General features: G+C 47.2%; 206 protein-coding genes and 9 tRNA genes. 87 read left to right on the top strand and 128 right to left on the bottom strand.

Going from position 1 to position 230,686, the window contains the following annotated elements:
- Window positions 1–390 precede the first annotated feature (390 nt).
- Genes CWC22_RS12505 through CWC22_RS12525 form a run of 5 tightly spaced genes read left to right on the top strand, consistent with a single transcriptional unit; the run spans window position 391 to window position 7,457 of the window.
- A complete protein-coding gene (locus tag CWC22_RS12505; RefSeq protein ID WP_138537768.1) occupies window positions 391–1,638 on the top strand; it encodes an HlyD family secretion protein in 1,248 nt (415 codons plus the stop codon).
- Between the two features lie 10 nt (window positions 1,639–1,648).
- The gene (locus CWC22_RS12510) at window positions 1,649–2,356 is read left to right on the top strand and encodes an ABC transporter ATP-binding protein (RefSeq protein ID WP_138537767.1); all 708 of its coding nucleotides are present in this window, start codon (window positions 1,649–1,651) and stop codon (window positions 2,354–2,356) included.
- The gene (locus CWC22_RS12515) at window positions 2,353–4,740 is read left to right on the top strand and encodes an FtsX-like permease family protein (RefSeq protein ID WP_138537766.1); all 2,388 of its coding nucleotides are present in this window, start codon (window positions 2,353–2,355) and stop codon (window positions 4,738–4,740) included. The genes CWC22_RS12510 and CWC22_RS12515 overlap by 4 nt, the downstream gene beginning before the upstream one ends.
- Before the next feature lie 18 nt (window positions 4,741–4,758).
- Window positions 4,759–6,165, top strand: coding sequence for a sigma-54-dependent transcriptional regulator (locus CWC22_RS12520; RefSeq protein WP_138537765.1), 1,407 nt, complete (start codon window positions 4,759–4,761; stop codon window positions 6,163–6,165).
- 2 nt (window positions 6,166–6,167) lie between these two features.
- Window positions 6,168–7,457 carry a sensor histidine kinase gene (locus tag CWC22_RS12525; protein ID WP_138537764.1) on the top strand — a complete coding sequence of 430 codons (1,290 nt, stop codon included), beginning with the start codon at window positions 6,168–6,170 and terminating at the stop codon, window positions 7,455–7,457.
- Between the two features lie 11 nt (window positions 7,458–7,468).
- Here the strand turns inward: CWC22_RS12525 and CWC22_RS12530 are convergent, their stop codons facing one another.
- The 3 genes from CWC22_RS12530 to CWC22_RS12540 form a co-directional block, all read right to left on the bottom strand.
- Window positions 7,469–7,960, bottom strand: a complete 492-nt coding sequence (locus CWC22_RS12530; protein WP_416365172.1) for a lipocalin family protein — start codon at window positions 7,958–7,960, stop codon at window positions 7,469–7,471.
- Between the two features lie 219 nt (window positions 7,961–8,179).
- Window positions 8,180–8,515, bottom strand: a complete 336-nt coding sequence (locus tag CWC22_RS12535) for a zinc ribbon domain-containing protein YjdM (RefSeq protein ID WP_010381971.1) — start codon at window positions 8,513–8,515, stop codon at window positions 8,180–8,182.
- 116 nt (window positions 8,516–8,631) lie between these two features.
- Window positions 8,632–9,501 carry a LysR family transcriptional regulator gene (locus CWC22_RS12540; RefSeq protein ID WP_138537762.1) on the bottom strand — a complete coding sequence of 290 codons (870 nt, stop codon included), beginning with the start codon at window positions 9,499–9,501 and terminating at the stop codon, window positions 8,632–8,634.
- Between the two features lie 93 nt (window positions 9,502–9,594).
- On the opposite strand from CWC22_RS12540, the gene CWC22_RS12545 reads away from it, so the two are divergent.
- Window positions 9,595–10,101: a lactoylglutathione lyase family protein gene (locus tag CWC22_RS12545; protein ID WP_125561748.1), complete on the top strand. Its 507-nt coding sequence runs from the start codon at window positions 9,595–9,597 to the stop codon at window positions 10,099–10,101.
- 31 nt (window positions 10,102–10,132) lie between these two features.
- On the opposite strand, the gene CWC22_RS12550 is transcribed toward CWC22_RS12545, so the two are convergent.
- On the bottom strand, window positions 10,133–10,327 hold the full coding sequence (locus tag CWC22_RS12550; protein WP_138537761.1) for a hypothetical protein: 195 nt from the start codon (window positions 10,325–10,327) through the stop codon (window positions 10,133–10,135).
- Window positions 10,328–10,463: 136 nt separating this feature from the next.
- Here CWC22_RS12550 and CWC22_RS12555 point away from each other — a divergent pair, with 136 nt between their 5' ends.
- From CWC22_RS12555 to CWC22_RS12575, 5 genes are all read left to right on the top strand, one after another.
- Window positions 10,464–11,147: a response regulator transcription factor gene (locus CWC22_RS12555; protein WP_138537760.1), complete on the top strand. Its 684-nt coding sequence runs from the start codon at window positions 10,464–10,466 to the stop codon at window positions 11,145–11,147.
- Window positions 11,140–12,522, top strand: a complete 1,383-nt coding sequence (locus CWC22_RS12560; RefSeq protein ID WP_138537759.1) for a sensor histidine kinase — start codon at window positions 11,140–11,142, stop codon at window positions 12,520–12,522. Before CWC22_RS12555 ends, CWC22_RS12560 begins: the two co-directional genes overlap by 8 nt.
- 168 nt (window positions 12,523–12,690) lie before the next feature.
- Entirely contained in the window at window positions 12,691–14,556 is a 1,866-nt protein-coding gene (locus tag CWC22_RS12565) for a DUF1800 domain-containing protein (protein ID WP_138537758.1), read from the top strand.
- Between the two features lie 11 nt (window positions 14,557–14,567).
- Window positions 14,568–15,920: a DUF1501 domain-containing protein gene (locus CWC22_RS12570; protein WP_125561761.1), complete on the top strand. Its 1,353-nt coding sequence runs from the start codon at window positions 14,568–14,570 to the stop codon at window positions 15,918–15,920.
- Window positions 15,921–16,040: 120 nt separating this feature from the next.
- The gene (locus CWC22_RS12575; RefSeq protein ID WP_125561763.1) at window positions 16,041–16,811 is read left to right on the top strand and encodes a MipA/OmpV family protein; all 771 of its coding nucleotides are present in this window, start codon (window positions 16,041–16,043) and stop codon (window positions 16,809–16,811) included.
- Between the two features lie 49 nt (window positions 16,812–16,860).
- On the opposite strand, the gene CWC22_RS12580 is transcribed toward CWC22_RS12575, so the two are convergent.
- The 5 genes from CWC22_RS12580 to CWC22_RS12600 all read right to left on the bottom strand — a co-directional run bounded on the left by CWC22_RS12580 (window position 16,861) and on the right by CWC22_RS12600 (window position 21,797).
- Window positions 16,861–18,291 carry a glycerophosphodiester phosphodiesterase family protein gene (locus tag CWC22_RS12580; protein WP_138537757.1) on the bottom strand — a complete coding sequence of 477 codons (1,431 nt, stop codon included), beginning with the start codon at window positions 18,289–18,291 and terminating at the stop codon, window positions 16,861–16,863.
- A gap of 113 nt (window positions 18,292–18,404) precedes the next feature.
- The gene (locus tag CWC22_RS12585) at window positions 18,405–18,878 is read right to left on the bottom strand and encodes a DM13 domain-containing protein (protein WP_138537756.1); all 474 of its coding nucleotides are present in this window, start codon (window positions 18,876–18,878) and stop codon (window positions 18,405–18,407) included.
- A gap of 160 nt (window positions 18,879–19,038) precedes the next feature.
- On the bottom strand, window positions 19,039–19,647 hold the full coding sequence (locus tag CWC22_RS12590; protein WP_125561766.1) for a TetR/AcrR family transcriptional regulator: 609 nt from the start codon (window positions 19,645–19,647) through the stop codon (window positions 19,039–19,041).
- A gap of 114 nt (window positions 19,648–19,761) precedes the next feature.
- Window positions 19,762–20,802, bottom strand: a complete 1,041-nt coding sequence (locus CWC22_RS12595; protein WP_171045035.1) for an ankyrin repeat domain-containing protein — start codon at window positions 20,800–20,802, stop codon at window positions 19,762–19,764.
- Window positions 20,803–20,828: 26 nt separating this feature from the next.
- On the bottom strand, window positions 20,829–21,797 hold the full coding sequence (locus CWC22_RS12600) for an NAD(P)H-dependent oxidoreductase (protein WP_138537754.1): 969 nt from the start codon (window positions 21,795–21,797) through the stop codon (window positions 20,829–20,831).
- Between the two features lie 157 nt (window positions 21,798–21,954).
- Here CWC22_RS12600 and CWC22_RS12605 point away from each other — a divergent pair, with 157 nt between their 5' ends.
- Window positions 21,955–22,863 carry a LysR family transcriptional regulator gene (locus tag CWC22_RS12605; protein WP_138537753.1) on the top strand — a complete coding sequence of 303 codons (909 nt, stop codon included), beginning with the start codon at window positions 21,955–21,957 and terminating at the stop codon, window positions 22,861–22,863.
- 127 nt (window positions 22,864–22,990) lie between these two features.
- Complete coding sequence (locus CWC22_RS12610; RefSeq protein ID WP_138537752.1) at window positions 22,991–23,935, top strand: endonuclease/exonuclease/phosphatase family protein; 945 nt, start codon at window positions 22,991–22,993, stop codon at window positions 23,933–23,935.
- Window positions 23,936–23,979: 44 nt separating this feature from the next.
- Here the strand turns inward: CWC22_RS12610 and CWC22_RS12615 are convergent, their stop codons facing one another.
- The 3 genes from CWC22_RS12615 to CWC22_RS12625 all read right to left on the bottom strand — a co-directional run bounded on the left by CWC22_RS12615 (window position 23,980) and on the right by CWC22_RS12625 (window position 33,813).
- The gene (locus CWC22_RS12615) at window positions 23,980–25,407 is read right to left on the bottom strand and encodes an MATE family efflux transporter (protein WP_138537751.1); all 1,428 of its coding nucleotides are present in this window, start codon (window positions 25,405–25,407) and stop codon (window positions 23,980–23,982) included.
- Between the two features lie 284 nt (window positions 25,408–25,691).
- Window positions 25,692–32,471 (bottom strand): PKD domain-containing protein, encoded by a 6,780-nt coding sequence (locus CWC22_RS12620; protein WP_138537750.1) that lies wholly within the window; start codon window positions 32,469–32,471, stop codon window positions 25,692–25,694.
- A 286-nt stretch (window positions 32,472–32,757) separates the two neighbouring features.
- The gene (locus CWC22_RS12625; RefSeq protein ID WP_138537749.1) at window positions 32,758–33,813 is read right to left on the bottom strand and encodes an acyltransferase family protein; all 1,056 of its coding nucleotides are present in this window, start codon (window positions 33,811–33,813) and stop codon (window positions 32,758–32,760) included.
- Between the two features lie 361 nt (window positions 33,814–34,174).
- Between CWC22_RS12625 and CWC22_RS12630 the strand changes: the two genes are divergently transcribed.
- Together CWC22_RS12630 and CWC22_RS12635 are read left to right on the top strand one after the other, a co-directional pair.
- Complete coding sequence (locus CWC22_RS12630; protein ID WP_138537748.1) at window positions 34,175–35,713, top strand: choice-of-anchor A family protein; 1,539 nt, start codon at window positions 34,175–34,177, stop codon at window positions 35,711–35,713.
- A gap of 187 nt (window positions 35,714–35,900) precedes the next feature.
- Window positions 35,901–36,557: a VC0807 family protein gene (locus CWC22_RS12635; protein ID WP_125561917.1), complete on the top strand. Its 657-nt coding sequence runs from the start codon at window positions 35,901–35,903 to the stop codon at window positions 36,555–36,557.
- Between the two features lie 74 nt (window positions 36,558–36,631).
- Here the strand turns inward: CWC22_RS12635 and CWC22_RS12640 are convergent, their stop codons facing one another.
- The 4 genes from CWC22_RS12640 to CWC22_RS12655 all read right to left on the bottom strand — a co-directional run bounded on the left by CWC22_RS12640 (window position 36,632) and on the right by CWC22_RS12655 (window position 39,297).
- A complete protein-coding gene (locus CWC22_RS12640) occupies window positions 36,632–37,141 on the bottom strand; it encodes a hypothetical protein (protein ID WP_138537747.1) in 510 nt (169 codons plus the stop codon).
- A gap of 14 nt (window positions 37,142–37,155) precedes the next feature.
- Window positions 37,156–37,659, bottom strand: coding sequence for a hypothetical protein (locus CWC22_RS12645; RefSeq protein WP_138537746.1), 504 nt, complete (start codon window positions 37,657–37,659; stop codon window positions 37,156–37,158).
- A 51-nt stretch (window positions 37,660–37,710) separates the two neighbouring features.
- Window positions 37,711–38,334, bottom strand: a complete 624-nt coding sequence (locus CWC22_RS12650) for a LysE family translocator (RefSeq protein ID WP_138537745.1) — start codon at window positions 38,332–38,334, stop codon at window positions 37,711–37,713.
- Between the two features lie 630 nt (window positions 38,335–38,964).
- Entirely contained in the window at window positions 38,965–39,297 is a 333-nt protein-coding gene (locus tag CWC22_RS12655; protein WP_125561792.1) for a hypothetical protein, read from the bottom strand.
- A gap of 394 nt (window positions 39,298–39,691) precedes the next feature.
- On the opposite strand from CWC22_RS12655, the gene CWC22_RS12660 reads away from it, so the two are divergent.
- On the top strand, window positions 39,692–40,606 hold the full coding sequence (locus CWC22_RS12660; RefSeq protein WP_138537744.1) for an IS5 family transposase: 915 nt from the start codon (window positions 39,692–39,694) through the stop codon (window positions 40,604–40,606).
- 147 nt (window positions 40,607–40,753) lie between these two features.
- On the opposite strand, the gene CWC22_RS12665 is transcribed toward CWC22_RS12660, so the two are convergent.
- Window positions 40,754–41,248 (bottom strand): hypothetical protein, encoded by a 495-nt coding sequence (locus CWC22_RS12665; RefSeq protein ID WP_138537743.1) that lies wholly within the window; start codon window positions 41,246–41,248, stop codon window positions 40,754–40,756.
- Window positions 41,249–41,722: 474 nt separating this feature from the next.
- Window positions 41,723–42,493 (bottom strand): hypothetical protein, encoded by a 771-nt coding sequence (locus CWC22_RS12670; protein ID WP_138537742.1) that lies wholly within the window; start codon window positions 42,491–42,493, stop codon window positions 41,723–41,725.
- A gap of 593 nt (window positions 42,494–43,086) precedes the next feature.
- Here CWC22_RS12670 and CWC22_RS12675 point away from each other — a divergent pair.
- Complete coding sequence (locus CWC22_RS12675) at window positions 43,087–45,306, top strand: GGDEF domain-containing phosphodiesterase (protein WP_138537741.1); 2,220 nt, start codon at window positions 43,087–43,089, stop codon at window positions 45,304–45,306.
- On the opposite strand, the gene CWC22_RS12680 is transcribed toward CWC22_RS12675, so the two are convergent.
- Window positions 45,303–46,205, bottom strand: a complete 903-nt coding sequence (locus CWC22_RS12680) for a LysR family transcriptional regulator (RefSeq protein ID WP_138537740.1) — start codon at window positions 46,203–46,205, stop codon at window positions 45,303–45,305. The two genes, CWC22_RS12675 and CWC22_RS12680, sit on opposite strands and share 4 nt — an antisense overlap.
- A 502-nt stretch (window positions 46,206–46,707) precedes the next feature.
- The gene (locus CWC22_RS12685) at window positions 46,708–48,261 is read right to left on the bottom strand and encodes an AbgT family transporter (protein WP_010382038.1); all 1,554 of its coding nucleotides are present in this window, start codon (window positions 48,259–48,261) and stop codon (window positions 46,708–46,710) included.
- 215 nt (window positions 48,262–48,476) lie between these two features.
- Between CWC22_RS12685 and CWC22_RS12690 the strand changes: the two genes are divergently transcribed.
- Window positions 48,477–49,322: an HDOD domain-containing protein gene (locus CWC22_RS12690; protein ID WP_138537807.1), complete on the top strand. Its 846-nt coding sequence runs from the start codon at window positions 48,477–48,479 to the stop codon at window positions 49,320–49,322.
- 166 nt (window positions 49,323–49,488) lie between these two features.
- Entirely contained in the window at window positions 49,489–50,664 is a 1,176-nt protein-coding gene (locus tag CWC22_RS12695) for an NRAMP family divalent metal transporter (protein ID WP_125561919.1), read from the top strand.
- A 93-nt stretch (window positions 50,665–50,757) separates the two neighbouring features.
- On the opposite strand, the gene CWC22_RS12700 is transcribed toward CWC22_RS12695, so the two are convergent.
- The 6 genes from CWC22_RS12700 to fadI all read right to left on the bottom strand — a co-directional run bounded on the left by CWC22_RS12700 (window position 50,758) and on the right by fadI (window position 57,842).
- Window positions 50,758–51,036, bottom strand: coding sequence for a YfcL family protein (locus CWC22_RS12700; protein ID WP_049863908.1), 279 nt, complete (start codon window positions 51,034–51,036; stop codon window positions 50,758–50,760).
- Window positions 51,037–51,044: 8 nt separating this feature from the next.
- Entirely contained in the window at window positions 51,045–52,172 is a 1,128-nt protein-coding gene (locus CWC22_RS12705) for an ATP-NAD kinase family protein (RefSeq protein ID WP_138537739.1), read from the bottom strand.
- Complete coding sequence (locus CWC22_RS12710; RefSeq protein ID WP_138537738.1) at window positions 52,162–52,716, bottom strand: elongation factor P hydroxylase; 555 nt, start codon at window positions 52,714–52,716, stop codon at window positions 52,162–52,164. The genes CWC22_RS12705 and CWC22_RS12710 overlap by 11 nt, the downstream gene beginning before the upstream one ends.
- A 72-nt stretch (window positions 52,717–52,788) precedes the next feature.
- Window positions 52,789–54,285, bottom strand: a complete 1,497-nt coding sequence (locus tag CWC22_RS12715) for a sensor domain-containing diguanylate cyclase (protein ID WP_138537737.1) — start codon at window positions 54,283–54,285, stop codon at window positions 52,789–52,791.
- Window positions 54,286–54,432: 147 nt separating this feature from the next.
- Window positions 54,433–56,532 carry a fatty acid oxidation complex subunit alpha FadJ gene (gene fadJ, locus CWC22_RS12720; RefSeq protein ID WP_138537736.1) on the bottom strand — a complete coding sequence of 700 codons (2,100 nt, stop codon included), beginning with the start codon at window positions 56,530–56,532 and terminating at the stop codon, window positions 54,433–54,435.
- Entirely contained in the window at window positions 56,532–57,842 is a 1,311-nt protein-coding gene (fadI, locus tag CWC22_RS12725) for an acetyl-CoA C-acyltransferase FadI (protein ID WP_125561822.1), read from the bottom strand. The genes fadJ and fadI overlap by 1 nt, the downstream gene beginning before the upstream one ends.
- A gap of 316 nt (window positions 57,843–58,158) precedes the next feature.
- On the opposite strand from fadI, the gene CWC22_RS12730 reads away from it, so the two are divergent.
- The 9 genes from CWC22_RS12730 (at window position 58,159) to CWC22_RS12770 (ending at window position 67,537) form a co-directional block, all read left to right on the top strand.
- On the top strand, window positions 58,159–59,115 hold the full coding sequence (locus tag CWC22_RS12730) for an AAA family ATPase (protein WP_010382063.1): 957 nt from the start codon (window positions 58,159–58,161) through the stop codon (window positions 59,113–59,115).
- Between the two features lie 12 nt (window positions 59,116–59,127).
- Window positions 59,128–60,078, top strand: a complete 951-nt coding sequence (locus tag CWC22_RS12735) for a DUF58 domain-containing protein (RefSeq protein WP_419144608.1) — start codon at window positions 59,128–59,130, stop codon at window positions 60,076–60,078.
- Window positions 60,079–60,084: 6 nt separating this feature from the next.
- Window positions 60,085–60,513 carry a DUF4381 domain-containing protein gene (locus tag CWC22_RS12740; protein WP_171045034.1) on the top strand — a complete coding sequence of 143 codons (429 nt, stop codon included), beginning with the start codon at window positions 60,085–60,087 and terminating at the stop codon, window positions 60,511–60,513.
- Window positions 60,506–61,495 (top strand): vWA domain-containing protein, encoded by a 990-nt coding sequence (locus CWC22_RS12745; protein ID WP_138537734.1) that lies wholly within the window; start codon window positions 60,506–60,508, stop codon window positions 61,493–61,495. Before CWC22_RS12740 ends, CWC22_RS12745 begins: the two co-directional genes overlap by 8 nt.
- On the top strand, window positions 61,492–63,426 hold the full coding sequence (locus tag CWC22_RS12750; RefSeq protein ID WP_138537733.1) for a vWA domain-containing protein: 1,935 nt from the start codon (window positions 61,492–61,494) through the stop codon (window positions 63,424–63,426). Before CWC22_RS12745 ends, CWC22_RS12750 begins: the two co-directional genes overlap by 4 nt.
- A complete protein-coding gene (locus CWC22_RS12755) occupies window positions 63,420–65,051 on the top strand; it encodes a BatD family protein (protein ID WP_138537732.1) in 1,632 nt (543 codons plus the stop codon). Before CWC22_RS12750 ends, CWC22_RS12755 begins: the two co-directional genes overlap by 7 nt.
- A 51-nt stretch (window positions 65,052–65,102) precedes the next feature.
- A complete protein-coding gene (locus CWC22_RS12760; RefSeq protein WP_010382077.1) occupies window positions 65,103–65,618 on the top strand; it encodes a sigma-70 family RNA polymerase sigma factor in 516 nt (171 codons plus the stop codon).
- Window positions 65,618–66,349: a DUF3379 family protein gene (locus CWC22_RS12765; RefSeq protein ID WP_138537731.1), complete on the top strand. Its 732-nt coding sequence runs from the start codon at window positions 65,618–65,620 to the stop codon at window positions 66,347–66,349. Before CWC22_RS12760 ends, CWC22_RS12765 begins: the two co-directional genes overlap by 1 nt.
- Before the next feature lie 291 nt (window positions 66,350–66,640).
- The gene (locus CWC22_RS12770) at window positions 66,641–67,537 is read left to right on the top strand and encodes a Tim44 domain-containing protein (protein WP_138537730.1); all 897 of its coding nucleotides are present in this window, start codon (window positions 66,641–66,643) and stop codon (window positions 67,535–67,537) included.
- A 44-nt stretch (window positions 67,538–67,581) separates the two neighbouring features.
- On the opposite strand, the gene CWC22_RS12775 is transcribed toward CWC22_RS12770, so the two are convergent.
- Window positions 67,582–69,111, bottom strand: coding sequence for a LytR/AlgR family response regulator transcription factor (locus tag CWC22_RS12775; protein ID WP_138537729.1), 1,530 nt, complete (start codon window positions 69,109–69,111; stop codon window positions 67,582–67,584).
- Between the two features lie 146 nt (window positions 69,112–69,257).
- Between CWC22_RS12775 and CWC22_RS12780 the strand changes: the two genes are divergently transcribed.
- Window positions 69,258–70,757, top strand: a complete 1,500-nt coding sequence (locus CWC22_RS12780; RefSeq protein ID WP_230090570.1) for an alpha/beta hydrolase — start codon at window positions 69,258–69,260, stop codon at window positions 70,755–70,757.
- Between the two features lie 111 nt (window positions 70,758–70,868).
- Here the strand turns inward: CWC22_RS12780 and CWC22_RS12785 are convergent, their stop codons facing one another.
- The gene (locus CWC22_RS12785; protein WP_171045033.1) at window positions 70,869–71,036 is read right to left on the bottom strand and encodes a hypothetical protein; all 168 of its coding nucleotides are present in this window, start codon (window positions 71,034–71,036) and stop codon (window positions 70,869–70,871) included.
- Between the two features lie 109 nt (window positions 71,037–71,145).
- A complete protein-coding gene (locus CWC22_RS12790; RefSeq protein ID WP_138537728.1) occupies window positions 71,146–72,336 on the bottom strand; it encodes a helix-turn-helix domain-containing protein in 1,191 nt (396 codons plus the stop codon).
- A 130-nt stretch (window positions 72,337–72,466) separates the two neighbouring features.
- On the opposite strand from CWC22_RS12790, the gene CWC22_RS12795 reads away from it, so the two are divergent.
- Complete coding sequence (locus CWC22_RS12795) at window positions 72,467–73,171, top strand: hypothetical protein (protein ID WP_138537727.1); 705 nt, start codon at window positions 72,467–72,469, stop codon at window positions 73,169–73,171.
- On the opposite strand, the gene CWC22_RS12800 is transcribed toward CWC22_RS12795, so the two are convergent.
- The 18 genes from CWC22_RS12800 to yceD form a co-directional block, all read right to left on the bottom strand.
- The gene (locus CWC22_RS12800; protein ID WP_138537726.1) at window positions 73,156–73,920 is read right to left on the bottom strand and encodes a substrate-binding periplasmic protein; all 765 of its coding nucleotides are present in this window, start codon (window positions 73,918–73,920) and stop codon (window positions 73,156–73,158) included. The two genes, CWC22_RS12795 and CWC22_RS12800, sit on opposite strands and share 16 nt — an antisense overlap.
- A gap of 61 nt (window positions 73,921–73,981) precedes the next feature.
- A complete protein-coding gene (locus tag CWC22_RS12805) occupies window positions 73,982–74,992 on the bottom strand; it encodes a substrate-binding domain-containing protein (protein WP_138537725.1) in 1,011 nt (336 codons plus the stop codon).
- A gap of 154 nt (window positions 74,993–75,146) precedes the next feature.
- Window positions 75,147–75,560, bottom strand: a complete 414-nt coding sequence (locus tag CWC22_RS12810; RefSeq protein ID WP_138537724.1) for a hypothetical protein — start codon at window positions 75,558–75,560, stop codon at window positions 75,147–75,149.
- Window positions 75,561–75,646: 86 nt separating this feature from the next.
- A complete protein-coding gene (locus tag CWC22_RS12815) occupies window positions 75,647–75,856 on the bottom strand; it encodes a hypothetical protein (RefSeq protein WP_125561846.1) in 210 nt (69 codons plus the stop codon).
- 40 nt (window positions 75,857–75,896) lie between these two features.
- A complete protein-coding gene (locus CWC22_RS12820; RefSeq protein ID WP_138537723.1) occupies window positions 75,897–76,835 on the bottom strand; it encodes an ornithine cyclodeaminase family protein in 939 nt (312 codons plus the stop codon).
- Window positions 76,836–76,845: 10 nt separating this feature from the next.
- Entirely contained in the window at window positions 76,846–77,922 is a 1,077-nt protein-coding gene (locus tag CWC22_RS12825; protein WP_138537722.1) for a M24 family metallopeptidase, read from the bottom strand.
- Window positions 77,919–78,947, bottom strand: a complete 1,029-nt coding sequence (locus tag CWC22_RS12830) for a proline racemase family protein (RefSeq protein ID WP_138537721.1) — start codon at window positions 78,945–78,947, stop codon at window positions 77,919–77,921. The genes CWC22_RS12825 and CWC22_RS12830 overlap by 4 nt, the downstream gene beginning before the upstream one ends.
- A 57-nt stretch (window positions 78,948–79,004) precedes the next feature.
- Window positions 79,005–82,010 (bottom strand): TonB-dependent receptor, encoded by a 3,006-nt coding sequence (locus tag CWC22_RS12835; RefSeq protein ID WP_138537720.1) that lies wholly within the window; start codon window positions 82,008–82,010, stop codon window positions 79,005–79,007.
- A gap of 243 nt (window positions 82,011–82,253) precedes the next feature.
- Window positions 82,254–84,116, bottom strand: a complete 1,863-nt coding sequence (locus tag CWC22_RS12840; RefSeq protein WP_138537719.1) for a DUF885 domain-containing protein — start codon at window positions 84,114–84,116, stop codon at window positions 82,254–82,256.
- 117 nt (window positions 84,117–84,233) lie between these two features.
- The gene (gene mltG, locus CWC22_RS12845; RefSeq protein WP_138537804.1) at window positions 84,234–85,244 is read right to left on the bottom strand and encodes an endolytic transglycosylase MltG; all 1,011 of its coding nucleotides are present in this window, start codon (window positions 85,242–85,244) and stop codon (window positions 84,234–84,236) included.
- Window positions 85,244–86,011: an aminodeoxychorismate lyase gene (gene pabC, locus CWC22_RS12850; RefSeq protein WP_138537718.1), complete on the bottom strand. Its 768-nt coding sequence runs from the start codon at window positions 86,009–86,011 to the stop codon at window positions 85,244–85,246. The genes mltG and pabC overlap by 1 nt, the downstream gene beginning before the upstream one ends.
- Before the next feature lie 114 nt (window positions 86,012–86,125).
- On the bottom strand, window positions 86,126–87,364 hold the full coding sequence (fabF, locus tag CWC22_RS12855; protein ID WP_138537717.1) for a beta-ketoacyl-ACP synthase II: 1,239 nt from the start codon (window positions 87,362–87,364) through the stop codon (window positions 86,126–86,128).
- Window positions 87,365–87,447: 83 nt separating this feature from the next.
- The gene (gene acpP, locus CWC22_RS12860; protein WP_010374019.1) at window positions 87,448–87,684 is read right to left on the bottom strand and encodes an acyl carrier protein; all 237 of its coding nucleotides are present in this window, start codon (window positions 87,682–87,684) and stop codon (window positions 87,448–87,450) included.
- A 209-nt stretch (window positions 87,685–87,893) separates the two neighbouring features.
- Window positions 87,894–88,640: a 3-oxoacyl-ACP reductase FabG gene (gene fabG, locus CWC22_RS12865; protein ID WP_138537716.1), complete on the bottom strand. Its 747-nt coding sequence runs from the start codon at window positions 88,638–88,640 to the stop codon at window positions 87,894–87,896.
- A 15-nt stretch (window positions 88,641–88,655) separates the two neighbouring features.
- Window positions 88,656–89,582 carry an ACP S-malonyltransferase gene (gene fabD, locus CWC22_RS12870; protein ID WP_138537715.1) on the bottom strand — a complete coding sequence of 309 codons (927 nt, stop codon included), beginning with the start codon at window positions 89,580–89,582 and terminating at the stop codon, window positions 88,656–88,658.
- A 59-nt stretch (window positions 89,583–89,641) separates the two neighbouring features.
- Complete coding sequence (gene plsX / locus CWC22_RS12875; protein WP_125561866.1) at window positions 89,642–90,685, bottom strand: phosphate acyltransferase PlsX; 1,044 nt, start codon at window positions 90,683–90,685, stop codon at window positions 89,642–89,644.
- An 11-nt stretch (window positions 90,686–90,696) separates the two neighbouring features.
- Window positions 90,697–90,867, bottom strand: coding sequence for a 50S ribosomal protein L32 (rpmF, locus tag CWC22_RS12880; protein WP_010382129.1), 171 nt, complete (start codon window positions 90,865–90,867; stop codon window positions 90,697–90,699).
- A gap of 11 nt (window positions 90,868–90,878) precedes the next feature.
- Entirely contained in the window at window positions 90,879–91,403 is a 525-nt protein-coding gene (yceD, locus tag CWC22_RS12885) for a 23S rRNA accumulation protein YceD (RefSeq protein ID WP_138537714.1), read from the bottom strand.
- A 120-nt stretch (window positions 91,404–91,523) separates the two neighbouring features.
- Here yceD and CWC22_RS12890 point away from each other — a divergent pair, with 120 nt between their 5' ends.
- Complete coding sequence (locus CWC22_RS12890) at window positions 91,524–92,111, top strand: Maf family protein (RefSeq protein WP_125561870.1); 588 nt, start codon at window positions 91,524–91,526, stop codon at window positions 92,109–92,111.
- Here the strand turns inward: CWC22_RS12890 and CWC22_RS12895 are convergent.
- Together CWC22_RS12895 and rluC are read right to left on the bottom strand one after the other, a co-directional pair.
- Entirely contained in the window at window positions 92,073–92,741 is a 669-nt protein-coding gene (locus CWC22_RS12895; protein WP_138537713.1) for an HAD-IA family hydrolase, read from the bottom strand. The genes CWC22_RS12890 and CWC22_RS12895 overlap by 39 nt on opposite strands.
- Window positions 92,731–93,693, bottom strand: coding sequence for a 23S rRNA pseudouridine(955/2504/2580) synthase RluC (rluC, locus tag CWC22_RS12900; RefSeq protein WP_125561874.1), 963 nt, complete (start codon window positions 93,691–93,693; stop codon window positions 92,731–92,733). Before rluC ends, CWC22_RS12895 begins: the two co-directional genes overlap by 11 nt.
- Window positions 93,694–94,203: 510 nt before the next feature.
- Between rluC and rne the strand changes: the two genes are divergently transcribed.
- Window positions 94,204–97,635 carry a ribonuclease E gene (gene rne / locus CWC22_RS12905; RefSeq protein WP_195879825.1) on the top strand — a complete coding sequence of 1,144 codons (3,432 nt, stop codon included), beginning with the start codon at window positions 94,204–94,206 and terminating at the stop codon, window positions 97,633–97,635.
- Window positions 97,636–98,259: 624 nt separating this feature from the next.
- Here rne and CWC22_RS12910 read toward each other — a convergent pair.
- Window positions 98,260–99,573 (bottom strand): transglycosylase SLT domain-containing protein, encoded by a 1,314-nt coding sequence (locus CWC22_RS12910; protein WP_138539514.1) that lies wholly within the window; start codon window positions 99,571–99,573, stop codon window positions 98,260–98,262.
- Between the two features lie 48 nt (window positions 99,574–99,621).
- Window positions 99,622–100,200 carry an LPP20 family lipoprotein gene (locus CWC22_RS12915; RefSeq protein ID WP_046005920.1) on the bottom strand — a complete coding sequence of 193 codons (579 nt, stop codon included), beginning with the start codon at window positions 100,198–100,200 and terminating at the stop codon, window positions 99,622–99,624.
- A gap of 202 nt (window positions 100,201–100,402) precedes the next feature.
- Here CWC22_RS12915 and CWC22_RS12920 point away from each other — a divergent pair, with 202 nt between their 5' ends.
- From CWC22_RS12920 to CWC22_RS12930, 3 genes are read left to right on the top strand one after another with little or no spacing between them, the layout of a single operon-like run.
- Window positions 100,403–102,112 (top strand): hypothetical protein, encoded by a 1,710-nt coding sequence (locus CWC22_RS12920; RefSeq protein WP_138539515.1) that lies wholly within the window; start codon window positions 100,403–100,405, stop codon window positions 102,110–102,112.
- A 5-nt stretch (window positions 102,113–102,117) separates the two neighbouring features.
- Window positions 102,118–102,732 carry a penicillin-binding protein activator LpoB gene (locus CWC22_RS12925; RefSeq protein WP_125561882.1) on the top strand — a complete coding sequence of 205 codons (615 nt, stop codon included), beginning with the start codon at window positions 102,118–102,120 and terminating at the stop codon, window positions 102,730–102,732.
- Complete coding sequence (locus CWC22_RS12930; RefSeq protein ID WP_138539516.1) at window positions 102,722–103,717, top strand: LPP20 family lipoprotein; 996 nt, start codon at window positions 102,722–102,724, stop codon at window positions 103,715–103,717. The genes CWC22_RS12925 and CWC22_RS12930 overlap by 11 nt, the downstream gene beginning before the upstream one ends.
- 63 nt (window positions 103,718–103,780) lie before the next feature.
- On the opposite strand, the gene yejK is transcribed toward CWC22_RS12930, so the two are convergent.
- Window positions 103,781–104,797, bottom strand: a complete 1,017-nt coding sequence (gene yejK, locus CWC22_RS12935; protein ID WP_138539517.1) for a nucleoid-associated protein YejK — start codon at window positions 104,795–104,797, stop codon at window positions 103,781–103,783.
- A gap of 66 nt (window positions 104,798–104,863) precedes the next feature.
- Here yejK and CWC22_RS12940 point away from each other — a divergent pair, with 66 nt between their 5' ends.
- The 5 genes from CWC22_RS12940 (at window position 104,864) to CWC22_RS12960 (ending at window position 109,924) form a co-directional block, all read left to right on the top strand.
- Window positions 104,864–105,076 carry a DUF1414 domain-containing protein gene (locus CWC22_RS12940; RefSeq protein ID WP_010382154.1) on the top strand — a complete coding sequence of 71 codons (213 nt, stop codon included), beginning with the start codon at window positions 104,864–104,866 and terminating at the stop codon, window positions 105,074–105,076.
- Window positions 105,077–105,080: 4 nt separating this feature from the next.
- Window positions 105,081–106,577, top strand: a complete 1,497-nt coding sequence (locus CWC22_RS12945) for a DUF3413 domain-containing protein (RefSeq protein WP_138539518.1) — start codon at window positions 105,081–105,083, stop codon at window positions 106,575–106,577.
- Between the two features lie 83 nt (window positions 106,578–106,660).
- On the top strand, window positions 106,661–107,134 hold the full coding sequence (locus CWC22_RS12950; RefSeq protein WP_138539519.1) for a DUF4124 domain-containing protein: 474 nt from the start codon (window positions 106,661–106,663) through the stop codon (window positions 107,132–107,134).
- Between the two features lie 114 nt (window positions 107,135–107,248).
- Window positions 107,249–108,973 (top strand): bifunctional isocitrate dehydrogenase kinase/phosphatase, encoded by a 1,725-nt coding sequence (gene aceK / locus CWC22_RS12955; protein ID WP_138539520.1) that lies wholly within the window; start codon window positions 107,249–107,251, stop codon window positions 108,971–108,973.
- Window positions 108,974–108,985: 12 nt separating this feature from the next.
- Window positions 108,986–109,924 (top strand): LysR family transcriptional regulator, encoded by a 939-nt coding sequence (locus tag CWC22_RS12960; protein ID WP_049865864.1) that lies wholly within the window; start codon window positions 108,986–108,988, stop codon window positions 109,922–109,924.
- Between the two features lie 33 nt (window positions 109,925–109,957).
- Here CWC22_RS12960 and CWC22_RS12965 read toward each other — a convergent pair whose 3' ends face one another.
- A complete protein-coding gene (locus CWC22_RS12965) occupies window positions 109,958–110,350 on the bottom strand; it encodes a hypothetical protein (RefSeq protein WP_125561894.1) in 393 nt (130 codons plus the stop codon).
- Window positions 110,351–110,577: 227 nt separating this feature from the next.
- Between CWC22_RS12965 and CWC22_RS12970 the strand changes: the two genes are divergently transcribed.
- From CWC22_RS12970 to CWC22_RS12980, 3 genes are all read left to right on the top strand, one after another.
- Entirely contained in the window at window positions 110,578–111,438 is an 861-nt protein-coding gene (locus CWC22_RS12970; RefSeq protein WP_138539521.1) for a hypothetical protein, read from the top strand.
- A gap of 106 nt (window positions 111,439–111,544) precedes the next feature.
- Window positions 111,545–111,955: a hypothetical protein gene (locus CWC22_RS12975; RefSeq protein ID WP_125561898.1), complete on the top strand. Its 411-nt coding sequence runs from the start codon at window positions 111,545–111,547 to the stop codon at window positions 111,953–111,955.
- A 62-nt stretch (window positions 111,956–112,017) separates the two neighbouring features.
- Complete coding sequence (locus CWC22_RS12980) at window positions 112,018–112,929, top strand: M14 family metallopeptidase (RefSeq protein WP_138539522.1); 912 nt, start codon at window positions 112,018–112,020, stop codon at window positions 112,927–112,929.
- 1 nt (window position 112,930) lies between these two features.
- Here the strand turns inward: CWC22_RS12980 and CWC22_RS12985 are convergent, their stop codons facing one another.
- Complete coding sequence (locus CWC22_RS12985; protein ID WP_138539523.1) at window positions 112,931–113,521, bottom strand: CBS domain-containing protein; 591 nt, start codon at window positions 113,519–113,521, stop codon at window positions 112,931–112,933.
- A gap of 344 nt (window positions 113,522–113,865) precedes the next feature.
- Between CWC22_RS12985 and CWC22_RS12990 the strand changes: the two genes are divergently transcribed.
- Entirely contained in the window at window positions 113,866–114,822 is a 957-nt protein-coding gene (locus tag CWC22_RS12990; RefSeq protein ID WP_010382174.1) for an FHA domain-containing protein, read from the top strand.
- A 12-nt stretch (window positions 114,823–114,834) separates the two neighbouring features.
- Here the strand turns inward: CWC22_RS12990 and CWC22_RS12995 are convergent, their stop codons facing one another.
- From CWC22_RS12995 to aspS, 25 genes are all read right to left on the bottom strand, one after another.
- Window positions 114,835–115,356 (bottom strand): DUF962 domain-containing protein, encoded by a 522-nt coding sequence (locus CWC22_RS12995; protein ID WP_138539524.1) that lies wholly within the window; start codon window positions 115,354–115,356, stop codon window positions 114,835–114,837.
- 233 nt (window positions 115,357–115,589) lie between these two features.
- Window positions 115,590–117,506, bottom strand: a complete 1,917-nt coding sequence (gene recD / locus CWC22_RS13000; protein ID WP_138539525.1) for an exodeoxyribonuclease V subunit alpha — start codon at window positions 117,504–117,506, stop codon at window positions 115,590–115,592.
- Complete coding sequence (gene recB, locus CWC22_RS13005) at window positions 117,506–121,042, bottom strand: exodeoxyribonuclease V subunit beta (protein WP_138539526.1); 3,537 nt, start codon at window positions 121,040–121,042, stop codon at window positions 117,506–117,508. Before recB ends, recD begins: the two co-directional genes overlap by 1 nt.
- Window positions 121,029–124,328 (bottom strand): exodeoxyribonuclease V subunit gamma, encoded by a 3,300-nt coding sequence (recC, locus tag CWC22_RS13010; protein ID WP_138539527.1) that lies wholly within the window; start codon window positions 124,326–124,328, stop codon window positions 121,029–121,031. Before recC ends, recB begins: the two co-directional genes overlap by 14 nt.
- 155 nt (window positions 124,329–124,483) lie before the next feature.
- Entirely contained in the window at window positions 124,484–125,512 is a 1,029-nt protein-coding gene (locus CWC22_RS13015) for a GGDEF domain-containing protein (protein WP_138539528.1), read from the bottom strand.
- Between the two features lie 157 nt (window positions 125,513–125,669).
- A tRNA-Ser gene (locus CWC22_RS13020) sits at window positions 125,670–125,760 on the bottom strand.
- Between the two features lie 109 nt (window positions 125,761–125,869).
- A complete protein-coding gene (gene nadA / locus CWC22_RS13025) occupies window positions 125,870–126,913 on the bottom strand; it encodes a quinolinate synthase NadA (RefSeq protein WP_138539529.1) in 1,044 nt (347 codons plus the stop codon).
- 131 nt (window positions 126,914–127,044) lie between these two features.
- Window positions 127,045–127,120: transfer RNA gene (locus tag CWC22_RS13030), tRNA-Lys, on the bottom strand.
- A gap of 36 nt (window positions 127,121–127,156) precedes the next feature.
- Window positions 127,157–127,232, bottom strand: a tRNA-Lys gene (locus CWC22_RS13035).
- A 156-nt stretch (window positions 127,233–127,388) separates the two neighbouring features.
- Window positions 127,389–127,464, bottom strand: a tRNA-Lys gene (locus tag CWC22_RS13040).
- A gap of 156 nt (window positions 127,465–127,620) precedes the next feature.
- Window positions 127,621–127,696 (bottom strand) — tRNA-Lys (locus tag CWC22_RS13045).
- A gap of 156 nt (window positions 127,697–127,852) precedes the next feature.
- Window positions 127,853–127,928, bottom strand: a tRNA-Lys gene (locus tag CWC22_RS13050).
- Window positions 127,929–128,096: 168 nt separating this feature from the next.
- Window positions 128,097–128,172: transfer RNA gene (locus CWC22_RS13055), tRNA-Lys, on the bottom strand.
- A gap of 35 nt (window positions 128,173–128,207) precedes the next feature.
- Window positions 128,208–128,283 (bottom strand) — tRNA-Lys (locus tag CWC22_RS13060).
- 35 nt (window positions 128,284–128,318) lie between these two features.
- Window positions 128,319–128,394, bottom strand: a tRNA-Lys gene (locus tag CWC22_RS13065).
- A 158-nt stretch (window positions 128,395–128,552) separates the two neighbouring features.
- On the bottom strand, window positions 128,553–129,308 hold the full coding sequence (gene ybgF, locus CWC22_RS13070; RefSeq protein WP_138537495.1) for a tol-pal system protein YbgF: 756 nt from the start codon (window positions 129,306–129,308) through the stop codon (window positions 128,553–128,555).
- A 15-nt stretch (window positions 129,309–129,323) separates the two neighbouring features.
- On the bottom strand, window positions 129,324–129,857 hold the full coding sequence (gene pal / locus CWC22_RS13075; protein WP_138537497.1) for a peptidoglycan-associated lipoprotein Pal: 534 nt from the start codon (window positions 129,855–129,857) through the stop codon (window positions 129,324–129,326).
- A 41-nt stretch (window positions 129,858–129,898) separates the two neighbouring features.
- Complete coding sequence (tolB, locus tag CWC22_RS13080) at window positions 129,899–131,257, bottom strand: Tol-Pal system beta propeller repeat protein TolB (protein ID WP_138537499.1); 1,359 nt, start codon at window positions 131,255–131,257, stop codon at window positions 129,899–129,901.
- Window positions 131,258–131,266: 9 nt separating this feature from the next.
- Complete coding sequence (gene tolA, locus CWC22_RS13085) at window positions 131,267–132,208, bottom strand: cell envelope integrity protein TolA (RefSeq protein ID WP_049866421.1); 942 nt, start codon at window positions 132,206–132,208, stop codon at window positions 131,267–131,269.
- Window positions 132,208–132,636, bottom strand: coding sequence for a protein TolR (gene tolR, locus CWC22_RS13090; RefSeq protein WP_010382196.1), 429 nt, complete (start codon window positions 132,634–132,636; stop codon window positions 132,208–132,210). The genes tolA and tolR overlap by 1 nt, the downstream gene beginning before the upstream one ends.
- Window positions 132,623–133,327 carry a protein TolQ gene (tolQ, locus tag CWC22_RS13095; RefSeq protein ID WP_010382197.1) on the bottom strand — a complete coding sequence of 235 codons (705 nt, stop codon included), beginning with the start codon at window positions 133,325–133,327 and terminating at the stop codon, window positions 132,623–132,625. Before tolQ ends, tolR begins: the two co-directional genes overlap by 14 nt.
- Window positions 133,328–134,312: 985 nt before the next feature.
- Window positions 134,313–135,320, bottom strand: coding sequence for a Holliday junction branch migration DNA helicase RuvB (gene ruvB, locus CWC22_RS13100; RefSeq protein ID WP_138537501.1), 1,008 nt, complete (start codon window positions 135,318–135,320; stop codon window positions 134,313–134,315).
- Between the two features lie 20 nt (window positions 135,321–135,340).
- Entirely contained in the window at window positions 135,341–135,958 is a 618-nt protein-coding gene (gene ruvA, locus CWC22_RS13105; RefSeq protein WP_010382201.1) for a Holliday junction branch migration protein RuvA, read from the bottom strand.
- A 2-nt stretch (window positions 135,959–135,960) separates the two neighbouring features.
- On the bottom strand, window positions 135,961–136,482 hold the full coding sequence (gene ruvC, locus CWC22_RS13110) for a crossover junction endodeoxyribonuclease RuvC (protein ID WP_010382203.1): 522 nt from the start codon (window positions 136,480–136,482) through the stop codon (window positions 135,961–135,963).
- 125 nt (window positions 136,483–136,607) lie between these two features.
- Window positions 136,608–138,383, bottom strand: a complete 1,776-nt coding sequence (gene aspS, locus CWC22_RS13115; RefSeq protein ID WP_138537503.1) for an aspartate--tRNA ligase — start codon at window positions 138,381–138,383, stop codon at window positions 136,608–136,610.
- 178 nt (window positions 138,384–138,561) lie between these two features.
- Between aspS and CWC22_RS13120 the strand changes: the two genes are divergently transcribed.
- Window positions 138,562–139,410: a DUF72 domain-containing protein gene (locus CWC22_RS13120; RefSeq protein ID WP_138537684.1), complete on the top strand. Its 849-nt coding sequence runs from the start codon at window positions 138,562–138,564 to the stop codon at window positions 139,408–139,410.
- Between the two features lie 158 nt (window positions 139,411–139,568).
- Here CWC22_RS13120 and CWC22_RS13125 read toward each other — a convergent pair whose 3' ends face one another.
- The gene (locus tag CWC22_RS13125) at window positions 139,569–139,976 is read right to left on the bottom strand and encodes a GFA family protein (RefSeq protein ID WP_138537505.1); all 408 of its coding nucleotides are present in this window, start codon (window positions 139,974–139,976) and stop codon (window positions 139,569–139,571) included.
- A 71-nt stretch (window positions 139,977–140,047) separates the two neighbouring features.
- Between CWC22_RS13125 and CWC22_RS13130 the strand changes: the two genes are divergently transcribed.
- Window positions 140,048–140,572, top strand: a complete 525-nt coding sequence (locus tag CWC22_RS13130) for a M48 family metallopeptidase (RefSeq protein ID WP_138537507.1) — start codon at window positions 140,048–140,050, stop codon at window positions 140,570–140,572.
- Window position 140,573: 1 nt separating this feature from the next.
- Here the strand turns inward: CWC22_RS13130 and CWC22_RS13135 are convergent, their stop codons facing one another.
- The 3 genes from CWC22_RS13135 to CWC22_RS13145 form a co-directional block, all read right to left on the bottom strand.
- On the bottom strand, window positions 140,574–141,371 hold the full coding sequence (locus CWC22_RS13135; RefSeq protein WP_125560205.1) for a M48 family metallopeptidase: 798 nt from the start codon (window positions 141,369–141,371) through the stop codon (window positions 140,574–140,576).
- Between the two features lie 117 nt (window positions 141,372–141,488).
- Window positions 141,489–142,100 (bottom strand): nucleotide exchange factor GrpE, encoded by a 612-nt coding sequence (gene grpE / locus CWC22_RS13140; RefSeq protein ID WP_138537509.1) that lies wholly within the window; start codon window positions 142,098–142,100, stop codon window positions 141,489–141,491.
- Window positions 142,101–142,158: 58 nt separating this feature from the next.
- Window positions 142,159–143,103, bottom strand: coding sequence for an HrcA family transcriptional regulator (locus CWC22_RS13145; protein ID WP_230090571.1), 945 nt, complete (start codon window positions 143,101–143,103; stop codon window positions 142,159–142,161).
- Window positions 143,104–143,195: 92 nt separating this feature from the next.
- On the opposite strand from CWC22_RS13145, the gene nadK reads away from it, so the two are divergent.
- The 3 genes from nadK to recN all read left to right on the top strand — a co-directional run bounded on the left by nadK (window position 143,196) and on the right by recN (window position 146,484).
- Window positions 143,196–144,080, top strand: coding sequence for an NAD(+) kinase (nadK, locus tag CWC22_RS13150; protein WP_125560199.1), 885 nt, complete (start codon window positions 143,196–143,198; stop codon window positions 144,078–144,080).
- Between the two features lie 62 nt (window positions 144,081–144,142).
- Window positions 144,143–144,718 (top strand): hypothetical protein, encoded by a 576-nt coding sequence (locus CWC22_RS13155; protein ID WP_125560197.1) that lies wholly within the window; start codon window positions 144,143–144,145, stop codon window positions 144,716–144,718.
- Window positions 144,719–144,807: 89 nt separating this feature from the next.
- Window positions 144,808–146,484, top strand: coding sequence for a DNA repair protein RecN (gene recN, locus CWC22_RS13160; RefSeq protein ID WP_138537513.1), 1,677 nt, complete (start codon window positions 144,808–144,810; stop codon window positions 146,482–146,484).
- Between the two features lie 112 nt (window positions 146,485–146,596).
- On the opposite strand, the gene CWC22_RS13165 is transcribed toward recN, so the two are convergent.
- The 3 genes from CWC22_RS13165 to CWC22_RS13175 form a co-directional block, all read right to left on the bottom strand.
- Window positions 146,597–148,012 carry an FAD-dependent oxidoreductase gene (locus tag CWC22_RS13165; RefSeq protein WP_138537515.1) on the bottom strand — a complete coding sequence of 472 codons (1,416 nt, stop codon included), beginning with the start codon at window positions 148,010–148,012 and terminating at the stop codon, window positions 146,597–146,599.
- 8 nt (window positions 148,013–148,020) lie between these two features.
- Window positions 148,021–152,481 (bottom strand): glutamate synthase large subunit, encoded by a 4,461-nt coding sequence (gene gltB / locus CWC22_RS13170; protein WP_138537517.1) that lies wholly within the window; start codon window positions 152,479–152,481, stop codon window positions 148,021–148,023.
- A gap of 524 nt (window positions 152,482–153,005) precedes the next feature.
- Window positions 153,006–153,353 (bottom strand): Grx4 family monothiol glutaredoxin, encoded by a 348-nt coding sequence (locus CWC22_RS13175; RefSeq protein WP_046006741.1) that lies wholly within the window; start codon window positions 153,351–153,353, stop codon window positions 153,006–153,008.
- Between the two features lie 273 nt (window positions 153,354–153,626).
- On the opposite strand from CWC22_RS13175, the gene CWC22_RS13180 reads away from it, so the two are divergent.
- From CWC22_RS13180 to CWC22_RS13195, 4 genes are all read left to right on the top strand, one after another.
- The gene (locus CWC22_RS13180) at window positions 153,627–154,208 is read left to right on the top strand and encodes a Fe-Mn family superoxide dismutase (RefSeq protein ID WP_010382239.1); all 582 of its coding nucleotides are present in this window, start codon (window positions 153,627–153,629) and stop codon (window positions 154,206–154,208) included.
- A gap of 402 nt (window positions 154,209–154,610) precedes the next feature.
- Window positions 154,611–156,533, top strand: a complete 1,923-nt coding sequence (locus CWC22_RS13185; RefSeq protein WP_010382242.1) for a PrkA family serine protein kinase — start codon at window positions 154,611–154,613, stop codon at window positions 156,531–156,533.
- A gap of 23 nt (window positions 156,534–156,556) precedes the next feature.
- Complete coding sequence (locus tag CWC22_RS13190; RefSeq protein WP_125560189.1) at window positions 156,557–157,837, top strand: YeaH/YhbH family protein; 1,281 nt, start codon at window positions 156,557–156,559, stop codon at window positions 157,835–157,837.
- Between the two features lie 14 nt (window positions 157,838–157,851).
- A complete protein-coding gene (locus CWC22_RS13195) occupies window positions 157,852–159,363 on the top strand; it encodes a SpoVR family protein (protein ID WP_138537519.1) in 1,512 nt (503 codons plus the stop codon).
- 56 nt (window positions 159,364–159,419) lie between these two features.
- On the opposite strand, the gene CWC22_RS13200 is transcribed toward CWC22_RS13195, so the two are convergent.
- A complete protein-coding gene (locus CWC22_RS13200; RefSeq protein WP_138537521.1) occupies window positions 159,420–160,391 on the bottom strand; it encodes a sensor domain-containing diguanylate cyclase in 972 nt (323 codons plus the stop codon).
- Between the two features lie 4 nt (window positions 160,392–160,395).
- Window positions 160,396–161,400, bottom strand: a complete 1,005-nt coding sequence (locus tag CWC22_RS13205) for a response regulator (RefSeq protein WP_125560185.1) — start codon at window positions 161,398–161,400, stop codon at window positions 160,396–160,398.
- A gap of 202 nt (window positions 161,401–161,602) precedes the next feature.
- Here CWC22_RS13205 and tpx point away from each other — a divergent pair, with 202 nt between their 5' ends.
- A complete protein-coding gene (tpx, locus tag CWC22_RS13210) occupies window positions 161,603–162,190 on the top strand; it encodes a thiol peroxidase (RefSeq protein ID WP_125560183.1) in 588 nt (195 codons plus the stop codon).
- Between the two features lie 63 nt (window positions 162,191–162,253).
- On the opposite strand, the gene CWC22_RS13215 is transcribed toward tpx, so the two are convergent.
- The gene (locus tag CWC22_RS13215) at window positions 162,254–162,688 is read right to left on the bottom strand and encodes a GNAT family N-acetyltransferase (RefSeq protein ID WP_138537523.1); all 435 of its coding nucleotides are present in this window, start codon (window positions 162,686–162,688) and stop codon (window positions 162,254–162,256) included.
- Window positions 162,689–162,738: 50 nt separating this feature from the next.
- Complete coding sequence (locus CWC22_RS13220; protein WP_138537525.1) at window positions 162,739–163,482, bottom strand: sporulation protein; 744 nt, start codon at window positions 163,480–163,482, stop codon at window positions 162,739–162,741.
- Window positions 163,483–163,696: 214 nt separating this feature from the next.
- Between CWC22_RS13220 and CWC22_RS13225 the strand changes: the two genes are divergently transcribed.
- A complete protein-coding gene (locus CWC22_RS13225; protein WP_125560179.1) occupies window positions 163,697–165,268 on the top strand; it encodes a cation:proton antiporter family protein in 1,572 nt (523 codons plus the stop codon).
- 284 nt (window positions 165,269–165,552) lie between these two features.
- The gene (locus CWC22_RS13230) at window positions 165,553–165,837 is read left to right on the top strand and encodes a hypothetical protein (protein WP_125560177.1); all 285 of its coding nucleotides are present in this window, start codon (window positions 165,553–165,555) and stop codon (window positions 165,835–165,837) included.
- 56 nt (window positions 165,838–165,893) lie between these two features.
- Here CWC22_RS13230 and CWC22_RS13235 read toward each other — a convergent pair whose 3' ends face one another.
- The 6 genes from CWC22_RS13235 to ilvY form a co-directional block, all read right to left on the bottom strand.
- Complete coding sequence (locus tag CWC22_RS13235; RefSeq protein WP_138537527.1) at window positions 165,894–166,871, bottom strand: sterol desaturase family protein; 978 nt, start codon at window positions 166,869–166,871, stop codon at window positions 165,894–165,896.
- Window positions 166,872–166,979: 108 nt separating this feature from the next.
- Window positions 166,980–169,208 (bottom strand): TonB-dependent receptor family protein, encoded by a 2,229-nt coding sequence (locus CWC22_RS13240; RefSeq protein ID WP_230090572.1) that lies wholly within the window; start codon window positions 169,206–169,208, stop codon window positions 166,980–166,982.
- Window positions 169,209–169,218: 10 nt separating this feature from the next.
- Window positions 169,219–170,493: an imelysin family protein gene (locus CWC22_RS13245; protein WP_138537531.1), complete on the bottom strand. Its 1,275-nt coding sequence runs from the start codon at window positions 170,491–170,493 to the stop codon at window positions 169,219–169,221.
- Window positions 170,494–170,578: 85 nt separating this feature from the next.
- Window positions 170,579–172,384, bottom strand: coding sequence for a DUF4856 domain-containing protein (locus tag CWC22_RS13250; RefSeq protein ID WP_138537533.1), 1,806 nt, complete (start codon window positions 172,382–172,384; stop codon window positions 170,579–170,581).
- 333 nt (window positions 172,385–172,717) lie between these two features.
- On the bottom strand, window positions 172,718–173,416 hold the full coding sequence (locus tag CWC22_RS13255) for a response regulator transcription factor (RefSeq protein WP_125560167.1): 699 nt from the start codon (window positions 173,414–173,416) through the stop codon (window positions 172,718–172,720).
- A gap of 62 nt (window positions 173,417–173,478) precedes the next feature.
- On the bottom strand, window positions 173,479–174,369 hold the full coding sequence (gene ilvY / locus CWC22_RS13260) for an HTH-type transcriptional activator IlvY (RefSeq protein ID WP_125560165.1): 891 nt from the start codon (window positions 174,367–174,369) through the stop codon (window positions 173,479–173,481).
- A gap of 131 nt (window positions 174,370–174,500) precedes the next feature.
- On the opposite strand from ilvY, the gene ilvC reads away from it, so the two are divergent.
- From ilvC to CWC22_RS13280, 4 genes are all read left to right on the top strand, one after another.
- Complete coding sequence (gene ilvC, locus CWC22_RS13265; protein WP_138537535.1) at window positions 174,501–175,973, top strand: ketol-acid reductoisomerase; 1,473 nt, start codon at window positions 174,501–174,503, stop codon at window positions 175,971–175,973.
- Window positions 175,974–176,193: 220 nt separating this feature from the next.
- Window positions 176,194–178,101, top strand: coding sequence for a methyl-accepting chemotaxis protein (locus tag CWC22_RS13270; RefSeq protein ID WP_138537537.1), 1,908 nt, complete (start codon window positions 176,194–176,196; stop codon window positions 178,099–178,101).
- Between the two features lie 201 nt (window positions 178,102–178,302).
- Window positions 178,303–179,508: a tetratricopeptide repeat protein gene (locus CWC22_RS13275; RefSeq protein ID WP_138537539.1), complete on the top strand. Its 1,206-nt coding sequence runs from the start codon at window positions 178,303–178,305 to the stop codon at window positions 179,506–179,508.
- The gene (locus CWC22_RS13280; protein WP_164517527.1) at window positions 179,489–180,379 is read left to right on the top strand and encodes a M20/M25/M40 family metallo-hydrolase; all 891 of its coding nucleotides are present in this window, start codon (window positions 179,489–179,491) and stop codon (window positions 180,377–180,379) included. Before CWC22_RS13275 ends, CWC22_RS13280 begins: the two co-directional genes overlap by 20 nt.
- Here CWC22_RS13280 and CWC22_RS13285 read toward each other — a convergent pair.
- Entirely contained in the window at window positions 180,319–180,627 is a 309-nt protein-coding gene (locus tag CWC22_RS13285; RefSeq protein ID WP_049864269.1) for a GIY-YIG nuclease family protein, read from the bottom strand. The two genes, CWC22_RS13280 and CWC22_RS13285, sit on opposite strands and share 61 nt — an antisense overlap.
- Window positions 180,628–180,757: 130 nt before the next feature.
- Between CWC22_RS13285 and CWC22_RS13290 the strand changes: the two genes are divergently transcribed.
- Complete coding sequence (locus tag CWC22_RS13290) at window positions 180,758–181,117, top strand: outer membrane protein assembly factor BamE (protein ID WP_010382285.1); 360 nt, start codon at window positions 180,758–180,760, stop codon at window positions 181,115–181,117.
- A gap of 52 nt (window positions 181,118–181,169) precedes the next feature.
- Here the strand turns inward: CWC22_RS13290 and CWC22_RS13295 are convergent, their stop codons facing one another.
- Window positions 181,170–182,531 carry an ankyrin repeat domain-containing protein gene (locus tag CWC22_RS13295; RefSeq protein ID WP_195879826.1) on the bottom strand — a complete coding sequence of 454 codons (1,362 nt, stop codon included), beginning with the start codon at window positions 182,529–182,531 and terminating at the stop codon, window positions 181,170–181,172.
- Between the two features lie 361 nt (window positions 182,532–182,892).
- Between CWC22_RS13295 and CWC22_RS13300 the strand changes: the two genes are divergently transcribed.
- Window positions 182,893–183,069 carry a DUF2897 family protein gene (locus tag CWC22_RS13300; RefSeq protein WP_125560151.1) on the top strand — a complete coding sequence of 59 codons (177 nt, stop codon included), beginning with the start codon at window positions 182,893–182,895 and terminating at the stop codon, window positions 183,067–183,069.
- A 32-nt stretch (window positions 183,070–183,101) separates the two neighbouring features.
- Here CWC22_RS13300 and CWC22_RS13305 read toward each other — a convergent pair whose 3' ends face one another.
- Both CWC22_RS13305 and bamC read right to left on the bottom strand, forming a co-directional pair.
- Window positions 183,102–184,472, bottom strand: a complete 1,371-nt coding sequence (locus CWC22_RS13305) for a YjiH family protein (protein WP_138537685.1) — start codon at window positions 184,470–184,472, stop codon at window positions 183,102–183,104.
- Window positions 184,473–184,570: 98 nt separating this feature from the next.
- Window positions 184,571–185,638 carry an outer membrane protein assembly factor BamC gene (bamC, locus tag CWC22_RS13310; protein WP_125560149.1) on the bottom strand — a complete coding sequence of 356 codons (1,068 nt, stop codon included), beginning with the start codon at window positions 185,636–185,638 and terminating at the stop codon, window positions 184,571–184,573.
- Window positions 185,639–185,972: 334 nt separating this feature from the next.
- Here bamC and CWC22_RS13315 point away from each other — a divergent pair, with 334 nt between their 5' ends.
- Both CWC22_RS13315 and bcp read left to right on the top strand, forming a co-directional pair.
- A complete protein-coding gene (locus tag CWC22_RS13315; protein ID WP_010382295.1) occupies window positions 185,973–186,506 on the top strand; it encodes a glycine cleavage system protein R in 534 nt (177 codons plus the stop codon).
- A 10-nt stretch (window positions 186,507–186,516) separates the two neighbouring features.
- Window positions 186,517–186,987, top strand: coding sequence for a thioredoxin-dependent thiol peroxidase (gene bcp, locus CWC22_RS13320; RefSeq protein ID WP_125560147.1), 471 nt, complete (start codon window positions 186,517–186,519; stop codon window positions 186,985–186,987).
- A gap of 48 nt (window positions 186,988–187,035) precedes the next feature.
- On the opposite strand, the gene pdxJ is transcribed toward bcp, so the two are convergent.
- From pdxJ to rpoE, 10 genes are read right to left on the bottom strand one after another with little or no spacing between them, the layout of a single operon-like run.
- Window positions 187,036–187,767 carry a pyridoxine 5'-phosphate synthase gene (gene pdxJ / locus CWC22_RS13325; RefSeq protein ID WP_125560145.1) on the bottom strand — a complete coding sequence of 244 codons (732 nt, stop codon included), beginning with the start codon at window positions 187,765–187,767 and terminating at the stop codon, window positions 187,036–187,038.
- Between the two features lie 5 nt (window positions 187,768–187,772).
- Window positions 187,773–188,480, bottom strand: coding sequence for a DNA repair protein RecO (gene recO, locus CWC22_RS13330; RefSeq protein WP_138537543.1), 708 nt, complete (start codon window positions 188,478–188,480; stop codon window positions 187,773–187,775).
- Window positions 188,481–189,383 (bottom strand): GTPase Era, encoded by a 903-nt coding sequence (gene era / locus CWC22_RS13335; protein ID WP_049864276.1) that lies wholly within the window; start codon window positions 189,381–189,383, stop codon window positions 188,481–188,483.
- Window positions 189,373–190,050 (bottom strand): ribonuclease III, encoded by a 678-nt coding sequence (gene rnc / locus CWC22_RS13340; protein ID WP_010382304.1) that lies wholly within the window; start codon window positions 190,048–190,050, stop codon window positions 189,373–189,375. The genes era and rnc overlap by 11 nt, the downstream gene beginning before the upstream one ends.
- Window position 190,051: 1 nt before the next feature.
- On the bottom strand, window positions 190,052–190,987 hold the full coding sequence (lepB, locus tag CWC22_RS13345) for a signal peptidase I (protein WP_138537545.1): 936 nt from the start codon (window positions 190,985–190,987) through the stop codon (window positions 190,052–190,054).
- Window positions 190,988–190,998: 11 nt separating this feature from the next.
- Window positions 190,999–192,786 (bottom strand): translation elongation factor 4, encoded by a 1,788-nt coding sequence (gene lepA, locus CWC22_RS13350; RefSeq protein WP_010382307.1) that lies wholly within the window; start codon window positions 192,784–192,786, stop codon window positions 190,999–191,001.
- A gap of 58 nt (window positions 192,787–192,844) precedes the next feature.
- A complete protein-coding gene (locus tag CWC22_RS13355; protein WP_125560139.1) occupies window positions 192,845–193,303 on the bottom strand; it encodes a SoxR reducing system RseC family protein in 459 nt (152 codons plus the stop codon).
- On the bottom strand, window positions 193,300–194,253 hold the full coding sequence (locus CWC22_RS13360) for a MucB/RseB C-terminal domain-containing protein (protein WP_125560137.1): 954 nt from the start codon (window positions 194,251–194,253) through the stop codon (window positions 193,300–193,302). Before CWC22_RS13360 ends, CWC22_RS13355 begins: the two co-directional genes overlap by 4 nt.
- A complete protein-coding gene (locus tag CWC22_RS13365; RefSeq protein WP_125560135.1) occupies window positions 194,254–194,853 on the bottom strand; it encodes a sigma-E factor negative regulatory protein in 600 nt (199 codons plus the stop codon).
- Window positions 194,850–195,434 (bottom strand): RNA polymerase sigma factor RpoE, encoded by a 585-nt coding sequence (rpoE, locus tag CWC22_RS13370; RefSeq protein ID WP_046006775.1) that lies wholly within the window; start codon window positions 195,432–195,434, stop codon window positions 194,850–194,852. The genes CWC22_RS13365 and rpoE overlap by 4 nt, the downstream gene beginning before the upstream one ends.
- A 258-nt stretch (window positions 195,435–195,692) precedes the next feature.
- On the opposite strand from rpoE, the gene nadB reads away from it, so the two are divergent.
- Window positions 195,693–197,318: an L-aspartate oxidase gene (gene nadB / locus CWC22_RS13375; protein WP_138537547.1), complete on the top strand. Its 1,626-nt coding sequence runs from the start codon at window positions 195,693–195,695 to the stop codon at window positions 197,316–197,318.
- A 35-nt stretch (window positions 197,319–197,353) separates the two neighbouring features.
- On the opposite strand, the gene CWC22_RS13380 is transcribed toward nadB, so the two are convergent.
- Together CWC22_RS13380 and CWC22_RS13385 are read right to left on the bottom strand one after the other, a co-directional pair.
- Window positions 197,354–197,704: a protein YgfX gene (locus CWC22_RS13380; RefSeq protein WP_326838537.1), complete on the bottom strand. Its 351-nt coding sequence runs from the start codon at window positions 197,702–197,704 to the stop codon at window positions 197,354–197,356.
- 40 nt (window positions 197,705–197,744) lie between these two features.
- Window positions 197,745–197,996: a succinate dehydrogenase assembly factor 2 gene (locus CWC22_RS13385; protein WP_010382320.1), complete on the bottom strand. Its 252-nt coding sequence runs from the start codon at window positions 197,994–197,996 to the stop codon at window positions 197,745–197,747.
- Window positions 197,997–198,157: 161 nt separating this feature from the next.
- Here CWC22_RS13385 and CWC22_RS13390 point away from each other — a divergent pair, with 161 nt between their 5' ends.
- Complete coding sequence (locus tag CWC22_RS13390) at window positions 198,158–199,075, top strand: YgfZ/GcvT domain-containing protein (RefSeq protein ID WP_138537551.1); 918 nt, start codon at window positions 198,158–198,160, stop codon at window positions 199,073–199,075.
- A gap of 11 nt (window positions 199,076–199,086) precedes the next feature.
- Window positions 199,087–199,566, top strand: coding sequence for an FKBP-type peptidyl-prolyl cis-trans isomerase (locus CWC22_RS13395; protein ID WP_125560126.1), 480 nt, complete (start codon window positions 199,087–199,089; stop codon window positions 199,564–199,566).
- 30 nt (window positions 199,567–199,596) lie between these two features.
- Here CWC22_RS13395 and CWC22_RS13400 read toward each other — a convergent pair whose 3' ends face one another.
- Genes CWC22_RS13400 through CWC22_RS13410 form a run of 3 tightly spaced genes read right to left on the bottom strand, consistent with a single transcriptional unit; the run spans window position 199,597 to window position 201,210 of the window.
- The gene (locus CWC22_RS13400) at window positions 199,597–200,037 is read right to left on the bottom strand and encodes a hypothetical protein (protein ID WP_125560124.1); all 441 of its coding nucleotides are present in this window, start codon (window positions 200,035–200,037) and stop codon (window positions 199,597–199,599) included.
- Between the two features lie 13 nt (window positions 200,038–200,050).
- Window positions 200,051–200,917, bottom strand: coding sequence for a DUF481 domain-containing protein (locus CWC22_RS13405; RefSeq protein WP_419144609.1), 867 nt, complete (start codon window positions 200,915–200,917; stop codon window positions 200,051–200,053).
- A complete protein-coding gene (locus tag CWC22_RS13410; protein ID WP_125560122.1) occupies window positions 200,893–201,210 on the bottom strand; it encodes a DUF440 family protein in 318 nt (105 codons plus the stop codon). The genes CWC22_RS13405 and CWC22_RS13410 overlap by 25 nt, the downstream gene beginning before the upstream one ends.
- A 223-nt stretch (window positions 201,211–201,433) precedes the next feature.
- Here CWC22_RS13410 and CWC22_RS13415 point away from each other — a divergent pair, with 223 nt between their 5' ends.
- The 9 genes from CWC22_RS13415 (at window position 201,434) to CWC22_RS13455 (ending at window position 210,452) form a co-directional block, all read left to right on the top strand.
- Window positions 201,434–202,228: a crotonase/enoyl-CoA hydratase family protein gene (locus CWC22_RS13415; protein WP_138537553.1), complete on the top strand. Its 795-nt coding sequence runs from the start codon at window positions 201,434–201,436 to the stop codon at window positions 202,226–202,228.
- A 70-nt stretch (window positions 202,229–202,298) separates the two neighbouring features.
- The gene (locus CWC22_RS13420) at window positions 202,299–202,655 is read left to right on the top strand and encodes a CidA/LrgA family protein (protein WP_171045025.1); all 357 of its coding nucleotides are present in this window, start codon (window positions 202,299–202,301) and stop codon (window positions 202,653–202,655) included.
- The gene (locus CWC22_RS13425; protein WP_138537557.1) at window positions 202,648–203,340 is read left to right on the top strand and encodes an LrgB family protein; all 693 of its coding nucleotides are present in this window, start codon (window positions 202,648–202,650) and stop codon (window positions 203,338–203,340) included. Before CWC22_RS13420 ends, CWC22_RS13425 begins: the two co-directional genes overlap by 8 nt.
- Before the next feature lie 72 nt (window positions 203,341–203,412).
- Window positions 203,413–204,252, top strand: coding sequence for a mechanosensitive ion channel family protein (locus tag CWC22_RS13430; protein WP_125560114.1), 840 nt, complete (start codon window positions 203,413–203,415; stop codon window positions 204,250–204,252).
- Between the two features lie 73 nt (window positions 204,253–204,325).
- Complete coding sequence (locus CWC22_RS13435; RefSeq protein ID WP_230090573.1) at window positions 204,326–206,890, top strand: Ig-like domain-containing protein; 2,565 nt, start codon at window positions 204,326–204,328, stop codon at window positions 206,888–206,890.
- Between the two features lie 250 nt (window positions 206,891–207,140).
- Entirely contained in the window at window positions 207,141–208,097 is a 957-nt protein-coding gene (locus tag CWC22_RS13440; RefSeq protein WP_138537559.1) for a hypothetical protein, read from the top strand.
- A gap of 153 nt (window positions 208,098–208,250) precedes the next feature.
- Window positions 208,251–209,111, top strand: coding sequence for a glutathione-dependent disulfide-bond oxidoreductase (gene yghU, locus CWC22_RS13445; RefSeq protein ID WP_138537561.1), 861 nt, complete (start codon window positions 208,251–208,253; stop codon window positions 209,109–209,111).
- 209 nt (window positions 209,112–209,320) lie between these two features.
- Window positions 209,321–209,824 carry a hypothetical protein gene (locus CWC22_RS13450; RefSeq protein WP_125560111.1) on the top strand — a complete coding sequence of 168 codons (504 nt, stop codon included), beginning with the start codon at window positions 209,321–209,323 and terminating at the stop codon, window positions 209,822–209,824.
- A 16-nt stretch (window positions 209,825–209,840) separates the two neighbouring features.
- On the top strand, window positions 209,841–210,452 hold the full coding sequence (locus CWC22_RS13455; protein ID WP_125560109.1) for a superoxide dismutase: 612 nt from the start codon (window positions 209,841–209,843) through the stop codon (window positions 210,450–210,452).
- 50 nt (window positions 210,453–210,502) lie between these two features.
- On the opposite strand, the gene aroC is transcribed toward CWC22_RS13455, so the two are convergent.
- Both aroC and prmB read right to left on the bottom strand, forming a co-directional pair.
- Complete coding sequence (aroC, locus tag CWC22_RS13460) at window positions 210,503–211,603, bottom strand: chorismate synthase (protein WP_138537563.1); 1,101 nt, start codon at window positions 211,601–211,603, stop codon at window positions 210,503–210,505.
- Between the two features lie 56 nt (window positions 211,604–211,659).
- On the bottom strand, window positions 211,660–212,595 hold the full coding sequence (prmB, locus tag CWC22_RS13465; protein ID WP_138537565.1) for a 50S ribosomal protein L3 N(5)-glutamine methyltransferase: 936 nt from the start codon (window positions 212,593–212,595) through the stop codon (window positions 211,660–211,662).
- Between the two features lie 85 nt (window positions 212,596–212,680).
- On the opposite strand from prmB, the gene smrB reads away from it, so the two are divergent.
- The 4 genes from smrB (at window position 212,681) to CWC22_RS24565 (ending at window position 214,884) form a co-directional block, all read left to right on the top strand.
- Complete coding sequence (gene smrB / locus CWC22_RS13470) at window positions 212,681–213,235, top strand: endonuclease SmrB (protein WP_138537567.1); 555 nt, start codon at window positions 212,681–212,683, stop codon at window positions 213,233–213,235.
- 216 nt (window positions 213,236–213,451) lie between these two features.
- The gene (locus tag CWC22_RS13475; RefSeq protein WP_138537569.1) at window positions 213,452–214,252 is read left to right on the top strand and encodes a response regulator; all 801 of its coding nucleotides are present in this window, start codon (window positions 213,452–213,454) and stop codon (window positions 214,250–214,252) included.
- A gap of 193 nt (window positions 214,253–214,445) precedes the next feature.
- A complete protein-coding gene (locus CWC22_RS13480; protein WP_010382360.1) occupies window positions 214,446–214,757 on the top strand; it encodes a hypothetical protein in 312 nt (103 codons plus the stop codon).
- A 1-nt stretch (window position 214,758) separates the two neighbouring features.
- Entirely contained in the window at window positions 214,759–214,884 is a 126-nt protein-coding gene (locus CWC22_RS24565; protein WP_257721229.1) for a hypothetical protein, read from the top strand.
- 67 nt (window positions 214,885–214,951) lie between these two features.
- Here CWC22_RS24565 and CWC22_RS13485 read toward each other — a convergent pair whose 3' ends face one another.
- The 3 genes from CWC22_RS13485 to CWC22_RS13495 all read right to left on the bottom strand — a co-directional run bounded on the left by CWC22_RS13485 (window position 214,952) and on the right by CWC22_RS13495 (window position 217,408).
- A complete protein-coding gene (locus CWC22_RS13485; RefSeq protein ID WP_010382361.1) occupies window positions 214,952–215,557 on the bottom strand; it encodes a peroxiredoxin C in 606 nt (201 codons plus the stop codon).
- Between the two features lie 312 nt (window positions 215,558–215,869).
- Window positions 215,870–216,583, bottom strand: a complete 714-nt coding sequence (gene fadR, locus CWC22_RS13490) for a fatty acid metabolism transcriptional regulator FadR (protein WP_125560101.1) — start codon at window positions 216,581–216,583, stop codon at window positions 215,870–215,872.
- 222 nt (window positions 216,584–216,805) lie between these two features.
- Window positions 216,806–217,408, bottom strand: coding sequence for a class I SAM-dependent methyltransferase (locus CWC22_RS13495; protein ID WP_230090574.1), 603 nt, complete (start codon window positions 217,406–217,408; stop codon window positions 216,806–216,808).
- A gap of 110 nt (window positions 217,409–217,518) precedes the next feature.
- Here CWC22_RS13495 and CWC22_RS13500 point away from each other — a divergent pair, with 110 nt between their 5' ends.
- Complete coding sequence (locus CWC22_RS13500; protein ID WP_138537571.1) at window positions 217,519–217,923, top strand: helix-turn-helix domain-containing protein; 405 nt, start codon at window positions 217,519–217,521, stop codon at window positions 217,921–217,923.
- 174 nt (window positions 217,924–218,097) lie between these two features.
- A complete protein-coding gene (locus tag CWC22_RS13505) occupies window positions 218,098–219,270 on the top strand; it encodes a DUF418 domain-containing protein (protein ID WP_138537573.1) in 1,173 nt (390 codons plus the stop codon).
- On the opposite strand, the gene CWC22_RS13510 is transcribed toward CWC22_RS13505, so the two are convergent.
- Window positions 219,219–220,325: a helix-turn-helix domain-containing protein gene (locus CWC22_RS13510; RefSeq protein WP_138537575.1), complete on the bottom strand. Its 1,107-nt coding sequence runs from the start codon at window positions 220,323–220,325 to the stop codon at window positions 219,219–219,221. The genes CWC22_RS13505 and CWC22_RS13510 overlap by 52 nt on opposite strands.
- Before the next feature lie 15 nt (window positions 220,326–220,340).
- Complete coding sequence (locus tag CWC22_RS13515) at window positions 220,341–220,748, bottom strand: nucleotide triphosphate diphosphatase NUDT15 (protein ID WP_138537577.1); 408 nt, start codon at window positions 220,746–220,748, stop codon at window positions 220,341–220,343.
- Window positions 220,749–220,922: 174 nt separating this feature from the next.
- On the opposite strand from CWC22_RS13515, the gene dsbB reads away from it, so the two are divergent.
- Complete coding sequence (gene dsbB, locus CWC22_RS13520; RefSeq protein ID WP_125560093.1) at window positions 220,923–221,435, top strand: disulfide bond formation protein DsbB; 513 nt, start codon at window positions 220,923–220,925, stop codon at window positions 221,433–221,435.
- Window positions 221,436–221,442: 7 nt separating this feature from the next.
- On the top strand, window positions 221,443–221,745 hold the full coding sequence (locus CWC22_RS13525) for a hypothetical protein (RefSeq protein WP_138537579.1): 303 nt from the start codon (window positions 221,443–221,445) through the stop codon (window positions 221,743–221,745).
- Window positions 221,746–221,791: 46 nt separating this feature from the next.
- Here CWC22_RS13525 and CWC22_RS13530 read toward each other — a convergent pair whose 3' ends face one another.
- Window positions 221,792–221,950 carry a hypothetical protein gene (locus CWC22_RS13530; protein ID WP_171045026.1) on the bottom strand — a complete coding sequence of 53 codons (159 nt, stop codon included), beginning with the start codon at window positions 221,948–221,950 and terminating at the stop codon, window positions 221,792–221,794.
- Between the two features lie 295 nt (window positions 221,951–222,245).
- Here CWC22_RS13530 and CWC22_RS13535 point away from each other — a divergent pair, with 295 nt between their 5' ends.
- Together CWC22_RS13535 and CWC22_RS13540 are read left to right on the top strand one after the other, a co-directional pair.
- The gene (locus CWC22_RS13535) at window positions 222,246–224,597 is read left to right on the top strand and encodes a TonB-dependent receptor (RefSeq protein ID WP_138537581.1); all 2,352 of its coding nucleotides are present in this window, start codon (window positions 222,246–222,248) and stop codon (window positions 224,595–224,597) included.
- An 11-nt stretch (window positions 224,598–224,608) separates the two neighbouring features.
- A complete protein-coding gene (locus tag CWC22_RS13540) occupies window positions 224,609–225,520 on the top strand; it encodes a hypothetical protein (RefSeq protein ID WP_125560088.1) in 912 nt (303 codons plus the stop codon).
- Window positions 225,521–225,575: 55 nt separating this feature from the next.
- Here CWC22_RS13540 and CWC22_RS13545 read toward each other — a convergent pair whose 3' ends face one another.
- The gene (locus tag CWC22_RS13545; RefSeq protein WP_138537583.1) at window positions 225,576–225,869 is read right to left on the bottom strand and encodes a ComEA family DNA-binding protein; all 294 of its coding nucleotides are present in this window, start codon (window positions 225,867–225,869) and stop codon (window positions 225,576–225,578) included.
- Between the two features lie 372 nt (window positions 225,870–226,241).
- Here CWC22_RS13545 and CWC22_RS13550 point away from each other — a divergent pair, with 372 nt between their 5' ends.
- Window positions 226,242–226,553, top strand: coding sequence for a YebG family protein (locus CWC22_RS13550; protein ID WP_049865025.1), 312 nt, complete (start codon window positions 226,242–226,244; stop codon window positions 226,551–226,553).
- 67 nt (window positions 226,554–226,620) lie between these two features.
- Here CWC22_RS13550 and CWC22_RS13555 read toward each other — a convergent pair whose 3' ends face one another.
- The 4 genes from CWC22_RS13555 to CWC22_RS13570 all read right to left on the bottom strand — a co-directional run bounded on the left by CWC22_RS13555 (window position 226,621) and on the right by CWC22_RS13570 (window position 230,664).
- Window positions 226,621–227,814 carry an amino acid aminotransferase gene (locus CWC22_RS13555; RefSeq protein ID WP_125560086.1) on the bottom strand — a complete coding sequence of 398 codons (1,194 nt, stop codon included), beginning with the start codon at window positions 227,812–227,814 and terminating at the stop codon, window positions 226,621–226,623.
- 105 nt (window positions 227,815–227,919) lie between these two features.
- Complete coding sequence (locus CWC22_RS13560) at window positions 227,920–228,579, bottom strand: GAF domain-containing protein (protein WP_138537585.1); 660 nt, start codon at window positions 228,577–228,579, stop codon at window positions 227,920–227,922.
- Between the two features lie 114 nt (window positions 228,580–228,693).
- Complete coding sequence (locus tag CWC22_RS13565; RefSeq protein WP_138537587.1) at window positions 228,694–230,340, bottom strand: SpoIIE family protein phosphatase; 1,647 nt, start codon at window positions 230,338–230,340, stop codon at window positions 228,694–228,696.
- 18 nt (window positions 230,341–230,358) lie between these two features.
- Window positions 230,359–230,664 (bottom strand): STAS domain-containing protein, encoded by a 306-nt coding sequence (locus CWC22_RS13570; protein WP_010382395.1) that lies wholly within the window; start codon window positions 230,662–230,664, stop codon window positions 230,359–230,361.
- Between the last annotated feature and the right edge of the window lie 22 nt (window positions 230,665–230,686).

A 230,686-nucleotide genomic window follows, 5' to 3' on the forward strand; every position in this document is an offset into this window, starting at 1 on the left:
ACCTAAACCTGCAAGCCTGGTGTAGCCTGAAAAAAGCGAGCCTTGATATTGGCGAGACCTGAGCGCTTGGATAAAACGTACATGTAAGACTGATATAATGGCTCATTAATTTTTGCCTGTGAATCTGCATATATGTTTTTTGATATGTACTGAGGCATCCAGGAAGACAAGGAACGTGTTTTTGGCTATTCATTCACCTTAGCGCGAGCTACAGGAACCTGACAAACTCAACTTAGATCGTCCTCCCATTTCCAAAAATCGCAATTTCACTTCCACAAATAAAGCCGAGTATACATACTCAAAAAACAGCCAAGCCCAACAAATACAAACACTTAAAAAATGGCATGTGACTTGTAATGTCTACTATCAAGTACCCTTAGAGGATTGAGTATGGACATACAAGTCGAACAAAAAAAGAACACCCAAGTGAACTGGCTGTGGCTAGGCGGGATTACCTTGTTCGTTGCCGTGGCGGGCTGGCTGCTCGCCCAGCCCAGCGCGCAGGCATCCTTGCCGACAGAGGATGCCTGGATTGGTGAGGTCAGACAGGGAGATTTAGTCATTTCAGTGGCCGGGTTTGGTCAGCTTAAATCGCGCACGCCGCGTTTGATCAGTGCTGCCAGTGAAGCCACGATAGAGGAAATCGTACTGCGCCCGGGTATTGAGGTTACGCCCGACAGTGTGATCATGCGACTTAAGGATGCCAACCTGACTCAGGCACTAAAAGATGCAAAACGCACGCTGCAACAGGCAAAAGATCAATATTTGCAATCAAACATTAATCAGCAGCGTGAAATGCTGTCGCATCAGGCAGATCTGGAGATCTTAAAATCTGACTTAGAACGTGCTGAGTTAGAGGTGTCTGCTCAGGCAGGTCTGGTTGAGGATGGTGCAGTATCCAAACTGGATTATCAGCGTACAGTTCTGGAACATCGCCAGTTAACCCGCAGGATTGACATTGAACAACGTCGTATCAGTCAACTTGAAACCTTGCATACAGCTAACTTACAGCTGGCCAACTCAGATATCGAAGCTGCCGAAGAGGCTTATCAGCTGATCCAGCACAGAGTTGACCGCCTCACTGTACGGGCGGGGATCACAGGTGTGGTGCAGCAGGTATATGTCGAACTGGGGCAAAGTGTGCCCATGGGCGCGCAACTGGCGTTGGTTGGCAGCACCCGCGATTTATATGCCCGATTGCAAATTCCACAGGCATATGCGGAGCAAGTAGCACTGACGCAATCGGTTCAGGTGAACACCCGCTCAGATCTAATCACAGGCACTGTCTCGCGTATAAACCCTGTGGTGCAAAATGGCAATATTGAGCTTGAAGTAGCACTGCCCAAAGCTTTACCCGACAGCGCCCGGCCCGAACTCAATATTGAAGGCACTATACATATCAACACACTCAACGACGCGCTGTTTATCGACAAGCCTGTCGGTGCCAAAGCCTTTAGCCACGCCAGGTTATACCGTATCGACGCGAATACCCATCAAGCACACGCCATTGAGGTACACTATGGCGCCCAAACCGCACAGCATATTCAGCTGCTATCCGGCGCACAACCAGAGCAGCGCTTTATTCTGTCGGATATGGCATCCTATCAGGATGAGCCGGTCGTGTACCTGAGTAAATAAGGAAACAACAATGAACAACAAATGCGTTATTAAACTCACAGATATCACCAAACACTTCCTGCTCAGTGGTATGGAAACACAAGCCTTACGTGGCGTGAACCTGAGTATCAACGAGGGTGAATATGTTTCTATCTCTGGCCCATCCGGTTGCGGCAAATCTACCCTACTCAATATTCTGGGCCTGTTAGACACGCCTACTGGCGGCCGTTATCAGATCGCCGGAAACGACGCCAGCCAACTCAGTGTCAATCAACGCGCAACATTAAGAAACAAGCACATTGGCTTCGTCTTTCAGTCGTTCAATCTGATAGATGAACTGAATGTATTCGACAACCTGGCGCTGCCAGTTAAGTACAGTGCGCATCCTCTGAATGGCACTCAGCTCAAAGAGCGAGTGATGCATTGTCTGGAGCTGGTGCAGATGACACATAGGATAAACCATCAGCCCAATCAACTGTCGGGTGGTCAGCAGCAGCGCATTGCCATCGCACGGGCGTTGGTCAATCAGCCAGATATTCTGCTGATTGATGAGCCCACCGGTAACCTGGATTCCAAAAACGGTGATGCCGTCATGCAGATGCTGCACGACTTAAACGCACAAGGCACCACCATGTGCATGGTCACACACGACCTGAGGTATGCCGATATGGCCAGTCGCAAACTGTTCCTACTTGATGGCGTTATGGTAGATGAGGTGAAGCTGGAGATGGCAGGATGATCAAAGCAGAACTTAAACTGGCAGCGTCTAACCTGAAAAAGCTGCCCGGCTTTAGCTTCACCGTGATTTTTACACTAGCGCTGACCCTGGCGGCGCTGTGTGTAGTGATCAACATCAACCACCGGTTGCTGACCAAGCCCTTACCCTACCCCAATGCCGATACCTTATGGGTTACCGATCAGAGCGAAACCATCAACGGCGAGACACAATACGGCTTTCAGATGTTGCCAACTCAAGTGCTGCTCTACCAGGATCAACAGTTTATTGATGAAATGGCCATGCTGCATCACACCTCACCTCGTCTGATGGATGTCGATGGACGACCCACAGTGGATGTGCTGCGTGTTTCCCCTGAATTTTTCTCGTTACTCGGCGTGCCCATGCATTTGGGCCGCGCATTGAACAGCAATGAAGGGATCAGCGATGAACAAAAAGTGCTGGTACTCAGTTATCAGGCCTGGCTGGAAGACTTCAATGCAGATCCCGCCGTAATTGGCACCTTTACCCAGCTGAACCGGGTGGCTTATCAAATTGTGGGAGTCGTTGCCGAGAACTTTGAAGTACCAGAGATTTTTCGCAGCTCTGAGATCACTGGATTCAGCAGCTTCCCAGAAGCACTTAGCACCACTAATAACTGGAACAGCATCAGCAGCCAGTTTAATGGGATCGCTCGCTTTAAGCCGGGTGTGAACACAGCGCAAGCCAATCACTCACTGGGTGAGCAGATCAATACCCTGTATCAATCTCAGGAGAACGTTGCCCCCGATACCGCCATCGGGGCACGCTTCACCCCATTGCGCACCAGAATCATCGCCGAGAGCGATAACCTGGCATTGAGTTTGTTGTTTTCCGCGGCAGTGCTGGTTTTGATTGCGCTGACCAATGTCACCAACCTGTTTTTATCACGAGGCGCACAAAAGCAACGTACTATGGCAATTCAGGCTGCACTAGGAGCTAAGCCACGCCATATTTTCATCAGTATGTTTTGTGAAGGTGCTTTATTGATTGGCGCCGCAACCGTGCTCGGCTTACTGGGCGCGCAGTGGCTGAATGTCCTGTTGGCCGACGACTTGAGCTATCTATTCACTCGTATGCAGGCATTGTCGCTCGATGCGCCCACTATTGTAGTTGCAATTACCCTGGCGCTGCTTATCACTCTGCTCATTGCCGCCATCACCAGCAGTCAAGTTAACTACCACGCCCTGACAGGCGCCCTGCATGCCAGCGGCAAAGGCACAGGTGCGCAAATCTCTACCCGCACTCGTCATATCCTGGTGGCACTACAAGTGATGTTTGCCAGTTTATTGCTGTTTCTGGCGGCCAATAAGCTCCTGCCCGCCTATCATAAAATGACCCACCCAACCGGGTTCAATACTGAACACCTCTACTATGTGCGTGTTGATAGCAGTGCCACTGAGATTGACCCATTTGAACTAACCCGACAGGTGAAAAGTACCCTGAGTGCACAAGCAAATGTCGATTCTGTGGCAGCCAGTGCAGCCTCTCCATTAGCCATGAGCTGGAAAAACTACCTATATGACGAACAAATTGCGCTATTGGGCATAACCAGTTTGGCATTTTTAGATCAGGATGCTTTCGCTACTTTATCTTTGCCTGTCAGGCAAGGGCGCAGCTTTACCCCTATTGCAGCCTCTGGAGAGGATAACAACGAAATTATCATCTCGGAGTCACTGGCCAAACGCCTGTATGACACAAATAACCCGCTTGGGCAAACGCTATACATCGACCAGGAAACTCCAAGACAAGTTGTCGGTGTCGTAGGCGACGTTTACGTACCCACCGGCCCGCTAGGGTATGAATTGGAGCGCTACTATGTACCGCTCACCGAAGGCAGCAATGCGTTTATTATCAAAGCCAGCGGGCCTTTATCAAAAGTGCAATTTGGTGAGGTACTGAGAGATATTCATCCGACCTTAAACTTCTCGGTTTTCAGGAAAGTGGATGATATGCTCAGTCAGCGACTCAGACAAACCTGGCTTCAGGCCATGCTGACCGTGGCGTTATTAGCACTGACGCTTAGCCTGGCTGGCGCAGGCATTTACGGTGTACTTACCTATAGCGTGCAAATGCGTCGTTACGAGTTGGGCATTCATTTGTCTCTGGGGGCACACACACATAAACTGGCCGCTATGATCATAAAACAGAGTTTTGTGCCAATTTTTACCGGCCTGGCAGTCAGCCTGCTATTTGCAAGCCTGGGTTATCTGGTGTGGTCTCGTATCGGCGACGGACCAGTCGATGTGAACTGGCTGGCCATCATCAGCAGCATTCCGGTGATGCTACTGGTCGCACTAGTTGCCAGTTATCTGCCAGTACAAAAGGTGATCCGTCAGGACCCTATCCGGGCATTGAGAAATGAATAACAAATCGAACAACAGTCAATGAGGAAATGCAGGCGCTTCAAAGCGCCTGCCAGTTATACCATGCAAGGCACCCTACTTATCGTAGATGACAAGGCAGATATTCGCCTGAGTCTTCACATGCTGCTGAAAAACAGCGGCTTTAACACTCTCCAATGCAGCTCGCTGAGTGCTGCGGCAGACACGCTTGCACAGCAATCTGTCGACCTGGTGTTGCTCGATATGAACTATGAACTGGATACCACGTCGGGTCAGGAGGGCCTGCAGTTTTTATCTAAGCATGCCAAAGCAACCCCATCCAGCCCAGCGTTTATTGCTATGACCGCCTGGTCGAGTGTGACCCTGGCTGTCGAAGCCATGCAGCGTGGCGCTGTGGATTTTTTTGCCAAGCCCTGGGACAACCACGCCGTACTGATGATGATCAAAAAACATCTGGGGCTGAGACAAATGGCCCAGGCTCGGCAAAGCGCAACTCTTATCGCTCAAAAAACCACTGGCAAGACACTAGAGTGGCTCAGTCCGCAGATGCAAACACTCAAAAAGCAACTTGACCGGGTTGCGCCAACCGGGGCCAATATTTTATTGCGCGGTGAGAACGGCACAGGTAAATCCCAGATTGCTCAGTACCTCCACCAGCAGAGCGCCCGGACAGGTACACTGATCAGCGTAAATATGGCAGCTATCCCCGATCCCTTGTTCGAAAGCGAACTATTTGGTCATGTTAAAGGGGCCTTTACCGATGCTAGGCAGGACCGCGAAGGCCGTTTTACTCAGGCCACTGGCGGCACCCTGTTTTTAGATGAAATTGCCACGCTGAGCGAATCACAACAAGCTAAGTTATTACGGGTACTGGAAAATGGCGAATACGAGCCTGTGGGCGCAGATCACACCCTTCACGCCGATTGTCGCCTGATCAGCGCCACCAATGCAGATTTAGAGGCGCTTCAAGCACAAGAGAGATTTCGCCAGGATCTGTATTTCAGGCTCAACACCATAGAGCTGACTGTGCCACCTCTGCGCCAGCGCAGTGATGAAATCATTCCGCTGGCAAAACACTTTATCTCGCACCATGCGCAAACCTACGGCTTGCCTGAATTAATTTTGTCTGATTGTGCATGCAACACCTTGCAAGCCTATCACTGGCCGGGAAATGTACGGGAGCTAAGTCATATCATGGAGCGCGCCGTATTGATGTGCGACGAGTCCGAGATCACTGCCCGTCAGTTGCAAATAAAAGCCGTCAAAACCGAGCTCAACAATCCGGTGTCAGAGTTGGTAACTCTGGAGCAGGCAGAGCAAAAACTCATCCGAATGGCATTGGCTCAATGTCAGGACAACGTTGAAGACGCCTCACTCCTGCTGGGGATCAGTAAAAGTGCGTTGTATCGGCGCATGGATAAATTCAACATTAAGACCCGGCACTCGTAAATATGATGGCGCTGAGTTACGAACGATCCGCAGCCCTATTTTGCATGTTAGTGTGGCTGCTACTGGCCTCGCTCAGTACCGGGTTACTGCTCAGTCTGGGCAGTGGCTGGCTGGGTGTCATTACACTTTGGGTCCTGGGATTGTGCCCGGCTGCGCTGCTGCTACAACATATCAAAGTGCGCCTTATTCAGCCTTTTTACCATCTGACGACGACCATTGAAGCCATGCGGCTGGAAGACTATGGTCAACGCTTTTACACTACCGACAAAAGCGGCATTCTGGCCCAGCTGCAAACCGAAACCAGCCAACTATGTGATCATTTACAAGCGTATAAATCTGCACGGGATCATCAGGCAATCTTATTGTTCAGGCTCATTGAGCAGCTGCCCAGTCCCATTGTGGTGTTTGATGAAAGCAACACGCTGGTTCATGCCAACGACGCTTTTTCAAACTGGACCGGCAAACCTTGGCAAACGCAAAAACGACTCAAGGCCGCTCATTTCAGCCTGATACAAACTAACGGGCAGTGGCAATTCAGTCACCCGTCGCTGGCTCAGCAATGGCAGATCCGGCAAAGCCAGATCCCCATTGACGACAGCCACGCTCATTTATTGATCCTGACCGATGTCCAGTCTGTGGTCAGTCAGGCGCAGCGCGACGCCTGGCAAAAAATGATCCGCATTCTGAGCCATGAGATCCACAACTCACTATCTCCCATCAAATCACTGGCACAGACACTGCAAATGTTACAAGCCGGCGCCGATACGCAAGCTAATTTTGAACAGGCGCTGGCAGTAATAGTACAGCGCAGTGACGGGCTGATGTCATTCGTCAATCGCTACGCCAGCGTTGCCCGGCAACACCAGCTGCATACAGAAACGGTAAGTATTGACGCCCTGCTCAGCCCCATACAGGTTTTATATGACACCCGGGTCCGCTGTTCAATTGAGCAGACCTTTGCACTGCATGTGGATGTCAGCCTGCTGGAACAGGTATTGGTTAACCTGATCACTAACGCGCTGGAGGCCAGCGATGAAACCGGGATGGTTGATATTATCGTTAGCAACACAGCACAATACGCGTTTATAGATATTCTGGATGAAGGTCAGGGACTCACTAACCAAGACAACTTGTTCGTGCCCTTTTACACAACCAAACCAAATGGCAAAGGCATTGGTCTGGTGCTGTGTAAAAACATTGTAGAGCAGCACAATGGCCAATTAACCCTCGTCAATCGTACAGATAAGACAGGTGCCAGAGCCAGAGTTCAGTTACCGCTAGAGCTGGCATGAGCAAAACCAGATCACTGCTCAACAAAGATCAGCGCGTCGGTATCAAAGCCTCGATCAGCCGCCATGCTGACAAACTTATCGATGATCGCCTGATCGACTTGTGGGGTTCGAGAGAGTAGCCATAAGTACTCCGTGTCCGGACCAGACACAAACGCATACTGATAGTTATCGTGGTCGAGCTCAAACACAACATAAGCCCCATAAAACGGACCAAAGAACGACACTTTCAGGTAGGCTTCATCGTCCTGGTTGACAAAAAACGCTTTACCTTCAGCTTCGCGCCACTGATTTTCTGCTGCGTTGAAGCCGCGATTAATGACCTTCACGCCGCCGTCTTCGCGCATACTATATTGCGCCGTCACCCGGGTCAGGCCGCGCTCAAAAGAGTGATCCAGGCGGGCAATCTCGTACCACTTGCCCAGGTAGCGATTGAGCTCAAAATTCCCCACAGGCTGCACGCCCTGTGGCATGCCCAGACAACTACTGAGGACAAGCGTCATCATGATAATTAAGACTGTTTTCAATGTCTGCTCCTTGTATAGTTAATCTTGGGTAGTACGACATAACAAAGAAGTCGGTTCACAGGTTTGCGGGCATTTCACGACATGAGGTGCCAGTGAGACAGAGTTTAGCTGTGATGGTGGTGTCTTGGTTGGAAGATCCCGTGTTAGAACACGGGATAACAAGCTGAGTGCCCTGGGTGGCTTGAGTAAATTACCCGTTTAGGCCTTTTTCACAAATTTCGCGGTGACCATCATTTCGCCTACACCATCGACCTTGCAATCCAGTTCGTGGTCTTTTTTATCCAGAACACGACGAACCAGAGCTTTAGTGCCAATTTTGATCACCTGAGAACTGCCTTTGATTTTCAAATCTTTGATCACTGTCACTTTGTCACCGTCGGCAAGCAATGCCCCGTTGGCATCTTTCACTGTGATTACATCGTCTTCGTTGACTTCATTTGGGTTCCATTCATAGGCGCACTCCGGGCACACCAGATTGCTTTGATCCTGATAGACGTATTCAGAATTACATTTCGGGCAAGGAGGTAAAGACATGCTGACTTACTACATTTTGATTCATTTGGCCTGCATAGTAATGGCTCGCACGCGGATGTGCCAGTGCTAAGCCAATATTTATTGATTTAGTGCAGACAAAAATAAACTGGTCAGTACTATAAACTGCTTTTTGCATGCGCCATCACAGTCCGTACTCTGGCAGGCAGGACTGCACGTCGCGCTGTGCACAGATAAATTGTCTCGCTCACGGGTTGGCTCAGCGCATGTATCCGTATTAGTTTTTGCCGGGCAAAGGCCTCAACCGCAAAAGCAGGTAAAACACTGAACCCTATGCCCCGACTGACTGGTTCAAGGATCAGGCTTATCTGATTAGAAAACCCTCTGCGGGCAAACTGTGCGCAATGCCGGAACTGTGCAAAGTTCGCGCTGAGTAACAATTCACTATGGTGTGCGCCATCGGGGTGGTCAATAAACCCCAGTGACTGCAAGTTCTCCCAGCTCGGTTCAGCCACCTCAGCCGGCGTAACCAGCAACAAGGGTTCCGTCGCTATCGCCTCGCTCATTACCTCCGCTGACCTAGCCGCGACAGTAGTAAAGCCCAACTCAGCACTGCCATCGGCTACGGCCTTTTCAATGGCCTGATTTGGTGCAAACCTGTGATCAATGACAAGCCCGGGATGACGGCTTTGAAACGTCAACAACTGCGGATAGAGCCTGAGCCCGAGGCTCCCCGGCGACATCACCTTAACTTCTCCTTCAAAAGGCGGATCCTCCCCGATGCTGATTTCCAGTTCCGACAAATCTTGCAGTATCTTTAATGCCTGAATACGCAACCGTTTACCCGCTTCTGTCAGTACCACCTGCTTGCCATCACGCAGCAACAAGGCCACACCAAAGTGCAACTCTAGCTTTTGTACATGCTGGCTCACACCCGACTGAGTCATATGCAAGTGCTCAGCCGTGCGGGTAAAGTGCCCTATATCCGCCAGGGTACAAAATGTGCGGAGCCAGCTGTTATTAATCATTACAAAAAATACTTATTTTGATAATTTTTAATAATTTTACATTATGACCTGACGTTTGTAACCTGCTCACTATTCAAACACAGGAGCGTATTTATGAACCAGGTTTACCCACGTACCTTTTCACATATCGGTATCTCAGTGCCCGACCTTGAAAAAGCCGTTGAATTTTACACTCAGGTCATGGGGTGGTATGTGATCATGGCCCCCACCGAGATCGTTGAAGACGACAGCGCCATTGGTGAAATGTGCAGTGATGTATTTGGTCCTGGCTGGAAACGTTTTCGGATAGCACATCTATCCACTGGCGACCGCATTGGCGTAGAGCTGTTCCAGTTTGATAACCAAACCAGCCCGGAAAACAACTTTGAATACTGGAAAACTGGTATTTTCCATTTTTGTGTACAAGACCCAGATGTTGAAGGCCTTGCAGATAAAATAGTGGCCGCAGGGGGTAAACGACGTATGGCAGAACCTCGCTATTATTACCCTGGAGAAAAGCCCTATCGCATGATTTATATGGAAGATCCGTTCGGTAATATCGTGGAAATTTACAGCCACAGTTACGAACTGATATACAGTGCCGGTGCATATCAGGAGTAATATCTGGCAGGGCTGAACGTATCGGCCCTACTTATTTACCAGCTTGCTTATTAGCCCCCCACAGGGCAACACCCAGCGCTATGCCGGCTCCGGCACATGGAGCAATAGAAAAAGCCAGAATATCAAATGCTACCCCAGCAGTTATGCCAACCGCGGTGCCAATACCTGCACCAATCCCAATATACAGGCCCGGGTTAGGCCCGACTTGTACTTGCTTATCTGTCATGGGGATTTCCTTATCTTCATACTAGATGGGCTTAAATTTATACACAGACGCAGACAAAGCACAATACAAAATTGTATGCCTATCTCTTGCAAAAATACGATATGCTTTAATTGAGTGACGACAACCTCAGGTTTGTATGCATATTTTATTAGTTGAAGACGACCCGGACACGGCTGAATTTATCTGCGCCGGGCTTGCCCAACACAATGCGCAAGTACAGCATTGTGACAACGCAGAGCGCGCCATGCTAAGCGCCTCTGCCCACGCATTTGATGTCATCATTTTCGACCGCCTGTTACCCAATATGGATGGCCTCGACGCGGTGCGAATTTTACGCGCCAGTAAAGTCACCACCCCAATTATTATGCTTACCGCACTGAGTGATACCGCCGATCGGGTAGCCGGACTTGAAGCTGGTGCCGACGACTACTTAGTTAAGCCCTTTGCTTTTGCCGAGCTGTATGCGCGTTTAAAAGCCCTAGCCAGACGTCAGCCCCTCAGAGCTGACACGCTGGAGCTGGTGATCGGCGAGCTGCGACTCAACCGCACATCCCGCAAAGTGCTAAGAGCAGGACAGGAAATTGAGCTGATGCCCAAGGAGTATCAGATCCTGGAATATATGATGCAAAACCCCGAGCAGTTAATCACCAAAACCATGTTACTGGAGCAGGTCTGGGGCTTTAGTTTCGATCCCAAAACCAGCTTAGTGCAAACCCATGTCAGCCGATTGCGCAATAAACTGGATAAGCCTTTTACGTTTGACATGATCAAAACCATTCGCGGCAGTGGCTACCTGCTAACAGGCGCCACTGATGGTTAGTCGTTATCATTTGAAGCGAGCTTTGCTTTCAAGCGGCGCGCTCTGGGCCTCCATGCTATTGCTGTTATGGCTCTTGGCACAACTATTGGTGTGGCAGGATAAACAAATACAGCAACACGAGTTTAGTGAGTTTCTTGGCGACATCGAAAGTATGCTTGAAGAGCATGGCTTTGAGCACGTGTTGCAGGAGTTCGAGCTCGAAGACGAGGTTATCTGGCCAGAGCATGAGGCACACGCACATCTGGCTGATGAAGGCTGGCTGATTGCCGTGTTTGAGCAAGATAAACTGCTTTTGGGCGCTGATACTCATCTGATGACGTCGCCCACTCCCCATTGGCAAACCGTATCGCTTGGCGAGGAAGGCAATGCTGAACTTTTGACTGCGACAGTAAACTTACCTGGTGGCTTGCGTATTCATTACTGGCAAAAGCGGGACGAGCTGCACACCCATAAAAGCGAGTTCTATGCACAACTGATGTACTGGTTTGCCCTGCTAAGTCTGCCCTTGATGGTGGCGGCAATCACCTGTTTTCAGGTTAAGCATAGCCGCACCCTGCAAGCATTATCAGAACAACTGGCCCAGGTTGCACACTCTCCGGATTCCAAGCGTACCGAAGTGACGACATCCAATTCAGACATCATTACCCTGAGCGTTGCAATTAACCGCATGCTTGATGAAATATCCCGTCTGCATGGCAATCTGAAAACCATGTCGGTGGGCATCGCCCATGATCTGAAAACCCCTTTATCCCGCATTTCTAACCGCTTGCAGAGTATGTATCAGGATCTCGATGACCCGACAAGACTGGAGGGGCACATAGACAAAGCGAGCAACGAACTGGCGCAGGTTATCAACACCTTTAATAATCTGGTGCGGCTGAATGCCATTGAGTCAGGAAAACACATTCAGGGCTTTAAAACATTTGACTTATCAGCACTCATTGATGAGCTGGCACAAAGTTACTTACCGGTCTTTGAAGACAGCGGCCGGCATTTTGAGGTGTCCATTGTGCCGGCTGTGCATTGCCACGGTGACAAAGACCTGCTCGGTCAGTTGATCTGTAACTTGCTGGAAAATGCACTGGAACATAGCCAGCCAAATGCGCACGTATGGCTCAGACTGCAAAGCCATACCCAGAGTGCCCTGCTGCAGATCGGGGACGATGGCCCTGGCATCCCGGTCAAGGATCAGGCCAAAGTGTTTGATAAGTTCTATCGTGCCGACATCAGCCGTGGTCGCCCTGGCAATGGCCTCGGGCTGAGTATTGTGCGCGCTATTTGCGAGGTCCACCAGGCCCAGCTTTGTCTGCTCGAAAGCCAACCCGGTGCGGTGTTTAATATTGAGATACCGACACGCTCAGTCCTGAGTAACTAAATTGCCAACATACCCAAATATCACACATCAGAGATAAGAACTCGGAGTAACAAAATGCGTAAAACCTAAAAGCATACAATTTTGTAAACAAGCCGTATGACAACTGTATGACCGTTTTCGCTCGTTTCACTCTAAACTTGAGGTATCTGCAAGTAAGAGAGTGAAACCATGTTCAGACTAACCCCGCTTAACATACTGCTGCTCAGTTTTTGCCTGAGCCTGACCGGGTGTGGCGGCAGTGATGCCAGCCCAAGCAACACAACCAACCCGACCACCCCACAGCCGGAGCCCGATAATTCAGATGGAGATACTAACAACAATTCTGGCGGCGATAATAGCGATGATGGTGCAGACGAATCCCCCGACGACAACACATCCGAAATCGACCCGGCCTTTGCCACTGCGCTCACTACATCACGATTTTTACAACAGGCGACCTTTGGGGCCCGGCCACAAGATTTGGATACCCTGACAGGAAAAAGCGCATCAAGCTGGTTTAAAGCACAGCTTAAGCTGCCACCCAGCCTGATCATGCCGGTGGTGAGCGAGTTTACCCCACCACCAACCGCAGAGGATGACTTTAATGCGCTGTATATCGAATCAACCAGTGTGGCATTCTGGCGCAACGCCATTGCTGGTGACGATCAGTTGCGTCAACGGATGGCATTTGCCCTGTCCGAACTGCTGGTGGTATCCAATGCCGGCGGAGAAGAACTGACCGATATCCCTGAAGCCGTTGCTTCTTATCAGGATATTTTGATCCAGCACGCCTTTGGCAACTATCGGGAGTTACTCGAAGCAGTCACATACTCTCCCGCCATGGGTTTTTATCTGACCTATATGGGTAACCTTAAAGGGGATGAAGCCACAGGCAGAATGCCAGATGAAAACTATGCACGTGAGTTACTGCAACTGTTTACTGTTGGGGTTGTTGCGCTGAATCCAGACGGCACCGAACAGCAAGATGAAAATGGTGCAACAAAAGAGCTGTATAATAATCAGGATATCACCGGCCTGGCACGGGTGTTTACGGGTCTGGATATGGACTATGACACGTCTGAAGAGCTGGAGATAAACGAGTTTGCCCTCCCCATGACTGTCTACCCGGAAAATCACTCAGAGAAGAGTAAAACCTTCCTGGGTACCACAATTGCCGCCGGGACAGGCCCCAAAGCCTCAGTGACACAGGCGCTGGATCATATTTTTGCCCATCCAAATGTGCCCCCTTTCGTTGCAAAGCAACTGATCCAGCGACTGGTCACTTCTAACCCCTCTCCCGGCTACGTAACACGTGTTGGTACAGCGTTTAGCACCGGCCGCACAACTTTGCCCGATGGCAGCTTAGTAGGAGATGGCCGTCGTGGCGATTTAACCGCAACACTGGCAGCAATTTTATTTGACCCGGATGCCAGAGCGAACGCCACAGAGCGTGGCGGTAAGATCCGTGAACCTATCTTACGCTTTACACAGTGGGCACGGGCGTTTGCTGTCAAAAACATCACCCCGGAATACCAGGAAATGCTGTGGGACACCCGAGATGCCAGTATGCTGGGCCAACACCCCTATCGCTCACCCAGTGTCTTTAACTTCTTCCGCCCCGGTTATACTGCACCGGGCAGCGTGAGCGCAGCCAATGGTATGGTGGCTCCTGAGCTGCAGATCACCAACGCCAGCACCATTACCGGCTACGCCAACTTCATGACTTACTACATTACCGGGTTACAACAAGAAGTAGATGTCGAGGAACTGCAAGTTATCTATGACGAAGAAAATATTCCGCTCAATGCTCAAAACGCCGCAGAGAGCTTCCTCGCAAGCTACGACACAGAACTGGCGCTGGCAGGTGATCTCAGCGCACTGATAGCTCGCCTGGACCTGTTGCTATGCGCCGGGCAACTCAGTGCCACCAGCAAGCAATCGATCCAGGACATAATACAAACGGTGGCACAAAACGACGACGCCGAGCCGCTGCGGCTCGTGCACCTGGCCATTTTACTGGTTATGACCTCACCTGATTACTTAGTTCAGAAATAGGAGTAAAGCCCATGAACAGACGCGATTTTATCAAACTCAGCGGTGCCTCCGTAATGGCTTCTTCGATGTTTCAGTTAGGTCAGGCTCTGGCAAACAGTCCGTCGCAAGATAATGATTACAAAGCCCTGGTCTGCGTATTTTTATACGGTGGCATGGACAATCATGACACCATAATTCCTTATGACGAGGCCAGTTACACACAATGGGCTGGCCACCGACAAAGTTTGCTGGGTAAATACACGACCCCACGCACACTGGCCAACCTGTTACCGATTGCAACACCCGGGCGTTTTGGCACGCGCCGCTTCGCCTTGCCCGCGGAATTAGCCGGGCTGGCAAACTTATATCAGCAAAATAAGCTGGCCGTGGTTGGCAATGTTGGTCCACTACTGAGTCCGGTTACCGCCGCTATGATTGCACAGGATACGGCACGTTTGCCATCCAGGCTGTTCTCTCACAACGACCAACAATCAACCTGGATGTCTGGCGCTGCCGAGGGCGCACAATTTGGTTGGGGAGGCTTGATCAATGATGCCCTGATGACACAAGGCCACACCGCCAATACGCCATTTAATGCCATTACGACGGCAGATGGCGCTTTATGGCTGACCGGTAAGCAAACCGCACCGTACCATGTCAGTGACGGACAAGCCGCCACCATCGAGGCATTGGAAGAATTTGACGACCATCCAGAACTGGTCGCACATTTCAGCAACCAACCTCAGAATGCGCAACAGTTTTTGCAGCAGGACGTCACCAACGCCATTAACAGTGCCTATCAGGCCAACAGCCAGTTTAATGCAGCGCAAGCTAACACGACCGTCACACTGCCAGAGTTTCCGGCAACTTCGTTAGGCAAACAATTGCAAACCGTGGGTAACAGCATTGCTGCGCGCCAGCAACTGGGGGCCTCAAGACAAGTCTATGTAGTCGCCATGGGTGGATTTGACACCCACTCCGGGCAGGCACAAAACCTGCCCAAATTGCAGGCCACACTGGACAATGCGCTGGTGGCGTTTAACACTGCAATGGAAAGCCTCAACCTCAGTGAGCAGGTCACCGTATTTACAGCATCTGATTTTGGCAGAACACTGGCCATTAATGGTGATGGCACCGATCATGGCTGGGCAGGACACCACTTTGTGATGGGAGGCGCGGTCAATGGTGGTACCATTTTTGGCGATATTCCCAACGCAGAGCTCAACCATGAACTGGATGCTGGTGGTGGTCGTCTCATCCCGACCACCTCAGTTGATCAGTACGCTGCCAGCCTGGGTCAATGGATGGGGTTGGATTTGGGCACGCTCAACGGCATCTTTCCCAATCTGAATAACTTCAACGGACCACTTTCTTTGTTTAAATGACATCAAGACTAAACGTTCCTTGTCTATAGTACGTAAAAGTAGAAGCCTGGCTCAGTGTTCAGGCTTCGGTTCATCATGCACACGTGATAGCAGAACAATAAACTCAGATAAGGACACACTATGTTTAAACACGCAATTTGTATTGGTTCCCTGCTGGCTGCCTCATTGCCTCTTCAGGCTCAAAATGATGAGCGGGGCGCGGCAAGAGCGCAACTTGAACCCAAGGGTTTCTTGTACGGCATTGGGCTTGGCGTCAGTGAAGAGATATACCAGGGCTACGACAGGCGTGTGATCCCCTTACCCATCTTGGGTTACCGGGGAGATAAACTCTCCGTGCTGGGACCGTTCATCAGCTATGAAGTGCTGGAAGTCAACGACATAGAGATCCTGCTTCAGGCTGCCCCGCGCTTTCAGGGCTTCGATGAATCGGACAGCTATGTGTTTAAAGGCATGGCTGAGCGTGACTTCTCGATGGATGCCGGTATTGGTATCAAATACGAGCGTAACAACTGGAAGTTCAACGTCTCTGCGGTACATGATGTGCTGGATAAATCGGATGGCTACGAGCTGTCAACCGGGCTTGGTAAGGTCTTTAAATCCGGTCCGTTTTTCTACGAACCCAGCCTCACCGTCAGCTATCTGGATAGCAATCATGTTGACTATTATTACGGAGTAAGACAGAGCGAAGCCACCAACGCAAGACCATACTACCAAGGCGACAATGCCACTAATGTCGCGCTGGGCTTCTCAGTGTCAACACCCATCTTTTTTGACGGTTTTACCCAACTTGCGTTTGACTACACCTGGTTTGATGACAGCATCACCGACAGCCCGCTGGTCGACAGTGACGGCAGTTTCTCAGTTCGCTTGCTGTTCAGTAAGTTCTTTTAGACACAAAAAAGCCGCAGCTCATATAGAGACTGCGGCCTGTTATGTCGGATTAGATACTTGCTGGCATACCCATACAACTAGCATAGTAAGTCGTTGTAGCTGGCCAATCAGAGAATACGCCCATTACGCCCACATCTTTCGCCAGTACATCAAGTAGTTTAAAGGTATCACCATCGTTATTAATCATACCTTCACCACGGTGTGCGCCGTTGACACTTTGATAGTACCAGCCGCCGCCAGCTGCCAGGTGGCCTGAACGCTCCAGTGTCCAGGTAATGATACCAAGGCCTGCATCACGTGCCGCTTTGGCATACGCAGATGGCACCATTTCGCCGTTTTCCTCGGTTACCAGCACCCACATAGGTGGTGCAATGATCTTCACGCCGTCTGCTGCCAGCTCAGCCATCGTAGGCGCCAATAGTTCAGGGTTGTTGACCAGTTGCTGCGGCGTAACCCCCTTTTCATTCTCCGCCGTTTGCGCTTCATAACGGTCATCCAGATAAACTGCCTGTGCACCAAATTGCGGATTTTGCGCTATCCAATAGTTGATGTCATCTCGGTTAAATGACTGTGCCCAGACGTGTTTAGGATCAACACCCGCAGCCTTGTACTCATCAATCATTTTCTGAGCATAATCCTGCTGCGAAAACCCTTCGAATGGCATAGTGACGGATGGAGACTTAAGCTCAGGCGTCATCTTAGTACCTAGCTCTTTGAACAGAGCAATACTTTCTGCGTGGGTCATTAGTGTACCCCGGCTGGCATACAAGTCAGTGCGCCAGTTCGACGTACCATTCATGTATTCTTCCACTGTGGTACCCATAGAGTTTGCAGCGTCCATTTTACCTTCAAGCGTCATAAACTCCGCCAGCGTAATGTCGCTGGTACAACACTTAGCCTGAGCCACAACGCCATTTTCAGGATCTGCCGGTACAAACGGCGTTGAACATTTCTGTGCCAGGTCAGTTTCCAGGATGTTAGTCGTGGTGTGCAGATCGCACTGAGAGTGGCGACATACCAGCTCTTTGTCTTTGGTGAAGGTTACATCACACTCCAAGATACCCGCGCCCATTTTGGCCGCTGCGAGATACGACTCTTTAGTGTGCTCAGGAAACTGCATTGGTGCACCACGGTGGCCAATTGAAAAGTCCGTTTTGTAGAAAGGACCATTTGAACATTGAGCCAGTTTGTCTTTTAACTCACCCTCATCCATGTCCTGCACCAAAAAATCCGGGCGCGTACCAACTTGCATATTGTTGGCACCACCAGCGGGTACTTCCACCACAACCGGTACTTCAATCGTTTTGATTTCTGTAATGGTATCGGTAACCACAATCGTCTTTTCAACTTCCACTACCTGAGTTTGCGTGTCTGTGGTGACAACCGCTTTTTCTACTTCAACCACTTCGGTTTTGTCGTCATCACAACCAGCAAGTAGCAAAGCTGCAATCACAGCAGAGAGAGATGTTACTTTTTTCATTGTTATTCCTAAGTTTACGTCCAAATAAAGCGTTTTTATTCTTCAAGGAAATAACAATAGAGGGACACTATTACCGAAGTAGGAACAGTCAGTGACCTTTTTATGACTCGTCGCTACTGATATTGTGCAGCTGTAATAAACTCTCCAAAGGCTTCACACCAGACAATCACAGTATTGTAATCCGCCGGATTGACCTGCTGGGGTACATCCACCACAAAGTTGCTAAAGGTTTTAATGTCACCGACTTCAACCATGGTGCTTTTGAGGCGATTAAAATCGGCTTCTGTTTCCACAAACTGAGGTGACAAATACAAACGATAATCAGGCCCCGGGGCTAGCTCGCCAAGCAAAGTAATGTGATCTTTGCTGATCGAAACCATGCCTTCACCCCAGTGTAATGCATCACTGTCTTGTAAAGATTTACGAAATTGTGCCGAATAATCTGCCCCTAAAGAGGCGGCTGTGACGGCTCCCTCGTTAGGTGCAGGTGGTGCAGTTAGAATGGGCAGCATATAGATGCCACCCGCGAAACCGGCGAATCCAACCAGGCCATGGGTAATGATGAGCGTAAACGCACGTAATGTCATAGTCTCTTTTCCTTATAGCTGATGGGCTAAAGTGTAGTACAACTGAGCGCACACTCAGGTACTCATCACACTGTGTTTTTATGACTGTACCTTTTGAGGTTACATTGAATATTTGCCCGTAGTGCAATTACCTACACCGTACATATGAGTGCTGCAAAAGTTAGACCCGATAATAAGCCAGAAAGAACGCCACGGTTTCCGCTGTAAGTACGTCAATCTGTTCTTGGGTCAGTGCGGGTTGTTGATGCAAAATCTGAGGCCAAAAGGCCTGCCCTTTTAACAGACTGATCAGCTGGGCATGTGCGCTTTGAGGATCTGCCTGACGCAACTGTCCATGTAACATGGCTTGCTTAATCCAGCGGATCAAGGCGGTTTCCTGATCAAAAAACTCGCTCATTTCAGCAGTGAAAATATCAGGGTTAAACAAACAATACCCTATCGCTACTCGGATCAGTTCCTGCAAATTCTGATTGCTCAGAAAATCCAGCTCATTCTTCAGTAATGCAGCCAGCTGTAAATCCAGTTCTGTGTCATGCACATACTCTATGTCACACGTCAAAATGTTCTGACGCCAGATTTCTTTGATGATATGCGTCACTAACTGTTCTTTGCTTTCAAAGTGATTGTATACGGTACGCTTTGAAACCTGAGCAGTTTCGGCAATCTTGTCCATGCTGGTGTCGCTGACACCATATTGCTGAAACGCGCTCAGGGCACCATCTATGATGGCCTGTCGTTTTAGCATACTGCGGGTAACTTTTACGGTCATTGTGGGTTCATTGTATGTAACTTGCTTCTGACTATTTTTACACTTACCAGTTTACTTTTCAATTTATCCTTGTTGTTCTAAAGCACGGCTTCCTTGCTGTCATTGCTTTGATACTCAATCGAATTGTGCAATCTGCTGCTGTTTCAGTATGGTCTCTATGATATGCACGTAATGATAGCGCTCAGCCAGGTCCAGTGGCGTGTCATTTTCATAGGTTTTGAGCTGCAATTGTGCGCCACCTTGAATAAACACTTTAGCTGCTTTGGTGTGTCCATGCCAGATGGCATCATGAAGCGGCGTATAGCCATTGTTTGGGCCCTGTGCATTTAGAACCAAAGAGCCACGCTTATCATCAATCAGCAGTCTGACTATATCAGCATGCCCCATATAGCCCGCCTTATGCAGGGCAATGGCGTTCATAGGGTAGCCCGGTATTGTCTGGTCAGCATTATGCGCCAGTAGCAGTTCTACCACACTGCCATACCCTTCTCTTGCAGCAACCAACAATGGGGTGTGCAAGTCATTGCGGTTAGAATAGACGGGCCGGCGCTGATTAACGTTCTGACCAGCTGCGAGTAACGCAGTGATCTGAGTAACTTTCTGCGCTTCACTCAACGCGCTACTTTCAACTACATTGAGGATCTTCTGTTGCGCTAACATGGCCTGTTGCTGAGCACGTTTGTGGGCAAAAAGCGCCGCCAGTTCGTCATAACGGCGTGCTTCACTGGCTATAATTTGTTTGTCCCAGCCTCCAATTAACTGCTCAGCCTTGGCACCCGTTGGCGTTGTCAATTCGATATTCAGTTCGGGGTGTTTGAATAATTCAATAATGTTGTCTGGCTTTGAATACCAGGTTGCTATCATTAACGGCGTAAAACCGGAGCGCGGTGCCTGTAAGTTGATAAATGCGCCTTCTCTGATCAGCAGTGCCAATATCTGAGTATGATCGGTCTGCGCAGCGATATGTAACGGACTGTTTCCCATTCTGGAATCCAATTGATTGACATCTGCCCCGGCACTCAGCAAGCGCTTTACCAGTGATATATCGCCACTGATCACAGCCTGATGCAACCTGGGTAACTCAGGCTTTGGAGTGGCATGTGCAAAAGAAGAAAAAAGCACGAATACAACCGTGATGAATAAAGATACTTTCATGAGAATTAACCTTGTCATAATACGCACTACTTTGCCTGCTCGGTTGCCATAACCTGATAGTCTGTAATCTGAACAAGGTTGCCGACCAGATTAACCTGCCAGACTTCGTTAACCAGTAAATTTACTGCCTGCCCGCCTAAAGGTGAGTCTTTATAGTTCTCGGCTATCAGCCGAACACGTAATTCAATCCGATATGACTCCTTACCTTTCTCTCTCACCTCAATTTGTTCAACTAAATGCTCGCAGCCGGGCTTAAAGGTGCGCCTCGCTGCTGTGTACCAATCTCTGAATCCCTCATGGCCCTGATAGTGATCCCCCATCATGTCGAGCGTAATGTCTTCAGATAAGGCGCGGATGAACTCCGCACTGTCAGCAGGCAATACGTCAAATCGGGCAAACCACTCCCTCACAAACCGCTCAATCTGTATGGCCGGATCATGTATCACATTTTGAATACGTTCGCACAAACGCGATGCATGTGCTTTAGCTTTGCTCTGTACGTCCGATAACTCGTTGTAAACCCCGGGTATATACACCATGCCATGGGTATAAACGGGTTCAATAAATTGCATACCGGTTAAATACACTGTTTGCTGTAAAGGTCGGAGCATTTGTTCAATTTCAAAGTGGTTATAGCCAAGTGGATCGTAAGATGACTCAGGCCCGCCCACTGTGAACGATAAAATGCATGCCTTCCCTTTGAGTTTGTCGCCACTCGCACCATATGCAAAGTTATAACTCAGCACATCATCCAGCCATTTTTTGAGTAATGCCGGCACTGAATACCAGTAAAAGGGAAATTGCAGCACAATGACATCTGCCGACAACAACGCTTGCTGTTCGGCTTCAACATCAATATTGAAATCTGGATAGCGTTCATCTAAACGCCGAATTTCCACCTCGGAGACAGCCTGAGAAATTTCATCCAGGATCACACGATTGGTGTTTGAAGCCGCCAGGTTTGGATGCCCGGAAATCACGACCACTTTGCTCATAGTTACCTCTTTGCAAAAACTTAATCAACACCGGCCTAAACACGGCTTTGTCATAATCTGGCAAACAGTATATTGCGCCCAATTACTAAAAATTAGATGCCAATTAACTAATAAATTGATAGCTTATAGCTAATAATAAAATGATGAGTTACCGCATATGAATGGCGCAGCTTTTAACCAGTTGATTATGTTTCACACCATTGTGCTTGAAGGAAATATCACCAAGGCAGCCAAGAAGCTGGAACTGGCTTCCCCTTCTGTCAGCAATGCACTCAAAGCACTGGAAGCGGAACTCGGCCTGCCCTTGTTTACCCGAACGACTCGTCGCATTGAATTAACCGAAGCAGGTCGATTGCTGTTCGAACGTACCTATGACTCAGTGAATGATCTCAGCTCTGCGCTGGAAGAAGTCAGTGATCTGGGCCAGATCCCGTCTGGCAAAGTGAGACTGACTACACCACGATTTGTTTACCAGTACTTACTCAAACCGATATATGCCGAATTTTGCCTGCAATACCCAGAGATCGATCTGGAAATATCGGTCTCCGATGCGGCCATTGATATTCTCAAAGAGGGATTCGATCTGGGCATTCGCTTTGGTGATCGGGTTGAAGAAGGCCTGGTAGCGAGAGCACTTACGCCCGCCATGAAAGAAGCCTTATTCGCTTCTCATGATTATGTTGCACGTCATGGGCAGCCCGAAAGTCCTGACGCGCTGAGGCATCACAAGCTAATCAACTATCGGTTTATCGCATCAAACCAGATAGCGCCTTTATACCTAGATCGCAATGGGGAAAGGCTCAGTGTAGACATGCCAAGTGCTCTGACTGTCAACGACACCGATCTAATGCTGGATGCAGCCCATAAAGGGATAGGCATTGGCCGCATTGTTGAGCCTATGGTGGCCAGCCAGTTCGCAACAAACACCTTGGTACCGATATTGCCAGACTACTGGTGTCCGTATGCACCGCTCTATGTATACTTTCACCGTAACAGCCAAAAAGCCAGGCGCGTACGGGTGTTGATCGACTTTTTACTGGCACATTGTGGTAATAACAGGGCATAAGACACAACGCCCCTGGCATGGCTGACTTTTTAGTGAATTTAACGCAAATATTCTAACTTCTATCATCAAATGGCAATAATCTTGATACACTATAACACTATTGCAATTTTATGAATTTAAACACTTCATGACTCTTTCACATATAAAGCCTGTTGCGGCCTTATTCACACTACTGTGTGCCGCACCCGCGCTATCGCATGGTCATCAGAAACATGCCACATCGAAGCAGCCATTGCGTGTTGCAACCTGGAACATTGAACACCTTTCTGCATCTGATAACACAGGCTGTAAGCCAAGAACCGCAAAAGACATTCAAGCCCTGAAACAGTACGCGCAGTCACTTAATGCCGATATTATTGCACTGCAAGAAGTCGCGTCAGCTTCAGCCGTGCGCCAGGTATTCAGTGAAAAAGACTGGCACGTAGTGATGTCAGACAGGGCCGACAGTAAGACATACACCTGTCGTAAAAGTGGCAATAACTCGACCCAGCAAAAAATCGCCTTTGTGGTAAAAAAACCACTGACCGTTGATAAGGTTGTGCAGCACAGTGCTTTCTCAAAAGTGAAACCAGGTCTTAGAAATGGGCTAGAGATCCAACTGACCTATCAAGGTGAAACGCTGCATCTTTTGAATGTACACCTGAAAAGCGGCTGTTTTGTTGATGACTACCAGCGTTCAGATAAAGAGGCTTGTAAGCTGCTGTCAAAACAAGCCCCGATACTGGACGGCTGGGTTGAACAAAAAACCAAGGTAAAAACAGACTTTATCGTGCTCGGAGACTTTAATCACCGCCTTACGGCACCATACAACCGCCTCAGCCGAGATTTATATTTTCCACAAGGTGCCGCAAATACCCAGCCCAACAACATAGACAACGCGCCTTTGTTCAATGCAAATCAGATGCTGACTGGCTGCCACCCCTACTATCCAGCGCCCATCGACCATATTCTTGTGGCTAAAACACTCAAAGACCAGTTTCAGTTAGGCAGTGCGCAGTTTCACTATTTCGCAGACATGACCCCACAAAACATGCTTGCGGATCACTGTGCGCTGAGTATCGACCTTAAATAGTCATGTATAGGTGGGCCGGCTTGTGCGGGCCCACACCTATGACACTAGCCAAGCGCAAGCGTACTCTGGGTCCTACGCGTGTGTACAGCGCCGTAAATAAGCCAGGCACCAACCATAAAATTGGCCAACGCCAGCGCCCAGATGATGCCCTGAAAACCATTAAGCTGAGCCCCGATATATGCACCAGGTAAGGACAAGGCAAACAATCGAACCAAAGTCACATTCAGTGCCAGGTCGGTGCGGCCAATAGCATTACAACAACTCACATACAACATCACCCCTGCCAGCGCGGCATAAGATATTGGTAAAATACACATGGCCAGTTCAATAGAGTGGCTCACAAAAGACTGTTTACAGAAACCAACTCCCAACATGTCGGCGCCCCAAAAAAGCACCAACGCAATGAGACTCTGCCAGACCAAACAGGCAGCCAGTGCCTGCTTAATACCTCTGCGTACCCGTAGAGATTTATTCGCAGCCCAATTTTGACCAACAAAAATGGGGAGTGACGTTGTCAGTACCATAGGCAGCAATAATGCAAGCGGCTCTATACGCATGACGACGCCAAATGCGGCCACGGCATCACTCCCCTGCGAAGCAACAATCATCATTAATAACAACTGAGCCAGCGGCGTAAGCAACTGCATAGCCACGACGGGCACAAACAGCCGGAATAAACGGCGAAATGCTTGTCGGCTACGCTGTGATAAAAGGTGTACTTTGAGCCTGATATTTTCTTTAATACGCAATAAATACAGCGCATAAAAACTGGCACTCGTTGCAGCTGCAAAATGGGCAACCCCCAGTCGTTCCAGGCCACTCAGCGATAACGCAGATTGCGCCCAGGGCATAAACAGTGCAGCGCTAATAAGGATTTGTAAACCTGCAAACATCACCAATAACTGTGCAGCGCCGCGCATATTGCCAAATGCCCTAAGTACGCCAAACACTACCATTACAACAAAAAAGAAAACGACTGCGCCCAGTCGATATTGCATATAGCGTTCGAGTGTCGGCCAGACTTGCTCACGAGCAGAAAACTCAGCAAACCCCAGCATGGTCAATATCGGTTTTAAACCAAGCCATATAGCAATCGCCAAACTTGCACCAGTCAATACAGTGAATATCAGACTTACCGCAGCCAGCTGCTCAACCTCTTTTGCTTGCGTTAACCGGGTCGCCACAACAATCCCCAGACCAATTGCAAATGCAAACAAAGTGGCCTGAACAGGTAAGGTATAACTCATCGCTGTGAGTTCTTCTACACCCAAACGAGAAGCAAAATAGAGCTCCATTAAGTCGGCGCTAAACAATGCCAGAATTGCCCACAGCATAGGCAGAGTCAGTTGCTTTAGTACTGCGCTGGTAGAGCCTGTTAATATCCAGCGCTTGCGCACAGCTCGTTTTCTTTGCTTATCACACACCTGAAGTGGCTCGCCCAGGCTCAATGCCGGTGACTTATCTGATCCCATAATGTAGTAACTTGCTCCCTGAATAACACGGTGTTTTATATATGATTTAATTCGTCGCCAGCATTTAACCTGACCGCAACTGGCCACCAATAAACCTGACCCGAATCTGGCGAGAGAGTTCACAAAAAGTAAGGGCGAATTCGATTAATGGACAAGATTGGGGGGTGAATAACTTATGGGTGTCACAACCGTCTATTCTTGCTGGCAACAAGTCGGACAGAATTAACGAACAGAGGGTGCCGAGCGAAACTGGGAACACAGCCCAGTTTCGCTCAAGTAGACTTTTATTGGCCTATTACTTTTACAGAATCCATAGATTTAAGGCGTTGTAGTAAGGTTTCATCAACCTGAGTGCCGTATAGGTATAGATAAAGATCCAACCAATAATCCCTTCCATTTAAAGCATCAAGCCCATGAATCGCATTGAGTGTATTATCTTCAAAACTCAAATGAGTTAGCTTTGAATTGTCAGGGATCGTGATTTCTGTCATTGGGACGTTGTCTGCATCTAGCCTTCTTAAGACGGAAGACAGCACAGTTTGCGTAATATGACTATTAGATATATCTAGTGTGTCAATGTATTTTAGTGCCGTCAAATCAAGCGAAGTTAATGCTGTGCCATCTAGATACAACCTATTTATAACGCCCGTATTAACGGTGAACTCCGTGAGAGGGTTGTTCGACAAATATAGATCTGAAATATTGCCCCCTTCTTGTGGAATAATAACGTTCGTCAATTGGGCGTCAGCAAGCTTGATAGTATACAACTCTGAGTTGAGCGATAAATCGATACTCGAGAGCATAGACTGAGTCGCATCCAGTGAACGTAAGTTTTTCATGAACTGAGTATTTAGCTGCGTCAGTGGCACATTTTTAATTGTTAAATCAGTAATATTTGACTCGCCATTGAGCGTCAGAGATGCCAAAGCAGAATCGGACGCTTCCAGTTTAGTTAGGCTGGTTGCAAAAGTGAGATCCAGTGCTGCTACCTGTGTCCCACGGATATTCAACTCTTTAAGGTGTATAAATGGACCTAAATCCAGGTAGTTCAACTGCGAGTTGTCAGCCAGCAGGGTTTCCAGCGCGTGTGCTTCGGTCACCCCCCTCACCTCTTGTATCTGGGAGCGAGATAGATTCAATTCTTTTAACTGCATATTTTGACTGATATCCAGATTCGTCAGGCTAGCGCCCCATACAGTAAGGGACTTCAGCCCAGTTGCTTGTGCCACATCAAGTTCACTAATATCAGCCGTTGAGGTAAAGTCTCTTAGTGTCCCTGCATTTTGCAATTTGACCGAGCCAAATGTCCCCTTATATAGCTTAATTGATTCAACTGAACGGAGGTTGATCAGATCTAACTCAAACACCCCATCGTCCATTTCACTATCTCGGATGGTCAGCTCTTTCAAGTTTGTCTGGTTTTCAATTGACCGCAGCGCATTTGAACTCAAAATTGCATCTTCTAAAACCAAGCTCTCCAGATACGGAAATTTATCTAACCCCGCTAAATCAGTTGCATACTTGTTCTGATTGAAACAATAAAAACTAGACTCATATTCCATGTAATTATTATTTGTTGAATCCAAAGAACTCATAAAGTCAATACATTCGCGTAGGTACTCATCTGTTATACCTAACCTGTCTGCATGGGAATCAGGCACCGGCTCCACGGTAACCGAAAAAGTACAGGACTCTATAACTGCATCCGACCTAAAAGTCACATGACCTGTAAAGAGATTTACAGGTCGCTCAATGCCACACCCTTCAAAAGAAGATACATACAAGCCACTACTCCAACCGTCGTAAACAATGACTTCAAGGCGTTCACCATAATTGAAATAAGGTGAAGTCTGATTACTTGTTACCTCAACCCCTTCTGGTGCAGAAATAGTGACTTCAACAACAGCTGGCTGGTAGTCCAGTACAATATATTCTTGCGAGTCACATTGCCCATCAATTTGACGACACAAAGTAATGGAGTCAACATCACTGTCTATCATTTCGTAGGATATGTAACTGCCGTCAGACTCGCTGAGTCTGATTATTTTATTGTCAAAATAGACCTGGTAGCCGATAGTGCTATTGTTCTCGCTGATCTGTAAAGAACCGCTGTGCGTACCTGAATCTTGCCCCCATTCATAAAATGACCACTTTCGAAGTGAAGACGCTGTTTGCTGGTAAAAACGACTACCCTGTTGCCTTAGGTGCCGCTCAATGCCATTGAGTTTCCCACGGGGATCAATATCAACCTTTACCAGCGTACCCACTGCGCCTGATTCATTATGCTCATAAACATACAAGCTACCTGAAAGCATAGTTAAAACTGTATACGAGCCAACTGTTTTCTGCTGGCACTCATCTCTGTCGGCGCTACATAATGCATCATGTCTTCTTAAAATATCATTGTAAAAAGCGCTTACGGTCAGTTGATGGTTTTCAAAACTGGCTGTAGCGGCGCCGTTGAAACGGCCCGAGCGAAGTTCACCGCCTTTGAATAATTCAAAGCCATGGTGCGAGTCATCGAGCTTGAACCGCCAGCTACCAGCCAAATCATCCAAAGTTATGCCTGTAAGCGGGATTAGCAAACCGGCTCCGCGGCTCAACCACGTAGACGTGTCTTCAGATTCAACCTGTTCAACGGTAAATGCATAGCCGCCTTCCCTTTGTTCAAATAGCTTCAATGTGGCTGAATAACCAGATTGTTCGCCATACAAGCGGATCTCATTCTGCGCGGTCAACTCCCAAGTAAGCTGTGACGGCGTGCCCAAACCAGGCTCAAATCTTGACACCGTTCCGGTATGGTCATTATTTAAAGTCAGCCGAATCGTTTTTCCTTGCTCAACAGAGGTGACTGACCATTCACCGATCAAAGTCTCCCTGCCTACGTCTAGTGACGCCAGATAGCGACTGGGGTTTACAGTGCGTGGAGTTGTTTTATAAGTCGGATCATCACGAGAGTTCGACGCACTCCAACTAATATTCACTTCCTGGCCCTGCTGGAAGAGTGTGAAACCATTCACCCACTTTAACTCACTGTGATTAAACTGTATGGGGATTTTCGTCTCATCATCAAAGGTAAAGATAGAAACGTCATTACTCTGTGTTACTGAGAAACTAGCCACGGCGTCTGTACCGTAAAACATCCCACGGTTATCACCCGTCATTTCATAGTACCAACCCGTTGGGATAGCCTCCGCGCTTGTATCTACCAACAAGGTTGACTCTGTCGGTACAAAATCCTCAATAAAGCTGGCGCTGATTTCACAATCTGCAACCGGGTTATTGACCCGATAATAGGCTTGTCCCTGACGTTCAGTAAGATAACCATTACACCCTTTAATATTTGCCAGGCGTGAACCTTCCTGTGCGTTCACAGCGACCAAAAACGCTTCACCATAATAGTACTGTGAGGTGGTTGGCGATAACTCACCCAGACCTTCAATAGCAAAGCTAATGTTTAATGCCGGCTTGGTGTAGCTAACGCGGAATGTATTATTGGCATTACAAGACTCCCCCTCAGCAACATGACACAAGACTACTTCAGATTCAGATTCGTCCTGGATCAACAGATACGAACGGGCTTCAGTGACTAGGTGTTCCAGTTCTATGCGCGTACCATCCAGCCGAGCCTTGTACTCAACGCCATCTATAATCAAAGTGTCGGAACATAAGTGAACCGGTGACGGGCTAGTCGGACAATGAAAGTCTCGCTCAATATGCGACACGCCATTATCAGTTACATGATAAAGACCCAGACCATGATCCAGTGCTCGTCCAAAGCGCTCATTCTTGTAAAGCGACTTATCAAACTGGCCCAGTTTCCAGTCTCTGTCTGACAGGCGATAGAAATGTATACTTCTTGAGATATCATAAGATATGCCGAAATCATCTCTATTATATTCATCTGCGGCAAACTCCACGGCAATGTGATCACCTTGAACTGCAAGCAGTTTGTGACGGAATACTTTGCTAATCTCACATTCTGCTTGACTGGTGTCACAGTGCGCCACGGCCTGACCTGCAAACTCATAGTGATACTGATGCAAAGACCCATTCACTTTAATCCCTTCAATACCTCTGTGCCAGCGATAATGGTAGTTGTCATTGCCATCTACCTTAAATTTGCTTTGAGCACTCTTGCTACCTGTCTGGCGCCACATTTTCTGATAATTGATATCGTTAAAGCTAATCTCCTGATGCTTAATTAGACTTGCCTGAACTACCCGTCTGTGTTCATCGAACCCCTGCAACATCAGGCCCTGATAACCGAATTCAGTCTCTCTGACTGGCACAAACCCGAAGTTATAAAAGGGAGCATTGATCCTGACCTCTTCCCAGGGCCGGGTGTAATACCAAGTACCTAAAACTGAAAAGCCTTCACCATCGGAGAGCATTGGTTCATCGGCGAACATCTCACTTTGATTACCGGCATTCATATCAAAACGAATACGCCTTTGCTCACTAAGCTCATCATTGAAAAGCAGCGACCATTGACCAATAAACGCATCGTCTGCTAGCTGAGTGATCTTGTTGCTATCAAACAACTGAGCATTGACAGAAACGGTGCCTTCTGGAGCCTGGGGCAGTTCCTGGGTTGGCACAAAATCAATGGTGACAGCCTGAGCGTGCTCCGCACTGTCGAAAATAGTCAAGGTAAGCTGGGTCGTCTTAAATCCCGCGCGGGTGCTAAATTGACTGGTGCTCACATCAAGCTCATTCTCCAGGTTAATTAGGATTTGCTGCCCCTGTATTTCCCATGTGAAGTTAGACAAAGTTCTGCCTGCCAGAGAGCCTGTCCGGTCTTCTTTAAACTCTATGCTGGCGCCAAAACCGTCAACCACTGAGGTTTCAAGTAAGTAATAAGTGCCTGAAGGCGAAAAACTGGAAACATCAACTAAGGTATCATCCTGTTTAATTTCCTCTTCAATTTGTGCCAGTAACCCGGGCTGCTCGGTGTCCAGAGAGTCCGTCAGCTGAGCGAGCAACTCGGCATCTTGTGCAAGCGCCAGTGTCGAAGTTGCTCCTTCTGGTAGTGCAACCCCATGGTCAATCACTGCTTTTAATAACGATGCAATCGACAGTTTCTCGCCTGTAGCAATGTGTTTACGCGCTTCTTTCAGCTCGTTCGCATCATTGAAACCGGCTGAATGCATACGCCGCAGTATGGCGTACTCAGCTGTGGTCACGTTAGTGACATTCACATCGAATAGCTCATCACTGTTGAGTGTGTTGTCTTCTCCGGCTGCCTCCTGAAGATCTGACACGGCGCCCAGCTGCGATACCAGCTCTACACGCCCCTGAGTTGTGGTGTCAGTGGCACGCAAAGTACCCAGTGCATTTACTTCACTCTCATCTACACTGAAGGTCAGCTGGTAATCGCCCTGCTCATCTGCCTGCGCAGTAAAGCTCCTCTGCGCTACTTCCAGGACGACATCGGCAAATGGGATCGGCGCATCTGTTACCTTACCCTGTATGGTAAGTGCTACCTTATTTGGTTCAATGGTTACCAGATGAGTATAACTGGATTGCGCTTGCTGATTATCCGTTACAGTCAAGGTAAATGTAACCTCTTGCGCTTGCACGATATCCGGGCTGGTCACTGACAGGCTGGCACGCTCGCTACCGTCCAATATCAGAGCCAGGTTTGAATCATGATGCCACTGATAAGCCACGATTTCGCCATCCGAGTCTTTCGCATCCCCCACCAGAGAGAAAGCTGTGCGTTCGCTGATCTGTATAGGACCGCTTATGTTCACTTGCGGTACAGCATTTGGCAGCGCTTTTATCTCAATGTTATGCGCAACTTTAGTAACCGCACCTTGATTATCGGTGACTTCAAGATACACAGTGGCAGTACTGTCCAGCATAATATCGGGTGTTGAAAGGCTAAGCTGCCCCTCAACTGAAGTGTCTAATACCAGGTCAACAGATGATGTATGACGCCAGCTATACTGCTCAATTTCACCATCACTATCACTGGCCTGTGCTGTGAGTATGAGCTGTTGCCCTTCAAGCAAAGTTGACTCACCCTGAATGATTGCCGTTGGCGCAACATTAGGCAGTGCCCGAACCACGACAGCATGCGAAGCCGTCGCCGTTGCCCCCTGATTGTCTTCAACTGTGACACTAAAGTGAGTCGTCATGTCTGAGGTTATATCGGGCGCTGTCACTTGCAAGATTCGCTCTGTCACATCTGACACCTCCAGTTTCAGCTCAGAGTTATATGACCACGAGTAGCTCGCTATCTGACCATCACTATCAGAGGCATCAGCGAGCAAAGTGAAAGTGACTCCCTCTGTCACTTCATCATCAGCAGACACAGAGACCGCCGGCAAAGCATTAGGTGATGCCTGGATCTGTACCCAATGCGATTCAGATTGTACTCGACCATCAATATGCTCGACATTGACCGTGAAATTCACACCCAGATTATCCGTCAGATCCGGGGCGCTAACGGTGAGCTCAGGCGTACCCGCTCCACTTAGCAGCAACTCAATCGCGGCATCGTGCGTCCAGGTGATCTGCGAGATTTGGCTGGCGTCTACAGAAGGCACAACGGTAAGTATAAAATCGGTTTGTTCTGTATATACACTTTCTCCGGTTACCTCAATCGAGAATGGTTCTAACACATTCTTGATAGTCACCGGATAAGTGGCTGTTGCCTGCGCGCCCATGTTGTCCGTAACGGTCAAAGATACTTTGACTTCGGTATCTTCATCGACACCTTTACTTATAATCTCAAGCGTCGGGCTGTCTTCACCGACTAGCTGTAATTCAGAATCGGCCTGATATGACCACGCGTAGCTATTAATATGGCCATCGGGATCATCAGCAACGGCTATCAGGGTCAACGTCTCATTTTCGTTGGCGCTTTGCGCTCCGGTGATTGACACTGTCGGTACTCTGTTATCCGGAGATACAGTAGACCCGCCACTGCCTGTCTGAGTGTTTGTCTGGGTTCCATTCGATGTATCACCACCACCTCCTCCACAAGCACTTAGCCCCAAACCAAGCAGCGTGATCACCAGGGACCTGTTCACTACACCAACAATGTTGTTTATCACTATGCAATGCCTCACTTTCAGCAACAGATGTTCGTACAAAAAAAGCGCGATTTTAATTGAATTGCCGTGCAGGTCAATTAAAAATGATGTAGTTTTAAGCAATATTTTGTTGAGAAAGCTCACCAGATTCCACAACAGCAACTATTTCTATATTAGATACAAGGAGGTGTGTAAAAATTACAAATGACTAAGTTCGGCTAACAGCTCAGCGCACGCCTGCTGGTTTGTACTCAACCCGCGATGACTTTATGTAGCAATATTCCGCAATGTTCCAAAGCATACCCGGTTAAAAAGGTCTAGCTTTAGGTCTCGCTCTTTCAGTTTGCTTCAAATTACCCACATCAGCTGAGCGCCTGATAAACCCGGCAATTGGCCTTTCTATACAAGCAAAAGACACAAACGCAACCGCAGTGCTCAATGCAAACGAAGCGACAAGTTTAATCTCAACAACCCAGTCAAACTGATTTATGAAAGTGATCGCTGGCATGTGTAATAAATACAGTGAATAAGAGATTTTACCGAAGAAATCACCAACCTTGTTAGCCAGCAGGATATTATTGTCTGGCACCAGAAAAACCACACAAAAAAATACGACACTCATTACCAACAGTACCTCGTAACTCAGCCACATGCGGTTTTTTGCATCCGATGTCACCGGTGACAACTCGGGGTACATCAACGGAATCAGGCATAAAGCCAAAATAAATCCATGCTTTCTCAGATACGGAGGAATAGTCAAGGTTTTATAATGTAACCCGAAGATCACACCGATAAAAAAATAAGGCAGACTACGCAACACGGTGAACTGATTGTAAGGTACACCCTGTATTTCGCCGTAAATACGAGGGAAATTAGTAAAAAATAACAGCAGTAAGCTTCCAACTATCAGCAGGTAGATATAGCCACGCCTTGTCGCAGCGAATAACCATAACAACACAAATAAAACGTAAAACTGCACTTCAGGCGGGATAGACCAGAGTACGCTGTCGCCATGTAAAAACAACACATGCGCCAACAGCGCTTGGTGATCAGGGATATGATAGAGGAGATCGCTGCCTCCCTGAGTCAGTGTGAAAGATGCAAAGACCACCAGCAGATACAGTGGCACAACTCGCGCAAAACGCGCTACAAAGTAATGTTTTACACCTCTAGGGGTAAAGCCTGTCCCCAGATATAAGTGCGACATCAAAAAACCGCTCAGCAGAAAAAATAACATCACCCCATACGCACCAGCGCCGCCTCCCAGCGCCCCATCCAGCCAGTGTGTTATGTCGCTGAAATGTGTTACAAACACGATTATTGCCGCAATGCCTCTCAGGGCATTGAGTTTTCTGATCTCCATACTGGATCCTTTTTATTATTATTTTTATGACGTGCAACAGCCCAGCCTGGCAAGGAAATTGTATTAAATTTAGCGAAATAAACAACAGGATGCGTTTATTAACCAAAGCGCATCAAATATTTATCGTCTTATACTGGTTTATTCCAGAACGATGTCAACGATTTTAGCTGCTGTTTATCACACTCGAGCAAACATGCCAGTTACAATCAAAAGGCCCCACAAGGACCCGCAATTGGTACATATCAAACACAAAACGAAAGAAAAATAGAGACAGATTAGTATAAAAGAACTAGAATAGGCGAATTTTTGACAAGGCAGCTGCGCAAAAACCTAAGTGCAGGCCTAACTCGTGGAGAACTTAATGAAGAAAAAGCTGTTCGCAGGCGCACTGGTTGCTTGTGCATTTTCGGTAAGCGCGTCATCTGAGCATGACCTGGATAAAGGCTATGCCGCACTGGTATTTGATGACTTTTATTCAACATCGGGAAATGCACTGGGTGCCGTGTTCGCAGGCGATGATGTCAGCCTTAATGGCTATTCTATCGGGTATGGCCATAACAGTGCATTGAATGCGCATTATCTGGTTGCCGGTGGCGATATTCAGTACATCAATGGCAGACAGTATGTCGGTCATATCATTGCTGGAGGCCAAACAGATAAGGTTAGCGAAGCCGTGCGTTTAGGCCTCGAAGCCGGTGCAGAGGTAATTGCCAACGCCACGACCCTGCCCGTCGACTTTGCTGATGCTCAGTCGGATATGTTAGCCCTGTCTGCCAGTCTGGCTGAATTGTCACAAACGGGTGAAACACTCAAGCAATGGGGCGGTCTATATCTAACTGGCGATAACACCAGTGAGCTGCAGGTATTTAACCTAACTGGTCAGGACGTTCAGTCAAGTCATACATTTGATGTCTCGGGTATTCCAGACAACGCCACGATTGTGTTCAATATTTCAGGTGCCGGAAATAATTTTGCGCCGCTCAATAACAAGAGCTATGTAACTCTGAGCAACCACAGACAACGCACCATTTTTAATTTCCCCGATGCCACTTCGCTGAATCTGGCAGGTTTGCAAACTGAAGGCGTGATTCTAGCACCCAAAGCCGATATCACAGCACCACACGGCACCGCAACTATGCCAATCATTGCAAACAGCTTTCATGGCTCAATGGAGTTACGCGGCGGAATCTTCACAGGTCAGCTGCCTAATGACAGCGCTGTATGTAACGGTGGTTTGTATGCCATTAACTATTATGGTGATGCCGAGCAGGGCTACGTACACCAGATTGACCTGAGTTCAGGCCAGTCGGACAAAGTGATCAACCTGAACAACACAGCGTCAAATATCGCTGCACATAACGGTAAACTGTATTTCATTGACCAGCAAAGCGCTAAGACCCGTAGCTCACACATTTACAGCTATGACCTGTCTGCAAAAACGCAAACCTTGGAATCAGTGACCGATGGCTACAAAGTCATTCGTCTTGCCTACGATATCTCAGGTGATGTTCTGAAGGCCACCAGTCGCACATACGCTTACGACTACGATGTAGCCACGGGTGAAAAGCGTGTACTGGGCAAAATGAAAGCCTCAAACGAAGACTTCAAAAATGGCGATATTGCCTACTCAGCTGATGGCAACACGCTATACGTGCTCACTGGCACTGCGCTATATACCGCAGACGCAAATTTAGAGCTAACCCTGATCGGCAAGCATGGCGTTAACTGGGCATCCGGTTTGGCCATTTCACCTGAAGGGACGCTATATGTGTCGGGCCGTGAGCGTCATGCTGATGCAGCAATCTATGAGCTTGACCCGCAAACTGCACAAGCGACTAAGCTCTTTCACGTTGCGCATCGCGTGAACGACCTGACCTGGGTGAAGAACTTCTGTAACTAGTCTCTGGTTATTCTCTCATCAAAAAAGGAAGCTGCCCGGTGCAGCTTCTTTTTTGCCCCAAATTCACTTTGGGCCCAAAGTTGCCCTTTAACCCCAGTTTGCCGTACACTCAGGCCATTCGTTGTTTAGAACTACAGGGGACAAAGTGTCGTCGTCCAATAAGAAACAAAGCGGCTTTTTTAGCCAAATGATTTTTAACATTATTATTCCGGTGGTTATCCTGACTAAGTTTTCAGGAGAGCAATACCTGGGTCCGGCACTCGGTGTTGTAGTCGCGCTGGCCTTTCCGCTAGGATTTGGTCTGTGGGAACGTAAAAACACAGGAAAGTTCAGTTTTATCTCTGGTTTGGGTATTGTCTCTGTGTTGCTCACTGGCGGGATCAGTCTGCTGGAGCTGGATGCAAAATATATCGCCATCAAAGAAGCCTTGATCCCCGGGCTTATCGGGATTGGCATTATTGTCAGCCAGTATACTAAATACCCCTTGCTAAAAACGCTGATGTTCAATGACACAGTCATGGACATTGAAGGAATCGAAAAAGCATTGGCAGAAAAAGGCAACAGCGATAAGTTAATCAAAGTACAACAGGTTGCCTCAAAAATCCTCGCCAGTGCATTTTTCTTATCGTCCGCGCTAAACTACATTCTGGCAAAAATGATTGTCGTCAGTCCGGCAGGCACAGAGGCCTACAATAGTGAACTGGGCAGAATGACCGCGCTAAGCTACCCGGTGATTATGGTACCAACCATGATTGTCTTCTTTATCGCGCTTTATTACTTACTAAACTCTTTGAAAAAGCTTTCAGGGCTTAAGCTTGAAGAGATGTTTCACGACCAGGAATAATCCTCGCATCAGCTGATGAATGAATTGGGATGCTGATCTGGCATCCCTTTTTTAACCGCTTTGAATTGATGTGATTAATGGCTGTCAATTTGCTGTTTAAGCCGCAAAAACGCCACCTCCTCTGCCGGGCTCATTGGCAATGGCGCTTCCGGATAGGTATTCGTCCGTAACAAAATTCCATCCTTGATATAAAACAAGTACTTATAAGTCTCAACAGCATACGCGTCGTCTACACTTGGCTTCTGAGCTTTGCCACAAACGTAGATATCATCAATGCGTTCTGCATCTGAAAGCGTATCCGTTTTTAACATCAGCGCGGAAACCTCTGCGCTTGTAGTCCCCTTGAGCACGCTATACACAGTAAAAAAGACCCTTTGCTGGTAACCCAAGGCTTCTTCATCAACAGAACGTACTTTTACTGCGCGACCAATCCCGATAAAGTCGGCCTCTTGTGCTATCTGCAATGCAAAAGCCTCTTCCAGCTTCCTTTCCTCCCGGCGTTCGTTGGAAAGCGTCGTTGCATTAGGGCTACAAGCAAATAGCCCGGATGAGAACAAAAACAGGCTCAATACAAACCATTTCATGGACTTTAACCTTGCTAAGTTTCGCTGCGCTCTTTGTGGATTTCCAACCCCCACGCTTGCCAGGAAATCGCTCTTCCTACAAACGCAACTTTGTTAAACGGCCAATGGTCGCCAAGCCAGCTCTGAACCGTTTTATACAACACGGGATCCAATGCCTGACAGTCTGATCGCACCCATAAATACACTTCACAGTCGTATTCAGGTGAACGGCTTGGATCAATATATACTGACCCCAAACAGCGCTTTTGCGAACAATCAAAAACGGAGTAGGCAAATGCCTCCCGGGCGGCAAATTCGCGCTGATGCACTTTCAGGCTTGCTCTGCTCTCATCAAGAGTCATATCTGCTTTAGGCCAATCAAAATCCGGACCGAAGATCCCCTGCAAATTTTGCTGACTCGACATTACCGCTTCGTAATCAGGTTCGGCAACACTGACGTCCAGTACCCTGAAATGAAAGTACTCAGTATCCAGATTCACTGGCGGTTCAAATGACTCCGGAATAAAATGTTTATTCATCTGTATATCCAATGCTTAATATAGAAAATTGGCCGGTCAATCGCTGCTTGCTTACCTGGAAGTTGTAGCAAGAAAACACCCCGCGCCAATAAACGTGGAACCAAATAGTTTACCCAGCCATGTGCCCGACACTAGGTTGCGTGCTTTAGATTTTGCGCGTTGAGCTACAAAAGCGTAACTGGACAAACACAACACCGACAAAGACATAAAACTCAAAACCAACACAGAGAACTGAGCAAATAATGGCTCTGAGACAACAATAAACTGCGGAAAGAGCGCTGTTGTAAAAACGATAGCTTTGGGATTAGTTAACGCGACCAGGAGACCCTGACCGTATAAATTGAGTGCGTTACTTTTAGCACAGCTGACTTCATTGACATCTAATTTACTCAGCCCATGTCGCCACAATTTCACACCCAAATAGATCAAATATAATGCACCCAGGAATTTAATAATGGTAAAGGCAAACGCTGAATGCAGGATCACCGTACTCAGTCCAAGTACAGATAACCCGGACATAATGAAAAGCCCGGTGATATTACCCAGTACGGTCAGCAGAGACTGTCTAAAACCAAAACTTATACTGCTTATGGACACCAACAAAGCCGCAGGCCCGGGTGTGGCAGTTGCCAGTAACGCAATTGAGCAAAAGGTTATCCAGCTTTCAAATTGCATGGTGTTTTCCCTACAAATCATTGCTTATCTCATTCGCAAAAATAAATACAGACATAACCTCATTGGAGGCCTTGCCTTTAAAGCACTTACTTTTCTTTCGGAGCGAGGGGCATGCCCCATTATAGCTTGCTGGTAACGACTCAAGCACCGGTAAACGTCGTTGGCCTACATAGGTCTTGGAATGCCATGACGTGACTTTTATCCTCACACCTTTAGCGGTTTAATAGGAAACAGCACCTTCCCCGTTATACTGTTTCTGATGATACCAACTACTCGATGAGACAACAAAGCGTAATTTACAGCTTATGGACAGCACACGTGAGACAAAATTGGATTCGTCTACATTCAAGGTAAATGGTTGAACATTTAGAAAAGAGATACCATTTAAATATATTGACCTTAGAGAGGTATTGACCACACTGTGTCTCTGAAAGTTAAGCGGGCATTTTATGAGTAGCGAAAAGAATTCGTCTCATCAAAAAGGAGTAGGCATTTATATAGTTGTATTTACACGCTAGAATAACTCAATTTACAGAAAGTTCTCTGTACGGCAGCAGGAAATCTTTAACGAGTTTTGGCTGGGGCACACACTAGCATTGTACATACCCCGTTTTTTGCAATGCTAAAGCATTACTTAAGATACACTGAAAGTATCTGTGGAGAGTTATATACGCACAAACTGGCATCATCAGTGAATGCTATGGTAACGGTACTGTCCGTTGCTTTTGCAGTTAATAGAGTCGCATAAATATCTTGATATAAAGGATGGTTCGTTTTAAATCTAAACGAATTTTTATCACTACAAGATGACTGAGAGTGGTACTTAGTGACATCTACAAATATTGTCCCGGATGCGGTGCTAATGCCAAGACCTTGAACCTTAAAATCGTCGCTGCCAGCGAACAAAGAACTTGATACAAACAAGCCAGCTAACATCACCACTTTTTTCATCATTTTTTTCATTACTTCATCCATAATCTGTTTTAACAGTACACAAATAAAAGCGCTCAATTACGCCCATCCATCAATTTTATCAAAGCTCACATTCCCCCTCAATTGTGAATAAGGAAATAATGAATATTTCAATACGAATTCTTCAAATGTTCTCCGCTATTTACATGTTAAGTGCATGATATTAATCAATGTGACGTTTTGTTCATTCAAAATGACAGAGATATACAGTTCAGGTTATTCACGCTTCAATGGCATAGTCATCAAATTAATACATATATTTGCTTTGTAACGACTACTCCTGATTTCAGATAATAAGTGCGACATTCAGGCGTTGTTTCTTAAATCATTGAACTAATTTAGCATTGTGTGATCAGATCTCAAAAGCAAACACCGAGATTGAACTTTGAACGAAAAGCGTATCACCAACTGGCGCGATTACAATAAAGCCCTTATCGCCAGAGGCAACATCCAACTTTGGTTTTCCGAGGGTGCAATTGAGCAGTGGAACAACACACAACATCACGGCGGTAAAGGGCGAGCTAATCATTTCTCTGAGCTGGCTATTGAGACCTGCCTGACTTTGCGAGCTGTATTTCGCTTGTCTCTTCGTGCTGCACAAGGCTTTATTTCCTCACTGATATCAATGATGAAGCTTGATTTGGATACGCCAACTTATAGTTGTTTGTGTAAGCGAAGTGCAGATCTGGCTGTTCATTACAGACCAAATACCAGTACTTCCGGAGGCATTGATATCGTGGTTGATAGCACCGGTTTGAAGGTATACGGAAACGGCGAGTGGCACGCAAGAAAACATGGTGCGAATAAACGCCGGACCTGGCGAAAGTTACATCTGACCATTGATGCAAATACGCACCAAATCGTGAGTGCGGAGTTATCTACAATCTCCGTAGCTGATTCAGAAGTTCTGGGCGACTTACTCAGACCATTGCGCAGGAAGGTCAGCTCGGTCAAAGCGGATGGCGCTTATGATACCCGAGGGTGTTATGCTGAAGTGGCAGCCAAAAAGGCCGACGCAGTGATCCCTCCAAGGTGTAATGCGCAGTTGTGGGAAGATGGACACGCTCGCAACAGCGCGGTTATTTTAACAAAGCATATAGGTAGCAGTGAGTGGAAAAAGTGTGTGAACTACCATCAACGTTCACTGGCGGAAACAGCAATGTACCGGTATAAACAGCTAATGGGTGACAAGCTGGTCAGTTGTGGATTCAATCAGCTGCACACTGAAGCGATGATAAAAGTGAAAGTGCTCAATAGAATGGCTGGGCTAGGTATGCCTGAATATCAGGGAAACAGCTAAAATCGCAGCGTTTCCTAAGCTATCTGGATTTGATCAACAAGGCCATTAGCGCCGTACACAAATGGCTAAAAATTATTAGTTATAATGTGTGAACAACGGACAAAGCAAACGGCTTTTTACGAACCTTTAATTCACTTTGTTATATGCCTATTTTTCCAGGCTTTTAAAATTAGATATTTCGTAAAGCTTATCACCTAAAAAGACAAGACTCTGCAAATTTCTTTCTTGCGTCGAGGCTCTGGGTTCCCACACGCATGTTTTAGAGTACCTTTGCCCATTTTTGGGCTTAAAACACCAAGTTGCCCCATCCAACCCTCTCACATTGTCTTCCTGTAGAGTGGCTTGTACCGCACGATACAAATTTTTCAAATACATAGCTGTATCAGGGTCTAACTTCGCTCTTGATTCATGCTTCATTGTGGATTTCAATGGCCTGCTAGTTGAAATGGGTTCTATAAATTCTGACAATAAATAACTCACTTCACCCGAACAAAACTTAAAATGATAGCGACCGTGAAAAGAGGTGCTCATTTCAAGTTCAAACAATTTTCCCCCGAGCACGTCATTTTCTGAACAATTAGGGTCATCGGTAGCAAATGTGTTGAAACCAAAAACAATAAATATCAGTGAAACAGTTCTCATATTGTAAAAGCCGAATGACGTTCAATTAACGGGTTGAGTTTAAGCACTACCATTGAGCAACGAATTAGCAGTTACAAAATAACTAAACCGGGGCACCCTCCTGAGCAGCATACCAACATATCATTGCTATTAACGTAAACGGAATGATGGAAATAACTAAATTTTTCATCCTGACTTGCCGCCACTTAATTAGAATAGCTACTAAGTATGGTATAAACACAACCATGGTAGCGAGTCCCATAAACCCGGCAAAGTACAGCATTTCGATTCTCATGCTGCTTGCGCTGGTGTGATAGCCAAAAACTCCGTAAAGAGCAAAAGCAAGCGGAAAGCACACTATAATCGTAACGGCATTCAATAGGTTATTTATTGTAGGGGCTCCAGTCGGTTCCATGATTCTCTCAATGCTGTACAACAATATCCAAATCAGCCGCCGCATCAACAGTCGGCTGTACTTGTTAGTTATTTGAAAATTTAAAGTGACACTTCTCTGTAGTCCCATTGGACTGCAAATCCCCGTGCCCCCATTAAAGGGTTCGCAAGGCGTTTGAACTCATTATCTTGAATCTCCCACTCAGCATCAGACTCAAGCTTTAGAGTCTCCGTGAGAACAGCCTTTGCTTCTGCTGTGATTCGGTCTTCAAATGTAACTGTATATTCTCCCATAGGAACAAACTTAATTTTATTAACAATAAAGAGCCGTCCAGTTCTGCCTCCAATTCGACTGCGCAGCTTTTTTTCATACTTACTATAGAGTGGCGTGCTTTTTAGCTCATAAAATGCTGATAACGCACTCCTTCCTTTTGGTTGTACGTGACTTGCAGATACGTACGAATAACTAGCGCTTTGGGCAAATAAAGCTTTTACGTTGCCAGTGACTTTTTCACTGAGTTTGGCATTAAGGTTTGCAACAAACTTGCTGTTTATTTTTCCGCTCTCTGCACCTGTAACTAAGCCATTCCCGGTATCATATTCCTGGGGCATTTCAATGTCCCACATGTTATTAAACGAGATATCTTCAGGAAGATTATCTAACTCTTTCAGCCATTTATAGTCAGATATCACATCATATCCATTATCAGTTTCAAGTAGCAAAGTTCCAGGGAGATGGACTTCCCAAAATGGATTATACGATGTAAGTTTTCCCGGCTTATCAAATAATGGCGCTTCAGTGGGAGAGTGAACGCCACTCATTTTGCACCCAGAGATGAACAAAAAAAGAAATATTAGCAATAGTTTCAACATACCAAGTCTCCTTTAGGTTGAAAATCCACACGATTCACTCATGTTATATACCAGTGGTATTACTGAGAATATCGGTTTAAACCAGCCTACAAGCTATCCCCCCTCAAAATAACATCAATACATTATGAACTATAACCACGTAGCTTATTGCTCAACACCAAAGTGCTCAGTTGAACGTGAGGCCTGGAATAAACGCACACTCGATTAGTTTAGGACGATAATGTTACTTATACCCGTTCGTATGCACATAATTGACCATAGTGGAGCGAGTGACTCTGGGTTGCTTTTAACAAACCCCAGCTCATGGACATGAACAACACAGCATGCCTATCGTTAAGGGCCTCTGGAAAATTTGTGATAGTCACATGCAAACAGACACCACTACATAGTATTGGCAGCAAAAATCTTTTTTTAGCCCATTACTTACTGACTCTCCCTTTAACGCCAGCCCTTTGTTTGACTATTTCCCCTCCAGTATGTTGAAAAAAACCGCAATTAAGCTGATTTAGCGCAGCTTTTACTGTCTCTACCCATTGAATTGAGACCCTTATGGCCTTAGTATCGGGAAAAACAATAATAATAACTGTAACGTTTTGAGTTCTTTAAGCCGCTTTTTCTTACTTGAGGAAGAAACCCAATCGCCAAGCGAGGTGCCTAACTGGCGTGTCAGTGCACTGCGCATTATTTTGGTGACCGGACTTTTGTTGTGCCTGGGGATCTTTATCAACAGCTTGCCCGCTGCACTGGCATTTGAACTTAATTATGTGCTAGCACTGACATCGGGCTTTACACTCACCATAGGTGTGCTGCTTACACTGAGCCGCAGTGCCTACAAATTGTGTGCTCACTTGCTAATGATTGCCATTGTGGCCGCAGGTGTAGCCATTAAACTGTTTATCCCCTTGTTACCCCTTGCTCAGCTTGGTTCTATTTTTGTTTACATTACGCCTATTCTGGCTTTGCTGCTGCTGGGTAAGCGAACCGCAATTTTTTACGCAGCATTGAATATAGTCCCGTTTCTGATGATAGTGCAGCAGGTTAATGTCTCAATGATCCCGTCGGGTGAGCGCATGTTGGTAGACGGAGACATTTACATACATTTTTTATTGTTTTTCTTCTTTAACTGTACAGTGCCACTGGCCGTGTGGCGCACCAGTCTGGCCGCCAGCCGATTGAATTTACATATGGCAAGCAATAATGAACTACTGGCTTCTCAGAAACAAATCTATCAGCGCTTCTTTCAGAAATCATTTCACGCCATTGTGCTGGTAGACCAACAATTTAATATTGCTGAAGCCAATGAGAAAGCGCGCCGATTGCTGGGGATCCAAACTCAACCCCTGCCCTGTAATTTCGCTCGTGTGACTCAGGACGATCTGAGTCGACTGCTGAACAATAACGACCTGATTGATGCTGACCTGAATACCTTTCATGTCGGCGAACGCACGATAGAACTGGCGTCGCGGGAATATCACTCCGAGCAGCTATGTGCCTGGTACCTTAATGACGTCTCTGATCAGCATCAGCTTCAGCAGGATCTGCTGGCGCTGGACGTCGCCCACCAGCAAGCCAAATATTTTGATGCGCGGACCAACTTACCGGACAAAACCTGGCTTACCGAGCAATTACAGGTGCACATTGATCGCGGTCAGCCCTTTGCTCTGCTGATTGCTGAAAACCTCAATAAACATGTACTGGATTACCTGATTGATGGTGAGCTGCACAAACACTTATATGGCCACATTAATCAGGTAGCTGAGCACGACCCCAGTTTGCTCGATCAGATTGCCTATATTGGTGCCGGAAGGCTGGCTATTATTATCGAGCCCGATGTACCCGTGCTGGAAGTGGCACAACGCTGGCATCAACATCTAGATTTCTGGCTCAAACTGGGTCAGCATCAATTCCACGCCCGTTATGCAGTAGGCATTGCTACCTATCCGGAACATGGTTATATCCCGGAACGCCTGCTGAAAAATGCACAGCAAGCCTGTGAATTGCGTGGTGCAGGCGATGACCTGGCCATCTTTGACCACGGAACACGACGCCAGACACTGGCGCGTCACGAAATGGCCCTGCTGCTTGAAAAAGCACTGGAACATGACGAGTTACAAATAGTTTTGCAAAGCAAACACGATAACACCCACTCCGTAATTGGCTATGAAGCCCTGGCCCGCTGGCACAGCCCTTTGCTGGGCTGGGTATCTCCCGGGGAGTTTGTACCCATTGCTGAGGAATTTGGCCTGGTTAATCATTTGACACAACGCATTCTGCACAAAGTGTGTCACACCTTACAAAGCCACCCGGATATTCATGTGCCTATCGCCATCAATATCAGCTCCCGGGATATTGCCTGCGAGCAGTTTGCCCGCAACACACTGGCCATAGTGCACAGCTACGGCCTGAATCCGCGCATGTTTGAATTTGAGCTCACCGAGTATAGTTTTGCCGATGATCACAATCAGATCATGGAGGCCCTCGATAAAATGGGGTTCAGCCTGAGTATTGATGATTTCGGGATAGGATATTCCAATATTGCGCGGGTACTGGCTTCTCCCATTAAGCGACTTAAACTGGACCGCTCTTTGGTCACCCAGATCACTACAGATCAAAAACAGCAGGCGCTGTTGCTGGGGATCCTGACCATGTGTGATAACCTCGGTATTGCGGCACTGGCAGAAGGCGTGGAAACTCAGGAGCAGCTGAATAAACTGCTCGAACTGGGGGTTAAAGAGTTTCAGGGCTACTGGTTTAGCCGCCCTGTGGCAGTTGAACAGGTGCTGGCAAACACACACGAAGCCTCTGCCACTTAATTGCTTTGTCGGTCTTCCAGCGCCATACATTGATATCTCAGCTCACCTAGAAACGCCCTGGCAGCCGGGCCGAGCGTATCTCCATCTTTAAAAATCAGGTTGAGCTGAGCCTGACGTGTGCGATTGTGGGTCAAGGGTAGTGGTTGTAACGCGCCCGTGCTGAGCTGCGTTGCAATGGCACTGTAGGGCAACCAGGCAAAACCCAGCCCTTGAGTCACCATATCCACCATAGTGCGCAAATGACTTACGGTCCAGCGCTGATCAGCCCCCAACCAGCCGCTGTCTGTCCCCTTACCCAGCGCAGAATCTCTGACTACGATTTGCCTGAATGATTTGAGGTCTTCCAGCGTCAGCTCACGGTCCAACTGATGTAATTTATGCTCCGGATGGGCAACGGCCACAAACTCCACCTGACATAACTGTTCACTAAACCCATCCGCCAGCACCATAGGAGAGATGGCAATATCCACCTTAGCGTTCTGAAGCGCCTCAAACGAACCTGACAGAATAGACTCAACAAGTTCAATACGCAGCAGTGGATAGGCCTGAGAGGTTGTCTCCAGTACTTTGTAGAGCAATGACTGAGGAAAGATTTCATCGACGGCAATACGCAGGTGGCTCTCGACCCCTTTTGCCAGAGTCTGGCCAACTGCTTCGACTTTCTCAGCTTCGTCGAGCAAATAATTGGCACGACGCAACATCATGTCGCCCGCTTCCGTCAGGTGCGTTTTGCGGCCTTCCACCTGAAATAGCTTAACTGATAACGCAGTTTCTATTTTTTGTACTGCTGTATGTATGCTCGATTGGCTTTTATGGATAGCCTTAGCAGCCTGATTAAATCCGCCATGCTCCACGACAGCGCGAAACATACGCCACTGCTCAAGCGTCACTCGTAACATCTCACCTTCCTCGTCATTTGACCCTATAGGGCCTTTGTCTGTAACTATTCTAATCTATTCAAGTACTTTTCTCTATTGATGTACAAGGCGTTCAACTTTTCATTACCTCAAGCAGTCTCACCGCAGAAACGAAATAAAACCAAAAGGCCAGCACAGTTTGTCATAATTTAGTCATCAAACAGGGGTATGATGCGCCTGCTTTTAACCGGTATGTACTCTTATTGGTTACTTGGATTTTCAACCTCCCTTGAGTATTTACTGCACGGAGGCAGTAAGATTTCCCTTGGTGCTTTTGGCCCAACCAATAGCAGATCCATATAGCCGGCAGAAGTCGGCTTTTTTCTTTATTGCTATCAGCAACCCAATACTTTGTCAGAATGAATGTAAAAAGATGTCTGTGAAAGGCTGAAATTTTGACTCGATGTCTTTGAATGCGGGCGTGAACAGTTGCTTGAGAGAGAAACAGGATGGGGCATAGGAGCCCCGTCCATAGTTCAGCAGATTAACCTGCCGGATAAATATAGCTAGACTGTAAACCCAGAGGAATGCTCAGGCCCCAGTATGCCAGCAGGAATAAGCTCCAGCCAATCAGGAAAGCAATAGAGTACGGCAACATCAGTGCCAGCAATGTACCAATTCCGGTGTCTTTCACATACTTCTGACAGTAAACCACAACCAGCGGGAAGTAAGGCATCAATGGCGTAATGATGTTTGAACTGGAATCACCAACACGATACGCCGCCTGAGACAGATCTGGTGAAATACCCAGTTGCATCAACATAGGCACAAAGATTGGGCCTAATAGTGCCCATTTCGCTGAACTTGAACCAACAAACAGGTTCACAAAAGCAGTCAGGAAGATAATCCCAATCACAGTCACAGAGCTTGGCAGTGCCATTGCCTTTAATACTTCTGCACCTTCGATGGCCAATAATGCCCCCAAATTAGACTGGCTAAATGCCGCAATAAACAGCGCACAGAAGAACGCCATGACGATATAATAAGACATCGAGTTCATCGACTTACTCATTGCATCTATCATGTCTTTTGATGACTTAAAAGTACCGACCATAAAACCAAATACGGCGCCTGGGATCCAGAACAGTAAGAAAATCAGCGGTACAATGGACTGCATCAACGGCGCACTAAAATCGGTCAATGCACCACTTTCACTGCGCAGCGCCGAGTCTTCACCACTGGCCGCATAGATGAGCAAACCAATACCAGCCAGCATGACAGCAGACGCCGCGTAAAATGCCGAACGCTCTTTGCCGGTTACTTCGTTAAACTCAGGCAGATCATCAGTATCACCGTCGACTTTGGTCGATGCCAGGCGCGGCTCAATAATTTTATCAGTAATGTACCAGCCAAGCAGAATAATAAAGATACTCGACGCCGACGTGAAGAACCAGTTGTTCAGCGGGTTGACCGAGATTTCAGGATCGATGATTTGGGCTGCGCTTTGAGTGAAGCTTTGCAATAACGGATCAATACCTGAAGGGATAAAGTTCGCACTAAAGCCACCACTTACCCCGGCAAATGCCGCTGCAATACCTGCTAGCGGGTGACGGCCCATGGCATAGAAAATCACACCTGCCAACGGAATTACCAGCACATAACCGGCATCGGTCGCCGTATGACTCACAATCGCAATCAGAATGATAGAGGGAGTAAGCAGGGCCTGAGGCGTGCGCTTCAACATCAGCTTCAAACCGGCATTAATATAGCCTGAGTGCTCGGCCACACCGACGCCCAGCATAGCAACCAAAACTACGCCCAGAGGCGCAAAGCCAGTAAAGGTTTTAACCATTGAGGCCAAAAAGCCAGCCAGAGAATCGCCGCTTAGCAGGTTATGAACAACAATCGCCTCTCCGGTGCGTGGATCGATGGCATCAAAACTGACACCTGACAGCATCCAGGACAATAGCCAAATCAGCAGCATGGCACCGAGGAAGATCATGGCAGGATCAGGCAGCTTATTGCCCACCCTTTCAATGTTGTTGAGGAATCGCATAACGAAACTGGTGTCGTTATTCGCGTTTTTCGCTTGTTCCATAGTTAATCCCTAAAAAGAAAATTAGCCAACTTTAACTTAACAACCGTAACAATGCCAATTCATTTGTTCCTTAATCCATTACGTGGGTATTATTTATGCGTTATTTTGCGTTATCGCAAAGAATGCGTAATTCAACTCAGCTACTATACTTGAAAAACCAGCCAGACTCCGGGCTGGCTGATCGTGTTTTCAGTATTTTTCTCAACGAGACCGCTATGATCGAAATAGACAACGCCGTGCTTAAGGATATGAATCATGGGTTTTGCCTGCCAGCAAAGCCCGAGCTGTTGCAAAGTTTGCATCAGGTACTGCAACAACCCGAACCTGAGCTAGGCGAAATTGCAGCGCTGATAGCAACAGATGTAGCGACCTCCGCCGCAGTATTAAAAGTAATTAACTCCTCCAGCTATGGCTTTTCACGTACCATTACGGACATTCGCCAGGCTGTGATGTTTCTGGGACTCAACAGTATTACCATGCTGGTGACGGGCTATTTGCTCAAACAAGCCTTTGATCAATCCAAGTGCTGCATCAAGCTGGAGCGTTTTTGGGACAGTGCTCAAGAAATTGCCGATGTGGCGACACTGATTGGCAACAAGATAAAAAGTAAAGTACCGGTCGAAAACCTGTACATGCTCGGCCTGTTCCATGATGCAGGTATTCCCGCCATGGCGTTCAATTACCCGGATTATGTCGAGGTATTGGGCGCCGCAAACAGAAATTACGATACCTTGCTGGTTGAGTTCGAAGAAGCCCGCTACCAGACCAACCATGCTGTGATTGGTTATTACCTGGCAAACAGTTGGAATTTGCCCAAGCCCATTTGTCAGCTTATTCTGCGCCATCACGACATTACCTATCTTCGGGAAAAACGTAGCGATGAAGAAATGCTGACCTTCTCAACATTGAAAATGGCAGAGAATCTGGTTCACACCAACAAGCGCTTTGTCGCGGCGCCAGACTGGCCACTGATGAAACAAAGCGTGCTTGATGCACTTAACCTGGATGAAGACGACTACCAGGACCTCAAAGACGATACCGAAGAATACTTCACCAGTTAGCTCAGTTACACGTCCTGACAGGGCTTTTGATCTCCCAACCTCATTAGCCCAGTCATTTTCCACTTGGCAAATGCTTTCAAATCGTTAACATGAGTGGCAAAAATCATGGAACGTCGTGTTGGAATCAAATTTTGCTAAACTCAGGAACCTGGGCCCCGGGATCCTCATGGCCACCGCCGCAGTCGGAGGCTCTCATCTGGTCGCCGCCACCCAGGCAGGCGCCTTATTTGGCTGGCAACTATTATGGTTAGTGGTTGCGGTTAACCTACTCAAGTACCCCTTTTTCCGTTTTGGGGTGGAATACACACTGCATAGCGGTAACAGCCTGGTCACGGGCTATCACAATAAAAACCGGGCTTTGTTCTATCTGTTTGTGGTGCTCAATGTCATCGCTGCAGTTGTGAACACGGCGGGGGTACTGTTGCTCACTGCTGCACTGCTCCAATATGCGTTACCCTGGTCTATCTCGTTGACCACTTTATGCTATGCCTTATTATTTATCTGCCTTGGGATCTTATTGTTTGGTCACTATAAACTGCTCGACAAAGCCAGCAAGGGGATCATGGCCATCTTGTGCTTTACCACACTGGCAGCTTTGCTGGTCGCAGTGTCACAGGGTCAGGCACATCCCTCACCACAACCGGCCCCGTCGCCCTACTCACTTGCACTACTGGGATTTATGGTGGCCCTGATGGGCTGGATGCCAGCCCCCATTGAAATCTCTGCCATCAATTCGCTCTGGCTCAAAGCCAAAACTCGCACTCAATCGCTCAGTAAAGCACAGGGCTTGTTTGATTTTAACCTTGGCTACTTTCTGACGCTGTTTCTGGCCGTGGTATTCTTTTCACTGGGTGTGCTACTACAGTATGGCCAGAGTCAAAAAATCGAACTCGCAGGCGTCGCTTTTTCTAAACAGCTGATAGATATGTATGCACTAACACTGGGAGAGTGGGCGCGCTGGTTGATAGCCACGATTGCCTTTTTATGTATGTTTGGCACTACCATCACTGTACTGGATGGCTACGCCAGAACCCTGGATGATGCTGTGAAGCTGATCAAACCACATAAAAACAAAGCCAGCCTGTCATTGTTTATTGCCCTGCAAGCCATATTCGGTATGGTGCTGGTGCTATTTTTTAAAGCCAATCTCAAAGACATGCTGATGTTTGCCATGACACTGGCGTTTTTAACCACGCCATTTTTTGCCTGGCTCAATTTCTCGCTGATCCGCAAAGAACTGTTTGCACAGCAAAGTAAGCTGGTGCAAATATTGACCTGGACAGGTCTTACCTATTTGATTGCGTTTGCAGTGTTATTTGTGGTGTGGCGCTGGGTGCTCTGAAGTAGTAATACCAATTTCACTTAATACCTGGTCTATTTGAAGGAGCAAATTGGTATAAAAAGGCGGTATCAACCGCCTTTTTATTTGGGTAAATTAAGCACCTAACTGCTTAAGTCGCTCCCAGATGGTTACCACGTGATGCTTATCTTCCTCGTTAAGCTCACCGTCGCGGTAAGCTTTCACCAGGCTGGATTCAACTTTGGCATTCAGCTCATCGACTGATAACGTCAGTTCCTCAACCTGAGCATATCCAACTGCCAGGTCAAAATGACCGCGTAAGTAGCCACCAGCAAACAGTTCGTCATCGCTTGCTCTTTCTACTAATTCATCAAAAAACTGCTGTGCAGCTTCTATATACGCTTGAAGTGACATTCTGTCTCCTAAATTAAATCCTGATGCCCGACGGCATACATTACATGGTCATTATAACCTGTTACTACTTTGATGTAGCCACTCAGTTCGTTATCTAAGTCCTGATCGCCCGTATCCGCTATCAAAGGGCGACCATTGAGTGCCTGCAACTTACTTTTAGTCGCAACCACGATGATATTATCTTTGCCGATCTGGCGGATCAGCGCCGGGCTTAACTGCTGATTACCCCGGCCAAAAATATGCCCTTGTCCGCCAATTAAGGTGATGACCAGCTTAGTGGGTGCCTGCCCAACATTATCCAGTAACTGTTGTGCGGTCAGGTCGCTCCCTAGCAAAGTATGATCGCGGATCAAATCTACTCCGAGCAGGGTATTATCAAGCCCCAGCTCTTCCATAATCGCCGCTACGGTTGAGCCTGAGCCCATGATATATTGCTCGTCTTCTTCCATCTCTGAAATCACATACGCAGCGATATCGGCTAGCACCAGTTCGTCGCTTTCTTTACCGCCATTTTTTACGCTTTGTACGTAACGCAATTCACTGGGTACCTGCATTTCACCATAACGCTTGGCGCGCACCGTTCCGGCTCTGAATGCATTTTCATCTATGTCCATCACATCGGCATCGTCTATGGTGACCAATTCACCTTTGATGAGCATTTCAACGACCCGGCCCGCCGCTTTCGGCGTAATGGCATAAACGCCACTGTGGATTTTGCAGCCAGCAGGAACCCCCAGCACAGGGGCCTCGCTCCCGATCGCAGAGCAGATATTTCGTGCGGTCCCATCTCCACCAGCAAACAGCAACAAGTCTACTTTCGCTTCGGCAAGTAACCTGGCGGCCTGCTCAGTGTCCTCAGGGGTCGTGGGCGTACCACAGGTCATCACTACCCGGGTGGTAAAACCATGCGCTTTAGCAAGCTCCTCCCCCATTTCACCACTGACGGTATAGACCTCCAGCACATCCCGGTAGGGGTGTAACAAAGCCAGCGCCTGTGCCGTACGGCTATGTGCTTTTGGCTCAGCACCCATGGAGCGGGCAAGTTCAGCGGTGTCGCTACCATCACTGCCTTTCAACGCCACGGCGCCGCCCAACCCGGCAACCGGGTTGACTATCAATCCTAGTTTAAACTGCATCTGCAAACTCCTGTGGACAATGCCATTCAAACTGGCCAACACTGAGTGGCCAGGGGGTCGAGTAAAACTGAGCTAACGCTTTGAGTAAAGCCTGTGCACGAGCGTTGAAGCCGACTGTGAGCAGCTCCGTCACCTGTGCATGAACACGTTTTTGAAAAGCAAAACGGCAAGTGGGCTCACCATTTAAATTGTCAACGGAGACGTTAAATGCAAACCCCGCAGCGGTGCTCAGGGCCCACTCGATAGCCTGAGGTTTAACTTCTACCTGCTCAAATGCCAGTTGCTGATCTTTACTGCGTCCATCAGGACAGTACCAGTAACCATAATCTTCCTGCGCCCTGCGCGCTTTACCCGCAACCAGCCAATGAGCAACTTCATGCAAGGCACTGGCATAAAAGCCATGCGCAAATACAATACGGTGATAATCACACTGCGTATCTGCTGGCAGATATATTGGCTCATCTGTGCCTGACACCAGCTTGGTATTGTACTTTGGATAGAATAAGGCATTAAATATCGAGATCAGATCGTCAATGTGGTGCATACAACTCGCAGGTGGTCCTCAGGTTGGTTAATGGCCGCAGATTGTACGGATTTTTGGTGCTAAAGTAAAAAGTCAGTGCTGATCCGCAGCAAATAATACCGCTCTGCTACGACCTTGTGACTTAGCCTGATACAAAGCCTGATCTGCCTCCCCAATCAATTGTGCTAAATCCGATTTTTCGCTCACTTGTGTGCAACTGGTAACGCCGATACTTAAACTCAGCCCATGCTGGTTTTGTTCGCAATATGCCTGCACCAGTCGTTGTGCCATTTGCAAGGATTCTTGTGCATCAATTTCCGGACAAACCAGCACAAATTCGTCACCTCCCCAACGACCCAATCCGTCACTGGGGCGCACTGAGCAAACCAAAAAACGACTTAGCTCGGTTAGAGCGCGATCACCGGCCTGGTGGCCAAGCGTATCGTTCAATATCTTAAAGTTATCTATGTCGACTATCATGACTGACAAAGGACGCTGATAGCGCCTCGCCCGACTCAGCTCGTCATTCAGAATTTGCTCGATCTGACCTCGATTAAAGACTTGAGTTAAAAAATCGACTTCTGCTTTTTGTTGCAGTTGTAACTCGTGACGAAGGTCGCGGATCACCGCCACAAAGTAGGTTTCTTTTCCCAATGCCGTTCGGGCAATGGCAATGTCCAGGGGTATTTCATCACCACACTTATGCACACCGATAATATTTAAACCATTTTGCCCTTTGCGACGCATTTGTGCCCGACCCGTAAAATTGCGCCGCTCTTTGCTGTGCAAATCACGAAATCGCGCAGGGATCAGATCTTCTACCGACATGCGCAGTAGCTCCTGAACAGAGTAGCCAAACAATTCGGTGCACGAATGATTAACCCGGGTGATCTTGCCACTATACTCACAATAAAGCAGCGCATCCGGGATTGCATCAAACAAACACGCCCGCTCCTCAATGGTCCTAAGCTGGCCACGTAACACCACAGCACCTGCACAGGCAAGTATCACAACCAAAGACAACAGCAACCAGGCTTCAACAGAGCCCTTATTTATAATACTATTCAAGGCCACCTGATGCTGTCGCTTAGTCTCCTCAATTCTCGCTTCCATACCTAATCGTAATGACTGGAGGGCAATGTCCAGCCGGAGATGGCGCGGTGATGAGGGGTTTTCAGATAACTTGAAAGGTGCAGTGTCCAAGGACTTGTCTGGGATTGATTGTCGAGGCTCACTCAGAATGCGTTGTACTTCATCAAGCGCCTCTCGTTCAGTATCACTCAGTTCCAGCTCAGCAATCATCATCACTATGTGCAGAGCGACATCAGCATCTGTATTGATACTATACGCTCGCTGCTCAGACAAATAATCTCTGACCTGATGTTCAGGGTCATTGTCACTCAGTTGACGTTCCAGTTCATCGAGCAGCTGTGCTTCTCGCAGAATAATGTCTGCCTGCTGTTGCCAGTGCTGCTCAAAGCGTGTGATCACATCGCTGGCATCATCGCTGATGTACAACATGACCACGTTCGCTAACACCGTCGCGCTAACAAGTGTGGCGATAAAAGTGAAAAAGTACCTGCTGTGCATGCCTTGTCCCCGGGCCACTGACGCGCACCATCACCTGCAATTACCATTGCAAGATGAACAAACAAGGTGACGACAATTATCCCCTTATTTTAGCCGAAAATAAAAAAGCCGCATAAATGCGGCTTTTTTACATGCTCAGACAAGGAGTTAACTATAGTAGGCTTCGCCTGCTTCAGCCTTTGCCAAAAGCGGCTCTGCAGGTGTAAACACCGCATTGTCGGTTGCATAGGTAGAGAGCTCAGAACACACCTTGTTCAGGCCGCGCTTGTCCATGTAGCTAAATGGTCCGCCCAAAAATGGTGGGAAGCCAATACCAAAAATGGCACCAATGTCGCCATCTCGGGCGCTGGCAATAATGCCCTCGTCCAGACAACGAGCCGCCTCATTTAGCATCTGTGCAACACAGCGGCTGGCAATTTCTTGCTTGTTGAGACGCGGAGCCGGTGTAATACCCAGCAAATCGTAGACAGACTCATCCACTTTTTTGCCTTTGCTTTCGTATTTGTAAAAGCCTTTTCCGGTTTTGCGGCCCAGACGTTTACTATCAATCATGCGAGCAAATGCATCAGGCGCTTTGAAACGATCACCCAGCTCTTTTTCCAGGATTGGCGCAATTTTTGAACCAATGTCTACGCCCACTTCATCCAGCAATGCCAAAGGCCCAACCGGGAAGCCAAACTCAACCAGAGCCTGATCAATTTTCTCAATCGGCTCACCCGCCAGCAGCAAGTTCGCCGCTTCATTCACATAAGGCGCGAGGATTCGGTTAACGTAAAAACCCGCTTTATCTTTTACCACGATGGGCGTCTTACCTTGCTTGCGAGCAAAGTTAACCGTGCGTGCGATAGTCTCTTCTGAGGTCCCTTCATGCGGGATGATCTCAACCAGTGGCATCTTTTCTACCGGTGAGAAGTAATGCAGACCAATGACATTTTCAGGGCGCGCTGCGTTTTCAGCGATCTGGGCAATTGGCAATGACGAAGTGTTGCTGGCAAAAATCGTTTGCTCGGTACATTCGCGCTCGATGTCTGCCACCATGCTTTGCTTCAGTGCCAGGTCTTCAAATACCGCTTCAATGACGATATCGGTATGGCGCATGCCAGTGTAATCGGTTGTGCCTGTGATGCGGTTCATCGCCAGCTGTAACTCAGCCTTGGACAAGATACGCTTTTTCTGCTTTTTCGACAGGATCTTGTAACTGTAACTCAGGGCATTGCTGATCCCCTGATGTGCCACATCTTTAATTCGTACCGGCACGCCGGCCTTTACTGCACTGACATGAGCAATACCGCCGCCCATCAGACCGCCACCAAGCACAGCCGCACGATTGATTTTAGGCGCGTCGTCACTTTGCCATTCTTTTTTCATTTCAGTAGTAGCAAAGAAAATGCCGCGTAAAGACTGAGATACCTCTGTCATGACCAAGTCGGCAAAGCCTTCGGCTTCTGTTTTATAGGCTTTCAGTTCGCCCAACTCAACCGATGCACGGACTGCCTTGATGATAGCCAGCGGCGCCGGATAATGGCCGCCTGTTTTCTTCTCAACATTTTCTTGCGCTTTTTTGAAGATGATGTTGCGACCAAACGGGTTTGATTCCAGCAGCTGACTCAGTTTATCCAGCTTAGGCTTACGTGCTTTAGGCTTGTGACCCCGGGCCAGTTTAATGGCCACATTCAGCAAGATGCTGTGTGGTACACTGTCATCCACCAGGCCGGTCTTTTTAGCCTGCCTGGCACGTACTTGCTTACCTGTGAGCATCCACTCAAGCGCTTTTTGAATACCAACCAGTTTCGGTAAACGCTGTGTACCACCACCGCCCGGTAACAGACCCAGCTGTACTTCTGGCAGGCCCAGCTTGGTTTTGTCATCGTCGCTACATACGCGATAATCACAAGCCAGCGCAAATTCAAGGCCACCACCGAGAGCCGCACCATGAATGGCAGCGACAGTTGGGAATGGCAGTTTCTGCATTTTGAAAAACGCCTGCTGACACATTTCAGATAAGCGCAGCGCATCTTCGCGCGTTTTTGCTTGATCCAACATCTTGATGTCGGCACCAGCGATGAAATTATCGTCTTTACCACTGACAAATACCATGCCAGTCACATCATCATTGCGGCCTTGCTCCAGAATAGTCAACAGCTCATCGGCAAAGCTGTCGCGCAGCGTGTTCATCTTCTCGCCCGGCACATCGATGGTGACGATAGCCACGCGGTGGCTGTTTAATTCATAACTAAATACTGACATTATGCACTCTCCAATACAAAGGCTGCACCCAGACCACCAGCCGCACAAGCGGTAGTCAGCGCAAGTCCACCGCCGCGACGTTTTAGCTCATTCAGGGTTTGCGTGATTAAACGCGCGCCTGTTGCCGCAAACGGGTGACCATAGGCCAAAGAACCACCGTTTACGTTGAATTTATCCATATCGATTTCACCCAGCGCTTTGCTGCGACCCAGCTTCTCCTGAGCAAACTTATCAGAGGCAAACATCTTCATGTTAGCCAGGGTTTGCGCCGCAAACGCTTCGTGCATTTCAATTAAATCCAGGTCTTGCAGAGTAAGACCAGCGCGCTCCAGTGCCAGTGGCGTGGAGTGAGCCGGACCCATCAACATGTCTTCGTGCACACCGATAGCGGTAAATGCATAGTTGCGTACATAACCCAGAATTTCGTAACCCAGAGCTTTGGCTTTGCTTTCACTCATCATCAGTACCGCAGCCGCACCATCAGTCAGTGGTGTCGCGTTTGCCGCCGTCACAGAGCCGTGCTTACGGTCAAAAACCGGGCGTAATTTCGCATAGCCTTCCAGTGACGAGTTCGCACGAATGTTGTTGTCTTTTTCAATAAAGCCTTTGTATGGTTCAACGTGCGCTGCCATGACTTCATCTTTTAACAAGCCATCATCCCAGGCCTTGGCAGCCAAGGTGTGTGAACGGTGCGCCAGCGCGTCCTGATCAGCACGGCTGATTGCATGGGTTTTGGCCATTTGCTCAGCAGTCTGGCCCATAGACAAGCCCGTTGAGTACTCTGCAACCGCAGGAGGCACCGGCATCAGGTCTTTCAGTCTCAGCTTTGAGAAAATTTTCAGACGCTGTGACAAAGTACGCGCCTTGTTGAGATCAACCAGGCTGCCTGCCAGCTTTTTGCTCACACCGATCGGTAAAACCGACGATGAATCTGCACCGCCGGCAATGCCGACAGCCGTATGACCTGCAATAATAGATTCCGCAACATTCGCCACAGCCTGGAAACTGGTGGCACAAGCACGTGAAACTGAATAAGCATCGACTGACACAGGCATGCCTGTGCCCAGCACGATTTCACGCGCGATGTTAGGTGCTTCAGGCATTTGCACCACCTGACCAAAGACCAGCTGATCTATCTCTGTTTTATCGATATTCAGACGTTCCAGCATTTCATTGACGACGACCTTACCCAGGTCCAGTGCTGGTACATGATGATAGGCCGTGGCCTGTTTCGCAAAGGGTGTACGCAAACCAGAAACAATGGCAATGCGATCCCCTGTTGTTGTTTTTAGAATGTTTTGTTCAGACATGAATTTTGCTCTCCCGCTGACAGGTCTGACCTGTTATTGTCGCTTGATTCTAAACAACCGAATCCTTAATGCCAATAGCTAATTAGAAAATCTTGTAATTCAAGCACGACTCACAGGGCCTATCCAATTGCCGCTTTTAAATCTAGTCTGATTTTTGTTCAATTCAAAAAGTCACTGAAAAATAAATGAAGATTTATGAACTTTTACCCAATTCAGTGTCTAATCAAGTTACAAAAAAACGCCCGCAAAACCTTGAGTTTTGCGCCTCAATCCTTATAAATAAGCAAAAAATTTGTCACAACAAGGACAAAGCACCATGGCAGTAAACGCATTTAGTGAACTGAAAAACTACCTCGACTCGCAAATCTTAGGTCAGAGCGCACTGACAGAAGCGCTATTAATCGCCTTACTGGCAGATGGCCACTTACTGGTTGAAGGCCCGCCGGGACTGGCTAAAACCCGTGCCGTAAACGCCCTGGCAAAGGGTATTGAAGGAAGCTTTCAGCGCGTTCAGTTTACCCCGGACTTGTTGCCTGCCGATATTACCGGTACCGACATCTATCGCCAGCAAACCAGCGAGTTTGTGTTTGAAAAAGGCCCTTTGTTTCACCACTTGATCCTCGCGGACGAAATCAACCGTGCGCCGGCCAAAGTGCAGTCTGCGCTGCTCGAAGCCATGGCGGAGCGGCAGATCACGGTAGGCAAAACAACCTATCCACTGCCCGAGCTCTTCATGGTAATGGCAACGCAAAACCCGCTGGAACAGGAAGGGACCTACCCGCTACCAGAAGCGCAACTTGACCGTTTCCTGTTACATCTCAATATTGATTACCCGCAAGCCAGCACTGAGCTGGAGATACTGCGCTTAACCCGTGGCGAAGCACTGTCTGAACAAAGTGTGCAGTTCACCCCTATTTCACAACAAACCTTGTTTGAAGCACGTAAAAAAGTACTTTCACTGCATCTGGCTGAGCCGCTTGAACAATATCTGGTGCAATTAATCATCGCCACGCGTGAAGCCGCCAAGCTGGACCCGCAGCTGGGCGCCTGGATTGAATATGGTGCCAGCCCGCGAGCGACCATTGCTTTGGATAAATGTGCTCGCGCTCATGCCTGGTTACAAGGACAAGACTTTGTCACACCGGATGATATTCAGGCTGTCCTGCATAACGTGCTGCGTCACCGTATCATTCTGAGCTATGAAGCACAGGCAGATGGGATCAGTAAAGATCAGGTGATCAGCCGTATTCTGGAACTGGTACCCGTTCCGTAAGTGGTTGCGATTATGAAGCATGCTATGCAATCCGTTGATCACACTAGTTGGCTGACACAAAGCCACAGCAATGGTGTTGAGCTGACACTCAAAGAGCTGTTGTACTATAAAAGTAAGGCGCGCCTGCTGGACCTCAAGCCCAAACGCGCTATTCGCAGCGATCAGGCCGGGCAATACCTGGCCCCGCATAAAGGCCGGGGAATGGAGTTTGCAGAAGTACGTCAGTATCAGTACGGGGATGATATCCGTGCCATAGACTGGCGAGTGACTGCGCGCACCGGAGAAGCGCATACCAAGCTCTATCAGGAAGAAAAAGAGCGTCCGGTGTTTATTTTTTGCGATCTGTCCAGCCCGTTGCTGTTCGGCAGTCGCTTGTTGCTTAAGTCTGTTCAGGCTGCCCACCTGAGTGCCCTGGTTGCCTGGTCTGCGTGCGCCCGAGGTGATCGACTCGGTGGCGTCGTGTTCAGCGAACACGGTCACCATGAACTTAAACCCACCGCACGTGACAAAGGAGTGCTGGCATTTTGTCACCAACTATGTGATATCCATGCACAAAGCCTTGCTCAGCGCGGTGAAAACCAGGTCTCAAGCTTTGACAATAATCTGAAACGTTTGTCACACCTGGCCAAGCCCAGCAGTCTTATCTATTTGATCTCAGATTTTAGCCAGCTCAATGAAGCCAGTTTTAAGCAGCTTGAGCACCTTAGCCGGCATTGTGAACTGATTGGCTGCCAGATCAGCGACCCGTTTGAGCACACCTTACCGGCTTATAAGGATGCGGTTGAAGTCAGCTCCGCGTCTGGCAGTTGGACTTTACCGTTAGCAGATAAGCAATTCAGAACCCAGTTTGCCGAGCAAGCTGAGCAAGCTTTTCAGAACAGACTGGCACGCTTGCAGCGTGCCGGAATGACCATGCAAACGTTTTGTGCCTCAGCGCCAATTGAAACCCAGATCTCCAGGTAAATGATGATGCAGAACCCCTTAGACGCGCTTCATGATGTGATCCCACCCGAGCAGGTTGACTGGTGGCCGCTTACCCCTGTCAGCTGGGCGGTGATCATTGCAGTCATATTGATAGTGAGCGTCAGTATCTGGCTGGCTGTCAAAAAATGGCAGCATAATGCAGCCAAACGCGAAGCCATTCAGCTGAGTGAACAACATGCCCAGGATGCACTGGCATTACATGGCATACTAAAACGTCTGGCCCGGCACTATTATGGCAATGAGCACGCAGCTCAGCCTACAGCACAGTGGCTGAAGTTGCTCAACAAACTCACAGGCCAGCAGTTCGACCAGCAGGACCTCAATTCGTTATATAGCAGTAACCCGACGCTGGCGTGCACTAAGCTGATGTCGGCAATTAAAACCTTCAAAACCAAGGAGGCCGTCAATGTTTGAACTTGACTGGCCACTGGCGCTGCTCTTGCTTCCCCTGCCCTGGCTGATTGCACGCCTTAAGCCAGCCACTGCACAAACTCAGATCCGCTTACGAATGCCTGGCTATCAGCAACAAAGCGGCTCCGGACAAAATATGGCTCGCCCGAAACGCAGCGTTAATGTGCTAGAAGCATTGATCTGGTTATGCCTGGTTGTGGCACTGAGCGGCCCCAGCTGGCTTGATGACCCAATCACCTTACCCAACGAAGGACGCGATATTATGCTGGCCGTTGACTTGTCAGGCTCGATGACAGAACAAGATATGGCTTACCAGGGCAAATATGTCGACCGCCTGTCGGTGGTCAAAGCGGTTTTATCTGACTTCATCGTTGAACGTCAGGGAGATCGACTGGGCCTGATCTTATTTGGCGATACCGCCTTTTTACAAACCCCTTTGACTCGGGATTTACAAACCGTCAGCCAGATGTTACTCGAAGCACAGATAGGTCTGGTTGGACGCGCAACCGCCATTGGTGACGCAATCGGGTTATCGGTCAAGCGCTTCAACCAAAAAGAGCAAAGCAGCCGTATTTTAATCTTGCTCACCGATGGCCAGAATACTGCCGGTAATCTGAAACCAGAAGAAGCGCTGATCCTCGCCCGCGAAGAAGGCATTAAAATCTATACCGTCGGTGTCGGTTCGGATGGTCAGGGTGGGTTTAGCTTGTTTGGCATGGGCGGTATGACTGGCAGCAGCATAGATGAGAATACCCTCAAACACATCGCCTCTGAAACCGGTGGTGCGTATTTCCGGGCCAAAGATGTGAAAGGGCTACAGCAGATCTATGCGGAGCTCGATAAGCTTGAGCCGATAGCCGATGAAAACCAAACCTTCAGACCCAGACTGTCGCTCTTTTATGTCCCCTTACTGATAGCGCTGGCGTTATGGAGCCTGACGTTACTCAGTAAAGCCATCAGACAATTGCGAGTGAAGCCACTATGACCGAGTTTATTTTTATTCGCCCCGCTTTGTTGTGGTTGCTCCTTCCCTGGCTACTGCTGACAGGCATACAGTGGATTAAACGTCATCGTAGTAACGACGGCCAATTGATCGCCCCACATCTTGCCCAGTTCGTATTGGAAGATGGTCCCCGAAAGCAAGGCAGTAGTACACCCTGGCTGGTCAGCCTGTTGCTGTTACTCAGTATTTTGGCCGCAGCAGGACCCAGCTTTGAAAAGCACACGGTACCCGTTTTTAAAAGCAAACAAGCCCGGGTACTGGTCATGGATATGTCGTACTCAATGTATGCCACAGATATTCAGCCTAACCGACTGACCCAGGCTCGTTTCAAAACCCTGGATATGATTGGTCAATTTACCGAAGGTGATACTGCACTGGTTGCCTATGCTGGAGATGCCTTTGTGGTGTCGCCATTAACGGATGATATTAAAACACTAGAAAACCTGGTGCCCAGCCTGAGTCCTGAAATCATGCCCAGCAAAGGCGCTAACGTGCTGGCAGGCCTGGATCAGGCCAAGATCTTACTTGATCAGGCAGGTTACGCAGACGGTGAAATTATCCTGATCAGCGATGAGGTAGAGCAAGACGAACTGGCGGATATTTCAGATTTATTTAATGGCACAAATTATACGCTGCATGTGTATGGTATTGGCACCTTAGAAGGTGCACCAATTGGCCTGCCTGAGGGTGGCTTTTTGAAAGATCGCTACGGGCAAATTGTAGTCCCTAAACTCGACCCTGAGCGCCTTTCAGCCCTCGCCTCACGCCAGGGAGGCCGCTATGCCACTTACACCCACAGCGACAGCGACATCAAAACATTTGCCCCTAATAAAGTGACGGACTTAGACAGCAATGAGCAACCTGGTGAGGCCCTTTGGCATTTGGATGCCGGTAAATACCTGCTATTTATCATAGTGCCGCTGGCGCTGTGGTTAATGCGCTCTCAGCCACTTACGCTGGCAATTTTAGTCGTGGCACTGATACAGCCGCAAGTCGGATATAGTGCAGACTGGAGTAACTGGTTTAAAAATCAGGACCAACAAGCACTGGAGTCATACCAACAAGGTGACTTTGAACAAGCGCAAAGTGCTCAGGATCCCGTTTTAAAAGGCACCGCTTTGTACAAGGCCGGTGAGTACGCGCAGGCAGCGGAACAACTTAAACACGCGACTTCAGCCATTGGCCAGTACAACTATGGCAATGCGCTGGCTAAATCAGGGCAACTGGACGAGGCCATTGCAGCCTATGAACAGGCTTTGCAGCTGGACCCTGATTTCACACAAGCACAGGATAATAAGCAGCTTGTTGAAGATCTAAAAGCCCAGCAACAAGAGTCACAACAGCAAAATGGCGATCAGTCTGACAACCAGGAGCAATCTGGCGATCAGCAAGATCAGCAACAAGATGGTGAGCAACAGCAAGATGGTCAGCAGCAAGGTAATGATCAACAAAGCGACCAGCAGCAGGAAAGCGGGCAGCAGCAACAAGGTGGTGAACAACAAGAAAGTAACCAGCAAGGGGAGCAGCAAAATGGCGAGCAATCTGACAGTGACGCGCAAGAGCAGCAAAGTTCGGACTCAGATCGCGCTGGACAATCAGACAACGACAATGCGCCTGAGCTGGCGCAATCTGCTGCACAAAATGAGCAACAAGAACAGGCAGAGCAGTCCGCTCAGTCTGCACAACAAGCTCAGCAACAGGCTGCTGACGGTGAGGAGCAGTCGGAGCGCGCACAGCAACTGATGCAAAGTCGCCCACTGACACCACAAGAGAAAGAAAAAGCGCAGCAACTCGATCAGTTACTTCGTAAAGTACCGGACGATCCGGCCATCTTGCTACGCAACAAAATGTTATTGGAATCACAACAACGGGTGCGCCAGCGTCACCCGCGAGGAGTCGAAAAATCATGGTAACGCGATTACTGGGATCCGTGATCTTACTTATTACAATGATGCCTGCCTGGGCCGTAGACCAACTCAGCGCCAGTGTAGATAAAAACCCGGTGTTGGTCGGTGAATACTTTACATTGACCATAGAAGCCAACGGCAAGGTCTCGGGCCAGATCCCCGACACCAGTGCGCTGAGTGGTCAGTTTGTCACCAGCCCAATCAGCACCAGCTCCAGAACCAGCATCATCAATGGCAGCATGAACAGCACGACCAGTTGGCAAATGCAACTGTTGTCGCGCAAAGCAGGCGAATTTACCATTCCCAGCTTTGAGGTAGCAGGCCAACAGTCCCGTCCTATCAAACTCAAAGTGCTTGCCCGCGAACAAGATGGCGAAGCGCAGCAAAACCTCTTTATTAAAACAGCCCTCAAACCAGACACTTTACATGTGCAGCAAGCTGCCCTGTATACCGTTAAACTCTATATCGGTCAGGATCTGCTTGATGGTCAGCTCAGTGCGCCACAAATGCAAGAAGCACAAATTGCCCAGCTGGGCAAACAAAGTGAAGACTACGAAATCGTCAATGGTCGTCGTTATATGGTAGTGACTCGAGAATATCTGGTCCAACCACAAAAAAGCGGTACCTTTACACTTGAGCCGCCCATCTTTAATGGCCAAATACGCGAGGGCTACCGTCGCCTGGCTGTATCGGCGATGGGTGACAGCATTGAGGTAGAGGTCAAGCCAATCCCCGACACCTACTCAGGCACCTGGCTACCCAGCGAACTGGTCAACCTCAGCGAAGAATGGCAACCAAGCGATCAAGCCGTTGTGGTTGGCACACCAATCACACGTACTCTGACACTCACAGCACTCGGTGTAACTAAAGAACAACTGCCTGACATAGAGGTACCCGATGTAGATGGTTTCAGGACTTATCCAGATGAGACTGATCGCAAACAAATGACCCGTGATGGTCGGGTGATCTCTCAATTGATCGCCTCCTACGCCCTGCTCCCTCAAACGCCGGGGACGTACACTCTGCCAGAAATCAAAGTGCCCTGGTTTAATACCGTCATTAACAAAGTGCAATATGCAACCTTGCCATCTCGCACTATTGAAGTAAAGGCCGATCCAAATCAGGTATCCGTTGCACCGGCACCCATTATCGAAGCCCCCAGGCAAGCAGATACCAACTCCGAGCCGCCGATTGTAGTCCATAATGCAGAAAAAACCTGGCTTGACTGGGCACTGCTTACGTCGGGCTATCTATTGTGGCTCGTCACCTTAGTGATTTGGTTTCTGACTCGTCAGTCAAAGCCAGTCAAGGTCAAGGCACCCGAACAGACACCAGTAACAGCGGACGAAACACAAGCACTGCAGCAGATCAAACGTGCCGTTAAAGCCGCTGATTTAGCCGCCTGCTATCAGGGGCTAAAAGCCCTTGCCCATGCTCAAGGCCATGTACAACTTCATACCTGGCGTCACCAACTTAGCCAGGAGTTGCAAAACGAAATTGCAAAGTTGCAAGGCGCGCTCTATAGTGCCAAGCAGGAGAATGTTGATCTGGTGTTGCTGTATCGCCTTTTAGCGGCACAACATAAGCAGATTAAAAACTCTAAAAAACAGCATCTTGAACCGTTATATTAATTTTTCTTCGGTTTGATGAAATAACTTTGCTAGAGACAAGGTCTTATTAGCATGACCACAAAACAAAAACGTTACGAAAGTCTGGTCCAGGTCTACAACAAGGAGCTTTATCGCTTTGCTTATTGGTTGTGCCAGGACCCGACCATTGCTGAGGATTTGGTACAGGAAACCTTTTTGCGCGCCTGGCGTTCACTTGACGCTTTGCAGGACGATAGCGCCGCCAAATCCTGGTTATTAACCATATTGCGGCGTGAGAATGCGCGCCGTTTTGAACGCAAACAATTTGATTACGCCGACGTTGAGCAGGACACTCTGATTGATACCAGCAGTGCATCACCCGACTCACAGACTGAGCAAATGATGATCCAAAAACAGATCAGCTTGTTGTCATCTGAGTACCGTGAACCACTGCTATTACAAGTCGTGATGGGCTGCTCCGGCGAAGAAATCGCACAGATCCTGGAACTCAACAAGAATACGGTGATGACCAGGCTATATCGTGCCAGAAACCAATTGAAAGAGGCTTTAACACAAGTGACCGAAACAGCAAAAGGGGCATCAAACTGATGGATGAACTCGAATTTCGCCGCCGCTTGTTTGCCGATCCCAATGATAAGGATGTAGTTGCTCAGGCAGACACCGATCCGGCCAAACAGCGTCTCGTCAAAGAGATGCAAGATTTTGATGCGACGCTGCATAGTGCGTTAGATATTTCTGTGCCTGATGATTTAGCTCAGAAGATTCTGGCAAAACAGCAGGCAGATACTGATACCACGATGCAGCAAACCGCCGAAGTCAAACAATTAGCCTGGTACCGACGCTTCAAGGCGCCGCTTGCCACCGCAGCCTCGGCTTTACTGGCAGTATCCTTGTACTTCGCCACGTCAGTCCATGCACCATTACACGCTGGCGAACATGCTTTGCAGCACGTCTATTACGAAGCTGAAGCGCTCGCATTGACACGCGAGGTGCAACTTCAGGAAGTCAACGAGAAATTGGCAATGTTTGGTGGAAAGCTCGAAGCTATGCCTGGCAAAGTGACCTACGCGACATTTTGTAATTTTAAAGGACAACGCAGCTTACACCTGATCTTCCAGTCAGATCATGGACCAGTTACTGTTTTTATCGTGCCAACCGATAGCGATGATGCCAAGAGTAGCAATGAACGTTTTGCTGATGAACGCTTCAGCGGCAGCATCAAACCCGGAGATCGCGCTGATACCATTTTAGTGGCAAATCTCGATACCCCACTGGAGCAGTATCAAACCGCCGTGACAGAATCACTGCGTTGGTTGTAAGCGCCACTTGCAGATAAATACCTCAGCCCCAAGCAGGTTATGGGTGCTGAGGCTTTATCATTTCCCCAAGTTTTGAGAACAAATAGCTGATAATAAATACAGTTATAACAGATATTTTCGAACAGTTAGCAAGAATATTTCGACGCTAATCAAAAATCACAAAAAAACGCTAAATTTCATATACTTACCTATTTTATAAAGCCGTGTTACTGGGGTAGGCGCTTGAAATCGCTTCGCTTCACCGCATTGATTAACTACAATGCGTTCAGAACTAAAACTCAGAGGAACACCATGAAACAGTTTGTTGTTTTAATGACACTCATTGCCGTTCTGGTATCTACCAGCTTCAGTGCAGAAGCACGGAAAAAGTTCGGCAGCAAGAAAAGTGCGGGTAAAACCCACGCAACCAGCACCACAGCACAAAAAAAACAAGTCGATACTAAGACTCTGGCACCTAATACCGCTAAACCTAAGTCCAATAAAAAAGGCATCATGGCAGGCGTACTGGGTGGCTTACTTGCCGGAGGCCTGATCGCGGCCATGATGGGCGATGACTTTGAAGGCTTCCAGTTTATGGAAATGATCTTGTTTGCCATCCTGGCTTTTGTGTTGTTCAAGGTGATCAAATCCTTTATGACCAAACGCCAACAACCCCATATGGCGGGTATGCCGCAAGGTGGTAACTTTGGTGGTGGCAACTTTGGCCAAAACAATGGTGGGCAACCGCAAAACCATCAGCCACAATTTCGTCAGCAACCACAATCGGCCCCAGTGAGCGGTGGATTTGGTCAACAGCAGGAACAGGTACCCTTTAACCTGCCTGCAGATTTTGATGTAAATGGCTTCTTGCAAGGCGCACGTGATCACTATCACACAGTTCAGAATGCCTGGAACCAGAGTGACTTTGCGACCCTGGCCGAATACCTGAGCCCGGAGCTGGTCGAAGAGTTTAAACAGGACCGTGCACAACACGGTGAAGTAGCAACCGAAGTGATGTTTGTTGATGCTCAGTTGGTACGTGCGGAAACCACACCGGTCGCCTGGGAAGTAAGTGTCATGTTCAAAGGTAAATATCGTGACCTTGGCGATAAGCAGGAAGAGCCAATTCACGAAGTTTGGCACCTGGAAAGAAAGACACAAGGTGATTCGCCTTGGGTTATCGTCGGCGTAGAAGATTTAATCGACTAGTTCGACACCTGTGCTACCAGCACCGCCTGGTAGCACACTGTATTTCACTCAATAGTTCCCCTCACCTGACCTAGCAAACGCCGACTGACGGGCACGCGATTACCGTCACTAAGATAAAGAAACGCATAGCCAGATTCCGTTTTATCCTTATTTAGCGCAATTCGTCTGACCTTATCCAAATCAACCAGGTAAGATCTGTGGACCTGCATGAATGTGCCAGGGAGTTTATCAATCAAGCTTTTCAGTGTTCCCGAATATAAGCGCTCTTTGCCTCCGTCCAGGTGTAACTCAACATAATCGCCCGCAGCACGGCACCATAATATCTGTCCGACATCAATACGTTCAGCCGCACTACCAAAAGTCAGCGTGAGATACTGCTGCGTGCCCGTTTTGTTCAGTTGGGAAAGTTTAACCTGCAACTTGGCAATGGCCTGCTGATCAGCCATGGTCTGTATCTGAAGTTCACCCAGTTGGCGAATATGCATCCCCAATAACACACCCAGTAACAGGGTTACCATAACGTAGAAAAGCAGACTGTGAAACGACTGCAGACTCAGCATTGCTGCCATAACAAAAACACCCAAGGTAGCAGCAAATAGTAAGGCTTTGCCGGTACGATGCCGATAATAATACCAGCACGCAACCCCCACTCCGGCAAGCGCAGGGATGCTCACCGCCAGCGTCGTTTTTAGATCAAACCCGGGACTAAAAAATACCAACATCGAGGTAAGGCCTATAACGGGTGCCAGAACACTCAGCTTGACTTTGGTATCGAACTGACACAGGCGCAGTAAATAAACCAGTAGTCCAAAGCCAAAGGTCATGGCACACACTAAGATCAGCACTAATCTGACATCATGCAAAGGATACGGGTAACTGAACCAGCCACGTAGTTGTTCAGCAGCTAGCTGAACAACTGCGATACCAATCAACCAAATCAACCCGGAAGGGATCTTAGCCCGCAAAGGGCTTAACCTCAGCATCAGTAAATAAAGTCCACCAAGAAGCAGAATACATAGCACACTGAGTTGCATATGCGGCTCAATGCCAAAGTAATCAGTGCTGTTTTGATACTTGCCCAGTGCTGCCAGGTGTAAAGGAGAAGATAGGCGCAAGATACTCTGGTGGGAAGACAAATGTATGACCACCCGGTTTTCACCGGTTCTTATCAAACCCGGGGGCACATAAAAGCGGGTGTCCATACGCCCGGCAAGTTCATGTTCGCCATCCAGTGAAACACGACCATTAGTGCCCAATAGCCTGCCATTGAGATAGACTTTACTAGAGGCTTTCGCAAACAAGTAAAATGCTAGTGGTTCAGCGCCTTCTTGCCAGCGTTCAGACAAATGCAGCGAAGCTTCTATCCAGATAGCCCGTCCCTGTGGGTCAGCACTAAAAAACGACTGTGTTGTGCACGCATCATCTTCAAAATTTGGTATTACTTCACCACCCGGACAGACACGTATCTGCTGATAATTAATGTGTGTCCAGTCTCGTGCTATCGAATTAGCTGATACCAATAATAGCAGCGTACAAAACACAGCTCTTAAACGCTGGTAATCACAATACTGCACACTTCCCCCACCTCGACCTTTGGTCGGTTGAATTCAACCGTTTATCGATATTACTATTAAAATCAATACATTTGATAGAATATCGCATGATAATTCGAACGGAACAAGGTTAACTGGAGGCACAATTAGCAAACAAGAATATCACTATGAAAGACTTCAGATACACGCACTTTCGCAGCTACATCATACCCGTACTGCTATTCCTCAGCACAATAATGACCTTAGGTGCTTTCGCTCAGGATCTGCCCCTACTGACATATGACAATGAACAGGCTATTACTTTCAAGACCCAGGACAACCAACAAGTAGCAGCCTTTTCAGGGTTTGTCACCGTTCCGGAAAACCGTAACCGGGCTGGCAGCCGGGATATTCACATTCATTATGTACGCTTTCCTGCCACCACTAAAACACCTGGCAGCCCTATTATTTACCTCGCCGGGGGGCCCGGCGGTTCTGGCATCAAAACGGCTGAATACGCCAACTTTCGTTTTCCTTTGTTTATGGCCCTGCGTGAATTTGGGGATGTGATTGCACTGGATCAGCGTGGTACCGGTAAATCCGATGCTCTACCAGCATGCCAATCGAGCATTTCCACTCATTCGGCTAAGCAACAAACAGATGTGGAAGTGGCGCACTTGTACCAACGCGCTGCGCTTGAGTGTGCCACATTCTGGCAACAGCAGGGAATTGACATTAAAGGCTATACGACAGAGCAAAGTGCCCAAGATCTGAATGACCTGAGACGCCATCTAAAAGCTGACAAACTGACTTTATGGGGGATCAGTTATGGTACTCACCTGGCATTGGCCGCAACCAAAACCATGCCTAACAATCTGGATAAGTTGGTCCTCGCCAGTGTCGAGGGGCTCAATCAGACAGTTAAACTCCCAGCTCAGACAGACGCTTACTTTGCCCGCGTTCAGAGTGCTATTAACACGCAATCAAAAGCCAAAGCTCTCTACCCGGATGTTGCCGGGCTGATCCGAAGAGTCCACAAGCGCCTTGAAACGGCACCAATAACCTTACATATTTCTGATAATAAAGGAAAGAAAACAGATTTTCTGTTTCAGCGCTGGCATATGCAGCGTCTGGCATCTGGGATGATAGCCGATCCACATCGAGGCCTGAAACGCCTGCTGGCACTTTACCGGGCTTTGGATATGGGGATCATTGAGCCACTTCAGCACATCGCAAACAGAGGTTATTTTAGCGAAGCGCAAATCAGCTTCAGACTGATGCCATTGGCCATGGACATCGCATCTGGGATTACACAACAACGGCTGGAACAAGTGAATCACCAAAGCAGTTCAGCTTTGCTTGGACCGTATCTAAACTTTCCAATGCCACAACTTCAGGGCGTGATCGACAAACTTGACCTAGGTGATGAATTTAGAGCCCCTCCAGTATCTGATGTACCAACATTATTGCTCTCAGGTTCACTAGATGGGCGCACTTACCCGCAAAGCCAGCGAGAGGCTGTAAAACACTTCAGTCGCGTTACGCAGGTAATTATAAGAAACGCAGGTCACAATTTGTTTATGCGTTCACCAGAGGTCACGCAAACCATCCGCCGGTTTCTGGCTGGCGAGTCTGTGAATGAACAAAAGATTAGTGTGCCGCTACCGGATTTACTGATTAAACGCTAAACATTAGTTTACTTTTGGAAGGCCATTTTAATCTGCAGTTCAATGCAGCTACTTTAATAAGCCAGCACCTCAGCGTCGCAATAAGGCGCTGAGGCTAGCAAGTGCTGGCTATCAATCCCGACATGCACCGCCTGTACAACCCCAGTTAGGTTCACTGGCAACGCACTGTCTGTAGTTAGTAATTTCAATATGCTTACCACCTGCCACCTGAGGTGTTTGATTAGCAGGTAAACGGTTATTGCCAGTAAGGTTTTTCAGTTTATTTATTTTAACTTTCATTTTTTGTTTCCTTGTTTATTTAATCGCCACATTTACGTTAGTCCTTGAACCCTAGAAACACAACAAATTAAATCAACCAAAATGCAACAAAATTTATACACTGAAATATCTACCTGCTGGCACGTGCCGTTTTTTTATATTCACCCGGTGTCATTCCTGTATGTGCTTTAAATGCCTTATAAAAAGACGAGCGCGCATTAAAGCCGACCGCCATAGCAATGTCCAGTACAGTCTTATCATCAGCCAGCAGCAGCTTAATCGCTGCGTCAATCCGTGCCTTATTGATATAGTCAAAAAACGATTGTCCCACGGTCTGATTCAGGGTTTGAGACACATAATTGGCTGATACTCCGATAGACTCAGCCAGTCTGTATAGAGTCAGATCGGGATCCAGGTAAAGTTGCTCAGCCACCACCGCGCGATGGATCTTCTGTGCAATGCGTTTTGACTGCTCATCGCTCAGCGCTGAGTGCTGGTATTTAACTTCGCTACGCTCCTTAGTCACAACACGATGCTCATCGCCTGTCACATCAAGCTGCTCGGTGAAACCATAGATTTTGTCAAAACCTGGTTTTTGTCGTAATGACCAAAACAGCACAAACCAAATGCTAATAGCGCTCAGGACTGCTATACCCCCTTCACGCAGTAACGTGGGTTGCGCACTTAAATCCTGAAAGAGTGTCAGTGCCAGCCAACACCAGGTAAATAACATCAGTATTAGTACCACAACTAACCAGTTCAGTTCGCGCTCCTGGGTGTTTGAAAATACCGCTTGCAACTTACGCCTGTAGTTCATCACCTTGCGCCAGGCCTGTAGCACATAAAGCAAACTTTGCACCGGCCAAAACAGCATCAAGATAATGATCAGCAAGACTGTAAAACGTGCGTCAGCCGTTAGCTCGACGTTATCCTCTGCAAAGAAAATGGCAAATAACTCGGATTCAGGCAATTGCATCAGACTCGCTGACAGCACACATGAAACGCTGGCAGGGATAAAATGCCACATACTAGCGCGATTAAATTGCCAGGGGACGGGTGATGTTAAAGCTTGCGTGTATAAATAAAAGCAAGGAAACAGCAGCAACCAGGCAGGAACGATAGCTGCGATATAGATATATTGGGCTGACGGATAGTGTGTAAAGACAAACGGACCCGACAAAATAACAAACAGCGAAAAAAGAAACAGTACCAGCGCCCGATAACAATGCCAGCGCCTCGCCCTGCCAGTTAACACAGTTAAAGCCAGTCCAACAGCACCGAGTAAAAAGGTGTACACAAACGCTAATTCAGCCTCAAACAAAACCACTCAACCCTATGAATTAAATACTTATAATTATTATTCATGTCCTAACCTTTAGTATCGGACGACAGTCTTTGACTAGTCAGTATAAAGTGCAACTCAACCACATCGCAATATACAGGATCATAAGATGGAACAGATTACATTCACCATGCTAGCGCACATAATCACTGGGAGCGTTGCCATTGCCGCTGGTGCAACCGCTATCGCCGTGGCAAAAGGAAAGTCATTACATGCTTTAGCAGGTACCTGGTTTGTCTACACTATGTTGATAATGGCTGTCAGCGGCGCAGTGATCGCGATATTACAGCCTATGATCATCACCGCCATCGCAGGCATCTTTACAACCTATCTGGTTCTGTCAGCGTGGCTGGCTGTCAAATCTCCACCTAATACACAAGGAAAGTTTGACTACACATTTCCTGTGTGCTCGCTGCTGATTGTAATTGCCTGTGTTTACTTCAGCAATCACGCGGGCACCAGCCAGGCTGAAATAAAACATGGTATAAGTGCCTATGATTACTACTTTTTTGCGGTACTCGCTGCATTGTCTTTTGTTGGCGACGTGCGCTTGGTCTATGCACAAGGGCTTGCCTCCACACCGCGATTGATGCGTCATTTATGGAGAATGTGCTTTGCCTTGTTTATATCGGTCGGCTCATTTGTGTCACAAGGTGCCGCCAAGATGCTACCACAGTCTTTTGTCGACTCAGGTATGTTAGAGCTACCGGGCCTGCTCATCTTACTTGTGATTATTTATTGGCGCTTAAAGCTCAGCTTTGGCAATAAGATACGTCGGTGGCGCGCCAATCGCGCTGCTCAATCTTCCTCGTGAAGCATATGCTGTTGGCATAGTGCAGTCGCCGTTGTGCTTTGCCGACAGTGCTGCGTGATAACCTGGTTCTCTGCTTTTCTTATTAACTCTGCCAGTTCACCGCTTTGCTTCATGCCGCGTAATACGGCATCCACTTCTTCGACCCAATGTTGCTGATCCTTATGGATATAGTGGTAGAGCGCGAGCTCACGAAAACTGCGCTGGTGAGGTATTACATTTTCAATCCCCGCCTGCGCCAGCATCACCAAACCATCAATACGATTGGTCAGCGCAACGTCGGCCAACCCCTTAGATACCAAGTTAAGCGCCTGGATGGTGGTATCAGTGTCCTCAACTCGGGGCATCCCCTCGGTGATGTTATTGGTGTGTTTTACACCACGTACTTTTGCAATTCGGTACTGCCTTAAGTCTTGTTCACTTTGGATGTTAACTTTGCCATCATTGCGAATAAATGCCATCGTCTCTAACATATAATACGGCGTAGGAACACGGATAGTGTGAGGGTTTTCGTTACCATAGCTAAAAATGCGCATGATTTCACCATGTCTTTTTCCGCTGCGTACCAGCTGCTGTGCACGCTTTCCCGGATAAGGTGTAATGACAATTGACACATTAAGCTTTTGATAGATTTCCGGTAAAACCAGACGGCCCACTTCCTGCTCAATCAAATAATTGATTGACACAAAGTGCAAGGGCCCGGCAAACGCGTTGTTGCACAACAACAGCAACAATAACAGAGACTTATTCATCCACCTACCGAGCTTTTAAGGTTATGTTTATTCGATTATTTTAGTACCACTAAGGCAAATATCAATGGTTGGTCGTACAAGTTTCCGAATTCCCCTTATTGCAATAATGAAAATCCAAAAAATAGTGAGATTGAGCAGGTTCCCTGCCCTGCGTAATAAATTGATGTAAAAGCTCAGCACCGAGACGCCCCATTTCAAAGGGTTTTTGTCCAATGTTCGTCACTGATAACCCTCTTTGCAGCGCCTTCAGCTGACTATTTTCAGTATCAGCAGAAATAATTACCCGCTTCCCATCAGCAATAAGAGATTTGAACTGTGCCATGCGAGTGATGTAATCAGGGTTAAACTGCGCAAACCCGGCAACAGCAAGAAAAATAGGGGGATCGGGATATTTCATCATAGTAACAAGCTGATCCAATGCATCAGCCCGTCTGCCAAACGTAAACAACGGACAGCGATAGTGTTCAACCCACCCATTTTCACCCGACAGTCTTTTCGTGCTTTGACCGGACAATGCATAGCGCACCCCCGCAATGCGTTGGTTCAGGTTTGGTGTCGTCTGGTGTCCTGATTGCAGACATATATACTGCTGTGGTTCGACTTTAAAACGCTTTGCTTCTTCACCCAGCGCTTTACCGAAGTCAAAATTATTGGTACCTACATACGCGAGTCGGTAGGCTGCATGCTCCGAAAGCAGATCGGAGTCAAAAGTGATAACGGGGATGGCATGTTTTGCTGCCAATTTGAGTGCGCCATCGACAAGGAATTGAGAATCCGTGGTTGAAATAAGTAATCCGTCAATGCCCTTTCGGATCAGCTCTTTGACGATCAACACTTGCGTTCTGACGTCCTGATAATCATCCGCACCATCGTAAATGCAATGCACATTTGGGTGGTCCCGGGCAAAGCGCTGGCAGCCTTTATGAGATTGCTGATAAAAGCTGTCATTTTTAGTCTTGCCCACAACGGCGATATTGACAGGCTCCTGCACTTCGGTGGCAGCATAGACCAGACCTTGCCAGCACAACAAGATAATCAACAGAAGTGAAAACGGAGCAATCCGGATGAGCATGCCAATGCCTGGTGCAGTAACTAACGACCTGTTAATAGTTTAACCAAATCGCTCTAAAAAACAACAACCTTTGGAATCCAGCCAGCTCCTGAGCGGGTGATAAATCAGAGTAAGATCTGAGTATCAAAGGCCCGCTTTTATCTCTGACATGGTGTTACTTGCAGCTGAATGCTAACGTGATTTGATAAGGTTCGCCCATTGAATCTTCTGCAATACCACCGCCAATGCTCATAGCTGCACCCACATCATCAACGGCATTTTCACCCAAAATCCACATCGCCGTGCCGGCTGCTTCCACTGCTGTTGCGATATTACGCTTTTGCAAATATTCCTGCTCAGGCATTGACCCCATGTAGGTAATATCCTCATTTTGTATATAAGCGTGACCACGCTCTTGCTCATCGCAATAATGGTTTGCCTGTTCCAGTGCTTCCTTACCTGCCACCTCTCTGGTTTCTGCGGTCAAGTTCACATAGTGCTTACCATCCGCAGAAGGACGGACGTTATTGTGATGCGCGCAGCCGCTTGCGAATACGGCGACCAAAGAGAATGCGATCCAGTTTTTCATAATCTTTACCCTGACTGTGTTTATTTTATTCGGGTAAAGTGTATAAAGTCTTTGCGTACCTTTCAGTGAGAGAGTGTTTGAAAGTGTTAAACCAGCACAATACCATGATTGTCAGCCAACACCTGACATTGCTGGCCTGACTTAAATCGTTCAACCAAAATCGGATCATACAGCAAGGTATCGCTCATTGATTGTCCACCGTATTGATAGGTCACCAGTATATGCGCCTGATGGCAAATCAGCGGATTAAGCAATCGTTTATCATTGACAACCACCAGCTCAATGATTGGACACATACGACAACGTTGTTTATTCCTCCTTGTAAATTTCCACACCTCAGCTTAGCTCCAGCACCAGTTTCGCGGCCAGCAAATCACTGAGCGCTGTACCAACTGACTTAAACAGCGTAATTTCACTGTCATTAAACCTCAGAAAACAGTTTTTCCGAGCCATGTCGGCCAGCTCTCCTGCTACCTGATCTGCACTAAACACCCCTTCCGCAATTGGGATAAGCAACTCACCAGCCTCATTCAGAACATTGGTTTTACTGTCAACATATACCCGGCTGGCAAGCAATGTCGCGGTATCAATCTCTCGTGCATCTTTATGATGATTACCAATCAGATCTATATGCGTCCCCGGACTCAACCAACGCCCGTCAAACAGCGGAGTGTGACAGCCCGTCGCAGTACAAATTACATCTGCTGAACCTATTAGCCCAGCATTACTCTGGCCGAGCACAAAGTTAACCTCAGGAAAGGCCTGTGTCAGAGTCGCTTTCAGAGTTGCTCCTTTGTCCGGGTTACGGGCAACCAGCGTCACTTTCTCGTAATTTCTCACCGCCAGATGGGCACGCACCATATAAGGAGCCAGATTCCCAGCACCAAACATCACCAGGTGCCTGGCGTTTTGTCTGGCCAAATAAGACGCCGCAAGTGCAGAAACAGCAGCCGTGCGCCATAACGTCACCTGAGTGCCATCCACCAGCGCCAAAGGTTCACCATGCTCACGACCAAACAGCATTATTTTTGAATACAAACTGGCTTTGCCATGTGCTTCATTACCCGGGAAGTAGGTAAAAGCCTTAACACCTATCACTGCGTCATTCCATGCTGGCAACACAGCAAATGCGTCATGATTAGTGGCCTGAGCGTCCAGCTCGAAGACGCTGCGCCTGGGCATAGTATGCGTACTAGCAAACCCCCGCTGCAGCGCAGCAATCAAAGTGGGAAAACTCAGCGCCTGTTGCACCTGCGCTCGCTCTATCATTTTCATAGTGCTTCCTTTATAACTCAAAATCTTGTGGGGCATGCGTCAACAACTCATAGCCAGAGTGCGTGATCACAATATCTTCTTCCAGTCGTACGCCACCAACGTCCGGAATATAAATCCCGGGCTCAATGGTGATCACATTGCCTGGTTCCAGGCGGTAATCAACACCCGGTTTGATGAAGGGCTGTTCATGCAGAAAAAGTCCGAGACCATGTCCCAGCCCTTCTCCTGCATACTGAGCAAAATCACTGTTCATCATGACCGCATGCGCAGCCGCATTGAGAGCCTGACAATCTTCACCTGCACATGCTCTAGCCAATGCTGCCTGCTGGGCACTTTGCACCGTATCAAATATGCTGCGTTGCTCCGCGCTTGGTTTACCGTAAACATACGTGCGTGTCATATCAGAACGATAGCCGCCAACAACAGCCCCAAAATCTATCAGGATCAAATCACCATGTTGAAGCTTCTGTGTCGAGGGGTTGCCATGAGGCAAAGCGCTGCGAGGGCCAAATAAGAGAATAGTGTCAAAAGAAACCCCCTCAGACCCCAATTTTTGCATACGATAATCCAGCTCCAGGGCCAAGTCGCGCTCACTGATCCCTTCTTTAACGAGTAGCAAGGTGTCCGCCAGTGCCTGATCAGCGATTTGAGCGGCCTGACGAATGTAGGAAATTTCCTGGTCAGTTTTCACTTGTCGTAATTGCTCAACAAAACCTGTGCAGGGTGTTAATACACGACCAGAAAGCTCGCGGCTAACCTCTTGCCACTGACCTACATCAATGTGTGCAGCATCAAATGCCAGCGCCTTAAGCTCTGCGGATAAGCGACTCAGGGACTGACCCAGGCTTTCAGTGTCTCTGTGTCTCAATATGACTTCGGCCTGCTGCGCTTCAGCCTGCGCACGCTCATAGTAGCGGTAATCTGTGATCAGCTGGCATTGCTCATGGCTGATCAACAACGTTGCTGCATGCCCGCTAAACCCGCACAAGTAACGGATATTTTCGTAGCCGAATACCACCATGCCCTGGTGCCCGGATGACTTCAGCAAATTGCGTATTTGAGTTTGTCGTTGTAGATACTGATTCATCGTAGAATAAACCCTTGTTGAATTGGATCGCCGGGATCCAGCCAAAATGTATGTTCCGCGGTGACATACGCCTCGCCTGTTACTTTTGGTCGCACCGCATCCCGATCACCATACTGACAAACCGCATCGATACTGACATCAAATCCGGATGCCAGGATCCCTTCAATATGGATAGTCTCGTCCCTGCCAAGCGCTCCCCGCGCAGCCAGCAATGCGGCTCTGCCGCTTACACCTGTGCCTGTGGGGCTGCGATCCAGCGAGCCATCGGCAAAAATGCACACATGACGGCTATGGCAATGCGCTCCGCTCACCTGTGAATTGGAATAGAACACAACGCCATATAAGAAACCCAACGACACGTCTTCAGGGTGTTCAAGTTGAACCTTGCCTGCTAATGCGCGTTTTATTTTCCTGCCCAGACAAATGATCTCTTCGCTATTTTGCAGGCTCAGAGCCAGATCGAGTTGATCGGCGTCGACATACGCATAATACGCACCACCAAATGCAATATCACAGTACACAGTGCGCATTCCGGCCAGTGTTACCGGCACATTCAGCTGACAAACGAAAGACGAGACGTTGTAAAATCCCACCTGTTTTTTGTCACCAGAATAAAACGCGCAGATCTGCCCCGCAGGCGTATCCATCTTCAACTGTTGCTCACCCATTGCCTCTGAGCTCTGGGTTCTTACCAGCTCAGTCAGTGCAATCACCGCATGACCACACATGGTGGAATACCCCTCATTGTGCATAAACAAGACACCAAAGGCGCTGTCTGTACGCTGCGGTTCAGTCAGCAACGCACCATACATATCTGCATGTCCGCGTGGCTCAAACATCAGCATTTTGCGCATGTCTTCATAGTGCGTCAGGCAATACAAGCGTTTGTCGACCATGTTATTCCCTTTCGGCTCAGGCAAACCTGAGGTAATAATACGCAGCGGTTCGCCAGCCGTGTGCATATCCAATGCTGTTACTCGTGTCCAGTGTTGTGGCATCTGACACCGTCTAAAATCTAGTTTCATCACTTCTCCATAAAGAAAAGCCGGGCACGAAGCCCGACTGACCAGGGAAACAAACGATCAAAAAGTAAAACGAGCAACCAGGGAAATGTAGCGCTCCTCCTGACGGCGGGTCACCAGACCATAATCTGGATTGAGTTCCAGTTCCTGACCTTCTACTGAGCTATTTCGTGTTCTCGTTTCAGTGATGTCCAACGCAGCATCGTTATTCAGCAGGTTGTATACTGTGGCTTTGAGCATCAAATCATGACCTGAAATTTCAGTGTTGTAAGTCATGGATAAATCGATGTTGGTCAACCAAGGTAAGGTGTCAATGCTGCCTCGCGGCGCCGCGTTGCCGTTCTCATCATAATGACTAACATGACCGTAATCACGGCTCACACACGCATCCCAGGGGCTGCCGTTCTTACAGCTATCAACATTTCGGGGATGCAGGGATAAATAATTGGTCGGGCGACCTGAAATGGCACGAGCAACCATACCCAGTGTCAACTCGTCAGTCAGTTCATACGCACCGGCAAATTTAAACGCATGGCGGTGATCATTAGGCAAATTGCCGTAACCATTATCCATTAAATCGGCATAATCATAAGACGTTGTCCAACCTGGATCCGCCTGGTTATTGTCGGTTTTGACCAATCCCTCGGTGTTCCCATAGCTATGTGACCAGGTATAAGATGAGTTGATCCTCAAACGATCTGTGATGCTACCTTCAAGCGTAAACTCCAGCGCCAGATACTTACGCTTAGCTTGTTGTAACGCCAGCTCCTCTGCGCTCAGGCTAATTTCATCAACCTGGCCATCGCCGTCAAAGTCGTAACTCATGGTAATGGCTTCGCCCGGGTTATTCAGCACATAGTAGGAACTTTGCCCAACATTGTCTGTAATTCCCATTTCAGCCAACTTTTTAGCTAGCACCGGACCCACATCAGTATCTTCTACGCTACGTCCCAAATCCCTATAGATTGCACGAATACCAAGCGCCATATCGCCGAACACTTCTTGCTGGTAGCCCAAAGTGAATTCATCTGAGTACATGGGCTTTAGGCTTGATGATGCAATCAATCCGGGTTCCGTAATACCGCGTTGACGCCAGTAACGATCACGCAACTGTGCACCTCGGCTTGGAGAGCCATCTGCCCCCAGTACAGGTTGCCCATTGGCATCCACTTCGTCCAATGCATAATACTCAAACCATTCAATGGAAGAAGACCCCTGTGTTACGTTCATATTGACCGAGACGGGCTGAAAATAACGACCATAAGTTGCAAAGATTTTTGCGCTACCATCACCATGTAAGTCATAAATAGCCTGCAACCGGGGTGCAAACTGATCTTTCATATCAACGAAAGCACGCCCATCGGAGACCGTGTTTTCAAATTCGCTGTATCTGAAGCCCAAATTCAGTACCAGATTATCCGTCGCCTGCCAGCTATCATTTACATAGAATGCCAATGCAGTTGAATCAGAATCCACTTCTCTGGTGCGCACCCGGCGCTCAATGTAATCCGTGCCTTGTGGCGCACCAGAAATATCGTCTTCTGACGCGGTTAAGATAGTCCACCACCCCTGTGCCTCACCTAAGCCATTTTGACCTTCATAATAGTCAACCGTAATCTTGCTGTAATCCAGACCAAATGACACAGAGTGCATTTCAAGATCCCAGGTAAAGTCAAGTTTAAACTGGTCGCGCACAAACTCTTCTTCTGTGACACTGCTCGCGGTATGAGACGACACCGTGACAAAGCCATCGCGCTCATCCCACACACCAGGCTCTGTGGATGCCACTACATTTTCGACATTTTCCGATACCCGACCCAATACCGCAGAGACTGAGAAAAAGTCATTGATATAACCGTTGTAATTAAGACTGTATACTTTGCCGCCGTCTTCGCCGGGGGCAGCAACACCACGTTGCTCTCCTATTACATTGGTTTCCCAGTCATATCCATAGGATGTGGTATCCCAAGTCCGTTTGTTGTTCATCGCTGAAAAGCCCACAGAGTGGTCTTCACTGATAAACCAATCTAACTTAGCAAACCAGCGATCTTCTTCTCGGTCACGGTCGCTGTAGACTGTTTGTCTTGCCCAGGTATGGTTTTCTCTGCGTGGCGCAAGTAATCCATAAAAGAACAACGAGTCTTCAATCAACGCGCCGCTGGTCCACACCTGAATTTCCTTAAAGGATTCGTCTGACTGCTGGGTATTGGTGTCATAACCCACAACACCATTACTCTGGTAAATAGAGTCATGCTGATCTCGCAGACTATTCGGGTCATAGCGCATTTCGACACCCAATTTGAAATCGTTATCACCGGATTTAGAAACTGCATTCACAATCCCACCGAGTGCGCCTCCAAATTCAGGGCTGACACCCCCTGTTTTAACCTGAGTTTGCGCAATTGCTTCCCAGGGCAAACGAATAGACCCCAAACCGGTGCGAATACTGGTGACATTCAAACCATTAAAATAATAGCCATTTTCAGCAGACGAAGAGCCGCCAAAGCTAGATGCACCTTTAAAGTCTGAACCTCCGGGTTCTGCAGTGCCAGGAGCCAGCATTGCAATACTTTCAAAACCAGTATTAACGGGCATGGCTTTGATTTCTTCATCTGTGTAAGTGACACCCGCGGTTGATGAAGCCATATCAACCCGACGAATGGCGGTACCCGACACAGCGATACGCTCAATATCTGTGGCACCCACACGATAAAGTTGTGCATCCAATAGCACTGACTGACCGATGTTTACCTGAACCAGCTCTTCCATGACCGACTCAAAGCCATCTTTGCTAATCGTTACCTGATACTGACCAACAGGCAGGTTACGCAGAATATATTCGCCCTGAGCGTTGGTTGTTGTGCTGAAGGTCAATCCCTTCGCTTTATGTGTAAACACCAGTTCGACTTCGTTAAGCTCACTGCCCTGCCCACTGACAATATTACCTCTAACCAGACTATTTCCGTCCGCTGCATGCACAGGCACCGCGCTCCCTAACGCGAGCGCTATAGCACTCGCAGCCAGAGTATGACGGATCGCCTGCGTATTCTTTTTATTGTTACGCATTTCTAATTCCTGTTGAGTTCCCATTGATGATTTGTCTGTATCAGACCTATTCACCCTACAATGAATTTATATTGTATACAATATTTTTTATTCATTTATTGTACTATCAGCAATGAAAGTAACGATCAAAAGCAAAGAAGTAATACGATGGAGTAGCCGGAATTAAAAAACAGAAGTGAAATTAGGATTAACCTATTCAGGCTGAATGAAGGGATAAAAAAAGGTGGCTGCGCCACCTTTTCTTTAACTTTGTGATGCCACCCAGCGGTCAACATCATCTTCTACAATGGCCAGTGGCCTTGCGCCCTTAAGCAAAATGACATCATGGAAGGCTTTGACATCAAACTTATCACCCAGCGCCTTGCGTGCTTTATCACGCAATTCAACGAGTTTGATCATACCCAGTTTGTAACCAAGCGCCTGTCCTGGCCAAGCAATATAGCGGTCAATGGCCGATGTTACATCGCTCATTGCCGAGCCCGTTGCCTCTGCAAAGTACTCTATCGCCTGCTGACGCGTCCACTTTTTATAGTGCAGACCCGTATCAACCACCAGGCGCGCAGCGCGATAGGCTTCGGCCTGCAAGCGACCCAGGTCACCGAACGGATCGCCTTCATACATGCCCATTTCATACGCGACGAGTTCAGAATACAGAGCCCAGCCCTCGATATAACCATTAAATGAAGCGTTCTGACGCATCAGACCTATGTCTGTTTGCAGCATGTTCAGGGCAATCTGGAAGTGGTGACCAGGTACCGCCTCGTGATAGGTCAGCGTTTTCATACCAAAGCTGGGCACTGCCTTCATATCTTTGAGGTTGATGGCAAACACCCCCGGACGGCTGCCATCCAAAGAAGGGGCGCTGTAGTAGCCACCTGGTGCACCGGCTTCAACTTCTTTGGGTATACGACGCACCTCGACTTCTTGGGGTGGTAACGTCGAGAAATACTGCGGCGCTTTTTTATTGATGGTCTCAATTTCACCGCGTAAAAAGGTTAACAAGGCTTCTCTGCCTGCATCACTGTCTTCGTACAGAAAGCGAGGCTCATCGTTGAGCTGCTTCATACGATCACCCACGGAACCTGTCGTATAGCCATTTTCGCGCAGGATCTGATCCATCCGCTCTGTGATCCGTTTTACTTCGGCAAGACCAATATCATGGATCTGCTGCGCGCTGAGGTCTGAGTCAGCCAGATACGTAATTTCATGCTGGTAGAAAGCTTCACCACCAGGTTGAGCCCAAATCCCGACTTTCTCAGGTGCTTTTTCTTGCAGTACTTCCAGATCAGCAATCACACGGCGATAAGCAGGATAAATCTGCTCATTTACCAGCGCAGTCGCCTTTGTGACAAGCTGAGTACGTTGCTCGGCAGACACCGATGTCAGCACTGACAATTTCTGCTCGAACGAAGTGACCAGCGGGTGCTTATCACTTGCATGCGCGATAAAGTTATTCAGATAACCAAAGGTATTCGGAAACAATACTTTGGGTAGAATAATGCCCTTTTCAGCATCACCTGCTAACTTGCCTCGAACCTGCTCTGTAAGTGTTGCAAACGCTTCTAGCCTGCTTAGGTAGTTTTGTGCATCCTGCAGGTTTTCAACGCTGTGTTGATCTTTAAGTAGGTTAGGAATATCCACCAGAGGTCCGGAAAGCTGGTTAACGATATAAGGTAGATGCCCGCCCCAAGTGTCGATATAACCACCACTAAATTGTGCGTCACCAGCATAGTAACGCGCCAGTACTTCGTTCACACGCAGGTGCAGGCGATCATCTTCGCTCATTTTGTGTGATTGTAGTTGCTTTAATTTTTCCGCGGCGTTATTCATATCGATTTGCAGTGCCTGCATACCAGATGCTGAATAGTCAGGTAACCTGTCGGCGTAACTACCGTATTGCTCTGCGGGCAACTTTAACGAAGTGGCCAGTGCAGGCTGATGATTAATAAAAGTTTGCGTATATGCATTAACTTGCTTGTCGATATCGGTACGTGACAATGATGCAGCAGTAGAGGCCGCAGCATCAGTCTGATTGACCCGGCTATCCTGAGCACAACCCGACAAAGCGATCGCTACGGCGAGCGTGAGCGCGTTCAACTTATTCATTTACAGAGCTCCAGTTTTTATTCTGCGTGTAGTGTTATGATGCTGGTATACCATATTTGTCTACAATATACAGCCGCTTGAGACCAGAGTTTAAAGCTCTCACTTATTTTCAACCACTTAGCCATTTTGTTTATTCAAGATGTAGCGCTTCACCGCCTGGTTATGCTCTTTTAATGACTTTGAGAAATAGTGACTGCCATCACCTTTGGACACAAAGTAAAGATAGTCGGTCTGTGCGGGCTGAGTTGCCGCTTTAATGGCATCAAATGACGGCATTGCGATAGGCGTTGGAGGTAAGCCTTTAATTCTGTATGTATTATATGGCGTATATTCACGTAAGTGACGACGCTTAATATCTCCGTCAAAGCTATCTCCCAGGCCATATATCACTGTTGGATCAGTTTGCAATCGCATTTTACGGTTCAATCGGTTTACAAAAACAGACGCAATCACTGGTCGCTCCTGTGCTTTACCCGTTTCTTTCTCAATAATGGACGCCAGGATCAATGCTTCATAGGCAGAATTGATAGGCAGATCCTGCGCTCGTTGTTGCCAGGCCAAGGTCAGCTGTGTTTGCATACGTTCACTGGCGTGTTTGAGCAAAGTAGATGCTTTATTGTAGGCATGATAATGATAGGTTTCGGGATACAGCCAGCCTTCCGGGTGAAAATCTGCGGCACCAAAAACCTCCTCTATCTCACCCCAAAAGTGCCGGGCCAGATCCGTTTCGTTCAAGTCAAAATCGATAAATGGTGCTGCTTTGAGATTTGCCAATACCTGCTTAAAGGTTTGCCCTTCTATGATTGTAAACATAAAGTCGGCCTGTGCGCCTGTGGTTAACTTTGACAGCGCGTCAAGCACACTCAGGCCTTGTAATTCGTAGACACCAGCCTTAACGTTAACCCGCTCAGGAAACATTTTCCCATACACTTGATAAGGCAGACAGCGCTCAATCCAGTGCGCTTGTTGCCAACGCTGGCAAATTGCCACAAAGGTGTCACCCCGTTTAACCTCAAAATAGCGCGTATTACTCAACAGGGGCGCATTGCTAAGCTGCGATATATACTGTGTGGCTGCCAGCATAAGAACAACCGACCCAAGCAAAAAAAATAATATCAGTTTTTTCATCATGCTTTAACAACAAGCTCCGAGGCCAATGCTTGTGCTTTACTCAGACTAAATTGCAGGTGATCTATCTGACGCACTGGCACAAGGCCCATCAGGCTGTTACATAGATAAACGGCATCAGCGGCATAGACAAAAGCTAAGTCCATCGAGGCCGTTTCTATGGGGTTGTACATTTGCAGGCTCGAGAGAAAAACGCCCTGTATACCACAATGAGACAAGTCCGGGGTATACCAGCGTTTATCTTTACAGATCAGAATATTAGCGGCAGAGCTTTCAATCACTTCGCCCTGAAGATCCATGACCAGAACATCATCAGCTTGTTTGGTGGCGGCATTTTGTTTAATCAGCACCTGCTCAAGGCGATTCAGCGTTTTTAATCCGGCTAACAGAGGTTGGTGGCCCAGACGCACATCAGATAGGGCAAGACTCACACCCTTTTCACGCCAGTTTTCATAATGGGCTGGATAAGCCGATGAAGATAATAAAGTAGTTAACTGCGGCTCATCGGGTAATCCATAGCCTCTGCCGCCCTCACCTCGGGTGATCACTACCTTAAGCACACCATCATTTATCTCCCTGGCAGCGATTTCACAATGTTCTGACAACGTATTCAGGTCAAGCACAGGAAAGTACAGTGCACTTGCACATTGCTTAAGGCGCTGTAAGTGTCCTTCCCACCTATCCAGCTTGCCTTCACACACTCGGACTGTTGTAAAAAAGCCATCACCATAATTCAATCCCCGATCCCGGCTGTTTACCTGCTGCATTACGCTTTACCACCTCTGCAATATTAGCCTAACTTTATCATATTCATGGCTGAGACAGCGTCAAAAAGGCATAAAAAAACCCGGCACTGCCGGGCTTTTATGATTGATCAACTATCAGACTTTCTTGAATAGCAAAGAGCCATTTGTTCCGCCGAACCCAAATGAGTTACATAGCGCATAGTCCAACTTAGCATCACGTGCTGTATGTGGCACATAATCTAAGTCACACCCTTCGTCTGGATTATCCAGGTTGATAGTCGGTGTCACTTTTTGGTGCTGTAGTGACAAAATACTAATAATAGACTCAACAGAGCCTGCAGCCCCCAATAAGTGGCCCATCATTGATTTAGACGAGCTTACCATCACCTCTTTTGCAGCATCACCGAAAACAGACTTAACCGCTGAGGTTTCTGCTTTGTCACCCGCCGATGTAGACGTGCCATGAGCATTGATGTAGCCAACTTGCTGGGCATTGACACCCGCATCTTGTAAGGCATTTTCCATCGCCAATGCAGCACCAGCACCGTCTTCAGGCGGCGATGTCATGTGGTATGCATCACCACTCATACCAAAACCAACAAGTTCAGCATAAATCTTAGCGCCACGCGCCTTAGCATGCTCATACTCTTCCAGTACAATCACACCTGCACCGTCAGCCAGCACAAAACCGTCACGATCTTTATCCCAAGGACGAGACGCAGCTTGAGGGTCATCATTACGTGTTGACAGGGCTCGGGCCGCACTAAAACCACCCATGCCAATTGGCGTTGATGCTTTCTCGGCACCACCGGCTACCATAGCATCTGCATCACCATAGGCAATCATGCGTGCCGCATGGCCAATATTATGCAAACCTGTAGTACATGCCGTAACGATAGAGATATTAGGACCTCTCAGACCATGCATAATCGACAAATGACCCGATATCATATTGATAATGGTCGAAGGTACGTAAAATGGAGACAGTTTTCGTGGACCACTGTTAAGCAACTTAACATGGTTTTCTTCAATCAGTGTCAGGCCCCCGATCCCAGAACCCACAGCAACACCAACACGATTGGCATTGTCTTCTGTGATTTCCAATCCGGAATCTTTAAGCGCCTGTACGCCCGCAGCAATGCCGTACTGAATGAACAAGTCCATTTTCTTGGCGTCTTTCTTTGACATGAATTGAGTCTCGTCAAAATCATTGACCAGACCCGCAAATTTAGTACCGAACTGAGTAGTGTCAAAGTGTGTGATATTGCGAATACCACTTCGGCCTTCTAACAAGCCCTGCCAGGTTGACTCAACGTCATTACCTAACGGCGTCAACATACCTAAGCCAGTTACTACGACTCGACGTTTAGCCACGGTTTCCTCCAAAAGGGATTTTCGAAATGATGGGGGGTACAAAGAATCAGGGCAGCGAACGCTGCCCTAATTTAAACCGTTAATTACTCAGCGTGAGCAGTAACGTAGTCGATCGCTGCCTGAACAGTAGTGATTTTCTCAGCTTCTTCGTCAGGGATCTCAGTATCGAACTCTTCTTCAAGAGCCATTACCAGCTCAACAGTGTCAAGAGAATCAGCACCCAGATCGTCTACGAAAGACGCTTCTGATTTTACTTCTTCTTCTTTAACACCTAGTTGCTCAACGATGATTTTTTTTACGCGTTCTTGGATGTCGCTCATTCTTCTTTCCTTTATTTAAACGCTATCGCGTTAATTTCAGATTGCGGCGTAGTTTACGGCGCATCATACTGTGATTCAAGGATTGACCATGACTTTTTTTTCTGGTCAAACCTGTTACTAAATATTTTTTACTTTTATCGCCTATTTTAATAGCAATTTCAAGTAAGATTGCCGCAAGATCACAAAAACTTCAATCTCGCTGACAATTGTTACACCATGTACATAGCGCCGTTTACGTGCAAAGTTTCACCAGAAACATAGGCTCCAGCATCTGATGCGAGGTAAACTGCCGCTGCTGCGATCTCTTCTGGCTTACCAAGACGTCCTGCCGGCACGTTCGCGAGCGTTGCCGCTTTTTGCTCGTCAGTTAGCTCATCAGTCATGTCAGTTTGGATAAAACCAGGTGCGATCACATTCACAGTAATACCGCGTGATGCAACTTCACGAGCCATCGACTTCGAGAACCCAATAACGCCCGCTTTGGCAGCAGCATAGTTTGTCTGACCAGCGTTACCCATAGTGCCAACTACTGAGCCAATATTGATGATACGACCTGATTTTTTCTTCATCATAGGACGCAAAACAGCCTTAGACAAACGGAAAATTGAGCTCAGGTTGGTATCAAGAATGTCATCCCATTCTTGCTCTTTCATGCGCATCAACAGGTTATCACGGGTAATACCAGCATTGTTTACCAGCACGTCTACATCACCTAGGTCTTGCTTAATCGCCAGCAGTGTTGCTTCAATTGAGTCTGCGTCGGTTACATTTAATTTGTACCCTTTACCATTGTCACCCAAATACTCAGAAATTTTATCTGCACCAGACTCACTAGTTGCAGTACCAGCTACTTTTGCACCTTGTGCTACCATCGCGTTAGCGATTGCTTTACCAATGCCTCGGCTTGCGCCCGTGACAAGTACAACTTTACCTGTCAAATCAAATAGGTTTGTCATATATAATTCCGTCATTTATTTTGCAGACGTGATTGCAGCCGCATCATTGACGGCGCTGCACGCTACAGATTTATCAATTCGCTTGGCCAGCCCAGTTAGTACTTTACCCGGACCAAATTCGTAAGCCTGTGTGATCCCCTCTTTCGCCAATTGCTGAACAGTTTCGGTCCAACGAACCGGGCTGTATAACTGACGAACAAGTGCATCTTTAATTGCTTCACCACTTTGCTGCTGCGCAACATCAACATTATTGATGACAGGGAAAACCGGCGCGGCGAATTCAATCTCTGCTAAATCTGCTGCCAGTTGCTGTGCCGCTGGCTTCATCAGTGCACAGTGAGAAGGTACACTCACAGCCAATGGTAAGGCGCGTTTAGCTCCGGCTTCTTTACAAGCTGCAGATGCTCGCTCAACCGCTTCTTTATGGCCTGCAATGACCACCTGACCCGGTGAATTGTAATTAACCGGAGCTACCACTTGCTGTTCAGCCTGCTCTTCACAGATTGTCGCAATGACATCATCGTCCAGGCCTATAATTGCCGCCATAGACCCTGTGCCCGCCGGCACTGCCTGTTGCATGTACAGGCCGCGTTTCTCTACCAACTTAACAGCCGTGGCCAGATCAAGCACACCTGCACATACCAACGCTGAATATTCACCCAGACTGTGGCCTGCCAATACCAGCTCAGCGTCGACCTGCTCAGTCTGCCATTGACGGAAAATCGCGACACTGGCAGTCAGCAATGCTGGCTGAGTGCGGTGTGTTTCGTTTAATTCGCTTTCAGGGCCATCTAATACCAATTTAACTAAGTCGTATCCCAGCGCAGCAGAAGCTTCTGCAAACGTATCCTGAACAACTTGGGAGGTTTCTAGTAATTCCGCCAGCATACCAACGCTCTGAGAGCCCTGGCCTGGGAATAGTAAAGCAATCTTTTGTGACATAGTGTGCTCTTTTGATTTCTATATCCTGCCGTTTCCTAAGCAACACTATTTGGATGAAACTAGGATCTGGCAGATGTCTCTTCAATCGGCGCCATTTCTTCAAAGGTCGCCTGGATCTTATCTGGAATACGTCTGTCGATCTCTCTGGCCGCTTCTTCGATAGCAGCCATAAATGCCTTCTTCGACGCATTTCCGTGACTTTTCACTACAATACCGCGCAATCCTACCAGACTTGCGCCATTATACTGGTCGGGGTTCACACGTTTATACAGTTTTTTTATGACGGGTCTAAGTAAAAACGCCAAACAACGGTAAAAAAGATGCTTTTTCAACGCTTTTGTAAACTTAAACATGATAAGTTTGGCGATCCCTTCACAGGTTTTCAACGCAACATTGCCAACGAACCCTTCACAGACAATGACGTCTGACTTGCCCGAAAATATATCACTGCCCTCACAATAACCCTGATAATTAATCACTGGACAGTCCTGCATTAATTTAGCAGCTTGTTTGATACCATCATGCCCTTTGATGTCTTCCAGTCCAATGTTGAGCAAATGTACTTTGGGCCTGTCAATCTTAAGCGCTGCGCCCGCTACAATGGATCCCATAATAGAGAACTGCAATAAAGTCTCAGGATCACATTGCACATTAGCACCTAAATCTAACAAGTATACGGGTTGTTTCTTTTCTGTTGGTACGGACGTGATAAGGGCTGGCCGTTTGATGCCCGGCAGCATTTTCAATACATAATGGGCCATACTGAGCAATGCGCCTGTGTTACCCGAGCTAACGCAGGCTTGTGCTTGCCCGGCTTTTACTAGATCAAGTGCAACGCGCATAGAAGAATTGCGTTTATTTCGCAGCGCCTGAGCAGGCTCGCATGTATTGGTGACGACTTCATCGCAATGTTTAACAATTAGACGAGGATGAGACAGCGCATTGGCTTTTTCCAGTGCACTTTCAAGAACGGTACGGTTGCCACATAGCAACAGTATCAAACGGGGGTGTTTTTCTACCGCTTCGATTGCGGCGGGTATTGATGAACGGGGGCCGTAATCGCCCCCCATCATATCTAACGCTATGGTTAGATCAGCGTGCATAAAGCAATCTCTTACTTAGAAATTACTTTTTCGCCTTTGTAGTAACCGTCAGCAGTTACGTGGTGACGACGGTGAGTCTCACCAGAAACTTGATCTACAGTTAGTGTAGGACCGTTAATAGCATCGTGTGAACGACGCATGCCACGACGTGAACGTGACACTTTACTTTTTTGTACCGCCATTAGCCTATCTCCTAAGAATCTTTCTTAAGTTGTTTTAAAATTTCAAATGGATTTGGTTTGCTCTCTTGTTCTTCTATGTCACCAAAGCTAACTGGCTTATCAGAAAAAGAACAAGATCCTTCTTCATGCTTAGGAACGATGGGGATCGCCAGTATCAATTCATCTTCGACAATTTGCCGGAGATTAATTTCACCTTCTTCATCCAACTCCACAACATCATAGCACTCAGGAAGTTCGTCCGACTCTGCACCTAATCCGACTGGCGAATACGCAAAGTCTTGTTCCAAATCCAACCCTAGTTTATCGTTGCAACGTTGACACAACACTGTGACTTTGGCTTGTACGCTTCCACGCACTACAACCAAACCTTGCTGGTCTGTTTCGCAACGAATAGTTACCGCTATTTCACCTACTTGATCTTGCACAACTTGCTGCAAACGAGAAAGTTCTTCAAGCGTTATAACACCGTCATAACTGGCCCGGCGCTGTGCCGCTTTGCAAGGATCAATGGTGATGGGAATTTTCACCTTTTGCATAGGGGCTGCATCATATAGATAGTTACTGCTTTAGTCAAAGCAAAATTAAACTTTCATATTGTTTTTAGCCACGTTGCGATTATCCTATAGGAAATTTTCTCCAACGCGGTCCCGGTACTTATGAAATCACCACTAATCTTAGCCTCCAGCTCACCATTTAGGCAGCAAATTTTGGCAAAATTATGCCTGCAATTTGACAGTTTTTCGCCTGACATTGATGAATCGGCACATCCAAAAGAAACACCTGCCGAACTGGTTGCCCGATTAAGTGAAGCCAAAGCGCAAACAGCGCACCAGTATTATAGCAGTGGATTGGTGATCGGCTCAGATCAGGTCGCTCTATTTAATGACCAAATCCTTGGTAAGCCTCACACCGTCGAAAATGCCCACAAGCAGCTTCAACAATTCAGTGGTCAGGTTGTGACTTTTCTGACCGGGCTGTCTGTCTATCAGCTAGAAACACAGCGAGTCATCACGAAAGTCGTACCATTTAAAGTCCACTTTCGGACGCTAAGCGAGGCACAGATCAAACACTATGTTGCCAAAGAGCAACCACTCAATTGTGCGGGCAGTTTTAAAAGTGAAGGGCTGGGTATTTGCCTATTTGATAAACTTGAAGGAGAAGATCCCAATACCCTGATTGGTCTTCCCCTGATTGAGCTGACTAAATCACTGGCTGAGTTCGGCGTCGACGTACTCGGACAATAAAAACTCACTCAACTGCGCATAACTATGGCACAAGGCCAGTGGTGCATACTCTCTTAATTGCGCTTCACTGGCTGCACCAAATGTCACTGCGACTGCGGATACGTTTGCATTGGTGGCAAGTTGCATATCAATGCCAGTGTCACCCACCATGATTGCATCACAGGCATTTACCGCAAGCTCGGTTAGGATCTGCTGCAACATCTCAGGGTCGGGTTTTGACTTTGCATCATCAGCTGTTTTAGTCAGGCAAAAATAGTGACCCAGGCCACTATGTGCCAACAAGTTGTTTAACCCTACCCGGCTTTTCCCGGTTGCAACTGCAAGCAAAACACCTTGTGCTTTCAAACTAGCCAACAATGCTTCGACCCCTTCAAACACGGCAATGGGTGTTGTGTCTTCCTTATATAGTCTTTTATAGCTCTTTGCTAGCTCGGCGGCTTTTTCTTTTTGTTCGGGAAACAAAGTTGCCACAGCCGTTTCGAGCGACAAGCCAATGATGGATTTGGCTGCATCATCCGAAATAGGAGGCAGTGCATGGTATTGTGCAACCTTATGTAAGGTATTAACAATTTTAGGCACAGTGTCCATTACTGTGCCATCCCAATCAAAAATGACCAATTTACGCGCCATTATTGCCTCTCAGAGTTTTCAGGCAATGCTCCAGAGCTTTGTCCAACGGTGCCTCAACGTGCAGTGTGGTTTCGTGTTTAGGGTGAATAAACCTCAGCTCCCGAGCATGCAGGAATAACCGACCCAGGCCTAATTGGCGCATTTTACTGTCAAACACCTGATCACCATACTTATCATCACAGGCAATTGGGTGGCCTTTACATTGCGTGTGCACCCGAATTTGGTGAGTACGACCCGTTACCGGTGACGCCTGGACCAGTGTTGCGCCTTCAAAACGCTCTAGCACGCGAAATCGGGTATGAGAGGCTTTGCCTTCTTCATGGTCCACACGTACCACGCGCTCGCCAGATTGCAGCGTATTTTTCCGCAGCGGTTCGGTGACATTTTTATGTTTTGCAGACCACTCTCCACAGACCAATGCCCAGTAGTTTTTTTCCATGGTTTTTTCTCTGAGCTGTTCGTGCAACCCTTTTAGAATTGCACGACGTTTTGAAATCAACAAACAACCAGAGGTATCACGGTCTAATCGATGCACCAACTCGAGATTTCTTTCATCCGGACGCAATGCACGGATGGCCTCTATTAGCCCATAGCTCAAGCCACTGCCACCATGAACCGCCATGCCTGAAGGCTTATTCATAACTATCAGATACTTATCCTCATAAAGGATGGCATCTTCAAGCCCCGCGACCTTGTCCAGGTTCTTTGGTACGAACTCGGACTTTTCCGCCACTTTAACCGGTGGAATGCGTACTTCATCATTCAGTTGTAGTTTGTAAACTGGCTTAACCCGCTTTTTGTTAACCCTGACCTCCCCTTTGCGAAGAATTTTGTAGATTGCGCTTTTCGGTACCCCTTTAAGATGGGTAAGCAAAAAGTTATCTATACGCTGACCGAGTTGGTCTTCCGTTATGGTTACAAAACTTACCTTTAAGCCGGTTTTTTCTGACATTGCCTAATCACTGAATTGAGTAATAATTTAGTTGCTATCACGCGGGTATTAGTGGGATAATCGGCCCGCCTATCTTTGCGAGCGTGCTTTTTATCGCATTGATGCCGCTGTGATGCACATCTTGGGTGGAGGATCATACAGATTAGAGCTGAGATTTCCATAGCTTTATCGACCCGACCCAGTGACAAATACGTGCGTTTAATCTTAAATGAAGCGTGTAATAGTTCATTGTATTGATTAAACACAGCTAAATAACCGAAATTAAAAGCAATAATTATTAATGTCTTGTGTATATTAGTCGGGTTAGATTTAGACCCGTGCGACATCCGTAAGCCGAGTGAAACACTCTGTAACCCGCCACTTAAAAGCAGTGTGGCATAAGCGTTATTATGCGGAAGTAAATGATTGTTCCCGTCTCCCAGTCGTGAGACTGCATTATAAAAATAGGAACACTAAACACCTGAACTAAGGTGCACAGGCAAAGTGTAAAAAATTAAGTAGAGTAAAAATATGAAACGTATGCTGATCAATGCGACGCAGCAAGAAGAAATGCGCGTTGCACTGGTTGACGGCCAGCGTCTGTACGATCTTGATATCGAAAGCCCTGGTCATGAACAAAAAAAAGCCAACATTTACAAAGGTAAAATCACTCGTATAGAACCTTCCCTAGAAGCCGCTTTTGTCGATTATGGTGCTGAGCGCCACGGTTTCCTCCCTCTTAAAGAAATTGCCAAAACATACTTCCCATCAGGCTACACCTTCAATGGTCGTCCAAACATCAAAGATGTGATCAAAGAAGGCCAGGAAGTCATTGTTCAGGTCGATAAAGAGGAACGAGGCCAGAAAGGAGCAGCGCTAACGACTTTCATCAGTGTCGCTGGTAGCTACTTAGTATTGATGCCAAACAACCCACGTGCTGGCGGTATTTCTCGCCGCATCGAGGGTGATGAGCGCATCGAGCTGAAAGAAGCGCTGAGCCGCCTGAATCTACCAAAAGGTATGGGTCTAATCGTCCGTACAGCAGGTGTTGGTAAGTCTTTTGAAGAATTAGAGTATGACCTTAAAGCGCTGCTTGTGCATTGGGAAGCTATCCAAAATGCAGCAGACGGCGGTAAGGCACCATTCTTAATTCATCAGGAAAGTAACGTTATTTTCCGTGCTATCCGAGATTACTTACGTCGCGATATCGGTGAAATACTGATTGATAAAGCACGTGTATTTGAAGAAGCGAAAGCCCATATTGAGCGTTTCAGACCTGACTTCATTAACCGCGTTAAGCTGTATCAAAATGATGTTCCGTTATTCACACACTATCAAATCGAAAGTCAGATAGAATCTGCTTTCCAGCGTGAGGTACGTCTTCCTTCAGGTGGTTCTATCGTTATCGACCCAACGGAAGCACTGACCTCTATCGATATCAACTCGTCAAAAGCAACCAAAGGCGGTGATATCGAAGAAACAGCATTAAATACCAACTTAGAAGCCGCAGACGAAATTGCCCGCCAATTACGTTTACGTGACCTGGGTGGCCTGATAGTCATCGATTTCATTGATATGACACCTCCTCGTCACCAACGTGAAGTGGAAAATCGTCTGAAAGACGCCGTACGCGCAGATCGTGCTCGAGTTCAAATCGGCAAGATTTCACGTTTCGGCTTGCTGGAAATGTCTCGTCAGCGTCTGCGCCCGTCATTAGGTGAAGCCAGCCAGCATACGTGTCCACGCTGTGATGGTCAGGGCACCATACGTTCAAACGAATCGATTGCTTTGTCCATCTTACGTTTGATCGAAGAAGAGGCCATCAAAGAGAACACCGCTCAGGTTAATGCACAAGTACCGGTAAAAGTGGGCTCTTACCTGCTTAACGAAAAGCGCCGGGCTGTTCAGCGCATCGAAAAACGCCACAACTGTGATGTAGTGATCATTCCTAACCAGCACATGGAAACGCCTCACTATGACGTTGTGCGTCTGCGCAAAGATGATGTGCCGGAAAGCGTCAGCTATGATCAGGTTGTTACACCTGAAGTTGAAGTTGTAGCCGCACCAATTGCCACACCAGTGGTTAAAGAAGAACCGGTTCTGAAAGGCGTAGCCATGCCAACAGCGCCAGCTCCAGCACCACAACCAGCGCAAGAGACAAAACAACCTCAGGCACAGAAGAAAGTGGAAGAGGAAGCGGGCCTGCTAAGCCGCATTGGCAAATGGCTGAAAGGTCTGTTTGGTACTGAGGAAGAGCAAAAAGAGGAAGAGCAGCCTAAGCAACAGCCTCGCCAACGTCAGGATAACCGCCGTCGCAATCAGCAGCGTCGTAAAAATCGCAATCGCAATGACCGCCGTAACGATGGTCGTAATGATGGCCGTAACGATGAACGCAATGACAACCGTAAGGCTGAGCAAGACAACAGCGATAATAAAGCACGTAAAGAAGATCAAAACGACAATCAGGAACGCAGCGAAGGTCGTAACAAGCGCCGTCGTCAAAACCAACGTCGTCGTAATGATTCTGATAAAGCGAAGCAAAATACAGAGCAAAGTTCTGAACAGAAGCAGGATAATGCTGAACAAGCAACGCAAGAAAAAGCGAACAAACCTCGCCGCCAACGTCGTAACCTGAAGAAAAAGGTGCGCATTGAGGGAGAGCCAAAAACGACTCAAACTGCTAATGAAGTAGTTGAAGTTGAAGCTGAAACTGTAAGCGATTCAACGCAAAAGCAAGTGCAACAGCCTGCTACAGAGCAAAAAGTGGAAACAGTCACAAAAGAAGTGACCCAACAAGCTGTGGAAGCTCAAGTACCTGCGTCTGATGCCCCTGCGGATGAAGAGGTCAAGCTTACTCAGAATCAAGCTCAGGACAGCCAAAAAGGTGAAGAAACAGCGGAAGAAGACAAAGAGCAACGCGAACAGCCGCGCACTCGCTCTCGTCGCTCTCCACGTCATCTGAGAGCAGCTGGCCAGAAACGCAAACGTACTGAGAATAAAGATGCAACACCTGCATTTGTACCAGTCGCGGATCAGGCTGCTGCGGAGTTTGAAGCTGAGCTCAATGCCACAGCTGAGCAAGCAGAGGAAGCACCTGCTGCTAAGCAAGCCGTAGAAGCACCTGCTGCTGAACAAGTTGTAGAAGCGCCTGTCGCTGAGCAAGTTGTAGAAGCGCCTGCCGCCGAGCAAGTTGTAGAAGCGCCTGCCGCCGAGCAAGTTGTTGAAACACCTGCTGCTGGGCTAGTCGTTGAAGCGCCTGCTGCTGAGCAAGTTGTTGAAGCGCCTGCTGCTGAGCAAGTTGTTGAAGCGCCTGCCGCTGAGCAAGCCGTTGAAGCGCCTGCTACAGAGCAAGTAGAAGAAACACCTGCCGCTGAGCAAGTAGAAGAAACACCTGCCGCTGAGCAAGTCGTTGAAACACCTGCCGCTGAGCAAGTAGAAGAAACACCTGCCGCTGAGCAAGTCGTTGAAACACCTGCCGCTGAGCAAGTCGTTGAAACACCTGCCGCTGAACAGGTCGTTGAAGCACCTGCCGCTGAGCAAGTCGTTGAAGCACCTGCCGCTGAGCAAGTCGTTGAAGCACCTGCCGCTGAGCAAGTCGTTGAAGCACCTGCCGCTGAGCAAGTTGTTGAAGCGCCTGCCGCTGAGCAAGTGGCTGAAGCGCCTGCCGCTGAGCAAGTGGCTGAAGCGCCTGCTGCTAAACAAGTTGCAGAGGCAGCTGTGGAAACCACTCCACTAGTGAAGGCCACTGAATCAGCGGTATCGGTCCGTGTGCGTTATCAGCATGTTGCTGAAGCACCAATGACAAAAGCCGCTGCTGATGAAAGCACTGATATCGCCATTACCGTCCTGGCAATGCCAGACTCCATGCGCGAGAAAGTGAGCGACAGTGGTCAGGGCTCTGGCTCTAAGTCTCCGACAGCAAGAGCAAGCTCGGCCATGGCGTCACCAGCCAGCTACGAATAGGTTTTGAATTAAACCTTTTAAAAGGGCCGCATATGCGGCCCTTTTTGACCCTCCTTGTTCTTACGTTCCAAGCAAGCCAGAATAACTAATCCCAATTTGCTTAATTAAATGTTCTATTTTGGGGTGAGAAAATAGACTCAATAACACCACTCTCGTCCTGCTATCGCTGAGGCCCCGGTCTGCTTTGGAGGCAAAAAGTTATACAGGCTCTCATTGTGAGACATCCATCATATTTAAATGGCAACTTTAAGCCCGGATTTGATTAGACACTAAGCATGATACCTACTTGAAAGGATAATGGTTTCAGTGCGACAATTGTGAGGCTCTACGCAAAGTAAGCTCTTGACCAAGCCCCTCTGTGACCAATTCCACTGTGAAAGCAGCGTAGAAATAAAACGGCCGCTCCTCTCAGCCTGAGCCCGTTTCAGGATAAACAAAATAAAAAGCGTTTGAAGAGATACAAAAATAAAGGTTAGTTCAGGAAATTGTCCAGACGAATCCCCTTGAATTCGATACCTACAGGACCGCATAGGAAAAGCACAAGGAGCAAGAAATGGCCTATATGTAGAAGAAAAGCAGAGTGGTCATACCAGCGCCATTCGCACTGGCAAACCAGTATCGTGATTAGATATACAACTTTTCAGTCGCCAGTACTTTTTTCAGATATCTACGTGTCTCATTGTAAGGCAGGCCTTGCTGCAGTGCTTCTAGGACACGCTCAGGTGACAATGAGTTAATCACTCGCGCAGCGCGCTTAATATTTCGAGAACCGTCAGCATTAAACACACTGGCGACATTACCGGCGCCCGTATTATACGCCGCTATCATACAGTACTTACGACTTAGTGGATCCTTTATCGCGCTGAGATATCGATCGTTGAGAAGGTGTAAATACGCCGTGCCTGCCTCAATATTGTTATCAACTACATACAGGTATGGCGGGCTCATTGGCTCATCCAGCTCATAGAGGAATCGATTTACATCAACGCCTGCACTAGTTGGCACGATCTGCATTAAACCAAATGCAGGAATGTGTGATTTGGCAAGCGGGTTAAAGTGACTTTCTGTATGCATTACCGCCAACACCAGACTGGTATCAATCTCGAAGCGTTCGCTTTGCTTTGCAATTTGACCTTGATACTCAGAGGCACGCTTATGTGCCAGACCATCTTTCGGCATTTTGATCCGTACCTGAGTGATCTGCTGCGGTTCGGTTTTAGAAATTTGTCTGACAGATTTAGTCAGATTTTTGATGCGCTTGGTTGCCAGCTCATCCAACTCCGCTTTCTTTGTTTCTAACTGCTTATTTGCAGCTTCAACTAATTGCGGTTCAGACTGCAACGCCAGCGCTTCATCGGCTTGCTGCTCTGCTAGTTTTTTCTGTTCCTTTGTTTGTTGCTTGATCTGAGCTTTTGCGGCAATAATGGATTTGACACGAAGTCCATTATCTATCGCAACTTGCTCTCGTTCACTGACACCATCTGCTAATGATTCACCACTCAGAAAAGACTGAAACAACGCTCGTTCAGACTGTCTAAACCTTTCGATAGCCTGTGAAATCTGTTGATCAGAGACGTGTGTTCCTGCGTGGTGCCGCACACTGAGGACTAACTCGTTATTCTGGAAGTCGACTTCCAGGCGTTCCCGGTTATCGTCTGAGTAGCCAACAAACTGGCTTTGGTCAGACACCTTCGCCTCACCCCATTGTTGGATCAGTTGATCTCGAAACGCATCAAATTCTTCAAAATGCGCCTCAACATAGTCATTAAATTCTTGTAAATGTTGCGCCTTGTAGCGCTCAAATTCCGTTTGCTCCTGGGCGCTGCTGTCATAGGTTTGCATTGCCGCTTCCAGTTCACTAAACAAACCGGACGTACTGGCAACCGCTGCGGCGGCGGCAAACTGAGATGCAATCGTCAATGCAAGTATGGTTTTCACAGCCCACTCCTATCAATGAAAAGCGCACCTTTTTAGGTGCGCATACAATTAATTGGTTAATCTGGCGATTTCTTTTTCCAGATCTTTTTCAGCCTTAAATGCTTTGAATTCCTGATACAAGAATTGCTCATCTTGAGGGTTAATTTGCTTTTTACTTTCTTTTACCAAGTCTTTGAACAAGGACTTTGTTAATGCCGGTGATAATGTGGTCAGGGCGCAGAAATAGTCTTTACCACCAATCTCAACGACATCAGCTTTAATTACGCGAGAGCCATTAAGCGTTTGCTTTGTTAGCTGCTTTGATACCGAGCTAAACGTCGCACCAACCGTTGTTTCTTCATTCGCATCAGTACGGTTTGAAAAAGTCTTATCCAACCCTTCGATGCGCGTTTCAATTTGCTGTGCCAGCGCTAACCTTGCATTAGCGACAGCCATTTTCTGGTCAATTGAGATGTTACCAGAAAACTTCACACAATCCGCAGCAGCGATGCCATTTTCAACAGCTGGGTTTAATACCCAATCTGGTATATTAATCTTCGACTCAGAGGCAGTTTTCTCTCCAGTCGAGCTACAGGCTGTTAACATCCCTGCTACGAGCATAGTAGTAATAAGCGGTTTGATCTTCATGATATTGTCCTTCGAGCTATTGATTGCTAAGCGATGATTTAAATTTAACAAAAGCCTGATTGCTTTACAGTAATAAATTGTAAGAACGATTTCTTACAATATTCAGCTTCAAAAAAAGCAAAATAATCTTTAAGTTAGTGCAAATATATCCAACTTCTTTGGTATAGTCACCGTAAACTTTATTACAAGCAAAGGAAGCGTAATGCTATCTCTATTCAACACTTTGCATTATCGAGCTTGGTTAACAGTGGCCCTGATTGTGGTTCTGACTGGATGCAATACAACACCCGCCAACAAAAATGCAATTTTACTTGCTCAACAAGGTCAGTTTGAGCAAGCCAAATCGGCGATAGAAACAACCTACTCAGCGTCAGGTAAAAACAAATTACTGCGATATCTTGAACTAGGCACATTGTATCACCTCGAGCAAAAGTACAAGCTGAGCAATGATAACCTTGACCAGGCAAAAGCCATTATTGAAGAACAATATACTATTAGTGTTTCAGAGCAAGCGCTGGCGTTGCTCAGTGGCCCAACTTACACCACGTTCTCAGGTAAAGAGTTTCATCGACCCCTGATTAATGTGTTCAAAGCACTCAACTATAACGCGCTTGCAAACCAAAACCCTGCTCAAAGACAGTACTACTTGGATGCTGCCCTGGTTGAAATGCGCCAGCTCGATACCTACTTGTCGACACTCACCGACGAAACAGGTGGCTATGATGGTAAACCAACTGGTGACGGACTCACCGACCGCGTTATGCGTATTTTACAACCGCTGCTGGCTCCTAATGACCTGTTGAAAAACGTCGACTACAAAGATGATGCATTTGCCCACTATATCAGTGGCATTCTGTATGAAAGCAGCAATGAACTAGATGCAGCCCGTATCCAGTATCAAAGAGCCGCATCCGCATTTGAACAAGGCTTTGCTAAACAATACGATTTAGACAGCACCGTAACAAAGCAAGCTTATGCTGATTTGGCTCGAGTCATGCGTAAAGCGGGTGGATATGGCAATGAACTTCGCGCGCTTGAAAAAAAATGGGGTAATAGCATTCGCGAAACGAAACAATCAAGCCCTCTTCTTACCGTCGTTCAAAATGCTGGGATTGGTCCACAACGCAAAGAATTTAATTTATTACTGAAAGCCGATCATGATGCCAAAGCGCTCGTTGTGACCCCTATTCTCTGGGGCACGTCTTCGGAGCGAAAAGCACAAATGTGGTGGTTCCAGATGCTATATGCCGATACCAGCCTATTCGACATGATGCAGAATTATGCCACCGGTGATCTGGGGGATGTAGCAATGGGTGCATTAACTAAGCGTTTACCATTGGGCGATTCACTGTGGCAAAGTGCCAAGGCTGCCGGACTGATTGATGCGCTTGAACACGGTAGTCGCATAGCGGTGACTTATCTGGAGCCGTTCGAACATAAAATAGAAAAAACGGAACTGTGGCTTGATGGCCAAAAAGTCTCGGAGCTGGATAACTATCACTCTGTCAGCCTGCTGACTTTACAAAGCGCACTTAAAAATGCCAATCGAGAAATGCAGATCGCACTTACTCGAGAAGTTGTAAAAGCGATGACAGCGCACAAAGCAATTCAAAGCACCGGTCTTCAGGCATTTGATGGCTTCGCCAAGTTAGCAACCAGTGTTGTCAACGCGGTCACCGCTAGTGCAGACCTGCGTCAATGGCAGTCGCTTCCGTCTCATATAAAACTCGCACAAGTGCCTGTCAATCAAGGCACAGTCAATATTACGCTCAAGACTAAACTGCGCTCAGGCAGAGTCATAGAGCAATCTGACACATTAGAAATAAACGAAAATATGACGCTGTGGCATACTCGCACTTTCATTGACAGTGCCAAATCCACAGCACCATCCACTCTGTTTACAATGGAATAATTGTTATGAACTGTAAAACCACACTTTTAAAGCTAACTCCTTTGGTTGTTGCATGCAGCTTAGCCATCACTGGCTGCTCCTCGACAAAAGTACAAAGAGTAGATGCAAATCAAGAGGTTGCCCTTTCTGACAAGTGGAACGGCAAGGACTCGCAACTGGTTGCAGAGGCCATGATCAACGATATGTTGAGCTTTCCATGGGTTAACGATCACTTACAAAAAGAGGGCACGCGTCCTGCTATTATAATCCAGTCAGTACGCAACAAATCACATCAGCATATCGCTGTTGATACCTTCCTGAATGACCTAAAGCGTTCAATATTACGCAGTGGTCAGGCGGACTTTGTTGCGAACAAAGATGTTCGTCAGGAGATCCGAGACGAAAGAAAAGACCAGGAGCTAAATGCCAGCCTGAGTACACAGAATGAAATGGGCCAGGAACAAGGCGCAGATTATGCGCTGTCAGGCACCATCAACTCTTTCGTTGATCAGCAAGGCGGTGATCGCGTGACTTTCTATCAGGTTGACCTGAGATTGATCGATATGACCACAAACCGTGAGGTATGGAATGGACAGAAGAAAATTCAAAAACTGCAGGAGCGCTCGCGCTTTGGCTTCTAACCCCTTGATCGCAACGCTGCTGAGTGTCGCTGTACTCAGCGGCTGTGGTGCAAACAACGCCAATCAGGCGCCTGTTGACAACAAACCGGTATGGATCTCCAACATGCCGAGTTCAAGCTATATGGTTTATGGTGTTGGCAGCGCGCAAAACACCGGCGACTTGCAACAGGCAAAACTGGCAGCACAGGAATCAGCGCGACTGGCACTGGCTAAGCAATTGAATGTCACCATTTCAGCCAGTACCAGAATAGAGCAATCGGCCAGCGAAAAGTCGATGCAATTTCATGTCGATGAGCTAATTAACTCTCAGGTACCTGATATTCATTTGCAAGGTGTAAAAATTGAAGATGAATACGTTAGTGCAGATCAGCAAACAGCCTTTGCACTGGCCGCTTTTAACCGCACCGAAGCCGCAATGCAAACAGAGCTAACCATACGGGCTCTGGATGAAGATATTGCAGCCTTCACAGTGGCTGCCAACGGCAGTAAATCACAACAACTGAAACAAGCCGTTGCACTCAAAGAGCTATTGGTAAAACGAAATAAGCAAAACCAATACCTTACCCAGCTTCAGGCTGCACCTCTGCCCTTGCCTGCATCTGTTCGTGACAAACAGCAACAGGCCGATGCGCTTATCAACAGTATCAGCTTTAGTATTGAAAGCGATCACCAGGCACACCGTAAGGTTCGAGACATCCTGGCAAAAGCGCTCAGCTCTCAGGGGATCAAGGTCACCACAGGTGAGGCCGATTTTGCCCTTAAGTTCACCGTTGACTGGCAGGATATGAACAAAGCCGGTACCTTTTACAGTGTGGCAGAAAGCTACCTGGTGGTGATGGAAAATGGCGAAGAACAGGCGCACTTTAATACCAAAGTGAAGGCAGCGTCGAGCTACAAGGACACTGCTAAGAGTAATGCAATGACCAAATTAGCTAACAAGTTGGGCACCCAGCTGGCGCAGTTTGTTGTTACAGGCAAGTCTTAGACGTACCAAAGCACATATTTAACTGACATAAAAAGGGGCTAACACATGTTAGCCCCTTTTTATTTACTCACTTTCTTCCTGGTAGAACTTTTCTAGCTGATCTTTGAGGTTTGGCGGCACGCCTTTAATCGTCAAAGTATCGCTTTGCGGATCATACAGCACACGCTCTCCCAGATGCTTGCGCTCAAACCCAACACTCACACCGCCACCCAGACCTGAAAATTTGACCATAGTCGTGACGGTTTTTTTATCGAGCGGGAATGACTCTTCCAGTTCATAACCTTGTTGCTTATAAAAGTCTTCAAACTGCACATCGGATGATTTAGATACGGTATCAGACAAAGACTCGACATCTGCATCTTCGCCACTATTAATACAGTCATTACAATAATCAAAGACTTCTTTGCGAATTGCATCTTTCTCATCTTTACCAAACTGCTGCTCGGCCAGATAGTCTTCCACGGCATGTAACATAGTTTGCGACTGCTGCTTAGGGTCGATACCTTCAGCACAGCCCAGAAAATCAAGAAAGAAGTCGGCTACTTTTCTGCCAGCTCGGCCTTTAATGAAAGAAATATATCTATTTTCATCTGCCTGCGTATCCCACGCAGTTAAGTCGATGCGCGCTGCAAGCTGCATACGTGAGATATCCAAGTGCCTCGACGCAGCCAGGTCCAGATCAGACGTAATGGAATAGTGTTCTTTAATATTAATCATGGCTATCAGCAAGTAATCGCTGGCAACGTACTGATAATGACAGAACACCAGATAACCAGTCTCGTTGAACGCATATTTGTTCAACTCTTCTTTCAGAACTTCTGTTGCCTGCTGCGTTAGATGCCAAAATGCCAGCTCATTATTGCGGTAGCTTTGCATTGCCGACGCGACGCGACTATCTTTGTCAGGATCGAAGGCACAAAAGCCTTTTCCAGGTTTGCCATTATAAGCATGGTGGAGCTGCTCTATGAAAACTGCTACCCGGTCGTTAACCTGCATCTCATCATCACGCAAATGAATTTGTGTTTCTTCGTCTTGCTTGTCGACATAGTGTACAACAAGCTTGTTCACCTCAATGCTCATCTTTGTTTTTAACGCCTCTGGTGTTAGAATAGAAAGAATTATAACTCTTTTTATTTGAACCAACCGATGCCTATCCAGTCTAAATATTCCAACGAACAAGTAGAACAAATTGTCGACCAACTGTTAAACGTACTGACAGAGAATCAGGCAACCGTTGATTTAAGCTTAATGTGTTTGGGAAATTCTATCACGCACATCATCAAAGAGCATGTACCGGAACAGAAAAGACAAGCGGTTGCTGAAAATTTTGCCAAGGCGTTGACCCAGTCGGTAAAGTAACTGAATGAACCTTTCTTCGCACAGCCCTTTTTCGTCAAAGGCCAGTCAGCTCTTGAGCTGGGGGCATTGGTTTACCTTTGCCAACATCGGCTTAGTATTAGCCATTACTTTAAGCTATCTGGCCGCTGACAAAGCACCGACAACGGTACTTGGCTGGCTATATATGCTGGTGACCTGGCTCAGCCACACCAGTTTTATTACCTTTTGTGTATTTGTACTGAGTATATTCCCACTCAGTCTGATATTCCCCTATCCAAGGCACATTCGAGGAATGGCCGCCTGTATTGCAACCTTAGGTATCACGGTACTGGGTGTTGATGCATTTGTCTATTTCCAGCTTGGCTACCACTTGAACCTTCAGGCACTGCCTGAAATTCTTTCCTTGTTTTGGAAGACTATCAGTAGCTCCCCTGCCGTCAATAGCCTGATTGTGCTTGCAATGATTGCTGCTATTTTAGGGTTTGAACTGATTGTCGGCAATCATGCATGGCGTCACCTTGAGCGGTTAAAGAGTTACTCCTTTCCTAAAGTCGCCAGCACGATATTGGTCACTTGCTTTGCAAGCAGTCACATTATGCATATCTGGGCAGATGCAAATAGCTACTTCGACATCACAATGCAGGATAACGTACTGCCATTATCTTATCCAACCACAGCCAAAACACTCCTTGCCAGACACGAGCTACTCGATATGCAAGAATATAACCAGGCAAGATCGCTGAATGTCGGGCCCAACGAAGTAAACTATCATCCACCAGCGTCACTGACATCGTGTCCGGCTCAGGATGCTCCAGTCAACCTGAGCATAGTAAAAACACTGTCGGAGCAAACTGAAAGTCAGCTAATACAACTTGGCTGGCATGGTTCAGAGCAGCTGCTGGCCCCAACGTTGAGTGAGGATTTCAGGTTTAATCTGCTGTATGGTCTTCCTGCTTACTACAAACAGTCTTTAATGGAAAGTAAAGCTCCGCCAGTTTGGTCAAACCGCCTGTCTTTGTCGGTCTCTGGACTGCCCAAATTCGATTACATTAACACTGTCGAAAATGCGGATGTACGGGTGTCATATAGTGACCAAAGCCCACTTATTACAGAGCAAACACCACCGACTATCCTCATAGTCGAGCCAAACAGCTCAGATATAGTGACCACAACCCGCTTTTATACCAATATCCCAGCGTTTTCAGGACATACCGGGCTAATTCAGGTCAGCGATGTCATGACAACCATTGCGTCAGAGCATTTCCAGTGCAGTACACTCGCAACAGCAAGTATGCTGGGCAATAATGTTGCCACGGACACACTCAATGAAGGGGTAAACTATTCTCGTGGTGTGTTAGTTGCTTACAAGAAAGACCGTATTACACTGATAGCACAGGACGGGAGCTATAAACAGATTTCTGCAAAAGAAGGCTTTACTCTAGATCAAAAACTGGATGTCCCCTTTCTAATTCAGAGTATTAAGCGACTCAAACAGTTCAATCAGACGCCTGCTGTAAAGTAACATGGCGTCTGCCACAACACTTGCGATATCGAACAATTTTACTATCTTGAAATGTAAATATAGATTTCAGGGAAGCACACGCTATGAAGATATTGATCATCATGTTTTGGCTGTTATTGCCTATGCTAAGCCAGGCAAAAACAACCTTCAGTTACTACAAATGTGTCACCGATAAGGCGGTTGTTTACAGCCAGCATCCGTGCGCAGCCAATGCTGAACAACATACTTTAAGCCACTCAGATCCACAAGCACCAGCCCCCACTGGCCAGCATACCAAAACCTTGAACAATATTGAGCGGCAGCAGCTGGTCCTGCGGTTAAAAAAGACACTTAGAGCCAAAAAACATCAGGCAGCAATCTTAGGTAGAAAACGAGACGAAGCCACCCGAGATGAGCAGCGGCGCATTTCGCGTATGATGGAAAAAAATGAGAGAGCAAAAACACTTAAAGATGTAAAGCGCAACATCAAATCGATCAATACAGCTTACCTCAAGGAAGTTAAGCTGCTGAACAAAGAGATAGCGAGCTTGGAAAAACGCCTTAAACGACTTGAATAAACGCCCTTATTTCAAGACAAGCGCTCTAGAGCGTGGCGCATAACGGATGACCTAAATACAAACTTGAGAGACTGGCACTTGTGCGCTAAAGTAACTCGCAGATTAGGAGGTCCGATGAGTTACCAGGTTCAAATAATTACAGAGCAAATTCTTTCCGGTTTTCACGCTCACTACGCGTTATTTCAACAAATAACGGCGCGCGCTCCCCAAGCATTTGCACAGCAAAGATGGGGAGAAATCGAGCAAATAAGCAAGCAACGGATAACTCTGTATGACGTTCGTGTTAATGACACCGTCACAGCTCTGAAGCGTCAAACATCACAGGATACGCCTGATGAAGCGTTATGGCACCAGGTCAAACAACATTACGCTGAACTCCTTTCTTTTCATCCCCAGGCAGAGCTGGCAGAGACTTTTTTTAACTCTGTTTTCTGTCGCCTGTTTCATCGGCGCTACTACAAAAATGACTTTATTTTTGTGGAAACAACGTTAACAAAGCCAACCACCTTGCCGATAGAAGCGGAATTTCGCAGCTATTTCCCGGTCATCTCTGGGTTAAAGCCCACTATTCGCAATATGATTTCACACATGGACTTGCAGTGCGGTTTTCGCGATCTGGAACAGGATATCAGAATGCTGGTCAAAGCGTTTATCAAACAAGCACCAAGCACTCACCATAGCCATCATGGACTGCGCTTTGATATTCTCACAGCCCCCTTTTATCGTAATAAAGGCGCTTATATCGTAGGCCGGGTGGTATCCAAATCGGGTGTCCAACCTTTTATTATCGCCCTTTTACATCACCCTCAGGGCGGCCTGTACATCGATGCGCTGTTAACTAAAAGTGCGCAAATGCGGATTATTTTTGGGTTTGCCCGAGCGTATTTCCTGGTAGAAACTCATGCCCCTTCAGCTATGGTGGGCTTTTTACAACAGCTGATGCCGAATAAAACAACAGCAGAGCTTTACAACGCCATCGGATTTCATAAACAAGGGAAAACTGAATTCTACCGTGATTTTCTGTTTCACTTACAACACAGCGAAGACGTGTTCACCATAGCGCCAGGTACACCGGGTATGGTTATGATGGTGTTTACGTTACCTAATTTTCCTTTTGTCTTTAAAGTGATTAAAGATGTTTTTGCCGAAAGTAAACCGTTTGGCAGAGATACGGTGCTGGCGCGCTATCAACTGGTGAAAAGCCACGACCGTGTTGGCCGTATGGCTGACACCATCGAGTATTCTGAAGTCGTTATTCCCAAGCGAAAGTTCTCTCCATCACTTCTGGATACGCTCAAAGCCACAATCAGTAACAGTGTGCGAGACGAAGGGGATTATCTGGTGATCAAGCACCTGTACATTGAACGCCGAATGACACCGCTGAATCTCTTTTTGCAAACCGCCGATGAGCCAACCGCTTACAAAGTCATCGAAGATTATGGCCACGCTATCAAAGAGATGCTCAGCGTAAATATTTTTCCGGGCGATATGCTGCTCAAGAACTTTGGGGTCACCAAGCACCATAGGGTTATATTTTACGATTATGATGAGGTGCAATATCTTACTGACATGAACTTCCGGCCCATGCCCAGCCCATCTTTGGAAGACCTATATAGTGGTGTGGCCGAGCCCTCGGCAGCACCAAACGACGTATTTCCACAACAGTTATGTACATTTGTACTCACAGACCCTAAACTCAGAGCGGTGTTTGAACAGTCGCACGAAGCCTTATTGAAGGTGGAATACTGGCAACAGGCGCAACGGGATATACAGGCTCACGTGGTTAAGCAAGTCTATCCTTACCCGGCCTCACAACGCTTCTATCGACATATAAAATAACAAAGGAACACAGTGAACATAAGCAAAATTGACCTGAATCTACTGGTCTATCTCGATACGCTACTGCGAGAGTGCAACGTCACTCGTGCCGCAAACCAGCTAAGTATCACCCAGCCTGCGATGAGTAATGGCCTGAAGCGGCTTCGCAACTTGTTTAATGATCCAATCCTTGTACGCACCAGTGAGGGCATGGTTCCGACTGAGCGCGCACTGGAGCTCCAGCCAGTGATCCGCGGTATTTTAATGACGCTGGAAGAAACTCTCGCACCCAATCGTGAGTTTGAACCTGGGCAGAGCAAACGCGTATTTCGCATTATGGCAAGCGATTATGCAGCCAGCACTTTAGCACCTAAGCTATTGAATAAGTTGCATATGGAGGCCCCAGATACGACTCTCGATATCCTGACGCCCAGTGATGTAACCTTTCATGACGTGGAAAATGGTAAAGTCGATATGGCAATTAACCGCTTTGAAAACTTACCTCAATCATTTCATCATAAGCGGATCTGGAAAGACAGTTTTTGCTGCCTGATTAAGTCAGACAACCCTATCAGAACGCACTTTAATCTGGATGCCTACTTAAAAGCTCGGCATATTTGGGTTAGCAAAACGGGCTTTGGTGTAGGGGTAGGCATGGACCCGGCTGATGTGCAAAAGCTGGGTTGGGTTGACGAAGCATTGGCTCACTTTGGCAAGCACAGGAACATTGCCACATTTACACGTAATTACCATGTCGCAATTCACCTGGCAAAAGAGCAAAATCTCATCGCAACCTTGCCATCAAAAGCGGCAAACATATATAGCGATGATCCGAATTTGGCTATTTTAGAACCTCCGTTTCCTATCCCCCCCTTCGAGTTGGATATGATCTGGAGTCCGTTATTGCATCGCGACGCCAGTCATATCTGGCTTAGACAAAAAATCGCTGAGGTAGCGGAAGCCCTGAAATAACATCTACAGGTGCTCAGATATAGGGTGGATGCCCTATATCTCGCTTTCTAACATGGCCAAAGCACGTTTCTCACTGTCACACACTTCCCCATTCGCTTCACTGATCCGGTGCGCAATTGACACCGCAAGTTCGCGCATGGGTTTATCAACAATATGACTCAATCTATGCTGGATAAAGCACTCTGTTTCTTCCTGCTTAATCGCAATTAGGCACTTGCCCAGCGCATCATCCATGTAATCTTGCAACGTAATAGCCGAATTCCAATGTAATGTATTCGCCCAGTCCCGGACAATGTCCATTTCTTCGGTTTCTATTTTTTCATCAATGCAAACAAATAACAAAGCAATATCCAACAAGGATTCTTTTTGCAATTGCTCCACACAGATACCCATGTCAAAGTGGTTCAACAGTTGTTCAAATTTCATCTTAGTTCCTTGTACTTGATATAACGCCAACCAACAGCCATGCACATAGGCTGGACTCAGTATCCTGCCTCCAGCTGGTGTGCCTGAATCTATGGAGGCGTATGCCTTCTAGACAAACACACTCCACAGCATTCAAACATATTCTACAAACTCAAGGTTGTCACTTAAAAAATAGTCAATTAGTGGGCACTGAACTAGACTTGCCTTAATACACACAGGAAGTCATTATGTCTTGCCTTAACCGCTTATACTTGAAACTGCTACTTATTTTAGGCCTTTCTTTTTCAACACACGCCCGAATTTCGATTTCAATCGAACAAGACATTTATGAATACGCTAAAGAAATACTGGCCGATCAATCCATTTCTGAATTCACGGAGGAGATATTCAACCACCCCAGGTGCCAACGTGATGTCGTCGAGTTTCTCATCGCACAACGCGCACTTTTGGAAGGAGGCTTCCAGCATACCTTTAGCTTCACCCTTGGAAACTATGATGCAAGAAACTTAAAACTGCTTGAATCAGGGTTGCTGCTGATGAGCTTTGACACTATCTGGCTGTCTCAGGCAAACACCATTGCTCAAAAGGTGTATATTTCTCCCCCTATCATTAACAAAGGGGCATACTTTGCGGGGATCTATACGTCAGCCTCTAACAAAACTCGATTACGGGAAAAAATTTCCACAGATCTCAGCCAAATAAGTATCGTGAGTAGTAAAGCATGGTTGGTTGATTGGGTTACGCTCACAGCGCTTGCACCTCAGCAATTACATCATGAAGATGACTGGATCACTATGGCCAAACTGGTGAGCAATGGATGGGTAGATGCTATGTTGGTTTCCTTCAATAACACCCGGCCATTTTACTATGAAGGCCAGGGTTATCGGATAGAAGCCCTAGAGGGAGTTAAAGTCGCACTCCAGGACAGTCGACATTTCGTCGTATCCAGACTTCACCCGCAAGGAGAAGAGGCGTATAACGCACTAAAACGCGGCCTGACAAAATTAAAAGCAAAGAATTTCATCTATCAGTCTTATCGACACTGCGGCTTCATCAACCCTTTGGTGGATGATTGGCATACACTTTAACCCTAAAATCGCAATTGTTAGTTTTAATTTGGGGTATTCATATTTCTTCCATTTTCTTCTCCTAAATTTCCTGCCTCTCGGGAATACGTCAAATTAGGAACAAGTAATGAATGAACTAAAACTGGAAATCAATACGACTTTTTATTGTGTAGTTGGCGCTTTCGTTATTGCGCTATTAGCATTGGCAGGGCTGTTCACCGAACTCAATCTGTCTTTTCTCGCAACCATGCAAATCACCATTGCCAGTGTGGTTAGCATCGCATTCGCCATCAACTTTTTACTGAGCATGGCGGGTCACAAACGCGTGACACTGTGTAACCAAGGTTTGTCGTTTTTTAGCCTGACTGGTCGCCAACGTTACGTACCGGCTGAAAACATTCAGTCCATTGAATTTGTCAATTATATTGGTCTGACTATGACTCAGGTTAAGACTAACAACGGGATTATTAAGTTACTGGCATTCAGAGTACGTAAAGAGCAGCAACAGCGTTTGAAAAACCTGGGTTACCTGGCGTAACCCACTTGCCCAAGGCGCACAATCTAATTAGCATGCAGATATCAAAACAAAAGAGACATGTTATGACACAGCAGTATTCTATCGGACAAACTGGTAAGCCTTGGCAAGCAAGCGAAAAACAACAATGGCTCGCTCAGCAAGCAAAAAAGCGTGATTATTTCGAAGACATTGAGCCTCAAATCAGCGCACTCAGGGCAGACTATCAAGTTGAACAATATGGTGTGCTTAATTATGAAACACATTATCCATTGTACGCATTAAAGTCTGCTACCTGGCGTCCAGATTTACCTGTGGTGCTGGTTACAGGTGGTGTACACGGCTATGAAACCAGTGGCATTTTAGGTGCACTAGCATTTGCGAAAAAACATGCAAAAACTTATGAAGGCAGGTTCAACCTACTTATATTGCCTTGTATTAGCCCGTGGGGTTACGAGACAATAAACAGATGGAACCCGGCGGCGGTAGATCCAAATCGCTCATTTTATGCCGACAGTCCGGCTCAAGAGTCACGTCTTGCGATGGAATACATCAAGTCGGATATGGCCTCCATTCTGATGCATATAGACTTGCACGAAACAACCGATACGGACAACAGTGAGTTTCGCCCAGCCCTCGCAGCCCGTGACGGTAAAGTCAATCATAACTGGAATATTCCAGACGGTTTTTATTTGGTCGGTCACACTCAAAAGCCAGAAGCGGCATTTCAACAAGCAATAATCAACAGCGTACAAAAGGTGACGCACATTGCCGATGCGGACGAGCATGATGCCCTAATTGGCGTACCAATTGAACAATTCGGTGTTATCAACTACGATGCAACCAATCTAGGTCTGTGTATGGGTATGACAAACGCAGCGTATGTCACGACCACAGAGGTCTACCCGGATAGCCCAAATACGACGCCACAAAACTGTATCGATGGTCAGGTTGCGGCGATTGAAGGCGCAATGAATTATCTGCTAGCCCAAAGCTAATTCAGGCCATCAGCTCCCCATGTTCGTGAATGATCTCAAATATGTCTCTGAAGGAGTGGGCTTTTTGGAATATATTCACGGGCATATGCAGCGCTCGGGCAATATCAGAAGACGATATCATGCCCCTCAAGCCCCCTTTTTCATCCATTAACAGAACGTGTTGCTGGCCAAGTTCCCTGAGTGTCTGTAACACATCACCTATCTTGGCGCTTGCCACCGTCGAAAAACGCATTGCATGCAAATCCTGCTTTTTAGTCATAACGTCTTCAACGGTTAAGTCACTGCGTGCAACTTGGCGCTTCTGTGCAATGGTTAATACCCGCCGACCTGATAGGTCCTTAGAGTTCACCACGCCAAGAAAGGTGTCATCATGATCAACCACCAGTTTTGACCGTACATGACCATTTAGCATCATATAAACTGCATGATCTATGTCCACGTCTTTTAAGATCATTTGTGGCTGGCGTCTGGCAAAATCTGTGATCACCTTAACCGCAGGACTGGATAAACTCAATGGCTCCGCATCGTAGTAATCACAAAACTGATAGACCCCTTCCAACTTTAATGTTTGTAGCGATTTATACTCACTCATATCCCCTCCACTATCGACCCTGTGGCCGAACCATACAGAAAATATGGTTCATCGTTGCACTTTATGCAAGGGACTAACCCGCTCGGTGTAATCCACTGTAATGGCAAGATACGAGCTGACTCGTTACAATGATAATGTTCGCAATTGTCTTTGCCCGGACACGATAATAGCCTGTCTCTTCGGTTGTTATTATTGTGAATACTTCCTGAAATAACAGTACCCGTTTCGGCGGGTTCTTTTTATAAACTGAAGGTAACTAAGGAAATAGTCCCTTCAACAAGGTAGAATCTCCACCGAAGTGCAAATTCGTGTGCGTCACTTATACGGAAAGTTAGGAAAATCTTATGGCATATTTAATCGATGAACAGAAACTAGAAAAAATTTACCTAAAAAGTTATCACACTTTTGGGCGTTACAAATTTAATGTAGATACCTTCGTCGATAAGCCAGGCATATCAAGGCACCATGCCATCATTGAACATGCAAACAACACGTGGTTGATCCGCGACGTCAGCACCAATGGGATCTGGATCAACGACAAGAAAATTGATAAGAACCTACCCTATCAACTCTCCGAAAATGATAAAATTGACTTTGCTGCACCTGGGCAAAATTCTTATGTTGTGGCAAATTTAAATGCCAATTGCCAGTACCTGGTTTCACAGACGAACGCCAATCAGGTGATCGAACTTGAAAACCAAATACTGCTGCCCAATGACGAAGAAGCCAGTCACATCGTCTACTTTGATGCCTTACTAAATTACTGGTTTCTCGAAGATTTAAATACCTCTGACCGACAAGCACTGATTGACGGAGGAGTGGTCTCTTTATTTGGTCAACAATGGCTGTTTTACTGCGCCAACACATCAACCATGACCAAGCACCTCGACAATCAGCCGATTGTAAAGCCCATTGCACTCAACTTTAGCGTTAGTCAGGATGAAGAAAAAACCGATTTAACACTGGAGCTGGAAGGGCAGGAAATTGACCTGGGCTGTCGTACTCACCACTATCTGATGCTGCTGCTGGCAAGAACACGCATTGACGATAAACAAAATGGGATGGATACCGAGTCTCAGGGATGGCTTTATCGAGAAGATTTGGCCAAAGCACTTGGCGTGCAAACCAATCATATGAACATTATGGTGCATCGTGCTCGTAAACAACTGACAGAAGCTGGCGGCGACAAAGCACCCGAGTTAGCCTATGTGCTGGAAACCAACAACGGAAAGATTCGTCTGAACTGTCAGAATATTACCATTGTTAAAGGCTGCCAGCTTGAAACCCGTATTTCAATCTAACGCACACGTTGTTCAGGGCCGGTACGGACCGGCCTGATTGTTTACCTGCTGTTCAAGTGCTTTAAAGCACCCAACTTTGTTAAGCAATTCCATCATGACAAATAGCGGTCCAATCAGCAGCCCCATCAGATCATCCGCAAAAGCGGGTTTCTTCCCTTCAAAATAATGTCCTATAAACTGGATAACCCAGCCAATGACAAATAAGCCGAGCCCCATGACATAAAACCAGACAACGTCCAGACCGGCATGTGTGGCTGCATCGAATGCCAAAGTAACGGCACCCTGACAAATCAACAGAAAGGCTATCATCCAGCTGCCAAGCGTGGGCGACAAATATAAGTAGTACATACTAGTCAGCAGAATTAAGCCGCCAGACAAGCTCAGTTGCGTCTGAAAAACGCTTCCTAATGGCCAGAATGTCATCCAGACAACGGCAAACACAATCAGTGGGACGCCAACAAAGTGGGTTGCAATGTTGCGCTTATCTCTGTGGTACAAGGCGTAATTGACCAAGTGTTGCTCAAGTGTTTTCATCTTTCTAGTTCTTTTGAGTAATTACTTTATTTTATAAAGCAACAATCTGCTGAAAAAGTCAACACTGTACCACTATGTGGCCTACGCAACTTCCGGAAAGGGAAAATAAAAATGCCGCCAGGCGACTGGCGGCATAAATCACTGGGTTATCAACGGTGATGAACACTGTCTGTCATCTCCGTTATCTACTACTGTAGACCAAAGAAAAAAACAAACAAGATAAAAACATAAATTTAACCAAAACATAACCTACCCGACATTCCTGAATGCCGTCCGGCTTGCGCTTGCATAGACAGTTGTAGTACTTGTGGCTGACAATTGAGCTCCAGATGTCGCTTTGCGCGTGTAATTCCTGTGTACACCAACTGGCGATTTACCCCTTTGCCTGCCCGCTGAATAGGCGGCAAAATAAGCGCGGTATAATCAAACTCCGATCCCTGCGACTTGTGGATCGTCATGGCATATACCAGCTCATAACTGGGCAGCCTCGCCGGGTAAAAGTGCCTGACAGTATTTTGCTCGTCGATAAAGGTTGCGTAGAGCTGACCTTGCTCATCAGGTAATAGAATACCAATATCGCCATTAAAGAGTTTTAGCTGATAATCATTTTGCGTGATCATAATCGGCATCCCGGCATAGAAACGGTTAAACGGCGCTATCAGTCCACGCTGAGCAAGCTTTTGTTCAATTCGCTTATTCAGCTCAGAAACACCATAAGGACCCTCTCTGACAGCAGCCAGCAGCTGATATTGACTAAACAGCCCGTGCACCTCCTCTGGCTCTCGTTTATCCACAATGGCAGCCAGGTATCGACTGTAATGATCAGCCGCTCGCTCCAAAAGCGCGTTGTATTGACTCACACTCAGCCCATAAAAACTCAAATCGCTGAAGCCATGGTTGATCACCTGTTGCAGTCGCTCGGGCTGGTTATGATTCACCGCACTCGCCAGCTGGCCGATCCCACTGTCACTTTTAAAGCGGTGGCTTTGTTGCAAAAACGCCGTGGCGTCAGCCAGTGCATAACGCGTTGCTTTACTTTTTAATAAGGCTTGCCCAGCAAAGCACACCTGATTTAAAAACGCCGCACGGCTGGCGGTATAGGCGGGTTGTGATCCCAGTTTCAGATGATTACACAAATCGCTCAGAATGCTCCCCGTATCGACCGAAGCCAGTTGATCTTTATCGCCCAACAGGATCAATCTGGCATGGGAAGGTAATGCCCTGACCAGCTTGCTCATCAAGGCCAGATCCACCATAGATGCTTCATCTACTATCAGCAAATCGATATGCAACGGGTTTTGTTCATGATGAATAAAACGATTGGTATGTGGGATCACGCCAAGCAAACGGTGCACTGTTTGCGCCTGTTCGGGGATCAGACTGGCCAGTTCGGGGGCCAACGCCAAACGCCCTTTCGCCCCAATAATTGATTCGCTGAGCCTGGCAGCCGCTTTGCCGGTTGGAGCCACCAGCTTGATACTCAGTGGCACCTCGGTATACAGAGATTGCAAGATAGCCAATAACTTAGTCACGGTAGTGGTTTTACCGGTTCCCGGACCTCCAGTGATCACGCAAAACCCGCTCGATGCAGCCATTGCACAAGCGACCTTTTGCCAGTCTACCCCCTCAGCATTGCCACTGGGAAAATACTGATCCAGCAACCCACTTAATTGTGATTCATTCAGTTGGATAGGTTGCCGGGCCATCTGTAAAAAACGACTACTCAGGTACGCTTCATATTCTGCTAATCGCGCCAGGTATAACCGGCCTGAAAATAACCTTAACGGCTTGTTTTCTCCTACCGCAGGGTGTGATTGCAACGCACCGAGGGCAGCATCCGGACTATCAAACGGCGTGTAGGGCAAAGCATGCGCTGCGCCTGACATACCCGCAAATACCGTCATCTCTTCAGCACTCAACGAAAAGGGGTTCTGCCAGTCGATGTCTGCCAGCAATAAACAGGTATGCTGACTTTGTTCAGCCCGTTGCAGCAACAAAACAAGATAGAATACCGCATCATACTGCTCCTGACACAACAGCTTTGCCAGGGCGACATCGGCAGCACGCACGCGCTGGGTATGTACCAGCAGCGCAATATATGCCTGGTGATCCAAATCATCAGACTGAAATTCAAACATCCCCTGTGTCATTATTGTTCTCCCGCATCAAATAAGGCGTCCAATTGCAATAACGTTCTTTCATCCAGTTGCGTAAAGAAGCAACCGGCACCGTCTGGTAATGCACGCAAAAACAAATAATACACGCCGCCGAGGTGCTGCTGAGGGCTGTAGTCTGTAAGACGGTGCTTTAGTAGTCGATGTAAAGCAACAGAATAGATCAGATATTGAAGATGGTATTGATGCGAGCTCATCGCCAGGGCCAGATTGTCAGCCTGATAGTCTGCCGCCGTATCACCCAGATAATTTGATTTATAATCGAGGATAAAATATCGCCCCTGCCAGACAAAAATCAGATCGATAAAGCCTTTTAACATGCCCTGCACCTCATCAAAGCGCAAATGGCTGGGCACACCTGTGATTTGCGCAACCAATTTATTTAGCCGGGTATAGGACAAACGTTTCAGGGGTAGCTGAAACTCCATTTCTACCAGGCAGTCAGATACTGACAACTGACCCAGAGTCAGCTCTGGTAAGGGCATTAGGGGCGCATTTAAACACCCCTCGATCCAATGCTCAAGCGTTTCCTGCCAGACAGTGTCCAGGTGATATTTCTCCAGGCAAGTCTGAGTCGCCTCGGCCAGAGTCAGTTTGTCCGGCCGGGTGGGCGCGTGTGGCGCTGTGAAATCAATCTGCTCAAAGATTTCGTGTAAACAGCTCCCCGCCCGGGCACCTTTCACAAAAGTATAGGGGGTGTAACGCTTGATCACACTGGACTCAGGCAAATCTATTTTATGGTTTTCATCCTGTGCACCCACAGGCCGATCAGCACTTGTCTCATGATAACTCAGCTGACTAAAGCTGGTCATTCGCCAGTTTTGTTCAATCACCACTTCGACGGCTCGACTTTGCAAACGCTGAGGTGACTCTGTCCGCTCTGGTTGATAAACACAAGGTGCGACCTGCAATGACTGATAAGCCATCCCCTCATGGACTGAACATAAGCTGCGTAGCTGTTCATGCCACTGTGCAGCATCGGTAATTTTATCGGTGCCAAACAGCACGTGCCCTAGCGCACATTGCTGGATCCCTGGCTTTTTGCTGCGCCCCAGTGGCAAGTTATACAAACCGAGGCTGCAAAAATGAATCGCCCGTGTTAACGCCACATAAAGCAGCCGAATATCCTCTGCAAGGCGTTCCCGCTCAGTGCTTTGCCGTGCGCTATCGTCGGCATCCAAATCCAGCACCAACTCCCCATTATCATGGTAAATTGCTTCGCTGGCCTCCCGATAAGCACTGGCAAAAGGCAGGTAGACCAGCGGGTATTCCAATCCTTTAGAAGCATGCATTGTGACAATTTTAACCAGATCGGCGTCACTCTCCAGGCGTAACTGGGTGCCCTCATAGCTAGGATTAGCGCACTGAGATTGTAACCAGCGCATGACCCGCTGCGTTCCTTCAAGTTCGATCTGTTTATGTTGCAACAACTCGGCAAGGTGGCGATAATCAGTCAGCCAGCGCTCTACTTCAAAGCCAGCTTGCTGCCACAGTCTGACTAATTGGTTGTCTACCAGTAAAGACTCCAAAGTTGCCATGGCTCCCTGTTGATACCAAAGCTGTTTCAAGTGGGCAAACTGCATCAGATAACGCTGCCACTGCCCTTCCTGGGTACGCAATGCAAAAATTTGCTGTTCACTCAATGCAAACAAAGGCCCGGCCAGTACGCCACGCAAAGCGGCTTCATCATAACTGCCATGCACCACGTGTAATAACTGCCACACAGCAACGGCCACGGGCTGCGAAAAAACACTGTCCCGGGCCAGGTATACGCTGCTCACGCCTGCCGCCTGTAAAGCGTGCTTAATAACGCCCGCTTCTCCCCTGTCACGAACCAGTACACAAATATCTGCTGCCAGCACAGGTCGCTGACCTATACAAGCATGCCCTTGCTGAGCCTTTGTGAGGATCTGCGCAATCTGTGCGGCAAATCCCTGCGCCAGCAGTGGGTAGGCCGTGGCTTTGGTCGTAACGGGCGAATCGTCGTCCTCGAGTACGTTGAATTGCAGGGCCGCAGGTTCAACACCATCCAGGGTAAACGTATTGTCGGCGTCTTTACCTGCCGCCTCAACTTCAATAAAAGGTATGTCGCGATTGAATATAAAACTATCTGCCTGCGCAGTAAAAATCGCATTTACGGCAGCAACTACCCGCTTGGCTGAACGATAGTTCTTATCCAGTGTGAATTGCCGGGCTTCGTCGACCTGATGTTTGGCACCGATATAGGTGAAGATGTCCGCCCCCCGGAAGCCATAAATGGCCTGTTTCGGGTCGCCTATCATGGTCAGGCCGCAACTGCTGTCAGTGCCATAGACGCGTGAAAATATGCCAAACTGGATCGGATCTGTATCCTGAAACTCATCAATCATAGCGACCGGATAGAGCTGTGCAATTTTCTCTGCCAGCGCCTCACCTTGTGCGCCATGCAATGCTTGATGCAAATTCTGAAGCAGATCATCCGGCGAGATCAGGCTGTGTTCGAGCTTAGCCTGCGCCATCAAAGCGCGCACTTCATTCAATGCATGTTGCAATAACGCAATAGGCAGCCCCTTTGCAACACTTTGATGTAATTGTGCCATTTCATCAAACCAGCTCATCGCCGGATGCACAATCGGCTTACCCGTTTTAGTGTAGTTCTTCGGATCACTTAATTGCGCTTCTCCCCATAAAGCAAAGGAATGTTTACTGGTACCAAACTCAAAATACCAGCCATCCCCCATACAGTAGTCGATTAACGCCTGGATATTGGCAGGTCGTCCGGGCGCTTTATTCTTCGCAATGCCAGAGTCGCGCAGCACCTGAAAAAAGTCTGAGTTTAACAGTTGCTGTTTAAACTTATCTGCACGGCTTTGATATTCGGCCCTTTGCGCCAGCACAACTGCCAGATCCAGTTCTGGCTGTAATCGGGCGTCACCGCGCTTGAGCAAGGGATAGAGGCGTTTTGCCAGCGCCTGTGGGTGAGAGAAATGTGATAAAACCAGCTCAGTTTTGTCTGAATCTAACGGGTAAACAAAGCGCCGCCAGTGATCCTCCACTGCCGCGTTAAATAACTCGCTGTCATCCAGGATAAATTCCAAATTAAAGCTGAGGTTAGATTCAAATGCATGCTGCTTGAGCATACGCTGGCAAAAGCCGTGAATAGTAAAAATGGCCGCCTCATCCATGGACTTAGCGGCAGCATCCAGCAAGTGATACGCAGCTTCCTGATCAACCACTTGTGCCAGCAACTCAATGATCAGCTTGTCATTGCATTCGCTACCCAACAAAGCATCCCGTGTCTGCACGATCCGTTTGCGTACCCGATCTTTGATCTCCTGGGTGGCAGCATCGGTAAACGTCACCACCAGGATTTGCTCAACACTAAGGGGGGTAGTTTGGGTCTGGTTATCAATTAACCCCAGTAAGTAACGCAAATACAAACCTGTGATGGTATAAGTTTTGCCAGTTCCGGCACTGGCCTCAATCAGGTTATGGCCCGACAGAGGCATGGTTTGGGGATCAAGCCGTCTCATAGCGGGTCTCCTGTGCAAGATCAATAAGGGGAGTCAGCAGATCACTACTCAACTGAACAAACTCAGCTTCACAAGCCTGTAAAGACGGGAAGCTCAAAGCGACATAAGGATCTTCACTGTCACCAAACCCTATGTACTGACCACCCACAAATTTATTCAGGGCTTTGCTCATATCTTGCGTTTTACAATATTCGTAACTGGTAGCCGGGAAAAACGGCACAGCCCGGGTAACCAGCTGGGCATAAAACGCCAGCCATTTTGACAGCTGCTTATGTGCCTCATCATGGCCAAGCGGCGCAAACACAACTTGCTCGTCCAGCCCATAAATATGAGTTTCTATATCCTGGGTCACGCAGTTAGCTATCAAGTGCATCAGATAGCCACGGATCCGATCTTTACCTTTGATGCTGGCTGTACGATAAAATACCTGTTTGCTCTGATAGACATTGGCAAGCCAGCCGAGTAACTGGGTTGTACCAATTCGCAGCGATACCTCTATGGGTTCCACATGCTCCGTCATAACGTCTTTTAAACGCCCCGACATGGCAGCAACACGCCCTTTGAGCTTTTGCAGTTCCACCACCCCCACATTGGCCTGTGGCAGCTGAGCTCGCTGCAGCAGCTGGGCTTCAGGCAAAGGGGCATCGTTCAGTTCACTGTGCAAAATTTCATCCAGATATTGATAGCGCGTCAGAGGGTCTAAGGCAAATGGTTCACTGTCTGGTGTGTCCTCTTCCAGCATGACCAGACGTACGCCCAGAGTATGCTGATAAAACCAGCGCTGCGGTGCCAGACAAGCGCGCAAAAAATCGGGTAATTCCAACTCTTCATCCAACTCAACCTCAATAGCAGACTCGGTGTTCTGTTGCGCCACTTCAGTGTGTTTCTCACTGTTTGACGGACACCAGTTGGGATTGAAACTGTGCAAAGTGCCTGGCAGATAATGCTGATTGCTGAACGGCTGCAAAGGGGCCTGACGATATACCTGCTCACTGGGTTTGAGTGACTCATCAGGATAGCAAAAAGCGCGGTCCAGATATTCGCATAACTCGCTGACCAGAATGGACGGTACCTGAGGCTCATTGTTATAACATGAGCGTCCCAGATAACTGATATAGAGATGCTGGCGTGCACTGAGCAACGCTTCTAAAAACAAATAACGGTCATCCAGCTTACGAGAGCGGTCACCTTTACGACGACGCGAATACGGCACTAAATCAAAACCAATGGGCTGCACTTGTCGCGGATAATCGGCGTCATTCATACCCAACAAGCAAACAACTTTAAACGGCACCGCCCGCATCGGCATCAGGGTACAAAAGTTCACCGCACCGGCCAAAAACCTTTGTCCGACGCCCTTATCTTTTATTCCCTGACGAACTTGATGCAACACAATTTTAGCGTCAACGGCACCGGCAAAATCGCCATTCTCATGGTGCTTTTCCAGTCCGTCGATCACCTTATGCAACTGCATCAGATCCCAGCTCTGCTCTGTGTCCTGATCGTAAAAGTCTGCCAGCATCTGTCTCAACACTGCGCATTTCTCATCGAGCGGTGTTGCGACTAATAGCTGCTCGCGCGCCTGCGCCAGCGCTTCAATAAAAGCAATGAGCTTGCTCAATGTATTCACTGCCATGCCTTCTACCGCGTCTGCCGGGTATATCTCATTATACGCCGTCAGTTCATCGGCACTGGCAATACCCAAAAGCAATCGTTTAAGACCATGCTGCCAGGTATTGAGGGCAATTTCCGGCAATCCATAATCACCTTTATGTTCACCATTGAGTCCCCACTTTACAGCCACCTGCTGAAGCCAGGTCTGGATCTGAACAAACTCGCTCTGCTCAACAACAAAGCGGTTACTGATGGGTTCAACCCCCAACAGGTCCAGTATATCCGACACACTAAAACGACTAAATGGCAGGCCAACCAGTGTTACAAACGAGTTCAGTACAGGCTTTTCTTGATCTATGCTCATATCGGCCAGTGCAAAAGGTATTTTTCTCACCCCTGATGCACTGCCAAATACGGCTTCAATATAAGGACTATAAGTGCCTACGTCTGGCATCATGACGATGATGTCTTTTGGCGTCAGTGTCGGGTCTTCATGAAACAAACCCAGCAAATGATCATGCAACAGCTCAACTTCACGCAAAGGGGTATGGCAGTCACACAGTAGTAACGAGCTGTCCGCCTGCTCTATGGTCAGGCGCCCTTGGGCACTTACGTACCAATTTGGATCATCGACCAGGGATTCCCCCTTAAAAGCAAGTTGATATATTTCCCGCTGTAACTGAGCCAGCAAACTGTCGCCAAACTGGTCAACAAAGCCATCCAGCCATCGTGCATCTGTTTGTAATAGCTGCTCCAGATAATCTCGGCCTAGCTTACCCCAGGAGGACAACAAGGGGTTGCCCGTATTGTAATAGCTGGCTTCCCCGGATTGTTTTTGCAGCTGGGCATCCACTGCTGGCCTTACCCGATACTTGGCAAGGATCTTAGCCTGGGTTTTCTCATCAACCAGATCGCCCCAATAGTGCTCACTGGGATTAAAAAAGAACAGTATGACATCACTCTTTTGCGCCAGTGCAGTAAATATCTCTAACTGGTTAGTCGCCATGGCAGAAAGACCGAATATGCAGATCCGCTCAGGTAAGGTTGTCGGGTCGGCTTCGGCCAGTTTTGTCAGCAATTGCTGGTGCATATTTGCCCGGTTATAGGGGCTTTGTCCCAGCTGATGGGTGTGTGCTACCAATATCCGCCACAGATCAGGTTGCCAGGGCGCGATATTAATATCGACATCCTCAAGCGTATCCATGCCTTGCTCCCACTGTTCTAACCAGTTTGGCCGGTACATCAAATATTGGTCATACACGTCGGCAATTTTCTCACACAACGCAAAGCGCTTTAGCTCACTTTGTGACTGGTCACTGGCATCCTCTAGGTAGGCTCTGAGCGGCTCGTAAAGCGGATTTGAGAGCTGCTGTGGCAGCAAAGTGAAAAGCTTCCAGCTCATGTTATTTTTATTAAACGGCGACTCTTTCGGTACATCTGGCAAAAACTGTTGATACAGCTGCCAGATAAAGCTCAGTGGCAACGGAAACTCAACCTGTGCGGCATACCCAATATCCCGGCTCAGTCCATTCTTGAGCCACTGAGACATACCTGGCGACTGCACCAGTACAATGTCATTGGCAAAAGGATCCGTAAGCGGAGCCTGCTTCAATAATGTCGTAAATTGCGCTTGAAGGGCTTCCATGCGATTTGATTGGATTATATGCAACATAATGATGTCTCTGGCTTTTTAACCAAGTATTCGGGCTTTGGTCAGTGTAAGAGATTTCGCAGGCCAATATCAACGTGCCTGATTGCCTGTAACCTGAGGAAAATGAGTCAAGGGCGCGGTAACTGAATGGTGTTACCGCTGAATGTGCGAGCCGCTTAAAACAAGTCGATCCCGGAGCCTTCGTCATGGCGCTCCAGTTTATGTTCATTTAACAGCGCCTCAAAGAATGCCAGCTGGTCACGACCATTTTCTTTCGCATAGTACAAAGCTCTGTCTGCATTCTCCAATACATTGATTGGGAAATCATAAGGGCTGATCCGCGCAAGCCCGGCACTCACCGTAAGCTTCTTAACAAACGGAAAGTGCGTATTACGAATAAGCGCTAAGAACTTTTCTAGTTTTGCCTCAATGGACGCCTGATCCGTGGGTTCAAACACTAAGACAAACTCTTCGCCACCAAAGCGAAATAACAAGTCCGTTGAACGGAAGAACTGTTGCATTTTTTGCGTAACCAACAGGAGCACTTCATCGCCGCAGACATGACCATAGTTGTCGTTCACTTGTTTAAAGTGATCTATGTCTACCATAGCTAACCAGGATGTGGCGCCCTGATGGAATGTCCGTGGGTCCTGATCATCGCGAATGTGGCGATTTTGTTTTATGACTTGCTTCTCTAGCAGCTGCTTGAGTTTCTTTTCAAAGGTCTGACGATTCAATAACCCAGTTAGCTTGTCCCGCTCATTTTCGTGCAATATAGTCAGATAATTTTCGTAAATGCGCACAAAGGCGTTAAGCAGTACCTGCTCACTGCTATTCAGACCACCTGAGTGCACTTCTATCGCGCCTACCGGTGTTTCATGAATGTTGATAGGCAACCAGCGCTTTTCTATGCCATCGGCGCTTTGCACCGTAATGATACAGGACGACTGCAAACAAGAAATCAGCTCAGACTGAGGCTGCTCAATCACTTGCCTGTCGAGCCATTCAAATTCCCGCTCACCATGCATGGTTAATCCAATGCTTCGCTCTACCGCAAGGTCTTCCTGAGTATTAAAGTTTTTATACACACACAAATGCTTACACCCTACCAGCTCCTGAATCGTCGAAAGCAGGCTGTACTCGAGTGAATCTATGTCTCTTGTTTTTGTTATTTTGATGACTGAATTGAGTAGTTCTTCTTGCATTGGATATTCGCAGACTCGATTAATGCCGAATATAGTAACGGCTTTTTAGCCAACTGTGTACTACCAAGTATAACGTCACCAGAAACTATTAGGCGCCAAGACAGGGAAAAGTAAAACGCAAAAAGGCGTCCGATGGACGCCTTTTTTAAATTAGGAATGGCGGAGAGAGAGGGAGTCGAACCCTCGATACGCTATAAACGTATACACGAGTTCCAGTCGTGCGCCTTAAGCCACTCAGCCATCTCTCCGCACTGTAGCACCGCTAAGGTGCGGCGCTAATACTATGAAAAGTGTACCACTTTAGCAAGTAATTTTTGTAAAAACACGGCTAAGTGCTTAGTATCTAAGCAACTTGACCTACTTTTGCAAACTTGCTGAGAAGTCCAGCATGCGATTCAATGAGCGCAAAGCACCTTCACGTAGTTCCATATCAACGAAGACTTCTTTGCCACTTGGATCGATCAACGCTTCTTCTATGGCTTTGAGACCATTCATCGCCATCCACGGACAATGCGCACAGCTCTTACAGGTTGCGCCTTCACCCGCAGTAGGTGCTTCAAAGAATTCTTTTTCAGGACACAGTTGCTGCATTTTGTAAAAAATACCGCGGTCAGTCGCAACGATAAACTTCTGATTTGGCATATCCTGTGCAGCTTTAATCAACTGGCTTGTTGAACCAACGGCATCTGCTAGGTCAACAATTTCAGCCGGCGATTCAGGGTGTACCAACACTGCAGCATCCGGATGCAATGCCTTCATGTCTTTCAGTGCCTTGGTTTTGAACTCATCGTGAACGATACAGGCACCGTTCCACATGATCATATCCGCGCCGGTTTTCTTTTGAATGTAAGAACCCAGGTGTTTATCCGGGCCCCAGATAATTTTCTCACCTTCAGAATCCAGGTGCTCTACAATCTCAAGTGCACATGACGAAGTCACAATCCAGTCAGCACGCGCTTTCACCGCGGTTGAAGTGTTTGCATACACAACCACTTTTCTGTCCGGGTGTTGATCACAAAATGCAGAAAACGCATCGATAGGACAGCCTACATCCAGTGAACAGGTTGCTGCCAGAGTTGGCATAACAACGGTTTTTTCTGGTGTCAGGATCTTGGCCGTTTCACCCATGAAGCGTACACCAGCAACGATGATCATATCAGCATCTTGTTGCTTGGCACCAAAACGTGCCATTTCCAGTGAATCAGCGACACATCCGCCCGTTTCTTCAGCCAGAGCCTGAATCTCGGGATCGGTATAGTAATGGGCAACCAAAACAGCGTTCTTTTCTTTTAACAACGCTTTAATTCTGGCTTTATATTCGACTTGTTCCTGCTTAGTTAAAGGGGCAGGTTTTGGAGGAAAAATATAATCCTCCGGCATAATTTGTTCTGCTAGACTCATTCTCTCGACCACTAGTCCACATATACGGGATATCCGCGAATTATACGAAAATCGGGGCGATAATCCTAGTTGAAGTCGATATTTTGAAGGAATATTTAAAAGATTATGATAAAGGAGAGAAGTAACAAGAATGGTGGGTCATGATGGACTCGAACCATCGACCAATGGATTAAAAGTCCACTGCTCTACCAACTGAGCTAATGACCCGCTCGACGATACTTAAATAATACACCAAATTTGAAATGGTGGGTCATGATGGACTCGAACCATCGACCAATGGATTAAAAGTCCACTGCTCTACCAACTGAGCTAATGACCCGCTCGGTGTTAAAGTGCCATTAAGTCATCCTGACGATTGGGCCCGGCTTGTCGTCCTGACTCGCGTTCGAAAACTGCGAAGCTGTGCTTCGTTTTTCTCACCCAACTGAGCTAATGACCCGCTCGAAGATACTTAAGTAATACACCAAATTTGAAATGGTGGGTCATGATGGACTCGAACCATCGACCAATGGATTAAAAGTCCACTGCTCTACCAACTGAGCTAATGACCCGCTCGGTGTTAAAGTGCCATTAAGTCATCCTGACGATTGGGCCCGGCTTGTCGTCCTGACTCGCGTTCGAAAACTGCGAAGCTGTGCTTCGTTTTTCTCACCCAACTGAGCTAATGACCCGCTCGAAGATACTTAAGTAATACACCAAATTTGAAATGGTGGGTCATGATGGACTCGAACCATCGACCAATGGATTAAAAGTCCACTGCTCTACCAACTGAGCTAATGACCCGCTCGGTGTTAAAGTGCCATTAAGTCATCCTGACGATTGGGCCCGGCTTGTCGTCCTGACTCGCGTTCGAAAACTGCGAAGCTGTGCTTCGTTTTTCTCACCCAACTGAGCTAATGACCCGCTCGAAGATACTTAAGTAATACACCAAATTTGAAATGGTGGGTCATGATGGACTCGAACCATCGACCAATGGATTAAAAGTCCACTGCTCTACCAACTGAGCTAATGACCCGCTCGGTGTTAAAGTGCCATTAAATCGTCCTGAAGATTGGGCACGGCTATCGGTTAGCGTCGTCGTCCTGACTCGCGTTCGAAAACTGCGAAGCGGTGCTTCGTTTTTCTCGCCCAACTGAGCTAATGACCCGCTCGAAGATACTTAAGTAATACATCAAATTTGAAATGGTGGGTCATGATGGACTCGAACCATCGACCAATGGATTAAAAGTCCACTGCTCTACCAACTGAGCTAATGACCCGCTCGAAGATACTTAAGTAATGCACCAAATTTGAATGGTGGGTCATGATGGACTCGAACCATCGACCAATGGATTAAAAGTCCACTGCTCTACCAACTGAGCTAATGACCCGCTCGGAGTTACTTAAGTTATAGACCAAATTTGAATGGTGGGTCATGATGGACTCGAACCATCGACCAATGGATTAAAAGTCCACTGCTCTACCAACTGAGCTAATGACCCACTAAATTGTTTCGCTGCAAGAAGTGTGTAACACTATCGGCTGCTGCGGGCGCTTATAATACTTATTTAAAAATCTTGTGCAACCGAAATCGCCTGTTTTTTTCAATTTTCGCGTCTAAGCGCCTAATTTTAAATCACTCTGAGAAAAATTCAGCCATTTATATTTCGCTGAGTCGTTCTGTCGCCAGTTTTGCCGCTGTGGTACTGGGGTATTCTTTAATTAAATTCTCAAACAGAACCTTTGCTTCAGCAGATTGCCCCACTTTTTGTAGTAAGGTTCCCAGCTTTAACATCGCATCAGGTCGCTTATTTGAGTCAGCAAACTGATCAACCACTGTACGGAAGTGCACCATGGCCTGAGCATCCTGATTCTTGATAGACTGAAGCTGACCCAACCAGTAATGTGCATTAGGAATATAGACAGAATTTGGGAACTGCTTTAAGAAGCCTTCAAATTCAGGAATAGCAGCATCGTAGCGCTTATCTTTCATGATCAAAGCAACCGCTCTGTCATAGGCTTCATTTTCAGATAAGTCCGTGCTCACAGCCTGCGCAGTTGCACTATCAGGCGTCACAACGGGTTGCAGCTGCTTGCTTTGCTCATAGACTTGGGTGACACGTGTTTCGATTTCCTGGTACAGCTCACGTTGGCGCTGCAGTACTTTTTCGAGCTTGTAACTTTGTTCCTCTGTCACACCACGGATCTGGCTCACTTCGTCCTGAAGTTGATCAAGTTGCGTTTGCAGCTCAGCCTGGATCAGGTTGCGGTTACGCATTAAATTTTCAAGCACAGACAAACGTTGTTCAATAGTTTGGGTAGCACCAGCAGCATCAGATACAGCAGCGGGAGCTGCCCACAATTGGGAGCTCCCGCTGACTAAGATGATGGCTGCCAAAATAGTATTCGGCTTCATAGCATCTCTTTACAATTAGTATACCAGTACCGCACGGCGGTTCTTAGCAAAAGCTTCTTCGTTGCGCGCTTTGTCCATTGGTTTCTCTTCACCATAGCTTACAACAGAAATCTGGCTGTCAGATACACCCAGGCTCTGCAGATACTTAGCAACGGCTTTACCACGGCTTTCGCCCAATGCGATGTTATACTCAGGTGTACCACGCTCATCGGCATGACCTTCAATCAGTACTTTTACGCTTGGGTTTTTAACCAGGAAATCAGCGTGTGCTTGTAGCAGCTCCACAAATTCGCTGCGTACAGTAGACCGGTCAAAGTCGAAGTATACGATCTGCTCTTGACGCAACGCTTCATACTTTTCTTTCAGTAGCTCTTCTGCTGATTTTTGGCGTGTTGCTGTGTTCACATCAACGTTGCTGCCATTGTTTGCAGTAGCTGCGTTTGTTTCGCTGCCAGCACCTTCACCTGTGCCCGATGAAGAGCTACATGCAGCCAGCGTCATCACAGGCAACGCGACCAAAAGGGCCTTGAGAGTTTTGTTAAGTTGCATCGAGTATATTCCTATATCTTTTATAAGTCTTACCAGCAAAATTACTGTAAAAATGGCGACCAAGCTGGTGCCTTAACCTGTCCGTCTAATACCGGCAAGCGAGCCTTAAAGCGGCCATCCATCGACACCAACGCCAGTACCTGCTTATTATTATGCAAGGTACTATAAATAATCATAGAGCCGTTCGGCGCAATACTCGGTGATTCATCGAGTCTGGTGCGCGTTAATACCTGAAACAGCCCAGAATCCAATTCTTTCTTGGCAATATGGTAACGGCCTAATGTACGATTTACCATTACCAGTTGTTTACCATCTGGCGTGATTGACCCAGCTAAGTTCATGTCGCCGTCAAAAGTTACACGCCGTGATCTTCCTGTATCTAAATTTAACTTATATATCTGGGCATTACCACCCCTTTCAGATGTATAGACTATTTCTTTGCCATTTGGGTGCCAGGTTGGCTCAGTATCTATACTACGGTGCTTAGTCAGACGTCTTTCTTTACGCGTTTCAAGGTCAATCAAATAGACTTCTGTTGCGCCGCCTTTATCTTTTGACAACACGATCAGCATTTGTGTGCCGTCCGGAGAAAACTGCGGTGCACCATTGATCCCGGAATAACTGGTTAAGATCTCACGCTTACCCGTATAAATATCTTGAATATAAATTTGTGATTGACGATTCTCAAACGTGACATACGCCAGTTTGTTACCATCCGGTGACCAGGCCGGCGACATCAAAGGCTCTTTAGAGCGCAACAGCACCTGTTCATTGTAGCCGTCATAATCTGCCACAACCAGCTGATAAGGTTTATCCTGCTCTTCACGAACAATGACATAGGCAATTTTAGTACGAAATGCGCCTTTTTCACCCGTCAGAGATTCGTAAACAACGTCGCTGATCTGATGCGCATAATAGCGAAAGCTCTGCGCATCAATAACACTCTGGCGCGCCTCCAGGATATGATCCTGGCTTTTCATCAATTTGCCATTGGTCATCATGCGCGTTTCACCACCGGTGATTTGAGCACGGATCACATCGATCAGCTCATATTTCACCAGGTAACGATTCGCTGGCTGTTGAGTAATGGTGCCCACAACAACGGCTTCGACACCCAGTTCAACCCAGGCGTCGTAGTCTACTTCTTCATCCGTTGTTGGTAGCTGAGGCATTTGTTCCTCTGCCACCGGCTTAAACTTACCACTGCGGATCAAATCCGCTGCAATCACTGAACTCAGCTCAGCAGGTGCTTCGCCATTGCCAATGTATTTAAACGGAGCTATCGCAATCGGTCGGGCACTGTCGACCCCTTCTGTAATTACGATCTCCAGTGCGGCGTAGGCGACACCCTGCGCAGCGAAAGCCAGAACCAAGAGTAAATTTCTTAAATGGTTGTACATGGTCTTCCTTTATAGAGTTGGTTTAATCGTCAGGTTAATATTCTTAAGCTGTTCGAAAACATCTTTATTTTCAGAAACAGGTAACGTATCCGCCATTCGCACTGCTCGTAAAGCCGCTTCACACACCAGTTTATCACCACCGAGTGACTCTGCTTGTGTCACCAGGCCATTGAAGCCCAGACGAATATTCAGACGACACTGTTTACCCTTCATTTTCTCGTCGATCAACAGGTTAGATTGGATCCGCTGCATGATCAGTGCTTTGTACTTGTCGACTTCCGTCAGGATCTGTTGCTGGCGGACCTTGGCTCTGGCGGCTTGTTCCTGCGCCAATTGCTCCTGCAGCAATTGCTCTTGCAAAGCTTTTTGGCGTGCTTCTTCAGCAGCCTGAGCCTTACGTTTAGCTTCTTCTTCTTGTTGCTTGCGCTTGGCTTCCGCCTGTCTCAACCTGTCTTCCTCAGCTTTACGCTTTTCGGCAGCGGCTTTAGCGGCCTGCTCAGCGGCATGGGCTTCCTGTCGGGCTTTTTCAGCCTGCTGACGCTCTTTGTTTTGAATTTCCTGGGCACGTTTCGCCTGCGCTTCTGCCTTACGCTTTTCTTCAAGCTTAGCCAGACGCTGTTGCTCAAGTTTCTTGATCCTACGAGCTTCAGCTTCACGGTCTTTACGTGCCTGAACAGCACGGCGCTCTAAATCACGGATCCTTTTCTCTTCGGCTCGTTTTTGTTGCGCTTCTTTTTCACGTAACTGGGCAATCTTCTTTTCTACAGCCTGCTGGTCAACCGAGATCGCTGACACGGCTTTGACTTCTTCAATTTCATTAACGGCCGGATTAAGCTGAACTTCCATCACACTGGGGCTGGAAAACTGGAAATTAGCCGTTGCAAACAATAACCCGGCTATCGCGAAATGAAGTAAAAATGACTTAAATATGCCGCTGGTTAAAGCATCCATTAACTGTCCTCAAACGATTTAGTCATTAGCCCAACAGACGGCACACCGGCATTTTTCAAAAAGTCCATGAGTAACAGAACTTCCTGATATGACACATGCCCTGAGCCTTTAATCATCACCGGGGTCTCCGGATTTTGCTGTAACTTCAGCTTAATAATGGCTGCCACTTCGACGGCATCCATTGGTGCTTCCGGATCGGTTCCTACAGAGACGTAGTAACGGCCCTCAGCATCGATACTGGCGATAATGGGTGGCGCGTCTTTGGTGTCTACCAGATCTGACTCCTCCATCTGCGGTAAGTCCACTTTAACACCATGGGTGATCAGCGGCGCCGTTGCCATAAAGATAATTAACAGAACCAGCATAACATCAATGTATGGCACCACATTGATCTCTGCGACAGGGCGGCGTCTCTTATGCTGATACATTTTGCTTAGCCTCAGTTAAGCTGGCAGCCTGGCGATGCAGAATATTGGCAAACTCTTCCATGAAGTTGATGTAGTTTGACTCCAGCTTTTCTACATTCTTTGCAAAGCGGTTATATGCCATGACCGCCGGAATAGCCGCAAACAGACCCATGGCCGTAGCAATCAAAGCTTCAGCAATACCAGGCGCAACCATTTGCAACGTTGCCTGCTTCACTTCACCCAGCGCAATAAATGCATTCATGATCCCCCAAACAGTACCGAATAGGCCGATGTAAGGGCTGATAGAACCCACCGTTGCTAAAAATGACAATCCGGATTCCACTTTCTCAACTTCACGGGACAGAGCCACACGCATAGAGCGGTGTGTCCCTTCTATGATCATGCTCGCCGATCCTGTGTTTTGTTTCTTGTGACGTGCAAATTCTTTAAACCCGGATACGAATAGCGCCTCTAAGCCACTAGAGCTGCCCGCTCTGGCCGTAATTTCATTATATAACTTGCCCAAATCCATTCCCGACCAGAACTTTTGTTCAAATTTCTTCGCATCTGCCAGAGACTGCGCCAGTATGCTGCGGCGCTGAAAAATAATGGCCCATGAAGCAACCGACATGCCGACCAGTGTCAACATTACAAGTTGCACGAGAATACTGGCTTCTAAAATGAGATCTACGAAATTAAGTCCCGATTCCACGTTGTTATACTCCTAGAAAATAATTGTGTTCTCGGCCAAGGCAGCCGTCACCGTATTGACTGTAAGCCAGCAAAAAGGTTCAGGTAGTTTAACCACACTAATAAGGGCTTACAATCTCAATGCCGTAAAATCCACTTAAATGCCGATAATTCGCACATTCAGCCCCTTGACGCTTTATTTTGGCCCGATTGACGGACCTACACTCAACATCGGCGCAAATACAGCCCACACAAAACCCCACCTACATAGCCCACGGTTAGCAGTAAAACCGGCCTATAACAAAGTGAACTAGAACCCTTAATTGCAAAGCCTAACGCGTGTTTGTGACAGAAAATTAATGTGGTCGGAACAGTACAGCGTTGAGCGTGTTTATTTATTTATGCAACCTGCATAAAAGTAAAGTTTTATTCACTATCTCCGAATAAACCCTCAAAAAACGATTGGTAATACCAATTAACAACAAATAATCTAATATTCACAAATTGAGTATAATAAAGACAAAACCTTATTTTACATAAACTTATAAAACATCATCAGTTTATGTTTTGCTCAATCAGGGGCTGTAAAAACTCATCGCATTAGTTTTTTTTATAACAAAACTGCAATTTTTCTAGTTTGATAAAATCCCTCAGGCGCCTTATTATACTCCCCGTACTGAGCGAGCAGCATCTCTCAATGCAAATGCACAGTTACTTAGGCCGCAGAAGTCTGATTTATTCTGCAGTCATGATGAGGAAGTTTTGGATAACACCTTAATGTACTCATCTGTTCCCTGGATTACTTCCTTCAACTTGTTGTTTTCGCCCGCACACTGTGCGGGCTTTTTTTTGTCCGCAATTTACCAACACATCAGATTCTTGATCCGCTTAAAATAAATGAAGCAAAATGAGCACGAAATGAATACGGGTGCGGAAATAGGAGGGAAAGACCCAGGCAACGCGTTGCACGCTGCCAGTCAGGTCGTTTGAGGGTATAACATTATGCGTTAGTCGTCTGGTTTCACTAAGTCAAAATGCAGATAAGCCCTGTCTGATACGATCCGCCCTCTGGGTGTACGCTGAATAAAACCCTGCTGGATCAGATAAGGTTCTATCACATCTTCTATGGTTTCACGCTCTTCACCTATGGCCGCAGCCAGGTTATCCAAACCCACAGGCCCCCCCGTGAACTTTTCAATGATTGCAAGTAAGTACTTACGATCCATGTAATCAAAACCACATTTGTCAACGTCGACCATATCCAGCGCCTGACTGGCAATCACTTCATCGACACTGCCATCTCCTTTTACCTGAGCGAAGTCCCGGACACGTCTTAGCAAACGGTTGGCAATACGCGGCGTACCACGCGCCCGTTTGGCCACTTCAACCGCCCCGGCGTCACTGATCTCAAGATTCAAGAAATGTGCAGAGCGTGACACAATCGATGCCAGCTCAGCCACAGAATAAAATTCCAGACGTTGTACAATGCCGAAACGATCTCTCAGCGGTGAGGTCAGTGATCCTGCTCGGGTCGTAGCCCCCACAAGCGTAAAAGGTGGCAAGTCCAGCTTTATTGAGCGGGCTGCCGGCCCTTCACCAATCATAATATCGAGCTGGTAATCTTCCATCGCGGGGTAAAGGATCTCTTCAACCTGAGGACTCAGACGATGTATTTCATCAATAAACAACACATCCCCTTGCTCCAGATTGGTCAGCATTGCAGCAAGGTCGCCAGCTTTTTCAAGCACAGGCCCTGAGGTGGTTTTAATATTCACCCCGAGCTCATTCGCCACAATATTTGCCAAGGTCGTTTTACCCAACCCCGGCGGACCAAATATCAGCAAGTGATCGAGTGCTTCTTCACGACTGCGCGCCGCTTCAATGAAGATTTCCATTTGCTGCTTGACATGCTGCTGACCGGTATAGTCCGCCAACAACTTAGGTCGTATTGCTCTGTCTACGGCCTCTTCACTGCCCTGAACTTCCGGCTCTATGAGTCTGTCTGCTTCAATCATAATTACCTAATCAGCCTTTCTTACATCATAGATCTCAGGGCTTCTTTGATCAGCCCTTCGGTATCCATGCCTGGTTTACTCACCGCTTTCAGTGCTTTTTGCGCTTGTGCAGGTTTATAGCCAAGTGCTAACAATGCTGCCAGCGCATCGTCTTCAGGCGTATTCGCCACAGTGGGATCTTCCTGAGGTGCTAAGATGGCGTTATCGCTGAATGGAGTCAACAAATCATGACCAAAGTTCTTCAACTTATCTTTCATCTCAAGCACCAGCCGCTCAGCCGTTTTCTTGCCTACACCCGGAATTTTCACCAAAGTAGACGCATCGCCCTGATTGACACACTGTACAAACTGCTCCGCGGACATACCCGACAAAATCGCCAGTGCCAGTTTAGGGCCAACCCCATTGGCCTTGATCAACTCGCGAAACAACGCCCGCTCAGTTTTATGGTTAAAGCCAAACAGTAATTGTGCATCTTCGCGCACCACAAAATGAGTATAGATGGTTGCTTCATTACCCGCCTGAGGTAACTCATAAAAGCACGTCATCGGCATTTGCACTTCATAACCGATCCCACTTACGTCTAACAGGATCTCTGGTGGTTGTTTTTCTACCAGAATACCTTTGAGTCTGCCTATCATAATTACCTCAATCTTCCTCGTACGGTTTTTTTCGCGTTACCTGCCAGCTTGATCAGGTTTTGCTCTGAATGTGCATGACAAATTGCAATGGCCAGCGCATCAGCAGCATCGGCCTGGGGAGTGCCCGGGAGTTTTAATAGTCGCTTAACCATTTCCTGAACCTGAGACTTATTCGCTCCGCCGGTGCCAACAACGGCTTGTTTGACCTGCCGGGCTGAGTATTCAAAGACCTCAATCTCGTTCATAGTGGCTGCGACAATGGCTGCACCGCGTGCCTGACCAAGCTTTAAAGCTGAATCAGGGTTATGTGCCATAAAGACTTGCTCAATCGCAAATCCCTGCGGGTTAAACTGTTCGATGATCTGGCTTACGCCCTGATAAATCATCTGTAGTCGTTGTGGAAATGGCTTATCACCAAGCCGAATACAACCGCTGCCCAGATACTGAAACTGACTGCCTTGACGCTTAACTACGCCGTACCCGGTCAGCCTGGAGCCTGGATCTATGCCTAAAATTACTGCCAAGGCGCATACTCTCGTTGTTTTTTCGCTATCATGCCAAAATACTGTATGAATTTCCAGTTATCTGTACGACTCGCAGAATAAAAAAAAGCGGCTTAGTCGCCGCTCTTTCATGCTATTCGCTGTAATTATTCAGCATCTTTTTGCTGCGCGGTTACTGTCACCGCGAGCTCTTTTAGTGCATCCGGATTAGCGACGCTAGGGGCATTGGTCATCAGACATGATGCCTGAGTCGTTTTCGGGAACGCAATCACATCACGAATGTTGTCTGTACCACACAGCAACATGACCAGACGATCCAGACCAAATGCCAGACCTGCATGTGGTGGCGTACCGTACTTCAGTGCATCCAGCAGGAAGCCGAACTTGTCTTGCTGCTCTTGTTCATCAATACCCAGGATACGGAAAGCCGCCTGCTGCATATCGTTGTTGTGGATCCGCACAGAGCCACCACCGACTTCGTAACCATTCAATACCATGTCATAGGCATCTGAAATTGCACCAGCCGGATTGGCTTCCAGCTCTGCCGCTGAAATATCTTTTGGTGCCGTGAACGGATGGTGTACTGCGTGCAGGTTACCTTCGTCGTCTTCCTCAAACATTGGGAAATCAACAACCCACAGCGGTGCCCACTGTTTCAGGTTTGTCAGCTCAAGGTCCAGGCCCACTTTCAGACGCAGTGCACCCATAGCTTCGTTAACAACATTACGCTTATCTGCACCAAACAGGATGATGTCGCCAGTCTGCGCATTTGTGCGCGCCAGGATCCCTTTGATCACTTCTTCGTTCAGGAACTTGGCAATCGGTGACTGAATACCTTCAAGGCCAGCGTCCAGATCGTTCACCTTCATCCATGCCAGGCCTTTTGCCCCATAGATACCCACAAACTTTGTATACTCATCAATTTGCTTACGAGACAATGACGCACCACCCGGTACAGTCAACACAGCCACACGGCCTTTCTCGTCATTTGCAGGGCCGGCAAGTACTTTAAACTCAACGTCCTTAACCAGATCAGCAACATCAATCAGCTCCAACGGGTTACGCAAGTCAGGCTTGTCTGAACCATATCGACGCATTGCTTCTTCGTAGCTCATTACCGGGAACTGACCCAGATCTACCTCAAGCAGTTCCTGCCACATTTCGCGGATCAAACGCTCAGTGATATCACGCACCTGATCAGATGTCATGAACGACGTCTCTAAATCGATTTGTGTGAATTCAGGCTGGCGATCCGCACGTAAATCTTCGTCACGGAAACATTTCACGATTTGATAGTAACGATCAAAGCCAGACATCATCAACAACTGTTTAAACAGCTGAGGCGATTGTGGCAATGCATAGAAACTGCCTTTATGTACACGGCTTGGTACCAGATAATCACGCGCACCTTCAGGGGTTGCTTTAGTCAGTACCGGCGTTTCTATGTCCAGGAAGTCATTGCTATCCAGGAAGCGGCGCACAAAGCTTGATGCTTTAGCACGCAGTTTAATGCGATCGCTCATTTCAAGACGACGCAGGTCAAGATAGCGATAGGTCAGGCGACGCTCTTCTGAGTTTTCCTGGTTAAAGTCCAGTGGCAGTGGCTCAGCGCGGTTAATAATTGTCAGACCAGTACCGAGGATCTCTACTTCACCGGTCGCCATATCCTGATTGATTTGGCTCTCAGGACGCGCACGAACTGTACCTGTCACTTTAACACAGAACTCTTGACGCAATGTGTTAGCAACATCCATCAGGCCATCTACTTCTGGATCAAACACAACCTGGACCAAACCTTCGCGATCTCGCAGATCAATGAAGATCAGGCCACCCAGATCGCGACGTTTGTTGATCCAGCCACATAGCTCCACTTCCTGACCTACATGGTCCTTGTTTAATTTTCCGCAGTATATTGAGCGCATAATAATCCTATTTGCCTACTTACTCTAAAGGGCATAATGAATGATAAATTTAATCGCCAATTATATAAAATTGCCACGCTTTGTCATCCCACAAAGGCCGGATTCTTTCGCTGTTACGATTTTTTCTCCATCCGGACTTTGTTAGACTCCAACGCAAAGCAATATGGGAGCGAATGAGATGCTGTATTTGGGGTGCCCTCAGTGGAGCGCAGCACACTGGAAAGGCCGTTTTTTTACGAGTGACTGTAAAACCGCAGATATGTTGCGCGAGTATGCACAGATCTTTAATAGTGTAGAGGGCAATACCAGCTTTTATGCCAGCCCTAAGCCAGAAACGATCACAGCCTGGTCAAACGCCGTACCTGACACCTTTCGCTTTACCTTTAAAATCCCGAAACACATTTCTCACGAGCTGGCTTTAAGCCAATGCCAGCAAGAACTCAAGCAGTGGCTCAATTTATTCGAGCCACTCTTTTCACGCCTTGGCATGGTTATGCTACAACTCCCGGCCAGTTGCAGCCCCGAGTACCTCACCCGTATTGCAGACTTCATAACACAAATGCCAAAAGAACTAACATTGGGTATTGAAGTCAGACACCGGGATTTCTTTGCCAAGGGAGACGCGGAAAAACGCTTTAACCAGCTCTTAATGCACGCAGGTGTCAATCGTATTATCATGGACACCCGGCCGTTATTTAGTGAGCCTCCGGCAACCCCCGCCATCATTGATGCTCAGCAAAAGAAACCTCGGGTACCCGTAAATGTCATCGCCACTTCTCAGGCACCGATGCTGCGCTTTGTTGGCTGCTCAGATTTAACAGCTAATCGCGCATTTTATGCGCCCTGGCTTAACAAAATTCGCGTCTGGTTGAATGAAGGCCGCACACCTTATGTGTTTTTTCACACTGCTGACAACCACGATGCCCCGCTGCTAGCCAGACAGTTTATTCAAGATCTGGGGATACCACATCAAGTGCTGGACCCATTTCCTGCTGAACGTCAGCCCCAACAACATACTTTAATTTGACCACTTGAGAGTAAAAAAACAATAAGAACAATATTATGCAATTAAAATTCAAAAAAGTCGGTAAAACAGCTCTCTGATGAGCAGTCGGTATTGCCAGCAAAAGCGGCACTACAAAAAGCAGGTACGCGCATCGATAGCTGTGCTGCGTGGCCTGCTTATCATTCTCTGCCCGGCTCTTTAGCCTCATAGCGAGGTAAGCTGGCATCCAACTCTTCCCAGTTTGCTTTCGACGTCACATAATTATGCGACATAGGTCGTTCCGAAATATCAGAATCAAGAAGCCCGAGCCGCAGCCTGAGCTTGTGAGGGTTGTCCTCATTGGAACTGAATAAAGGCGATGCACAAACCCCACAAAAATGCCGTAGTCTGCCGGGTTTAAAAGCATAATGACGAATATGTTCCGCTCCGGAGACGATCTGCAGTGCATCACGATCGACAAATCCATTCGTCGCATAAGCTGTGCCCGAGGATTTACGGCACAAAGAACAGTGACAATGAATGATGCTCGAGATGGATCCGTTTAACTCCAGTTTAACCGCACCACATAAACAACTGGCCTGATACATTTATTATTATTCCTGTTATGATCATGAGCCAACTAGCTTAGAATGTTTGTTTCCGGATTACTACCGCCATCATGAACTATTTGCAGTACTTTCAACACTATCCGCCCAGCTTGCAAGCACAGATCAAGGCCTTGCTGGAGCCCAATAAACTCACTAACTATTTTAGACATAAATATCCACAAGGCCATCAGCTGCAACATACACAGGCACTTTACGATTACTGTCATGTTTACAAAAACAAATACCTGAAAAATGTACCCCGCCTACATAGAGTCAACTATGCAAAAGGCCGGGATCTAATGACGGGAACTCTGGGACATCACAGCCAGACGCGCAAGCAACATGGCGGAAAAGTCAAAATACGCTATGAAATTGTACTTTCTCAGCTGGTGAAACATGCTCCGGAGGCGGTATTAAGAGCACTGGTTGTTCACGAGCTTGCACATTTTAAAGAGTTGGATCATAACAAAGCATTTTATCAGCTTTGTTGTCATATGGAGCCAGATTATCATCAACTGGAGCTGGATCTCAGGCTGTTTATTGTACTAGATAAACTGGGCAGTAACTTTTATCAAAGCCCCGCCCAGCGCCTTTAGCTTACTGGCAAGATGGATTACGCCCCTGCCGCTTAGCATTCGCAGCCAGGGTATTTGCCTGCGCCATCTTACTTTGCAGCATAGCTATCCTGTTTTGCGGCGATGGGTGCGTTGATAAAAACTCCATCGGGCGCTCTCCCCCTGCCTTCTCCATATTTTGCCACAATTCAACAGCGCCCTCTGGCTTAAACCCGGCTTTTGCCATCAGATCAAGTCCAATGACATCTGCTTCACTTTCATGAGCGCGGCTAAATGGTAGCGCTATTCCATATTGAGCGCCTAACCCCAGGCCCTGCATGATGGCATTCCGATACTGCACATTGCCCATTTCGAGCGCCGCATTGCCAGCCTGCAACCCAAGCTGTAGTAAGCTGTTTTGAGATACCCGTTCGTTGGCATGTTCGGCAATCACATGACCGACTTCGTGGCCCATCACAGCTGCGAGCTGATGTTGATTTTTGGCCACATCCAACAGCCCGGTATGGACCCCAATCTTGCCGCCTGGCAGGGCAAATGCATTCGCACTGGGCTCTTTAAAGACAATCACTTCCCATTGCTGCTGAGCATACTGCGCAGGTAACTGCGCGATCAATGCATCTGCAATGCACTTAACATAACGATTTGTATCGGCATTACGTTCTATGGCCTGCTCCTGCTTCATTTGCTCAAAGCTCGCCACACCCATTTTATCCATCTGCTGCTCTGAATACAGGGCTATCTGAGTACGCCCTGTCGGGGAAGTTTTGCAACCTGCCAGCGCTAAGGCTAAAACGGTTGCGGCTATGATTTTTTTATTCATTGGGTCATGCCTGCTAAAACATACTATTGATTAGTTTAAAAGGAGCCTGTGGCCTATGCAAATCAGATCAAAAAAGCCCGCACAAATGCGGGCTTCAAAAACTTTACATTCGGTCGCTTAGTCAGCCGCTTTTGACACCATCACCATAGCTGGGCGAAGCAAACGGCCGTTTAATGTATAGCCTTTTTGCATCACAGCTAATACTGTGTTCGGCGACACATCATTGCTCGGCTGAATTGACATTGCCTGATGCAGTTCAGGGTTAAATGCTTCCCCTTGTGGGCTTAGGGCTTCAACACCAAACTTAGCCAGTGCATCATTGAACGATTTTAATGTCATTTCGATGCCTTCTAAAATTGACTTAGTCGCTTCGTTTTCTTTATCAGCAAACTCAATGGCGCGCTCTAAGTTGTCAACCACAGGTAGCAACTCATTTGAAAACTTTTCCAATGCAAATTTCTGTGCTTTTTCTACATCCTGAGCGGCACGGCGACGGACATTTTCAGAATCAGCAGCGGCACGTACCACACTGTCTTTCTGACCTTCAATAGTTTGTTTCGCCGCTTCCAGCTCTGCATACAAACCTGCAATCTCTTCTTCTGGGCTCAACTCAGCTTGCTCAGTTTGTGCACTCTCTTGCGCTGGTTCTGCTTGCTCAGCCGTATTTTCCTGTACGTCTTCTTGCACTAACTCTTGTTCCTGCTCTTGGGCTTTTGTCTGCTCAGACATGAAAAACTCTCTCCGATTCTTTACAACTGCCGTAATTATGGGGATTCAAATTCGTTATTCAAGCTTCTTTTTTGGGGATTTGCGTAAATTCACCGATAATTGCTTCAATTGGCGCATCGGCCGGACAAATCAAACAAAAACGACTCTGGTATTCGCTGGCCGTAAAATAAGGCACACTCAGAACAAAAAATCGCTCTAAATTCAAATAGCTAAGTTCACTACCAAGTAACACGGACAGGCCATTTTTAAATGCCAGATGATCCTCTACCTGATGCAAAAAACTCACACCCAGATTCAGTTCGTTGTTCCCTTCCAGGCGGTTATACAGATAGCGTTCTCCAACCACAATGCTGTTATCTGTGCCCAGCTGCAAACTTAACTCACGGCTCCATTGCATCAAAGAGCCCCGGCAGTCGGCCATCGCACTTTTAGCCATCGCCCGCATTCTGTGTAACCCTTCTTTAAGCGTTTGCTGACTAAATACCGTATTCATCCAGGCCGCAAACTGATAGCGCACCTGGTCTGAATTCGACTCCGGTTTATTGATCAGAATATTATTGGACTGGCCTGTGCGGTCAATCAGTAATACCAGCCAGTGCTTACGGTCAAAATCTAATACCTCGACCCGGAAAATGGTCTGCTCACTCACCTGTGGTAAACCAACAATACAACACACCTGGTATTTTTGGCTTAACGTATGGGCAAAGCCTGTGAGTTGCTCACGCTCAGGCTCCCAATAAGGCGCAATCTCATCAAGCCCGAAATACTCCTGTAGCCAGTATTTGATCCCCAGATCGGAAGGAACCCGCCCTGCCGATGTATGAGGAGAAAAAAGCAACCCCTGGTTTTCGAGGCGTGCCATGGCATTGCGCACTGTCGCAGAGCACACCGCCATACCCTTTAGTTTTGCTATCTTACTCGATGCCACAGGGTGGCCTTCACCATTACAATAAAGGCTCATTACGGCAGAGAAGACTTGTTTATCACGTGCACTAAGTTTCATAACATTATAAATAAGGCTAAATTTGCGAGTTTCAAGCGAATTCATTTTAAGATAATCTTGGCAATAGATATTTTGCCAAGGAAACTCACTGAATGAGCACACCATTTAATACCATCGGCCTGATTGGAAAACCCAACCATGATGGCGCTGCCCTGACATTACAACGCCTGTACACTTTTTTGCAAGCACTTGGCTATGAAGTTTTTGTTGAGCAACGCGTTGGCAAGCAGATAGCAGATCTACCCGACTCACACATACTCGATGTGGTTGCGCTGGGCGAACGCTGCGACCTGGCTGTGGTAGTGGGTGGAGACGGCAATATGCTTGGGGCTGCCCGGGTGCTGGCCAGATTTGATGTGGCTGTGATAGGAGTGAACCGAGGCAACTTAGGATTTTTAACAGACCTTGATCCGGACGATTTTGAAGCAGAGTTAGAACAGGTGTTGAGTGGCAAATTTGTTGAAGAACAGCGTTTTTTACTGGAGGTTGAAGTATTTCGCCATGCCGAACTAAAGAGCGCCAACTTGGCGGTTAATGAAGCAGTGTTGCACGCCGATAAAGTGGCTCACATGATCGAATTCGAAGCCTTTATTGACGAGCAGTTTGTGTTTTCTCAGCGATCCGATGGCCTGATCGTCACCACACCAACAGGCTCCACTGCCTATTCGTTATCGGGCGGAGGTCCCATTTTGACCCCGGAACTCAATGCCATGGCACTCGTGCCTATGTTTCCACATACGTTATCAAGCCGGCCATTAGTGGTCGACGCCAGTAAACAGGTCAAACTCAAACTCAGCCCGGAGAATACCGCAAGCTTACAGGTCAGTTGCGACAGTCATGTAGTACTCGCACTGTTACCCGGAGATGAAGTAGTCGTAAAAAAAGCAGAGAAAAAGCTGCGCTTAATCCATCCTGACAGTTATTCCTACTACAATGTTCTGAGACAGAAATTAAATTGGGGCAGCAGGCTTTACTAAGCGCTGGAAGTTCAGCAGAATAAGTAAAATTTGTTTTCTATTTTAGGGAAAAGTAAACCAACATGAGCTACGTTGTTTTCGTATCTATTACCTTATTAATCACCATTTTGGGTGTCTATGTGGTAATTGAGAATAACCGTAAAAAAGCACGCGAAGCCGAAAAGCGCGTGTTCAATGAACGCCTGAAAGAGATCAGCAGCCACTTTAAAAGTAAAATCAGTGAGTTTGTGAGTTATAAATTGATCCGCCCTAAACATGCGCCTCAGTTTAACGCCATTGTCGGCAACTTTTTTGTTGTTCAGGCTCACAATGACGACAATCTGGAAGCACTTGAGCGGGTCACAGATCACTTGCTTGGCACCATAGGCAATGAACTAAATAAATGTCGTGAAAATGGCAATATGGAGCTGCTAGCTGACCAATTGTTTATGTTTGTCAGTGAATTGCCGTCTGCCGGGCTTGCCTACAACAAAGCATTTTACAGCGAAATATTGCCTGCACTGATATCACGGATCCAAACCCCTGATATGCCGGCTCAAGCCGATGCCCAGGAAGTGGTACAGAATGAGGAAGAACCTGTAACACAGAGCGAAAGTAACGACTCTTCAACACAACAGCAAAAAGCTGCGGCTCTGTAACGCACTCACACACCAAAGTGCAATTTCAAGTTGCATTTCCTAAGAATGCTGTATAGATTAACAGTAATTATACTGTTTGGATATACAGCATGCTTATCAGTCTGCAAATTAAAAACTTTGCCATTGTTAACGAACTAACCATCGACTGGCGCTCAGGTATGACCGCTATCACAGGTGAAACCGGAGCGGGTAAATCCATTGCGATCGATGCATTATCTTTGTGTTTGGGTGAACGCGCGGATGTTGCCAGTATTCGTCCGGGTGCCGCCAAAGCAGAGATTTCCGCTCAATTTGATATCAAGCAGCTCCCCTACGCACAGCAATTTCTGAGTGATCTCATGTTGGATGATGAAGAGCAAAACTGCATATTGCGTCGAGTCGTCATGCAAAATGGCCGTAGTAAGAGCTTTATAAATGGCAATTCAGTGACCGCGGCCCAGTTAAAAGAGCTAGGCCAACGCCTCATCGCCATCCACGGTCAGCACGCTCACCAGCTATTGCTCAAGCCTGATCACCAACTCGGGTTACTGGATGCCTACGCCGGGCACGACACTTTACTACATGCTGTACGCGCTCAGTACCAGCACTATCACACGCTGCAAAAAGAACATGCCGAGCTTATTAAACAGCAACAAGCACAGGCTGCCAAAAAGCAGCTGCTTGAATACCAGGTTCAGGAGCTGGATGAATTCGCTTTGGAAGAGGGTGAGTATGAGCAGATTGAAACTGAGCATACACGGCTAAGCCATAGCCAAACGCTGGCTGAAAGCTGCCAACGCGAATTAATGTGCCTGTCAGAACAGGACGACCAGACAGTATTAGGCCAGCTGCAACATAGCGTACAGACTTTTATTGAACTGAGTAATTATGACCCCAAATTGCAAGAGATCAGTCAGCTATTGGGAGAAGCCGCGGTGCAACTCGAAGAAGGCTGTCGGGAGCTACGCGCTTATGGTGAAAACATAGAGCAAGACCCGGAGCGCCTACAGAGCGTCGAAGACAGGCTGGCACAGGCCATGGCCTTGTCACGTAAACATCAAATCAACCCAGAGCTACTGCACCAGCATCATCAGCAGTTACATGAAGAGCTGGCTTCCATTTGCTCTAACAACGAACGCATTGAAGATCTGCAACACGAAATAGCGGAGGCACTGCACGCCTATCAGATCTCAGCAGCACAGCTTAGCGAAAGCCGAGCACAGGCGGCACTGACGTTAAACGATCTGATCAGTGAAAGCATGCATGAACTGTCAATGGAAAACGGCCAGTTTGCGATTCAACTCAGTCAACATGAAGATCGACGCCCCAATGAGCTGGGCATGGATCAAATTGAGTTTCTGGTTTCGACCAACCCAGGCCAACCTCTGCAAGCACTGGCCAAAGTGGCCTCCGGGGGTGAACTATCGCGGATCAGCCTGGCCATTCAGGTGATTATCGCAAATCGCGTGACCACCCCCACCCTGATTTTCGATGAAGTCGATGTGGGAATCTCAGGCCCAACCGCTTCTCAGGTCGGTAAACAACTACGCTTACTTGGTAAGTCAACTCAGGTTATCTGTGTGACACACCTGCCTCAGGTTGCCTGTAGCGGCCATCATCAGTTCTTTGTATCCAAGCGTGTTGAGGGCGGGGAAACCTTTACGTCTATGCTCCCACTGGTGCAGGAGCAACGCATTGATGAAATAGCCCGCTTGCTTGGTGGTGACAAAATCAGCAGCACCACACTTGCCAGTGCTAAAGAGCTGCTTGAGGTGCAGGGGGCATAACGCGGTAACTTAGAGCAGTTTGATGTAAAATCAAAAAGCCTACCGTACAGGACAACTGATTTACGGTAGGCTTATTTTAAGGCAGAACCACACTCAGTGCAGTTTCACAACTTTATACCCCAAGATAGTCCATGATCCCCTCTGCAGCATTACGGCCTTCGAAGATAGCTGTGACCACCAAGTCAGAACCACGTACCGCATCGCCACCTGCGAAGATTTTTTCATTGCTAGTTTGATGTGTGAACGCGCCTTTTTCAGGGGCAACGATACCGCCCCACTCATTGATGGCAACGTCATACGCTGCAAGCCAGTCAAGGTTATGAGGTTTAAAGCCAAACGCCATGATCACCGCATCAGCTTCAATCAGGTGCTCTGAACCAGAGACTTCCTGTGCCCGTCTGCGTCCGTTCTCGTCTGGCTCACCCAGTTCAGTTCGGACCATGCGTACACCTGTTACCTTACCGTTTTGGTCTAATTCGATGCCTTTGGGCTGAACGTTAAAGCTAAACTTAACCCCCTCCTCTTTGGCGTTTTTTACCTCACGGCGTGATCCCGGCATATTGGCTTCGTCACGGCGATATGCACAGGTTACCGACTTTGCGCCCTGACGCACAGAAGTGCGCACACAGTCCATCGCGGTATCACCGCCACCTAACACCACCACACGTTTACCGGCCATGTCGATATACGCCTGCTTATGCTCGTCGTATCCCATCACCCGGTTGGTATTACCAATCAGAAACGGCAGTGCATCATACACCTGATCTGCATCTTCATTGTCCAGCCCGGCACGCATGTACTGATAGGTACCCACGCCGATAAACACCGCATCATACTGAGATAGCAGTTCATCCATGCTAATGTCTGTGCCAATTTCAGTATTCAGACAAAACTCCACACCCATTTCCGTAAATATCTCTCGACGTTTCTCCATCACCGATTTTTCCAGCTTGAATGATGGTATGCCAAACGTCAGCAAACCGCCGATCTCTGGGTTGCGATCAAATACCACAGGTTTCACCCCATTACGTACCAGAATATCGGCACAACCGAGCCCTGCAGGGCCCGCGCCAATGATGGCCACTTTTTTATCGGTCCAGGTCACATAAGACATATCGGGCTTCCAGCCCTGTGCAAATGCAGTGTCAGTGATGTATTTCTCAATATTACCTATGGTCACGGCACCGAACTCATCGTTCAATGTGCATGAGCCTTCGCAAAGCCTGTCTTGTGGGCAAACCCGACCGCACACTTCCGGCAAGCTATTGGTCCGGTGCGACAACTCCGCAGCTTCCTGGATCCTGCCCGTACGGATCAATTTAAGCCACTGCGGAATATAGTTGTGCACCGGACACTTCCACTCGCAATAGGGATTACCACAATCCAGGCAACGATCGGCTTGCGAGCTAACCTGCTGCTTAGAAAATGGTTCGTAAATTTCAACGAAAGAGCTCTTACGCGTCGTGATTGGCTTCTTTCTCGGGTCGATGCGCTGAACATCGATAAATTGATAGACATTTTCGCTCATACTTCCCCCTACTGTGCCTGTACACGTAATTCAGCACTGCTGCGTGCACGGTGCCCCAACAAGCTCTTCACGTCGCTAGATTTTGGTTTGATAAGCCTAAACATAGGTACATACAACTCAAAGTTAGCCAGGATCTGCTCTGCCCGGCATGATGCCGTGTGCTCAAGATGTTCTGCGATCAAACCCCGCAAGTGCTCCTGCATGGTTGCCAGCCCTTCCAGCGACAACACTTCGACTAGCTCAGGGTTATAACGTTTATCAAAATCCCCTGCTTCGTCCAGCACATAGGCAAAACCACCAGTCATACCAGCACCAAAGTTAACTCCCACCTGACCAAGCACACATACCACGCCCCCAGTCATGTATTCACAACCATTATCACCCAGCCCTTCCACTATGGCCTGAACACCTGAATTACGCACTGCAAAGCGCTCTCCGGCACGACCAGCTGCAAATAACTTACCGCCGGTGGCCCCATACAAGCAGGTATTACCAGCGATCGTGGCAAGGTGCGTTTGGAAGCTCGAACCGACCGGTGGGCGCAGTACCAACTTACCACCCGCCATGCCTTTGCCAACGTAGTCGTTCGCATCGCCAACCAGGGTCATTTCTAGACCTCCGGCATTCCACACACCGAATGCTTGTCCGGCAGTGCCATGTAGCTCAATCACGACAGGATCTGCGGCCATCCCCTGATTGCCGTGACGAGACGCAATATAGCCAGACAACATGGCGCCCACAGAGCGATCCGTATTTTTGATCCGATTCACCAAAGACGTGCCGGTCTTATCGTCAATCGCCTGTTTTGCCTTATCCAGTAAGCTCTCATTCAGTTGACCTTGATAGTGCGATGTATTTGGCGCACTGCAAAAGAGCGTTTCGCCCGAAGGATTCGCCGGTTTTGCCAGTAAGGGTTGCAGATCAAGCTTTTGCTGTCTTGCTGTCGTGCCTTCCAGCACCTCAAGCAGGTCCGTTCGACCAATCAGGTCGGTCAGCTTGCTTACCCCCATCGATGCCATAAGCTCTCTCGCTTCCTGAGCGATGAAGCGGAAGTAATTCATCGCCATTTCTGGCAGGCCATGATAGTGCTTTTGTCGCAGTGTTTCGTCCTGTGTTGCTACACCTGTTGCACAGTTATTGAGGTGACAAATACGCAGATATTTGCAACCCAGCGCAACCATAGGTCCGGTGCCGAAGCCAAAGCTTTCAGCGCCGAGAATGGCTGCTTTGATGATGTCCAGGCCCGTTTTCAAGCCACCATCCGTTTGCAAACGGATACGATGACGCAAGCCATTCTCAACCAGAGCTTGCTGAGTCTCAGCGAGGCCTAGCTCCCAGGGACTGCCGGCATACTTAACTGAGGTAAGCGGGCTGGCGCCTGTACCACCGTCATATCCCGCTATGGTAATTAAGTCTGCGTAGGCCTTCGCCACACCGGTCGCTATCGTGCCCACTCCGGGCTCAGACACCAGTTTGACAGAGATCATAGCCTTGGGATTGACTTGCTTGAGGTCAAAGATCAGCTGCGCTAAGTCCTCAATAGAGTAAATATCATGGTGTGGCGGCGGAGAGATCAAGGTGACCCCTGGCACTGAATATCTTAATTTAGCGATATATGGCGTCACCTTTTCACCCGGTAACTGGCCGCCTTCTCCAGGCTTCGCGCCCTGTGCGACCTTTATCTGGATCACGTCGGCACTTTGCAGATAATGCGGCGTCACCCCAAAACGGCCTGATGCCACTTGCTTGATACGCGAGTTTTTCTCCGTACCAAAACGTAGTTTATCCTCACCACCTTCACCGGAGTTAGAGCAGCCACCAAGCCGGTTCATAGCAATCGCCAGGGCCTCATGAGCTTCTGGCGAAAGCGCGCCGATACTCATTGCCGCTGAATCAAAGCGTTTATATAACTCAGTCGCTGGCTCGACCTGGTCAACATCTATTGCGGGACCGCTGGTATTGAGCTTGAGTAGATCCCGTAAATTGGTTACCGGTCGGTTGTTTACCAGATCGGCATATTTTTGATAATCCGTGTAGTTACCGGAGCGCACTGCAACCTGGAGTGACTGAACAACATCCGGGTTATAGGCATGATACTCGCCACCATGGACGAATTTTAATAAACCGCCATGTGACAATAACTTGCGCTTGCTATACGCCAGTTTGTGTAACTGCACGCCGTCAGCCTCAAACTCCGCAAAGCCTGCACCTTGTATCCGACTGCTTACGCCTTTAAAACAGATATCAACGACTTCGTCTGACAGACCCACCGCCTCAAACAGCATAGAACACCGATAAGACGCAATTGTACTGATCCCCATTTTGGACATGATCTTGTACAGACCCTTATTAATCGCATTACGATAAGCTAAGGTGACATCGCGGTAGGTTTTATCAATGACTTTGCTGTCGCACAAAGCAACCAATGTCTCGTAAGCCAGGTAAGGGTAAACTGCGGTTGCACCAAACCCGAGCAGCACTGCAAACTGATGTGGATCGCGCGCGCTGCCCGTCTCCACGATAATGTTAGAGTCACAACGCAGATTGGTATTTACTAACCGTTGCTGCACCGCTCCGACTGCCATCGCTGCGGGTACCGGCATAGTATCTTTACTGATAGCTCGGTCGCTTAATAACAACATCACACAGCCGTGTGCCGCTTTTTCCTGTGCTTCATCACAGATCCGAGCGATTGCGCCTTGCAGACTTTCGGCTTGAGGATCGTAATTCAGTGAAATACGACAAGCACTGTAATGATCGTCATCTGCAGCCAGCAATTGCTGGATATCTGAATAGGTCAAAACCGGTGAATCAAATTGTAGTCGTTTAGCATGCCCGGTGGTTTCGTTAAACACATTCTGTTCACGACCAATGCAGGTCGCCAATGACATCACGTGGTTTTCTCGTAACGGATCAATTGGTGGATTGGTGACCTGTGCGAACTTTTGTCTGAAATAGTCGTAGAGCGAACGGATCCCTTCCGACAGCACAGCAAACGGTGTGTCATCTCCCATAGATCCTGTGGCTTCCTGACCATTTTGGCCCATCACCCGGATCACTTGCTCAATTTCTTCATTGCTGTAAGCAAACAGCTTTTGATAAGTCAGCAAGGTATCGTCATCAAAATCCCGTTGACCCGCATCCGCTTCAGCTAGGGCTTCAAATGGTGTTAGCCGCTTAACGTTTTGCTCTAGCCAGGTTTTATAAGGGTGTCTGGCCTTAAGGTCTTCGTCGATTTCGTCGGATTGCCAGATTTTGCCATGTAGTGTGTCTACCACTAACAGTTCACCAGGTCCAACACGGCCTTTCTCAATAACTTCATCGGGCTCGTAATCCCAGATTCCGACTTCAGAGGCCAGGGTGATAAAGCCATCTTGCGTAATCACATACCGCGCAGGTCGCAGGCCATTTCTGTCCAGGTTGCACGCGGCAAAACGACCATCAGACATCACAATTCCTGCTGGACCATCCCAGGGTTCCATATGCATTGAGTTAAAGTCGTAAAATGCCCTGAGCTCTTCATCCATGGCACGATTTTTTTGCCAGGCAGGCGGCACCAACATACGCATCGCGCGAAAGATATCCATGCCCCCGGCCAGAAATAATTCAAGCATATTGTCCAGGCTGGAAGAGTCTGAACCGCTTTCATTGACAAATGGCGCGGCATTTTGCAAGTCTGGTAACAATGGCGAAGCAAACTTATAGGCCCGCGCTTTCGCCCACTGACGATTGCCGGTGATGGTATTTATCTCACCATTATGCGCCAAATACCGAAATGGCTGCGCCAACGGCCAACGCGGTTGTGTGTTTGTTGAAAAGCGCTGGTGGAATACACAGATGGCGCTTGTCATTCGGATGTCTGCCAAGTCCAGATAAAAGTTTGGCAGATCGGCCGGCATCATCAGGCCTTTGTATATAGTCACCAGGCCCGACAGGCTCGCAATGTAAAAGTCCGGATCTGCTTCCAGACGCTTTTCAATACGCCGACGTGCAATGTACAGTCGGCGCTCCAGGTCTTTTGGTCGCCACCCTTCCGGGGCAGACACAAACACCTGCTCAAACTGAGGCAGCTGCTCGGTAGCGATTGGGCCAAGCATACCCGGGTCTGTCGGCACTGTCCGCCAACCGACGAGCGTTAAAGTTTCTTTTTCTAATTCTTCGTTGATGATGTCACGTGCTTGCTTGGCAAATGACGGATCCTGGTTAAGAAACACCATGCCTACTGCATAGTTTTTCCCAAGATGCCAATCATTCTCAGCTGCAATTGCTCTGAAAAAACTATCGGGTTTTTGTAGCAGCAGGCCACACCCATCCCCTGTTTTTCCATCCGCAGCTATGCCCCCACGATGCTGCATTCTATCCAGGCCAGTAATTGCCGTACGGATCAGCTTATGGCTCGCCTGACCTTGCGTGTGCGCAATCAAGCCAAAACCACAGTTTTCTTTTTCTAATGCCGAGTCATATAACATGGACTCCTCCCCTTGCTACAACTGCCAGCCGGTAATTTCAGACGAACTACTGGCAGATAATCAAAGCTAGCCTTGATTAGTATTCGAGTCAATACAATAAAGAATAGTTATTCATTTACATGAATATTTTTCATTAAAAGGTACTCAAATTACTTCTTCTCATATAAAAGAATATTGAATAAAGGTAGAGAACCACAAAATGACACCGGTATCAAATCAAAAAAATAGGACAAACCGCACAAAACAAGGGAAGTTTACGTTAACGTAACCCCACTATTGAAATGAATAAATATTCACTATTCACCTTGTGAATTTGGCAACCCCTTGATTTGTGCAGGACGCGAGCTTGACGCATGCGTAAACCGAGTGTTGCAAAACTTAAAATACACCGTGAAACAAGAGAAAAAATATCAATGATAAATGCACAAATAAGCTGGTGCGGTACAAGAACAGAAAGGAGGAAAAAGGAACAAAAAAGGGCATGCAACCAACAGTCACATGCCCCACTATGAGTTAAATCAGACTTACTCGGCTTTTTCAGCGTCGTCTTCTTTATACTTAGCGGCTGTTTCAGCAATCAATGGCTGCAATTCGCCTTTTTGGAACATCTCGATAATGATGTCACACCCACCGATCAGCTCTCCCTCAACCCATAGCTGTGGAAAAGTTGGCCAGTTGGCATAATGAGGCAGCTCAGCACGAATGTCCGGGTTAAGCAAAATATCGACGTAAGCAAACTGTTCACCACACGCCATCAGCGCCTGAGATGCCTGCGAGGAAAAACCGCAGTTAGGTAGCTTAGGTGACCCTTTCATATATAGAATGATCGGATTCTCTGCGATTTGCTGTTTAATCTTTTCAATGGTTTCCATTATTTACCTCAAAATGACGATAGCATAACCCATAATCGCATCCGCTTTGCCAGACACCGCCTGTCAGCCGTTACTCTGCCCGTACAAAATAAATGCAATCTGAGCCATTCATTTTACAAGTCTTGGCTATTGCCATTGCTGTTTGCCAAAACTTGAGTAAAATACTCAGGAATTATAATATCACTATATGCCGTCAAATCGTATAGAAATGTAAGCTAAGAAAGACATTGCTTTTATTTGCTTTGACAATTTAACAACGAAATGGAGATTAACATGGCTTTTGAACTACCGTCACTTCCGTATGCTATCAACGCGCTTGAGCCGCATATTTCTCAGGAAACGCTTGAGTTCCACCACGGTAAACACCACAACACGTACGTTGTAAAACTAAACGGCCTTATTCAAGGCACAGACCTTGAGAACAAATCTTTAGAAGAAATCGTATGTAATTCAGAAGGCGGCGTATTCAACAACGCAGCACAGATCTGGAACCACACTTTCTACTGGCACAGCCTTGCACCAAATGCAGGTGGCGAGCCTACTGGTAAGGTCGCTGAGCTGATCAATGCAAAATGGGGCTCTTTCGCAGCATTCCAGGAAGCATTCAATGACAAAGCTGTTAACAACTTCGGTTCTAGCTGGACTTGGTTGGTACAACTTGCTGACGGTTCTTTGGATATCGTTAATACTTCTAACGCGGCAACTCCGTTAACGGAAGCAGGCGTAACGCCAATCATCACCGTAGACCTGTGGGAACACGCTTACTACATTGACTACCGTAATGTTCGTCCAGACTACCTGAAAGGTTTCTGGGCACTGGTTAACTGGGATTTCGCAAACGCGAACCTTGCTTAATTCTGAGATAGTGTAAAAGGCGCTTTTTAGCGCCTTTTTTGTTACCCTTTTCACCGTCCGTTATTCCTAATATTAAACACTTCAATTCCAACACCTGAGATGTACTACACATAGCTCATTTTAGTTATGCATTGCTGACACCAATACAGGAACTGAATTACATATTCAGACGGGCTAATTGGCATTTAGATACCTGCCTTACTATCCTAATTTGACCATTTGTATGAAATCTGTAAGTAAAAGCTCCTTAAGGTCAATTGACGCCCATATTCCACACTAATGCATTGAGCTGAATAGACATTAAATTACTGGAATTTTTAGGCAATTTTTAAATAACCCGACTAAGCTTTAAGTAGCCTTGCATTAAGAGACCGCATCATCAACAGGTTATTGGAGTTCATTATGAGTATATTTGAGCATTACCAGTCCAGATACGAAGCGTCCCAAGAAGAAGAGTTCACGATTGCGGAATATTTGGAAATATGTAAAGAAGATAAAGCTGCATATGCGAGCGCCCCTGAGCGCCTGCTAATGGCAATTGGTGAACCTGAAATGGTTGATACTTCGACAGATGCGCGGCTCAGCCGTCTGTTCTCAAATCGCGTCATCGCACGCTACCCCGCTTTCCATGAGTTTTATGGCATGGAAGACGCCATTGAACAGATCGTTTCTTACCTAAAACACGCCGCACAAGGCCTGGAAGAGTACAAGCAAGTACTTTACTTGCTTGGCCCAGTCGGTGGCGGTAAGTCCTCAATTGCTGAAAAACTCAAGTACCTAATGCAGCAGGTACCCATTTATGCAATTAAAGGCTCCCCGGTCAACGACCACCCATTGAGCCTGTTTAATCCGCTCGAAGATGGTGAACTACTTGATAAAGAGTATGGCATTAACAGCCGTTATTTGCGCACAGTGATGTCACCTTGGGCAACTAAGCGATTGCATGAATTTAACGGTGACATATCCAAGTTTAGAGTAGTAAAACGCTATCCTTCAATTTTAGACCAAACGGCCATCGCCAAAACTGAACCAGGCGACGAAAACAACCAGGACATTTCCGCATTGGTTGGTAAAGTCGATATTCGTAAACTGGAGCATTACGCTCAAAATGATCCAGATGCCTACTCATATTCAGGCGCACTGTGTTTAGCGAATCAGGGCTTAATGGAATTTGTAGAGATGTTTAAAGCCCCCATTAAAGTGCTGCACCCATTACTCACCGCAACGCAGGAAGGCAACTATAACGGCACAGAGGGTATCTCGGCTCTGCCCTTTAACGGCATAATTTTAGCGCACTCCAACGAGTCGGAATGGCAATCATTTAAAAATAATAAAAACAATGAAGCGTTTCTGGATCGGGTCTTTATCGTTAAAGTGCCCTACTGCTTACGTGTTTCGGAAGAAGTTAAGATATACAAAAAACTCATTGAAAATAGTGAACTCAAAACTGCACCTTGTGCTCCTGGTACGCTAGAAACCTTAGCTAAATTTTCAACTCTGTCTCGTATCAATGAGCCTGAAAATTCCAGTATCTATTCTAAGATGCGTGTTTATGATGGTGAGAGCCTCAAAGACACAGATCCAAAAGCGAAGTCTTATCAGGAGTATCGAGACTACGCTGGGGTCGATGAGGGCATGACAGGCTTGTCAACTCGCTTTGCATTCAAAATATTGTCACGTGTGTTTAACTTTGATCATGCAGAGGTTGCTGCCAACCCTGTACACTTGTTTTATGTACTGGAGCAACAGATTGAACGTGAGCAATTCAGTGCAGAAGTCCAGGAGCGTTACCTCAGTCACCTGAAAGGCTACTTGATCCCACAATATGTCGAGTTTATTGGCAAAGAGCTACAAACGGCGTACCTTGAATCGTACTCAGAGTATGGACAAAATATTTTCGACCGTTATGTCACGTACGCCGATTTTTGGATACAAGATCAAGAATACCGCGACCCGGATACTGGCCAGCTATTCGACAGAGCAGCACTCAATGCTGAGCTTGAAAAAATTGAAAAGCCAGCAGGCATTTCGAACCCTAAAGATTTTCGTAATGAGATCGTCAACTTTGTTTTGAGAGCTCGTGCTCACCATAATGGTGCAAACCCTGTCTGGACAAGTTACGAAAAACTCAGAACGGTGATCGAGAAAAAAATGTTCTCGAACACAGAAGAGTTGTTACCCGTTATCTCATTCAATGCGAAAACCTCAGCTGAAGATCAGAAAAAACACGAAGACTTTGTCAATCGTATGATGGAAAAAGGCTATACCCAAAAGCAAGTCCGCTTACTTTCCGAGTGGTATTTACGGGTTAGAAAATCTCAATAACATTAGCGGTTGGAGGGTGTTCTATGGCACATTTCATCGATCGTCGACTGAATGGCAAGAATAAAAGCACGCTGAATCGTCAGCGCTTTATTAGACGTTACAAGAAACAGATAAAAGAAGCTGTTTCTGACGCCATCAATAAAAGGAGTGTCACTGATATTTCAAGCGGTGAGAGCATCTCTATACCGCAGCGAGATATCAGTGAACCGATTTTCCATCAAGGCAAAGGCGGTAATCGCGAGCACATTCACCCGGGCAACGATCAGTTCACAACCGGTGACAAAATTCAGCGTCCGCCCTCAGGCCAGGGCGGAGGTGCTGGTGAGGGCAATGCGAGTGATCAAGGTGAAGGCCAGGATGATTTCGTTTTTTCCATATCGAAAGACGAATATCTTGACCTGTTGTTTGAAGACCTTGAGTTACCAAACTTACAAAAAAGCCAACTCGACAAGTTGGTACAAATGAAAACACACAGAGCGGGCTTTTGTAATGACGGTATGCCCAGTAATCTCGACATTGTGCGATCTTTAAAAGGATCTGTTGCACGCCGAATTGCTATGACAGCCAGTAAAAGAAAACAACTTAAAGAGTTGGAAGATAAGCTTGAACTATTGTTGCAAGAACCCGTTCCTAAACAAACCGAAATCCAACAGCTAGAGCAGGAAATTGCAGAACTGAAACGTAAAATTGAAGCAGTGCCATTCATTGATAATTACGATTTGCGGTTCAGGAACTACGAAAAGCGACCGCACCCTACGAGCAAAGCAGTCATGTTTTGTTTGATGGATGTGTCAGGCTCAATGGATCAGGCAACTAAAGATATGGCAAAGCGCTTTTATATTTTGCTCTATCAGTTTTTAACACGCACCTACAAAGACATTGAAGTCGTTTATATTCGTCACCATACACAAGCCAAAGAGGTCGACGAGCAGGAGTTTTTCTACTCGCAGGAAACGGGCGGTACCATTGTGTCGAGTGCGTTGAAATTAATGGATGAAATTATCGCTGATCGTTATGCGCAGGGCGATTGGAATATCTATGCCGCGCAAGCATCTGATGGTGATAATTGGGCGGATGACTCTCCACATTGTACTGATATATTGACGAACAAACTGCTAAACACGGTGCGTTACTACGCCTATATCGAAATCACCACACGTGCTCACCAGAGTCTGTGGCGCGAATACCAAGGTATTGCGGACACATTTGACAACTTTGCCATGCAGCATATTCGGTCGGTGGAAGATATCTATCCGATATTCAGAGAGCTGTTCAAGAAAAACCGACAACAGAATGCAGCCTAACAGGGGAAGTGCCTATGACGTATAACCCGCTAAATGATGGCCCGGATTGGACGTTCGACCTGCTTGAGGAGTATCAGGCTGAAATTGCCCGTGTAGCGGCCCATTATAGACTGGATACCTATCCGAACCAGATTGAAGTGATCACCGCAGAGCAAATGATGGACGCCTACTCCAGCGTTGGCATGCCCATTGGCTATGCACACTGGTCTTACGGTAAGAAGTTTATCCAGACTGAGCAGACTTATAAACGAGGACAAATGGGCCTGGCTTATGAAATTGTGATTAATTCAGACCCCTGCATTGCCTATTTAATGGAAGAAAATACCATGCCAATGCAGGCGCTGGTAATGGCACATGCCTGCTACGGACATAATTCCTTTTTTAAAGGCAATTACCTGTTCAAAACCTGGACAGACGCTTCTTCAATTATTGATTATCTGGTTTTCGCAAAAAACTATGTTGCCAAGTGCGAGCAAAAATACGGAATAGATGAGGTAGAAAACTTACTGGATTCTTGTCATGCTCTGATGAATTATGGCGTGGACCGCTATAAACGCCCTCAGCAGATATCAATGTACGAGGAACAGAAGCGTCAAAAAGAACGTGAAGACTATCTGCAGTCACAGGTCAATGAACTCTGGCGGACCATTCCTCAAGGCAAGCAACAGGACGAACGAGAAGACGTAAAGTTCCCATCTGAGCCACAAGAAAACATTCTGTACTTCATCGAGAAAAACGCACCGCTGCTGGAGTCCTGGCAACGTGAGATAATTCGGATTGTGCGCAAAGTCTCTCAGTACTTTTATCCACAACGACAAACTCAGGTCATGAACGAGGGGTGGGCAACATTTTGGCATTACACGATCCTTAACCACCTGTATGACGAGGGGAAGTTAAGTGATGCATTCATGCTGGAGTTTTTGCAAAGCCATACCAATGTGGTTTATCAGCCTCCCTACAACAGCAAATTTTACTCGGGCATTAACCCCTATGCGCTGGGCTTTAATATGATGGTCGATATACGTCGTATTTGTGAAAACCCAACGGATGAAGACAAGTATTGGTTTCCGGAGTTTGCCGGTAAAGATTGGCTGGATACGCTGCACTTTGCTATGGAGAATTTTAAAGACGAGAGTTTTGTGAGCCAGTTTTTGTCGCCAAAAATAATGCGCGATTTTAAGCTGTTCACCATTATAGATCAGGAAAAGTCCCCTCACCTGGAGGTCGGCGCTATTCATGATGAATCAGGCTATCAGAAAGTCAGAAATAGTCTGTCTGCTCATTACAACTTGAGTAATCATGAACCGAATATTCAAGTTTACAATGTTGATATACGGGGTGACCGCTCACTAACTTTGAGGTACGTGCCGCATAACAAAGTACCTCTTGCAGATTCGAAGAAAGAAGTAATAAAGCACCTCTATCGATTATGGGGCTTCCCCGTTAAACTTGAAGAGCTTCAGGATGATGGGTCAGTGAACACACTGGGCCAGTGTCCCCAGGAAAGTAAAGAAGACGCTTTATAGCAAAAAGCCCTTGTGATAAGGGCTTTTTTCTTTGTCACCACAAATATCAGACTTAATTAATGGGCCATCGAAGGGTCGTACACAGTCACCGTATTACGACCATTTTCTTTTGAATGGTACAAAGCGGTGTCTGCAGCCTCTATCCACTGCTCGTACTTTTCGAAATTGTCATCACAACATGCAATGCCGAGGCTCACCGTTAATTTAATCTCTTTGTTATCATAATAAATAACTGAATTCTCGATTAAGCTACGCAGCCTATCTGCAAATACTTTGGCGCCTTCGGCGTCGGTATCAACTAAGGTTACTGCAAACTCCTCACCACCATAACGGCCTGCAACATCTGTTTCACGAAGTGTCTTTTGTAGCAAGTCCGAGATATGGCGGATAGCCTCATCACCGCCGCTATGCCCGTAGGCATCATTTATGCGTTTAAAGAAGTCGATGTCAAACATCAGCAAACTGCTGCTACCATGACTGCGCTGTAAACGTTTGAACTCTGTCCTTAAGCTCTCCTCCCAATAACCACGATTTGCCAGTTTAGTGAGGCTGTCAGTGCGGCTCATTTTTTCCAGAGTTTTATTGACCTTTTCAAGTTCAAGCTTGTTCATGGCTTCGTCAGTCACATCGTAAATGATGACACAGATGTGCCCCACTTCGCCGGTCACTGTCGTTAGTGGAATAAAAGTCGCATTTTGATACATATAGTCGGCTTTGCCAGTAATTGGCCGATAATTCTTGAACCGAAAAATATAGGGCTGCTGCTCCCAGATAGTAAACGAGCGGTTCTTCAATACAAAAACCGGTTCTGATTTACTCTTAAACCACGCTTCGTCAATACCAGGGAATAAGTCGAACACGTCTTTGTCTTTAACCGCGCTTGGCAATAACCCAGAATGGTTTTCCATAAAACCATTCCAGACGCACACTCGATAATGCCTGTCCAGTACGACCAGGCCAACATCAACTGTGTTAAACATATCCATTAACCAATGGATCTCATTCATGTCAAAATCAGATGCAGGCATAATTCTAATCTTCTAGCAGGTACTCAACTTTATATTTGAGTGTTTTCAGTGAGTCTTCGGTAAACAACAACATTAAATCACAATTAATGTCATGGTTTTCGATCCCGTAACTAATTTCAATCGCTAACGTACGTTGCCACCTGGCTTTATTTGCCTTCACCAGTTCGGACACTTCGCAATGCTGCCCTAGTACCACAGGGTGGCCCTGGCTGAATGGCATGTCGAGCTGCTTCGAGAGCCCGGTCAATATTGCTCCTATCAGAATATTACTGATGTCCATGAGCAACTCAAGCTCCACTTTTTGATTGAGCTCTCCCTGATAACTCATCAACGACGCAATTTCTTTAAAACTGGAATCATTGAGCAGGAGTAAGGCTTCTCCGGATACACCACCACCGATGAACCCCTGGCACACACCCGATGTTGTGGCGCTAGCATCGATAGCTTGCAATGCCATATGCAGCTCACTGACCTCAAGGACGTTGACATTCGGAATAGGTAATTCTACGAAGACGTTCAACAAGCGTGCCAGTAAATCACCAGCCTGACCCATCGCGACATTGGTGATCTCCTGATAGATATCACGGATCTCAGGCTCGAGCTGCTCCCCGAGTTTATGCACCAGATTGGCCCGAATGGCTTTGTCTTTGATCCCATGATGAGTGATGATTTCTTCAAGCTTCGCGGCATCACAGGGTTTTCGAATAAAATCTATTGCGCCCAGTTCTATGACTCTTTGGTGCGCGTTTGGCTGGATATCTCCAGAGACGACGACTGTCAAAACATTCAATCCTTGTTCGTTTATTGCTTGTAACACCTCATATCCATCCATGTGAGGCATGTTTAAATCCAAAAAAAGTATCTCAGGCGAGACCACTTTTATTTTTTCAATACAGTCCAGGCCGTGCTCAGCAAATTCTACTTTAATATCCCAGTCGTCCGGCAATGACCGCGCCAGTTGCCGGCGAGCCAATTTTGAATCATCGCATATCAGGACAGGTGTTGACATAAAAGCTCTCTTCGCTTAGCGGCTAACTCATTGTAAGAAGCCGAAATTTTTCTAATTATAGTTATGACACAGCAGCATTTTAGGACTTACATGGTAATCAAAGCTTGACTGATTTACAATCCAATTTACTGCAAAGGTTGGTTATATAATTTCAGTATAATACACTGACGAGAATTGCAAAAAATTTAAAAGGGAATACGTTATGCGGATCTTAACCTTGCTTGCTGCGTCTCTATTGACAATTGCCAACCCAATCCATGCCAGTGAGTTGCCTGAAAATCAGGTTGACGCGGGCAAAGTCAACGCTCAGGGAAAGCCTGTTACCTTATTAGGCCAGGGCATTAAAGTCGGCGACACTGCACCTGACTTTAAAGTTGTCGATGGCAACTTTGTACCTGTTACCTTAGCCAACTATCAGGGAAAGCCCGTTCTGATCAGTGTGGTGCCGAGCCTGGACACCGGGATTTGTAGTCTACAAACCAAGTACTTCAATGAAAAAGTAGCTAAGGAGTTTGCTGGCGTAGCAATGCTCACCATCAGTGCAGACCTGCCATTTGCACAAAAGCGTTTTTGTAAAACAGAAAACATCGACCAGATTGATACCCTGTCAGATTCAGTCTGGCGTGACTTCGGCGCTAAGTACGGACTCTACATCAAAGATATGGGATTATTAAGCAGAGCGGTTTTGGTCTTAAACAAAGACCATAAAGTGGTATACAAGCAGCTGGTCAGTAATCTGGCCAGTGAGCCTGACTACCAGGGTGCCATCGAAGCACTTAAACAACTCTGATTAGCACTACATACCGCTAAACTGGTATATAGTGACCACTGTATACCAGTACCCACTCTAGCTCTAGCGCAATATCATGTCTATGTGCTCAATCCCGTCTTCCAGATATGCCTCGCCACAAGGTACAAAGCCGAGAGACTGATAAAATTGAGTCAGGTAAGTTTGCGCTGCGATTTTTATCGGTTGTGCACCATAGTGAGCGTGACAGGCCTCTATCGCTCGGGTCATCAAAGTTTGTGCAACCCCCTTCCCCCGGCATTCTGGCGATACCAGCACGCGTCCAATTGCACTGGTATTGGATTGTGGCTTGTAACAGCGGGCATATGCCTGCACTTCCCCCTGCTTAATTAAGAAAACGTGATGTGTATCAGCGGCCCTGTCAACCTCATCAATTTCCTGATAAGCGCAGGCCTGTTCAACAACAAACACGGCAACCCGAGTTTTCAAAATACTGAAGAGCTCGTCATGTGACAACTGGTAAAAGGTTTTAACTTGCATGGGTTTTATCACTGTGGGTAGATACGCCTCCGATGAGGCGTAGAATAGATTCAGGCAAATAGCCTTTCCAGCTGGTCACATAACTGAGACAGGTTCACGTGGTCATGCTCAACCGTCAGGTCTACATAGCCATCTCCACGAAAAGCTCTGTCGAGCTCAATCAGCACATGCGTGCGATGTGCTTCCGGCACAAAAGACAACTCAACTTCCTGAAGTCCGAACAAAGACGTATTCGCGGGACGGTATTCTATTTCCTGATAACAACCAGATACTGATTGAAAATTTGACGCTTTCAGATAACCGCGCTCAACATCTGCTTTAATCATTCGAAAGCCGAGTTTCTCCATTGCCATTAAGCAGTTTTTAACAGCTTCATTTGGATATATATGCAACAGATCTTTGTCACTCGGGTCTAAAGCCAGGTCGATATCCAATCCGGTTTCCAACCACACATAACTATGGTTATACGGTGCATTGATTTCGGTAATCGGAGTTTCTGAATGCAATCTGGCCTCAAACGGGATCACTTTCTTTTCACCCGGTGCTATGGTGAATTGGCTACCCACACGCCACTTTTCAATGACCTGATTTGCGTAGTACTCGCCATTGTCTCCTTCAACCTTGACTTTCGTCATCAGCGCTAACTCTAAACCGCTTATTTCTTGTTCCACATCGCCACCCACAACAACGATCTGCGCCTGAAATTTCTGGCCCGGATGCAGGTGTTCTGTTTCTAAAATTGTATCTACTTTCGCGGCACCAATACCTACGGATGCCAAGAGCTTTTTAAACATCTTATCTCCTCTCGAGGATGTCCCCTTATCCGCATCTTAACCACATTTTTTCTGGTTTGTCAGCGAAAATTTATAGTGATCAGCCAAATAGTTGGAGATAAACCTTATTACTAGCATCATACAGCACTTACTATTCACTAAAGCGGCCAAATTTTCATTTATATATCAGTTTGTTTTGTTACACTGCTAACACCTTCGACTTGACTGAATCACTATGGAATTACTGTACTTTGCCGTTGCCTTTGCCTGTGGCTTTTCTGTCTACCAACTTAAACTCCCGCCTTTAATTGGCTTTTTGCTGGCGGGTTTTGTGCTCAATCTGTTAGGCCACAGCAGTACCGACTTACTCACCCAACTAGCCGATTTGGGTGTCACACTATTACTGTTCAGTATTGGTCTAAAATTGAAGGTCTCGAATCTTATTAAACCTCAGGTTTGGGCACCCGCCAGTTTACACTTGGTGACCAGCATTGCTTTTTTCGCCTCCTTGCTGCTGATGCTGGGTGCGTTTGGCTTGCCTTTATTCGTTGACTTGTCGTGGCAAAGTGCCTGCCTGGTAGGATTTGCGTTCAGTTTCTCCAGCACCGTTTTTGCTGTTAAAGTACTGGAAGAACGAGGCGAGATGGCCAGTCTGCATGGTAAAATTTCCATCGGGATCCTGGTTATGCAGGATATCTTTGCTGTGATCTTCCTCGCTATCAGCACAGGAAAGTCTCCCAATGTATGGGCGCTTGCTCTGCTGGTTGGTTTGCCATTGTTGCGACCGCTGCTATTTTGGATACTCAACCGCTCAAAACACGGCGAATTATTACCCTTATTCGGATTCTTCTTTGCACTGGTGCTCGGTTACCACGGATTCGAGTTAGCAGGTCTAAAAGGGGATTTAGGTGCCCTGATCATAGGCATGTTGTTCGCACCGCATAAAAAAGCAGGTGAACTCTCCAAAGCTCTGCTCAATGTCAAAGATATCTTGTTAGTCGGCTTTTTCCTCAACATTGGCCTGAATGCCAATATCTCGCTCGAAGCTGTGCTGATTGCCGTATTACTTGCCGTTGTGTTACCAGTTAAAGTCTTTATTTATTATCTGTATACCAATATGTTCAGACTACGTGCCCGGACATCGCTACTCAGCGCATTTACACTGTCAAACTACAGTGAATTTGGCCTGATCGTGTGTGCTGTAGCAGCCAGCAGTGGCATGATCACCGCCGACTGGTTGGCAGTGGTTGCACTGGCAGTTTCAGTGACGTTTGTGCTCGCAACACCGCTCAATAAGAAGGCAAACGAAATTTATGTGAAGCTGGAACCCCTGCTGGTTAAGTTTGAGAGTGATAAGCGACTAGAAGAAGAATTACCAGTTAATCTGACCGACACGCGTATAGTGATCTTTGGCATGGGACGTATTGGTACAGGTGCTTATGAGACCATTCATGCCTCCTATCCGGGCTCAGTCGCTGGTGTAGATATCAAACCTGAGGTGGTAGAAAAACACATCAGCCTGGAGCGCCGCGTACTGCTGGCCGATGCAACTGACCCAGATTTCTGGCAACGCGTAAATCACTCTAATGTAGCAATGGTTATGTTGGCAATGCCCAAGCATATGCAAAATATTTACGCGCTGGAGCAGCTAAAAGCGTCAGGCTTTTCAGGTCAGGTTACCGCTATCGCCAACTATCCGGATCAACAAAAAGAACTTGAAGATTTGGGTGTACATTCAACTTATAACTTCTATCTGGAGGCCGGTAGCGGCTTCGCAGAACACGTTAAAGAAAAATTATTTTCATAGACTAAAAAATAATTCTCAGTATCGATAGGGGTACTGAGAATTATTTCTAATTCCGCATCATATAGTTACATCTAGACGTCTAAAAATCAGGCACATAACTCTGACGGTTTTGTAACTCTACGATTTACAAAGCTTTACATCATCGTTGGTAATTGCCCCTCAATTCGAAGTACACTGAGCTCAGTAGGTTAGTTGCACTAATCTATTTTCTCAATTTAAATCTTATACTTATACCCCTCAATCAGGAACATTGAGTGGGGACCATATTATTCGAGAGGGCAAGCATGTTAAAAAATAAATCGGCTTCTTACTTTCCTGCAGCGGTGGATGATGCAAATGCAGGCCCGCTCGCAAAATTGCAAGCGCAATTGGATGCTATTCAAGATTCAGGAATGACAGCGTTGACAATTAGGGACATTCTTTTTCACAAAATGCTGGACATGCATGCAGTCCCTAAAGAACACTTTTTACGCGATCAGGCAACCCCTGACAGATTAGACGACCCAGCGATTATTGAGCAACTAAACGCACTGGGATTCTATCGCACCTCGCCAGGTCAGGTGCACTAAGTTTCAATTTATGGGAGCCTACTCTCCCTTATAGGCTGGCAATGCCCGTCGCCAGCCTATTTCTCTTCTTTCACGCCACCACGTACTTTCTTTGGCAACAAGCTAAACCACGCTTCTCGCAGCGGCTTCAGATATATGGCACTTAAGCTATCATGACCTGCGTCGTAGCGACCTACGCCGATTTCAATGTTGGTCACTGCTGATGCACGGATCAAAGTTCGCCCCATTCTGTCCCAGATGGCCAGTGCCGAACCCAGATTAGTATCAAAATGAGCCGGATCAGCACTATGATGGATCTGATGTTGTGCCGGGCTGATAAACCAGTTTTCTACCTTGTCTCCCCAACTGAACCAGATGTGTGAATGCCTCAGATTCGAGCCAAAAATATTGAATAGAAAGACAAAAGCATTCGCACCTAAGATATCAAACATGCTCAACGTCGTACCGAAGACAAAATAGCCCAAACCAACCACAATCCCCTGCGTCAGAGCCATCCGGCATGCATATAAGTAACTTTCAACCGGATGAGAGCGGTAAATAGTGAATGGAGTCAGCACTTTTGCAGAATGATGCACCTTATGAAACTCCCAAAGAAATGGGATTTTATGTAACGCAAGATGCAACAGGTAACGCGTAAAGTCATCGACCAGAAACAACATCAGTGTAAACAGAAAAATCACCACTGAATCATGCCAGGCCAAATGCAATGGTGCACCAAATAACCACTCAAGACCATCAGAGACTGCAATCGCAACCGGCACCATAGTTAATACGATAGGTGCAAAGGTCAGGGCTTTGATCAGTTTGTTGACGACAAATAAGCCATAATCCAGCTTCGCACTGTCAGACAGCCACACATCACGTGGGAACAGAAACCCCAGGAAACCTTTAAGCGAGCGAGGGCCTTGTAGTTTGGTGTAAACCAAACCAGCCATCACCACTGCACTCAGCAGGTACAGCCAATAAATGCGTTTATTTGCATCCAGTAAATAACCGGGCAAAGATAACAAGCTTTGCCAGAGTGTTTCGATCATAAAGTGGACTGACTCCTGTAAAAAAGGCCACTGATGAGTGGCCCTGTTAGTATACATAATTATGTCAGATACACAGCAGATTGTGCATCTGACATTGATTTATTCAGATTAGAATGAGTACTTATAACCCAATGTAAACTGGCGAGGTTTGCCTGGTCGAGCCCCATAAGGACGACGACTTACAATCTTGGTCTCATCCAACAGGTTATCAACTTTAGCGTAGACCTGACCATATTTGCCCAGCTCATAGACCGCTGACAGATCAACGGTTGTGATCGCTGACACCTCTTTGCCTTCAAGCACCAGATCATAGCTACCATTTGGCGCATTTGGATCTGTGCTGCTATCCCAGCTTCGTCCAGCCGCTTCAGACATAGAGCCAACATACTTGACAGCAAGCGATACACGCCAGTCCGGAGCCGACACACCAATGTTAAAGCTGGCCTGATGCTCGGGCAGGTATGGCAGCTCGTCACCACTTTTCACATGACCCCATTGGGCAAAATTAGTGTATCGATCGTTTTTGAATTCACCTTTGGTATAGGTGTAAACAAACCCGTAAGGAATATCAATTTGCAGGTTTAGAGGGTAACGTTGACTAAACTGGGCTTCCAGACCATATACATGTGCCTCACCGCCGTTGAACTCTTTGCCGACTTCCAACGCACCACAGTTAGACTGACCACAGCTTTCTTTCAAATTACTGTAATCATTGAAAAAGCTCACTACTTCAAGCTGCGTTACCCCATCATTAAAACGGCCGCCGAATTCATAGTTGGTGCTCTTCTCGATTTCGATGTCAACCGATTGCTGCGGCGACGCTGGAGAGAAACCCTGATGAACGCCAAACAAAATACCGGAGTCTTCCGACAACTGATAGAAGCCACTCATACCCGGTAACCAGATCCGTGTGGTTTTGTCCTGCCAGTCATCCGCATTAACAGTATCCTGATACGCCATGTCCATCAGCTCACCACGTATACCCACACCCAAAGTTAAGGCATCTATAGTGACCTTGTCCTCAAGGTAGACAGACCAGGCCTTGGTATTTTCAGTGTTTTGGGAGGTATAGACTTTATCTAAGCCCAGATTAAACGCACTGCCGTCTCTCATTCCGTAAGTTTCGTTGAAGTGCTTACGCTCTATTTCATCTTCATGAAAGCGAACACCAAACGATAAGGTATTGTCGTACCCTGCCAGCTTGAACTTGGCAGACCCGTCCACCTGGATCCCCTGCGAGAAGTACTCACGATCATTGGTGCCCATGGACAAGTAATTAGGACGACCATTGTCAGCAATCGAGTCAGCCGTGCCACTGATCACCTGATACAAACGTTGATATTGCTCGTCTTCCGGATTTGCAAGGATCTCAGGTAAGGTCGCATCGGTGTTGGTCAACCCGTCCAGCTTTAACCAGGCGCGCTCATAATCATTGCGATAAACGCGTGATGTCAGACTCACATCCTGATATTTCAGATGGTGGGAGAACATTACCTGACTGTGCTTAGTATCCATGTTGTCAGGCTGAGACGCAGCATAACGCCGATATGGCGTGGCATCAAAGTCAGCATCAGTCAGACCCAGGTAGGTTTCATTAGATAGCTCGTCAGCATAGCTGAGCTTAAGTCCGAATGTGTGCTCGAACTCCCCTTGCTGCAGCTTATAATTGAACTTAGCCAGCAGGTCATTTTTCTCAAATCCGGTATCTGCACCCCCATCAAGGTCTTTAAAGCCATCGGCTTGCAGATTCACCCCTTCAAGCAAAAATCCAACATTATTTACCACAGACCCAAAATATGCGTGCGCTTTGGTGTAACCGTCACTGCCCGTGGCCAAATCAATCGCACCTTCAGAAAACTCAGGTACCGCACGAGTAACCAAATTCAGTGCTCCAGCCACAGATTGCGGTCCATGTTTGATAGCTGCTGGGCCTTTAAAGACCTCAACGGCTGTCATCCGGGTTGTCACAGGGAAATAATAAGCAGCAGGGGCAGAGTAAGGTGCCGGGCCAATCAATACACCATCTTCCATAATGGTTATTTTTTTGCTTCGTTCTGGTGTTACACCACGAAAGCCGATGTTCGGACGCAGGCCATAGCCATCTTCCTCACGGATATTCACACCCGGTACTGATGCTAATATACGATGGATGTCATCGTACTCAAACTCCGCCAGCTGCTCTTCACTCAACAACGTCGCAGAGCCCGCTTCTGTGCGAAGTTTATCGTAATGACTCAGGATTTGAATGTGTTCCATGTCGTCATTGTTTGCATCACTGTTTGCCAATACCTGAGGCGCTGCCAGCGCAACCGCCATAGCCAACACAGATCTTTTCATCATGGGTCCTTTAGTCATTATCACCTGCCGATGTTTTAGGAAGTTCCAGCGCCAACTTTTGAATAAAGTCGTTTTTAAGCTCATCAGTAACGTCTTTGACCTTAGCATGGGTGTTTGTCACACCTGCGGTGTCTTCATCCAATGCTTGCTGTAAGCTACCATTCAGTGCATCTGTCGCCGCTTTTGCATCTGCAATACCCTGCAACATCACTTCTTTGGTCTGACTGGCATCTTGTTCGTCAAGGAAATCATCAAAGCCTGTGGTGTCTTCACTGTCTGTGCCCTGACCAAGGAAGATTTGCTCAAATGCCGCGATATTGGCCTGGATATTTTCTATTGAATGCTCAGCAAAGCGCGATTCTACCGCCTGAGGACACACTTCAGTACCGCATTGGTTAGCAAATAAACCCAGCGGTGTTGCTAGTTTATAGTCCTTGAGCTCTTCGGTCATATAAAAGAGCGCATCGGAAATAAGGTTAACCGCCTCAGTGACTGTGGTAAATTCACTACCGGACTCACCCGCATTCTTTAGCTTAGCGGCGTAGCCTTGTTCGCCCGCCCATTCAAACATTAGTCGCTCTGACGTTGCTTTCAGATCAGTGGACACCTCAACGGCATACTGGCAACGCATGACACGGCGTTGTTGGTCTTCGAGCGTATTCCATTGGGCTAGAATTTCACCACTGGCTGCCGCAGAGCAACTGTGGTCAAGCTCGTTGTTAAACAATAAATACTCAAGAGCGTCTAAGCCACGACGCTTATCACTACGCTTGCTGATATCGTAAGGGACACCATTAATTTCGCCCTCAGCAAAATAGGCCACATCCTGATCAACGTTACAATAATTGGTATCTGGCCAGGAGTAGATGTCTTTACGCAGTGCTTTGTCGTCTGCCAGCAATGGGCCAACGATCATCAATTCAGCATGCTGCCAGCTAACCATCGCCTCTTTCCAGCTATTTTGTGCAGCAAGTAATGCTTCATCACGCGCTGTTTTCGCAGCATCGTCCTGCAAGGTCGGATCAAATGCCGTTTCCAGGTCACAATACGCTTTAATCACAGCGGTTTGTCCACTTGCTTTGTCAGCAAATTGCTGGAACGTGGGGGTAAAAACGTTGTCGGTTAGGTTCGCTACGAGCTTTTTCTGATCGAACGTTGTTGGCTCTACCACCGGGGTACCCTGATTGTATCCTGGACCCGCAGAGCTGGACGTGCTTTCACCACATCCGCTTAATGCCAAACCAATGGCCGTTGCCAGTAAGATAGGTCTGGTTTGTCTTCTCATTATTTGCCTCAAATGAATAGTCTAGATACGCAAAAGGCTAGCAAAACACGCTAACCTTTTGACAGTTCAAAGAATGGTTTATAACTTACCAGTTAGCAACATTCTCTGCATCAAAGCCGTATACTTCCTGAAGGATGTCACGTGCCTGACCCAGCTTCTCAATGTAAGCATCTACGTCATTTGGTTCGATCGCTGGCTGCGTGCCCATCAGGTCATGCATTTGCTCGAATTTACCGACATTACCTTCTGCATAGAACGGTGAGAAACGGTTGAACTGGAAGTTCAGTGCAAAGCCTTTCATTTCTGACCAATGCTTAGCGAGTGTAGCGAAATCTGATGCTTTGTACTCACCGCCATTTACGCCTTCTTTCAGCGCTTCCAGGTCTTTAGTTGTGTCATTGATATAATGCACAACTGTTGCTGCAATGGCTTTTTCCCATGCCATCAGTGCATCTTTCGCATGGCCTTTCAGTTCATCCATTTGCGCTTCACTAAGCGCGCCTTCAGTTGCGTTAATCAACTTACGACCATTGTAGAACGCTTCAAATGCGTCTTTAGTCAGGTCAGTTGGATTTGCATTATCGACAGTACCACGGTCACGCTTAGCTGCGTTGGTCGAGTTACCAAAGTTATACTCTGAGTTAAAGTCAATTTTGCCATCAGCATTAGCATCGTTGTAACCAGCGCTGAAGCCGTCACGTCCGCCTTTACCTGCAATCTCGTCATCAGAATAGCTCATGTAGTTACGCGCTGCACCGAAGTAGCCGAAACCTTCATCCCACTGGTGCTCAAGGTTAGTGTAAGTTTTACCTTCAACGGCAACCGTGTTATCAGTCTGCAGACCTTTGCCTTCTGTGTCATAGTCCAGATAATCGTCCGCTGACTGAGAGAAAGCCACGGCACCGTATAGGAACTTTTGGATCAACTGATTAAGGTCAACACCTGTTTCAGTCACATAGATGGTGTCGATCTCTTCACCACCAGGTGCGGTTGCATTACCTGTAATCGCACGATCAGCTAACTGATCAAACAATTGTTTTACAAATAGCTCAGGAATTGGGGTCTCACCGTCTGCTGCGATGGCTGTCCAGCCAGCGAAGCTGCCATCTTCAGTCCAATCTTTGTACTGACCTTTTGCATCATTACCAGCGACTTTTCCACTCAGGTTTTTGTGAGAAGATGAAATATCAGTCAAAGTAGTCTGTGCCGCAGGGTCTGTCACCACAGTAAGAGCACGATCCTCCCAGATGCTGTTATAGTCCTCTTCAGATACGGCATAAAACTTGTTTAGCTCAGTAAGTAGCGTTTCTTTTGTTGCATTTGCGCCTTGTGCGTCCGTAACGAACTGAGCGCTGCCAATGTAATTGAACAACTCTTTGATTAACACGTGACGTGCAATCTGGCCTGAGTAAGCAACACTGGATTCACCTTCTGCAAAACGGCTGATGAAATCATAGTCCATTTCGTCCAGTACTTTAAACTTAACCTGGAATTCTTCCGTGTTTTCACCGTCATTAACGGTAACCGTAACCGTCACTTCCTGCTCTAATTCATAGTTCAGGTGTTCACCGGCTTTTAATCTTAAAACGCCTTCAACAACTTCAAAACGCGAGTCAGACACTTCAAAAGTGTGGCTGTCATCGTCGCTGTCAGTTACAACCAAAGTACCTATCTCTACCGCAACCATATTTTCAGTCACAGTGACTTCAGTTGCGTCTGCATCCTTACTTTCCAGTGTTAATGCTGTAGGTGCTTCGTTCGAAGGTGTGGTAGGTGTGGTCGGATCTGGCGTCTCAACGTTATTGTCATTTGAGCTTGAACCACCGCATGCGGTCAAACCTAAAGTAGCAACTAAAATAGAAGTAGCAAGCAGAGATTTTTTGAAAATCATTGAGCATTCCTTAATAAAGCAATGTTAAAAATTATTCTTAGTCGCGTTAAGTATACACCGCTTTAAATAGCAATCAATTCTATTTACGTTGCTAAATACACGATTTAGATCAAGGAATGCGCAATTTCACTGCCCACATAAATCGGTTAGGGACAACTAAACTAGATATGAAATAAAAATATATATTTGATTTATATAGACTATTTAGGCAACAGTGTCACTAGAACAAAAGAGGAAAAAGAATCAATGTACAAACGAGATCGAATGGATAGTTCGAATAATTGGAACTATCCAATGTGGAAACTTCGTCAAATTATGAGCTAAGCTTTAGGTTCACCAGGCATCTTTTACAAACAGATAACCTTTACGCCAAACTGTTTTAATTTTTTCTGCGCCGACAGCGGTATCTCCCAGTTTTCTGCGCAAACATGATACACGCACATCTACCGTGCGACTGTTTGCCTGGTAATGCTGTCCAACCACCTTTTTATAAATGTCTTCGCGACTGACAACGTCCGGGGCGCGAGAAGCCAACAGCCAGAGTAACTCAAACTCATGACTGGTCAAGCTAACCGGTTGCTTTTTCAGTGAAACACTGCGTTCATGCAAATTCAGGTAAAGCTGACCAAAGTGGAGCTCATCTGGCGTTTCAGACTGCATGGCCGATATGGCCGGGTGTTTACGTACCAAAGCATCAAGCCGGGCACGCCATAATCGGGGTTTGGCCATACAGGGGATGACATCGTCTGCGCCCAGTTCCAGCATCAGGCTCTGCAAATCTTCATTGTCCTCGTCAAGCGCTACCATCAGAGGCGCATCGAAGCAGGATTTGAGTGTATTAATAGTATCGTACTGCGCACTGGTTGCCAGAGCCTGACCAATCACAATACTGTCTACTTGTTGAGCCGGATACCCTTTACGAGTTGCCTCATGAATATTCATAAACCGCATAACATAACCATGCTGCTGCAATGCCTCAAAGGGTGCGATGCTGTGTCCTTTTTCATCTTGCGCGATTAATACCGTTGACACGAAAAAGCCTCGTTAAAACTAACTATGCAGGCTAGTCTAGTGACCCTAGCTGAACAAACGCTTTACGCGGCGAACAAACGCGCCGCAACCCGAAATAAGGCACTAACAACCGGGTCCTGAAGACGTTTTTTCTTGCATACCAGGCCAATTTCAATCTCTTCGCTTTGCAACCCCAACGTCTGAACCTGGTTTCTAAACGGGCTTTGCTCTAATACGACTTCTGGCACATAAGCAATGCCGAAGCCCAGGCTGGTCAAAGCAACCATGGCCTCATGACCGGAAACATGTGCATAGATCTTCGGCTGTAGTGCTTTCTTCTTAAAAAACACATCCAGACGCTCTTTCAAAACACCATGCTCGGGCACGATGAAAGGTACCTGTTGCCAGGGTAGTTCTCCACGCTGCTGCTCCAGCAGCTCACTCAAAGGGCATTTCATCGTTGGCGCAATAAACAGCAGCCGTGAGCGACCAATACTGAGGTATTCCAGCCCCTGGGGCAGGTTACGGGGCCGAACTGCAACGGCAACATCAACCACTTCTCCCTGTACCTGAGCAATAGAGTTTGCCGGATCGCCAGTCAACAAGTTGAGCTCTACCTGAGGGAAATCCTGTCGGTAACGAGCAAACAAGTCATAGATAAAACTGTAAGAGGCAGTCACAGAACAAAACAAGCTCAGCTCACCACTGAGCGGCTTGTCTTCATCCAGACATTCACTTTTAAACTGGCGCCAACTTGCCAGCGTAGCCTGCGCGTAATGAATAAAAGCCTGCCCTTGTGATGTCAGAGCGACACTGCGGTTGTCACGGATAAATAGCGGCGCGCCAACCTCCTCTTCAAGCTGTTTTATCTGCCGACTCAGCGTTGGGGGGCTAATATAGCAGCGCTCACTGGCGCGGGAAAAATGCAGTGTATCCGCCAATGCCAGAAAGTACTTAAGTTGTTTATGGTCCATCTCAAATTGTTCACTCTATGTGTTTCACAATATGAAATACAATAGTTTAAATATATCATTTTACGCAACTTAAACTTATTACTAGTCTAGAACCTAACTCATTATGTTAGAACAATCAGACAGGACAAATCATGGCGAACTATTTCAATTCACTGCCACTGCGTGAGCAACTAGCCCAACTGGCGCAGTGCCATTTCATGGACCCCAAAGAGTTTGAGGACGGTGTTAACGTCCTGCTTGGTAAAAAACTGGTGATCATTGGCTGCGGCGCTCAGGGCCTAAACCAGGGTCTGAACTTACGCGATTCAGGGTTAGATGTCAGCTATGCGCTGCGTCAGTCTGCCATTGATGAAAAGCGCCAGTCATTTAAAAATGCCAGCGAAAATGGCTTTGAAGTGGGTACCTACGAAACCTTGATCCCACAGGCTGATCTGGTTCTTAACCTGACGCCAGACAAGCAACACACAGCGGTAGTTGAAGCCGTGATGCCACTGATGAAACATGGGGCCACACTCGCCTATTCCCATGGCTTCAATATCGTTGAAGAAGGTATGCAAGTACGTGAAGACATTACCGTTATCATGGTGGCACCTAAGTGTCCGGGCACTGAGGTTCGAGAAGAATACAAGCGTGGCTTTGGCGTGCCGACCTTAATTGCAGTGCACCCGGAAAATGACCCTCAAGGTCATGGTCTGGCTCAGGCTAAAGCCTATGCAGCGGGAACAGGTGGGCACAAAGCTGGTGTGCTTCATTCATCCTTCATCGCCGAAGTGAAGTCTGATTTGATGGGCGAACAGACCATACTGTGCGGTATGCTACAAACCGGCTCATTACTGTGCTTTGATAAAATGGTCGAACAAGGTATTGAAGCGGGTTATGCCTCAAAACTTATCCAGTACGGTTGGGAAGTGATCACTGAAGCACTCAAACACGGTGGTATCACCAATATGATGGACCGCCTGTCCAACCCGGCCAAAATCAAGGCGTTTGGTTTAAGTGAAGAGCTTAAAACACTCATGCGACCTCTTTACAACAAACATATGGACGACATCATCAGTGGTGAGTTTTCTCAGGGTATGATGGCGGACTGGCATGAAGACGATGCCAAGCTGCTTAGCTGGCGCGCTGAAACCGCAGAAACCGCGTTCGAGAAACAGCCAAATTGTGAACAAGAAATTACCGAGCAAGCATTTTTTGACAACGGTATTTTGATGGTCGCTATGGTAAAAGCTGGTGTAGAGCTTGCGTTTGAAACAATGACCGCTGCGGGCATCATCGAAGAATCTGCCTATTACGAGTCCTTGCATGAGACGCCATTAATCGCCAATACAATAGCTCGTAAAAAGCTGTTCGAAATGAACCGTACAATCTCAGATACGGCAGAATACGGCTGTTATTTATACAACCATGCCTGTTTACCGTTACTCAAACCATTTATGGAGAAAATCGGTACAGACGTCATTGGTAAAGGGTTATCACACGACAGCAATGAAGTAGACAACCAGGCGCTGATCGAGGTCAACGCGGCAATCCGTAATCATCCGGTTGAAGTGGTTGGCAACACCTTGCGCGGCTACATGTCTGCCATGAAGAAAATAATCTAACCATATGAAAAGTAAGAGTACAATAGTCTTTTAAGTGTTTTGTACTCTGCCCCTTTGCCATTTTAGTTCGCTTGTTAGAAACCAAGGCCCGCCTGCTATGCAGCGGGCTTTTTTACTTTATAAAACATGACAGTATTATGACAACAACTTTATACCTATAGGTGTTAATTATTGACCATGCTAAAATTATCATCCACGGGATATAGAAGTAGTAACTTTAATGCATAACACTGGTTTAACAATTACACAACGTATTACTCTGCTGGGCAGTCTAATCGCGGTTGTTGTCGCTTGTCTGATCGGATTTATTTCAACCTATCAGGCTAAGTCTATGATCGAGACTCGCATGCTGGGCTCTGAATTACCCAGCAAGGTTGAGAGCATCAACAAGTCGATTAGCCAACAAATTGACCAGCTTAAGAGTGCGGCAAAACAACTTTCAAGCAACCAATTTTTACTCGATGCGGTCAACAAAGGTCAGTTAGATGAGCAAGTTTTGCTCACCGAATTGACACGTGTGCAAAATCAATACGCGTTGGTTACCGCCTCCTGGGCAAACAGAGAAACGCATCAGTACTGGAATCAGAACGGCTTTTTGCGTGTACTGAACCAACAGCAAGACGGTTGGTTTTTCCACTTCACGCAAAGTGCTGAGGAGTACTCCATCAGTATTTACCAGGAAGCACCTGGTGATGTGAAAATGTTCGTCAATCATCAGCAAACCAATGGTATTGGTCTGGCAGGCCTTGCAAAAAGTATAGATGCCATGCAAACCATGCTGGCTAATATGACTATTGAGCAAAGTGGCTTTGTTTTTGTGGTCGAAAAGTCTCAAGGCGTAGTCCAGCTTCACCCTGATGCGAGTAAAGTAGCCAAAACCAAATTACTCGACTTATATGGTGCACAAGCAGCTGGCCAATTGCGCAATAGTCGTGACTTTGTTGTGCTCGACCTGGAGGCCAATGGCACGCCATCTTTGGTTGCTGCCAGCCCGATAGCAGGTACCGATCTGCTTGTTATTGCACAAGTGCCTAAATCCGAAGTCTTTGCACAAGTCTCCTCTTTGCAATGGCAAATCGTGATCTGGGCGCTGGTCGTCGTGGTTGTCGTCTGTATTGCCAGTATGTTGATGGCTCGCAGCCTCAGTGCGCCATTATTGAAAATGGCTGACGTGTTCCGTCAGCTCGGTAGCGGTGATGCCAAGCTCAATTACCGAGTGCCTAATGCAGAGCAGCCTGAGCTACAAGCTCTGGGCCAGGGCTTTAATCAGTTCATTGAAAAGATAGAGGCCGCGATTTGTAATGTGGCTAAAGAAAGCGGCGATATACGCATTGCCAGTGAGCATGTTTTTACCCAGGCAAAGAAAAACTCGTCGTCATTGGATGAGCAAAAGTCTCAGACACTCTCCGTTGCAGCGGCGATAAACCAGATGGCCGCAACAGTGCAGGAAATAGCAGGCAGTGCCAACAATACCGCCAAACTCACCGATGAGAGCCGCGAGCACACCAAACACAGTCACAGCTGTGTGCAACAAAGCCAGTCTACCTTGCATCAGTTAGCACTGGATATACAACAAATGGCAGATCAGGTCGCAACGTTGGCGAGCAAAACACAATCCATCGCCAGTATTTTAGATGTGATCAGAGGGATTTCAGAACAAACCAACCTCCTTGCACTCAATGCAGCAATAGAGTCTGCCCGTGCTGGTGAACACGGTCGTGGTTTTGCGGTTGTTGCAGACGAAGTCAGGGCACTGGCGAGTAGAACCTCCCAGTCAACAGACGAGATTCAGGCGACAATCCAGGAGCTTACCGCTGCATCGGATTCGATCGTGACACAAATCGCACAATCCTCTGATCAAGCGCAGCAAAGCGTCAACAATATGCAAACGTCGGTAGAGCTGATGAATACCATTAGTGAAACTGCCGATCAGATCAACGATATGACCACTTTAATCGCGACAGCCACCGAGGAGCAGAGTAACGTGGTCGCAGATGTCGGACGCAGCATCGAGCAGATCAGTGTAATCAGTGACGCTGTAATGAGTGAGCAACTCGACACTGAGCAGGCGATCCAGCAGCTGGCTAATTCGGCCAAAGCACTCGATAAGCTGGTTGCCAGCTTCTAGCGTTAGGTGCAAAGTGGCCACTTGTATGTGGCCACTTACTTACACAAAAAATCTACTTTATTATTTCTTTTATGACCTTTCTTACAGACCCATCTCCCCGATAAAACGTGTATTTACTGCAATGGATTGTAACAATTTTTGCTTTCTTAACCGGCCAAAATAGCTACACTAAAAGTAAGCTGTAGATTTAGGAACGTCTTTATGTTGTCGTATACTCGTTTTGCCAGACGCTATCTTTGCCCTTTGTTGGCCGCCTCCACTTTGTTACTCAGCGGATGTGAAACAACCAAGGTCCAGCCTGAAATCAACATGGTACTGCTCGATAATGCCCCCTTCAGACAACATGAAGTAGAAACACAAAGCAGTATCTTTGCACTAGATGCCAATATTCGGGCCACATTAGACCGTTACCTGGACCGCAACAATGGCTCTAATATCAAAGTGGCAGAGCAGTTACTGCAATTTTTAGTTGAAAATGGCGATTCAAGCCTCGCATATATGCGCGGTGCCAACCTCAGTGCCTCAGATGCCTTTTATAACCTCAATGCCAATTGCCTGTCACTGTCGATCCTCGCTTATAGCTTATCGGATTACCTGGGCTTTAAGGGCCAGTTTCAGCGCGTACATATCCCAGAGTACTGGGCACAAACCAAAGGCTACAGCCTGCTGACCGGACACGTTAACTTAGTGGTGACCCAGACTAATTCCGGAGCCCGGAAAAACAGCGAAAATCGCGAGGTGCTATATACGCGCCCGGCCCGGGTTGTTATTGACTTTGACCCCAACAGCCGACAACAAAAATTCGCTACCTCTAAAATCAGTAAAGAGCGTATCACCGCCATGTTTTACAGCAACAGAGGCGCCATGCACATGATAAATAAAGAAATGGATCAGGCATATAGCTACTTTCGTGCTGCCATAGACATTGATCCACTCTACTCCGCAGCCTGGGGGAATCTGGCCGTGCTCTATCGCATTAACGATCACAACGCACAAGCCGAATCACTGTATCAACAGGCACTGCGCATCAATGACGAAAACAAAACTGCGCTGGGTAATTTAGCACTGTTATACGAACTGACTGACAGACCACACAAAGCGCAAGAGATCAGAACACAGTTACATGCACTGCGTAAGGATAACCCCTATTATTTAATTGCACTCGGTGACGAAGCCTTTGCCGCCGAAAACTACGATCAGGCACTGAAGCATTACCGCGCCGCAAACAAATTGTCGGCGTCAATCCACGAAGGTTACTTTGGCCTGGCAAAAGTCTACTATATACAGGGTGAGCTTGAGCTGAGCAGAACATTTCTAAACCGGGCGTTGAACCACGCTAGTTTCAACCATGACAAGAAACGCTATCAGAACAAGCTGGAGTGGCTCAGTGCAACGGCTAAAAATTAGTGCCCTATGGCTTTGTTGTATTACCGCTACTGCGCATGCGAATACGCAGCTGGAAACAGACCTAAAGGTACTGACCAGCCCGGAACACGCGGGTCGGGGTTCAGGCGGCATCGCCATAAATGAAAGTGCCCGCTATATTCACACACGCTTCGCGGAGGCCGGGTTAGATACCTATTATCAGTCTTTTCGCTTTCGTCAGGGGCTCGGTAAGCTAGGACATGGTCACAATGTTGTTGCCACCTTGCCCTGCAACGCGCCGGTATGCCACAAAGCATTGGTGATCAGTGCCCATTACGACCATTTGGGCAGCAGGGGCTCACGTTATTATCCCGGCGCCAATGACAATGCCTCTGGCGTGGTGGTGATGCTGGACATTGCGCAGCGCCTGGCCTCACAGCATAGGCACCGGGAAATCACATTTGTAGCCACCGATGCCGAAGAAAAAGGCCTCTACGGCGCACATTTTTTCGCAGCCACGCTGACGCCCAGTCAGGTTGCCCTGAATATCAATCTGGATATGCTCGCTGTAAGCGGAAAAAATCGTTTGTATGTCCTTGCCTCAAAACAGGCAAGTGAGTTTACCGATGCCATTGAGCCTGCTTTTGACAACCAGATCCGTGCTCTGGTTTATACATCTGCGACCAGTATGGCACGTCGCTTAGACACACCGCGAGTAGACTGGCTCCGGGCCAGTGATCACTATGCCTTCCATAAAGTCGGAATACCTTTCGCTTATTTTGGCGTGGGCATTGACCCCAATCACCACACTCCAAAAGACCAGTTTGATAAGGTAAACCTGCCCAAACTGAATCAGGTGTCGGAACATATCAGTGCTTTTATATCAGCGTTATCGGTGTCAGCCGCCCCCTGAACGAGCGCAACCTTGCGTGACTTAGATAACCGCTTAAAGCGCCATTCGAGCCGGGCTGCAGTGCGCTTATCTTCCACCGCCAAGCTATAGACCAGCTTTAACGGACCTTTGCCACGCAAATTCTTGGCGCCTTTGCCAGCATCATGTTCGGCAAAACGCCGAGAAACATCGTTGGTGATGCCGGTATACCAATGACCAAATCGATTTTCAATTATGTACAGGTACCAGGGCTGCTGGGGTTTGCTCATTGCTTTGACCACTCAATACAATTAATGGAACTATTTTAACGGTGAACAGTCGAAACTTACCAATAATTCTACTTTACCTTCTTTATCCATTCTGTATCATTCATACAACCAAAAATAAGGATACACATACATGCAGTTAAAAAAGCGCCTTTTTGTTTGGCTTAGTATTATTCTTGCAACGACATTGCTGTCTGCCTGTTCCAGCTGGGTATACCGGATAAATGTGCCTCAGGGTAACTTCCTGGAGCAGTCCGATGTCGATAAGCTCAGAATTGCTATGACAAAAGAGCAAGTTTTATATGTATTGGGCACGCCTGTGGCTAAAGACGCGTTTAACAGCGAAATCTGGCATTACTCTTATGTGTTCAATCTGGGTAGAGACTCAGAGCAACGCAAAGAGCTGGTGGTTTATTTCAACGGTGATGCATTGAATGATATTTCAGGGGATTTTGATAAACCGGCGGATTTCAATACGCCACTTACCGAGTGATTTGATTCTCTCACTACTGTCCCCCATTAAAAGCAGAGCACAAGCTCTGCTTTTAGCTACTCATCACAGCTATCAACACCACGACACTGAATAAAAATTGCAGTGACATACTCAGCCAGGCCAACACATTGACACCTATCAGGCTCCAGGGTGACGCATCCTGCGGGTAGAGCGGACTGCGCTTTTGCCAACGAGCAAGCGCGAAAAACAGCAGTGTCAGACTGGAGATCATGATGGTTGCAGACAGCTTGTTACTGTGTGACTCATTAAAAAAGAAATTCAGTTGCACCGGCATCAGAATTGCTACCAACGCATACAAACTGTAAACCCGTGCGACTTTTTCATACTTGGCCGCAAAAGATAACTCAATGATACCCCGCGCTTCGAGAAACTTCTTTGCGGCGACCGCTTGTGCCTGATTTGCCAGGCGATATGGGGTCATTCCAGTGACATCTGTCAGTCTCGGGTCTACACCCATAGACTCAACCAGCTCTAGCATGGCTGTTGAATTAGAGAGCACCGCATAGTGCATCAGATTACGGCCAAGATCATCCAGGGATTGGGGACAAAACTGCTCTTTAAGCGCCTCAGCTGCGCTCACAAAGCCCTGCTCTACCAGCCACATCATGGCCGATTTACCAGATTGATCTTTGCTTTGTCCACTGGCCCCTTTCTCTATGAGTTTGAGAGCAATAGATTGCTTAGCCTGCTTAGACATCACATGAGCCAGGAGTGCCTGATCCAGCAGGCGTTCAACTTCGTCACCATCACACAAATGTTGCAACAGCCCGACATAGACTTCATCGCTTTGCAGACACTCAACGGCCAACTGTAAGGTCGCTACGGTGTCTTGCAGCACTGATTTCAGCATATCACTCAGCTGCTGTCGTGTTTCTTCACCAGCAATACGCCATAAATCACAGGCTTCTTGTGCTGTAAGTGTTAAACCGTGGTGCAGAAGTAGCAATAGAGCGCGGTTGTAAGTTTTATTCAGCAGCAGTGTCGCAGGTGAGACCTCAGTATGATACGCAAGCTGCGCCTTAATATCTGCATACTGAGCAAACACGCCCAACAATTTGGCAATCAACTCATCCTGGCTAACGCCTGCATTGGCAATATGCGCCAGTAAGTCATCACAATAAGTCTGGTGCGCCTCATCGTAGTCATCAATATGCTGATAATGACAAGACTCGAATGGCTCCAATGGTTTAAGCCACAAAATATACATCAACGGAGGTAAAACGGATGAGCGTACACCTTGTTGGTCTGTCAGTGTTTCACACTCAGGCCAGGCTTCCAGTGCATCCAGGATAAATGCCCCATTATTTTCAACCAGCCCTTTGAGTAGCAAAGGAAACTGAGCCGGCCAAATTAAAACATGCTCCATTAAAGAATTAACCACCTTATTAGTCATATCACACGCTTATTGCCATCAATATTGTCGCAACGCTGTTAGCGGAATGATACCAATTGCATCTTAAAAAAGCTGCTGCTGATCTCAAGAATCTCACCAACTTACCTAATATATGGACAACCAAACAATTATCGCGTTCCTCATATTTCTCAAGCTTGCCTAAACCGTCTTGCCAACGCACATAAATAGCGCGATACCACATTGTTATTAAGGAAAATGACTCAGCTCTTTGATGCCTAATACGGTGAGTAGCAAGGGTGTTTTGTAAGTAACTCAGGTCTATGCTTGAGGTATTGAACGCTTAAGATATACAATGGAAGTGAACGTCCAATGAAGGCCCTGCGATAGGGAGCAAGTCAAGATGGAAAACACCTTACCAACCTGGCACGTGATACTGATCATTGTCATGGTCCTTGGGTTCATTATCAGTAATATTATGTTATTGAAATATATGACCCGCTTTGATGTTAAAGGCAAGCTAGATAAGCAAACCAAACCAGAGCCAGAGGCCAAACCCGAGGAAAAGGAAGATAAGTAGGGCCGCTCTGCGCCAGCCCTACTTCAGTTAGCTTAACCTACCAGCCAGTGCGCCATCAGCGCAATCACCGGTAATGTCACCAACGTGCGCAAAATAAAGATACAGAATAACTCAAACAAGTTGACCGGGATCTTACTGCCCAGTAGCAACGCGCCGACTTCCGACATGTAGATCAACTGAGTGACGCTCAATGCTGCAACAATAAAGCGAGTCACGTCGCTTTCAATGTTTGAGGCCGCCAAAATAGACGGAATGAACATGTCTGCAAAGCCAACGACAATGGTTTCAGCGGCTTTGGCAGCTTCGGGTACTTGAAGCAACTCAAGGTAAGGGATAAACGGCTTACCCAGGATCTGAAAAACAGGCGTATGCTCCGCGATGATCAAAGCGAACGTACCGACTGCCATCACCACAGGCAAAACAGCAAACACCATATCCAGCGCATTATGCACGCCTTCTTTTAACGTCCCTTTTACCCCAGGGGCTTTTTCTGCTTTTGCCAGTGCGACGTCCAGCGCATGACCAAACAGGGTTTTACCCTCTGGTACCAGCTCTGCACCCGGGTTTGCATCACTGCCGTCAACATAACAGTCTTTTTTCCATCGTAATGGTGGTAAGCGGGGAACAATAATCGCGGCGGTAATACCAGCGGCACATACAGTCAGATAAAAGGGAGCAAATAAATGCTCCAGTTTAACCTGACCAATGACCACCAGACAGAAGGTAATAGACACCGCAGAGAACGTGGTGCCAATGATGGCAGCCTCTCTTTGCGTATAGTGCTTGTCTTCATATTGACGAGAGGTCATCAAAATACCAACGCTGCCGTCACCAAGCCAGGAAGCCACACAATTCACCGCACTGCGTCCGGGTACCCCAAACAAAGGCCGCATCACTTTCGTCAGTAACGTACCAACCAGTTCCAGCAAACCAAAATTAAGTAACAAAGGCAGCAAAAGACCCGCTAACACAAACACAGAAAACAGCACAGGCAAAAGCTCATGCAGCACCAATGCACCGGTACCTGAAGAGTAAATGGCTTCAGGGCCCACCTTAAAGTAGGTCATTAGAATGAACAACATACCTGCCAGTCGGGTCACTAACCAAATTGGACTGACAGCAAATAAGTGCCGGAATAAGTGATTTTTTAGTAATTGCCTGGGTTTCACCAGGGCAACAAAAGCACTCATTACCCCGGTGATGCAAACTATGGCTACTATCATAGCCTGCGCAAAGGGGGCTATCCAGCCTTGCAGAGCCTTTGCCATCACAGCAATAGGAATGGTCATGGCTTCGCCGATTGCAACAGGTGTCATAAACAAAAACACCCCAATCAGGGAAGGCACGATAAACGCAAATAGCGTGCGCCAGTTTGGCGACGCTGAACCCGTAGATTCTGACATCATATGATTACCCACTAAAAAGAAAAAGAGCGTAAGGCTCTTTTTCATATTACTTCAACTCATTGTTTTTATTTTAATATTTTGATTTATATAAAATATTATATTTGCAGACCTCGACTGCGTAACACCTCTAACAGAGATTGCAACAACAGCTCCATAGTCGGTGCATCCAGCACTTGCTCCTCGCTATCCAACCAGGTCAACGCCGTTTGACCATCATCCGTTGTAGATACTTTCACGACATAATCGCCGTCCGCCAGAGGCAAGACCGTCGCTTCCTCGCCCCAGATAGAATCCCAGACGCTTTGCTCAGGAGCTTCATAACGCACTTTCACCAAATCATTGTCTCTGTCAAGGCGAATGACTGTAAAGTTAACGCGCTCAAGGAAATTCGACAGACGATCCATTACCGCACTTTTTTCAACCAGTGTCAGCATCGCAGCGTTACCATCCTGATCGAACCCACCTTCCAGAGATAACAAGCCCTGCTGTTTGCGTAGTTCAACTGCCAGTAGTCGATAACGATAATCAAATTCTGCGATCACTTCATTCAGAGCACGCACTTCTAACTGTTGCTTAAGCATATCAGTGAGCGGCTGCTCTTCACTTTGATAATCAAGTAACTTAGCACTCAAAGAAGCAGTGCGCTGGTGTTCTTTTTGCTCAACAGTAAAAGCGAAACGCTGCCGTGATACTTCAACAATATCTTCCCACAACCAGCCTTCATCTTTTTTGATCAATGCATACCAGTCAGTTTCGACTGTGCCTGCCTGACGGGCATCCTTAGCAATCTGAGTATTGTGGTTCGCCATAACGCCATCCAACGACTGCCAGATGAAACCAGCCAGATCGTCAATACCATCATTTTTATCGAAATACACTTTGGCAACTCTATCTTTGCTCTCTGCCCAGCTGCCCTGTGCCAGCGTCAGCACTTGCTGAGGGGGACGATACAGCTTGTTTTCGTCATCCGAGTTATTGTCATAATCAGCAACAGCCATCTTATATTGCGGATCCTGATATGGCTGTTCCAGCCCTTCAGGGACGCTAATGGCTTCACTAACGCGGTAGTTTTTGCTGTGATGTGCATCATTTGGAAATACACTACATCCCGTTAAACCAAGTAAAACACCTAAAGTCAGTGCTTTTGGAACCCAATACTGCACGAATAAAACTCCTTAGCAAACCCTGTTATATTTATTTACGGTAAACGAATATCGTCTTTATATGAGTGGGGATTGCCGATTTGGTTCACTGCCAGAACAACTTTTTATATCCGTCTGGCGAGCCTAAACAACTTGCAAAATTTGCCCTATGTTACTTGCCTCGCCCTGTAAACACAAGATGTGAGCCTGTCCGACCCATTATCTGGCACAGTCAAACCGTAAAGCCTGGCGCTGCCGGTATCCCAAGTAACCAAATTATGTTAGTATTTACGGCTATACATCTAAAACCTGCCGTTAGGCATTACCATATTCTCAGCGTATAGGGTGCTCTTAAATGACCACATTTACCAACCAACAACTGGTTTTGACCGCAATCGGCGAAGATCGCTCAGGGATTGTCAGTGAACTGACTATGCTGGTCAGTGAATGTAATTGCAACATCATCGATAGCCGAATAGCGATACTCGGTAACGAATTTACTTTCATTATGTTGTTATCAGGCGACATGGCGGCAATCAGTCGGGTTGAGCATACCTTACCGACAAAAGGGATGGAGCTGGGCTTACTGACAATGATGAAGCGCACCGCCAGCCATCAGCAAAACGAATTCAGTGCCGGTTACACCCTGGAATATAAAGGGCTCGACGCCCCCGGGACGCTAAGCAAAGTGACGCGCTTTTTTGCTGAACAAAACATCAGTATTTGTTCTTTGAAGTCTGATACATACGAAGAAAGTGACGCATTACATATGCGCTGTGAAATCGAAGTCAATATTCCCATTGAAGTCGATGCCGACGCATTTAAAATACAGTTCGAGCATCTCTCAAACTCACTAGATCTGGATTATATTTTTCGACGCATTCGTTAAGGAGCATCCTATGAATACGCTACAAGCAGGCGCTCAGGCACCGCAGTTTACTTTACAAAATCAAGATGGTGACAGTATTGCACTCAGCACACTTCTGGAATCAAACCAGGTGCTGGTGTATTTCTATCCAAAGGCACTAACACCAGGCTGCACTGTTCAGGCTGAACAACTCAGAGATCACAAGGCTCAGCTAGCACAGTATAATACGGTAGCCGTTGGGATCAGCCCAGATCCGGTTAAGAAGTTAAAAAATTTCGAGACCAAAAAAGAACTGAACTTTGATTTGTTGTCTGATGAAGATCATGCCATCGCTGATGCATTCGGCGTTTGGGGACTGAAAAAGTTCATGGGCAAAGAATACGACGGTATCCACCGCATCAGCTTCCTGATCGGGCAAGATGGCACCGTTAAACACGTGTTCAACAAATTTAAGACCAAAGAGCATCACCAGGTCGTCATCGACTATCTGGCAGCACAGTAAAGATAAAGGGGCTGAATTCAGCCCCTTTTTAGATCCTTTCGCATCATATTAGCTGCGAGCATCCAGCATCAAGCGCTTCATATCTCTGACGGCTTTTTCTAATCCATCAATGGCTGCTCTGGCAATAATCGCATGACCAATGTTGAGCTCATAGATTTCCGGCATTTCAGCAATGGGCTTCACATTGTGATAGTGCAGACCATGACCCGCGTTAACAACAATGCCCAGGCCATGCGCATATTTTACGCCAGTGCGGATCCGCTCCAGCTCAGCCTGCATTTCAGCATCTGATTCTGCATCAGCATAAGCACCGGTGTGAATTTCGATATAAGGCGCCCCCGTCTCTTTAGCAGCATCAATTTGCTTAGGATCAGCATCAATAAACAAAGACACCTTGATACCCGCATCAGCAAGGCGCTCAACGGCCTGAGCTACTTTTTCTTTATTGGCTATCACATCAAGACCGCCCTCAGTGGTCAGCTCTTCACGCTTTTCCGGCACCAGACAAACATAAGCAGGCTTGACCTCACAGGCGATATCCAGCATTTCATCTGTCACTGCAATTTCCAGATTCATGCGTGTCTGAATGGTCTTCGCCATTACATACACATCCCTATCCTGGATATGACGACGGTCTTCACGTAAATGGATGGTGATCCCATCTGCACCGGCATGTTCAGCAACTGCCGCAGCGTGAGCCGGATCCGGATAGCTGGTGCCCCTCGCCTGGCGCAATGTGGCAATATGATCGACGTTTACGCCCAATAATATTTCTTTCATTGTTATTACCTTGGTTGAAATAGCTCTCTGCTTTTCAGCGGTTTATGGCCAAGTAACGGCCTGAGTAAATATCTGCTTAAGCCCTTCGCCTGACGCCTGACCTGATCATCAGTAAAGTCATGCTGAGCGATCTGTTGAAGCACCCGGCCCAAAAAGCCGATGTGTCTGTCATCTGTTCTGATAAACCCCAGCTCTCGGGTATATTGATAGTAGGCAGTCTCACTAATTGCCTCGCCATCGGCATCACAATCAAATTCAACCCCGAACCCCAGTTGCTCCAGTAACTGAAACTCAAAGCTACGCAATGTCAGTTCAAATTGGTGCTTATTGGCACTATCGACGAGGCTATGAAGCTGTAATAAATGCTGATGGTAGAGTGAGAATATCGACTCCAGTGGTTCATTAACCGGAATTACCCGTGCACTGAGTTCATTGAGGTAGAAACCACAATACAATACCTGCCCTTTTAAAGCCATAGGCTGAGTATGTAGCTCAATGTCGTTAAGGTATTTTAAATCGTGTCGGCCACTGTAGCGAACCAGTAACAGGCTGAAGGGTTGGAGATGTGCATTATGTCTGAGCGCCTGACGCCCTTTAATACGGGCCAGCATCATCAGCTGACCCACCCCTTCGACCAGCATATTGAGCATCACCTGAGAGTCGCTATGCGGTCGGCGATGCAGCAAATAAGCCTGTCGAAAGTCATTGTTCAATTAGTCTTCCCCGTAGCCAAGACTACGCAGTGCCCTCTCATCATCTGCCCAGCCAGACTTCACTTTTACCCAGCACTCGAGGAACACTTTGTTATCCAGCATTTCTTCCAGATCGCGACGTGCTTCACGGCCAATGACTTTGAGCTTTTCACCCTTGTTGCCAATCACCATGCGCTTTTGCGACTCACGTTCCACCAGAATAAGTGCGTTGATCTGCCATACGCCATTATCAAGCCATTTAAACTGCTCAATTTCAACCGTGACCGAATACGGCAGTTCATCACCCATAAAGCGCATTAGTTTCTCACGCACAATTTCAGCAGCCAAAAATCGCATTGAGCGATCCGTGACATAATCATCCGGGAAGAAAAACTCGCATGCAGGCAAATGCTTGTGTACTTCAGCTTTAACCATATCGACATTGCGATTTTGCTTAGCCGAAATTGGAATGATGCCCACAAAGTCACCTTGCTCAGATAACCATTGCAAGTGCGGCATCAAAGCTTCACTTTTGTCTTTAACCTGATCGCTTTTATTGATCACCACCAAAACCGGTCGGCCGCTGGCTTTAACTTTGCTCAGCACCATTTCATCGTCTTTGGTCCACAAGGTGCCTTCAACAACAAAAATCACCAGCTCAACGTCACCAATCGAGCTCGACGCCGCTCGGTTCATCAGACGGTTAATGGCACGCTTTTCTTCGCTATGCAGGCCTGGGGTATCAACGTACACCGCCTGATAGTTATCCTCAGTGTGGATCCCCATGATGCGATGTCGGGTAGTTTGCGGTTTACGCGAAGTGATACTGACTTTTTGTTCAACCAGCTTGTTTAATAACGTCGATTTACCAACGTTGGGTCGCCCGACAATCGCGACCATGCCACAATGGGTATTAGGAGTCATTCTTTAAAATCTTTAGTGCTTTTTCAGCGGCCTTTTGCTCAGCCTTACGACGAGAGCTGCCTACTGAGATAATACTTTCCATCCCTTCCACAATGCATTCAACCGTAAAGGTTTGATTGTGCGCTTGTCCCTTAGTGTCAATTACAGTATAACCGGGTAGCGGTAACTTGCGTGCTTGCAGGTATTCCTGCAACAAAGTTTTCGGATCTTTTTGGTTATGTCCTGGAGAGATTGCCGCCAAACGCGAGTCATACCACTTTAATACCAACGTCTTACAGGTCTCGATGTCTGAGTCTAAAAACACCGCGCCAATAATCGCTTCAACTGCGTCTGCCAGGGTTGACTCTCGACGATAACCACCGCTTTTCAACTCACCCGGACCCAATCTGAGGTAATCACCCAGTCCAAACTCAACACCAAACTCTGCCAGCGTTTGCCCTCGCACAAGCGTTGAACGCATCCGGCTAAGATCGCCTTCTCGCGCTTTTGGAAACTGCTTATACAGCGCATTTGCAATAACAAAGCTTAAAATCGAATCGCCCAAAAACTCCAGACGTTCGTTATGCTGACCCTTATGGCTACGATGTGTCATAGCCTGCTCAAGCAGGCTTTGATCTGTGAATTCGTAACCGATTTTCTTATATAATTCTGTGACGTTTTTTTTCATGCTACTGAATATTACCTAGGCGTTCAAACCGAACTCCTGTTGGAACCCAGGAAGGCAAAACGCTGTCCTGGCCATTTTCAAAATCAAAACTCATCCAAATAAATACCGCTTTACCAACCAGGTTCTCTTTAGGTACAAACCCCCACATACGGCTGTCCTGACTGTTATTGCGGTTATCACCCATCGCAAAATAGCTCCCCTCAGGGACTACCCATTCGTCACGACGCGTGCCTGGTTGTTGATAATAACGCTCTGTCAGCTCTGGCAATTGTGGCGTGACTAATACGTCGTGCGTCACGTTAGGCAAACTTTCGGTTAAACGAACCATTTGCATTGCGCCTTGTTTAAATTCGTCGCGATTAACAATGTCCAAATTGATCTTGTTAAATTCACCACACGCCAGGCCATCTCGTTGTTGTTCACCATCGTCACACTGAGGCTTGATGTATAGCTGACGATCACGGTACACAATGCGATCGCCCGGCAAGCCAATGATACGCTTGATAAAGTCAATGCGCTCATCCAGTGGGAATTTAAACACCGCGATATCACCTCGCTGAGGGTCATCTATTTCAACCAATTGGCTGCGCCAGACCGGATCTTTAATGCCATACGCGTACTTTTGCACCAGGATAAAATCACCATCCAACAATGTCGGCATCATAGAGCCAGACGGGATCTGGAAGGGTTCAAAAATAAATGAGCGGAACACTGTTATCGCCGCAATCATAGGAAAGATTGATTTGGCGCTTTCAGTGATGGCAGGCACTGGTGCTATCTGCTCAATTGTTTCTTCATCGAGCGGCTGCTCAGACGCGCCTTGAGCTAATGCGATTCGCTCTTTACGCTTGGGCGCATACAACAAGTGATCGATTAACCAAATCAAGCCCGAACCGAGCGTCAATAACACCAAAAATACTGAAAAATAACCTGCCATAATAATTCCTGTTACTTACCTACTTTAAGAATCGCGAGGAAAGCATCCTGTGGCACTTCAACATTGCCCAGCTGCTTCATGCGTTTCTTACCTTCTTTTTGCTTTTGCAGTAGTTTCTTCTTACGACTGACATCACCACCATAACACTTCGCGATGACGTTTTTACGTAACTGTTTCACAGTGGTTCGTGCAATCACATGGTTGCCGATTGCAGCCTGGATAGCAATATCAAACATCTGACGCGGGATCAGCTCACGCAATGCGTCTGCCAATTGGCGTCCACGACCTTGAGAATTCTCACGGTGTGCAATAATCGCCAGGGCATCAACCCGGTCACCGTTGATCAGAATGTCCACACGGACCATGTCCGACGTCTGGAAACGCTTAAAGTTGTAGTCAAGAGAAGCAAACCCTCGGCTGGTCGACTTAAGCTTATCAAAGAAGTCCATGACCACTTCAGCCATTGGCAATTCATACGTCACGGCAACCTGCTTACCGTGGTAGCTCATTTTGGTCTGTACGCCACGCTTTTCAACACACAGAGTAATGACGTTACCCAAGTATTCCTGCGGCACCAGAATATTCGCTTCTACAATCGGCTCGCGAATTTCGATGATGTCATTCACCGGTGGCAAGTCTGATGGGTTATCAATCTGGATCACCCCATCTTTCGTTTCCACTTCGTATACAACCGTTGGTGCCGTCGTGATGAGATCCATGTCATATTCACGTTCCAGACGTTCCTGAATAATCTCCATGTGAAGCATGCCAAGGAAGCCACAACGGAAACCAAAACCCAGTGCAGTTGAGTTCTCAGGCTCGAAGAACAAAGATGCGTCATTCAGGCTCAACTTATTCAGTGCATCACGGAAGTTTTCATAGTCATCAGACGAAATAGGGAACATACCCGCATAGACCTGAGGTTTAACCCGCTTAAAGCCAGGTAAACGCTCCTCAGCTGGTTCCTTAGTTAGGGTAATTGTATCCCCCACTGGAGCACCATGGATGTCTTTAATACCGGCAATCACAAAGCCTACTTCACCCGTTTTCAGGACACCCGTTTCTGTTTGTTTTGGTGTGAAAATACCGACTTTATCAGCAATGTGCGTCTGATCTGTCGACATAATCTTAATCTTGTCACCACGGCGTAACTCACCGTGCTTAATACGTACCAATGACACAACGCCCTGGTAAGAGTCAAACCAGGAGTCGATGATCAATGCCTGGAGAGGTTGCTCTGGCTCACCCTCGGGTGGCGGCACGTCACGTACGATCATTTCCAGTACCTCATCGATACCGATACCTGTTTTAGCACTACACTGTACTGCTTCAAGCGCTTCAATACCGACGATTTCTTCAATCTCTTCAGCAACGCGCAATGGATCAGCCTGCGGCAAGTCGATTTTATTCAACACCGGCAGCACTTCAAGGTCCATTTCAATCGCGGTATAACAGTTAGCCAAAGTCTGAGCTTCAACACCCTGACCAGCATCTACAACCAACAAGGCGCCCTCACAGGCAGCCAGTGAACGGGATACTTCGTAGCTGAAATCTACGTGTCCAGGCGTATCGATAAAATTGAGCTGATACGTCTCGCCGTCATTGGCCTTATAATTTAGCGTTACGCTCTGCGCTTTAATGGTGATCCCACGCTCTCGCTCAAGGTCCATCGAATCCAGCACCTGCTGCTGCATCTCGCGATCTGTTAAGCCGCCGCATACCTGGATTAAGCGGTCCGAAAGGGTCGATTTCCCGTGATCGATGTGGGCAATAATTGAAAAGTTACGGATGTGCTTCATATACTGGATTCTAAACTTCTGTTTTTCACAAATAGAGATTAAACGCCGATTTTACAATTTATTTGGCGCAATCACCATCTATTTGCGTTAGGGGAAGGCTAATTGGATAAATTTTTATCACTTTGATGTCGTGACGCAGTGCTTTTGTGCGCTGTTTTGCGATTTGAAAGCCAACGAGTCCACCCATTACGGTGGCCAGTATTTGCCAAAGCTCACCAGCCTGCAAAAAAAGATGTGTGATAAACATGGCAGCAAACGCCATTGCCAGCGGTAACAGATACACCCAGAGAGCATTTTCGACCACTTTGCTGTCATCCAATGTCAGGGTCATTTTTTGTCCAACCTGAACTGGCTCCTCACAGGCAATGGGTAAGGCTTTTTTATGGCTACCAAACAGCTTACTAAAAATCTGTGAGCCGCATTTACCGTTGCAACCCGCACACGCTGGTTTTTCCTCTGCAACAAGCCAAACGGTACCAGGCTCGACACGTGACACCGTGAGTGTTTGTTCTATCATAACGGTCGCGTTACCGACTCTGCAATTGCTTTGGCCGTCATAGTGGGGATCTTCCCAACTACGGACACATCAAACGCACCAGAGTTGTGAACATAAACCGTGGTTGCACCAGAGCTGAGCGCACCGCTGGCTCTTTGTCCCGACAAAGGCCTCTGCACAAACACAGAAAATTCAACAAGCCCGTCAGAAAACAAAAAGTAATCGGCCAGTTCGTTATTTAAATCAAGCTTATGTCGGTCTGACTTGAGCAGTTTAAAGCCTTCAGGCAACCAACCTATACGCCAATTATTTTGCAGTTTTTGGGTGTTTTCTGTCTCTGCCAGAGAAGCCAGCGGCATTGGAAAATCTTTGCTACTTAACTCTATCAAAGGCTGTGCAGGTTGTTCCGTTACACTGATATGAGTGAGCTGTAATTGCTCCAGCACTTCACCCTGCTGTGTCACATACGCAGCTTTAAGCAACAACGCAGACTGAATATCGATCCACAACCAATAGTTGTATTTATGTTCATCTTTAGAAACCAGACGAACGAGCTGCGCGGCCCTGTCGGCGATACGCTCTTTACCGCCAAGTACAAAATCATAGCTGTTTGACAGGCTGCCTATCTCGCCAAACAAAATTTCAGGAATAGGACCCGCAATGGCGTCCGTTTCGATAGAATAAGGTTGGGTTTGTGGTTCAAAGTAGGTGACTTTATTATCAACCCGCACCACTTCAAGGCCAGCACCATTTTGTCGGCTAAGAATTTCCAGTTCGCTGTCTTCCACTTTACCATGGAGCCAGCGGTAAGGTTCCATACCTTTGCCTTTTACCACCACAAATGATGCATCAAAGTTACGCTCCTGAATAGCAGAAGACATATCTGTGAGCAGCTGTTTTGCATTAATGATATCGCTGGCAACAACCTGGGCACTCAGACCCACTCCCAGTAGTAACGCAAGCCACTTCATCTACTTTTCTTGTTCCTCTTTTTCTTCCTGTGCTTGTTGAGCCAATGCATGTGCCATTCTGGACTGGCGCTGATGCTCTAGTACCAGTGCACCAATACGTTGCTGTTGTAACTCTCTTAAGCCTTTTTCTGCACTTTCCAGCGCAGGTTCGGACGAGAGGCTCACTGGCGACACAGACCCGGTGACTGGGGTCGATTGTAACACAGGAAAATCACCGTTGGCTTGTTCCTGTGGTGCATAATTACTGACGCCCAAAACGGCAACTAAAGAAACACTCGCTGCAATCGCTACTTGTGCAAGAGGCTTACGCCAATTAGACAACGCAACGACATTATCTTCCTGACGTACTTTTTGCGGCTCTTGTTGTGGAGCCTGTTCGCCATAAGTAACCTCATCTGCCAGCGCATCAGCCATGCTGGCTGTGATATCTATACAAGGTGCCTGATTTTGCTGGCTACGCATCGCATCACCTATCAGCGCGTAACGAGCAAACTTATCTGCATCGAACTGTGCCTGACTGGCATTATCCAGTGCCTGCTCGGCATCAAAAATACTGGATGTTACTTGCCCGTCTTTGACATTAAAGTTTGATTGCGTCATCTACTATTACCTATGAGTGGGTTAATATTATTGTCAATGGCCTCACGTGCTCGAAAAATCCTCGATCTGACAGTGCCTACCGGACAATCCATCACAACGGCGATTTCTTCATAGCTCATGCCCTCGATCTCGCGTAGCGTGATCGCGGTTTTAAGATCATCGGGTAGCGATTCAATGGTTCTGAAAATTACCGCTTTGATCTCATCACTTAGCAATAAGCTCTCCGGAGAAGCATTAGACCTTAATTGCTCTGCTCCGTCATAAAACTCTGCTTCCTCAGCATCAACATCATTGGCAGGCGGCTTACGCCCCTGTGCCACCAGATAGTTCTTCGAGCAATTAACCGCTATTCGGTACAGCCAAGTGTAGAATGCGCTGTCACCCCGAAAATTGGGTAAAGCCCGATACGCCTTAATGAAGGCCTCTTGTGCTACATCGGCCACATCGCCCGAATTGGATACGTAGCGCGAGATCAATGCTGCAACTTTGTTCTGATATTTGGCAACCAACAAATTGAACGCATTTTTATCTCCTTGCTGAACACGCCGAACTATCTCTAAATCTAAATCCTGCTCGCTCATTCGAGCCGGTACTCCTCTTTGTTATTACTTGTTTTTCACACACATTGTCGCGCATTGTTGCCATCTTTTACAGCTACTCTGACTAAGTGCTGAATAAAAAGTTCTGTTTTTTTGATATTTTTTTTAAAATACCCCGTATTGTCACGTCATAAACGTATTCGGTGTTGAATATGTCAGCTAGCAGCCTTACTGGGCTAAGCATAGCAGAATTATCAAAACACGCAGAATAACAGGTTTAATTAGCTAAGACCCACTAACATGAAAGAACAAGTTCAACACCAAACAGATGTCATTATCGTCGGCAGCGGCGCAGCCGGATTAAGTCTGGCCTTATCGCTTGCAAATACATGCCGCGTCACTGTGCTCAGTAAAGGCGAGTTGCGTGAAGGTTCAACCCTCTACGCACAAGGTGGCATAGCTGCGGTCTTTGATAAGAAGAATGACAGCATAGAATCACACGTTGATGACACTCTGGCCGCTGGTGCAGGCCTCTGTGACAGAGAAGCAGTGCATTACACGGCTTCCAATGCCAAGCAATGCCTCAAGTGGTTAATTGAGCAAGGCGTGCCATTTGATATGGAGTTTGATAGTAAAGGACGGGAGCGTTTCCACCTCACCCGAGAAGGGGGACACAGTCACCGCCGTATACTACACGCCGCTGATGCTACCGGCAAAGCAGTACAATCTACCTTGATTGAGCGAGTTCAGGAACATCCAAATATTCTGTTACTGGAACAATACAACGCAATCGACTTGATCACTCAGGGCACCTCAGATCAAAAAGTCGTTCATGGCTTATACGTCTTTAACCGCCGTGCCAACCGAGTCGAAACGGTCACTGCCAAATTTGTTGCTCTGGCAACCGGTGGCGCGAGCAAAGTGTATCTTTATACTTCTAACCCGGACGTATCCAGTGGGGATGGTATCGCCATGGCGTGGCGCGCCGGCTGCCGTGTAGCAAACATGGAATTCAATCAGTTTCACCCAACCAGCCTGTACCACCCTGAGCTGCAGAATTTCCTGATCACAGAAGCAATGCGTGGAGAAGGCGCTCTGCTGAGACGCCCTGATGGCACTCGCTTTATGCCTGATTTTGATGATCGGGAAGAGTTAGCACCACGTGATGTTGTCGCTCGCGCTATCGACTACGAGATGAAGCGCCTGGGTGCCAATTGCGTCTATCTGGATATCTCTCACAAAGACAAAGACTTTATCATAGAGCACTTCCCGACTATTTATGCTAAATGTTTGAGCGTCGGTCTGGATATTACCAAAGAACCGATCCCGGTCGTCCCGGCGGCACATTACACCTGTGGCGGAGTCATGACAGACTTTAACGGCCTGACCGACATCAGCAATTTATACGCCATCGGCGAAGTAGCCTATACCGGGCTTCACGGCGCCAACCGCATGGCAAGTAACTCATTGCTTGAGTGTATTGTATTTGCCCATGCCGCAGCCAAAGACATACTCGCTAAAATAGAGAATCAGCCAGAACCACCCGAATTGCCGGAATGGGATGAAAGTCAGGTCAGTGATTCAGATGAAGAAGTCGTGATCACCCATAACTGGCATGAGCTCAGACTATTTATGTGGGACTATGTAGGCATTGTTCGTTCAACTAAGCGACTGGAGCGAGCACTTCGTCGGGTTGAATTATTACAGCAAGAGATTCAGGAGTATTATTCTCACTTCAGGGTCAGCAATAACCTGCTCGAACTGCGTAATTTGGTTCAGGTGGCTGAGCTGATCATTCGCAGTGCGCTGGCCAGAAAGGAAAGCCGAGGGTTGCACTATACGCTGGACTTCCCAGACAGTGCTGAGACCACAGAACCAACTATCCTGACCTCAGAAGAGGCAAAACGCGAGTCTGAGTCCAATTGATACCCGTATGCTGAGCCACTTCGCTTGGTAATACCTCACACCATCAAAAACACCTGGCGACATAATTGTCGCCAGTACTCTTCCTGCATAGCGTGACGCATAATTCCGATATGCCGGGTACCTTTATCTGTCTGAACGGTCAACAGCAACGAACAGTGGCAGTATAGACGCACAGACTTGAGTTGTCCCTGCCAACGCTGTTGCTCGGCCGAAACGATGAGTGTGCCTTGTTCTGGTAATATCCCCAGTTGGCCTGACAGTACGAAATAGTGTTTCATCGTATGCCTGGCAAAGCGATACCCCAGAAAACATGTTGCCAAATGCCACCACCAAAGTGTTGGCGTCACGATAACCAAAACGGCCAATAGGCAACAAAAAAAGACCACAATTACTTTGTGGTCAGGTGTGTTTTGCTGGAAATAAAAACTAAGCGCGGACCCGGTCAAGAACAAACTTTACCATAGTGTCCAGCTCCGGATATGGACAGGCTTCATGGCCCATAAACCAGGCAAATAAATCGGGGTCTTCTACTTCCAGTAAACGTTGAAACACCAACTTATCTTGTTCAGATAACTGGTCGTACGCTTCATCAACGAAAGGCTCCAGCAAAATATCCAACTCCAGCATGCCACGGCGACATGCCCATTTTGTACGAGCCTTTGAATACAACTCAGCCATAATTTCCACATACCCTTAAATTTTATTGTGTCACAGTGATTATAACGTATCCTGCGGTGCGCGTTAACTGTGTGAAGAAACAATAATCGCGCCCTTCGCGCCTATCTCAGTCGCAAGATTTGCGGTAATATTAGGTAAATTCTTCAACAAGGATCAATAAGATGGCACAAGCAAATGCATATCCTCTTAGTTTACAATTGATCTCTGTAAGCGGCGCCGATAAGTTAAGTTACCTGCATGGCCAGGTCACCCAGGATCTTAATCTGCTGACGGATGATAACTTCCTTTGGGCCGGGCATTGCAGCCCGAAAGGTAAATTGTGGGCAACCCTCAGGCTTAGTAAATTAAACGATGCCTATCTGCTACTCGGATCTCAGGCTGAGACCGACGCTTCCTGTCGGGAGCTCAAAAAATATGGTGTGTTCGCTAAGGTTGATATTGAAATAACGCACCATCAGGTGCTTGGTATACTGACTGATGACATGTGCCAAACGTGCGACCTGTTAGGGCTCACCTTTGCTCAAGAATCCAACGCCTGTACATTTGGTGATAATAACAAAGCTCTGAAACTAAATGGCCAGCGCCTGTTGCTGATTGTCGAACATGGCTACACATTACCACAAGGTGTTGCACTGCACACTGACCCCACCCCGTTTGACAGTGCCACAATTTTGGCTGGAGAACCACAACTCGGTGAAACCAGTGTCGATGAATACGTACCTCAGATGGTAAATCTACAAGCGCTGGGCGCGATCAGCTTTAAGAAAGGCTGCTATACTGGTCAGGAGACGGTGGCCCGGATGCGTTATTTGGGCAAAAATAAACGTGCTCTTTATATTGTAAAGGGCCAGGCCAGCGCGCATCCACAGGAATCAGAACTTGAGGTCCAACTGGAAGGGGACAACTGGCGTCGGGCAGGCAAAGTGATCCATCAGGCCTACGACAGCGTCAGTCAAGACTATTATGCGCTGGCAGTGATGGCCAACGACCTGACTGACTCAGCAGTTTTGCGTTGCAAAACGCACCCGGGAGTTGAGCTGAAAATTCAGCCTCTTCCCTACTCTTTAGAAGATAATTAAGCGGAAATATTATGAAGATTGCCCCGAATACCGTTGTAAAAATGCACTACGCTGTGTTGGACAATGATGACAACAGCATAGACAACACCTTTGATGATGAACCGCTTGAGTTTATCGTGGGTACGGGTTATTTGATTTCAGGCCTGGAAGAGGCACTGATGAGCAAACAGGCTGGAGACAAACTCAGCGTGTCTGTTGAGCCACAAAATGGCTATGGCGAACGTCACGATAATTTAATGCAGGCTGTGCCAAAAAGCATGTTCGAGGACATGGAAGTAGAGGTCGGCATGCAGTTTCGTGCCACCACAGACGACGGTGAACAAACGGTGATCGTGATTGGCGTTGAAGGCGACGATGTCATTGTTGATGGCAACCATCCTCTTGCCGGTATCACGTTAAACTTTGATGTGGAAATTCTGGAAGTTCGTGAAGCAACAGCGGAAGAGTTGGCGCATGGTCACGTCCACAGCGAGGGCGGGTGTGCGCACTAGCACTCACGCACCAACACACTAAAAAAGCGCCTATTTGGCGCTTTTTTTGATCTCCTCAAGCGCTGCAAGCACGCCTTCCTGGTCGTTAGTACCAATACGGTACTGTGAGCCATCCTCAAGCACAAACTCAATGGCTTTGAAGCCATGCGCAGCATACACCCAGCCATCATGCGTGATCTTGACACCAATGCCATGGCGAAACGAATTAGTCACGGGCGCGAATGACTGCAACTCAGTAACCTTAACCGATTTCTTGAGTATGCCGGGACCAAACCACCAGCTCACGGTCTGCTGCGCTTTATCTACCTGTACGGTAAGTCCGTAGAACAAGTAACCAATCAGTAGCAAAATACCAATGAACCCATAAAGCAGTGCATTGTGGCCCAACAAATAGATTGCCATGGCAACAAAAGTGGCAAACCAGCCCAGAAATGCCCAAATTATCCAAGACCATTGCGTCTTTTTATACATGCACCTACATACCTTAATTAAAACTATAAACGAGTGTCACACCTATTTCGCTATCCACTTTTTCTTTGCCTTCTTCAGGCTGAGAATGATAGCGGTAGGTATAAGCAACTTTCATAGAAACACCGCCCATGACCTGACTGATCAACGCTGTTTCTGAAAAAATACGTGCGCCCAGACCCGACATGGATCTTTCATAACTGATGTCCTGATTAAATCGCGTGCGTTTAGAAACGGTGCGCTCCCACTGCAATGCAGCGCGCAACAGGTGACCACGCTCAACTCTTTCCTGATCAGGCTCTAACTCAGTTTCATCGTCTCGCCTGTACATAGACAGACCCGGACCAATATCTAAATCAACGGTGTTTTTACGCCCTTCGAAGACACGCTTACCATAACCGGTAACAAAAGTTGTGGTGTATTCTCGACCATTAAACTTATCCAGTTCATAGTCGCCGTACAGAAACAAAGACGTATTCTTCTGCCCTATTTTATAGTTACCCTGTGCAGAAATGAAATAACGGGATGCCGTTTCATCTTCTATGTTCGTGTCTGGGTCAACCTCGCGACGATAAGCGCCATCAAACTTAAACTGGTTACGCCAGTATTTAAAATCCTGATAGAGATTGCTCTTAAGTTTAAACGCGGTATTACTGGTATTCCCTCGATTGAGCAAAACACCAAACTCAACGTCACCGTACAAAAACTCTCCTTCATGAAGTGCGTGGATTTCTTCTTCCGACAATTCTCCATATTTATGGAAGTCTTCAAACGGATCGACGGCCAAAGCTTCAGCACTAAGCAATAGCCCAGCACAGACAAGGAAAAAGGTGGCGTGTTTCACTGCACTGATTTCTCTTACTGCTTCCAGACAATGTGACAAAAAGGCGCATCCAGGTCCCGACTGATCAGAATTTTGGCAAAAATGACATCGCCTTGCGCTTCCTCCAGGCCAACACTCACCTGAATAAAGTGCTCAGCTTCTGCCTCCTGGTCATAAGCAACCAAAGTATGCCAGCTGTCATCCGGTACACTGTCTTCAATAAAGCCAAATTCTTCACTTTGGCTGTCGAACAACTCAACGTCTTCAGCTGTCAGGTTATCACCGGCCAGCTCAAGGAAAATATCATAGGCTTGTTGCGTTGCTTCTTCGATAGAACTTAAACGTGCAGACATTACATCACCTCGTCTGTCAAAATTGAGGGGTATAGTAGCAAATTGCAAATTTACAAGGCTACGGCTTTTAGTTAGTTTTAACAAAAATGTCGCCCAAATGCATGAAAACAGTAAATTGACCTACTCACAGTGCCACCCACAACGGTGGTAAGTTTAAAGTAAATACTCTATGCTGGCTCTGCAAAACGAAAAGAATAAGAGTACGAAGCAAAAGGAAAGAGATATGGTCCAGTTAGAGACAATTGACGGCATCGCCTGGGTCACCCTCGCCCGGCCTGAAAAACAAAACGCGTTATCCTTTGAGATGTTCAGGCAACTGGATAACATCATCCACACACTCAAACGAGATCGTCAATTGCGCGCTGTTGTGATCCAGGGACAGGGTGCGCATTTTTGCGCTGGCCTGGATGTCAGTGCGGTCATGAAAAAGCCCCGCAACATCTTCTCACTACTGAGTAAATGGCTGCCAGGTAATGCGAATCTGGTACAGCGCGTTGCGCTGGGCTGGCGCGCCCTACCCGTGCCTGTTTTCGCATTAGTCCGTGGTAATTGCCTGGGTGGGGGTTTACACATCGCCCTGGGGGCAGACTATCGCATTGTGTCACCCGATGCTCAGTTCGCCATTATGGAAGCGCGCTGGGGGCTGTGCCCAGACATGAGTACCAGTCTGATGTTGCCTGGTATCGTGCGTCATGATCAAGCGCTCTGGCTGGCTTCCAATCCACAACGTATCGATGCCCATAAAGCCTGTGAGCTGGGACTCGTTACGCAAATCAGCGACGATCCACTGGACACGATAAAACAACGACTCGCTCAACTGGCGCACATATCACCGGATGCGCTGGCTGCTATCAAACATCTATACAATGAAGCGTACCACCCGCCCAGGCGTAAACTATTGTGGCTGGAAACCTGGTATCAGATTAAGCTGCTACTGTCGAAAAACACCCGTATTGCGATGCACAATGGCCGCCAAACGGAACAAGCCAGGCCCTATCGTCCAAGAGGCAAATGGTAATAAGGTCGCATTGTGCGTCACACCGATTACACCCAAAATAACGCAAGGCTTAATCACAAACGTGTCTATTATGATGATTGCTCTTAGATTTATTGCATCCCTGGCTATTCTGATTGGATGCCTCTGGGCTGCCAGACTCATCACAGCAACCTTTGCACTGAGCTTGCCCGCCCCTTTGCTGGGGCTTTTGCTCTTATTTGGATTATTGCAAGGCGGCCTTTTAAGGAGTGAGTATTTACTTCCATCTTGCAACCCTATTTTAAAGTATATGGCCCTGTTTTTTATACCTGCGGGTGTTGGGTTGATAAACTATCTGGCAATATTCAGCCAATATGCCTGGCTGTTGATAAGTGTGCTCATCCTGGTACCCACACTGGGCTTATTACTAGCAGGCAAACTGGCCAGTCAGGGCAGATTTTATGATTAATATGCTAATGGGCTGCACATTCACGCTGGTCTTATTTGCCATCATGCGACGCGTCAATCATCGCTGGCGCTCACCCATGTTCAACCCCGTGCTGCTCTGTATTGTGCTTATCAGCGCCGCTCTGCTGCTTAGCAACATTGATTATATTGACTACCGTAACGCGACGACACCAATCAGTTTCTTTCTGGAGATAGCCGTAGTTGCCCTTGCCGTACCGCTCTACCAGCAGCTCCACGCGATAAGACCGTATCTGATACTCATTAGCCTCAGCAGCTTTTTGGGGATCTCCTGTGCAACAATAACCGCCTTCATGCTTTGTCAATGGTTTGCGGCACCTGAACCCCTCATGGCGTCATTAATGGCTTTGTCAGTCACTACCCCAATCACGTTGATTGTGACGGACACACTGAGCGGCATTCCCGGGGTTGCCGCCATCATGGTGATCCTCATTGGTGTGCTGGGTGGCGTATTTGGCTTAGCACTGCTCACTTTAGCCGGCGTAACACAACCGCAGGCCAAAGGCGTAGCACTCGGTGTGACCTGTCATGCAATCGGGACAGCCGCGGCAATGGAATATCACCCTGCCGCCGGAGCTTTTGCCTCCGCAGCAATGATAATCAGTGCCGTGATCACAGCGAGCTGGGTGCCAGTGCTTTTTACGCTGTTACAGGGCATAATCAGCTAAACTAAAAGAAACCCCAATGTCATCAACCGATAAGCGCTCACACATATCATAACGACAAGGCAGGAGCACAGCATGATAGAACAAGAAATTGCACAAATTGAACACTACTACGTGCTGATCCGAGATTACCTGGTGACCTACAGTATGCAATTAGTTGGTGCTCTGGTGATCTTACTATTCGGTCTATGGCTGGCTAAAAAGCTGGCTAAAGCTACTGAACGCCTGATGCTCAAACACAATATTGATGTGACACTGACAAACTTCATCAGCAACGTAGTCAAAGTGCTGCTCATTATTATGTTCACTATCATTGCGCTGGGTAAAATAGGGATCAGTGTGACCCCGTTTGTTGCCGCAATCGGTGCGGCTTCACTGGGGGCTGGCCTGGCAGTTCAGGGCATGTTATCTAACTACGGCTCTGGATTAGCCATCATTGCGACCCGACCATTTGTGGTGGGCGATACTATCGCTGTTAAAGGCGTGTGTGGTCAGGTAAAAAGCATTGAGCTAGGTCATACCATTTTGGTCAATGAGGAAAAGGTCGAAATCACCATCCCCAATAAGCACATCATTGGTGAAATTATGCAAAACTCTTTCGCTCACTCGCTGGTGAAAGGAGAAATTGGCATCGCTTATAGCGCCAACGCCGAGCAAGCAATTACGATTATAAATGGTATTTTGGCGGACCATGAAGCGGTCGCAGACACCCCACAAGCTCAGGTTGGCATTGAAGCATTTGGCGACAGTGCCGTCCTGATCAGCTACCGTTACTGGGTGCCGACCACTCAAATCATCGAACATAAACTGGCTATCAACGGAGCCATTTATACCGCAATCCAGACCGCCAACATAGAGATCCCATTTCCACAGCGAGTTGTCACAATCAAAGAGAAGCATACGTCCGCTGATTGATCCTGGTTGTTTTTCACTCTATGCTGTCAATGTTTTGTCTACAAAACATACAACATGTAAAACGGAGTGATCTATGAACACAAGAAAGTTAATGAAGATATGCTGTGCCGCAGGCCTGCAAATGATTGCAGTACATAGCTGGGCCCAGGGCGATACAGCCAACTATGACTGCAGCGCTCTGGCCGAATGGTCCAGTTCAACGGTGTACCGTAAAGGGGATCAGGTGCGTGCTCAGGCTCAAGCTTATGAAGCAAAATGGTTCAATCAAAATGAACTACCCGCGAATAATTCAGATACCTTTGACGTATGGCGACAACTTGGCCAGTGCATCAGCGGCAACGCCCCGGTGGTTACCCTGGTAAGCCCCCAGGATGGTGCTGTGCTGAACAAAAATGACAGCGCTGTTTTCTCCGCAAATGCCAGTGATCAGGATGGTGACCTTGCCCAGGTTGAGTTTTTTGTCAACAACATCAGCATCGGTATACTCAGCCAGCCTCCTTATCAGCTTACCTGGTCTGCACAGCTGGGTATGCACACAGTGAGCGCAGTGGCAGTAGACGCCAAAGGAAACCTCAGTACACCTGCAACAGCTGGCATTACGGTGCGAGATGACAACGGCAATGTACCTCCCGCTCTCACCATTGATACACCGACAAACAACCAAGCATTTAAAGTTGGCGATACCGTTAGCCTTGCCGTGCAGGCCACTGACACCGATGGCCAGGTTGTGCAGGTCGAAATGTGGCGAGATGCTCAGCGTCTGGCAACGCTCAATACCCCACCTTTTCGCCATGATTTTGTGACCGTGAGCCCCGGCAACAAACAGCTCAGAGTCATTGCACAAGACGACAAAGGCGCCACCGCTGAAGCCAGTGTGACCATTGAGGTGAGCGCTGCAAGCTCAGGTGGCTGCACAGGTCTGAGCACTTATCGAGCTGGTCAAGGCTATCAAAGTGGTGAGCTGGTAGCACACAATAATCGCAAATATCGCTGCGACATCGCTGGCTGGTGCAGCTCCAGTGCTGCATGGGCCTACGAGCCCGGCACAGGTCAACACTGGCAAGACGCCTGGAGCGATATGGGGATCTGTGCGATCGCGCCCGAGATTAGCTTTAGTCAGCCTAACGATAATGCCACTTTGCTGCGTAACCAGCCGACACAAATTGCTGTCAGTGCCTCCGATGCCGACGGGACTATCTCGCAGTTAGAGTTATTTGCTGATCAAACCTTACTTGGCAGTACCGCACAAAATACACTGACCGTTGAGTGGACGCCAACCAACACCGGGCCAGTTACACTCAGTGCTGTTGCAACCGACAACGAGAGCAACCAGAGCCAACAAACTATCCAGGTCACGGTTACCGATCAGCCACTGGTCGTTGATTTAACCGCCCCAACTTCGGGTACTCAATATGTATTGGGTAATACCATTTCTATCAAAGCCAACGCTCAGGCGCTCAGCGGTCAGATCTCGATGGTCGATTTTTATGCCAACGGGGTAAAAGTTGGCAGTGATACCCAGGCGCCTTATGAGTTTAACTACGCGCCAGCAACCGTTGGACAACACAGTATCTATGCAACCGCGACCAGCACATCGGGAGATACAGCAAGCAGCCCGGCTGCCACTGTCACGGTCATTACGCCGCCGGTTGGCAAAACCCATAAACTCATAGGCTACTGGCATAACTTTGTTAATCCGGCTGGCTGCCCTATTCCATTGGATCAGATCTCCGATGCCTGGGACATCATCGACATTGCCTTTGCAGAAAACGACCGCTCCTCAAACGGCACCGTTCACTTCAAACCTTTTGAAAAAGACATTCGCTCCAACTGCCCGCCCATTGATCCCGCAAAATTTAAGACCGATATGCAGGCATTACAGGCGCAGGGCAAAATTTTTGTGCTCAGCCTGGGTGGCGCTGAAGGCACCATTACGCTGAATACAGATGCCGATGAAACGAATTTTGTCAGCAGTCTCACAGCGATTATTCAGGAGTGGGGATTTGATGGCCTGGATATTGACCTTGAAAGTGGCTCAAACCTGTTGCACGGCTCTCAAATACAGGCCCGTTTACCCAGGGCAATTAAACAGATAGAGCAGAATATGGGCGGAGACATGGTCTTAACCATGGCACCAGAACACCCCTATGTACATGGGGGCATGATAGCCTACTCCGGTATTTGGGGTGCATACATTCCATTGATCAACGAACTCAGAGACACGCTGGATTTGCTACATGTTCAGCTCTACAACAACGGTGGACTGTCTAACCCATACGAGCCAGGCAGCGCACCAGAAGGCTCAGTCAACATGATGGTCGCCCACGCAAAAATGTTAATTGAAGGATTTGATCTTGCCGATGGCAGTCGCTTTATGCCACTGAGAGACGATCAGGTTGCCATTGGGCTACCCTCAGGTCCGCAATCGGCCAACTCAGGCCAGGCACCTATTGCCAATATCATTGCGGCATTGGACTGTCTGACCAAAGGTACGCAATGCGGTACGATTACGCCCAGCCAGCCTTATCCCGCTTTTGGCGGTGTGATGACCTGGTCAATTAACTGGGACAAATTTGATGGTTACAACTTCTCTGTGCCTGTGGGCAATAAGCTCACAGAAATGAATCAGGGGCTTTAAGTCTTCCTCAACAAGATAAAGGGGAAAATCGCCCCTTTATCTTGTCACATACAACCTCCAGATAATTTAATAAAAATGATAATTGATATCAATTGCATTTTACTGTTAGTTTATTGTTTACTAATTAGATACGCATTAGTAAAACTCTCGACGTTAATTCATACCTCAGAAGGGCTATAAAGTCGAAGTCAGTCTAATGCCATTTCTTAATTAGTTGTTTAACAACCGTAAACTATTACAAGGAATATCAATGAAAACTAAACTCTCAGCTATAGTGCTATCTGGCGCTCTGTTGTTATCGGTAGCGCCGCTTTCACAAGCAAAAGTAGTTGATGTCGCTGATTGCGACTTTTATGCAGACACCTGGTCATGGCTTGGATCTGGTCTTTATGACTACGCTGAACGTGATACAGTCAGAGTTAAATACAAAAACGACTTGGAAGTATGTAAAGCAGTACCATTAGGCAAAACGCGCTCAGTACTCAACAAAGTTTATGAAAGAAAGGATGCGCTGATTAATGACGCAAAACAGTCGGCTTTTGAGTCTATTAAAGCAGGTATCAAAAGTGGTTACAAAGTAGGTAAGCTAAATGCAGATATCACCGGAGATCTGCGTGTTAAAATATCTCCCTCAAATAATGGCAAGGTGACTGCATATGCAGGCGGTTTCGGGCTTAATAGCTCAGGGGAAGTCAGAGTGAAAGGCATCCCGGGCTGGATAGTCAAAGGTAAGCTCAGACTCACTATAGGCCGCATTGATGCAACGGCCGATTATAACCTGGCCACAGGCAGAGCAGATAACTTAAATGTCTCACCTCAAAATATTCACATAGATGCCAAACTGAGCTTTCTCGGACTAAGTATTCCAGTTCTTAGTGATTATGTAGAAAACAAGGTAGAGAGCAAACTGCGCGCTTCTATCGACAACCTGATTGAAACCAAAGCCAACGCCTTCGACAAACAATTTTTTTCATTAGATGAGGCCATCCCCAATGGGGAATTTGTATATCAGGGCAGAGATCTGGGCCAGGAAGCCAAAGATCAACTCTTCGACTTATTATCTGGCCAGTCTATTGAAGTTGTGATCGGTGGAGGGCCCCAGCAGCAACCAGGAATCCACAAAATTAAAGCGGTACAAGCAAAGTTTGCCGACCGATTGTCTTTTGAAATAGTACATGAAAGCGTTGATTTTCCATTCCTGCGCTAGCACGCCTCTATTAAATACTCATTAGGCAGGTATTTCCAACCTGCCTCTCACATTTTGTGTATGCAACCACCCCATCCACAGACTAGTAATAACACTTGATTAACGTTAAGGTGGTGTCCGTATACCTATTTAACACCATTCAAAGGAGATGCTATGAGTAACAACACGTATACCCCACCAAAAGTGTGGACACACCAGCCTAGCAGCGACAACAAATGGGCCAATATCAATAGCCCGGAATCAGGTGCCCGCCATGAGCAAGCACTGCCTGTTGGTACACACCCACTGCAACTCTATTCAATGGGCACACCCAACGGGCAAAAAGTCACCATTATGCTGGAGGAGCTGCTGGCGCTTGGGATCAGTGAGGCCGAATATGATGCACACATGATCCACATTGGTGAGGGTATGCAGTTTTCTTCAGGCTTTGTAGGCGTCAACCCGAACTCGAAAATTCCTGCTTTGGTCGATAAAAGCGGCGAAAATGAAATCAATGTATTTGAATCTGCTTCCATCCTCGTTTACCTGGCCGAGAAATTTGAACAGCTTTTGCCCGCATCAGGTACAGACAGAATAAACACCTTTAACTGGCTATTTTGGGCACAAGGCTCAGCGCCCTTTGTTGGTGGCGGGTTTGGTCACTTCTATGCCTATGCAGATGAAAAGCAAGAATACCCCATCAACCGCTTTGCCATGGAAGCAAAACGTCAGCTTGATGTACTGGATAAACACTTGGCAAAAAATACCTATGTGGCCGGTGAACAATACAGCATTGCCGACATTGCCATCTGGCCCTGGTATGGCAGTCTGGCACTAGGCAGAATGTACGACGCCGGTGAGTTTTTGCAGGTTCACCAATATGAGCATGTTGTACGCTGGGCAAAACAATTGGATGCACGTCCTGCCGTACAACGAGGCAGAATCGTCAACCGTACCTTCGGTGAGCCATGGGAGCAGCTCAGAGAGCGCCACAATGCTGCCGATATTGATGCCGTACTGGCATTAAAATCTTAACAAATAAGCGCGTGTCCTCCACGCGCTTATTTTCCGGCCTTACTCCACCGTTAGCTTCTCAACACCGCACACTTTCTGAGACTCAGTAATACATACTATACATTCAATTAATTTCAAATATAAATGACAATCATTTCTATTTATGTTTTTATATTCAAAATGTAATACTTGAGTGGTTCATATCCGGTAACCCTTGACGAGGAGTCCTTATGCTGCAAACTAATCCAACGTTGAATAGCGCGGCTGAGCAGTTAGAGCACGCGCTAGCCCCCTGGCAAAAAGCCATCACCGCAGGTAACTGTGCTTTTGAAGGTCAATCATTCTACAGCGCAAGAGACCATTATCAGAGCGCACTGTATCTGGTGAGCAATTTAATTGCCCACTTTACTCACCAGTACGATCAGCAGCTTCAGGAAGATGCACTGATGCATTGTTGCCCGGCGCTGATTGTCGCCTCACACAACCTGGCTGATTGCTACCTGGCACTGGGGTTACCGCACAAAGCGTGTGAGCAGCTCGTTAGCGTCCATCAACGTATGGTCCAGTTATGTGACCATGCCAACCCGCAAGTTGGATTAATTGCAATGCGCCATTGTATGCGAACACGAACTGAGTTAATGCACTTTATTACCACCCATAAAGCCTATAAAAACCTGGTCAGCTGGGCCACTCAGGCACTCAACACTCCCCAATCAGCACACCATTATCATTAATTTAAAGGAGAGAAGTATGGCATTTACACTGCCCGCATTACCTTATGCCTATGATGCGTTAGAACCGCATATTGATAGTAAAACCATGGAGATCCATCACACCCTGCATCACCAGACCTATGTCAACAAAGCCAATGCTGCGCTTGAAGGCAGTGAGTTTGAAGGTCAATCCACCATCGAATTATTAACCAATATCAAAGATCTCCCGGAAACATTGCGTGGCGCAGTGCGCGATCACGTCGGTGGCCACAACAATCACTCTTTATTCTGGGAAGTCATGTCACCACAGGGCGGGCAGCTTCATCAGGGAGAGTTGTCCGCAGCCATTGATAATCACTTTAGCAATTACGACACATTTAAAACGCAATTTACCCAGGCTGCGGTAAGTCGTTTTGGAAGTGGCTGGGCCTGGCTGGTCGTCGATGAGCAAAAGCGCCTGCAGGTCACCAGCTCCCTCAATCAGGACAGTCCATTTATGGACGGCCTGACACCTATTTTAGGACTCGATGTGTGGGAACATGCCTACTATCTCAAATATCAAAACCGTCGACCTGAGTATATTGAGGCTTTTTACAAGGTGATTAACTGGCAGGAAGTAGAACGTCGTTTTCTTGAAGCCGTAAGCTAACGTAAAGGAAAGCCAGCGACATTGCGCTGGCTTTTTTCTCCTGAGCGCCGTTACGTGCGCTGCGCAGGAATAGGACCGTGAGATAACTCAACATGTGGATTCTGACCACGTTGTCTGAGTAAGTGATCCATTAAGGTGATTGCCATCATTGCTTCTGCAATCGGTATTGCCCGGATCCCGACACACGGATCATGACGTCCTTTGGTGATCATCTCTACCGATTCATTTTGCGTATTAATACTCTGACCCGGGATCGTAATACTGGAAGTCGGTTTAAGTGCGATGGAAGCAATGATATCCTGGCCTGTCGAGATACCCGCCAGTACACCACCGGCATGATTACTGGTAAACCCCTCTGGAGTTAGCTCGTCGCGGTGCTCTGAGCCCTTTTGCTCAACCACCTCAAAGCCGTCACCGATCTCAACGCCTTTTACGGCATTGATACTCATCAGAGAGTGCGCCAGTTCAGCATCCAGTCTGTCGAATACCGGCTCGCCTAAGCCAACCGGAACCCCTTTTGCCACCACTTTGACTTTGGCGCCAACCGAATCACCTTGCTTTTTCAGATCCCGCATATATTCGTCCAGTGCGTCCAGTTTGGTTACATCGGGAAAGAAAAAGGGGTTCTGCTCAACCTGTTGCCAGTCAAACTGCTCAGCTTTAATCGGCCCGAGCTGGGACAGACAGGCATGGATCTCAACACCATGCACCTGCTTAAGGTATTTTTTAGCAATGCCACCAGCCGCGACGCGAATGGCTGTTTCTCTGGCCGACGAGCGTCCGCCACCACGGTAGTCGCGGTGTCCGTATTTATGCCAATAACTGTAATCACCGTGACCAGGACGGAAAACGTCTTTGATTTTGCTGTAGTCTTTGGAGCGCTGATCGGTATTCTCGATTAACAAACCGATACTGGTACCTGTCGTTTTACCTTCAAACACCCCTGAGAGGATTTTAATTTCATCCCCCTCTCGACGCTGAGTCGTATAGCGGCTTTGTCCGGGTTTGCGCCTATCCAAATCCACCTGAAGATCGGCTTCATTCAATTCAAGTCCCGCCGGGACACCGTCTACCACACCACCCAGGGCGAGACCATGGCTTTCACCAAAAGTGGTTACCTTAAATAATTGGCCTATGCTGTTGCCTGCCATTGATTTTCCTCATTCCAAAAAAACACCATCGCGCTTCCCTGCCTACAGGAAAACACTTAGTCGTTAAAGTAATCCAGTAACTGTTTTTTACTGATCACAAACACGCCCAGTCCACCGCGTTCAAATTCCAGCCAGGTAAATGGCGCGCCTGGATAAAGCGCTTCCATATGTACCATAGAATTACCCACCTCGACAAATAACAAGCCCTCATCGGTAAGGTGTCCGGCGGCCTCTTGCAACAAAGTCCGGGTGACATCCAGACCGTCTTCACCCGAAGCCAGACCGAGTTCTGGTTCATGGTGGAACTCCTCCGGGAGGTCCGCCATATCTTCCGCATCAACATAGGGCGGGTTTGCTACGATCAGATCATATTGCTGCCCAGGTACACCGCTAAACACATCGGACTGAATCGCAAACACCTGCTCCTGTGCCTGATGGTCATGAATGTTCATTTCGGCCACTGCCAGGGCATCGAAAGAAATATCAACCGCATCCACCTGAGCCTGCTCAAAGGCCTTGGCCAATGCGATTGCAATACACCCCGATCCAGTACACATATCTAATATACGGGTGACTTTTTCCGGTGACTTTAACCAAGGCGTGAACTGCGCTTCGATCAGCTCTGCAAAAGGCGAACGGGGCACTAACACACGCTCATCCACATAAAAAGGCAGTCCTGCGAACCAGGCCTGATTGGTCAGGTAAGCAACCGGAATACGCTCATCGATGCGCAATCTGAGATATTCTACCAGCCTGACTTTCTCACTGTGTGTCAGACGCGCGCTAATTAACTCTTTCGGCGCATCAACGGGCAAGTTGAGCAATGGCAGAACCAGGCTGACCGCCTCATCCCACGGGTTATCGGTGCCATGACCAAAAAACACGCCATTGCCCGCAAACTGGCTGGCAGTCCAGCGTAACCAATCCTGAATGGTGACTAAATCCTGATAGGCTTCTTCAGCCATCGCCTGAGAAATAACAGAGTCGCTCATGAGTTGCTCTCACTACTAAATGCATGGCGGCATTGTAACGGTTTTTACGCTAGGTTTTTACGCTTTTTTTCTTTAAAATAGTGCTATGAACACAGATAAACCAAACTCACAACTGCCAGAAGATGATTTCGCCTTGTTCCGTGAGGCAATATCAGGTACCAGTCAGTTCAAACAAGATACCGTGCAACAAGCCAGACGTCAGACGCGCTTTAAAGGTGAAGTGATCGCCGAGCAAAAAAAGCAGCATCAGGCTGAGTTCTATTTTTCAGACGAATATGTTCCGGACATAGACACTCATGGCACCGTCAATTATGTTCGCCCGGGTGCGGACAAGTACCTCGCCAAGCAACTGCGCCGCGGTGATTACGCGCCTGAGCTGATCCTCGACATGCATGGTATGAACAAAGAAACGGCCAAAGATGAGCTGGCTGCGTTGATCCACGCCTGCAAAAAACAGCATGTCGCTTGTGCTTGCATTGTACATGGCATTGGCGAACGCGTGTTAAAGCACAAAGTGCCGCAATATCTGGTGCAACACCCAGATATATTAGCAATCCATCAGGCCCCATTAGAATATGGTGGAAAAGGTGCTGTCCTGATCCTGGTCGATTTACCACAAAATATGGAATTTCGTCGCTAATGACAAACCGGGCGTGTGCAGTCAAAGTCACCTCGCCCTGTCGCGCCATCCAGGTTTACCCAATAGACAAACACCGCGACTTCACTTATCATCTCACCCATCACATTGTCGTATAAAACCTTTTAACACTCTGCTCACCAAGCTAGCGGCACGGTTGCAAATACGTTATATTGCTAGGTAATCTGACTATTTATTTTCAACATTTGCTGTCATACCATGAATGAACTTTTAAGCTCAGATCTGAGCATCCTACTTCTGGAGCCGTCCCAGACACAAAGACGGATCATCAGTAACGAACTTCAGGAAGAAGGGATCCGCAATATCGAGAGCGTGGACACACTTGCTGCCGCCATCGAGAGCCTGAATAACAGCAAGCCCGATCTGGTGATCAGTGCACTGTATCTGCCTGACGGCGAAGCACTCACCTTATTGCAGCACATCCATACTGAACTGGCTGATCACCAGCTGCCTTTTATGTTGGTATCCAGTGAGACACGCAGAGTGCAGCTGGAAGCGTTCAAACAATCTGGTGTGGTTGCCATTTTGCCGAAACCTTTCAACAAAACGCACCTGGGCAAAGCCATCAACGCGACACTGGATATTCTCTCTCCAGAAGAGCTGGAGCTGGACTTGTATGATATCCAGGAGTTGCGGATCCTGGTCGTAGACGACTCACGTCTGGCGCGCAATCACATCCGCCGGGTGCTGAACAACCTGGGCGCAACTCGGATCAGTGAAGCGGAGCATGGGGCCGAAGCACTCACAATATTAGAAGACACCATGTTTGATCTGATCATTACCGACTTCAATATGCCAGAAGTGAACGGTCAGGAGCTGGCTGAAGCCATTCGAAATTCCAATGAGCATAATCACGTGCCAATTCTCATGGTGTCCTCTGAGGCCAATGAAACGCATCTGGCTAATATTGCGCAATCTGGTGTAAACGCCTTATGCGATAAGCCATTCGAACCTCAGGTCGTGAAACAACTGATCTATCAGCTACTTGAGCAAAGTTAACCATTTATTGGTTAAAACCACCATCCAGACTGGTCAAAAGACTCAACCCAGATTTTGACCAGCTACTACACAAACATAAAAAAACATAAATTTCATACACTTATAAATTTTCTTTAAGCTGGCACAACCTTTGTAATAGTTAGAACGACTAACACAGTAAAGTCATCGTAACTAACGCAAAAGGAACCAGACAATGAAAACTGCAACCCAACTTAGCATTCTTATCCTGACATTTGGTTTGAGCACGAGCGCCATCGCAGCAGGCAATACCAGTGTAACAGCAAGCGTCAATGCTACGACTGTAGCCAGCGTCAGCGCAATGTCAGCTATCAATAGCGGAACTACTTCTGCAACTCAGGAAATACTCACTGAAATGAAGTCTCACATCAGCCAGACCATCAAAGCAAATCTGGTTGAACTGAAAGAAAGCACCAAAGCTGCATTGATTAAATCATTCACGCCAGAGCAAGAAGAAGCACAACAAACATCAGGCAAGGAACAGTAAGATGCTGAATGAAATGACACTATTTAGCCTGCTGGTCACGCCAGTTATCAGTTTAATGCTGGCGTATGGCTCAGTTGAGTTAATCAAACGTCTCAATCACAAATGGTCGATAGGACGTGCATCATGACAAGGCAAAATCGGGGTATAAAAAAACCCGCACAAAGCGGGTTTTTTTCAGAACAACAAAGTCGAGCTTACAGGTCGCCTTCGTTTTCAGAAAGGAACTTAGCAACACCTTCAGGGCTTGCGTCCATACCTTTTTTGCCTTCAGTCCAACCAGCTGGACATACTTCACCGTGCTCTTCGTGGAACGCCAGCGCGTCAACCATGCGCAGCATTTCGTCGATGTTACGGCCCAGAGGCAGATCGTTTACTACCTGGTGACGTACATTACCTTCAGAATCGATCAGGAATGAACCACGGAAAGCAACGCCAGCTTCTGGGTGCTCAACGTCATATGCCTGACAGATTTCGTGCTTCACGTCAGCAACCAGGTCATACTTAACCGGACCAATACCGCCTTCGTTTACAGGGGTGTTACGCCATGCGTTGTGAGAGAATTGAGAATCGATTGAAACACCGATCACTTCAACACCACGCTTTTGGAATTCTTCGTAACGCTTGTCAAATGCGATTAGCTCAGAAGGACAAACGAAAGTGAAGTCTAGTGGGTAAAAGAAAATAACCGCTTTTTTACCTTTAATACGCTCATGTAGATTGTAACCATCTACGATTTCACCGTTACCTAAAACTGCTGCTGCTGTAAAGTCAGGTGCCTTGCGGCCTACTAATACACCCATTGTTATCTCCAAATAGTTAGTTTGAGTTCCAAAGTTCCACACTCACACAGAGCAACATGGCCAGTAAGGCAATGTTTTTCTGTATCACTGTGAATTGTCACTTATTATTGAGGCGTTTTATAAAAAAACAACCCTTATACCAATTGGTATTATTTGGCGCTCAGTTTATGCTGTTCCTTCAAAAGGATACAATCGAATTATCCGATAGCAGCCATCTAATAAATTGATGGCACAGTGATTAACCATCACCACAGCTATTTTCGGGCACAAAAAAAGCACCCTGCGGTGCTTCTTCATATAGGTTTTTAACCCTTAATCCATGATGTCATCAGGCATGTCGCCACGTAGCTGCTGCCAAATTTCACCTGAGCGATGACCGTATCGACGCATCAGTGTAATCGCGCCGTCGTGCTCGCCTTTTTCTGCCAGCGCTGTCAAATCAGCATAAAACTCACGAGCAAGTTCGCGGGTGCGCGGATCTGAGAAGTAATGACAACCAATCTTTGAATAGAGCCCTTTAAATCCGTTAAGGATCAACACGTAAATTTTATTGTTGCCGGCACTAGCTAGTTGATGATGAACCCGATAGTCATATTCAGCAAACGCTTCTGCTGTATCTGCAACTTCAGCATGTTTAGACAAAATGTCGACCACAGATTGAGGGTTGAACTTAATGGCCGCACGAGTATAGATAGCACTGATGTTGGTACGTGCAGACAGCAACTGATCGGTCAACTCGGGCACTTTGTCTTCATCCAGCCGTGCAAGTGTCTCAAGAATATTTAGTCCTGACGTTTCCCAGAAATTGTTTACCCGCGTTGGTTTACCATGCTGGATAGTCAGCCAGCCATCACGCGCCAGACGCTGCAATACTTCACGCAAGGTGGTGCGAGTGACACCAATAAGCTCTGACAGCTCACGTTCGGCTGGTAAAATGGAGCCGGGAGGAAATTCGCCATTCCAAATTGACTCGACAATATACTCCTCAGCAAAACCTGCTGGGCTCTTGGCTTTAAAGATTCTCATTTAACACCACTTTTGACAACATAAAGTACGTCGACAAGCCTGTGGTTCTGTGCGTAGCACACCGACAGGCTTCTGCAACTCAATAATCCACTGATTGTACCAGATGATTTAGAACTAACAAGGCATATCTGTACCACGGTGCAACCTCAAATAACATCATGAAGAAAAAGCACGAATAAAGGAACACACCTGGCCAAGTCGCCATACTTTTTTACCGGTACATTAAGGTTTAACGCCAATCCCCTGAACCACAGCAGCCTGCCCAGTATGATATTGTCCTTCTACGACCGGGCGCTCTAATTGTTCAAGGTACGCCCACTCCAGCCCAGGTAATTCTTCAGCTAGCTGGGTCGCACTCAGCATGGTTTCCACATCATTTCCACCCCCCGTCCCTAACCGGATCTGTTCAGGTGCATAAGCTTCCGTTAAAAATACCCCATTGGGTTTAAGCGCTCTTATCACACGCAAATGTAATTGCGCGCGCACAGGCCTCGCAAACGGTGCAAATATCGACACTATACTATCCCATTGCTCTGTACCCAGTTCAAACTCAGCCAAATCAGCATGGATAAACTGGACCCGCACATTCATCGCCTCTGCCAGCTGCCGCGCTTTCTCTATTCCTTTAATAGAGGCATCAACAGCCGTTACCTCAAAACCCAGCTTTGCCAGATATACTGCATTACGCCCCTCTCCTTCTGCCAGGCTCAATATACGTTTGCCTCTAAGCTGCTTTACTCTCGCCTTTAAAAAGTCATTCGGCTCTGTGCCATAAGCATAATCAGATGCAGCAAAGCGAACATCCCACATAGGATCAAAATTCATCACGGTCTCCTCTCGTCAAGTGATATAAACCATGCTACAACTTAAAGTCGACTTTAGGTCAAGTACTGATAAACACACTTTGCCTTCGATTTCAGATCAAAGAGAAACACATGGATATTGCCGATGTCGCCAAAGCCTCCGGGCTAAAACCTTCCACGCTCAGGTATTACGAACAAAAAGGCCTGATCCACAGCGCTGGTCGACACGGGCTGCGCCGCTATTACGACGCCGCAGTGCTGGAGAAGCTCGCACTCATAAACCTAGGTCGCTATGTCGGTTTATCTCTGGATGAAATCGGACAGATGCTGCTGCCCAAGGGGGTAGACATAGACCGCGCCCTGCTGCGCCAAAAAACCGCAGAGCTGGATAAACAAATTGCCTCTATGCAAGCCATTCGAGACAGTCTTCACCATGCTGCGCACTGCCCGGCGCCTAATCATCTGGCCTGTCCGACTTTTCAGCGACTCATGAAATTGGCCGGAAAGCGCCTAAAACCACAAAAAAGTAAGCTTTAACCGCTTTTTTAAATGCTGTGGCCAATCAGAATTTATAACTAACAATATCAGACAGTTAAATGTTTCACTTGCATATTTTCAGTGTACATTGATGTCAATTCCGGCCAGATTAAGCAAGCCGACGATCTGAACATGTTAGCGTTCGGCATAATTTAAATTTAGCTGAGCATTACAATGAACCCACCCAGACAAACTTTACTCGACGTCACCAGGGGCACCGCCGTCCTCGGTATTCTGTTGATGAATATTCGTCTTTTCTCTGAGCCCTATGCCGCTTATTTCTCCCCCCTGGCACACACAGACCAATCTATCAGTGGACATCTCTGGTGGCAGATACAGTACCTTTTCGCCGATCAGAAATTTATGGCTATTTTTTCCATGCTGTTTGGGGCCAGTACTGCCCTTATTTGCGATAAACAACTGGCCGTGGGCAAATCACCCTATGGCTACTACCTGAAACGATTGGCCGTTCTGCTGCTCATCGGTCTGATCCATGCCTACCTGATCTGGCATGGTGACATTCTGGTCTATTATGCTCTGTGTGGCCTACTCCCCATGTTATTTGTCCGCGTGCCTGCTTTGTTAACGCTGCTCTTTGGATTGCTGATGCTGGCTGCTGGTAGTGCCAACAACCTGATGACATTTAATGCACTCAAACACCTGCCAGACCCGGTTTTGTCCGAAGTCGTTGCACAACACTTTGCCCATTCCGTACTCGTCAATCAGGCCGAACTGGACGCTTTCACTTCAGATTGGTCAGAGCAAGTCAGCATGCGTGCGCAGCTAGCCGCCGAGTTTCACCTCTCGACTTTTCCTGCCTGGGGGATATTTCGGGTATCGGGTTTAATGCTAATTGGCCTTGCGCTCTATCGATTCGGATTTATATCGGGCCGCTTGTCTTGTCGCTGCTATCGCAATGTGGCGCTGCTTACAATCCCGGCTGGCATGATTTTATCTTACACTGGGCTGTGGCTTAACCAACACCAACACTGGCAATTCCCGGAGTTCTTTTTCAAAAATACGCTCTGGAATTACTGGGGATCCGTACTCACTGCATGCGGCTATATGGCTTTACTGGCGTATATCAGTAAACGAGCATGGCTGAAACCCTGGCAAGATTATATCGCTCAGGTAGGCCGTATGGCTTTGAGTAATTATTTACTGCAAAGCCTGATGTGCACCCTGTGGTTTTACGGACTAGGCTTTTTTGCTACAACCAGGATGTCAGATGCTGTTTTGACCATCATAGTCATCTGGGCTATTCAATTATACGGGTCAAAACGATGGCTAAAACACTATTCATCTGGACCCGTTGAATTACTCTGGCGCAACCTGTCAGGTCGCTGAGACTGAGTACGCCATTTTGCGGGAGTAAGCTGATAGTGCTTTTTAAATGCCGCATAAAATGCAGCCCGGGTACCAAACCCTGAGCGATACGCAACCTCTTCCACCGAACAGTCTGTGGTTGTGAGCAACTCTGCGGCATGCCTGACACGACACCCATTAATATAATCATGATAGCGACTGCCAACATGTTCATTTAATAGCTGCGACAGATTGTGCTGATTGAGTCCAACTCGCTCAGCCAATGTGCTTAAGGTGAGCTCACTGTCCAGAAATAGTTGCTCATCATTCATCAAAGTATCCAGCTTACGCCCATAATAAGCTGACAGCGCTGGCGTCAATCCCGACTTCTGATATTTTTTGCGTACTGCCAAACGTTGCTGTTCGGTGTAGATAACCTCAGGTGAACGGATCACATGCCAGGCTATCAGAAGTAAAAACAACTGCAACGCGGTATTGATGAACACTCTGCTATGCGCCACAGATAACGCTCCGGTTGAGTGTGAAATATGATAGATAATTTCAAACACCAAGATCAGCATATTGAGATGACACAAAGAGTGAAGCCAGCTGAGTTTGACAGGCTCAGGGGCGCCAGGTGTCTGGCGGAGTAGTTGTGATGTTTGCTTTAGCCTGAAATAAGCAGCAATGACATAGACTAGTTCCGCTGGCGCTAGCACGAGCAATGCTGTTTTATGCGCTATTAGCGGCGCTGTAAGGACTGCCGTTTTAACCAGCACAATGTGCAACAAAAACAAGCCTGCAGGCAAGAAGAGTAAACACCGCTGTCGCTGACTAGCAGTCTGATTAGGGCTCTGAGAACCCACGTATAGATAAAAAAGCGGACCCAGCATCAGTGCCATTGGCACGATAAAAAGGTGCAAGGTGTCACTCGTACCACTGGCAATATCCACCAGCTGTACCAGTCCAATTAACGCAAAATAGCTCAACAGATAACGACTGCTTTTGCGTAGTTTGTGCTCCAAAGACAACAATAAAAACGCAAATAACAGGCAGGTTGTCGCGCTACTTGCCAAAATGAGATCTTGAAATGACACCTGTCTCTCAGCGTTTTAGCTCAGCCCAGAGGGGTTTTGAGCCAATAGATTCTGCAAAGATAAAAACAAGGGCTGTGGCAAAGTATCGGGTGAAAACCATCGCCACTGCAGACATTTTTCAGGTTCCAGTAACTGGGCTTCACCCTCTAAGCACTCCCCCAACATAAATAAGGTGATGTAGTGCTTACCTTCGCTCTCAAACACATCATTAGTGTAATCCAACCGCGTGACCCGGGTCAGTTCAAGCCCGGTTTCTTCCAGTACTTCACGTCGCGCACACTGCTCTATACTCTCCCCCAGCTCAAGATGACCGCCAGGCGTAGCCCAGGTATGGGCGCCATGTGCCCCAATGCGTTCACCCAGTAAGATTTGCCCCCGGCGTTTAATCACCACGGCTACACCGACCCGCACAACTGACTGCATTGCTTATTTTTCCTTTACTATTTGATGCCACAAAAGATAACACATTTGACCTCTGAAACACGCCTGTCCCTGAAACTAATATTACATTCAGCAGTCAAACTGCACGACTAGTCTGAAACCAGTTGCCCGGATGCATTGACAAAGCCATAATAATGGGCAAAAAAAGGAACACTTATGTTAAACAAACTTGCTGAATTTTCTCGCACCCGGCTAGCCTGGGGCTTATTGTTTTTTTCTGCTTTTGTGCTCGAAGCTATCGCCCTGTATTTCCAGTATGGGATGGGTCTTGAACCCTGCATCATGTGTATTTATCAGCGTACAGCCACACTGGGTATTGTCGCTGCTGGTTTGATTGGACTGGCTGCTCCGACGAGCCTGCCTGTGAGACTCATTGCGATGATCTGCTGGGGCGTGTCGGCCATTTGGGGCTGGCTACTGGCAAAAGAGCACATTAGTATGCAAACCACCACAGATCCTTTTGCTTTTACCTGTGACTTTGTGCCTAATTTCCCAAGCTTTATGCCGCTGCATGAATGGCTCCCGGCCTTCTTCGCTGCAACCGGCGATTGTGGTAATATAGACTGGTTTTTCGCGGGTCTGTCGATGCCAGGCTGGATGGAAGTCATATTTGCACTTTACAGCCTCTGTTTCATCGCCTTTGCCGCCGTATTTATTGCTAAAAGATGAGAAGTAAATGGTTTTCAGACTCAGTAAACTTGCCGAATTAAATGACTTTGCACTGCGCGATAAACAACGTATCAAAGCACTGGCTTTGGCCCAGCTGTCGGCATCGCACAAGATTTTGCTTAATATCGCCAAGCTTTTGCTACTGACGCCACTGTTTATGGCACTGGCGTTTATAGAGGGCTGGCTACTGTTACCTGTGCTACTTGTTTGTGGATTGGCATACCCTCTGCTCACCGTACCACTGGAAATACAGTTCGCCCGGCCTCATTTGCACCACGCTATTGCAGAGTTTCGTAAAACACACCCCTAAAAAAAGTGGTGCACCGCACCACTTAACTACTCGTCAGCCTCTGGCACTATGCGCGGCAATCAGGTCCTTTGCTTAACTCTTCACACCAGACCGTCCAGGGCTTAGTCGTATATCCGCCCCCAATCTGAGGTGTGTTAGCCTGGTCTAGTACTTTATGTTGTTCATTTAGACGCTTTAGCTTGCAGGTTTTTAATTGTAGTTTCATAGTTTAGCTTCCTTCTGGGTGATTGTTTCATGATCATAAAATCACAAGTACCCTAGTAGCAACAAGTGCAAAAAACATACAAATGTTACAAATTAATGCATTCGACACACTCCATCATATTATTGAAATTTACTGAGCACTCTGCCGACATTCTTCTGCCTAGTTGAGTTTATACACCAGCCCTGCGAGCCACAATTTAGCTGCTATACTCAATGGCAACGATCCGATAGATAGGGTCATTAGAGCTGGATTATTCTCCAGGGAGTAGGAATAATTGTCATTAATAAGGTACTGAATGAACAATAGACTCCCCAGCATCGCGCACTTGTGCGCAAGTTGTGTGCTGTTTAGCTCAATATCCTGGGCTGATACACAGCCCGATAGTGACAACGATGTATTTGCTTTGTCTATTGATGAGCTGATGGAAGTAACCGTTGAGGCACGAAAAGTCAAAGAGGATGCACTGGCTATACCCGTCTCTATTTCCGTCATGTCTGAACAATTTCTGCGCGAACGCAACGTCAATACTTTGCTAGAAGCCGCTTATTTTATTCCCAATATAGATATCACCACGGTCGGCGAAAACTCTGGCTGTACACACTGTGCCAACATTACCATCCGTGGCATTGGTCAGGTTGACCCGCTTCCCACCGTCGATCCCAGTGTGGGGCTTTATCTAGATGGGGTTTACTATGCACGCTCCCCAGGGGGAATTTTTGACCTGTATGATGTACGTCAGATAGAAGTACTACGAGGCCCTCAGGGCGCTATTTTCGGTAAAAACACCATAGGCGGCGCTGTCACTATCTACACACACGACCCCATCGCAGATACTTTTGCAGATGGCGAAATCACGCTGGGCGCTTTTGAGCGCCGAGATGTACGTATGCGCGCTAACCTTGAGCTCAACGACTCACTCAGTAGCCGTTTGACATTCACTCACCTCAATCGGGATGGTTTTGTCAGGCGTGACAATGGCGAATTTGAAGGTGGGCAAGATGAGTGGGCGGTCAGCGCCAAGTTTCGCTACCAGGTGACGCCTGAATTAACGACTCAATTATCTGTGGATCAGCGCAGGATCAATTCAGGCTCCGCCCCATCTATCCTTGCAGCTAAAAACGACCAAGCCGACTTGCTAGTGCTATACAACGACTTAGTCACACAAAGTGGCGTTGCTGATCCTTACCCGCCGCTACAGATCTTCGGTTCAGCACACCAAAGCGCTTCGCGCGGCACAAACTTTAACACACTAGATCAATCCGGTGCTTTGCTCTCAGTCGAATGGCAAACCCCAAAACAGTGGCAAATAAAGTCCTTGACGGCCTATCGGGAGTTTTACGCAACCTATGGTCGCGATTTTGACAATAACCCGGCTGTCATTGGCGATACGCAGGATTTTCAGCGTCAGTTTCAGTTCAGCCAGGAACTGAATATCAGCGGCAGTGCCCTGAACGATCAACTCAGTTGGTTAGTCGGCTTATTCCATTTTGATGAACACATCAATCATCTGACCGACCTGGTCTTTATCGGTGGGTTATATCAGGCACTGGAAAATGTACAAGGACCATTAGACGGCTCGCCACTGAATAACCCCACCAGCATAGGCGGGCCAGGTAACCCGCTCAACATTGGCCTGGACATAGACAGTGGTTTTGACAATGAAGTGGATATTAAAAGTACCGCAATATACACCCATGCCAAATACGCACTGACGCGTCACTGGGCTTTTCATTTTGGTGGGCGGCTTACGTTCGAAGATAAGATGCAACAGGTTCAGAGTGACGCAGACAATGCGGGGGTCATTTTGATAGACAGAACGCAGCAAACACAGGGGCAAAAAAACGGCGGCCCTATTGAACGAAGTTGGCGAGTGTTTTCTCCGCAAGGCGGATTAGAGTATCACTTTAACGACAAACACTTCGTCTATTTGAGTGCATCACGGGGGTTTAAATCAGGTGGATTTAACGGCATTCCGAATTCCCCCACCTCAGCTCAACCATTTGACCCCGAATACCTGAAGGCTTATGAGCTGGGCTATAAGACCAAATTGCTAGCAGATACTCTTCAACTCAGCGTCGCAGCTTTTGATATGCAGCACAAAGCCATGCAGCTACGGGGTGGCCAATCGACAGACGCCGGCCTTGAGATCTTTATCGACAATGTCGGAGAGACCAGTATTCGGGGCATTGAAGCCAGCTTTAAGGCTATACCTGCACACGACTGGCACCTTTCAGGTAACCTATCATACACAGATGCACAATTTGATTCAGTCGGTACAGCCACACAGGTAACAACAGACAGCACATTAATGCGCTCACCGCGTTGGACTGCAGCATTGGGATTACGTTACCACTGGCCGATTGCACAACAGCAACCAGTTAAGGTGTCACTCAACTGGGGCTTTCGAAGCAAAACGTATAACGATGTATATAATACTGAGCTTGGGGCGCAAGGCAGCTTTGCTCTTTTAAACGCGCGGATCAGTCACGCTATCACAGCACAAATGGAAGTTGCGCTGTTTGTTCGCAACCTCACGGATAAACGCGTGTTAATTGGCGGCAATGACTTTACCGAGGTCTTCGGTGTGTCCGAACATTACCTGGCCCTTCCCAGAGAGTGGGGTCTCTCCCTGTCTTACCAGTTTTAAAGATGTACATTATGATGACAATCACGCAGTCTGTTTTACTCATGAGCATGGTGGTTTTACATACCTGGATTGCATTTTCAGCAAGTGCTCAGATCCAGCTACTTAGCGATGACCCACTCGACATCGAGATGGTGTTTTCACAGCAGCCTCTCGATATTTCTACAGACTCAAACAACCTGGTGCTAAATTACATCTTAAAAACTTCCCCGTCTTATTTCCGCCCGCCTTTGCTACTAGCTCCGGGTACACGCATCGATCAATTACTACAAAGCAACCTGCCCTTTTGCGCCCTAAACCGGATAAAAACACGGCAGCGAGCAAAACAGTATTTATTCAGTTTACCCGTACATCTTTACCCCAGCCACAGGCTGTACTTTTTACCATTAAATATTGAACTTGCGCCTTTTCTCAACGAACAAGGACAACTAACTGATCTCATTGCCCTACTCAAGGCACACCCCAGAACGACCTTGCTCACGGAGGCACAGCGCTCGTATGGCGATTATCTGGATACACAACTGGCCAGGGTTGATAAAGCTCAGCTAATCAGACGTCCCGGCGGTGACAGTTATAAGGCAACCATCACCATGTTCGAACGAGGGCGGGTGAGTTTTATTCTGACTTACCCGACAACAATTCAACGCTATGCGAGCAAGCTGACGCTTGAGCAAGTACACAGTATCGAAATAGCAAACAATCCATCATTTGTTCTTGGCCACATTGCCTGCTCTGACACCCCCGAAACCCGGGAATTCCTTAAAGTTGTCAACGTCGCACTGCAGCACCTGTATCAAACATCGCGTTTTTATGATCTGCATCTGAGGTATTTACCTGAATCAGAGCGTGACTATTTCAAATCACAACTTGAGCAACAAATCACCAAAGCACAAATAAATAATCAGGAGATTTACCCAAAAAAATAATAAAAAGAGCAGCCAAAGCTGCTCCTGGAGATGACCAGACTAATCTGGAACAACGCTAAAATGTCACCTTGCCTTTGAGTTTGGCAAGGATGTTCACACCTATGCCATTCACCCGTAATAATGCGTCCATATCCTGGAAGTCCCCTGCTTCTTCACGTGAGCGGACAATTGCTTGTGCTTTTTTCATCCCAATACCAGGCAAACGGGTTAACTCTTCGGCGCTGGCATGGTTTACATTCACCGTAGCATCAGCAACTTGCTGAGTTGCTGCAGATGTTTGCTCTGGTTGAGCCATAATAGGAAGTGCGGCAGATAACGCCAATGTCGCTAAGAGTGTTTTGATATTCATCGTGAGATCCCTCAATTAAAATGTCCATGTCGTCGTGTATGCATCACAATGTACACACACAGTTAAAATAAAGTAAATACAGATAAATATGTCAAAATTATGTCTGCTTTTCTTGTTGCTTATTTTTCATCTCACTCTGTTATGCTAATTTTTACAAACTATGCTAATAGCAACCTGGCCTCATTCATTGAGTACAAACAGGTTAGCAATATCTGTTTGTTTTTATTAATAAAGCCTACATAAGATAAGTGCTTACTGTGTTGAGCTATTGCACTTGGATCAGCTATATCGGTACATAACAGCACTTTATCAGTTGTAATTATTGACAAGACAAGTTACTGTACATAAAAACAGTGTTCGTGGAGAGTGATCATGGCGGTTATCGTTAAGTATGTGGTAGAAAGAAATGGAGTAGAGCGTATGACATTTACCAGCAAAAAAGAGGCTGATGCTTATGATAAAATGCTGGATGTTGCAGAAGCGCTTGAAGGCATGTTAGAAAAAGTAGATGTTCCACTCAGTGAGCAGCAGGTTGAGTCGCTTGCACTGGAAATTGCCAAACAAAAAGACGATTTTATGGCCATCTTAAAAGGGGGTAAAGTGTCAACAAAGAAAGACACTGAAGAGAAACCCGCTAACAAAAAAGGGGATGATGATAAGGTTACGGCCATCAAACAAGCCTAATGTCTTTGACCAAACTTACAAAAAAGCCAGCTCTTATAAAAGAGCTGGCTTTTTAATAGAAACACGCTTATTTCAGAACAGCAGCAACGGCATCCGCAAAGTAATCGATATTCTCTTTGCTCACACCTGCAACGTTTACGCGGCTGGAACCAACAATATAAATTGAATATTCCTCACGTAATCTGTCGATTTGTGCCTTATTTATACCCAGGAATGAGAACATTCCATTCTGACTTTCAATGAAAGAGAAGTCCTGTCCCGCATCTTTGGCATTCAGATTGTCTTTAAGCAGGCTACGCAGGCCATTAATACGGTCACGCATTTCAGCCAGCTCCTGATGCCACTCCTGAGTCAGCTCCTCGCTACCCAGAATAGTGTTCACAATGTCCGCACCGTGTGCAGGAGGCATTGAGTAGATGCTACGTACAACGCTGAGTAACACGGAGTTGGCCACGTCTGCCACAGCCGTATCCTTAGCAACGAATGAGCATGCTCCGATGCGTTCACGGTAAAGACCAAAGTTCTTAGAGCAAGAAGAACAGATAAGCATCTCGTCGACCGTAGCAGCTAGCAGACGCAGACCCTGAGCATCTTCTTCCAGGCCGCTTCCAAAGCCCTGATACGCAATGTCAACAAGTGGTGTAAAGCCCACATCTTTTGCTAACTCAGCAACGACTTGCCATTGCTCTGCGTTTAAATCCATACCACTTGGGTTATGACAGCATGCGTGAAGTAACACGATGTCACCTTTTGGTACCTGCTTTAGCGCTTCAATCATTTCATCGAACAGCAGGCCTTTGTTTTCATAGTCGTAGTACGGGTATTCTTTAACTGTCAGACCAGCGGCTTCAAACAAGCCAATGTGGTTTGCCCAAGTTGGGTTTGTCACCCATACCGTAGCATCTGCATTGCAACGCTTAATAAATTCAGCAGCAACACGTAAAGCACCTGTACCACCTGGCGCCTGAGCTGTTCTGATACGATTCGCCAGTAAGGCCGGGTGTTCATTACCGAGCAACAACTTTTCCATCTTGTCGCAGTAATCCAGGTTACCCGCTAAACCAATGTAAGATTTAGTTGTTTCATTTTCCAGACGAAACGCTTCAGCCTTTTTTACCGCCTTCAGAACCGGGGTATGACCCTGTTCGTCTTTATACACCCCAACCCCTAGGTCAATCTTATTTGGGTTAGTATCTTTTTTATAGGCGGCCATCAGGCCCAGGATTGGATCCGTCGGAAGTGGTTTTAGTTCTGAAAACATGGTTCTCTCTTTTCCTAATTAACGTAAACGAGATTTTCTAACTCGTTTGTCACGGGGTTAACTCTGAGCTCATATTAACATAAGTTGTCGCGAAGACGAGCCCGCTTAGCTTGGAAGATACTCAATCGAGCGAAGACAAGCGGCAACTAAAACTGCCAGCTTGTATTCATCGAAGCACTCCTGCTCAAAAGCTTCTGCATCAATAATCCCCAGACACTCACCCTGTTGATTTAACAGCGGCAAACACACCTCTGCTTGTACTTTAGGGTCGCAGGTATAATACTCGCCTCCCTGAGCCACATAATCAGGGATGTTATTGATCACACGTGCCTGCTCAGACAAATACGTCTGAATGTTGTTTGATGTAGCAGCAAACGTCTCGGTAATCGGAAACAGAGGACGACTGGGTGCACCATAGTAAGCCAGCTTTAACAACTGCTGTATTCCTTCAGCCGACCGCGCCTGATAAATCCCAAACCAATCCACCCCTGTGGCAGTTTTGACGTATCCAGCAATGGTCTGTAAACGCGATAACTGCTGTTCGCTTTCATTGTTACGGCTAACATAATCCGTCAGTAAGAAGGGCGCTTCCTGCAAATTACCAAATAGGCTACAACTGCCCCCCTCGCCAAGTTCAGGGATTTGGTATGACCATATTGCACTAAGGCTATGGGTATCAAGGTATGCATCCAGCTCTGCGAGCTGACCCGCCACTGCGGCTTCGCTGATTGATAAATTACAGTGAGAAAGATAGGTAGAAATCATTTGGCCATCCAAACATCTAAATATCCATCAAATTTAACATGGACGAATGAGGTATGCCAGCGTGTTATGAGAATTTTTTATTTTCATTAAGAGAAGCAACAGGGCAAAATCATATCATCGAAGCGAATAAACCAACTCCACCTCGTTACCGACCTGATTATACGTCACACTTTTTGCAATCTCAGAGAGTAACTCGACGCCCCTGCCATGCTCCTGTTGCGATTGATGCAGTGCCGTTGAACTGTGATCGAAACCATTTCCCGAGTCACAGATATTGAAAACTAGGCAAAACTCCTCCGGACAGAAGCGCACATTGATGATGATCAGCGCATCTTTGAGACTTTCCAGTGCTATTGCTCTTTGCTGATAATATTCAATAAAGCCATCGTCCTGATTTTTCAAATCCGATTTCAATCCCAATACACCATGGTCGAGCGAATTGTTGTATGCCTCAGAGAGTAATAAGAACACATTTGACCTGTGCGCGTGCAGACCTTCTACTTGCGACAAGATATCTACTAACTCCAGAACCGGATCGGTATATCTCATCTGTTGCGCATTCAGCGAAATACTAATGTTAAATGGTAGAGTTGAATACTCTGGAGGTAGGGCTTCCGTGGAAGTATCAGGCAGACAGTTAATAATTGCGATGCTCAAATCATCCTGCTGCTCTTTATGCCCACTGTACTCGCGCACTTGCTGAATAATATCCTTCGTCGAGATATCAACTTTGCAACTCAATACATCTATCAGACGCTGCTCACCAAATAATTCACCATCCGGGGCCTCACTTTCAATAATACCATCCGTTGCCATCACAATACGGGTGCCCACATCCACTTCAAAGTGCAGCGTATTACGCTCAAACTCATCCTCGTCGAGTATCCCAAGAGACATGTGCTGAGACTCGATGGTTTTAAGTACTTGCCCCTGACCATCTATCAGATAGATGTCCGGAAATCCACCTAACCAGGCAGACAGGTTTCTCCCGGAACTGCTGATTTCTATAATAGCGGCAGCGCAAAACATATGACCGGGTAGCAGCGTATTCAATGAACTATTAAGCTCTGCTGCAATATCATTCACCGCCATCCCTTTTTGCACCATAGTGTAAAAAATCTTAGATGCAGGCAACGCCCCCACTGCTGCAGCCAGGCCGTGTCCGGTAAAATCACCTAACAAGCAGTAAAAGCCACCAATCGGGCTTTTTGCCATCAGGAACATATCGCCGTTAAACATTGAGGCAGGTGACAGGTGATAGTCACATAAATCCGCAAAATCTTGCTGCCCAGACAAAGCATTACGGAAAATATGCTCGACGATTTCGTGTTCTCGTTCGATTTGATTGTAGTGGTACTCTAGCTGTTTCTTTTGCTCATGGGCTTCTTTACTGAGCTTTCTCGTTCTGGCATGCGCACGGATCTTGGCAGACAGCACAATTCTGTCGAACGGTTTATGTATGAAGTCATCTCCTCCAACATGAAGGCACTTTTCAAAACTGGCGTGATCTTCCAGCGCGGTGATGAATATCACAGGCAAGTATACATCACCTGCATGCTCTTTAATCTTGGGCGCGGTCTCGAAGCCATCCATTACTGGCATCATTACGTCCAACAAAACAATATCCACATCGTGCTCGTAGAGCAAATTCAACGCTTCCTGACCATTATTCGCTATCAACACGTCATAGTGTTGGTGCTCAAGCATGGTTTGTAGCAATCGACAATTGAGTGGCTGGTCATCCACAACCAAAATTAACATGCACGAATCCCTCGTGAATTAGTCAATATCAAATTTTTTATCGAAGCGTGAAATTTGTAAGATTTTCTTCAGCTGGGGTCTGCAATTACTGATCTGTATACTAGATACCGAATCACCCAGGGTCTTCTTCATGTTGAGCAGCATACCTAATGCGGAGCTATCCATGTAGTCAGTGTCGCGAAGATCAACGACCACTTTCTCCGTTTGATTACCTACGTCGGCATAGGCCTGACGAAAAGACTGGACCAAGTTGAAATCAAATTTCCCTTTGATTTGAATCGTTAGAGTTTTTCCATCCGCTGAAGCATTTTTGCTCAGGCTCATCGCAAGCTCCTACTTTGGTTAA

This window comes from Pseudoalteromonas rubra, from assembly GCF_005886805.2.
Classification (GTDB): Bacteria; Pseudomonadota; Gammaproteobacteria; order Enterobacterales; family Alteromonadaceae; genus Pseudoalteromonas; species Pseudoalteromonas rubra_D.

What these genes read in the sequence shown, in the direction of transcription:
- bcp (WP_125560147.1), top strand. Translation starts at nt 186,517, where the DNA reads ATGAATACGCTACAAGCAGGCGCTCAGGCACCGCAGTTTACTTTACAA.
- CWC22_RS13185 (WP_010382242.1), top strand. Translation starts at nt 154,611, where the DNA reads ATGAGTATATTTGAGCATTACCAGTCCAGATACGAAGCGTCCCAAGAA.
- CWC22_RS12805 (WP_138537725.1), bottom strand. Translation starts at nt 74,992, where the DNA reads ATGCTCATCCGGATTGCTCCGTTTTCACTTCTGTTGATTATCTTGTTG.
- CWC22_RS12795 (WP_138537727.1), top strand. Translation starts at nt 72,467, where the DNA reads ATGGAACAGATTACATTCACCATGCTAGCGCACATAATCACTGGGAGC.
- CWC22_RS12995 (WP_138539524.1), bottom strand. Translation starts at nt 115,356, where the DNA reads ATGAAAACACTTGAGCAACACTTGGTCAATTACGCCTTGTACCACAGA.
- CWC22_RS13550 (WP_049865025.1), top strand. Translation starts at nt 226,242, where the DNA reads ATGGCGGTTATCGTTAAGTATGTGGTAGAAAGAAATGGAGTAGAGCGT.
- fabD (WP_138537715.1), bottom strand. Translation starts at nt 89,582, where the DNA reads ATGTCACAAAAGATTGCTTTACTATTCCCAGGCCAGGGCTCTCAGAGC.
- CWC22_RS13240 (WP_230090572.1), bottom strand. Translation starts at nt 169,208, where the DNA reads ATGAAAAGATCTGTGTTGGCTATGGCGGTTGCGCTGGCAGCGCCTCAG.
- CWC22_RS24565 (WP_257721229.1), top strand. Translation starts at nt 214,759, where the DNA reads ATGCTGAATGAAATGACACTATTTAGCCTGCTGGTCACGCCAGTTATC.
- CWC22_RS12730 (WP_010382063.1), top strand. Translation starts at nt 58,159, where the DNA reads ATGGCAGTAAACGCATTTAGTGAACTGAAAAACTACCTCGACTCGCAA.
- CWC22_RS12755 (WP_138537732.1), top strand. Translation starts at nt 63,420, where the DNA reads ATGGTAACGCGATTACTGGGATCCGTGATCTTACTTATTACAATGATG.
- gltB (WP_138537517.1), bottom strand. Translation starts at nt 152,481, where the DNA reads ATGTTATATGACTCGGCATTAGAAAAAGAAAACTGTGGTTTTGGCTTG.
- CWC22_RS12510 (WP_138537767.1), top strand. Translation starts at nt 1,649, where the DNA reads ATGAACAACAAATGCGTTATTAAACTCACAGATATCACCAAACACTTC.
- CWC22_RS13545 (WP_138537583.1), bottom strand. Translation starts at nt 225,869, where the DNA reads ATGAATATCAAAACACTCTTAGCGACATTGGCGTTATCTGCCGCACTT.
- pal (WP_138537497.1), bottom strand. Translation starts at nt 129,857, where the DNA reads ATGCAACTTAACAAAACTCTCAAGGCCCTTTTGGTCGCGTTGCCTGTG.
- CWC22_RS12975 (WP_125561898.1), top strand. Translation starts at nt 111,545, where the DNA reads ATGAATGAACTAAAACTGGAAATCAATACGACTTTTTATTGTGTAGTT.
- CWC22_RS13305 (WP_138537685.1), bottom strand. Translation starts at nt 184,472, where the DNA reads ATGTCAGAATCTACGGGTTCAGCGTCGCCAAACTGGCGCACGCTATTT.
- CWC22_RS12640 (WP_138537747.1), bottom strand. Translation starts at nt 37,141, where the DNA reads ATGAAATGGTTTGTATTGAGCCTGTTTTTGTTCTCATCCGGGCTATTT.
- CWC22_RS12765 (WP_138537731.1), top strand. Translation starts at nt 65,618, where the DNA reads ATGGATGAACTCGAATTTCGCCGCCGCTTGTTTGCCGATCCCAATGAT.
- CWC22_RS12915 (WP_046005920.1), bottom strand. Translation starts at nt 100,200, where the DNA reads ATGAAGATCAAACCGCTTATTACTACTATGCTCGTAGCAGGGATGTTA.
- CWC22_RS12745 (WP_138537734.1), top strand. Translation starts at nt 60,506, where the DNA reads ATGTTTGAACTTGACTGGCCACTGGCGCTGCTCTTGCTTCCCCTGCCC.
- CWC22_RS13290 (WP_010382285.1), top strand. Translation starts at nt 180,758, where the DNA reads ATGCAGTTAAAAAAGCGCCTTTTTGTTTGGCTTAGTATTATTCTTGCA.
- CWC22_RS12590 (WP_125561766.1), bottom strand. Translation starts at nt 19,647, where the DNA reads ATGACCGTAAAAGTTACCCGCAGTATGCTAAAACGACAGGCCATCATA.
- CWC22_RS13135 (WP_125560205.1), bottom strand. Translation starts at nt 141,371, where the DNA reads ATGAATAAAAAAATCATAGCCGCAACCGTTTTAGCCTTAGCGCTGGCA.
- CWC22_RS12810 (WP_138537724.1), bottom strand. Translation starts at nt 75,560, where the DNA reads ATGAAAAACTGGATCGCATTCTCTTTGGTCGCCGTATTCGCAAGCGGC.
- CWC22_RS12735 (WP_419144608.1), top strand. Translation starts at nt 59,128, where the DNA reads ATGAAGCATGCTATGCAATCCGTTGATCACACTAGTTGGCTGACACAA.
- CWC22_RS12785 (WP_171045033.1), bottom strand. Translation starts at nt 71,036, where the DNA reads ATGAAAGTTAAAATAAATAAACTGAAAAACCTTACTGGCAATAACCGT.
- nadA (WP_138539529.1), bottom strand. Translation starts at nt 126,913, where the DNA reads ATGAGTCTAGCAGAACAAATTATGCCGGAGGATTATATTTTTCCTCCA.
- CWC22_RS13220 (WP_138537525.1), bottom strand. Translation starts at nt 163,482, where the DNA reads ATGTTTAAAAAGCTCTTGGCATCCGTAGGTATTGGTGCCGCGAAAGTA.
- CWC22_RS13195 (WP_138537519.1), top strand. Translation starts at nt 157,852, where the DNA reads ATGACGTATAACCCGCTAAATGATGGCCCGGATTGGACGTTCGACCTG.
- CWC22_RS13455 (WP_125560109.1), top strand. Translation starts at nt 209,841, where the DNA reads ATGGCATTTACACTGCCCGCATTACCTTATGCCTATGATGCGTTAGAA.
- CWC22_RS12840 (WP_138537719.1), bottom strand. Translation starts at nt 84,116, where the DNA reads ATGAATAAGTTGAACGCGCTCACGCTCGCCGTAGCGATCGCTTTGTCG.
- CWC22_RS13410 (WP_125560122.1), bottom strand. Translation starts at nt 201,210, where the DNA reads ATGTCTGCACGTTTAAGTTCTATCGAAGAAGCAACGCAACAAGCCTAT.
- CWC22_RS12890 (WP_125561870.1), top strand. Translation starts at nt 91,524, where the DNA reads ATGAAATCACCACTAATCTTAGCCTCCAGCTCACCATTTAGGCAGCAA.
- rpmF (WP_010382129.1), bottom strand. Translation starts at nt 90,867, where the DNA reads ATGGCGGTACAAAAAAGTAAAGTGTCACGTTCACGTCGTGGCATGCGT.
- CWC22_RS13425 (WP_138537557.1), top strand. Translation starts at nt 202,648, where the DNA reads ATGATTAATATGCTAATGGGCTGCACATTCACGCTGGTCTTATTTGCC.
- tolR (WP_010382196.1), bottom strand. Translation starts at nt 132,636, where the DNA reads ATGTATCAGCATAAGAGACGCCGCCCTGTCGCAGAGATCAATGTGGTG.
- CWC22_RS12925 (WP_125561882.1), top strand. Translation starts at nt 102,118, where the DNA reads ATGAACTGTAAAACCACACTTTTAAAGCTAACTCCTTTGGTTGTTGCA.
- CWC22_RS12985 (WP_138539523.1), bottom strand. Translation starts at nt 113,521, where the DNA reads ATGAGTGAGTATAAATCGCTACAAACATTAAAGTTGGAAGGGGTCTAT.
- CWC22_RS12780 (WP_230090570.1), top strand. Translation starts at nt 69,258, where the DNA reads ATGAAAGACTTCAGATACACGCACTTTCGCAGCTACATCATACCCGTA.
- CWC22_RS12700 (WP_049863908.1), bottom strand. Translation starts at nt 51,036, where the DNA reads ATGTCACTTCAAGCGTATATAGAAGCTGCACAGCAGTTTTTTGATGAA.
- CWC22_RS13245 (WP_138537531.1), bottom strand. Translation starts at nt 170,493, where the DNA reads ATGAGAAGACAAACCAGACCTATCTTACTGGCAACGGCCATTGGTTTG.
- CWC22_RS13525 (WP_138537579.1), top strand. Translation starts at nt 221,443, where the DNA reads ATGGTTTTCAGACTCAGTAAACTTGCCGAATTAAATGACTTTGCACTG.
- CWC22_RS12750 (WP_138537733.1), top strand. Translation starts at nt 61,492, where the DNA reads ATGACCGAGTTTATTTTTATTCGCCCCGCTTTGTTGTGGTTGCTCCTT.
- CWC22_RS12740 (WP_171045034.1), top strand. Translation starts at nt 60,085, where the DNA reads ATGCAGAACCCCTTAGACGCGCTTCATGATGTGATCCCACCCGAGCAG.
- prmB (WP_138537565.1), bottom strand. Translation starts at nt 212,595, where the DNA reads ATGAGCGACTCTGTTATTTCTCAGGCGATGGCTGAAGAAGCCTATCAG.
- CWC22_RS12530 (WP_416365172.1), bottom strand. Translation starts at nt 7,960, where the DNA reads ATGATGACGCTTGTCCTCAGTAGTTGTCTGGGCATGCCACAGGGCGTG.
- CWC22_RS13555 (WP_125560086.1), bottom strand. Translation starts at nt 227,814, where the DNA reads ATGTTTTCAGAACTAAAACCACTTCCGACGGATCCAATCCTGGGCCTG.
- CWC22_RS12695 (WP_125561919.1), top strand. Translation starts at nt 49,489, where the DNA reads ATGGCCACCGCCGCAGTCGGAGGCTCTCATCTGGTCGCCGCCACCCAG.
- CWC22_RS13560 (WP_138537585.1), bottom strand. Translation starts at nt 228,579, where the DNA reads ATGATTTCTACCTATCTTTCTCACTGTAATTTATCAATCAGCGAAGCC.
- CWC22_RS12520 (WP_138537765.1), top strand. Translation starts at nt 4,759, where the DNA reads ATGAGGAAATGCAGGCGCTTCAAAGCGCCTGCCAGTTATACCATGCAA.
- CWC22_RS12970 (WP_138539521.1), top strand. Translation starts at nt 110,578, where the DNA reads ATGTCTTGCCTTAACCGCTTATACTTGAAACTGCTACTTATTTTAGGC.
- CWC22_RS12605 (WP_138537753.1), top strand. Translation starts at nt 21,955, where the DNA reads ATGAATGGCGCAGCTTTTAACCAGTTGATTATGTTTCACACCATTGTG.
- CWC22_RS13415 (WP_138537553.1), top strand. Translation starts at nt 201,434, where the DNA reads ATGGTCCAGTTAGAGACAATTGACGGCATCGCCTGGGTCACCCTCGCC.
- CWC22_RS13535 (WP_138537581.1), top strand. Translation starts at nt 222,246, where the DNA reads ATGAACAATAGACTCCCCAGCATCGCGCACTTGTGCGCAAGTTGTGTG.
- CWC22_RS12835 (WP_138537720.1), bottom strand. Translation starts at nt 82,010, where the DNA reads ATGCGTAACAATAAAAAGAATACGCAGGCGATCCGTCATACTCTGGCT.
- CWC22_RS13230 (WP_125560177.1), top strand. Translation starts at nt 165,553, where the DNA reads ATGTTAAAAAATAAATCGGCTTCTTACTTTCCTGCAGCGGTGGATGAT.
- CWC22_RS12980 (WP_138539522.1), top strand. Translation starts at nt 112,018, where the DNA reads ATGACACAGCAGTATTCTATCGGACAAACTGGTAAGCCTTGGCAAGCA.
- lepA (WP_010382307.1), bottom strand. Translation starts at nt 192,786, where the DNA reads ATGAAGCACATCCGTAACTTTTCAATTATTGCCCACATCGATCACGGG.
- CWC22_RS13295 (WP_195879826.1), bottom strand. Translation starts at nt 182,531, where the DNA reads ATGACTAATAAGGTGGTTAATTCTTTAATGGAGCATGTTTTAATTTGG.
- era (WP_049864276.1), bottom strand. Translation starts at nt 189,383, where the DNA reads ATGACTCCTAATACCCATTGTGGCATGGTCGCGATTGTCGGGCGACCC.
- CWC22_RS12945 (WP_138539518.1), top strand. Translation starts at nt 105,081, where the DNA reads ATGAACCTTTCTTCGCACAGCCCTTTTTCGTCAAAGGCCAGTCAGCTC.
- CWC22_RS12940 (WP_010382154.1), top strand. Translation starts at nt 104,864, where the DNA reads ATGCCTATCCAGTCTAAATATTCCAACGAACAAGTAGAACAAATTGTC.
- CWC22_RS12760 (WP_010382077.1), top strand. Translation starts at nt 65,103, where the DNA reads ATGACCACAAAACAAAAACGTTACGAAAGTCTGGTCCAGGTCTACAAC.
- CWC22_RS13300 (WP_125560151.1), top strand. Translation starts at nt 182,893, where the DNA reads ATGGAAAACACCTTACCAACCTGGCACGTGATACTGATCATTGTCATG.
- rluC (WP_125561874.1), bottom strand. Translation starts at nt 93,693, where the DNA reads ATGTCAGAAAAAACCGGCTTAAAGGTAAGTTTTGTAACCATAACGGAA.
- CWC22_RS12800 (WP_138537726.1), bottom strand. Translation starts at nt 73,920, where the DNA reads ATGAATAAGTCTCTGTTATTGTTGCTGTTGTTGTGCAACAACGCGTTT.
- CWC22_RS12645 (WP_138537746.1), bottom strand. Translation starts at nt 37,659, where the DNA reads ATGAATAAACATTTTATTCCGGAGTCATTTGAACCGCCAGTGAATCTG.
- CWC22_RS12710 (WP_138537738.1), bottom strand. Translation starts at nt 52,716, where the DNA reads ATGCACCACATTGACGATCTGATCTCGATATTTAATGCCTTATTCTAT.
- CWC22_RS13390 (WP_138537551.1), top strand. Translation starts at nt 198,158, where the DNA reads ATGGCACAAGCAAATGCATATCCTCTTAGTTTACAATTGATCTCTGTA.
- CWC22_RS13180 (WP_010382239.1), top strand. Translation starts at nt 153,627, where the DNA reads ATGGCTTTTGAACTACCGTCACTTCCGTATGCTATCAACGCGCTTGAG.
- recB (WP_138539526.1), bottom strand. Translation starts at nt 121,042, where the DNA reads ATGAGACGGCTTGATCCCCAAACCATGCCTCTGTCGGGCCATAACCTG.
- CWC22_RS13200 (WP_138537521.1), bottom strand. Translation starts at nt 160,391, where the DNA reads ATGCCTGCATCTGATTTTGACATGAATGAGATCCATTGGTTAATGGAT.
- rne (WP_195879825.1), top strand. Translation starts at nt 94,204, where the DNA reads ATGAAACGTATGCTGATCAATGCGACGCAGCAAGAAGAAATGCGCGTT.
- tpx (WP_125560183.1), top strand. Translation starts at nt 161,603, where the DNA reads ATGCGGATCTTAACCTTGCTTGCTGCGTCTCTATTGACAATTGCCAAC.
- CWC22_RS13450 (WP_125560111.1), top strand. Translation starts at nt 209,321, where the DNA reads ATGCTGCAAACTAATCCAACGTTGAATAGCGCGGCTGAGCAGTTAGAG.
- CWC22_RS12830 (WP_138537721.1), bottom strand. Translation starts at nt 78,947, where the DNA reads ATGAAACTAGATTTTAGACGGTGTCAGATGCCACAACACTGGACACGA.
- CWC22_RS13365 (WP_125560135.1), bottom strand. Translation starts at nt 194,853, where the DNA reads ATGACGCAATCAAACTTTAATGTCAAAGACGGGCAAGTAACATCCAGT.
- CWC22_RS12950 (WP_138539519.1), top strand. Translation starts at nt 106,661, where the DNA reads ATGAAGATATTGATCATCATGTTTTGGCTGTTATTGCCTATGCTAAGC.
- ilvC (WP_138537535.1), top strand. Translation starts at nt 174,501, where the DNA reads ATGGCGAACTATTTCAATTCACTGCCACTGCGTGAGCAACTAGCCCAA.
- CWC22_RS12595 (WP_171045035.1), bottom strand. Translation starts at nt 20,802, where the DNA reads ATGAAAGTATCTTTATTCATCACGGTTGTATTCGTGCTTTTTTCTTCT.
- ruvA (WP_010382201.1), bottom strand. Translation starts at nt 135,958, where the DNA reads ATGATAGGCAGACTCAAAGGTATTCTGGTAGAAAAACAACCACCAGAG.
- tolA (WP_049866421.1), bottom strand. Translation starts at nt 132,208, where the DNA reads ATGGATGCTTTAACCAGCGGCATATTTAAGTCATTTTTACTTCATTTC.
- CWC22_RS13215 (WP_138537523.1), bottom strand. Translation starts at nt 162,688, where the DNA reads ATGCAAGTTAAAACCTTTTACCAGTTGTCACATGACGAGCTCTTCAGT.
- CWC22_RS12690 (WP_138537807.1), top strand. Translation starts at nt 48,477, where the DNA reads ATGATCGAAATAGACAACGCCGTGCTTAAGGATATGAATCATGGGTTT.
- CWC22_RS12630 (WP_138537748.1), top strand. Translation starts at nt 34,175, where the DNA reads ATGAAGAAAAAGCTGTTCGCAGGCGCACTGGTTGCTTGTGCATTTTCG.
- CWC22_RS13540 (WP_125560088.1), top strand. Translation starts at nt 224,609, where the DNA reads ATGATGACAATCACGCAGTCTGTTTTACTCATGAGCATGGTGGTTTTA.
- CWC22_RS12600 (WP_138537754.1), bottom strand. Translation starts at nt 21,797, where the DNA reads ATGAGCAAAGTGGTCGTGATTTCCGGGCATCCAAACCTGGCGGCTTCA.
- CWC22_RS12815 (WP_125561846.1), bottom strand. Translation starts at nt 75,856, where the DNA reads ATGTGTCCAATCATTGAGCTGGTGGTTGTCAATGATAAACGATTGCTT.
- CWC22_RS12670 (WP_138537742.1), bottom strand. Translation starts at nt 42,493, where the DNA reads ATGTTGAAACTATTGCTAATATTTCTTTTTTTGTTCATCTCTGGGTGC.
- CWC22_RS12505 (WP_138537768.1), top strand. Translation starts at nt 391, where the DNA reads ATGGACATACAAGTCGAACAAAAAAAGAACACCCAAGTGAACTGGCTG.
- CWC22_RS13275 (WP_138537539.1), top strand. Translation starts at nt 178,303, where the DNA reads ATGTTGTCGTATACTCGTTTTGCCAGACGCTATCTTTGCCCTTTGTTG.
- CWC22_RS13315 (WP_010382295.1), top strand. Translation starts at nt 185,973, where the DNA reads ATGACCACATTTACCAACCAACAACTGGTTTTGACCGCAATCGGCGAA.
- CWC22_RS12585 (WP_138537756.1), bottom strand. Translation starts at nt 18,878, where the DNA reads ATGACATTACGTGCGTTTACGCTCATCATTACCCATGGCCTGGTTGGA.
- CWC22_RS12565 (WP_138537758.1), top strand. Translation starts at nt 12,691, where the DNA reads ATGTTCAGACTAACCCCGCTTAACATACTGCTGCTCAGTTTTTGCCTG.
- mltG (WP_138537804.1), bottom strand. Translation starts at nt 85,244, where the DNA reads ATGAAAAAACTGATATTATTTTTTTTGCTTGGGTCGGTTGTTCTTATG.
- CWC22_RS12680 (WP_138537740.1), bottom strand. Translation starts at nt 46,205, where the DNA reads ATGTTACGAGTGACGCTTGAGCAGTGGCGTATGTTTCGCGCTGTCGTG.
- CWC22_RS12570 (WP_125561761.1), top strand. Translation starts at nt 14,568, where the DNA reads ATGAACAGACGCGATTTTATCAAACTCAGCGGTGCCTCCGTAATGGCT.
- CWC22_RS13400 (WP_125560124.1), bottom strand. Translation starts at nt 200,037, where the DNA reads ATGTATAAAAAGACGCAATGGTCTTGGATAATTTGGGCATTTCTGGGC.
- CWC22_RS13505 (WP_138537573.1), top strand. Translation starts at nt 218,098, where the DNA reads ATGAACCCACCCAGACAAACTTTACTCGACGTCACCAGGGGCACCGCC.
- CWC22_RS13480 (WP_010382360.1), top strand. Translation starts at nt 214,446, where the DNA reads ATGAAAACTGCAACCCAACTTAGCATTCTTATCCTGACATTTGGTTTG.
- CWC22_RS12545 (WP_125561748.1), top strand. Translation starts at nt 9,595, where the DNA reads ATGAACCAGGTTTACCCACGTACCTTTTCACATATCGGTATCTCAGTG.
- CWC22_RS13190 (WP_125560189.1), top strand. Translation starts at nt 156,557, where the DNA reads ATGGCACATTTCATCGATCGTCGACTGAATGGCAAGAATAAAAGCACG.
- CWC22_RS13235 (WP_138537527.1), bottom strand. Translation starts at nt 166,871, where the DNA reads ATGATCGAAACACTCTGGCAAAGCTTGTTATCTTTGCCCGGTTATTTA.
- CWC22_RS13395 (WP_125560126.1), top strand. Translation starts at nt 199,087, where the DNA reads ATGAAGATTGCCCCGAATACCGTTGTAAAAATGCACTACGCTGTGTTG.
- CWC22_RS13270 (WP_138537537.1), top strand. Translation starts at nt 176,194, where the DNA reads ATGCATAACACTGGTTTAACAATTACACAACGTATTACTCTGCTGGGC.
- CWC22_RS12525 (WP_138537764.1), top strand. Translation starts at nt 6,168, where the DNA reads ATGATGGCGCTGAGTTACGAACGATCCGCAGCCCTATTTTGCATGTTA.
- CWC22_RS12685 (WP_010382038.1), bottom strand. Translation starts at nt 48,261, where the DNA reads ATGGAACAAGCGAAAAACGCGAATAACGACACCAGTTTCGTTATGCGA.
- CWC22_RS12610 (WP_138537752.1), top strand. Translation starts at nt 22,991, where the DNA reads ATGACTCTTTCACATATAAAGCCTGTTGCGGCCTTATTCACACTACTG.
- fadI (WP_125561822.1), bottom strand. Translation starts at nt 57,842, where the DNA reads ATGTCTGAACAAAACATTCTAAAAACAACAACAGGGGATCGCATTGCC.
- CWC22_RS13130 (WP_138537507.1), top strand. Translation starts at nt 140,048, where the DNA reads ATGAACTATTTGCAGTACTTTCAACACTATCCGCCCAGCTTGCAAGCA.
- CWC22_RS13515 (WP_138537577.1), bottom strand. Translation starts at nt 220,748, where the DNA reads ATGCAGTCAGTTGTGCGGGTCGGTGTAGCCGTGGTGATTAAACGCCGG.
- lepB (WP_138537545.1), bottom strand. Translation starts at nt 190,987, where the DNA reads ATGGCAGGTTATTTTTCAGTATTTTTGGTGTTATTGACGCTCGGTTCG.
- CWC22_RS13495 (WP_230090574.1), bottom strand. Translation starts at nt 217,408, where the DNA reads ATGAATTTTGATCCTATGTGGGATGTTCGCTTTGCTGCATCTGATTAT.
- CWC22_RS12650 (WP_138537745.1), bottom strand. Translation starts at nt 38,334, where the DNA reads ATGCAATTTGAAAGCTGGATAACCTTTTGCTCAATTGCGTTACTGGCA.
- CWC22_RS13120 (WP_138537684.1), top strand. Translation starts at nt 138,562, where the DNA reads ATGCTGTATTTGGGGTGCCCTCAGTGGAGCGCAGCACACTGGAAAGGC.
- rpoE (WP_046006775.1), bottom strand. Translation starts at nt 195,434, where the DNA reads ATGAGCGAGCAGGATTTAGATTTAGAGATAGTTCGGCGTGTTCAGCAA.
- recC (WP_138539527.1), bottom strand. Translation starts at nt 124,328, where the DNA reads ATGTTGCATATAATCCAATCAAATCGCATGGAAGCCCTTCAAGCGCAA.
- CWC22_RS13225 (WP_125560179.1), top strand. Translation starts at nt 163,697, where the DNA reads ATGGAATTACTGTACTTTGCCGTTGCCTTTGCCTGTGGCTTTTCTGTC.
- fadJ (WP_138537736.1), bottom strand. Translation starts at nt 56,532, where the DNA reads ATGTCAGTATTTAGTTATGAATTAAACAGCCACCGCGTGGCTATCGTC.
- CWC22_RS12965 (WP_125561894.1), bottom strand. Translation starts at nt 110,350, where the DNA reads ATGAAATTTGAACAACTGTTGAACCACTTTGACATGGGTATCTGTGTG.
- fadR (WP_125560101.1), bottom strand. Translation starts at nt 216,583, where the DNA reads ATGAGAATCTTTAAAGCCAAGAGCCCAGCAGGTTTTGCTGAGGAGTAT.
- CWC22_RS13125 (WP_138537505.1), bottom strand. Translation starts at nt 139,976, where the DNA reads ATGTATCAGGCCAGTTGTTTATGTGGTGCGGTTAAACTGGAGTTAAAC.
- CWC22_RS12770 (WP_138537730.1), top strand. Translation starts at nt 66,641, where the DNA reads ATGAAACAGTTTGTTGTTTTAATGACACTCATTGCCGTTCTGGTATCT.
- CWC22_RS13155 (WP_125560197.1), top strand. Translation starts at nt 144,143, where the DNA reads ATGAGCTACGTTGTTTTCGTATCTATTACCTTATTAATCACCATTTTG.
- CWC22_RS12655 (WP_125561792.1), bottom strand. Translation starts at nt 39,297, where the DNA reads ATGAAAAAAATGATGAAAAAAGTGGTGATGTTAGCTGGCTTGTTTGTA.
- ruvB (WP_138537501.1), bottom strand. Translation starts at nt 135,320, where the DNA reads ATGATTGAAGCAGACAGACTCATAGAGCCGGAAGTTCAGGGCAGTGAA.
- CWC22_RS13355 (WP_125560139.1), bottom strand. Translation starts at nt 193,303, where the DNA reads ATGATAGAACAAACACTCACGGTGTCACGTGTCGAGCCTGGTACCGTT.
- aspS (WP_138537503.1), bottom strand. Translation starts at nt 138,383, where the DNA reads ATGCGCTCAATATACTGCGGAAAATTAAACAAGGACCATGTAGGTCAG.
- CWC22_RS12550 (WP_138537761.1), bottom strand. Translation starts at nt 10,327, where the DNA reads ATGACAGATAAGCAAGTACAAGTCGGGCCTAACCCGGGCCTGTATATT.
- plsX (WP_125561866.1), bottom strand. Translation starts at nt 90,685, where the DNA reads ATGCACGCTGATCTAACCATAGCGTTAGATATGATGGGGGGCGATTAC.
- CWC22_RS12635 (WP_125561917.1), top strand. Translation starts at nt 35,901, where the DNA reads ATGATTTTTAACATTATTATTCCGGTGGTTATCCTGACTAAGTTTTCA.
- CWC22_RS13485 (WP_010382361.1), bottom strand. Translation starts at nt 215,557, where the DNA reads ATGGGTGTATTAGTAGGCCGCAAGGCACCTGACTTTACAGCAGCAGCA.
- tolB (WP_138537499.1), bottom strand. Translation starts at nt 131,257, where the DNA reads ATGTACAACCATTTAAGAAATTTACTCTTGGTTCTGGCTTTCGCTGCG.
- yceD (WP_138537714.1), bottom strand. Translation starts at nt 91,403, where the DNA reads ATGCAAAAGGTGAAAATTCCCATCACCATTGATCCTTGCAAAGCGGCA.
- CWC22_RS12560 (WP_138537759.1), top strand. Translation starts at nt 11,140, where the DNA reads ATGGTTAGTCGTTATCATTTGAAGCGAGCTTTGCTTTCAAGCGGCGCG.
- CWC22_RS12820 (WP_138537723.1), bottom strand. Translation starts at nt 76,835, where the DNA reads ATGAAAATGATAGAGCGAGCGCAGGTGCAACAGGCGCTGAGTTTTCCC.
- aroC (WP_138537563.1), bottom strand. Translation starts at nt 211,603, where the DNA reads ATGGCAGGCAACAGCATAGGCCAATTATTTAAGGTAACCACTTTTGGT.
- CWC22_RS12615 (WP_138537751.1), bottom strand. Translation starts at nt 25,407, where the DNA reads ATGGGATCAGATAAGTCACCGGCATTGAGCCTGGGCGAGCCACTTCAG.
- smrB (WP_138537567.1), top strand. Translation starts at nt 212,681, where the DNA reads ATGAACACAGATAAACCAAACTCACAACTGCCAGAAGATGATTTCGCC.
- aceK (WP_138539520.1), top strand. Translation starts at nt 107,249, where the DNA reads ATGAGTTACCAGGTTCAAATAATTACAGAGCAAATTCTTTCCGGTTTT.
- CWC22_RS13430 (WP_125560114.1), top strand. Translation starts at nt 203,413, where the DNA reads ATGATAGAACAAGAAATTGCACAAATTGAACACTACTACGTGCTGATC.
- CWC22_RS13385 (WP_010382320.1), bottom strand. Translation starts at nt 197,996, where the DNA reads ATGGCTGAGTTGTATTCAAAGGCTCGTACAAAATGGGCATGTCGCCGT.
- CWC22_RS12515 (WP_138537766.1), top strand. Translation starts at nt 2,353, where the DNA reads ATGATCAAAGCAGAACTTAAACTGGCAGCGTCTAACCTGAAAAAGCTG.
- CWC22_RS12715 (WP_138537737.1), bottom strand. Translation starts at nt 54,285, where the DNA reads ATGCACAGCAGGTACTTTTTCACTTTTATCGCCACACTTGTTAGCGCG.
- nadB (WP_138537547.1), top strand. Translation starts at nt 195,693, where the DNA reads ATGAAAGAACAAGTTCAACACCAAACAGATGTCATTATCGTCGGCAGC.
- pdxJ (WP_125560145.1), bottom strand. Translation starts at nt 187,767, where the DNA reads ATGAAAGAAATATTATTGGGCGTAAACGTCGATCATATTGCCACATTG.
- CWC22_RS12555 (WP_138537760.1), top strand. Translation starts at nt 10,464, where the DNA reads ATGCATATTTTATTAGTTGAAGACGACCCGGACACGGCTGAATTTATC.
- CWC22_RS13435 (WP_230090573.1), top strand. Translation starts at nt 204,326, where the DNA reads ATGAACACAAGAAAGTTAATGAAGATATGCTGTGCCGCAGGCCTGCAA.
- CWC22_RS13205 (WP_125560185.1), bottom strand. Translation starts at nt 161,400, where the DNA reads ATGTCAACACCTGTCCTGATATGCGATGATTCAAAATTGGCTCGCCGG.
- CWC22_RS12920 (WP_138539515.1), top strand. Translation starts at nt 100,403, where the DNA reads ATGCTATCTCTATTCAACACTTTGCATTATCGAGCTTGGTTAACAGTG.
- dsbB (WP_125560093.1), top strand. Translation starts at nt 220,923, where the DNA reads ATGTTAAACAAACTTGCTGAATTTTCTCGCACCCGGCTAGCCTGGGGC.
- recD (WP_138539525.1), bottom strand. Translation starts at nt 117,506, where the DNA reads ATGACACAGGGGATGTTTGAATTTCAGTCTGATGATTTGGATCACCAG.
- CWC22_RS13165 (WP_138537515.1), bottom strand. Translation starts at nt 148,012, where the DNA reads ATGAGCGAAAATGTCTATCAATTTATCGATGTTCAGCGCATCGACCCG.
- CWC22_RS13530 (WP_171045026.1), bottom strand. Translation starts at nt 221,950, where the DNA reads ATGAAACTACAATTAAAAACCTGCAAGCTAAAGCGTCTAAATGAACAA.
- CWC22_RS13420 (WP_171045025.1), top strand. Translation starts at nt 202,299, where the DNA reads ATGATGATTGCTCTTAGATTTATTGCATCCCTGGCTATTCTGATTGGA.
- CWC22_RS12575 (WP_125561763.1), top strand. Translation starts at nt 16,041, where the DNA reads ATGTTTAAACACGCAATTTGTATTGGTTCCCTGCTGGCTGCCTCATTG.
- CWC22_RS13145 (WP_230090571.1), bottom strand. Translation starts at nt 143,103, where the DNA reads ATGAAACTTAGTGCACGTGATAAACAAGTCTTCTCTGCCGTAATGAGC.
- CWC22_RS12895 (WP_138537713.1), bottom strand. Translation starts at nt 92,741, where the DNA reads ATGGCGCGTAAATTGGTCATTTTTGATTGGGATGGCACAGTAATGGAC.
- CWC22_RS12825 (WP_138537722.1), bottom strand. Translation starts at nt 77,922, where the DNA reads ATGAATCAGTATCTACAACGACAAACTCAAATACGCAATTTGCTGAAG.
- CWC22_RS12665 (WP_138537743.1), bottom strand. Translation starts at nt 41,248, where the DNA reads ATGAGAACTGTTTCACTGATATTTATTGTTTTTGGTTTCAACACATTT.
- nadK (WP_125560199.1), top strand. Translation starts at nt 143,196, where the DNA reads ATGAGCACACCATTTAATACCATCGGCCTGATTGGAAAACCCAACCAT.
- CWC22_RS12580 (WP_138537757.1), bottom strand. Translation starts at nt 18,291, where the DNA reads ATGAAAAAAGTAACATCTCTCTCTGCTGTGATTGCAGCTTTGCTACTT.
- CWC22_RS13250 (WP_138537533.1), bottom strand. Translation starts at nt 172,384, where the DNA reads ATGATTTTCAAAAAATCTCTGCTTGCTACTTCTATTTTAGTTGCTACT.
- CWC22_RS13500 (WP_138537571.1), top strand. Translation starts at nt 217,519, where the DNA reads ATGGATATTGCCGATGTCGCCAAAGCCTCCGGGCTAAAACCTTCCACG.
- CWC22_RS13175 (WP_046006741.1), bottom strand. Translation starts at nt 153,353, where the DNA reads ATGGAAACCATTGAAAAGATTAAACAGCAAATCGCAGAGAATCCGATC.
- CWC22_RS12990 (WP_010382174.1), top strand. Translation starts at nt 113,866, where the DNA reads ATGGCATATTTAATCGATGAACAGAAACTAGAAAAAATTTACCTAAAA.
- CWC22_RS12535 (WP_010381971.1), bottom strand. Translation starts at nt 8,515, where the DNA reads ATGTCTTTACCTCCTTGCCCGAAATGTAATTCTGAATACGTCTATCAG.
- pabC (WP_138537718.1), bottom strand. Translation starts at nt 86,011, where the DNA reads ATGCAGCAGGTAAACAGCCGGGATCGGGGATTGAATTATGGTGATGGC.
- CWC22_RS13565 (WP_138537587.1), bottom strand. Translation starts at nt 230,340, where the DNA reads ATGTTAATTTTGGTTGTGGATGACCAGCCACTCAATTGTCGATTGCTA.
- yghU (WP_138537561.1), top strand. Translation starts at nt 208,251, where the DNA reads ATGAGTAACAACACGTATACCCCACCAAAAGTGTGGACACACCAGCCT.
- CWC22_RS12540 (WP_138537762.1), bottom strand. Translation starts at nt 9,501, where the DNA reads ATGATTAATAACAGCTGGCTCCGCACATTTTGTACCCTGGCGGATATA.
- CWC22_RS13285 (WP_049864269.1), bottom strand. Translation starts at nt 180,627, where the DNA reads ATGAGCAAACCCCAGCAGCCCTGGTACCTGTACATAATTGAAAATCGA.
- CWC22_RS13440 (WP_138537559.1), top strand. Translation starts at nt 207,141, where the DNA reads ATGAAAACTAAACTCTCAGCTATAGTGCTATCTGGCGCTCTGTTGTTA.
- CWC22_RS13570 (WP_010382395.1), bottom strand. Translation starts at nt 230,664, where the DNA reads ATGAGCCTGAGCAAAAATGCTTCAGCGGATGGAAAAACTCTAACGATT.
- ilvY (WP_125560165.1), bottom strand. Translation starts at nt 174,369, where the DNA reads ATGGACCATAAACAACTTAAGTACTTTCTGGCATTGGCGGATACACTG.
- CWC22_RS12705 (WP_138537739.1), bottom strand. Translation starts at nt 52,172, where the DNA reads ATGCAGTTTAAACTAGGATTGATAGTCAACCCGGTTGCCGGGTTGGGC.
- CWC22_RS13475 (WP_138537569.1), top strand. Translation starts at nt 213,452, where the DNA reads ATGAATGAACTTTTAAGCTCAGATCTGAGCATCCTACTTCTGGAGCCG.
- recN (WP_138537513.1), top strand. Translation starts at nt 144,808, where the DNA reads ATGCTTATCAGTCTGCAAATTAAAAACTTTGCCATTGTTAACGAACTA.
- yejK (WP_138539517.1), bottom strand. Translation starts at nt 104,797, where the DNA reads ATGAGCATTGAGGTGAACAAGCTTGTTGTACACTATGTCGACAAGCAA.
- acpP (WP_010374019.1), bottom strand. Translation starts at nt 87,684, where the DNA reads ATGAGCGACATCCAAGAACGCGTAAAAAAAATCATCGTTGAGCAACTA.
- rnc (WP_010382304.1), bottom strand. Translation starts at nt 190,050, where the DNA reads ATGAAAAAAAACGTCACAGAATTATATAAGAAAATCGGTTACGAATTC.
- CWC22_RS13360 (WP_125560137.1), bottom strand. Translation starts at nt 194,253, where the DNA reads ATGAAGTGGCTTGCGTTACTACTGGGAGTGGGTCTGAGTGCCCAGGTT.
- CWC22_RS13015 (WP_138539528.1), bottom strand. Translation starts at nt 125,512, where the DNA reads ATGCAAGAAGAACTACTCAATTCAGTCATCAAAATAACAAAAACAAGA.
- ybgF (WP_138537495.1), bottom strand. Translation starts at nt 129,308, where the DNA reads ATGAAGCCGAATACTATTTTGGCAGCCATCATCTTAGTCAGCGGGAGC.
- fabG (WP_138537716.1), bottom strand. Translation starts at nt 88,640, where the DNA reads ATGACAAACCTATTTGATTTGACAGGTAAAGTTGTACTTGTCACGGGC.
- CWC22_RS12625 (WP_138537749.1), bottom strand. Translation starts at nt 33,813, where the DNA reads ATGGAGATCAGAAAACTCAATGCCCTGAGAGGCATTGCGGCAATAATC.
- grpE (WP_138537509.1), bottom strand. Translation starts at nt 142,100, where the DNA reads ATGTCTGAGCAGACAAAAGCCCAAGAGCAGGAACAAGAGTTAGTGCAA.